The organism is Streptomyces yunnanensis (genome assembly GCF_029011865.1).
GTDB classification, from domain to species: Bacteria; Actinomycetota; Actinomycetes; order Streptomycetales; family Streptomycetaceae; genus Streptomyces; species Streptomyces yunnanensis.
The window spans coordinates 1,992,005-2,216,179 of the sequence record NZ_CP095749.1 but is presented as its reverse complement, the minus strand read 5'-3'; the positions used below and the strand labels follow the sequence as shown (position 1 = coordinate 2,216,179).

Annotated in this window: 200 protein-coding genes, 2 tRNA genes and 5 pseudogenes (1 of these 207 running past the window's edge); 106 read left to right on the top strand and 101 right to left on the bottom strand. The window is 72.1% G+C overall.

The features are described from left to right. The first annotated feature begins 126 nt into the window (after nucleotides 1-126). Nucleotides 127-576, top strand: a complete 450-nt coding sequence (locus MOV08_RS09805) for a hypothetical protein (protein WP_275307074.1) — start codon at nucleotides 127-129, stop codon at nucleotides 574-576. A gap of 283 nt (nucleotides 577-859) precedes the next feature. Further along, a complete protein-coding gene (locus tag MOV08_RS09800; RefSeq protein ID WP_420834288.1) occupies nucleotides 860-1,453 on the top strand; it encodes a DinB family protein in 594 nt (197 codons plus the stop codon). 297 nt (nucleotides 1,454-1,750) lie between these two features. Here the strand turns inward: MOV08_RS09800 and MOV08_RS09795 are convergent, their stop codons facing one another. Continuing rightward, complete coding sequence (locus MOV08_RS09795; protein ID WP_078875626.1) at nucleotides 1,751-2,563, bottom strand: MgtC/SapB family protein; 813 nt, start codon at nucleotides 2,561-2,563, stop codon at nucleotides 1,751-1,753. A gap of 342 nt (nucleotides 2,564-2,905) precedes the next feature. On the opposite strand from MOV08_RS09795, the gene MOV08_RS09790 reads away from it, so the two are divergent. Beyond that, nucleotides 2,906-3,778 carry a phosphotransferase family protein gene (locus tag MOV08_RS09790; RefSeq protein ID WP_275307073.1) on the top strand — a complete coding sequence of 291 codons (873 nt, stop codon included), beginning with the start codon at nucleotides 2,906-2,908 and terminating at the stop codon, nucleotides 3,776-3,778. 78 nt (nucleotides 3,779-3,856) lie between these two features. Here MOV08_RS09790 and MOV08_RS09785 read toward each other — a convergent pair whose 3' ends face one another. After that, nucleotides 3,857-5,071 carry an IS30 family transposase gene (locus tag MOV08_RS09785; protein ID WP_275307072.1) on the bottom strand — a complete coding sequence of 405 codons (1,215 nt, stop codon included), beginning with the start codon at nucleotides 5,069-5,071 and terminating at the stop codon, nucleotides 3,857-3,859. 403 nt (nucleotides 5,072-5,474) lie between these two features. On the opposite strand from MOV08_RS09785, the gene MOV08_RS09780 reads away from it, so the two are divergent. Continuing rightward, nucleotides 5,475-5,876, top strand: a complete 402-nt coding sequence (locus MOV08_RS09780; RefSeq protein WP_039631105.1) for a peptidase inhibitor family I36 protein — start codon at nucleotides 5,475-5,477, stop codon at nucleotides 5,874-5,876. Between the two features lie 238 nt (nucleotides 5,877-6,114). Here MOV08_RS09780 and MOV08_RS09775 read toward each other — a convergent pair whose 3' ends face one another. Beyond that, complete coding sequence (locus MOV08_RS09775) at nucleotides 6,115-7,236, bottom strand: lipid II:glycine glycyltransferase FemX (RefSeq protein ID WP_275307071.1); 1,122 nt, start codon at nucleotides 7,234-7,236, stop codon at nucleotides 6,115-6,117. A 312-nt stretch (nucleotides 7,237-7,548) separates the two neighbouring features. Between MOV08_RS09775 and MOV08_RS09770 the strand changes: the two genes are divergently transcribed. The 3 genes from MOV08_RS09770 (at nucleotide 7,549) to MOV08_RS09760 (ending at nucleotide 10,146) form a co-directional block, all read left to right on the top strand. Then, the gene (locus MOV08_RS09770; RefSeq protein ID WP_338057151.1) at nucleotides 7,549-8,517 is read left to right on the top strand and encodes a hypothetical protein; all 969 of its coding nucleotides are present in this window, start codon (nucleotides 7,549-7,551) and stop codon (nucleotides 8,515-8,517) included. Nucleotides 8,518-8,980: 463 nt separating this feature from the next. After that, nucleotides 8,981-9,748, top strand: a complete 768-nt coding sequence (locus tag MOV08_RS09765; protein ID WP_275307070.1) for an SDR family NAD(P)-dependent oxidoreductase — start codon at nucleotides 8,981-8,983, stop codon at nucleotides 9,746-9,748. 26 nt (nucleotides 9,749-9,774) lie between these two features. Then, on the top strand, nucleotides 9,775-10,146 hold the full coding sequence (locus MOV08_RS09760; protein WP_275311741.1) for a MerR family transcriptional regulator: 372 nt from the start codon (nucleotides 9,775-9,777) through the stop codon (nucleotides 10,144-10,146). Nucleotides 10,147-10,302: 156 nt separating this feature from the next. Here MOV08_RS09760 and MOV08_RS09755 read toward each other — a convergent pair whose 3' ends face one another. Together MOV08_RS09755 and MOV08_RS09750 are read right to left on the bottom strand one after the other, a co-directional pair. Then, on the bottom strand, nucleotides 10,303-10,488 hold the full coding sequence (locus tag MOV08_RS09755; protein WP_275307069.1) for a hypothetical protein: 186 nt from the start codon (nucleotides 10,486-10,488) through the stop codon (nucleotides 10,303-10,305). Between the two features lie 218 nt (nucleotides 10,489-10,706). Continuing rightward, nucleotides 10,707-11,186, bottom strand: a complete 480-nt coding sequence (locus tag MOV08_RS09750) for a DnaB-like helicase N-terminal domain-containing protein (protein ID WP_275307068.1) — start codon at nucleotides 11,184-11,186, stop codon at nucleotides 10,707-10,709. Nucleotides 11,187-11,561: 375 nt separating this feature from the next. On the opposite strand from MOV08_RS09750, the gene MOV08_RS09745 reads away from it, so the two are divergent. Then, complete coding sequence (locus MOV08_RS09745) at nucleotides 11,562-11,864, top strand: hypothetical protein (RefSeq protein WP_275307066.1); 303 nt, start codon at nucleotides 11,562-11,564, stop codon at nucleotides 11,862-11,864. An 18-nt stretch (nucleotides 11,865-11,882) separates the two neighbouring features. Here the strand turns inward: MOV08_RS09745 and MOV08_RS09740 are convergent, their stop codons facing one another. After that, nucleotides 11,883-12,578, bottom strand: coding sequence for a L,D-transpeptidase family protein (locus MOV08_RS09740; RefSeq protein ID WP_275307064.1), 696 nt, complete (start codon nucleotides 12,576-12,578; stop codon nucleotides 11,883-11,885). A gap of 293 nt (nucleotides 12,579-12,871) precedes the next feature. Between MOV08_RS09740 and MOV08_RS09735 the strand changes: the two genes are divergently transcribed. Further along, complete coding sequence (locus MOV08_RS09735; protein ID WP_275307062.1) at nucleotides 12,872-13,300, top strand: nuclear transport factor 2 family protein; 429 nt, start codon at nucleotides 12,872-12,874, stop codon at nucleotides 13,298-13,300. A 178-nt stretch (nucleotides 13,301-13,478) separates the two neighbouring features. Here MOV08_RS09735 and MOV08_RS09730 read toward each other — a convergent pair whose 3' ends face one another. Genes MOV08_RS09730 through MOV08_RS09715 form a run of 4 tightly spaced genes read right to left on the bottom strand, consistent with a single transcriptional unit; the run spans nucleotide 13,479 to nucleotide 19,091 of the window. After that, nucleotides 13,479-16,391 (bottom strand): CHAT domain-containing protein, encoded by a 2,913-nt coding sequence (locus tag MOV08_RS09730; protein ID WP_275307061.1) that lies wholly within the window; start codon nucleotides 16,389-16,391, stop codon nucleotides 13,479-13,481. Continuing rightward, on the bottom strand, nucleotides 16,388-17,005 hold the full coding sequence (locus MOV08_RS09725; RefSeq protein ID WP_039631090.1) for a hypothetical protein: 618 nt from the start codon (nucleotides 17,003-17,005) through the stop codon (nucleotides 16,388-16,390). Before MOV08_RS09725 ends, MOV08_RS09730 begins: the two co-directional genes overlap by 4 nt. Before the next feature lie 29 nt (nucleotides 17,006-17,034). Next, nucleotides 17,035-17,769, bottom strand: coding sequence for a hypothetical protein (locus tag MOV08_RS09720; RefSeq protein WP_275307059.1), 735 nt, complete (start codon nucleotides 17,767-17,769; stop codon nucleotides 17,035-17,037). Then, nucleotides 17,766-19,091 (bottom strand): DUF2786 domain-containing protein, encoded by a 1,326-nt coding sequence (locus MOV08_RS09715; protein ID WP_275307057.1) that lies wholly within the window; start codon nucleotides 19,089-19,091, stop codon nucleotides 17,766-17,768. Before MOV08_RS09715 ends, MOV08_RS09720 begins: the two co-directional genes overlap by 4 nt. 693 nt (nucleotides 19,092-19,784) lie before the next feature. On the opposite strand from MOV08_RS09715, the gene MOV08_RS09710 reads away from it, so the two are divergent. Both MOV08_RS09710 and MOV08_RS09705 read left to right on the top strand, forming a co-directional pair. Beyond that, nucleotides 19,785-20,105 (top strand): hypothetical protein, encoded by a 321-nt coding sequence (locus MOV08_RS09710; protein WP_275307056.1) that lies wholly within the window; start codon nucleotides 19,785-19,787, stop codon nucleotides 20,103-20,105. A 207-nt stretch (nucleotides 20,106-20,312) separates the two neighbouring features. Further along, nucleotides 20,313-20,975, top strand: a complete 663-nt coding sequence (locus MOV08_RS09705) for an HAD-IA family hydrolase (protein ID WP_039631082.1) — start codon at nucleotides 20,313-20,315, stop codon at nucleotides 20,973-20,975. A gap of 317 nt (nucleotides 20,976-21,292) precedes the next feature. Here the strand turns inward: MOV08_RS09705 and MOV08_RS09700 are convergent, their stop codons facing one another. Beyond that, the gene (locus MOV08_RS09700) at nucleotides 21,293-22,288 is read right to left on the bottom strand and encodes a LysR family transcriptional regulator (protein ID WP_275307055.1); all 996 of its coding nucleotides are present in this window, start codon (nucleotides 22,286-22,288) and stop codon (nucleotides 21,293-21,295) included. Nucleotides 22,289-22,850: 562 nt separating this feature from the next. Between MOV08_RS09700 and MOV08_RS09695 the strand changes: the two genes are divergently transcribed. The 4 genes from MOV08_RS09695 to MOV08_RS09680 are packed head-to-tail and all read left to right on the top strand — an operon-like array spanning nucleotide 22,851 to nucleotide 25,574. After that, nucleotides 22,851-23,000 (top strand): keywimysin-related RiPP, encoded by a 150-nt coding sequence (locus MOV08_RS09695; protein WP_107080297.1) that lies wholly within the window; start codon nucleotides 22,851-22,853, stop codon nucleotides 22,998-23,000. Nucleotides 23,001-23,039: 39 nt separating this feature from the next. Next, nucleotides 23,040-24,860 carry an asparagine synthase-related protein gene (locus tag MOV08_RS09690; RefSeq protein ID WP_275307054.1) on the top strand — a complete coding sequence of 607 codons (1,821 nt, stop codon included), beginning with the start codon at nucleotides 23,040-23,042 and terminating at the stop codon, nucleotides 24,858-24,860. Nucleotides 24,861-24,891: 31 nt separating this feature from the next. After that, a complete protein-coding gene (locus MOV08_RS09685; RefSeq protein WP_275307052.1) occupies nucleotides 24,892-25,152 on the top strand; it encodes a lasso peptide biosynthesis PqqD family chaperone in 261 nt (86 codons plus the stop codon). Further along, nucleotides 25,149-25,574, top strand: a complete 426-nt coding sequence (locus tag MOV08_RS09680; RefSeq protein WP_275307051.1) for a lasso peptide biosynthesis B2 protein — start codon at nucleotides 25,149-25,151, stop codon at nucleotides 25,572-25,574. The genes MOV08_RS09685 and MOV08_RS09680 overlap by 4 nt, the downstream gene beginning before the upstream one ends. A 254-nt stretch (nucleotides 25,575-25,828) precedes the next feature. On the opposite strand, the gene MOV08_RS09670 is transcribed toward MOV08_RS09680, so the two are convergent. After that, a tRNA-Met gene (locus MOV08_RS09670) sits at nucleotides 25,829-25,902 on the bottom strand. A 165-nt stretch (nucleotides 25,903-26,067) separates the two neighbouring features. Between MOV08_RS09670 and MOV08_RS09665 the strand changes: the two genes are divergently transcribed. Beyond that, nucleotides 26,068-27,795, top strand: coding sequence for a serine/threonine-protein kinase (locus MOV08_RS09665; protein ID WP_275307050.1), 1,728 nt, complete (start codon nucleotides 26,068-26,070; stop codon nucleotides 27,793-27,795). A gap of 61 nt (nucleotides 27,796-27,856) precedes the next feature. Here the strand turns inward: MOV08_RS09665 and MOV08_RS09660 are convergent, their stop codons facing one another. Both MOV08_RS09660 and MOV08_RS09655 read right to left on the bottom strand, forming a co-directional pair. Next, nucleotides 27,857-28,486 carry a carbonic anhydrase gene (locus MOV08_RS09660; RefSeq protein ID WP_039631072.1) on the bottom strand — a complete coding sequence of 210 codons (630 nt, stop codon included), beginning with the start codon at nucleotides 28,484-28,486 and terminating at the stop codon, nucleotides 27,857-27,859. Between the two features lie 569 nt (nucleotides 28,487-29,055). Continuing rightward, nucleotides 29,056-29,970 (bottom strand): LysR family transcriptional regulator, encoded by a 915-nt coding sequence (locus tag MOV08_RS09655; protein ID WP_275307049.1) that lies wholly within the window; start codon nucleotides 29,968-29,970, stop codon nucleotides 29,056-29,058. 121 nt (nucleotides 29,971-30,091) lie between these two features. Between MOV08_RS09655 and MOV08_RS09650 the strand changes: the two genes are divergently transcribed. From MOV08_RS09650 to MOV08_RS09635, 4 genes are all read left to right on the top strand, one after another. Continuing rightward, nucleotides 30,092-31,336: a CaiB/BaiF CoA transferase family protein gene (locus MOV08_RS09650; RefSeq protein ID WP_039631068.1), complete on the top strand. Its 1,245-nt coding sequence runs from the start codon at nucleotides 30,092-30,094 to the stop codon at nucleotides 31,334-31,336. Beyond that, complete coding sequence (locus MOV08_RS09645) at nucleotides 31,333-32,160, top strand: enoyl-CoA hydratase/isomerase family protein (protein ID WP_275307047.1); 828 nt, start codon at nucleotides 31,333-31,335, stop codon at nucleotides 32,158-32,160. The genes MOV08_RS09650 and MOV08_RS09645 overlap by 4 nt, the downstream gene beginning before the upstream one ends. A 109-nt stretch (nucleotides 32,161-32,269) precedes the next feature. Beyond that, on the top strand, nucleotides 32,270-33,436 hold the full coding sequence (locus MOV08_RS09640; RefSeq protein WP_275307046.1) for an acyl-CoA dehydrogenase family protein: 1,167 nt from the start codon (nucleotides 32,270-32,272) through the stop codon (nucleotides 33,434-33,436). Beyond that, nucleotides 33,433-34,440 carry an acyl-CoA dehydrogenase family protein gene (locus MOV08_RS09635; RefSeq protein ID WP_275307044.1) on the top strand — a complete coding sequence of 336 codons (1,008 nt, stop codon included), beginning with the start codon at nucleotides 33,433-33,435 and terminating at the stop codon, nucleotides 34,438-34,440. The genes MOV08_RS09640 and MOV08_RS09635 overlap by 4 nt, the downstream gene beginning before the upstream one ends. A 12-nt stretch (nucleotides 34,441-34,452) precedes the next feature. Here the strand turns inward: MOV08_RS09635 and MOV08_RS09630 are convergent, their stop codons facing one another. After that, a complete protein-coding gene (locus MOV08_RS09630) occupies nucleotides 34,453-34,965 on the bottom strand; it encodes a PadR family transcriptional regulator (RefSeq protein WP_275307043.1) in 513 nt (170 codons plus the stop codon). A 55-nt stretch (nucleotides 34,966-35,020) separates the two neighbouring features. Here MOV08_RS09630 and MOV08_RS09625 point away from each other — a divergent pair, with 55 nt between their 5' ends. The 4 genes from MOV08_RS09625 to MOV08_RS09610 all read left to right on the top strand — a co-directional run bounded on the left by MOV08_RS09625 (nucleotide 35,021) and on the right by MOV08_RS09610 (nucleotide 40,795). Then, complete coding sequence (locus tag MOV08_RS09625) at nucleotides 35,021-35,701, top strand: cysteine hydrolase family protein (protein WP_275307042.1); 681 nt, start codon at nucleotides 35,021-35,023, stop codon at nucleotides 35,699-35,701. 228 nt (nucleotides 35,702-35,929) lie between these two features. Then, nucleotides 35,930-36,670 carry a hypothetical protein gene (locus MOV08_RS09620; RefSeq protein WP_275307040.1) on the top strand — a complete coding sequence of 247 codons (741 nt, stop codon included), beginning with the start codon at nucleotides 35,930-35,932 and terminating at the stop codon, nucleotides 36,668-36,670. 618 nt (nucleotides 36,671-37,288) lie between these two features. Continuing rightward, nucleotides 37,289-39,811, top strand: a complete 2,523-nt coding sequence (locus MOV08_RS09615) for an SdrD B-like domain-containing protein (protein WP_275307039.1) — start codon at nucleotides 37,289-37,291, stop codon at nucleotides 39,809-39,811. A gap of 282 nt (nucleotides 39,812-40,093) precedes the next feature. Continuing rightward, nucleotides 40,094-40,795 (top strand): hypothetical protein, encoded by a 702-nt coding sequence (locus MOV08_RS09610; protein ID WP_275311740.1) that lies wholly within the window; start codon nucleotides 40,094-40,096, stop codon nucleotides 40,793-40,795. Nucleotides 40,796-40,802: 7 nt separating this feature from the next. On the opposite strand, the gene MOV08_RS09605 is transcribed toward MOV08_RS09610, so the two are convergent. Continuing rightward, nucleotides 40,803-42,143: a right-handed parallel beta-helix repeat-containing protein gene (locus MOV08_RS09605; protein WP_275307038.1), complete on the bottom strand. Its 1,341-nt coding sequence runs from the start codon at nucleotides 42,141-42,143 to the stop codon at nucleotides 40,803-40,805. Between the two features lie 87 nt (nucleotides 42,144-42,230). On the opposite strand from MOV08_RS09605, the gene MOV08_RS09600 reads away from it, so the two are divergent. The 6 genes from MOV08_RS09600 to MOV08_RS09575 all read left to right on the top strand — a co-directional run bounded on the left by MOV08_RS09600 (nucleotide 42,231) and on the right by MOV08_RS09575 (nucleotide 51,680). Beyond that, nucleotides 42,231-43,388 carry a Dyp-type peroxidase gene (locus MOV08_RS09600; protein ID WP_275307037.1) on the top strand — a complete coding sequence of 386 codons (1,158 nt, stop codon included), beginning with the start codon at nucleotides 42,231-42,233 and terminating at the stop codon, nucleotides 43,386-43,388. A gap of 1,043 nt (nucleotides 43,389-44,431) precedes the next feature. After that, nucleotides 44,432-45,064, top strand: coding sequence for a M15 family metallopeptidase (locus tag MOV08_RS09595; protein WP_275307036.1), 633 nt, complete (start codon nucleotides 44,432-44,434; stop codon nucleotides 45,062-45,064). A gap of 285 nt (nucleotides 45,065-45,349) precedes the next feature. Beyond that, nucleotides 45,350-45,814 (top strand): hypothetical protein, encoded by a 465-nt coding sequence (locus MOV08_RS09590; RefSeq protein ID WP_052286632.1) that lies wholly within the window; start codon nucleotides 45,350-45,352, stop codon nucleotides 45,812-45,814. A gap of 5 nt (nucleotides 45,815-45,819) precedes the next feature. Then, nucleotides 45,820-48,663, top strand: a complete 2,844-nt coding sequence (locus MOV08_RS09585) for a hypothetical protein (protein ID WP_275307035.1) — start codon at nucleotides 45,820-45,822, stop codon at nucleotides 48,661-48,663. A 42-nt stretch (nucleotides 48,664-48,705) separates the two neighbouring features. Beyond that, nucleotides 48,706-50,076: a DEAD/DEAH box helicase gene (locus MOV08_RS09580; RefSeq protein WP_275307033.1), complete on the top strand. Its 1,371-nt coding sequence runs from the start codon at nucleotides 48,706-48,708 to the stop codon at nucleotides 50,074-50,076. Further along, entirely contained in the window at nucleotides 50,058-51,680 is a 1,623-nt protein-coding gene (locus tag MOV08_RS09575; protein ID WP_275307032.1) for a helicase-related protein, read from the top strand. The genes MOV08_RS09580 and MOV08_RS09575 overlap by 19 nt, the downstream gene beginning before the upstream one ends. Before the next feature lie 66 nt (nucleotides 51,681-51,746). Here the strand turns inward: MOV08_RS09575 and MOV08_RS09570 are convergent, their stop codons facing one another. Together MOV08_RS09570 and MOV08_RS09565 are read right to left on the bottom strand one after the other, a co-directional pair. After that, nucleotides 51,747-52,439 (bottom strand): transglycosylase SLT domain-containing protein, encoded by a 693-nt coding sequence (locus tag MOV08_RS09570; RefSeq protein WP_275307030.1) that lies wholly within the window; start codon nucleotides 52,437-52,439, stop codon nucleotides 51,747-51,749. A 48-nt stretch (nucleotides 52,440-52,487) separates the two neighbouring features. Next, nucleotides 52,488-53,336, bottom strand: coding sequence for a peptidoglycan-binding protein (locus tag MOV08_RS09565; protein ID WP_275307028.1), 849 nt, complete (start codon nucleotides 53,334-53,336; stop codon nucleotides 52,488-52,490). Nucleotides 53,337-53,636: 300 nt separating this feature from the next. Between MOV08_RS09565 and MOV08_RS09560 the strand changes: the two genes are divergently transcribed. Continuing rightward, nucleotides 53,637-54,296 (top strand): maleylpyruvate isomerase N-terminal domain-containing protein, encoded by a 660-nt coding sequence (locus tag MOV08_RS09560; RefSeq protein ID WP_275307026.1) that lies wholly within the window; start codon nucleotides 53,637-53,639, stop codon nucleotides 54,294-54,296. 26 nt (nucleotides 54,297-54,322) lie between these two features. Here MOV08_RS09560 and MOV08_RS09555 read toward each other — a convergent pair whose 3' ends face one another. After that, nucleotides 54,323-54,742: a winged helix-turn-helix transcriptional regulator gene (locus MOV08_RS09555; protein WP_275307024.1), complete on the bottom strand. Its 420-nt coding sequence runs from the start codon at nucleotides 54,740-54,742 to the stop codon at nucleotides 54,323-54,325. 87 nt (nucleotides 54,743-54,829) lie between these two features. Between MOV08_RS09555 and MOV08_RS09550 the strand changes: the two genes are divergently transcribed. The 5 genes and pseudogenes from MOV08_RS09550 to MOV08_RS09530 form a co-directional block, all read left to right on the top strand. Beyond that, nucleotides 54,830-55,651 (top strand): NAD(P)H-binding protein, encoded by an 822-nt coding sequence (locus MOV08_RS09550; RefSeq protein WP_275311739.1) that lies wholly within the window; start codon nucleotides 54,830-54,832, stop codon nucleotides 55,649-55,651. A gap of 179 nt (nucleotides 55,652-55,830) precedes the next feature. Beyond that, complete coding sequence (locus MOV08_RS09545) at nucleotides 55,831-56,142, top strand: hypothetical protein (protein WP_039631045.1); 312 nt, start codon at nucleotides 55,831-55,833, stop codon at nucleotides 56,140-56,142. Between the two features lie 733 nt (nucleotides 56,143-56,875). Beyond that, nucleotides 56,876-57,079: a cold-shock protein gene (locus MOV08_RS09540; RefSeq protein ID WP_039631043.1), complete on the top strand. Its 204-nt coding sequence runs from the start codon at nucleotides 56,876-56,878 to the stop codon at nucleotides 57,077-57,079. 87 nt (nucleotides 57,080-57,166) lie between these two features. After that, nucleotides 57,167-58,897, top strand: coding sequence for a DEAD/DEAH box helicase (locus MOV08_RS09535; RefSeq protein WP_039631041.1), 1,731 nt, complete (start codon nucleotides 57,167-57,169; stop codon nucleotides 58,895-58,897). Nucleotides 58,898-59,262: 365 nt separating this feature from the next. Further along, nucleotides 59,263-59,685, top strand: a pseudogene (locus MOV08_RS09530) (hypothetical protein); the annotation flags it as partial. A gap of 131 nt (nucleotides 59,686-59,816) precedes the next feature. Here MOV08_RS09530 and MOV08_RS09525 read toward each other — a convergent pair. The 3 genes from MOV08_RS09525 to MOV08_RS09510 form a co-directional block, all read right to left on the bottom strand. Continuing rightward, nucleotides 59,817-60,461 (bottom strand): LysE family translocator, encoded by a 645-nt coding sequence (locus MOV08_RS09525; RefSeq protein WP_275307020.1) that lies wholly within the window; start codon nucleotides 60,459-60,461, stop codon nucleotides 59,817-59,819. 482 nt (nucleotides 60,462-60,943) lie between these two features. Then, nucleotides 60,944-62,182, bottom strand: coding sequence for a serine hydrolase domain-containing protein (locus MOV08_RS09515; protein WP_275307018.1), 1,239 nt, complete (start codon nucleotides 62,180-62,182; stop codon nucleotides 60,944-60,946). Nucleotides 62,183-62,540: 358 nt separating this feature from the next. After that, nucleotides 62,541-62,870, bottom strand: a complete 330-nt coding sequence (locus MOV08_RS09510) for a PadR family transcriptional regulator (RefSeq protein WP_275307017.1) — start codon at nucleotides 62,868-62,870, stop codon at nucleotides 62,541-62,543. Nucleotides 62,871-63,072: 202 nt separating this feature from the next. On the opposite strand from MOV08_RS09510, the gene MOV08_RS09505 reads away from it, so the two are divergent. Next, nucleotides 63,073-63,651: a carboxymuconolactone decarboxylase family protein gene (locus tag MOV08_RS09505; RefSeq protein ID WP_275307015.1), complete on the top strand. Its 579-nt coding sequence runs from the start codon at nucleotides 63,073-63,075 to the stop codon at nucleotides 63,649-63,651. After that, a pseudogene (locus MOV08_RS09500) lies at nucleotides 63,648-64,174 on the top strand (sigma factor-like helix-turn-helix DNA-binding protein); the annotation flags it as partial. The gene MOV08_RS09505 and the pseudogene MOV08_RS09500, both read left to right, overlap by 4 nt. A gap of 69 nt (nucleotides 64,175-64,243) precedes the next feature. Here the strand turns inward: MOV08_RS09500 and MOV08_RS09495 are convergent. Continuing rightward, nucleotides 64,244-64,591, bottom strand: coding sequence for an ArsR/SmtB family transcription factor (locus MOV08_RS09495; RefSeq protein ID WP_039640371.1), 348 nt, complete (start codon nucleotides 64,589-64,591; stop codon nucleotides 64,244-64,246). Nucleotides 64,592-64,973: 382 nt separating this feature from the next. On the opposite strand from MOV08_RS09495, the gene MOV08_RS09490 reads away from it, so the two are divergent. After that, entirely contained in the window at nucleotides 64,974-66,233 is a 1,260-nt protein-coding gene (locus MOV08_RS09490) for an MFS transporter (RefSeq protein WP_420834287.1), read from the top strand. Between the two features lie 1,048 nt (nucleotides 66,234-67,281). On the opposite strand, the gene MOV08_RS09485 is transcribed toward MOV08_RS09490, so the two are convergent. Both MOV08_RS09485 and MOV08_RS09480 read right to left on the bottom strand, forming a co-directional pair. Then, a complete protein-coding gene (locus MOV08_RS09485; protein WP_039631027.1) occupies nucleotides 67,282-67,962 on the bottom strand; it encodes an HdeD family acid-resistance protein in 681 nt (226 codons plus the stop codon). Between the two features lie 51 nt (nucleotides 67,963-68,013). Further along, entirely contained in the window at nucleotides 68,014-69,492 is a 1,479-nt protein-coding gene (locus MOV08_RS09480; RefSeq protein ID WP_275307011.1) for a glycosyltransferase family 39 protein, read from the bottom strand. Nucleotides 69,493-70,517: 1,025 nt separating this feature from the next. On the opposite strand from MOV08_RS09480, the gene MOV08_RS09475 reads away from it, so the two are divergent. Together MOV08_RS09475 and MOV08_RS44160 are read left to right on the top strand one after the other, a co-directional pair. Then, nucleotides 70,518-71,204 carry a Crp/Fnr family transcriptional regulator gene (locus MOV08_RS09475; protein ID WP_275307009.1) on the top strand — a complete coding sequence of 229 codons (687 nt, stop codon included), beginning with the start codon at nucleotides 70,518-70,520 and terminating at the stop codon, nucleotides 71,202-71,204. 1,086 nt (nucleotides 71,205-72,290) lie between these two features. Beyond that, nucleotides 72,291-72,476, top strand: a pseudogene (locus MOV08_RS44160) (hypothetical protein); the annotation flags it as partial. 372 nt (nucleotides 72,477-72,848) lie between these two features. Here MOV08_RS44160 and MOV08_RS09465 read toward each other — a convergent pair. After that, nucleotides 72,849-73,451, bottom strand: coding sequence for a hypothetical protein (locus tag MOV08_RS09465; protein WP_039631021.1), 603 nt, complete (start codon nucleotides 73,449-73,451; stop codon nucleotides 72,849-72,851). A gap of 253 nt (nucleotides 73,452-73,704) precedes the next feature. On the opposite strand from MOV08_RS09465, the gene MOV08_RS09460 reads away from it, so the two are divergent. From MOV08_RS09460 to MOV08_RS09440, 5 genes are all read left to right on the top strand, one after another. Continuing rightward, entirely contained in the window at nucleotides 73,705-75,150 is a 1,446-nt protein-coding gene (locus MOV08_RS09460; protein WP_275307006.1) for an AfsR/SARP family transcriptional regulator, read from the top strand. A 202-nt stretch (nucleotides 75,151-75,352) separates the two neighbouring features. After that, nucleotides 75,353-77,686 carry a sensor histidine kinase gene (locus tag MOV08_RS09455; RefSeq protein WP_275307005.1) on the top strand — a complete coding sequence of 778 codons (2,334 nt, stop codon included), beginning with the start codon at nucleotides 75,353-75,355 and terminating at the stop codon, nucleotides 77,684-77,686. Then, nucleotides 77,683-78,084 (top strand): roadblock/LC7 domain-containing protein, encoded by a 402-nt coding sequence (locus MOV08_RS09450; protein ID WP_039631019.1) that lies wholly within the window; start codon nucleotides 77,683-77,685, stop codon nucleotides 78,082-78,084. Before MOV08_RS09455 ends, MOV08_RS09450 begins: the two co-directional genes overlap by 4 nt. Further along, the gene (locus MOV08_RS09445; protein WP_039631017.1) at nucleotides 78,081-78,446 is read left to right on the top strand and encodes a DUF742 domain-containing protein; all 366 of its coding nucleotides are present in this window, start codon (nucleotides 78,081-78,083) and stop codon (nucleotides 78,444-78,446) included. The genes MOV08_RS09450 and MOV08_RS09445 overlap by 4 nt, the downstream gene beginning before the upstream one ends. After that, nucleotides 78,433-79,023 (top strand): GTP-binding protein, encoded by a 591-nt coding sequence (locus MOV08_RS09440; RefSeq protein WP_039631015.1) that lies wholly within the window; start codon nucleotides 78,433-78,435, stop codon nucleotides 79,021-79,023. Before MOV08_RS09445 ends, MOV08_RS09440 begins: the two co-directional genes overlap by 14 nt. A gap of 45 nt (nucleotides 79,024-79,068) precedes the next feature. Here MOV08_RS09440 and ssuE read toward each other — a convergent pair whose 3' ends face one another. The 13 genes from ssuE to MOV08_RS09375 form a co-directional block, all read right to left on the bottom strand. Then, the gene (gene ssuE, locus MOV08_RS09435; RefSeq protein ID WP_275307004.1) at nucleotides 79,069-79,629 is read right to left on the bottom strand and encodes an NADPH-dependent FMN reductase; all 561 of its coding nucleotides are present in this window, start codon (nucleotides 79,627-79,629) and stop codon (nucleotides 79,069-79,071) included. A gap of 58 nt (nucleotides 79,630-79,687) precedes the next feature. Next, complete coding sequence (locus MOV08_RS09430) at nucleotides 79,688-81,307, bottom strand: FAD-binding oxidoreductase (RefSeq protein WP_275307003.1); 1,620 nt, start codon at nucleotides 81,305-81,307, stop codon at nucleotides 79,688-79,690. A gap of 55 nt (nucleotides 81,308-81,362) precedes the next feature. Beyond that, entirely contained in the window at nucleotides 81,363-82,250 is an 888-nt protein-coding gene (locus tag MOV08_RS09425; protein WP_275307002.1) for an LLM class flavin-dependent oxidoreductase, read from the bottom strand. Continuing rightward, nucleotides 82,247-83,668, bottom strand: a complete 1,422-nt coding sequence (locus tag MOV08_RS09420) for an aminotransferase class V-fold PLP-dependent enzyme (protein WP_275307001.1) — start codon at nucleotides 83,666-83,668, stop codon at nucleotides 82,247-82,249. The genes MOV08_RS09425 and MOV08_RS09420 overlap by 4 nt, the downstream gene beginning before the upstream one ends. Nucleotides 83,669-83,706: 38 nt before the next feature. Continuing rightward, entirely contained in the window at nucleotides 83,707-84,513 is an 807-nt protein-coding gene (locus MOV08_RS09415; RefSeq protein ID WP_275307000.1) for an SDR family oxidoreductase, read from the bottom strand. 116 nt (nucleotides 84,514-84,629) lie between these two features. Beyond that, nucleotides 84,630-85,487: a sulfurtransferase gene (locus MOV08_RS09410; RefSeq protein ID WP_275306999.1), complete on the bottom strand. Its 858-nt coding sequence runs from the start codon at nucleotides 85,485-85,487 to the stop codon at nucleotides 84,630-84,632. An 87-nt stretch (nucleotides 85,488-85,574) separates the two neighbouring features. Continuing rightward, the gene (locus tag MOV08_RS09405; protein WP_039631009.1) at nucleotides 85,575-86,774 is read right to left on the bottom strand and encodes an MFS transporter; all 1,200 of its coding nucleotides are present in this window, start codon (nucleotides 86,772-86,774) and stop codon (nucleotides 85,575-85,577) included. 45 nt (nucleotides 86,775-86,819) lie between these two features. Next, the gene (locus tag MOV08_RS09400) at nucleotides 86,820-87,341 is read right to left on the bottom strand and encodes a cupin domain-containing protein (protein WP_275306998.1); all 522 of its coding nucleotides are present in this window, start codon (nucleotides 87,339-87,341) and stop codon (nucleotides 86,820-86,822) included. Between the two features lie 76 nt (nucleotides 87,342-87,417). Continuing rightward, nucleotides 87,418-88,692 (bottom strand): styrene monooxygenase/indole monooxygenase family protein, encoded by a 1,275-nt coding sequence (locus MOV08_RS09395; protein ID WP_275306997.1) that lies wholly within the window; start codon nucleotides 88,690-88,692, stop codon nucleotides 87,418-87,420. After that, complete coding sequence (locus tag MOV08_RS09390; protein ID WP_039631007.1) at nucleotides 88,689-89,831, bottom strand: LLM class flavin-dependent oxidoreductase; 1,143 nt, start codon at nucleotides 89,829-89,831, stop codon at nucleotides 88,689-88,691. Before MOV08_RS09390 ends, MOV08_RS09395 begins: the two co-directional genes overlap by 4 nt. Then, nucleotides 89,828-91,066: a styrene monooxygenase/indole monooxygenase family protein gene (locus MOV08_RS09385; protein ID WP_275306996.1), complete on the bottom strand. Its 1,239-nt coding sequence runs from the start codon at nucleotides 91,064-91,066 to the stop codon at nucleotides 89,828-89,830. Before MOV08_RS09385 ends, MOV08_RS09390 begins: the two co-directional genes overlap by 4 nt. Nucleotides 91,067-91,114: 48 nt before the next feature. Continuing rightward, complete coding sequence (locus tag MOV08_RS09380; RefSeq protein ID WP_052286620.1) at nucleotides 91,115-91,921, bottom strand: TauD/TfdA dioxygenase family protein; 807 nt, start codon at nucleotides 91,919-91,921, stop codon at nucleotides 91,115-91,117. A 1-nt stretch (nucleotide 91,922) separates the two neighbouring features. Further along, on the bottom strand, nucleotides 91,923-92,888 hold the full coding sequence (locus tag MOV08_RS09375) for an isocyanide synthase family protein (RefSeq protein ID WP_275306995.1): 966 nt from the start codon (nucleotides 92,886-92,888) through the stop codon (nucleotides 91,923-91,925). Between the two features lie 573 nt (nucleotides 92,889-93,461). On the opposite strand from MOV08_RS09375, the gene MOV08_RS09370 reads away from it, so the two are divergent. After that, on the top strand, nucleotides 93,462-94,451 hold the full coding sequence (locus MOV08_RS09370; protein WP_275306994.1) for a LysR family transcriptional regulator: 990 nt from the start codon (nucleotides 93,462-93,464) through the stop codon (nucleotides 94,449-94,451). 48 nt (nucleotides 94,452-94,499) lie between these two features. Here MOV08_RS09370 and MOV08_RS09365 read toward each other — a convergent pair whose 3' ends face one another. After that, a complete protein-coding gene (locus MOV08_RS09365; protein ID WP_039631003.1) occupies nucleotides 94,500-94,940 on the bottom strand; it encodes a hypothetical protein in 441 nt (146 codons plus the stop codon). Between the two features lie 179 nt (nucleotides 94,941-95,119). Between MOV08_RS09365 and MOV08_RS09360 the strand changes: the two genes are divergently transcribed. From MOV08_RS09360 to MOV08_RS09345, 4 genes are all read left to right on the top strand, one after another. Further along, nucleotides 95,120-96,364: a sensor histidine kinase gene (locus MOV08_RS09360; RefSeq protein ID WP_275306993.1), complete on the top strand. Its 1,245-nt coding sequence runs from the start codon at nucleotides 95,120-95,122 to the stop codon at nucleotides 96,362-96,364. After that, the gene (locus tag MOV08_RS09355; protein WP_039640358.1) at nucleotides 96,361-96,999 is read left to right on the top strand and encodes a response regulator; all 639 of its coding nucleotides are present in this window, start codon (nucleotides 96,361-96,363) and stop codon (nucleotides 96,997-96,999) included. Before MOV08_RS09360 ends, MOV08_RS09355 begins: the two co-directional genes overlap by 4 nt. A gap of 61 nt (nucleotides 97,000-97,060) precedes the next feature. Then, nucleotides 97,061-97,888 carry an SDR family oxidoreductase gene (locus MOV08_RS09350; protein ID WP_275306992.1) on the top strand — a complete coding sequence of 276 codons (828 nt, stop codon included), beginning with the start codon at nucleotides 97,061-97,063 and terminating at the stop codon, nucleotides 97,886-97,888. 194 nt (nucleotides 97,889-98,082) lie between these two features. Continuing rightward, nucleotides 98,083-98,790 carry a restriction endonuclease gene (locus MOV08_RS09345; protein ID WP_275306991.1) on the top strand — a complete coding sequence of 236 codons (708 nt, stop codon included), beginning with the start codon at nucleotides 98,083-98,085 and terminating at the stop codon, nucleotides 98,788-98,790. Nucleotides 98,791-98,827: 37 nt separating this feature from the next. Here the strand turns inward: MOV08_RS09345 and MOV08_RS09340 are convergent, their stop codons facing one another. The 4 genes from MOV08_RS09340 to MOV08_RS09325 all read right to left on the bottom strand — a co-directional run bounded on the left by MOV08_RS09340 (nucleotide 98,828) and on the right by MOV08_RS09325 (nucleotide 102,760). After that, nucleotides 98,828-99,652 carry a class I SAM-dependent methyltransferase gene (locus MOV08_RS09340; RefSeq protein WP_275306990.1) on the bottom strand — a complete coding sequence of 275 codons (825 nt, stop codon included), beginning with the start codon at nucleotides 99,650-99,652 and terminating at the stop codon, nucleotides 98,828-98,830. Nucleotides 99,653-99,751: 99 nt separating this feature from the next. Beyond that, nucleotides 99,752-100,417, bottom strand: coding sequence for an SDR family NAD(P)-dependent oxidoreductase (locus tag MOV08_RS09335; protein WP_275306989.1), 666 nt, complete (start codon nucleotides 100,415-100,417; stop codon nucleotides 99,752-99,754). A 118-nt stretch (nucleotides 100,418-100,535) separates the two neighbouring features. Continuing rightward, nucleotides 100,536-101,201, bottom strand: coding sequence for a class I SAM-dependent methyltransferase (locus MOV08_RS09330; protein ID WP_275306988.1), 666 nt, complete (start codon nucleotides 101,199-101,201; stop codon nucleotides 100,536-100,538). Nucleotides 101,202-101,380: 179 nt separating this feature from the next. Beyond that, nucleotides 101,381-102,760 carry an MFS transporter gene (locus MOV08_RS09325; protein ID WP_275306987.1) on the bottom strand — a complete coding sequence of 460 codons (1,380 nt, stop codon included), beginning with the start codon at nucleotides 102,758-102,760 and terminating at the stop codon, nucleotides 101,381-101,383. A 248-nt stretch (nucleotides 102,761-103,008) separates the two neighbouring features. Between MOV08_RS09325 and MOV08_RS09320 the strand changes: the two genes are divergently transcribed. Continuing rightward, nucleotides 103,009-104,427 (top strand): amino acid permease, encoded by a 1,419-nt coding sequence (locus MOV08_RS09320; protein WP_039630988.1) that lies wholly within the window; start codon nucleotides 103,009-103,011, stop codon nucleotides 104,425-104,427. A 112-nt stretch (nucleotides 104,428-104,539) separates the two neighbouring features. Here the strand turns inward: MOV08_RS09320 and argG are convergent, their stop codons facing one another. The 3 genes and pseudogenes from argG to MOV08_RS09305 form a co-directional block, all read right to left on the bottom strand. Then, a complete protein-coding gene (gene argG, locus MOV08_RS09315) occupies nucleotides 104,540-105,994 on the bottom strand; it encodes an argininosuccinate synthase (RefSeq protein ID WP_275306986.1) in 1,455 nt (484 codons plus the stop codon). Between the two features lie 374 nt (nucleotides 105,995-106,368). Then, entirely contained in the window at nucleotides 106,369-106,605 is a 237-nt protein-coding gene (locus MOV08_RS09310; protein ID WP_039630984.1) for a hypothetical protein, read from the bottom strand. 84 nt (nucleotides 106,606-106,689) lie between these two features. Next, a pseudogene (locus MOV08_RS09305) lies at nucleotides 106,690-107,981 on the bottom strand (PP2C family protein-serine/threonine phosphatase). 785 nt (nucleotides 107,982-108,766) lie between these two features. Between MOV08_RS09305 and MOV08_RS09300 the strand changes: the two are divergent. The 4 genes from MOV08_RS09300 (at nucleotide 108,767) to MOV08_RS09285 (ending at nucleotide 111,984) form a co-directional block, all read left to right on the top strand. Further along, nucleotides 108,767-109,264: a hypothetical protein gene (locus MOV08_RS09300; protein ID WP_039630979.1), complete on the top strand. Its 498-nt coding sequence runs from the start codon at nucleotides 108,767-108,769 to the stop codon at nucleotides 109,262-109,264. 289 nt (nucleotides 109,265-109,553) lie between these two features. Next, the gene (locus MOV08_RS09295) at nucleotides 109,554-109,832 is read left to right on the top strand and encodes a hypothetical protein (RefSeq protein ID WP_039630977.1); all 279 of its coding nucleotides are present in this window, start codon (nucleotides 109,554-109,556) and stop codon (nucleotides 109,830-109,832) included. Nucleotides 109,833-110,581: 749 nt separating this feature from the next. Next, nucleotides 110,582-111,379: a hypothetical protein gene (locus MOV08_RS09290; RefSeq protein WP_275306985.1), complete on the top strand. Its 798-nt coding sequence runs from the start codon at nucleotides 110,582-110,584 to the stop codon at nucleotides 111,377-111,379. A gap of 329 nt (nucleotides 111,380-111,708) precedes the next feature. Further along, entirely contained in the window at nucleotides 111,709-111,984 is a 276-nt protein-coding gene (locus tag MOV08_RS09285; RefSeq protein WP_039630974.1) for a hypothetical protein, read from the top strand. Nucleotides 111,985-112,338: 354 nt separating this feature from the next. On the opposite strand, the gene MOV08_RS09280 is transcribed toward MOV08_RS09285, so the two are convergent. The 3 genes from MOV08_RS09280 to MOV08_RS09270 form a co-directional block, all read right to left on the bottom strand. After that, nucleotides 112,339-112,677, bottom strand: a complete 339-nt coding sequence (locus MOV08_RS09280; RefSeq protein ID WP_039640356.1) for a hypothetical protein — start codon at nucleotides 112,675-112,677, stop codon at nucleotides 112,339-112,341. 128 nt (nucleotides 112,678-112,805) lie between these two features. After that, a complete protein-coding gene (locus tag MOV08_RS09275; protein ID WP_039630972.1) occupies nucleotides 112,806-113,081 on the bottom strand; it encodes a hypothetical protein in 276 nt (91 codons plus the stop codon). A gap of 325 nt (nucleotides 113,082-113,406) precedes the next feature. After that, entirely contained in the window at nucleotides 113,407-113,649 is a 243-nt protein-coding gene (locus MOV08_RS09270) for a hypothetical protein (RefSeq protein WP_039630971.1), read from the bottom strand. Nucleotides 113,650-114,748: 1,099 nt separating this feature from the next. Between MOV08_RS09270 and MOV08_RS09265 the strand changes: the two genes are divergently transcribed. Beyond that, nucleotides 114,749-114,979 carry a hypothetical protein gene (locus MOV08_RS09265; RefSeq protein WP_420834286.1) on the top strand — a complete coding sequence of 77 codons (231 nt, stop codon included), beginning with the start codon at nucleotides 114,749-114,751 and terminating at the stop codon, nucleotides 114,977-114,979. Nucleotides 114,980-115,108: 129 nt separating this feature from the next. Then, a complete protein-coding gene (locus MOV08_RS09260) occupies nucleotides 115,109-115,456 on the top strand; it encodes a hypothetical protein (protein WP_039630969.1) in 348 nt (115 codons plus the stop codon). Nucleotides 115,457-115,757: 301 nt separating this feature from the next. On the opposite strand, the gene MOV08_RS09255 is transcribed toward MOV08_RS09260, so the two are convergent. After that, a complete protein-coding gene (locus MOV08_RS09255; RefSeq protein WP_039630967.1) occupies nucleotides 115,758-116,048 on the bottom strand; it encodes a hypothetical protein in 291 nt (96 codons plus the stop codon). Between the two features lie 376 nt (nucleotides 116,049-116,424). Continuing rightward, nucleotides 116,425-116,601: a hypothetical protein gene (locus tag MOV08_RS09250; protein ID WP_275306984.1), complete on the bottom strand. Its 177-nt coding sequence runs from the start codon at nucleotides 116,599-116,601 to the stop codon at nucleotides 116,425-116,427. 367 nt (nucleotides 116,602-116,968) lie between these two features. Between MOV08_RS09250 and MOV08_RS09245 the strand changes: the two are divergent. Further along, nucleotides 116,969-117,196, top strand: a pseudogene (locus tag MOV08_RS09245) (chaplin); the annotation flags it as partial. Between the two features lie 36 nt (nucleotides 117,197-117,232). Next, nucleotides 117,233-117,484 (top strand): LPXTG cell wall anchor domain-containing protein, encoded by a 252-nt coding sequence (locus tag MOV08_RS09240; protein ID WP_338057384.1) that lies wholly within the window; start codon nucleotides 117,233-117,235, stop codon nucleotides 117,482-117,484. Nucleotides 117,485-117,497: 13 nt separating this feature from the next. Here the strand turns inward: MOV08_RS09240 and MOV08_RS09235 are convergent, their stop codons facing one another. Next, nucleotides 117,498-117,734, bottom strand: coding sequence for a hypothetical protein (locus tag MOV08_RS09235; RefSeq protein WP_275306983.1), 237 nt, complete (start codon nucleotides 117,732-117,734; stop codon nucleotides 117,498-117,500). A 322-nt stretch (nucleotides 117,735-118,056) separates the two neighbouring features. Here MOV08_RS09235 and MOV08_RS09230 point away from each other — a divergent pair, with 322 nt between their 5' ends. Then, nucleotides 118,057-118,521, top strand: coding sequence for a MerR family transcriptional regulator (locus tag MOV08_RS09230; RefSeq protein ID WP_275306982.1), 465 nt, complete (start codon nucleotides 118,057-118,059; stop codon nucleotides 118,519-118,521). An 8-nt stretch (nucleotides 118,522-118,529) separates the two neighbouring features. Continuing rightward, on the top strand, nucleotides 118,530-119,573 hold the full coding sequence (locus MOV08_RS09225) for an aldo/keto reductase (protein WP_275306981.1): 1,044 nt from the start codon (nucleotides 118,530-118,532) through the stop codon (nucleotides 119,571-119,573). Between the two features lie 22 nt (nucleotides 119,574-119,595). Here the strand turns inward: MOV08_RS09225 and MOV08_RS09220 are convergent, their stop codons facing one another. Next, nucleotides 119,596-120,225 (bottom strand): class I SAM-dependent methyltransferase, encoded by a 630-nt coding sequence (locus MOV08_RS09220; protein ID WP_275306980.1) that lies wholly within the window; start codon nucleotides 120,223-120,225, stop codon nucleotides 119,596-119,598. A gap of 77 nt (nucleotides 120,226-120,302) precedes the next feature. Beyond that, complete coding sequence (locus MOV08_RS09215) at nucleotides 120,303-121,292, bottom strand: GlxA family transcriptional regulator (RefSeq protein WP_275306979.1); 990 nt, start codon at nucleotides 121,290-121,292, stop codon at nucleotides 120,303-120,305. Between the two features lie 191 nt (nucleotides 121,293-121,483). Between MOV08_RS09215 and MOV08_RS09210 the strand changes: the two genes are divergently transcribed. Then, entirely contained in the window at nucleotides 121,484-122,074 is a 591-nt protein-coding gene (locus MOV08_RS09210; RefSeq protein ID WP_275306978.1) for an isochorismatase family protein, read from the top strand. Nucleotides 122,075-122,211: 137 nt separating this feature from the next. Here the strand turns inward: MOV08_RS09210 and MOV08_RS09205 are convergent, their stop codons facing one another. Next, complete coding sequence (locus tag MOV08_RS09205) at nucleotides 122,212-123,462, bottom strand: PP2C family protein-serine/threonine phosphatase (RefSeq protein ID WP_039630949.1); 1,251 nt, start codon at nucleotides 123,460-123,462, stop codon at nucleotides 122,212-122,214. Nucleotides 123,463-123,661: 199 nt separating this feature from the next. Between MOV08_RS09205 and argJ the strand changes: the two genes are divergently transcribed. Together argJ and MOV08_RS09195 are read left to right on the top strand one after the other, a co-directional pair. Then, nucleotides 123,662-124,816, top strand: a complete 1,155-nt coding sequence (argJ, locus tag MOV08_RS09200; RefSeq protein WP_275306977.1) for a bifunctional glutamate N-acetyltransferase/amino-acid acetyltransferase ArgJ — start codon at nucleotides 123,662-123,664, stop codon at nucleotides 124,814-124,816. 295 nt (nucleotides 124,817-125,111) lie between these two features. Beyond that, nucleotides 125,112-125,906, top strand: coding sequence for an SDR family NAD(P)-dependent oxidoreductase (locus MOV08_RS09195; RefSeq protein WP_275306976.1), 795 nt, complete (start codon nucleotides 125,112-125,114; stop codon nucleotides 125,904-125,906). Between the two features lie 70 nt (nucleotides 125,907-125,976). Here MOV08_RS09195 and MOV08_RS09190 read toward each other — a convergent pair whose 3' ends face one another. From MOV08_RS09190 to MOV08_RS09180, 3 genes are all read right to left on the bottom strand, one after another. Continuing rightward, nucleotides 125,977-126,696, bottom strand: coding sequence for a DUF305 domain-containing protein (locus MOV08_RS09190; RefSeq protein WP_275306975.1), 720 nt, complete (start codon nucleotides 126,694-126,696; stop codon nucleotides 125,977-125,979). A gap of 88 nt (nucleotides 126,697-126,784) precedes the next feature. Further along, nucleotides 126,785-127,252 (bottom strand): DUF6153 family protein, encoded by a 468-nt coding sequence (locus MOV08_RS09185; protein WP_275306974.1) that lies wholly within the window; start codon nucleotides 127,250-127,252, stop codon nucleotides 126,785-126,787. A gap of 207 nt (nucleotides 127,253-127,459) precedes the next feature. Beyond that, nucleotides 127,460-129,739, bottom strand: a complete 2,280-nt coding sequence (locus MOV08_RS09180; protein WP_275306973.1) for a heavy metal translocating P-type ATPase — start codon at nucleotides 129,737-129,739, stop codon at nucleotides 127,460-127,462. A gap of 381 nt (nucleotides 129,740-130,120) precedes the next feature. On the opposite strand from MOV08_RS09180, the gene MOV08_RS09175 reads away from it, so the two are divergent. Together MOV08_RS09175 and nicT are read left to right on the top strand one after the other, a co-directional pair. Continuing rightward, nucleotides 130,121-130,726, top strand: a complete 606-nt coding sequence (locus MOV08_RS09175) for a hypothetical protein (RefSeq protein ID WP_338057149.1) — start codon at nucleotides 130,121-130,123, stop codon at nucleotides 130,724-130,726. Between the two features lie 197 nt (nucleotides 130,727-130,923). Continuing rightward, a complete protein-coding gene (gene nicT, locus MOV08_RS09170) occupies nucleotides 130,924-132,000 on the top strand; it encodes a Nickel transporter NicT (protein WP_420834285.1) in 1,077 nt (358 codons plus the stop codon). A 43-nt stretch (nucleotides 132,001-132,043) separates the two neighbouring features. On the opposite strand, the gene MOV08_RS09165 is transcribed toward nicT, so the two are convergent. The 3 genes from MOV08_RS09165 to MOV08_RS09155 all read right to left on the bottom strand — a co-directional run bounded on the left by MOV08_RS09165 (nucleotide 132,044) and on the right by MOV08_RS09155 (nucleotide 136,728). After that, nucleotides 132,044-133,615, bottom strand: coding sequence for a GMC family oxidoreductase (locus tag MOV08_RS09165; RefSeq protein WP_275306971.1), 1,572 nt, complete (start codon nucleotides 133,613-133,615; stop codon nucleotides 132,044-132,046). Between the two features lie 66 nt (nucleotides 133,616-133,681). Beyond that, nucleotides 133,682-135,262, bottom strand: a complete 1,581-nt coding sequence (locus tag MOV08_RS09160; protein ID WP_275306970.1) for an APC family permease — start codon at nucleotides 135,260-135,262, stop codon at nucleotides 133,682-133,684. Beyond that, on the bottom strand, nucleotides 135,259-136,728 hold the full coding sequence (locus MOV08_RS09155) for an aldehyde dehydrogenase family protein (protein ID WP_039630935.1): 1,470 nt from the start codon (nucleotides 136,726-136,728) through the stop codon (nucleotides 135,259-135,261). The genes MOV08_RS09160 and MOV08_RS09155 overlap by 4 nt, the downstream gene beginning before the upstream one ends. A 214-nt stretch (nucleotides 136,729-136,942) precedes the next feature. Between MOV08_RS09155 and MOV08_RS09150 the strand changes: the two genes are divergently transcribed. Next, nucleotides 136,943-137,377 carry a DUF6314 family protein gene (locus tag MOV08_RS09150; RefSeq protein ID WP_073448509.1) on the top strand — a complete coding sequence of 145 codons (435 nt, stop codon included), beginning with the start codon at nucleotides 136,943-136,945 and terminating at the stop codon, nucleotides 137,375-137,377. 24 nt (nucleotides 137,378-137,401) lie between these two features. On the opposite strand, the gene MOV08_RS09145 is transcribed toward MOV08_RS09150, so the two are convergent. Beyond that, nucleotides 137,402-138,313 carry a class I SAM-dependent methyltransferase gene (locus tag MOV08_RS09145; protein ID WP_039630931.1) on the bottom strand — a complete coding sequence of 304 codons (912 nt, stop codon included), beginning with the start codon at nucleotides 138,311-138,313 and terminating at the stop codon, nucleotides 137,402-137,404. Nucleotides 138,314-138,322: 9 nt separating this feature from the next. Then, nucleotides 138,323-139,066, bottom strand: a complete 744-nt coding sequence (locus MOV08_RS09140; RefSeq protein ID WP_275306969.1) for an ATP-binding cassette domain-containing protein — start codon at nucleotides 139,064-139,066, stop codon at nucleotides 138,323-138,325. Nucleotides 139,067-139,368: 302 nt separating this feature from the next. Here MOV08_RS09140 and MOV08_RS09135 point away from each other — a divergent pair, with 302 nt between their 5' ends. Beyond that, nucleotides 139,369-140,187 carry an SAM-dependent methyltransferase gene (locus tag MOV08_RS09135; protein WP_039630927.1) on the top strand — a complete coding sequence of 273 codons (819 nt, stop codon included), beginning with the start codon at nucleotides 139,369-139,371 and terminating at the stop codon, nucleotides 140,185-140,187. 48 nt (nucleotides 140,188-140,235) lie between these two features. Here the strand turns inward: MOV08_RS09135 and MOV08_RS09130 are convergent, their stop codons facing one another. Continuing rightward, nucleotides 140,236-141,144, bottom strand: a complete 909-nt coding sequence (locus MOV08_RS09130; RefSeq protein WP_275306968.1) for a helix-turn-helix domain-containing protein — start codon at nucleotides 141,142-141,144, stop codon at nucleotides 140,236-140,238. Between the two features lie 122 nt (nucleotides 141,145-141,266). Next, nucleotides 141,267-141,509, bottom strand: a complete 243-nt coding sequence (locus MOV08_RS09125; protein WP_039630922.1) for a DUF397 domain-containing protein — start codon at nucleotides 141,507-141,509, stop codon at nucleotides 141,267-141,269. A gap of 214 nt (nucleotides 141,510-141,723) precedes the next feature. Here MOV08_RS09125 and MOV08_RS09120 point away from each other — a divergent pair, with 214 nt between their 5' ends. Together MOV08_RS09120 and MOV08_RS09115 are read left to right on the top strand one after the other, a co-directional pair. Beyond that, complete coding sequence (locus MOV08_RS09120) at nucleotides 141,724-142,251, top strand: ATP-binding protein (RefSeq protein WP_039630920.1); 528 nt, start codon at nucleotides 141,724-141,726, stop codon at nucleotides 142,249-142,251. A 36-nt stretch (nucleotides 142,252-142,287) separates the two neighbouring features. Then, entirely contained in the window at nucleotides 142,288-143,184 is an 897-nt protein-coding gene (locus tag MOV08_RS09115; protein ID WP_275306967.1) for a LysR family transcriptional regulator, read from the top strand. A gap of 207 nt (nucleotides 143,185-143,391) precedes the next feature. Here the strand turns inward: MOV08_RS09115 and MOV08_RS09110 are convergent, their stop codons facing one another. The 5 genes from MOV08_RS09110 to MOV08_RS09090 all read right to left on the bottom strand — a co-directional run bounded on the left by MOV08_RS09110 (nucleotide 143,392) and on the right by MOV08_RS09090 (nucleotide 150,347). Further along, nucleotides 143,392-143,757 carry a hypothetical protein gene (locus MOV08_RS09110; protein ID WP_039630918.1) on the bottom strand — a complete coding sequence of 122 codons (366 nt, stop codon included), beginning with the start codon at nucleotides 143,755-143,757 and terminating at the stop codon, nucleotides 143,392-143,394. Between the two features lie 77 nt (nucleotides 143,758-143,834). Beyond that, a complete protein-coding gene (locus MOV08_RS09105; protein WP_275306966.1) occupies nucleotides 143,835-144,968 on the bottom strand; it encodes a DNA-binding protein in 1,134 nt (377 codons plus the stop codon). Nucleotides 144,969-145,141: 173 nt separating this feature from the next. Next, nucleotides 145,142-146,221, bottom strand: a complete 1,080-nt coding sequence (gene meaB / locus MOV08_RS09100; RefSeq protein ID WP_275306965.1) for a methylmalonyl Co-A mutase-associated GTPase MeaB — start codon at nucleotides 146,219-146,221, stop codon at nucleotides 145,142-145,144. 11 nt (nucleotides 146,222-146,232) lie between these two features. Further along, complete coding sequence (gene scpA, locus MOV08_RS09095; RefSeq protein ID WP_275306964.1) at nucleotides 146,233-148,464, bottom strand: methylmalonyl-CoA mutase; 2,232 nt, start codon at nucleotides 148,462-148,464, stop codon at nucleotides 146,233-146,235. Next, nucleotides 148,461-150,347, bottom strand: coding sequence for a methylmalonyl-CoA mutase subunit beta (locus tag MOV08_RS09090; protein WP_275306963.1), 1,887 nt, complete (start codon nucleotides 150,345-150,347; stop codon nucleotides 148,461-148,463). The genes scpA and MOV08_RS09090 overlap by 4 nt, the downstream gene beginning before the upstream one ends. Nucleotides 150,348-150,540: 193 nt before the next feature. Between MOV08_RS09090 and MOV08_RS09085 the strand changes: the two genes are divergently transcribed. Then, nucleotides 150,541-151,827 carry a DUF4185 domain-containing protein gene (locus tag MOV08_RS09085; protein ID WP_275306962.1) on the top strand — a complete coding sequence of 429 codons (1,287 nt, stop codon included), beginning with the start codon at nucleotides 150,541-150,543 and terminating at the stop codon, nucleotides 151,825-151,827. 18 nt (nucleotides 151,828-151,845) lie between these two features. Here the strand turns inward: MOV08_RS09085 and MOV08_RS09080 are convergent, their stop codons facing one another. The 4 genes from MOV08_RS09080 to MOV08_RS09065 all read right to left on the bottom strand — a co-directional run bounded on the left by MOV08_RS09080 (nucleotide 151,846) and on the right by MOV08_RS09065 (nucleotide 155,198). Next, nucleotides 151,846-152,247 carry a DnaJ family domain-containing protein gene (locus MOV08_RS09080; RefSeq protein ID WP_275306961.1) on the bottom strand — a complete coding sequence of 134 codons (402 nt, stop codon included), beginning with the start codon at nucleotides 152,245-152,247 and terminating at the stop codon, nucleotides 151,846-151,848. A 100-nt stretch (nucleotides 152,248-152,347) separates the two neighbouring features. Further along, a complete protein-coding gene (locus MOV08_RS09075; protein WP_275306960.1) occupies nucleotides 152,348-152,974 on the bottom strand; it encodes a hypothetical protein in 627 nt (208 codons plus the stop codon). Further along, nucleotides 152,971-154,497 (bottom strand): sensor histidine kinase, encoded by a 1,527-nt coding sequence (locus MOV08_RS09070; RefSeq protein WP_039630904.1) that lies wholly within the window; start codon nucleotides 154,495-154,497, stop codon nucleotides 152,971-152,973. The genes MOV08_RS09075 and MOV08_RS09070 overlap by 4 nt, the downstream gene beginning before the upstream one ends. Next, nucleotides 154,494-155,198, bottom strand: a complete 705-nt coding sequence (locus tag MOV08_RS09065) for a response regulator transcription factor (RefSeq protein WP_039630901.1) — start codon at nucleotides 155,196-155,198, stop codon at nucleotides 154,494-154,496. Before MOV08_RS09065 ends, MOV08_RS09070 begins: the two co-directional genes overlap by 4 nt. Nucleotides 155,199-155,352: 154 nt before the next feature. Between MOV08_RS09065 and MOV08_RS09060 the strand changes: the two genes are divergently transcribed. After that, entirely contained in the window at nucleotides 155,353-156,135 is a 783-nt protein-coding gene (locus MOV08_RS09060; protein WP_039630899.1) for a polysaccharide deacetylase family protein, read from the top strand. A 105-nt stretch (nucleotides 156,136-156,240) separates the two neighbouring features. On the opposite strand, the gene ssgD is transcribed toward MOV08_RS09060, so the two are convergent. Then, nucleotides 156,241-156,651 (bottom strand): spore wall synthesis regulator SsgD, encoded by a 411-nt coding sequence (gene ssgD / locus MOV08_RS09055; RefSeq protein ID WP_039630897.1) that lies wholly within the window; start codon nucleotides 156,649-156,651, stop codon nucleotides 156,241-156,243. Between the two features lie 107 nt (nucleotides 156,652-156,758). Continuing rightward, nucleotides 156,759-158,354 carry a PH domain-containing protein gene (locus MOV08_RS09050; protein WP_275306959.1) on the bottom strand — a complete coding sequence of 532 codons (1,596 nt, stop codon included), beginning with the start codon at nucleotides 158,352-158,354 and terminating at the stop codon, nucleotides 156,759-156,761. A 239-nt stretch (nucleotides 158,355-158,593) separates the two neighbouring features. On the opposite strand from MOV08_RS09050, the gene MOV08_RS09045 reads away from it, so the two are divergent. Continuing rightward, nucleotides 158,594-159,814 (top strand): IS110 family RNA-guided transposase, encoded by a 1,221-nt coding sequence (locus tag MOV08_RS09045; RefSeq protein WP_052286520.1) that lies wholly within the window; start codon nucleotides 158,594-158,596, stop codon nucleotides 159,812-159,814. A 17-nt stretch (nucleotides 159,815-159,831) separates the two neighbouring features. Here MOV08_RS09045 and MOV08_RS09040 read toward each other — a convergent pair whose 3' ends face one another. Then, complete coding sequence (locus tag MOV08_RS09040) at nucleotides 159,832-160,350, bottom strand: PH domain-containing protein (protein WP_275306958.1); 519 nt, start codon at nucleotides 160,348-160,350, stop codon at nucleotides 159,832-159,834. Between the two features lie 137 nt (nucleotides 160,351-160,487). On the opposite strand from MOV08_RS09040, the gene MOV08_RS09035 reads away from it, so the two are divergent. Next, nucleotides 160,488-161,216, top strand: coding sequence for a TetR/AcrR family transcriptional regulator (locus tag MOV08_RS09035; RefSeq protein ID WP_275306957.1), 729 nt, complete (start codon nucleotides 160,488-160,490; stop codon nucleotides 161,214-161,216). A 220-nt stretch (nucleotides 161,217-161,436) separates the two neighbouring features. Further along, a complete protein-coding gene (locus MOV08_RS09030) occupies nucleotides 161,437-161,763 on the top strand; it encodes a hypothetical protein (protein WP_039630887.1) in 327 nt (108 codons plus the stop codon). A 41-nt stretch (nucleotides 161,764-161,804) separates the two neighbouring features. Here MOV08_RS09030 and MOV08_RS09025 read toward each other — a convergent pair whose 3' ends face one another. Both MOV08_RS09025 and MOV08_RS09020 read right to left on the bottom strand, forming a co-directional pair. Then, nucleotides 161,805-162,311, bottom strand: a complete 507-nt coding sequence (locus tag MOV08_RS09025) for a MarR family winged helix-turn-helix transcriptional regulator (RefSeq protein WP_039630885.1) — start codon at nucleotides 162,309-162,311, stop codon at nucleotides 161,805-161,807. 91 nt (nucleotides 162,312-162,402) lie between these two features. After that, nucleotides 162,403-164,379: an FUSC family protein gene (locus tag MOV08_RS09020; RefSeq protein ID WP_275311738.1), complete on the bottom strand. Its 1,977-nt coding sequence runs from the start codon at nucleotides 164,377-164,379 to the stop codon at nucleotides 162,403-162,405. A gap of 123 nt (nucleotides 164,380-164,502) precedes the next feature. On the opposite strand from MOV08_RS09020, the gene MOV08_RS09015 reads away from it, so the two are divergent. After that, nucleotides 164,503-165,261 (top strand): TetR/AcrR family transcriptional regulator, encoded by a 759-nt coding sequence (locus MOV08_RS09015; RefSeq protein WP_275306956.1) that lies wholly within the window; start codon nucleotides 164,503-164,505, stop codon nucleotides 165,259-165,261. A gap of 51 nt (nucleotides 165,262-165,312) precedes the next feature. Here MOV08_RS09015 and MOV08_RS09010 read toward each other — a convergent pair whose 3' ends face one another. Together MOV08_RS09010 and MOV08_RS09005 are read right to left on the bottom strand one after the other, a co-directional pair. Continuing rightward, nucleotides 165,313-165,621 carry a hypothetical protein gene (locus tag MOV08_RS09010; protein WP_039630883.1) on the bottom strand — a complete coding sequence of 103 codons (309 nt, stop codon included), beginning with the start codon at nucleotides 165,619-165,621 and terminating at the stop codon, nucleotides 165,313-165,315. Nucleotides 165,622-165,798: 177 nt separating this feature from the next. Further along, nucleotides 165,799-166,419 carry a TetR/AcrR family transcriptional regulator gene (locus tag MOV08_RS09005; protein WP_275306955.1) on the bottom strand — a complete coding sequence of 207 codons (621 nt, stop codon included), beginning with the start codon at nucleotides 166,417-166,419 and terminating at the stop codon, nucleotides 165,799-165,801. A 414-nt stretch (nucleotides 166,420-166,833) separates the two neighbouring features. Here MOV08_RS09005 and MOV08_RS09000 point away from each other — a divergent pair, with 414 nt between their 5' ends. Further along, on the top strand, nucleotides 166,834-167,613 hold the full coding sequence (locus MOV08_RS09000; protein WP_275306954.1) for an SDR family oxidoreductase: 780 nt from the start codon (nucleotides 166,834-166,836) through the stop codon (nucleotides 167,611-167,613). Between the two features lie 182 nt (nucleotides 167,614-167,795). Here the strand turns inward: MOV08_RS09000 and MOV08_RS08995 are convergent, their stop codons facing one another. The 3 genes from MOV08_RS08995 to MOV08_RS08985 form a co-directional block, all read right to left on the bottom strand. Continuing rightward, entirely contained in the window at nucleotides 167,796-168,599 is an 804-nt protein-coding gene (locus MOV08_RS08995) for a DeoR/GlpR family DNA-binding transcription regulator (protein WP_039630878.1), read from the bottom strand. Between the two features lie 260 nt (nucleotides 168,600-168,859). Next, a complete protein-coding gene (locus MOV08_RS08990) occupies nucleotides 168,860-169,741 on the bottom strand; it encodes a class II fructose-bisphosphate aldolase (RefSeq protein WP_275306953.1) in 882 nt (293 codons plus the stop codon). A gap of 137 nt (nucleotides 169,742-169,878) precedes the next feature. Beyond that, nucleotides 169,879-170,784: an SIS domain-containing protein gene (locus MOV08_RS08985; RefSeq protein WP_275306952.1), complete on the bottom strand. Its 906-nt coding sequence runs from the start codon at nucleotides 170,782-170,784 to the stop codon at nucleotides 169,879-169,881. Nucleotides 170,785-171,145: 361 nt separating this feature from the next. On the opposite strand from MOV08_RS08985, the gene MOV08_RS08980 reads away from it, so the two are divergent. After that, nucleotides 171,146-172,606, top strand: a complete 1,461-nt coding sequence (locus MOV08_RS08980) for a sugar porter family MFS transporter (protein WP_275306951.1) — start codon at nucleotides 171,146-171,148, stop codon at nucleotides 172,604-172,606. Nucleotides 172,607-172,687: 81 nt separating this feature from the next. On the opposite strand, the gene MOV08_RS08975 is transcribed toward MOV08_RS08980, so the two are convergent. Beyond that, nucleotides 172,688-172,987, bottom strand: coding sequence for a YciI family protein (locus MOV08_RS08975; protein ID WP_039630870.1), 300 nt, complete (start codon nucleotides 172,985-172,987; stop codon nucleotides 172,688-172,690). A 91-nt stretch (nucleotides 172,988-173,078) separates the two neighbouring features. Here MOV08_RS08975 and MOV08_RS08970 point away from each other — a divergent pair, with 91 nt between their 5' ends. Further along, complete coding sequence (locus MOV08_RS08970) at nucleotides 173,079-173,801, top strand: endonuclease V (protein WP_275306950.1); 723 nt, start codon at nucleotides 173,079-173,081, stop codon at nucleotides 173,799-173,801. A gap of 12 nt (nucleotides 173,802-173,813) precedes the next feature. Here MOV08_RS08970 and MOV08_RS08965 read toward each other — a convergent pair whose 3' ends face one another. Then, entirely contained in the window at nucleotides 173,814-175,001 is a 1,188-nt protein-coding gene (locus MOV08_RS08965; protein WP_275306949.1) for a saccharopine dehydrogenase family protein, read from the bottom strand. Nucleotides 175,002-175,236: 235 nt separating this feature from the next. Between MOV08_RS08965 and MOV08_RS08960 the strand changes: the two genes are divergently transcribed. Then, nucleotides 175,237-176,772 carry a sialate:H+ symport family MFS transporter gene (locus MOV08_RS08960; RefSeq protein WP_275311737.1) on the top strand — a complete coding sequence of 512 codons (1,536 nt, stop codon included), beginning with the start codon at nucleotides 175,237-175,239 and terminating at the stop codon, nucleotides 176,770-176,772. A gap of 67 nt (nucleotides 176,773-176,839) precedes the next feature. Here MOV08_RS08960 and MOV08_RS08955 read toward each other — a convergent pair whose 3' ends face one another. Continuing rightward, nucleotides 176,840-177,574 (bottom strand): MgtC/SapB family protein, encoded by a 735-nt coding sequence (locus MOV08_RS08955; RefSeq protein ID WP_039630865.1) that lies wholly within the window; start codon nucleotides 177,572-177,574, stop codon nucleotides 176,840-176,842. A gap of 434 nt (nucleotides 177,575-178,008) precedes the next feature. Between MOV08_RS08955 and MOV08_RS08950 the strand changes: the two genes are divergently transcribed. From MOV08_RS08950 to MOV08_RS08935, 4 genes are all read left to right on the top strand, one after another. Continuing rightward, the gene (locus MOV08_RS08950) at nucleotides 178,009-179,175 is read left to right on the top strand and encodes a CaiB/BaiF CoA transferase family protein (protein WP_039630862.1); all 1,167 of its coding nucleotides are present in this window, start codon (nucleotides 178,009-178,011) and stop codon (nucleotides 179,173-179,175) included. A 405-nt stretch (nucleotides 179,176-179,580) separates the two neighbouring features. Continuing rightward, nucleotides 179,581-180,723, top strand: coding sequence for an acyl-CoA dehydrogenase family protein (locus tag MOV08_RS08945; protein WP_275306948.1), 1,143 nt, complete (start codon nucleotides 179,581-179,583; stop codon nucleotides 180,721-180,723). Nucleotides 180,724-180,810: 87 nt separating this feature from the next. Next, nucleotides 180,811-182,025, top strand: coding sequence for an acetyl-CoA C-acetyltransferase (locus MOV08_RS08940; protein ID WP_275306947.1), 1,215 nt, complete (start codon nucleotides 180,811-180,813; stop codon nucleotides 182,023-182,025). A 33-nt stretch (nucleotides 182,026-182,058) separates the two neighbouring features. After that, complete coding sequence (locus MOV08_RS08935; protein WP_039630857.1) at nucleotides 182,059-184,254, top strand: 3-hydroxyacyl-CoA dehydrogenase NAD-binding domain-containing protein; 2,196 nt, start codon at nucleotides 182,059-182,061, stop codon at nucleotides 184,252-184,254. 36 nt (nucleotides 184,255-184,290) lie between these two features. Here the strand turns inward: MOV08_RS08935 and MOV08_RS08930 are convergent, their stop codons facing one another. Beyond that, complete coding sequence (locus tag MOV08_RS08930; protein ID WP_039630855.1) at nucleotides 184,291-185,073, bottom strand: MerR family transcriptional regulator; 783 nt, start codon at nucleotides 185,071-185,073, stop codon at nucleotides 184,291-184,293. 134 nt (nucleotides 185,074-185,207) lie between these two features. On the opposite strand from MOV08_RS08930, the gene MOV08_RS08925 reads away from it, so the two are divergent. The 3 genes from MOV08_RS08925 to MOV08_RS08915 all read left to right on the top strand — a co-directional run bounded on the left by MOV08_RS08925 (nucleotide 185,208) and on the right by MOV08_RS08915 (nucleotide 189,232). After that, nucleotides 185,208-187,052, top strand: coding sequence for an AMP-dependent synthetase/ligase (locus tag MOV08_RS08925; RefSeq protein ID WP_275306946.1), 1,845 nt, complete (start codon nucleotides 185,208-185,210; stop codon nucleotides 187,050-187,052). A 75-nt stretch (nucleotides 187,053-187,127) separates the two neighbouring features. Then, nucleotides 187,128-188,621, top strand: coding sequence for an amino acid permease (locus MOV08_RS08920; protein ID WP_420834144.1), 1,494 nt, complete (start codon nucleotides 187,128-187,130; stop codon nucleotides 188,619-188,621). A 116-nt stretch (nucleotides 188,622-188,737) separates the two neighbouring features. After that, on the top strand, nucleotides 188,738-189,232 hold the full coding sequence (locus tag MOV08_RS08915; RefSeq protein ID WP_275306945.1) for a macro domain-containing protein: 495 nt from the start codon (nucleotides 188,738-188,740) through the stop codon (nucleotides 189,230-189,232). Nucleotides 189,233-189,308: 76 nt separating this feature from the next. Here the strand turns inward: MOV08_RS08915 and sph are convergent, their stop codons facing one another. Then, nucleotides 189,309-190,325 (bottom strand): sphingomyelin phosphodiesterase, encoded by a 1,017-nt coding sequence (gene sph / locus MOV08_RS08910; RefSeq protein ID WP_275306944.1) that lies wholly within the window; start codon nucleotides 190,323-190,325, stop codon nucleotides 189,309-189,311. A 452-nt stretch (nucleotides 190,326-190,777) separates the two neighbouring features. Here sph and MOV08_RS08905 point away from each other — a divergent pair, with 452 nt between their 5' ends. Further along, nucleotides 190,778-191,416: a TetR/AcrR family transcriptional regulator gene (locus tag MOV08_RS08905; RefSeq protein ID WP_275306943.1), complete on the top strand. Its 639-nt coding sequence runs from the start codon at nucleotides 190,778-190,780 to the stop codon at nucleotides 191,414-191,416. Between the two features lie 87 nt (nucleotides 191,417-191,503). Here the strand turns inward: MOV08_RS08905 and MOV08_RS08900 are convergent, their stop codons facing one another. The 4 genes from MOV08_RS08900 to MOV08_RS08885 are packed head-to-tail and all read right to left on the bottom strand — an operon-like array spanning nucleotide 191,504 to nucleotide 195,823. After that, nucleotides 191,504-192,976 (bottom strand): aldehyde dehydrogenase family protein, encoded by a 1,473-nt coding sequence (locus MOV08_RS08900; RefSeq protein ID WP_039630844.1) that lies wholly within the window; start codon nucleotides 192,974-192,976, stop codon nucleotides 191,504-191,506. Next, nucleotides 192,973-193,854, bottom strand: coding sequence for an oxygenase MpaB family protein (locus MOV08_RS08895; protein WP_275306942.1), 882 nt, complete (start codon nucleotides 193,852-193,854; stop codon nucleotides 192,973-192,975). The genes MOV08_RS08900 and MOV08_RS08895 overlap by 4 nt, the downstream gene beginning before the upstream one ends. A 39-nt stretch (nucleotides 193,855-193,893) precedes the next feature. Continuing rightward, nucleotides 193,894-195,186, bottom strand: coding sequence for a DUF6114 domain-containing protein (locus tag MOV08_RS08890; RefSeq protein WP_275306941.1), 1,293 nt, complete (start codon nucleotides 195,184-195,186; stop codon nucleotides 193,894-193,896). A gap of 16 nt (nucleotides 195,187-195,202) precedes the next feature. Continuing rightward, entirely contained in the window at nucleotides 195,203-195,823 is a 621-nt protein-coding gene (locus MOV08_RS08885; RefSeq protein ID WP_275306940.1) for a DUF6230 family protein, read from the bottom strand. A gap of 102 nt (nucleotides 195,824-195,925) precedes the next feature. Here MOV08_RS08885 and MOV08_RS08880 point away from each other — a divergent pair, with 102 nt between their 5' ends. Then, nucleotides 195,926-196,852 (top strand): oxygenase MpaB family protein, encoded by a 927-nt coding sequence (locus tag MOV08_RS08880; RefSeq protein ID WP_275306939.1) that lies wholly within the window; start codon nucleotides 195,926-195,928, stop codon nucleotides 196,850-196,852. 41 nt (nucleotides 196,853-196,893) lie between these two features. After that, on the top strand, nucleotides 196,894-197,739 hold the full coding sequence (locus tag MOV08_RS08875) for an oxygenase MpaB family protein (protein ID WP_275306938.1): 846 nt from the start codon (nucleotides 196,894-196,896) through the stop codon (nucleotides 197,737-197,739). Nucleotides 197,740-197,790: 51 nt separating this feature from the next. Here the strand turns inward: MOV08_RS08875 and MOV08_RS08870 are convergent, their stop codons facing one another. Continuing rightward, nucleotides 197,791-199,293 carry a M1 family metallopeptidase gene (locus MOV08_RS08870; protein ID WP_205368915.1) on the bottom strand — a complete coding sequence of 501 codons (1,503 nt, stop codon included), beginning with the start codon at nucleotides 199,291-199,293 and terminating at the stop codon, nucleotides 197,791-197,793. 165 nt (nucleotides 199,294-199,458) lie between these two features. On the opposite strand from MOV08_RS08870, the gene MOV08_RS08865 reads away from it, so the two are divergent. Further along, complete coding sequence (locus tag MOV08_RS08865) at nucleotides 199,459-201,432, top strand: Xaa-Pro dipeptidyl-peptidase (protein WP_275306937.1); 1,974 nt, start codon at nucleotides 199,459-199,461, stop codon at nucleotides 201,430-201,432. Nucleotides 201,433-201,511: 79 nt separating this feature from the next. Further along, nucleotides 201,512-202,843 (top strand): M14 family metallopeptidase, encoded by a 1,332-nt coding sequence (locus MOV08_RS08860; RefSeq protein WP_275306936.1) that lies wholly within the window; start codon nucleotides 201,512-201,514, stop codon nucleotides 202,841-202,843. A gap of 80 nt (nucleotides 202,844-202,923) precedes the next feature. On the opposite strand, the gene MOV08_RS08855 is transcribed toward MOV08_RS08860, so the two are convergent. Next, nucleotides 202,924-204,030, bottom strand: coding sequence for an FAD-dependent oxidoreductase (locus MOV08_RS08855; protein ID WP_275306935.1), 1,107 nt, complete (start codon nucleotides 204,028-204,030; stop codon nucleotides 202,924-202,926). Between the two features lie 259 nt (nucleotides 204,031-204,289). On the opposite strand from MOV08_RS08855, the gene MOV08_RS08850 reads away from it, so the two are divergent. Further along, the gene (locus tag MOV08_RS08850) at nucleotides 204,290-206,260 is read left to right on the top strand and encodes an FUSC family protein (protein ID WP_275306934.1); all 1,971 of its coding nucleotides are present in this window, start codon (nucleotides 204,290-204,292) and stop codon (nucleotides 206,258-206,260) included. Nucleotides 206,261-206,282: 22 nt separating this feature from the next. Here MOV08_RS08850 and MOV08_RS08845 read toward each other — a convergent pair whose 3' ends face one another. The 3 genes from MOV08_RS08845 to MOV08_RS08835 all read right to left on the bottom strand — a co-directional run bounded on the left by MOV08_RS08845 (nucleotide 206,283) and on the right by MOV08_RS08835 (nucleotide 211,317). Then, on the bottom strand, nucleotides 206,283-207,473 hold the full coding sequence (locus tag MOV08_RS08845) for a Cmx/CmrA family chloramphenicol efflux MFS transporter (protein WP_275306933.1): 1,191 nt from the start codon (nucleotides 207,471-207,473) through the stop codon (nucleotides 206,283-206,285). Between the two features lie 405 nt (nucleotides 207,474-207,878). Then, nucleotides 207,879-210,305, bottom strand: coding sequence for a Tex family protein (locus MOV08_RS08840; RefSeq protein WP_275306932.1), 2,427 nt, complete (start codon nucleotides 210,303-210,305; stop codon nucleotides 207,879-207,881). Nucleotides 210,306-210,447: 142 nt separating this feature from the next. Further along, the gene (locus tag MOV08_RS08835; protein WP_039630827.1) at nucleotides 210,448-211,317 is read right to left on the bottom strand and encodes an SCO6745 family protein; all 870 of its coding nucleotides are present in this window, start codon (nucleotides 211,315-211,317) and stop codon (nucleotides 210,448-210,450) included. A gap of 131 nt (nucleotides 211,318-211,448) precedes the next feature. Here MOV08_RS08835 and MOV08_RS08830 point away from each other — a divergent pair, with 131 nt between their 5' ends. Both MOV08_RS08830 and MOV08_RS08825 read left to right on the top strand, forming a co-directional pair. Then, on the top strand, nucleotides 211,449-212,408 hold the full coding sequence (locus tag MOV08_RS08830) for a GlxA family transcriptional regulator (protein WP_039630824.1): 960 nt from the start codon (nucleotides 211,449-211,451) through the stop codon (nucleotides 212,406-212,408). Nucleotides 212,409-212,462: 54 nt separating this feature from the next. Continuing rightward, entirely contained in the window at nucleotides 212,463-213,134 is a 672-nt protein-coding gene (locus MOV08_RS08825) for a DJ-1/PfpI family protein (RefSeq protein ID WP_275306931.1), read from the top strand. Nucleotides 213,135-213,185: 51 nt separating this feature from the next. On the opposite strand, the gene MOV08_RS08820 is transcribed toward MOV08_RS08825, so the two are convergent. Next, nucleotides 213,186-213,956, bottom strand: a complete 771-nt coding sequence (locus MOV08_RS08820; RefSeq protein ID WP_039630821.1) for an enoyl-CoA hydratase/isomerase family protein — start codon at nucleotides 213,954-213,956, stop codon at nucleotides 213,186-213,188. 54 nt (nucleotides 213,957-214,010) lie between these two features. Here MOV08_RS08820 and MOV08_RS08815 point away from each other — a divergent pair, with 54 nt between their 5' ends. The 4 genes from MOV08_RS08815 (at nucleotide 214,011) to MOV08_RS08800 (ending at nucleotide 217,239) form a co-directional block, all read left to right on the top strand. Beyond that, entirely contained in the window at nucleotides 214,011-215,663 is a 1,653-nt protein-coding gene (locus MOV08_RS08815; RefSeq protein WP_275306930.1) for an ABC-F family ATP-binding cassette domain-containing protein, read from the top strand. A gap of 80 nt (nucleotides 215,664-215,743) precedes the next feature. Beyond that, a tRNA-Met gene (locus MOV08_RS08810) sits at nucleotides 215,744-215,817 on the top strand. A gap of 137 nt (nucleotides 215,818-215,954) precedes the next feature. Beyond that, a complete protein-coding gene (locus MOV08_RS08805; RefSeq protein ID WP_039630817.1) occupies nucleotides 215,955-216,545 on the top strand; it encodes an HdeD family acid-resistance protein in 591 nt (196 codons plus the stop codon). 202 nt (nucleotides 216,546-216,747) lie between these two features. Next, nucleotides 216,748-217,239 carry an ATP-binding protein gene (locus tag MOV08_RS08800; protein WP_039630815.1) on the top strand — a complete coding sequence of 164 codons (492 nt, stop codon included), beginning with the start codon at nucleotides 216,748-216,750 and terminating at the stop codon, nucleotides 217,237-217,239. Here the strand turns inward: MOV08_RS08800 and idi are convergent. Next, nucleotides 217,214-217,825 carry an isopentenyl-diphosphate Delta-isomerase gene (gene idi / locus MOV08_RS08795; protein ID WP_039630813.1) on the bottom strand — a complete coding sequence of 204 codons (612 nt, stop codon included), beginning with the start codon at nucleotides 217,823-217,825 and terminating at the stop codon, nucleotides 217,214-217,216. The genes MOV08_RS08800 and idi overlap by 26 nt on opposite strands. 478 nt (nucleotides 217,826-218,303) lie before the next feature. Here idi and MOV08_RS08790 point away from each other — a divergent pair, with 478 nt between their 5' ends. The 6 genes from MOV08_RS08790 to MOV08_RS08765 form a co-directional block, all read left to right on the top strand. Further along, complete coding sequence (locus MOV08_RS08790; protein ID WP_275311736.1) at nucleotides 218,304-220,124, top strand: DUF5941 domain-containing protein; 1,821 nt, start codon at nucleotides 218,304-218,306, stop codon at nucleotides 220,122-220,124. After that, nucleotides 220,121-220,864, top strand: coding sequence for a phosphocholine cytidylyltransferase family protein (locus tag MOV08_RS08785; protein WP_039630809.1), 744 nt, complete (start codon nucleotides 220,121-220,123; stop codon nucleotides 220,862-220,864). Before MOV08_RS08790 ends, MOV08_RS08785 begins: the two co-directional genes overlap by 4 nt. After that, entirely contained in the window at nucleotides 220,852-221,913 is a 1,062-nt protein-coding gene (locus MOV08_RS08780; RefSeq protein WP_039630807.1) for an iron-containing alcohol dehydrogenase family protein, read from the top strand. Before MOV08_RS08785 ends, MOV08_RS08780 begins: the two co-directional genes overlap by 13 nt. Then, a complete protein-coding gene (locus MOV08_RS08775; protein WP_073448613.1) occupies nucleotides 221,891-222,670 on the top strand; it encodes a CDP-alcohol phosphatidyltransferase family protein in 780 nt (259 codons plus the stop codon). The genes MOV08_RS08780 and MOV08_RS08775 overlap by 23 nt, the downstream gene beginning before the upstream one ends. A 14-nt stretch (nucleotides 222,671-222,684) precedes the next feature. After that, entirely contained in the window at nucleotides 222,685-223,575 is an 891-nt protein-coding gene (locus MOV08_RS08770; protein WP_275311735.1) for a glycosyltransferase family 2 protein, read from the top strand. 76 nt (nucleotides 223,576-223,651) lie between these two features. Further along, nucleotides 223,652-224,175 carry the 5' portion of an ABC transporter permease gene (locus MOV08_RS08765; RefSeq protein WP_275306929.1) on the top strand. 406 nt of this gene lie beyond the right edge of the window, so 524 of the gene's 930 nt are visible here — the first part of the coding sequence; its start codon is at nucleotides 223,652-223,654; the stop codon falls past the right edge of the window.

Genomic DNA, 224,175 nt, shown 5'->3' with positions numbered 1-224,175 from the left:
TGGCGAGCTCGCTGCGGTACGTCGCTGCACCGCGTTAGCCGTCCGTTAGCGCAACGCCAACCCGACCGTTGAAGCTGATGGTCGTCCGAGAGCGAGACGAGAGATCACAGCAACGGGAGGACAGCGATGACGCATCGTGGAGACGGGCGCGCCGCAAGCGGGATGTTCGGGCGCCGGGGGGCGAGGTTCGCCGCGGTGGGTGCCGTGGGGGTGGCTGCGGCCGTGCTGGCGGTGACGCCGGCGTTCGCCAAGGGAAGTGCCACTCTCAGCGTGTCGCCGGGTACCGTGAAGCTCGGCCAGGGCGTCTATGTCAAGGGACAGGGCGACAGTGACGCGCTGCAGTACGCGAAGTTCTGCGCGCAGGAGCGAGTCGGGACGCATGGTGCCTGGCACACCGTCAAGTGCGGCCGGATCGTGACCGTGGGCGCCAGCGAGGCGAAGGTCGATGTGCGGGTCAAGGCCGGCCATCGGGGCGTGCTCCAGTTCCGCGGGGTGCTCTACGGCGTCGACGGCCCGCGCGGCGGCCACCCGAGCGTGGACATCATCACGCAGACCAAGACCGTCCACGTACGCTGACCCGGCGTCCGGGCCGGCCGGACCACCGCCAGGTCGAAATTGAGAACACGAACATGTGAAGGCCCGGTGGGAAACCACCGGGCCTTCACATGCGAGTAGCGGGGACAGGATGTGTGAGGCTCCCTCGGCGAGTCCAAGGTCAAGGCGGCTGTGGTGCCCCTGGCTCCGCTGGTACGGGGGCATCGCCCGAGTCGCCCGTAGACTGAGCCGCAGGGAGCCGCACATGCACGGTAAGAAGGCGCATGTTGGAGGTACGGGTGTGACGTCGGATCACCACGCGGAGCTGACGGCTCCCGCTCGGGACAGACCTGCACCCGACCCACGCGCAAGGACTGACTGGGCCCACGAACTCGGCGACCAACTGGACTGGCACTGGCGGGAACGGCTGCGTCCCCGCCTGGTGGGGCTGACCGACGAGGAGTACTTCTGGGAGCCGGTTCCCGACTGCTGGACCGTGCGCCCGCGCCGCAGCGAAAGCGAGAGGGGCGGCGGACGGTTCACCGTCGACTACGCCTTCCCCGCCCCTGTCCCCGCACCGGTCACGACCATTGCCTGGCGGCTGGCGCACCTCACCGTCCACGTCCTGGCCAAGCGCACTGAGATGTATTTCGGCGGGCCGTCGATCGACTACGACGACCACGTCTACGCCGGCACTGCCGCGGCCGCACTGGAACACCTCGACCGGGCCTACGACAACTGGTCGTCCGGCATGCGCGCGGCGACGACGGCCGAGCTCGGCCGCCTGCTCGGACCGAGCTCGGGCCCGTTCACCGACCGGCCGCTGGCGACGGTCGTCCTTCACGTCAATCGCGAGGTGATGCACCACGGAGCCGAGATCGCGTTGCTGCGCGACCTGTACGTGCACGGGCGTGAGTAGTTACGGCCGCTGATGTGAACAGTTGCGGCCGCTGAGATTGATCACGGCCCGACCGGAGTCGAGATCGCCTTGACGCGGAGCGTGTAGCGCTGGCCGCGTCGTACGGTGACGCCGTGGTTGAGCGCGGCCCGCAGACGCCCGGCAATCCGCCGATCCGGCCCGGCGGCGCGGTTACGGCCGGCTGCGGCGCCGATCTGACCCTCGCTTCGACGCTTCGCCTGCCTCCTCGCCATCCGGACCTCGGGGAGGTCGAACGCTGAAGGCCACCTGGCCCGCCGGCTTGTTCCTGCTATCTGGCTAGCGCCGGCGCGTTCCCCCACGGCCCCACCGGGTGAAGGGGTTCCGGAGCCGGTGGTGGGGTGGCTCGTCGGCGGGGTAGTTGATGTCGTCCTCGTCCGGGTGGCCGATGACCGTCCAGCTGACTGCGGAGACCGCGGGTTCCAACGACAGTCGGCTGACGGCCGCTTCGAGGAGGGAGTCGTCACGGTGTTCGGTGGTGAGTTCCGCGGCGACGGTGACCTTCCCTTCTTCCGCGTCGCGGCTGTACACCGAGCGCAGCCGGAAGCCGGGCCGGGCGACGGATTGGACGATCAGGGACCTGATGTGTGCCTCCTCGGGCTCGGTGCACACCGCCTCGAAGTAGTAGTCGGTGGAGACCTCGGCGCCGCCGTGCGGCTCCCGGTCCAGGCGCCGGCCCAGCGGTCGCAGCAGCAGGTTGGCGCCCACCACGGCAACCGTGCCCAGTCCCGCCAGGACGTACAGCCCCGTACCGGCCAGGGCGCCCACCGCTGCCGAACACCACAGGGTGGCCGCGGTGTTGAGCCCGCGCACGCTGAGCCCGTCCCGGATGATGACACCGGCTCCAAGGAAGCCGATGCCGGAGACGATTTGGGCCGCGACCCGCGAGCCGTCGTACCCGATGGTGCTGGTGGCCTGCGCGAAGCCGTAGTTGGACAGCAGCACGAAGAGCGCGGACCCGGCGGCCACCAGCGCGTTCGTCCGCAGCCCGGCCATCCGGGCCCGCCACTGCCGCTCCAGGCCGATGGCAGCGCCGAAGCCGAGCCCGGCAGCGATGTTGCCCACCATCTGCCACTCGTTGACGATGGCCATGATCCAATCCCCTCGTCGGTGATTCCTTTCCCGCGTCGGCTCCTGTATCGGCGATTCACGGCCAGGTACTGAATCGGCGGACGCGCCTGGGGCTCGTTTCCGCCGCCCGTCCCCGGTCTCGCTCGCCGCCGGCTCCTGCCATCGCCGCCGCCAGGAAGGCCGCTACTTCTTCCCGCCCTGAACCAGGACGCGGACCCGGAACCCCTCACAGCGCGGGTCGCGGGCACCAGGAGGCACGGCCAGCGCGTTCTCATGAACGCACCGGGGAAACCGCCCCGCTGCGCGCGCGGAATCCAGCCCCGAACACCCGGCCGCTCCGCGCAGAGAACAGCAAGGAGCCCCGTGCCCGACCAACTCACCGGCGCCGCCGCACCGGTCATCCGGCTACGACCGGACTTCCGCCCCACGGCATTCCTCTCCCGAACCGACAAGTCCCTGCTCATCGCGGGGGACTGCGAGGACGGACCGGCCGTCGCGAAACTGCTGACAACCCCGGAACCACTGTGGGCCGAGAAGTTCGGCACGGAGATCGACGCCTACCGGACCTTCGCCGAGACACCCCCGCCAGTGCCCGTTCCCGCCCTCGTCGCCGCCGACAACCGGCACCACGTACTGGTCATCGAACACGTCCGCGGCCATTGCCCGGTCCCGGGCCGCGACCGGTTCCCACCACAAGCACTGGACCCCGCACACGTCACCGCCATGCTGACGGCCATGACCGACCTCGGTCGATGGAGTCCCCCCGCAGGGGCGTTCACACGCACCCTCGACTACCTCGCACGTCTGGACCGAGACCACCGCCAGGGCCTGACCACCCCGCAGGAACACCAGGCCATGACCGACCTGTTCCACCAGGCCGGCACCGTCCTCGTACCAGGCCACGGAGACCCCCTGCCGACCAACTTCGTCATCCGACCCGACGGACAGGTCACAGTGATCGACTGGGAGCACGCGGGACACTACCTCCCAGGTCACGACCTGGCGGTTCTATGGATCGCCCTGGCCGCCACCCCGGAAGCCCGTCCACAGATCGAGGCGCTGGTGGCCGCCGGCTCCCCGTCCGTCCGCGCCGCCTTCACTCTGAACCGGGCCATGCTGCTCGTACGAGAACTCCGCAACCACCGTGCGGTGCCCCCCTCCACATGGCGGGACGAACGGGTGGCGGCAATCGACCGTGACTGGCAGGACGTACGCGAACTGCTGCGGGCCGGGTGACACCGGACTGACCTCGCATCACCAAGGGCCGGTGGACCGGGCGGTTTCTAGCGGTCGTTGCAACACGTGGTCGGTTGTCTAGGCCGCGAGCAGTTTATGCAGGCGCTCGGCTGGGGTTTCCCAGCCGAGCGTTTTGCGTGGGCGGCCGTTGAGTTCGGTGGCGACGGCGGCCAGGTGCTGCGGGGTGTGGACGGACAGGTCGGTGCCCTTGGGGAAGTACTGCCGCAGCAGGCCGTTGGTGTTTTCGTTAGAGCCGCGTTGCCAGGGGCTGGCCGGGTCGCAGAAGTAGACCGGGATGCCGGTGGCGATGGTGAACGAGCCGTGTGCGGCCATCTCACTTCCCTGGTCCCAGGTCAGGGACCGTCGAAGGTGGGAGGGCAGGGTCTGGGCCGTGGTGACCAGCGCGTCGCGGACGCGCTCGGCGCCGTGGTCGCCGGGCAGGTGCAGGAGCATGACGTAGCGGGTGGCGCGTTCGACCAGAGTGCCGATGGCCGACTTGCCGTCCTTGCCGATGATGAGGTCGCCTTCCCAGTGGCCGGGGCCGGCACGGTCGGATGCTTCCGCGGGCCGTTCGCTGATCATGACCATCGGTGTGGTGAACCGTGGCTGGCGGGAGGCGACCTGACGGTGGGGTTTGCGGCGGGCGCGGCCTGAGCGCAGGGCTCGGGCGAGCTCGCGGCGGAGCTCTCCACGTCCCTGGACATAGAGGGCCTGGTAGACCGTCTCGTGGACCACGTGCATCTCCGGCCGGTTGGCGAACTGTGCCCGCAGAGCCTGGCAGATCTGCTCCGGGCTCCACCGTAGGGTCAGGCGGTCCTGGATGAAGTCCCGCAGCTCGGGGTTCTGGCCGATCTTGCCCGGCTTGGGTCGCGGCCTGCGGGCGTCGGCACGGGCCTGGGCGGCGTGCGGGCGGTACTGGCCGCTGTCGGGGTGCCGGTTGCGGCGGATCTCCCGGCTGATGGTGGACGGGCTGCGGCCGAGCTCGGCGGCAATCGCCCGGACTGTCGCCTTCTCCCGGAGCCGGTCGGCTATGTGGATCCGATCGGCCTCACGCAGATATCGGGAAGGCCCGGAAGGCGGCACCACCGCGTTGATCGGTGGTGCCGCCTTCTGTCTGCGGTCGGCGCTACGACCGTTGCGCCACTTCCTGCCGGTCCGGGCATCGATCCCGACGAGTCGGCAGGCTTCCTTGTTGCTGTAGCCCTGCTGCACGAGCCGGGAGTATTCCGCGCGCTCCCGGCCCAGCTTCACAGGGCCCTGAGCCGTCCGGTCCCTTCGGATCTTGAAGTCCATTGCATCCCCTGAGCTGGGGTGTTGCAACGACTACTAGAACTCAAGCCGCAGCACCGGCCCTTTCGCATGGCCGACCCGACAGGCCCGTACCCGTGGGACTCGCGACCGGCGGCGCAGCGGTTCGTGAGAGACCAGGACGCCGCCACGGCTCCCGGCCGTATCCCGAGTAGCCGCTCGGTTCCCGGGTCACCGGCACCCTCGGCGATGCGGCACGAAGACCAGCCTGCCACCGAAGGCTCCCGGGCCGAGGCGCGAGGCTCCTGTCGGGGTGCGCGGTCGACCGTTGTTGCTGGTACTGGCCGGCAGTGGCTTGATCCCGTGACGGCCCGTTGACCGTGAGTTGATCTTCGGTAGGTTGACCCGCGGCAGGTTTGCCCCTTCGTTTCCCATTCAAGGAGTTCTCGTGTCGTATGGCGCTATACGCCTCGGTCTGGCCGCTCTGACGGCCATCGGCCTCTCGGCATCCGCCAACCCCACCGCCTCGGCCGCCGACGCCGCCGCGGCGTCAAACGCCTGCCACAAGGGCGAGTTCTGCCTCTTCAGCGGAGCGCACCAGACCGGGCAGATCCTCTACCGGCTCAACGTCAAGGTCACCAAAACCGGCTTCACGTTTCCCGAGGTCGACAAGCTCGACCCGGTGATCAAGCCACTGTCGGCACGCAACCCGATCCCCGACACCTTCGGCTGCATCGTGCGCCTCAACGACAAGGCACACTTCGCCGGTTCCGAGCAGGAGATCGACGGCTTCGGCGACAAAGAACTGAGCGGCGCGCCCGTCGGATCGATGACGCCCGACTGCGGCTGACCCAACCCGCTCCGCCTAGCGGGCCTTTAGCGCGCCGGCTGGCCGTCTCCAGATCGAAGCCGGTCAGCCGGTCAGCCGGCCAGTCGGCCAGTCGGCCAAGATCTCGCGTTCGGTCCAGTCGGTGGCGTCCCGGTCCGAGCCCCGTACGGCACGACGGGCAGTGCAACCGGCCCGCCCGTGGTTGGTGTTCCACGCTCGCCGCATCGGTATGGACGATCGGCACGAGGCAGCCGCAGGATCAGCGGCGGGACATGTAGAGGTCGAGGGCTTTGTGCAGGACCTTGTTGAGCGGGAAGTCCCACTCGCCGAGGTATTCGACGGCCTCGCCGCCGGAGCCGACCTTGAACCGCAGGAGTCCCAGCAGGTGGTTGCTCTCCTCCAGGGTGTCGGTGATGCCGCGGAAGTCGTAGACGCCCGCGCCGAGCGCGTGGGCGTCGGACATCATCCGCCACTGGATCGCGTTGTTCGGCTGGACCTCGCGCTTGCGGCCGGTAGAGGCGCCGTAGGAGTACCAGACGTGCTCGCCGACGGTCAGCATCGTGGCCGCCGCGAGCACCTCGCCCTCGTGCCGGGCGAGGTAGAGGCGCATGCGGTCGGCGTCCTCTGCCCTCAGCGCGGTCCACATGCGCTGGAAGTAGGACAGCGGGCGGGGAACGAAGCGGTCCCGCTCGGCGGTCTCCACATAGATCTCGTAGAAGGCGGACAGGTCCTCGTAGCCGCCTCGGACGACCTTGACGCCGGCCTTCTCCGCCTTCTTGATGTTGCGGCGCCACTGCTGGTTGAGGCCCCGCTGAACCTCCTCCAGGGACCGCCCGGCGAACGGCACTTGGAAAACGTAACGCGGCTGACCTGCGGCGAAGCCGTCCTCGCCGGCAGGCTCGGTCTGCTGCCAGCCCAGCCGCCGCAGCCGGTCGGCGAGGTCGAAGGCCCCCGGCTCGTGCGTGGTGGCCTCCACGTCGCGCAGCCGACGGGCCCGCGGATCGGCGATGGCGGCCTTGACGGCCTCGGCACTCCAGCGCCGGGCGACCACGGGTGGCCCCATCTTCACCGAGAACGCGCCGCGCCCCTTCACGTACGCGAGCATCGGATCGAGCCACCGCTCCAGATCCGGCGCGGCCCAGTCGATGACCGGTCCCTCCGGCACGTAGGCGAGGTACCGCTTCAGCTTCGGCAACGGCCGCATCAGCACCAGCCCCACGCCGACGAGGCGGTCGCTCTCGTCGAACCAGCCGAGGCTCTCCGCTCGCCAGTCCGGCTTCACATCTCCCCACGAGGGGACCTGCATGTGACTCACCGCGGCCCGGGCCCGGACGAAGGTCAGATGGTCCTCGCGGCTGATCGCCTTCAGGCGAAAGCTCATGCGTACTCCTCTGCTCGACGCACAAGCCTAGTGAGGCGTACGGCACTTTCAGGTCTTTCGGTACACACGCTGTCGTCGTGTACGAAGCAGACACGGACTGCCCAGCAAGATCGCACATCACGCCCATCGCGGGTGTCGCGAACCCGATGCTTCACAAACATGCAGAGCGTCGTCCAACACAGCGGTCGTCCAACACAGCGGCGGCTCTGCCGCTCCGGCCGCGTCCCGGCGGCACGGGGCGTCCGGTCGGGAACCGTGGCCGGGCCGGGTCGCGTCCCCTTCCGGGACCGTGGAAGGGACGAAGGGACGCCCGTGAGCATCGACGGACCTCGCCCGTCCGGGCGGTCGCCGTACGGCGGGCGGCGGCCCGCGAGCGACCCGCCGCGGCCGTACACGCCGCTGTGGCGACGGCTGCGTGAGGACGAATGGCCGCCGCTGGATGAGGTGTTGCGGGGGCGGCGGGAGCAGATGTCCCCGTGGGTGTTGCTGGTGCTGCTCCTCCCGTTCCTGTGGTGGCTGACCGTGCCGTTGCTGGTCGGCTACCAACTGGCCCGTACGGCCCGCCGTATGGCGCGCCGGGTCTTCCCCGTACGCCCGGAAGGGCACGTCGAGGATCCCGAGGTGCTCCTGGTGCAGCGGGTGCGGGCCTGGGCGGCCCTCGTCATGTCGGGGGCGCTGTTGGCGGTGTTCGGCGGCTGGAAGGACGTGGCGGACGCACAGCAGCAGTTCCTGCAACGGCTGTTGTTCGCACCCTGGTTGGCGCTGTTGAGCGCGGCGGTGGTGGTGGCACTGCTCTTCTGGGCGGCCAGGCCCGGGACGCGGCGGGCCATGCGGACGCAGCTGTGGCCGGCCGGCCGATCGGCCCTGTGGTACTTCGGTGCCTGGACGCTGGTGCCACTGTGGTTCACGGCGGCGGGCAAGGGGATGGGTCTGCTGTCCGGCAACTCCAACGGGCCGCCCGGGCTACTGCTCTGGGTGCTGGTGATGTTCGTGTGCTGGGCGCCGTTCTGGTGGGTGATCTTCTTCCTCTGCTTCGCCTCCGGTCCGGCGCTGCGCCACGCCTTCAATCTGTCCGCCCTGCATGCGGCGCTGCCCGCGTTGGTCACCACCGTCCTGGTCTGGGTGTTCGCCTTCCTCGGCCTGTTGGCGGGCGGCCTGCCGCCGGGCCCGGTGCCGCTCGCGGTCTGCGCGTTCCTCGGTGGCCCGGTGTCGGTGACGGCGGTGGCCTGGTGGGAGATCAACCGGCTGCGGCGGCGGTACGGGGTGCGGTGGCGGGGGTAGGGGCTGTCCGATGGGTCAGGGTCGGACAGACCCTAGGGGCCCTTCTCGCTGTCCGCGGTGGATCGATACCTGCGGCAGGCGGGCCCCGAGCGGTGCTCCGCAGCACGTGGCCGATAGCGAGCGTCAGGCCGGGGAGAACTCGGCGACGTACGCATCGAAGGACTCGATGCCGGCTGCTGCGCGGGGTTCGTTCATGCGCTCGGGCTCTTCGCAGGGTCACGGGATCGGTGCCCCGTCCTTCCCTCACACCGGCGCCCTGAGCTTCCTGCTCGACGAACTTCAGCGTCAGGGCGAAGCCGAGCCGCGTCGGGCCGCTCTTGTCGGCCGGCAGTGCCCGGTCGCGGCCCGGACGTCCGTCTTCGACGTCAACCACTACGGAGTCACCGAGGCAACCGGCGAACCGATGACCGCTGGTCGCAGGAGGACAGCTACTTGACCTTGCCGCTGGCGGCAGGGTTGAACGATGGCCGGCATGAACAGCACCGCACCACAGAGCAGCAGGGTCGTCGCCATCACCGGGGCCGGCACCGGGATCGGCCGGGCCACCGCCCGCGCCTTCGCCGCGGAGGGCGCCCATGTGATCGCGATCGGACGGCGCATCGAACCGCTCAAGGAGACCGCTGCCGGGCACCACCGGATCACGCCCCTGGCCGCCGACATCACCGCCGAGAGCGGGCCCGAGCGCATCGTCCAAGCCGTACTGGAGACACATGGCCGACTGGACGTGCTGCTCAACAACGCCGGCATCGTGCGCAGCGGCGCCCTCGGCACGCTGACGCCGGAGAGCATCGCGCCTCAGCTCGCCACTAATCTCGTCGCCCCCATCCTGCTGGCCCAAGCCGCGCTACCGTTCCTGGAGACGGCGCACGGGGTGATCGTCAACGTCAGTACGTCGGTGGGGCAGCGGGCCTGGCCCGGCAGCTCGGTCTACGCCGCGACCAAGACCGCCTTGGAACTGCTGACCCGCAGCTGGGCGGTCGAGCTGGCACCCCGCGGGATCCGGGTCGTGGCCGTCGCCCCGGGCGCGGTCGACACCCCCATCGGCGACCATCAGGGCCTGACGCCGGAGCGCATGGCCGCAGTGCGGGAATGGCAGCTGGCACACACTCCGCTGGGCCGGATCGGCCGCCCCGAGGAGGTGGCCTGGGCGATCACCCGGCTTGCTGCACCGGCGGCATCGTTCATCACCGGAGTCGTACTCCCGGTCGACGGTGGAGCGGTCGTGGCGTGATAGGAGTGGCCCAGGAGGTGGGGCGGGTGCAGATCGGCGAGCTGGCCAAGGTGACTGGGACGACCGCGCGTGCGCTACGGCACTACGAGCAGGCGGGATTGATCTCCTCCGAGCGGGCGTCGAATGGCTACCGCGTCTACGAGGAGGGGGCGGCGGTGCGGGTGCGCAACATCCGCTATCTGCTGGCCGCCGGACTCACCCTGGACGATGTGCGCGTGTTCCTGCCGTGCCTGGACGGCGATGTGGCTGCCGCAGCGCCGTCGGACAAGGGTCTGCGGGTTGCCTGGGAACGGCTGGCAGTCCTCAACGAGCGGATCGCCGCCCAGACCGAGACCCGCGACCGACTGGAAGCGGCACTTCGGCAGAAGACCGGCGGCCTGATCCGCCCGGCAGCCTGACCGGTCGTCACAGCGCAGAGGCCAAGGAACTCCGGAGCACGACGAGACAGTCCCGATCGGACGCACCTGCCGCACCTGACACGTCTGACACGTCTGACACGTCTGACACGTCTGACACGTCTGGCGCATCTCATGCTCGGCTATCGGGTGTGCCCGCTACGGATCGGCGAGGCGGAACGCTCGGGCGCCGGGGCAGGCACCGGGCCGGCCGCTGCCACCACGGCTTGCCCGGACCGGGCAGTCGACGGGAACCAGGGGCTCCAGGTCCTCGCGCAGGGTGGGCACGAGGATGAACCGCGGGGTGTGGCACTTCGCCGTCAGGCGGCCGGTGGTCCCAGACACGCCCGGCGGCCGGCCCGTCCCCCCGCGGCTTCGAGCAGGCCGCGAGGGCCTCGGGCGTTCGAGACGGTGGCCACCCTCGAAGCGGGGCTCCGGCGCGGACCAGGGCAGCGGTGCGGAAGCCGGCGCCGCGGCCACGAGGGGCTGGTCCGTCCGGGCCACGGGCGGGGGGGGGGAGCGTTCGCCCCCGGCCCACGGGGCAGGGAGCGAACGGACGTCGCCTACGTCGCCGGCATGTACGAGGTCGAGGTGGTGCTCGTCGTCGAGAGCGCCGCGCTGGTGAACTCGGCGATCACCTTGTCCCACAGCAGTTCCTTGGACGGCGGTGAAGTGCGGCAGGCTGTGGGAGTGCGCATGGGGACCACGTCCGCCGGCCGATGGAACGCGGGCAACGCCGCCAACGAGACTGTGCCCGTCCCGGCTTGGGCGAGCGCCGTGAGGTATGTGCTTCCGCCGACTTCGGCGAGCCGTCCCCGGCAGTGCAGGTGCACGCCCACAGTGATCGAGTCGACCGGCTGCCCGGAGGCGTACACCGCCAGCACCGAGACGTAGACAACGGCGAGCGGGCCGGACAGGTCCTCCGGCAGCAGGGTGGCAGCCGTCTCCGGGATCGAATCGGGGGCGACGAGCATCCGGCCGACCCGGGCGCGCTGCGTGGCTTCCCTGTCCGGCGGAGTGGGCATGGCGGTGAGTGTGGTCATGGTCCTGCTCCTCCGGAGCTTGATGCGGTCGGCGAAGGCCACCCCCGCCATGAACAACGAGCAAAGGGGCGCAACGGAAACCATCGGAACCTGCCCGCAGGCACGGCAACCTGTCCGCGGCGCGTGACCGAGCGCATCGGCCGGCGGGCGTTCCCGGACTCGTAGGTGTCCTCGGACCAGCAGCCAGTCTCGTCCGAGGAGACCTGCGTTCGGCGCCGCCGCGCGTCCGAAGCCGCCCGCGCCCTGGCACTGCACCGCCCCCTGCCACTGCACCGCCCCTGCCACTGCGTCGCGTCCTGGCACTGCGCCGGACCCGGGCGGAGCGTGCGCCCGATGCCGCCCGTTTTCAGGCTGAGTGGCTGCTCGTTCGCTGACGTGGAATTCCCCCGTGGCCATGACCACACGGCTGCCCGGGCCCGGTTCGACCACCCCGCAACCCATCTGGACCCGCGGTTCCAGTGCACCCGCGCCGTCGACCGTGGGGTTCAGGACGCCAGCCAGCACGGGACGATCGTCATCCCAGAGGCCGATGCGGCCATCGGGGAACACTTCACCGTGACCATCGGTAACTTCGGAAACCTCGCCGCCCTGGCCCTGGGCAATCCCGGAAACCACGGCGCGGAGGAAAAGGAACGTGAGCCGTGCTGCGCCGCACGCTCGCCGCCGCCGTCGCGATGACCCTTCGGGGCCCTCGTTCTAGTAACGAGTGATCGCGGTGGGACCAGAGGTGGTTCCGATCGCGATGTGCGGCCGCTGTCGGGGCTCGGCCCAGGCCAGGATCCGGCGCACGGCGTCCGCGGGCGCGGAGACGCAACCGGCCGTCGCCGCCCGCCCGTTGACGTGCAGAAAGATGCCCGCGCCCCGGCCACGTACCGGCTTCTTGTAGTTGAAGCCGATGACGAGCGCGTGCGCGTACTGGGTGTAGTAGTCGGCGAGGTGCTCGGACTCGGTGGCGCGGCAGTCGGCGGGCAGCGGCTCGGCCCAGCGGTTGTAGGCGCGCGAGCGATCGTCCTCGCACCACCAGGAGTTCCGGTTCACCCGGCGGTACGGCGTCGAGGTCCCGCTGGGCGCGGCCTTGATCCCGAAGCCGTAGGGAAGGTCGTACAGGCCGGTGGGGGTGGTGTTGGTGCCCTGTCTGCGCTTGCCGCCTTCGACGAGGCCCTTCGCCCCGAAGCGGGCGGGCGCGCTGCCGGCCACGACCCACTTGCCGCCCCGCCGGTCCCACCAGGTCAGCGTCCCCGTCGTGGCGCCGGTGCGGGGCGCGACGGCGGTGATCAGCTGACTGCCCCCGCCGGTGTCGGACAGCCGGTCCGGCAGGGGCGGACCGCTGCCGTCCGGGGGCAGGGCAAGCAGGACGGTACAGAGCGCGACACCGGCACGTACGACGGCCACGGAAACCCCCGAACGGAGAGGGACGGTTGCTCAGAAGCTACCGGGCGGGGGCGGAAGAGGCAGCCCGGGCGGGCCGCTGGTAGACCGTCTGCCGGGTCCCGAACTCCAGCGGCATCTACGGCACGGCCCCGTGTCCGAGGACAGTGACGTGTCGCCGGTCAGCGGTGGGTGACCAAGCGCGGCTCCGGACGGCGCGGTTGATGCCGCGGAACGTGATCATTCCCGGAAACCGCCTTTCCGGAAGCGTCACTGTGATGGTGTGGTCTCCTGTGCCCGACTCCATGGAGGCCGCCGTGTCCCGAACGCCGCAGGAGATCTTCGAGAGTTATGTCTACGCCGGCACCATGACCCGCAACGCCGACGCCCTCGCCGAGAACTTCACCGCGGACGGTGTCTTCGAGGCGCCGCTCATGCCGGCCGGCGCCACCTTCCCCAGGAGGCTGGTAGGTCGCGAGGAGATCCGCAGTGCCATGGCGGCGTACTACGAGCGGCAGGCGAAGGGCAACCGTCCGCCGAACCCTGAGAAGTCCGCATACGTGCTGCACACCACCTCCGACCCCGACGTCTTCATCGTCGAAATCGACGTCGTCTTCGACGGGGAGGGGGAGGAGGGGGACGGGGACGGGGGTGACGTGATCGTCTCTCTGGTACAGATCTTCCGCGTCCGCGACGGGAAGATCGCTCGCCTGCGTGACTACTTCACGCCCGAGCTGATGAGCTGAGGGCGACCGGGAGCGGCTCGGCCATCGCTGGACTGCCCGCCTTCGCCTCCGTCGAGGCCGAACGCTTTCGATCGCGCTCAATGGGTCCGACTGCGCGGTGCGGCAGGCCACTCGCGCGGCGCCGGGCCTGCGGAGCGGACTGCGGGACAGCATGGGCCGGCCCGCGCCACGCGTCGGGTTACGGGCCGCTGTGGATGAGCGAGGACCACAGGTCGGGCCGGCCCTGGTAGCGGTCGCGCATGGCGAGCGTCGTACGGTGCAGCGCCGCGGGGGCGTCGTCGGCAGTGCCGGACAGTTCGGCGTAGAAGGTGCGGGCCGCCACCGCGCCGAAGGCGTCGGCCAGCGGCCACAGGCTCGCGATGACGTGCCGGAAGCCGGCGAGCTGGAAGGCGGAGGCGAGGTTCAGCGACTCGTCCACGTGCTCCAGGCTGCGGTGGCCGGTGGAGCACGCCGACAAGTAGGCGAGCTGCGCATCGGCCACGGCGAGCCGGCTGATCTCCGGGATGGTGAGCATGCCGTCACTCAGGCACAGTCCGCTGTGCGAGGGCGCGGCGTGGTCGGCGAGCGCGTGGCACGCGAAGTGCGCCCAGGTGGCGGTGGACAGCGCGGCGGCGACCTGGCTCGTGGTGGCGTCCTCGTTGAGCAGCGGCGGCTGGTCGGGATGGCGGCGGTGCAGGTCGAGGGCTTCGGTGAGGGCGCCGGGCAGCCCGGGCAGGCCGGGCGTGCTCGGCAGGGCGACGGTCAGTTGCCGCCGGGCCACCGCAGCGGGGTGGCCGTGGGCGTGCGCGAGGATCCGCAGCGTAGGGGTGTACGAGGACACGAACGAGTCCAGGGCGCCGGGCCGGCCGGGGTGACCGGCGGCGTGCAGCGGGAACATCCCGAGCAGCCCGATGGGCAGCCACCAGACCCGGCGCGGCCCGGGACCTGGGGGCAGCGCCTCCGCGACCGGCCCGACGACCGTGTCCCACAGCCAGCCGAGCCGGTCCGCCAGCCCGGCATGCGCGGAGCCGACCACGGCCTCGGACTGGGCCTCCACGTGATCGGCGGTGAGGTCCGGCAGCGGCACCTGCTTGAGGTCGCCCTCGTGGCCGATCAGGATCGCGTCGGCCCTGTTCCGTGCGGAGTTGACGACGACGACCGTGCCGCCGACCGCGGCCCGCCGCAGCTCCTCGACGCGGGGCGTCATGAGGAAACGGGTGAACCGGGGGTGCTCGCGGATCCGGGCGACCAGCTGCCCGTACCGGTCCCACAGCACGGCCTCGGCCGCGGACCCCGCGGCGAGCTCCTTGCGTACCTGGCGGAACGGCCGGGCCAGCTCCGGCAGTTCGCGTTCCAGGTCGGCGAGGTCGTCATGGGCGTCGAGTACGGTCGCCAGCGAAATGCCGCGGCCCAGCTCGGCCTGCTGGACCGCCTGGAGCGGTTCTCCGCGGGCGCAGTGCGCGGCGAACGCCTGGCTGACCAGGCCCCGGGGCTCGCCGAACCGCCGCTCCTGGTCGCTCCAGTCGGTGCCGCGCAGCGGCACGGCGGGCGTCAGCGCGATGGCGGCGTCCAGCACGCGGGCGGCCAGGTCGTACTCGCCCAGGACGTTGGCGAGTACGCCCAGGTTCCGCCCGGCCACCGCCCGCCTGCTCGGCGTGGCCCCGCGCGCCGCCTTGAGCCGCGCCTCCCACGCCTCCAACGTCCGTCGGTCGGGCGCCAAGTGCCGTGCTCCGGGGACGAGATGCGCCCTGACCAGCTCGGCGAGGACGTCGGCCACGTGCGGTTGGCCGTCGGGCACGGTGTCCATCGCCCGCCGCAGGTCGTCGAGCGCGCGACCCAGCGGCCGGTCGCGCGTGTCGCCCGACTCGCCCGGCAGGTCCGCCAGATGGAGCTGCAACCAGGTGCTGCCACGGATGGCCAGCCGGATCGGCAGGGCCGGGCTGTCGCGGGGCGTCGCCGCCACCGCGCGGTCGGCGAGGAGCAGGGCCCGTTCCAGGTCGGGGAGGCGACGGTGGCGTTCGTAGCGGTTCAGGTAGGCCACCGTGAGGTTGGCCATCCGGCCGGCGTATCGGGGATGGTCGGGCGGGGATGCCTCGACGACGGCGTCCTGGAGTGCGATCGCACGGTCGAGGTCGGCCTCGTCGCCGCCCGCCAGGTGGCGGCGCTGGTAGAAGACGCCGGCGCTGGCCATCGTGGACAGGTGCTCGTCCGGGTCCTCGGTGGGGGCCGCCATCGCCCGTTCGAGGAAGCCGATGGCCCGTTCCAGGTCGGCGGCGGCCGCGGAGGACTCGTGGCGGGCCCCGTAGGCGACGCCGAGGTTGGCGAGGACGATCACCTGCTCGGGGGCGTCGGCGGCGACCTGGTCGAGGGCCTGTTCGTGGCAGTCGATCGCGTGGTCCAGGTCCGCGGGCAGCCCGTGGCAGGCGAAGCGCCGGCGGTAGGCGCTGCCGAGTTCGGTGAGGCGGGCGGGGCGGTCGGCGGCGGAGGCGGTGGCCGCGGCCAACTCCAGGTACGCGAGGGCGTCGTCGATGTCGCGGGGGTCGCCGTGGTCCGCGTAACGGGTGAGGTGGCCGTGGCCGAGGTCGGCCAGCCGCTCGTACGGCAGCGTCCACCGCGAACGGGCGTCGTCGGAGCGCAGGTGGGACCACGACCAGGTGCGCGGGCGCGGCGCGCTGATCTGCCGCGGAATGCCCGCGCAGCCGTCGCAGCGGGCCGCCCCCGATGTGACGGGGCCGCCGCAGTCCGGGCAGTGCGCCAGAGCCAACTCCCGTAATTGCGCGGCAGCTTGCCGGTTGCCCCGGTAGGCCGCGTACGCGACATGGACGGCCCCCTGCTCGGGCTGGCCGAGCTCGCGCAGCGCCACACCGAGGGCGAACCGGCCGCCGGCGTGCTCGGAGTCGAGGTACACGCACAGCGCCAGCGGATACAGGGCGCCCGCGGTGTCGCCGCTGTTCCACCTGCCGGCGCCCAGCAGGAACTGGCAGCCCACCGCGGTCGGGGCCAACTCCGCGGCGGCGGCGAGCAGTCGTACGGCGTCCTCGTACCGACCGCGCAGGAAGAGGTCCCTGCCCTGCTCGAACAGCTCCTCCGCGCGGGCCAGTTCGGAGCTCACCGGCCGCCCCGCGCCCGCTCCGCCCTGGTCTGGAGGCGGCTCAGGCAGACCCAGCACGCCAGCCAGCCCTGCTGGTCCGGGCGGGGCGGGCTCAGCGGCGGAGTCTCCAGGACCCCGGACGCCAGGTACGCCTCCGCTGTCCCGGCCCCGATCCGGCCGGCCAGCTCGCCTTGGTAGATCTTCTTCGCGCACAGGTCGCACGTGTCGCCGACCGTCGGCTGCTGGACGTTGGCCGGCCAGCGACCGACGACGTGCTCCCACGCGGCGGCGGCGAAGGGCGCGAACCCCGCGGGATCGACCGCGCCCGAGCCCTCGGGGACGCTGCCGCGTCGCGCGTGCTCGCGGGCGGCGGCGCGGTCGAAGACGAACCACTCGCTGCACTCCTCGCAGACCAGCCAGGGTGTGGCGCTGCTCGCGGACTGGTTGATCAGCCGGCCGAAGACGCCGGCCTGGGCGTGCTCGTCCCAGTCGAGGTCGCGCACCATGCCGACCGCCGTCCGGAAGAAGCTGCGCCAGTACGCCTCCGACACCACCACGTGCTTGGTCGGCAGGTGATAGCCGCTGGACCGCCGGGTCGTCGTGCCACAGGTGTCGCACACCGCTTGCTCACGCATCCGTGCCCCCGTCTTCGTTGGCGTCGTGGTCAGGTGTTCACCGGGCTCCATGTGCCGGCGTCGGCGTCCCAGTGCAGTTCCGCGCCGCGGACGCCGTCCGCGCCGAGGTCGAGGTCGATGGCGGCGAGGCGCGCGGCGTCGTCGAAGTCGTCCGGGAGGACCAGCGTCGTACGCTCGCCGGGCGTGAGGACGTCCAGGTCCCGGCGGCCGCTGCGGCGGTGCCACAGCAGCCGCAGCCGGCCCGTGGCGGTGACCGTCGACTCGCCGAGCCGCTCGCCGAGTTTGCCGGCGAAGCTCTCCACGAACGGCCCGAGGAATTTCACCGCGACGAAGCCGCAGGCGAGTTCGACGACGGGGACGCCGGTGAGCCTGGCGGGGGCGTCGTCCGGGTGCCCGCCCGTGGCGTAGGAGGCGTCGGACCGCGCGGCGGCGGGGCTTGCGAAGAAGCCGGTCTCGTCCCCGCCCTCCAGCAGCACGGCCCGCCACCGCTCCCCGAGCGCGTCGAGCTCGGTGAGGTGGTGGCCGAGCGCGCCGAACGCCGCCTCCTCGGCCTGCCGGTCGCCGACCTCGGCGGCCAGGCCCGCGGCGCGGCGGCACAGATACCGGCCCTCGCCCGCCCGGCCGACCCGGGTCAGCGCCGCTCCCAGGTCGCACAGCGCCCGTGCCTCGGCCCTGCGGTCGCCGGCCGCGCGGGCTCGGGCGAGGGCGCCGGAGGCGAGATCGGCGGTGGCATCGGCGCCTGCGGGCGGGACATGTGCGGTCATGCGATCTCTTCTCGCTTCTCTCGCGGGCGGGGCCGTGCCTGGTACGTACCGGCGCTGACGTGGAGGGCGGCGGGCGGGAACACCGGTTCCAGTGAGTAGGCGCCGGCGAGCTCCGTGAGGGTGTCCAGGGTGGGGAGGCCGGTCCACTCCCACTCGCGGGCGGCGCACGTGCGGCAGGCGGTCCCGTGCCGCGTACAGGCCGCCGAGAGGGCGACGTGCTCCCTCGTCATCCGGGGCTCGCGGCTCTCGGCGTACCGGACCTGGGAGCACAGGCGGGCCTCGTGCGGAGGTCGGCCCTTGAGCGCGCAGACCTCCTCGACGGTCAGCACCGTCAGCCCGCTGAATCCGCCGCGCCCCGCCGGGCGCCCGTCGCGGTAGGCACCGGGCCCGACCGACAGGGACGGCGGGGGGAAGCCACAGGTCAGGCCGTGGGCGGCCAGGCGGGTGAGCAGGCCGTCCACGGTGGGCAGTGGGTGCCAGTCCCACGCTCTGCCGGCCGGGCACTCCCGGCAGCCGCGGCCGTGCCGGCGGCAGACCGCGCGGGTGTCCTCGTACTCGACGAGGTCGGCCCACTCGCCCTCGACCCAGATCTCCGCCTGGAGCCTGGCTTCCCAGGGCGCGCACGGCGTGAGCCTGCCGACTTCCTCGACGGTCAGCACCCGCAGCGCGGTGGGGCGCGGGCGCGTCGACGTGGGGCGGGTGCTGACGCCGTGTTCGGTACGCCAGGCGCGCAGTTGGGCGGCGGCGTCGCGGTATGCCTCCGTCTCCAGGAGGTGTTCCAGGGTCTCCAGCGGGGTGGAGGCGAGCGCGCCGGTCGCGGTGTCGTACCCGGTGACGACGGCCGTCCCGCCGATGCTCCCCAATCCGCCGAGGCTGCCGCCGCGGCGGGTGATGTTGCTGGCCATGAAGTTCACGGCCCGCTGCTGGGTGAGCGCGCCGGCCTTGCGCCACACCGCGATCCCCGGGTTCAGCCCCTGTGCGTTCAGCCGATGGACGTTCCAGCTCACGGGCGCGCCGCCGTCCCGGCCCATGATGCCGGCGATCTGTCGGGTGGCCTGCTCGGCGTCCGGGTCCAACACCAGGACCTCCACCGTCTTGTCCGGCTCCAACCGGACCACGATGATCCCGTCCCGCGCGATCCCGTCCCGCCGCTCGGGCGCTCCCAGTCCGTACCGCTTCATGAGCGCGGCCGCCAGCGCCGCCGCCAACTCGCGCTCCGCGCGCGGTGTACGGGGATGCTCGGCGAGTGCCCGCAGCGACTGGAGCCGGCGGGAGACCGACGGGGCGTCCTTCGGCTCGCTCGGTCCACCCGGCGTGACCACGCCACATCACCCCCCCAGAGGGACACCGCTGCCTCGTCGCTCGCATTGAACCAGACCTCGCCCCCGCACCTCAGCCGAACGAGCGAACTCCGTGCCCATCGCCGCCGCGTGCGGCTGAAATTCCCACGGAGTCGGTTCTGACCTGGGCTTTTGCCTGGGCTTTTACCTGGGCTCTTACTCGGCTGTCTCCCGCGCTGGCTCGCGGTGAACTCACTTGCGGTGGCCGGGAAGCCGGCCTGCTCGCAGAAGCCCGCGAGCTTGGCGTGCGTTGCTCCCAGGGCAGGAGCATGCGGGTCCAGTCACCACGGCCCTCGGCGCCGATCACGACGACATCACCGCAGCGCAGTTCCTCCGCAAGACAAGCGAACACCATTGCCTCTGCCTTGAAACGGCGGCGGACCAGCATCCCCGGGTGCACGAGCGATCGCTCTCCACCCAGTCCGTCATGCGGACCGAGTGGCGTGGACGGTACGCCCCCGCGGTGCCGGGCCCGCAGGTTACGGGCTCGGCACCGCCAGGTGCGGGCCGTAACGTTGTGGGGCCGGCGGTACGCCGCACGGCGCGGTACGAGGTCGTCCGGGATGGACTTGGCCAAGTGCTGTGTGCTCCAGCTACGGAGCGACAAGAATCAAGAATGCCGTGAAGGAGCTGTTGATCGTCCGGTCAATCCCGCTGCGATGAGAGCGAAGCATCATGAGGAACAAGCCCGATTCCGCTGAGTTTGCGTCCGGCGGTACGCGTCACACCGTAACCCGTGCCCAGGTCGAAGCCGCGGCCTCACGTCTTCCCCCAGCGCACAGCGCGACGTTCAGCAAGAACCGCGCGTGGTACGCCCTCGTCGGCACCGGCCTCCACTACGTCACGGACCTGGTGGCCGAGGCCACCGGTACCGAACCCTCCGACGTGGAAACCGCTCGACTCGCTCTGGATGCGCTGGACTTCCCCATTGTCTGCTGGGCCTGGGGCGACCTTCTCACCACCGGTCATCCCGGACACCGCGTCCGCTCAACATGAGGGGAGTGGGGCGCGGCGCCGCACCCGGGGACGAGTAGATGTAGCCAGCCGCCTCCTGGTCGCCGTCGCTCGCCGACGCGTCGTGGGGAGAGCGGTATGAGCCAAGGCGGCCCTCTTTGAAGAGCGACCCGCCCCGGGCCGTTGCCGTGGGGCCGGAGGGGGGTACCTTCGCGATGTCGTGGCTTGACCGGGGAGGTTGGTGGAAGCGTGGCACGGGGCACTGACGGCCGCACGCCCTATCGGGGGCTGATCTTGGACTTCGTAGGGGTGCTGACCGAGGGGGTACAGGCCGCGCTGCACTCCTGGTGCGCATCTGAGGGCCTCGCGCCCGACGCATGGCGAATCACCCTTGCTGAACTCCCCGAGGGGCGGGAACTGTACGCGGCACTTGAGTCGGGACGGCTGTCGCAAGCCGAGTGGAATCGCCGCACGGCTCCGCTGCTGGGGGTGGACGATCACCACAACCTGATGGGCCGAGCGTGGTCGGGTGTGCGCCCAGCGGCGAACATGATCGCTCTGGCGCGGGCTGCTCGGCGAGCCGGTTACACGGTGGCTCTGTTGTCGAACTCCTTCGGCCTGGACCCGTACGACCCATACGAGGCGTTGGGCGTGTGGAAGCTGTTCGACGTGACGGTGGTCTCTGAGCGGGAGGGCATCGCGAAACCCGATCCGGAAATCTACCAACGCACCCTGGAACGTATGGATTTGCCCGGGGAGGCGTGTGTGTTTGTCGATGACAACCCGGGGAATCTGCCTCCGGCAGCCGCGCTCGGTATCACCACGGTCCACGCGGACGGCCAAGCCGACACGGTCAAGCGGCTGTCGAGTCTGCTGGGGATTCTCCCGGCCGCCGGCAGAGTTCACAGGTAGTGCCGCACCGGAGCCGGAAGAGTCCGGAAGAGTCCGGAAGAGTTCTGAGGCAGCGGGGGAGGTGGAGATCGTCCTGGCCACTGCCCATATCACTCTGGAGGTGTGCGGGGAGCATGGCCTGGTGCTGGGCCAGGCGAGGGTGTGTTCGGTGCGCGCGGCGTTTCGGGCGATCACGCAACGGGTCTTCGGTATTCGAGGGATGCGTGGTTGGCGACGTGGCGACGTGGCGACGTTCGTACTTCGCCGCCGTGCTCGGCGGGTCTGGCAGGCGTGCGGGTGAGGGCGGGGCGGGAGCGCGCCGCGATGGGGTGATCGAGTCATCTTGGGCGGGGGCGGGGCCTCTGAGCATTCTCGATGTCGCTCTCGCCGCTCTCGGCGCGCTGTGGTGTCGTGGCCCAGGACGGGCGCCAGACCGCGTCGGGGAGCCTGGGCAGGGTGCCAAGGTGGGTGATGATTCCGCGGAGTTCCGGATGCGGATTCGTTCTGGGGAGGATGAGCGAGAGCGGGTATGCGAGGGTCGGATTCACGATAGGGATGCGGCGTAGGTCGTGGTTCGTCGGCCAGATGTACCGGTCGCGTGCCCCGACCAGGGTGGCCACGTCCGCGGATTCTGCGAGGGTGTCCAGGAGCACTTCGTCCCCGAAGTGCGGGCCTGCCGCGTCGATGCGCAGGTCGAAGTCCGTGGCGAGCTGATCGTAGAACTCCGCCCATTCGCTTCGGGGTGCGATACCCGGCACCCATATCCGGTGTTTGCGCAGCTGTGGCGGCGTCAGTCTTCGTGCGGAGGCGAGCGGATGTCTCGGTCCGACGAGAAGTTCCAGCGGGGAGTCGAAGGCATGGATCATGTGCAGGTCGGGTGGTAGTGCGGCCGGGGCAATGACGGTTCGAAACGAGGCGTCGATATCGCCTGCCTCGACGGCGGCGACCACCACACGTGGGTCGTTGGCTCTGAGGGTCACCACGTCGAGATTGGCTTCGGGACGCGACCGCCAATAATCGTGCAGGACGACGGCTTGCGCGCTTCGCAGGCCGAGAACGTCGATCCGGAGGGCCCGGGAGCCCGGCCTGACCGCGTTGATGGCGCGCTCGACTCCCGCGACGATGCTCCTGGCATGGGAGAGAAACGCCTGACCGTCGAGTGTCAGCTCAACCCCTCGGGCAGTACGTGTGAACAGGCGCACTTCCAGCTCGCGCTCCAGGGTGGCGATCCGCTTGGAGACTGCCTGCTGTGTCACGCCCAGCTCATCGGCCGCATGCTGGAACTGGCCGAGCTCGGCTGCCCGGACGAACGATCGCAATGCCTCGGTGTCCACTGGTTCACCTTAGGCGTGCCCAACTCGTCGTTGTGGCTGGCCGAGGATCGGTTGTCTGAACGAGCTCCGCCTGGGCGTTGTTCCAGTTGGTGAGTCCGCGACGGCTGATGAGGACGCCGCAAGGTCTCCGGAATGGGGCATCCCGGCCCCCTCCCTTCTCCCGCGGTTCGGGTCGCTGATCGTGTCGATGGACGGTGATCGCCTTGCCGCAGGCGGTGGGTGCGTCTTCGGTGGGGTGTGACTGGCGCCGGTTTCGTGGGTGAGGGGTGGGGGTGGGGCGGGTCCTCGGGCTGTTGATAGTGCAACCCATGTGAAGTCAGTGGTTGTTGGGGCAAAAGTGGGAGGGGGTATTCCGGGATATTCATAGCAGGACGGTCGATTGTGGATCTTGAATCGCGGTGAGCCGCGTGGTTCTCTGTCGATCACACCCAGGGCGGCGACGGGGCGCAAGCCCCGTCGATCGGCGGAGAGTTGGGAGTCATCCCGGCGTCCGCGGAACCGTCCGCACCGGAACGCGTTCCGCCCTGGGCCGTCGCACCAGTCAACGGGGAGGTGAACTGTGATGCAGGGCAACGAACTCCAGGAGACCGACAAGCTCCAGACCTACGAGGCCCCCAAGATGATCGAGTGTGGCTCCTTCCAGGAGGACACCGGCTACTTCGGGCTGACCGGCTACGAGAACCTTTTCCACTTCTACGACAAGCTCCACTAGGGCCGACGCTGATGCGGCACACCCCGTAAGGACACTGAGATGGCCGATGTCGGTTGGCAGTACTTCGTCGCGCTGCCGGATGACGAGGGCGCGGCAGCCGCCATCGGTCGGTTCCCGACGGACGGTGTGCGTGTCCTGTTGAGGCACCCGTCCGGCCGGCCCTGTGTGGCCGGCCGGCTGGCCGAGGACCGGGTCCTGGTGGCCGAACGGGGCGACACCCGGCTCGCCGTGATCGGCCACTGCTCGGCGACCCGGGACGAACTCGCCGCCGCGGCCGACCGGATCGACGATCTGACCGACCTGGACCGACTGGGCCTGGCCTGGGCCGGCAGCTACCACCTCGTCGCCTCCGTGCGCGGCCGCCTGCGCGTACAGGGCACCGCCTCCGGGCTGCGCCGGATCTTCCATGGCGAGCTCGGCACACTCACCCTCGCCGCCGACCGCGCGGACGTCCTGGCGACCGTACTGGACGCCCCGCTCGATCCGGCCCTGCTCGCCCTGCGCACCCTGGACGTGCTGCCGCACCCGCTGGGCGACCTGCCGCCGTGGCGCAACGTCTCCGCAGTCCCTCCGGGCTGGTACCTGGCACTGCCGCAGGACGGCCGGCGGCCACTGGTCGAACGCTGGTGGCAGGCCCCCGAACCGGTGCGTTCGCTGACCGCGGGCGGCCAGTTGTTGCGCCAGGCACTGGAGGACGCGGTGCGGGTGCGCGCCTGCGGCACCCGGCCGATCAGCGCGGACCTCTCCGGCGGCATGGACTCCACCAGCATCGCCCTGTTGGCCGTCCGGCACCGGCCCTCGCTCACCGTGCTCACCATGGAGAACGACGACCGGGCCGACGAGGACGCCCGGTGGGCCAGGCAGGCCGCCGCCGGCCTCCCGGACCTCAACCACATCGTCTACTCCAGCCGCGAACTGCCGCGGTTCTTCGGCGGCCTCACGGCGGTTGAGGGCGTTCCCGACGAGCCGTCAACCGCCGTACTGAGCGCGCCCCGACTGCGCGCCGTGCGACAGCGGGCCCTCGCGCACGGCTCGTGGCTGCACCTCGACGGACTGGGTGGGGACCAACTGCTGTGCGGTCACCCGGCCTATCACCACGACCTGTTGCGCCACCGGCCGCTGTTGGCGGCCCAGCGCCTGAGGGTGCTGACCCAACTGCGCCGGAGCGACTGGGGCACCGAGGCCCGAGGTCTGTTGGAGGGCCACTCCTACCGGCGCTGGTTCACGGACCGGGCCCACGGCCGCGCTCTTCGCACCCCGAGCCCGCTGTCCGCCTGGGGCCACTTCCCGGGCCTGCCCGCATGGCTCACCCCGGACGCCAGGGACCTGGTGACCCGCACCCTGCGCGACACGGCCGCAGCCGTCGAGCCACTGGCGTCGACGCGAGGGCGGCACAACGACCTCCTGGCCATCCAGGACGCCGGACGGATGGTCCGCCAGTGCCACCAACTGACCGAGACCGGGGACTTCAGCCATACCTCCCCCTTCCTCGACGACCGCGTCATCCAGGCATGCCTGGCCGTTCGACCCGAACAACGCGTCACTCCCTGGGAGTTCAAACCCCTCATCAAGGCGGCGATGGCAGACGTCATGCCGCCGGAGGTGCTGACCCGTCGGACCAAAGGTGACGGCACCACCATCGTCGCCGAGGGCTTCGAAGCGCACCGCCGGGAACTCGCGGAACTCTGGGACGATTCCCGCCTGGCCGCCCTGGGCCTGGTCGACCCCGGACCGCTGCGCGAGCTGTTCGACCTGCCCTACACCAACAGCCTCCACCAAGGTGCGATGCAGTCCGCGCTCAGCTGCGAACTATGGGCCCGGGCCACGGCCTTCCGACCGGCAGCCGCCACCCGCCCCTGAGCCCGCCACAGGACCCGAGCAGGAGACAACCATGACATGGAGACTGCACCCCGACGTCTCGACCGTGGACACCGACTACGGAACCGTTCTGCTGAACGGCAGCGACGGCCGCTACTGGCAGCTCAACGCGACCGCCTCCCTCGCCTTCCGCGCCCTGGTCGAGGGCAGCACGGTGCAGGAGACCACCGAGCGGCTGATGGCCTCCTTCGACGTCGACGAGTCGCGTGCCCGCGCGGACGTGGAGCAGCTGATGGCCAGTCTCCAGCAGGCGAAGGTGGTGCAGCAGGCGTGAGCTCGGTCGTACCGCACCGCACGGAGGTCCGGCTCTCGCCGGGCCGCCGCCTCCTGGTGCTGCTCGCCGTTGCCGTCGCCCGGCGCCTGGTCGCCAAGCCGCCGGCCCGGACCCGCGCCATACTGACCCGTCTGCGCAGGGGCGCCCGCGCGGCCACGTACGCGGAGGCCCGCGCCGCCCGGGACGCCGTGGTGGCCGTCAGCCTTCGCTGCGCCGGGGACGAGGGGTGCCTGCCTCGTTCGCTGGCGACCGTCCTGCTCTGCCGGGCACGCGGCACCTGGCCCACCTGGACGGTGGGAGTACGCGCCCGTCTACCGTTCGGCGCCCATGCGTGGGTCGAGGCCGAGGGACGCATGGTCGAGGAGAAGGCGGACCCTTCCTACTTCCGCCCCCTGTTCTCGGTGCCGGCGGACGGGGCCTGACCCGGGTCTCTCAACCGTCGGGGGACGGTGAGGGGCACAGCCATCGACCTGGTGGGGATGACGCCGAGTGCACGCCACCTGACGCCCGCGGACCTGGGCGCGCACGGCCTCCTGCCCGACCAGGTCACGGTCTCCGTGCCGGCCACCTCCGACCAGCCCCGACGACCACCAGCGGCGGATCCGCCTGCTGACCGACGACCTGTGGGAACGAACAGTGAAGGCCCGGTGGGAACCACCGGGCCTTCACATATGAGTAGCGGGGACAGGATTTGAACCTGCGACCTCTGGGTTATGAGCCCAGCGAGCTACCGAGCTGCTCCACCCCGCGTCGGCAACAGGAACTCTACGGCACTTTCCCGGATCGGCCGAATCGACCTCCGCCCGGCCCGCGGTTTCCGCCCGCCAGGGGGTGCCGCTGTGCGATCCCCTCCCCGTGTCGCCTCCGGTTTTGCTGCCTCTACTCTGGGGCGCCAGGGACGAACGACGAAAAGCGATGAGCGGCGAAGGAACGGAGCGTGCGGTGACGGCCGGGGGAGCGAGCGGCGAAGAGCTGATAGGCAAGGTCCTCGGGGGCCGTTACCGGGTGACCGCGACGATCGGGCGGGGCGGCATGGGCGTGGTCGCCCGGGCCGTGGACCAACTGCTGAACCGCGAGGTCGCCGTCAAGGTACTGCGGGCCTTCACCGACGCCTCCGCACCCGAACTGGCCGATCTGCGGACCCGGATGCAGCGGGAGGCGCAGGCCGCCGCCCGTATTCGGCACAGCGGCGTGGTCACCGTGCACGACGTGACCGAGGAGCAGGGCCTGCCGGTCATCGTCATGGAACTCGTCGACGGACCTTCGCTCGACGACGTGCTGACGGAGCGCGGCACGCTGGAGCCGCACGAGGCGGCGGCGATCGGCGCCAAGCTGATGGACGCGCTCGACGCCGCGCACCGGGTGGGCGTACTGCACAGGGACGTCAAGCCGGCGAACGTGCTGCTGGAGCACGGCGGGCGGGTCGTGCTCACCGATTTCGGCATCGCCTCCATGGATGCCTCCGGCGACGAGGCCATGGCCAAGCTGACCCACAGCGGTCAGCTGGTCGGCTCCCTGGACTACCTGCCGCCGGAGCGCGCGCAGGGCACGGTGCCCAGCCCCGCGTCGGACATCTGGTCGCTCGGCATGACGCTGTACGCGGCGGTGGAAGGCACGTCACCGTTCCGCCGGACGTCCGTGTGGTCCACCTTGTCGGCGATCGTCACCGAGCCGCTGCCGGAGCCCCGGCGCGCGGGGCCGCTGACGCCGGTGCTGCAGGCACTGATGGCGAAGGATCCGAAGAACCGGCCCACGGCCGAGCAGGCGCGTGACATGCTGCAGTGGGCGGCCGCGGGCAGGACGATGAACCTCGCGCCGCCGGCCCCCATGGCGCCCGCCCCTTCGCCGGTACAGGCCGTCGGCCCGACGCCTCCCCAGGCAGCCACCCCGGTGCCGCCGCCCGGATTCGGTGCCGTGCCGCCGTTCCACCCGTCGTTCCCGCAGCCTCCGCACACCGGTTACCCCCCGTCCGGCCCGCCGCCCGTCACACAGCCCTGCATGCCGACCGCGGGCCACGCTCACGGTGCCGGCCCCGCCGCCGGCCGCGGCCGGCGCTCACGTCGTGCCCTCATCGCGGCCGCGGCCGCCTTCGTCGTGCTCGCGGGAGGCGGTGTCACGTACGCCTTGACCGCGCAGCCCGGTGCGGCGGACGGCAACGGGCCGCAGGCAGCGCCCCGAGCCGGCTCCCCGGTGGGTAACGGCCGGCCGAGCGGCGGCGGAGCAGCCGACGGCATCAACTCCCCGGGCTCCTCGCCGTCCACGGCATCCGGAAAACCGTCCGGTGCGACCTCTCCCTCCTCCGCCCCGCCGTCGGCCAAGCCCAGTGCCACGCCGAGCACGTCCGCCTCCCCTTCGGCCAAGCCCGGTTCGGGGCCGACGACTTGCAGCGGCTGGAGCCACCACGACCCGAAGCCGGGAATGTACGGCTACCTGTCCGGCGATCACCACATCCTGACGGGGCCCTACCAGGTCTGCTCCTCCGTGGCCGCGACCACCTCAGGCACGAAGCTGTGGTTCCACTGCTCGGTCGAGAACGCCTACGGCCACAAGTGGCTCTACGTCCGCATCGGCGGGACGAAGAACGCGGGCTGGATGTCCGCCGACAACGTCATCCGGCAGAGCGGCTGGCCGGTCCGTTGCTAGCGGCGCGATCGAAGCCGTCCACGTCCCGGTGGAGGAAGCGCACAGCGCTGCGGCATGCCGTTCACAGGGGTTGGAAGCGGCAGCTGCCCGGATGTTCAACGGAGACCTGTCCCGTCTCGACGGCGTAGAACCAGCCGTGCAGGCGTAGCTTCCCCGCCGCGATCCTCGTGGCGGCGAACGGGTACGAGCGTATGTTGCCCAGCTGTATCAGCGTGTGGAGCTGGGCAACGGTGTCGGGGTCCGGCCGGTCGGGATGTGCCACGCGTGCCGTACGTGCGGTCGGCGGTTCGCCTGCGGCACGTGTCCCGTGGCCGGACAGGCCGAGCCACTTCTCCAGCAGCGGCAGGAACGTCAGTTGACGCGGGTGCATCAGGCCCTGCACGGCGGCGCAGTGTGAGTGGCTGCAGACGATGATGTCGGGTACGTGCAGGGCGGTGACCGCGTACTCCAGTGTCGCGGCGACGGCACAGGCGGCCTGGGGCCGGTAGCGAGGGACGATGTTGCCTGCTGTCCGTAATTCGAACAGTTCGCCGGGTCGGGCTCCGGTGAACATGGTCGGGACCACGCGGGAGTCCGAGCACGTGATGAACAGCGCCATCGGCCGCTGGCCATGGGCCAACTTGCCCAAGTTGCCGCCCTGTTGGGTGACGCGTCGGGGAAAGCTACGGGCGTGGTCCAGGAACGCTTGCACATCGACCTCGCTTCTGGTGGACGGTCCCGCGGAAGGCGGGCTCGGCGGGCCGCCCATGGCGGCAGGCGCGGCCATGGGTGCGCGGGCAGGCCCTGCGCAGGGGGTGGCTCGACCTGGGGTCGGTATGGACGCGCGTCGGTCTGCCGCCGACGGATCACGCCACGACGTGGGTCTGCGGCCGTCCCGGTCTGGGCACAGGACGGACCGCGGCACGCCCCCTCGGGAGCGAGGGGGCGATATCGGTCTGCCGGGTGTGCGGGCGGGACTGCCGTCCAAGGCTGCTGCGCTTCGGGAAATTGCGCACCTCGCACCCGCCCTTCCAGCAACAGCCGCACCGCGGGGGAGGGGAGGAGATCGTTGAGGTCGATCCCCTGACCGGGCGTCAGCCCGCCCGCTCCCCAGCGGTTCGCAAGGAACACTTTCAGCCAGTCTGACGCCGGGTGATCAGGGTGTGAACCAAGGAAACGGCAATGGCACCCCGAGAGTTCGTTCAGGACCTTCCAGGCAATCCCCAAGAACGCAATCCCGGCGTGAAGCGGACCTGCCCCGCGCAACGTGGTCACCGCGGTCTACGGCGCGCACTCGACCGTCGGCAGATCCGGCTCGATCAGCTTCAGGACCTGTTGCACGGCGGCATCGGGGCCGTCCGCGCGGTGCACGGCGGCGACCGTGCTCTCCAGGTAGGGCGAATCGCCGTGCAGGGGACGGTAGACCACGCCCGGGATGCCCAGCGTGCGCACCTGCTCGGGGGCGAGCGCCAGGCACAGGCCGGCGGCGACGTAGCTGAGCAGCCCCGGCAGGTCGTCCGCCTGGCCGCGTGCTCGGGGCGTGAAGCCGGCCTGCGCGCAGGCGAGCGCAACCTGCTCGGCCAGTCCGGGCAGGGCGCCGGGCTTGGGCACCGCGAACTGCTCCTCGGCGAGTTCCCGCAGGTCGAGGCGTGACGTGGCGACCAGCGGATGGTGTTCGGGAAGGACCGCCACCAGCCGTTCCACGCCGATCCGCCGGACGGTCAGTCGTTCCGTGCCGGTGACGGGGAGCCGGACCAGTGCGAGGTCGAGCGTCCCGGCCTGGAGCATGTCGACCAGTTCCGCGGAGGGGTGTTGCCCCAGGTGCAGCCGCAGCTCGGGCAACTGCGCGTGGGTGCGGCGCAGCAGGCGCGGCAGGAAGTCGTAGCCGAGGCTGCTGATGAACCCGAGCCGGAGCTCGCCCTCGTGTCCGCTGGCGATCCGTCGGGCCCGGTCCACGGCGGCGGCCTGCGCTTCGAGCAGCCGCCGGGCGTCCTCGGCGAACGCGCGGCCGGCCGGGGTGAGTCGGGCTCCCCGCGGCAGGCGGTCGAACAGGGTGACGCCGAGGCCGCGCTCCAGTCGCTGGATCGCCTGGCTGAGTGGCGGCTGGCGCATGGCGAGCCGCTCGGCAGCGCGGCCGAAGTGCTGTTCCTCGGCCAACACGACGACCTGTTGGAGGATGCGCTGAGTCAATTCCATATTCCACAGCATATGTAAGCCGCAGGGAAGAAGTATTGGACGATATGGGTCGCCGAGGATTTGACTGGCTGTCAACGGACCGGTGCACGAAGCCGGCCCCGGCGGAGATCGGAGACGTGCCATGTCGACAGGACGGGAAACGGACGGTGGCGTCGGTCCACTGCACGGCGTGCGGGTGGTCGAGCTGGCCAGCGTGATCATGGGTCCGTACGCGGCCCAACAGCTCGGCGACCTGGGGGCGGACGTGATCAAGGTCGAACCGCCGACCGGTGACCTGACCCGCCACTACCCGCCGACCCGCAGCCCCGGGATGGGGGTGATCACCCTCAACCTCAACCGCAACAAGCGCAGCGTCGCCCTCGACCTCAAGGCCCCGGGCGGCCGCGACGCGCTGCTCGCCCTCCTCGCGAGCGCGGACGTCTTCCTCACCAACGTCCGCCCGCAGGCCCTGCGGCGCCTCGACCTGGCCTACGAGGACGTGGCGGCCGTCAACTCCGGCCTGGTCTACCTCAACGCCCAGGGCTTCCGCAGCGATTCCCCCCTCGGCGGGCACGCGGCCTACGACGACGTCGTGCAGGCGGCCTCCGGCCTGGTGTGGCTGAACGAACAGGTCAGCGGCGTCCCGCACTATGTGCCCACCGTGCTGGCCGACAAGATCTGCGGCCTGGTGATCGTGCAGTCGGTGCTCGCCGCGCTCCACCATCGTGACCGCACCGGCCAAGGCCAGCACGTCGAGGTCCCGATGGCCGACACCATGCTGGCCTTCAACCTCGTCGAGCACCTGGCAGCGGCGACCCTCAACCCGCCCGAGGGGCCGATCGGCTACCCGCGGGCGCTCAGCCCCCGCCGCGCGGCCTCCCGCACGGCGGACGGCTGGATGTGCATCCTGCCCTACAGCGACCGCAACTGGCGCGACTTCTTCGCCTTCGTGGGCCGCCCGGAACTGGCCGACGACCCGCGCTTCGCGTCGTACGCCGCTCGTGTGCACAACGCCGACGAACTCTACGTACTGGTCGGTGAGTTCACGACCCGGCACACCAACGCGCAATGGCAGGAGTTCTGCGACGCGACCAGCATCCCCGCCGCCCCGGTGCTGAGCCTGACGGAGGCCGCCACCAGCGCCTACGCCACCGAAGGCGGTCTGCTCCGGGAGGCCGAGCACCCCACCGAGGGCGGCTACCGCCTCATCGGCCAGCCCGTGCGCTTCTGGGCCACGCCCGCCGGCCTGCACCGGCACTGCCCGCGGGTCGGCGAGCACACCGAGGAGGTCTTCGCCGAGATCGGCCACCGGCCGCCTGCCCGAGCCACCAACAGCCACCAACAGCCACCAACACCCGTACCCGCGGACCGAATCGAGGCCCCGTGAACGAGCAAGCACCCCTGGACGAGCAGGCAGCGCCGCACGCGGGGGAACCGCTGCGCGTCGAGCACCGGCCGAACGGCGTCACCGTGCTCACCTTCGACAACCCCGACAAGCGCAATCCGATGACCGGACGGCTGACCGCACAGTGGCGGCGCGCCATGCGCTCCCTGCGCCAGGACCCCGACCTGCGCGCCGTCGTGATCACCGGCACCGGCCCCGCGTTCTGCTCGGGCGCCGACCTGGGGGAACTCGCCGACCGACACGGCCAGCCCCTGTCCGGCACCCGGGCCCAGCTGTCGGACTTCTACCGGACCTGGCTGACCGTCCGTGACCTGTCCGTCCCCACGGTGGCGGCCGTCAACGGCCACGCGGTGGGCGCCGGACTGGCGCTGGCCCTGGCCTGCGACCTGCGGTACGCCGCGGCGGAGGCGAAGCTCGGCGCGCCGTTCGTCCGACTCGGCCTGCATCCGGGCATGGCCACCACCGCCCTGCTCGCCGAGGCCGTCGGCCCGTCGAGGGCGCGGGAACTGCTGCTGACCGGGCGGCTGATCAGCGGAGCACGAGCCGCCACCATCGGCATGGTGCACGAGGCGCTGCCGGCCGACCAGGTGCTTCGGGCCGCGCTCGACGTGGCCGACGAGATCGCCGCCGCGGCCCCGCTGGCGGTCCGGCTGACCAAGAGCGGCCTGGCCCAGGGGCAGCCCACCGTCGAGCGGGCGCTGACCTGGGAGGGACTCGCCCAGCCGGTGACGACCACCACCGACGACTTCCGCGAGGGCATCCAGGCCCGCCGGGAGCGCCGCCGCCCGCACTTCACGGGCGCCTGACCACCACCGCCGACCGCACCCCCATCACTGCGCACACCCACCACTGCGCATACCCGTCACTCCGTACCCGTCACTCCGTACACCCACCATTCCGACCGAGGAGCACCCGATGTCCCTCTCCGACCTCGATCTCGGGGCCGTCCAACTTCCACCCGAAGCAACCCGGTTACGACAGGAGGTGCGCGACTTCCTCGCCACGGAACGGGCCGCCGGCACCGTCCTCGGTCGGCCCGACTCCTGGCTGACCGGCTGGGACCCCGCCTTCACCCGCCGCCTGGCCCGGCACGGCTGGATCGGCATGACCCTGCCGCGGGCGTACGGCGGAGGCGGGCGCAGCAACCTCGAACGCTATGTCGTCATCGAGGAGTTGCTGGCCGCCGGCGCCCCGGTCTCGGCCCACTGGGTCGCCGACCGGCAGGCCGGGCCCACCATCCTGCGCCACGGCACCGAGGCGCAGCGGAGCCACTTCCTGCCCCGGATCGCCGCCGGTGCCTGCTTCTTCTCGATCGGGATGAGCGAGCAGGACAGCGGGTCGGACCTGGCCTCGGTACGGACCCGGGCGGAGCGGACCGCCAGCGGCTGGCGGTTGACCGGCACCAAGATGTGGACGGGCGGCGCGCACGTCAACGACCACGCGATCGTGCTCGCCCGGACCGACGAGTCCGAGGACCGCCACGCCGGGCTGAGCCAGTTCATCGTCGACCTGCGCGATCCGCAGGTCCGGGTCGAGCCGATCCGTCTCCTCAGCGGCGAGCACACCTTCAACTACTGCCACCTGGAAGGCGTCGAGCTCACCGACGAGGCACTGCTCGGGCGCCCCGGTGACGGCTGGCGGCAGGTCACCGGCGAACTGGCCCTGGAACGCAGCGGACCCGAGCGCTTCCTGTCCACGCTGCCGCTCCTCTCCGCCCTGGTGAAGGAGTTGCAGCGGACCGGCGGGTGCAGTCCCGAGCAGCAGGCCCGGGTGGGCCGGCTCACCGCGCGCCTGGCGTCCGTCCGGCAGCTGTCGTTGGGGGTGGCGGCGGCGCTGGCGGCCGGCCGCCCCGCCGACGTGCAGGCGGCCCTGGTCAAGGACCTCGGGACCCGCTTCGAGGGCGAACTCGTCAACGAGGTCCGCGAGATCCTGCCGATCGCCGCCCGCTTCGACGCCACCCGCGGCAGTTACCCCGAACTGCTGGCCACCGCGATCCTGCACGCGCCGGGATACACGCTGCGCGGCGGCACCAACGAAATCCTGCGCGGCATCATCACCCGAGGTCTGGAGCTGTCCCGATGAGCATCGAATCGCGCGCCGAGTCCGTCGCCGAACCCCTCTCCGAACGCGCCGCCGACGCCCTGCCGCCGCTCGACACGGCCCCGACCGCCCTGGTGGCCCTGGCGCGGGAAGCCGGCTACCGCAGCACCCCGGCACCGCTCGCCGAGACGCTGCTCGTCGCACGCCCGCTGCTGGCCGCGGCCGGGCTCGCCGTCCCGGACGGCCAACTCACCGTGGCTGCCGGCCCGCTCGACGTGCGGTTCACCCACGTGGACACCGACAGCAGGGTCGGGCCGTCAGGGGCGGCAGGCACCGATGACGCCCTACGGGTCAGCGGCACGCTGCACCGGGTGCCGTGGGCCCGGGCCGTCGAAGCCGCGGTCGTGCTGACCGAGGGCCCGGGCGGCGGGCCCGTGCTCTTCCTCCTCGAAGCCACCGAGTGGCGGCGGGTGGCGGGCACCAACCTGGCGGGCGAGCCCAGGGACGACCTGGTGCTGCTCGACGTGGCCGTGCCCGCCGAGCGGGTCCGCCGCGTTCCGGCCGCGCTGGTCCGGGAGGCCGCATGGCGTTCCGGCCTGGCGCGGGCCGCCCTGATCGCCGGTGCGGCACGCCGCTGTGTCGAGCTGACGGTCGATCACACCTCCTCCCGTGTGCAGTTCGGCCGACCGCTGAGCCACTTCCAGGCCGTCAAGCAGGAGGAGGCCAAGCTCGTCGAGGAGGCGGCCCTGGTCGCCGCGGCCGTCGAGGCGGCCGCGTCCGCCCTGTCCGAGCCGGACTCCGCGGAGTTCACCGCGTGGCTCGCCGCCGCACAGGCCGCCGCCTCGGTGGCCGAGATCACCCGCATCGCCCACCAACTGCACGGCGCGATCGGTTTCACCGAACTCAGCCCGCTCCGCCTGGCCACCACCCGCATGTGGTCCTGGCGCGACGAGGACGGCGGTGAACGGGCCTGGCAGCAGAGGATCGGCCGGCACGTACTCGACGGCGAAAGCGCCGGGTTGTGGCAGCAGGTGACCGGCGGCTGACCCGCGGCCGCGTCAGGCCAACGCCTCCCGAAGCCAGGACCTTTCCGCGCGGCTGGTGGCGCGGGCGATGGTGAGCATGCCGCGGCGGTAGGGGTCGTCGGTGTCGTCGATACGCAGGGGGCGGTCGCCGTCGTGGAAGAAGCTCGCGGGCCGTTCCAGGAATTCCAGTCGGCGGCGCAGCACCGCGTGCTGCTCGGTGGTGTCGGGCAGTTGGGAGAGGAAGGCCAGGACCGTGAAGTACCGGGTGCTGTCGGTGATGTCGAGGCCGTTGGCGTCCCGCAGTCGGCGCAACAGCTCGCGGCGGCCGGTGTCGGTCAGGCTCAGGGTGTGGCGCCGGGCGGCCGAGGTGCCCGGTTCGGTCCGTCGGTCGAGCAGCCCGGCACGGACCAGTCGATTGATCGCCGGGTAGAGGCTGCCGTCGCTGACCGGCCGGGCATGGCCGGACAAGTGCGCTATCCGGTGGCGCAGTTGGTAGCCGTGCAGCGGCCCCTCGGCCAGGAATCCCAGGATGGCGAGTTCGAGCATGCTGCTACTCTCGCACATCGAAACGAGGTACCTCGAATCGATATAGGGGGCAGGGATGACGTACACCGAGGAATGGGTGACCGCACGGGCGCGCCACGCCTACGAGCACGGCCAGGCATCGTTCGCCGTACGACCCGAACGGACGGCGCTGCTGGTCATCGACATGCAGGACGAATTCGTCCGGCCAGGCTGGAGCCCCTTCTGGGTGCCCGCGGCGACCCGGATGGCGCCCCGGCTGCGGCAACTGGTCGAAGACTGCCGGGACGCCTCGGTCCCGGTGATCTGGACGATCTTCGACGACACCCATCTCGGACTGGACCGGCCACACGCCCTGCGCTTCCTCCCGCACGCCGACACCGACTGGCGCCGACCGGGCCCCGCCGAGGTCTGGGGCGGGATGGGTCGCCGCCCCGATGACGTCGTGATCCGCAAGCCGTCCTACGGGGCGTTCTACGACACCCCGCTCGACACCGTGCTGCGCAACCTCGGCCGCGACACGGTCATCGTCACGGGAACGCTCACCAACTACTGCTGCGGCACCACGGCCCGGCAGGCATACGAACGCGGCTACCAGGTCGTCTTCGGAGCCGATGTCACGGCCACCGACGACGAGTCCCGGCAGGAACCCGAACTCGCCGTTCTGCGCAAGGGCTTCGCGCTCGTCCTGTCCGCCGCGGAGATCACCGACCGACTGACCGCGGCCGCCCCGGCGCCGGACGACCGGGAGCCGGTCTGACCGAAGGGGCACGCGCCGAGGACGTCACGGCGCTGACCACCGGACACGCGAAGCGACACGCACTCCCGGTCCGTCGGCGGGCCGGCTTCGGCCCTGACCCCTCGGACGGACCCTGGCCGTGCCGACAACCCGTGCGGCCCGTGCGCCACCCGCACGCCACGGCGTGGTTGCGGGGGCGAGCGGCGGGTGGTGATCTCGGAGCTGTACGGCTCACCTGGGAGGACCGCGATGGACCGATCGTCCAGCCCGCCCCGCTACGTGGCGGCCGTACTGGCCGCGGGCGTCCTGGTGGCCACGGCAGCATGCTCGGGTGGTGGGCCGTCCGGGTCGGCGACGAAGTCGGCATCGCCGTCCGCGCAGCTCACCGGGGGCCAGGCCGAAGCGTCCCTGATCAGCCCGTCCGCTCTGGGCGCCCAGTGGAACCCCGCCGCCGGCGGCGGCACCGGACGGCAGGACGCCCTGCTGCGGAGCAAGGCCAACAAGGCCGACTGCCAGACGCTCTTGGAGCGGCTGAGGTCGGGCAACCTCATCGGAGCCACGCCCACGGCCAAGGCCACCGAGGCATTCACCGAACCGTCCAGGAACGCCAGGATGACGTACCAGGTGGCGGCGTTCTCCCAGGCCGATGCCGTCAAGGGCATGGCCTGGCTGAAGACTCTGCCGAACGTCTGCGACGGGTTCACCGCCGTGGACCCGTCGGGGAACAAGGCGATCGCACAGGTCGTCCAGACGTCGCTGCCGAAGGCCGGTGATGACCGGTTCGGCGTGCGGATGTCCATGGTCACCACCGTGCAGGGCCTCAAGACCACCCTGGCGCTCGAAGCGGCCGCCGCACGGATCGGTCCCAACGCCGTCTCCGTGACCAACGGCGGGCTCGGCGGTGCCGGCCACGCGGATACCCGGCAGGCCATCCAGAGCGGCGCGCAACGCCTCCAGAAGGTGCTCGCGGGGCAGACGCCGCAAGGCTGATCCTCCGCCCGGCGGATCAGTCAACGCGTGCTCGGCGACGGCATCGGCATCCTCGCGTCCTGAGCGCGCCGGCGAGCAGCCGTCGGGTGGGGAGGGCGTCCGGTCACCAACGGAACCGGACCCGGTCGGCATGTCAATGTCGCAATGTCAATGTCGCACATTCTTGCGGGCGCTATTGTCCGCCGCTCGGGACTATCGCGGCTCCCGATGAATGTATGGATTCTGCTGGTGCCGGCGCGACTTCGGCGGATAGCATATCGCGCGCTGCTCGCGATGGCGGTCGGTGGGATCGGCGGTGGGGGGTGAGGGTGCCGTGATTGAGCTGCGAAAATGCACCACCCGGGGCGGTCCTGCCCGAGGCGCTGAACGCGCGTTCACCTTTCCTGGCCTGCGACGCTTACGGCGTGCCCGCAATACCTGCAAACGATCACCGTAAAGCGGTCCACGCAACAGCAGTGGGCCCTTTTTCTTTTCCGTGATGTTCGCGACCAGAGTCCCCGTTCGGGGCCCGTGAAGTGGGCGTGCGACGAGACGCGGGGGGCTGCGTTTTCATGACAAGGCACATGACAAGACGCATGACAAGAGGCATGACGAGAGAAGTGTGGGGAGTGTGATGCCATGAACCGAGTCGGCAGAGACTCGCGCCGGTCGGCCGGCGGGCTCGTGGAGCCGCTGGCGCGCGTGGGGTTATCTGTTCTGTTGTTGGCGGGCGGCGCCGTGGGAGCGACGGCCGGACCCGCCGTCGCTTCAACCGCCGACGGCACGCTGACAGTTGAGGTGCTGCGCGACTTCTTCGGCACCGGCGTGATCAACACGACGATGGACGTGCCGCAGCGGGGCATGAAGGTGGAGCTCTCCGACCCCGCCGGGCACCATGTCACCGGCGTCACGGATGCCACCGGAAAGGTCGTGGTGTCGCGGTCGAAGGTGCTGAACGGCGGGCGTTACCGCGTCGACGTCAGCGTCCCGGCACCGTACAGCGACTATCTGCGGGCGGCGCCCGCGTCGACGGTGGGGAACCACTTCGACAGCTTCACGTCGTTCGTGGACGTGTCGGGCGGAAAGAACGCCTCGGTGGTGACGGGGGTGTGGAATCCGGCCGACTACACACTGCCGGACTCGCGGTATTTCGTTCCGGTCCAGAACGGCGCCAGCGGAACCGACACCCGGGCACTGGTGGCGTTCGGGACGAAGACCCGAGGCACCTGCCCCACCGGTGTGTCGTGCCCGACCACGCTGGCCACGCAGGCCCAGGTGGGCACGACGTTCGGGTTGGCGTACGACAAGTACCGGAGCCGGCTGTTCCAGAGCGCGTTCGCCCGCCGGTACGCCCCGTACGGGCCGAAGGGCGGGGGCGCGATCTATACGGTGCCGGTTGACGGCGGGGGCGCGCCCAAGCTGTTCGCGCAGGTGTCGGGCGCTGCCATGACGCCGCACGACACCGCCGACATGATCAAGGATCCCGGGTTCACCGACGCACCGGGCAAGGAGAGCATCGGTGGCCTGGCCCTGTCGGAGGACGGCGGCACGCTGTACGCGGTGAACCTGCGCACCCGCAGCCTGGTGAGCTTCGACGCAACAGGATCCACCGCCTCGGCGCCCGAGGCGACGGTGCGGATCCCGGACCCGGGGTGCGCGAGTCCCGGCGACTGGCGGCCGTTCGGCCTCGCCGCCCACGACAACACGCTGTACGTCGGCGGCGTGTGCACCGCGGAGAGCACGCAACGGCGCGCGGATCTGAAAGCCGTCGTCTACACCTACGACGGCAAGCGGTTCACCACGGTGCTGACCCACCCGCTCACCGACAAGCGCGGCACCGTCTTCACCGGTGCCGGCGACGTCGCCCAGGCCACCCACTGGAACCCGTGGAACACCACCCTGGCCACGTGGGACGAACGGAAGGTGGGCGGCGCCTTCATCGATCCGCAGCCGGAGTTCGCCTCCCTCGCCTTCGCCCGCGACGGTTCGATGATCCTGGGTTTCCGCGACCGGTTCATGGACGTCCTCAGCGCGAAGGGGCTGGACCCCCGCCCGCTGAACAACACCCCGGAACTCGGCATGTCCGGTGGTGACATCACCATGGCCTGCGCCGGTCCCAGCGGCGGATACGCCTGGGAAGGCACCGGAAACTGCCCCAACCACGCCAACCGCGCCACCGACGGCGGCCAGGGCGACGGTGTCGTCGAATACTTCCCGGGCGACTTCTTCGCCGGCGGGCACCAGGAGACCGCGCTGGGGTCGGTGGCCTACATTCCGCAGCAACAGTGGGTCGTCAGCACGGAGTTCGACCCGACCGTCAACATCGAAACCGCCGGGACCGGTTACTACGACATCACCACCGGTCAGGGCCCGGGCAACGCTCCGACCGCCAACGCGTACCAGTTCATCGGTCAGGAACAGAACGGGTTCGGCAAGGCCGGCGGGCTCGGTGACATCGCGTACGCGGCGGCGAACGCGCCGATCCAGATCGGCAACCTCGTGTGGTTCGACGGCGACCACAACGGGATCCAGGACCCGGCGGAGGTGCTGCTGCCGGGGGCGACCATCAACCTGCTGGACGCGGGCGGCAAGCAGGTCGCCACGACCAGGACCGATGCCGCCGGCGAGTACTACTTCGGCGGTGTCGGCGCCGCGTACCAGCTCACGCCGGGTGCGAAGTACACGGTGCAGTTCGACGTGTGTACCGCGGACACCGGCAAGGTGCCCGGCCGGCCCGCGGCGAGCGAGTTGCGGTTCACGCTCCCGCGAGCCGGTGCCAACCGTGCACACGACTCCAATGTGACGCCGCCGACCACCGGTCGGTTGTGCAACGGCTACGCGCCGGTCACGGCGCCGGACAAGCCGGGCGGCGTCGACCACACGATCGACGCCGGGGTGTACATCCCGAAGGCAACCCCCACACCGACTCCGACCCCAACACCGACTCCGACCCCAACACCGACTCCGACCTCGCCGCCGGCCTCCACGCCGCCGTCACCCGTGTCGCCCGCCAGCCCGGCCCCGGCCGGCGGCGGCACGGGTTCGCTGGCGCACACCGGTACGTCCGGGCTGCCGAAGATGATGGGCCTCGCCGGTCTGCTGGTGAGTGCGGGCCTGGTCATCGCGTTCCTGAGCCGGCAGCGTCGCGCCCAGAAACACTGAAACGAACCGAACAACAGTGATCTGCCCGCCCGCGATCCGCAGGGCGCGGGCGGACAGATCACGTCTCGGCCGGTCCACGAGAGCCGGCCCTGGCGTCGTCCGCCACCGGACTGCCGGGTGTCGCCGCAACCGCACGCCGGCCGACCAGTGGGGTGAGGGAGAGGGGAAAGCAGAAGAGTGTCAGCGTCGAGCCGCGTGCGGAGCGCGAGAATCCGGCAAGCTCCACCGCGCCGTGCGGCCGACCGGCGCCGATGGCTGCGGCCACGCTGGGCGGCAGCCGTCATCGGCACGGCGGCCGTCGCGGCGGCCGCGTTCCTGGTCGCCGGCGGCGGCTCCGGCCCCAGCGGTCCGCGCGCACTGACCTCGGACGAGGCGAACCGGCTGGCGATCACCCGGTTCCGCAACTACGAGGCGCGCGGCCGCGCGGTGACGATCACCGTGCCAGGCACCGCCGGCGGGCTGATCGTCACCGGGTCCGTCGACTACCGGGACAAAGCCGGTTACGGCGTGGTGCACGGCACCGGGCGCGACACCTCCAGCGACGGGTTGATCGAGTGGACGGCTACCTCGGTGTTCGTCCACCCGATGGCGAACGCCCCCGCGCACCCGCCCGCGTCGCCGCCCCGCTCGGGCTGGTACGGCCGTCCGCTGCAGTCGTCCGGCAGCTCGCTGGACAGTTCGTTGGCCATCGCGCTCCGGCTCGGCAGCGACCGGCCGGACAACGCCGAACTGCTGCCGCAGAACGGCGCCGCCTGGTGGGGACGGGACGAGGTGGACGGGCATCGGGTGGACGTCATGACCGGGCCGTCCTCCCGCGACCGCTCCGGTACCGCCGGCAGCGTGCGCTACTGGGTCGGCTCGGACGGCACCATGCACCGGGTCCGTGTCGACGTGGGGTCCGCGTCGCAGCCGGTGGTCATCGATTTCGACACCCAGAAGTACGTTCCGGTCAAGGCGGTGCCCAAAGTCGCCCCGACGCGGTAGCCGCTGTTCAGGAGGTCCCCACCCGCGCGTGTGCGGCGAGCAGGGACGCCGACGGCAGCGGGATGCCTGCCGTGTCCGGTAGGACCGGAACGGCCGGGACAGCGGTGGCGCCCGCAGTGGAGGCGTGGGGGAACTGCGGCTGTGGACCGGGCGCCGCGACCTCGGTGAACGGGATGCCACCGGGTGCCGTCGGCATCGCCCACCTGCCGCCCGGCGAGGGCGACTTGGCCAGAAGCGGGCAGGACGCGGCTGTCGCGAGCCCGGCCGGCACGGTGGTCCGCAGGGCGTTGCCGCGCAGACAGTTGTCCCGTCCCCGGGTGGCGGTGGGGAACGTCCAGCCGACGTCGACGCCGTTGCCGGTGAAGGCGTTGTCCACGATCTGGTTGCCGACCGGAGGCATGTCGGCGGTCGCGGTGATCACCAGCCCGGCGTTGCTGTTGTCGGCGATGCGGTTGCGGATGAACTGGTTGTCGCTGCCGCCGTCGATGCCGACGCCGGTGCCCCACCCGCCGTCGGCCTGCTCCGGGGTGGCCTTCTGCTGGTTGGCGGCGATCAGATTGCCCGCGATGACGGCGCCCCGCTGCGGGAGCAGCTTCTCCTGGTGGTCGGAGTCGGTGGTCAGGCCGACCCGGTTACCGACGAGACGGTTGCCGACCACGTACATGTCGCCACTGGCGTTGGTGCCTTCGTAGCCGACCGCGTTGAGTTCGGCGACGTTGTCGCGCACCACGATGTGACACGGCTTGCACTGCCCGACATAGATCCCCGAGTCGGCCCCGCCCGACGCGTACGAATGCTCGATGACACCGTTCTGCGCGGAGAACGCGTAGATGCCGTACAGGCCGTTGCGGGTCGCGGTCACATGCGAGACCAGGAACGACTTCAGGAAGGTGACGGGCTCATCGCCGGTGTCGTAGCCGCCGGAACGCCCCGGCAGCCCGCCGGCCGCCTTCGCCGAACCGGTGACCAGCACCCCGTTCTGCGTGTTGTTCTGCACGGTCAGGTTCTGCACGGCCACCCCGGGCGCCGCGACGACGACACCGTTCGGCTGCTGCAACCGCCCGTCGATGACGACCTTGTCCCGGGACGCGCCGCGAAGGGTGATGCGAGCCGTGCCGATCTTCACCGACTCGTGGTACACGCCCGGAGCGACCAGCACCAGGTCACCGGGCCGGGCCAACGACACCGCAGTCGAGATCGTCGGGGCATCGGCCGGGACGCGGATCGTCACCTGCGCACCGCTCGGACGCCGACCGCCGCCCGACCCACCCTCGACGCCGCCGCAGCCGACCACGAGCGTCAGCGTGCCCAGCACCGCGGCCACCATGCGAAGACCTGATCGAGGCATGATCCCAGTCTGGCACGACGCCCAATTCCACGCCAGAATAAGGAGGTTGACCGGCACGCACGATGCGGGTGTGGCACTCTGCACACCATGCACCGTGCCGATCAGCACCCGTCGCGCCGCACGTTCCTCGATGTCACCGGCGCCATGGTGGCCGCCGGTCTGACCGCCGGGTGCACCTCGGACTCCGCCCAGCCGGGCCGGCACGCCCCTTCCGCGGCGGCCACACCCATGCCGGTTCCGGCGACGGGCCGGCACCAGGCAGGCATCACGCTCCCGCAACCGGCCCAGCCCAACCTGCTCGCCGTGGTCGCCGACCTCGCCACCTCCGCGGCCGCCGGCCCGCTACTGGCCGAACTCGGCCAGGCCATCCGCACACTCGCCGCGGGGACCGACCCGCGACTGCTGGGCCTGCCGCCGGGCGACCTCACCGTCACCGTCGGCGTGGGCCCCCGGCTGGTGCGCACGGCCGGCGCCACACTGCCCGGCGCGGCCGACCTCCCGCAATTCTCCCGCGAACGGATCGCCCCACCGGCACGCGGCGGGGACCTGCTGATACAGATCTGCGCCAGCGACCCGCTGCTCCTGCCGGTCGTCGCCGCCGCGCTCCTGGACCGGGCCGGTGACCGCATTCACGAACGCTGGCGGCAGTCCGCACGCCGCGGTACGAACGCGCCGGTCGGCAACGGCCTCACCGCGCCACGGAACCCGCTCGGTTTCATCGACGGCATCGTGGGCCCGCACACGACCGCCGAACAACAACGCGACCTGTGGCTGGCCGGGCCCCCCGCGGTCGCCGGCGGCACCCTTGCCGTACTGCGGCGCATGGAACTCGACCTGCCGCGGTTCGCCGCGCTGTCCGTAGCCGAGCAGGAAGCGGTCTTCGGGCGGCGCCGCGCCACCGGCGTCCCCCTCTCCGGCGGGACCATCGCCACCAACCCCGAACTCGGCGCCAAGACACCGGACGGACGCTACCTCGTCCCCGCGGACGCCCACGTGCGCAGGGCGAACCCCACCGTGGTCGGCACCGGCCTCATGCTCCGCCGCTCCTACAGCACCGACGAGCCCGCCCCCGGCCTGCTCTTCATCAGCTTCCAGAACGACCTGCGGACCTTCACCGCCACCCTCACCCACATGGAAACCTCCGACGCGCTGCTGCCCTTCACCACCACAACCGCCAGCGCGACATTCCTGATCCTCCCCGGCTTCGACCGACAACACCCGCTAGGCTCAAGGCTGTTCGGCTGATCCGCGGTGCCCCGCCGCACCGCCCGGTGCGGGACGTCGTCGCGTGGCGCACCATCCCGCCGGACCTCGGCCAGGGACTGGACCACCACCCCCGCCTCCAGCCGCCCCACATGTACCTCGCCAACCGGAATTCCTTCGCCACCAAAGACGTGACCATCACCTTCAGCGAAGGCAGTGACGACGTGGCCGGCGTCGAGCCTGCGCGCTCCATCTGCCGCCTCATCAACTTCCCTCAAGAACGTGCACGTTTCGCACTACAGACTGGTGTCTCCGGCCAGGGCGAACTTCACCGACGAAGAAGAAGACCCACCTGGCGACCGACAACTGCCTGGGCGAGGTCGGCGTGGCGTGCCACAGTGAGGCGCTATGACGGCGGACACGACGAGCGCGGAGGCGGGCGAGGCCGAAGCGCTGGCGGCGGATGCTCTGCGCTGGCTGCTCCGGAACGCACGGGAGACCGAAGGCAAGCTTGGCGGCACTTCGGCGACGACCGGTACGGCGAGGCCGCCGTGCGCGCTGCTCGGAGCGTGTCCGCCGCCGTCGACGGCTGGGAAAGCGACTCCCTGTACTTCGGCCTGACCGGCTTGGCTCTCGCTCTACGGGATCATGGCCGACAACTGCTGGCATGCCGTGACCCGGTCCGGCCTGCCACGCCGCCTGCTCCCCGGATTCTGGGACAACAACGGACGGTGCTGCGGCACAGCCGGAGTCCTGGCGCTGGCCTGCGACGGCATCGCCGAGCAGGGCGACCGCCCCGACTTCACACGACTCCTCGTCACGGACCTCCTCGCCCGCGCCACCCGCGACGCTGATGGAGCGCGGTGGTCCAACATCGAACACCGAACCACCCCGAGTGCCCTTGCGCCAGACAGCAGTTGGGCGTCGGGTAACGCCGGCATCATTCGTGAGCTCCTGCGCTATGTACGAATCCGGCGGGGAGCCGCCGCGACGTATGCAGTCACCTGGCCGGACCAGCCACCACCGCACCGCGCGACCGGTAGCTCGTGCCTGAGCCATCGAGCAAGGCCCTAGGCTCGCTCGGCATGATCTTGCTGAGCGATCCGAGAGTGATCGAGATTCCGGTGGCGGACTGCGGCGAACCCCTTGCGGAGATCGCCACAGTGCCGGCCATCACGCTGGACCCGCGAGAGCGGGACGAGCTCGGGGCATACGGACGAGTCAGGGCCGGCGTGCTCCAACACCTGGGCTCGGCCTCCGACAGACTCCCCACGGGAATCAGGCTCCTGGTGATCGAGGGGCATCGCAGTCCGGCCGAGCAGGCCCGTCGGTTCGCACGGTACGAGGATCGCCTTCGCTGTTCGGGCATCAGCGACCCGGCGGAGCTTCGGCGTCAGGCCAGCGCTTTCGTCTCCCCGGTCGAGGTGGCCCCGCACTGCGCCGGCGCGGCGGTGGACCTGACGCTCGTCGACGCGGATGGCGCGGAACTGGACATGGGCGGCGCGGTGAACGGGCACCGCACGGGCGACGAAAGGTGGTGTCCCTTCGACGCTCCGGGTCTGTCGCCGACCGCGCGCGACAACCGCGACCTGCTGGCTCGGTGTCTGCGCGAGGAGGGCTTCGTCAACTACCCGAGCGAGTGGTGGCATTGGTCGTACGGGGACCGCTACTGGGCGCTCGTGACCGGTGCCCCCGCCGCCGTCTACGGACCGATCTGACTCCGGCCAGGCCACGTCCCCCGTGCAACGTTCAAGTCCCCTCGCATCGGACGCATGTACGTGGCCACATCCGGTTCTTGTCCATCTCACCGAGCGGGATCACCGGCGCGTTCGCCGACTGAGCTGCGTCCGCGTCTCGGCCCAGGAGGCTTCCGCTCGCCGGGGCTCGTCCGTGATGCGCGCGGGCGGTGCAGTCGCGGTCGTCTCACAGTCGCGGTCGTCTCACCGACATCGCCATGGCCGGTCGCCAGAGCCGATGGATAATGTCCCTTCACGGAAGCGATCATGGGATTGCAGGGCGAGGGGGACATGATGCTGGAGGAACTGATTCTGGCCGGGGGGACCACCGTGGTCGGGGCCATGGCCACGGACTCCTGGGCGGTTGCGCGTGGCGGGATCGCCAGGCTGTTCCGCCGTCGCGGGCAGGACCAGCAGTCGGCCATCGAGGCCCAACTGGACAACCACGTGGCCCTGATCGAGCGGGCCGGCGACACCGAGCGGGTGCGCCAGAGCCTGCTTCCCGTGTGGCTGCTGGAGCTGGAGTCGCTGCTGGACGAGTACCCGGACGCCGCCGGTGACCTTCAGGAGCTGATCGGCGAGATCCGGGACCGTCTGCCCGAGGACCAGCGGGCATGGGTCCAGAACAACGTCGCCAAAGACGGTGGTCAGGTCTTCGCCGTCCAGGGCGGCAACGTCATCGTGCACCAGACGGCACCCGGACGGAGGGACGGCAGCGGAGAGGCGCATTGAGCCGCATGGGTTCCGGGCCCGGGCAAGTCGTCCGCGTCGAGAACGGCTTCGGGTACGGCGTCATCGGTGCCGATCTGCACGTCTTTCCCGACCGGGGGCCGGTCTACCTGCTCTCCGAGTACGGTCCGTCTGCCGGCCCCGCGGGCCGGGACGCCGCGTGGCTGACCGCCCAGCCCAGCCGCCTGCTCAACGCCCGTTTCCAGGTCGTGGACTTCACCGGCCGCGACCGGGAGCGGGCCGGACTGGCCGCATGGCGGGACGGCGACGGTCCGCGCCTCGCGGCCACCTGGCTGCACGGCCCCGGCGGGCAGGGCAAGACCCGGCTGGCGGCCCGGTTCGCCGCCGACAGTGCCGCGGCGGGCTGGAAGGTCGTCACGGCCACCCATGGCTCCGGGACGGTCCGACCGAGCCCGGGAAGCCAGGACCTGCGCCTCGACGGTGCCGCCGGGCTGCTACTGGTCGTCGACTACGCCGACCGCTGGCCGCTCTCCCACCTGACCTGGCTGCTGAGCAACCAGCTGCTCCACCGTCCGCTGCCGACCCGGGTGTTGCTCCTGGGCCGGTCGGTCGCCCCCTGGCCCGCCGTGCGGGCCGCCCTTGAGGAGGCGGAGGCCGCGACGGGAGACCTGGCGCTGCCCCCGCTCGACGACCGGGGCGGCGAACTCGGCGTTCGGCGGGCCATGTTCCTCGTCGCCCGGGACTGCTTCGCGGCCCGGTACGGACTCGCCGACCCGTCCGTCATCGAACCGCCCGGCTCTCTGCACCGGCCGGACTTCGGGCTCGTCCTGGCGCTGCACATGGCCGCGCTGGTGGCGGTCGACGCCCACACCCGGGGCAGCCGGCCCCCGCAGGACATGGAGGGTCTGTCCGCGTACCTGCTCGACCGCGAACGCCGGCACTGGACCCAGCTCTACGAGAACCGCCTGGAGGGCCTGGACTACACGACCCCGCCCGGTGCCATGGGCCATGTGGTCTTCACCGCAGCCCTCACCGGAGCCACCACGTACGCGAACGGCACCGCACTGCTGAGCAGTCTCGGCCTGGAGCACCCCGGACGGCTGCTGGCCGACCACACCACGTGCTATCCGGCAGAGGAGTCCGGCGCCGTCCTGGAGCCGCTCTATCCCGACCGGCTCGCCGAGGACTTCCTCGCCCTGAGCCTCCCCGGGCACGAGGCCACCGGCTATCCCGCCGCGTCCTGGGCGGCGGACACCACCCGCACGCTCGTCGCCCGCGACGGGCAGGGCGCGCCGCCCGGGCACACCGCCCGCGTGCTGACCTTCCTGGCCTCGGCGGCGGCGCCGCACCGCTGGCCGCACGCGGTCCGGCACCTCGAAGCAGTGCTGCGCGCCGACCCGGCCCTGGCCCTCGCCGCGGGCGCCGCCGCGCTGAGCGCGCTCGCCGCCTGCGACCTCGACACCGCCGTGTTGGAGGCGATCGACGCGCACCTTCCCGGGCACGGCCAGGTGGACCTCGACGCCGGGATCGCGGCCTTCACCCAACGCCTCACCCGCCATCGGCTCGCCGCCACGGACGACCCCGCCCAACACGCCCGGCTGCACCAGAACCTCGGGTTCCGGATGATCCGGGCGGGACACCGGGAGGAGGCCATGGCGGCCACCGAACGGGCGGTCGACATCTTCCGGCAGTCGGCGGTCGCCGAACCTGCCGCGTACGAACCCGAACTCGCCGCAGCACTGGTCCAGTTGAGCGGATGCGCCGCCCAACTGGACCTCACCGACGCGAGCTGCCGGACGGCCGAGGAAGCGGTCGCCCTCTTCAGGCGACTGGCCGCCGCCGACCCCGAGGCCCATGAACCGGGCCTCGCGCTCTCCCTCGTCCAACTCGGTGAAATCATGACGGAGACGCGAAAGCAGCAGGAGGCCCTGGCTGCCGCCCAGCAGGCCGCGGGGATCTTCCACCGGCTGGCGGTGGACGATCCCGCGGTCTACGAACCGGGCCTGGCAGTGGCCCTGTCCAACGCGGCCGTCGCTTCCTTTCGACTGCGTCGCTGGACGGACGCCCGCACCGCCGCGGAGCGGGCCGTCGGGACCATCCGACGGCTGGTGGCCGCCGAGCCCGCGGCGCACCTGTCCGACCTCACCCGCTCCATGGCCGTGGACGAGTCCGACCTGGCGGTGTCCCTGGGCAATCTGGGGGTCTATCTGTGGGGCGCCCGCTGTCGCGAGGAGGCGCTGTCCGCTTTGAGGGAGGCGGCCGGGATCCACCGGAAGCTGGCCGCCGTCAACCCCACCGCCCATGAGCCGGAGTTGGCCGGAGTCCTCTCCACCCTCGGCTCCTACCTCTCGCGCAGCGGGCACCAGGAGGAAGCCCTGGCCGTCACCGGAGAGGCCAGGGACATCTATCAGCGGCTCGCGGCGGAACGTCCTGCCCGGTTCGAGGAACTGCTGCGCAAGGCACGCACGTCATACGAGGCCGTACGGAACCAGCAGACCCGCGAGGCCGACGGGGGACCCCGGTCCTGGACCATGGAGGAGCACTACGTGACCCTCCTCAACCAGGACGAGGTCTGGCAGGACGCCCAGGACCGCCGCCACCGCCTCGACGACATGGAGCCGCGGTACTGCGGCAATGTGCTGCGCTTCCTCCTCCGGCAGGCCGACGACATCTTCGCGACGCTGGTGGACGGGCTGGCCGCCTCCCCCGAAGCACTGGGCCGCTGGGAGGGCGAGGACGCCGGGGCGTGGCTCGCTCGGCAGCCGCTCGCGGTGGCACTGCGCCGTCGCTCCGAGGGCAAGCCCGCCCGGTCCGGGCTCTGCTACTGCGGATACGCGATCCAGCCCGGATGGAATCATGACCATTGCCACCCGGGCATCATCGTCGACTGACACACGCGGCCGGCCGGGCCGGCAAGGCAAGGGGGGAAACTCGTGGTGGAGACGGCCGAGTTCGGCCAGACGGTCGTGGAAGTCGTGCAGGAACGCTGGGGCGTCGCACTGCAGGGCACCGGGCTCACCGACCGCTTCACCGAACCGGGGTGGAGCTACGAGGAGGAGGTGCCCCGCACCTGCCCGGAGTGCGACGGGCGCATGTACGCACTCCGCAGGCCGTACGAGTCGGGCGGGCGGGTCTACCGCTACGTGGCCGTCGTCTGCCCGGTCTGCCCCGCGGCGTACACGCTCGCCGACCTCGGCGTGAAGACCTACGACAAGCTGTGGCCGCGGCCCACGGTGAAGAAGACCGCGGCCCCGCGGCTCAAGGTGACCGGACCGGCCCTCGTCGCCGGCGTCGAGGAGGCGCTCCTCGGCCCCTGCCCCGTGGAACCCGGTGTCACCCTCACCCCCTTCAGGGTCATCGCCGCTTCCACAGGACCGGCCTGGCCCGCGGACCTCCCGGTGCCGAGGGAGAGCGAGCAGCGCCGCCTGTGGTGGTGCAAGGTGACCGACCCGGCCTGGCGACCGCCCGAGCAGGCGGTCTCGGCGGCCGACGACGTCCGCGTCATCCTCCCCGAGGGCCCCGCCTTCGACGACCTGCGCGCGCACCTGGCAGCCCACGGCATACCGTTCCGCAGCGCCCGGCACTGGAGGGAGGGCGAACAGGTCGGCACCGTATCCGACCTCGGCGCCGCCACGGGGCTGGTGGCCCACCCGGTCCGCACGTTTTCCGCAAAGGGATCCCCGATGCCGCCCGCGCCCGTCGCGGGCCCCGGGGCCCATGCGGCCCGGGACGCGTTCGCGGCCCAGTGGGACGCCCTGGAGGACCTGCCGGCCGCCGACGACGTCCCGTACATACCGGTGACCGACCTCGTTCCCGAGGACTGGGCCGGCCTGCTGCCGTACCCCACCTTCAACCCCGCCCAGACCGACGCCGTTCCGGCGGTGATGGACAGCGACGACCACCTGATCGTCGTCGCCCCGACCGGAGCGGGCAAGACACCGATCGGCATGGTCGCCGCACTGTGGGCGCACGCCCGCGGCCGCAAGGCGGCCTGGCTCGTGCCTCAGCGGTCGCTGACCGACGAACTCGACCGCGACCTGGAGAACTGGCGACGTCACGGGCTGGAGGTGGTCCGGCTCACGGGCGAGTACGCCGTCGACACCCAGCTCATCCGCGAGGCCGACATCTGGGTCGCCACCACCGAGAAGTTCGAGGCGATCTGCCGGAACGGATCGCTCGGCGGCGCCCTCGCCGAGGTCGGCTGCCTGGTCGTCGACGAGATCCTTCCCCAAGCTCTTAATGAGCAGGGGAGACCCCATCGCTCGGCGATCCGGGGCGCGGCGCCGTGCTGGAAGCCGTCCTGACGCGGGTGCGCGAGGACAGCGCCCAGACCCACATCGTCGGACTCTCGGCGACGGTGGCCAACGCCGACCAGGTCGCCGCGTGGCTGGGGGCCCGGCTGATCCGCACCTCGTGGCGGCCCACCCGGCTGACCTGGCAGATCCCCATGCTCCCCGCGCTGCGCGACGGCGAACGATCCACGCAGGCCGTCACCGCCCGCACGGACGCGGCCGTGCAGTTGGCCCGGTCCTTCACCGACGAGGACGGCAGCGTGCTGGTCTTCTGCAGCAGCAAGCGCGGGGTGCGTGCGACGGCACTCGCCCTCGCCGCGGACCGGGGCGTGCCGACGCGGGGCGTCGACGCGGACGACACGGAACGCGTCGAGCGGCTGTGCACCAGCGCCGGCGTGGGGCTGCACTACCGCGACTGGCCGTTCAAACGCGAGACCGAACGCGCCTTCCGGGCCCGCGAGATCGACGTCCTGGTCGCGACCTCCACCGTGGCCGCCGGAGTGAACCTCCCTGCCCGCGCCGTCGTCGTGCGCGACGTCCGGCTGGGCCGGAACCGGATCGAAGTGTCCATGGTGCAGCAGATGTTCGGCCGCGCCGGGCGGGTCGGCGCGGGAGAACGGGAGGGCTGGGCCTTCCTGCTGGCGGACGAGACGGAACGCCCGGAGTGGCAGGCCCGGCTGACCGCCGGCTACACCGTGTGCTCCCGCATCGGTGACCGGCTGCCCAACCATCTCCTCGCCGAAGTGGTGCAGGGCCGCGTGGGCTCGATGAAGGAGGCCGAGGACTGGTGGACCGACACGTTCGCCTTCCACCAGGGGCACGACAGCGTCGAACCGCTCCATGACGCGGCGCTTCAGCTGGCGGAGGCGGGGTTCCTGCGCATCGCTCCCGGCCCCCAGGGCGCGGAATTCCTGGAGGCCACCGAACCGGGCATGCTGACCAGCCGCTTCATGGTCGACGCCGAGCTCGCGCACGAGCTGTCCGAAGCCGTGCGCGGGGTGCGGGTGCCTAAGGACCCCGACCATGCCGAGGCACTCCTGACCGAGCTGCTGAGCATCCAGCTCCCCGAACTGGCGGAAGCGGCCTTCAGCGACCGGGCGCGCGCCACGCTGCGGCGGGTGCTGCACCATCAGGGCCGCGCGGAGCGGCTGGAGCACGACCGGGGGCTGCCGGACAAGGACGAGGGCCTGTTGCCGGGCGAACTGGCCCACGCGGTACTGCTGTTGGTCGCCAGGAGGTCGGCTGCTGTGGATGTGCGGGCGGATGGCCACGCCGCAGCTCGCCACCCGGCTCGTCCCGCGCATGTGGCGTGCGGCGCGGGACCGGGGCGTCGGCGCCCCGGACTGGACGGGCACCACCCCACCGCGCGACAGCGCGCTCTCACCGGAGCGCTACCAGGCACTGCTGAAGCTGCGGGCCACCGGCGCCGCGTTCACCTCGCACCCCGGCTCCGTGCGCGTCGAGGCACCGCACGGTGCGGTGATCTGCCTGTGGGACGGCGCGACGACCGTCCGGTACACGGCGGACGGCCGGTCGGCCCGCCTGGAGTACCCGCCCGCGGCCCCCGACGACCCCTCGACGGGCCGACGGGGAGCAGCGGTCTTCACCCACGGTGACCGCTTCGCCGCCGGCTGGCTCGCGGCCTACAACGGGGTCGGGGTCGTGGCGGAATCCTGAAGGGCTCAATAGGGATGGGGCGGCAGGTTCGGATTCGCCTGCTGCACGCGTGAGATGTCGCCGTATCTGCGCCAGATGTAGTTGATCGCCGCCGAGATGTTCGCCACGGGATCGTAGATGTGCTCGGAGGTCCCTTCCTGGTGGTTCTCCGCGAAGGTCTCGGCGGTCACCTGCGCATACCCGCGAGAACAGTTGAACCGCGCGCCATCCACCTGGACCGGACCCTTCGCATTGACGTCGGCCGTGTTCACCGCGTTCGCATTGAAGGACGACTCCCGGAACATCAGGGTCAGAAGATTCGCGCGGTTCTTCACCCCGGTCACCCAGGTCGGCGGTGCACCGGTCATTTCGCAGGCCGTCACCGCGAATCCCTGTGCCGTGGCCTCGCTCTTGGGGACGTTGGTGTTCTTCACGAAGCGGACCACGTCCGTGGCGATCGCCCCCGGATGCCGGCAGGCCACCTCGAATCCCGCCTGGTGACCGAGCTTCGTCAGGGAGGCGCACCCGGGGAATCCGTCGGCCTGCTTGTCCGTGAAACCGAGTTTGCGCTGCCAGGCGGCGTACGCGGCCCTGGTCTGGTCGTCGAAGACTCCGGTGGCCCCCTGCGGAATGCTGAACCCCGCCGCGATCAGGGCATCTTGAGTGGACCGCACATCATCGTTGTGCTTGCTGAACCGGACATTGGAGAGCGCAACCATCGTGCCTCCTCGACGGATCTCACCGGCCTGTCGGCCGGCAGCGGAACGTCAGGCGAGGTGGGGCACCCGCAGTCGGTCCCAACTGGGCTTTCCCGGAGTGCCGTCCGCATCCCGGCCCGAGAGTCCGAGTTTCTGCTGCCATGCGGCATAGGACTTCACATCGTCGACCTCCCAGACGTCGATGACATCGCCGGGCCGGTACCGGTCGCAGTCCTCGGCGACCAGACGGCGGTGCATCGCGGCGATGACCGGTGATTTCTGACCGGTGTGGAAGAAGGCCGCGCCGGGGAACGGCTCGGCGGGCGCCATCCGCGCCGCGAACACCGGCCAGGACCCGGGATCCACATGGTCGTTCTCGGGTACGTGGGCGTGCGCGTACCAGCCACCCTGGGACTTCCACACGCGCGCGGAGCGGTGGGAGGTGAAATCGGTGGGCTGACCCATGGGCCAGGTGTCCGGGACGTCCCAGGAACGCACCCAGTCGTTGAGTTCCTGCCAGCCGTGGCACGGGGTGTCGGCCAGCGCGGCGAACACCTTGCCCTTGACCCGGCAGAACGGGAAGAACAGCGCCTCGATCTGAATGACGACCTCGCCGGCGCGGTTGGTCCGCGTGCCGCCGGGAAGGTCGCGCAGCGCCTTGCTCCGGGACGTCGCGGGGAAGAACTGGGCGAAGGTGCCGGCGAACGGATCCCACAGAATGTGGGGCGCCTTCCCCTTCCCGTCGTGGGTGAAGAGTTTCTGGAGATCTGCGAAAGGCACCAGGTCTGCCGGTGCCGCCGCGGTGGCCGTGCGGTCCGCCGTGATGTGCGCGATGGCCTTCGGCGGAAATGCCGGATCGCACGGGGCGTGGTCGTCGAGATCCGCCTTGATGGCCTGCGGCATCCAAATATCGGCCATGGTCCGACTCCTGCTGTCGTGCCCCAGGAGAGGAGAGAGGACATTGCGAAGGCCCGACCGACCGATACCTCCACAGCCCCGTTCCTCGTGCCGCGAAGAGCAGCACGCGGAAATGTCGCTGGGGCGTGGGATGTGTGGGTGTGCACTTCAAGTCTCTGCCCGAAGGCGCGCTCGGGCCACTGCTGGGACGGACGAGGCGGTCGCCTCCTCGGCCACAGCCCTACTTGCCAGTTGAACCAATGTCTTCGGAGGCGGCACCGGGCAGGCCGGGCCCGGAACGGCCACCAGTAGCCTGCCGGGATGACGCATTCCGCACACCCGCAGACGCAGATCCTGGTACGCGGCGAGCATGTTCGCGCCGCCGTCGCGCACTGCGTCGCCACCCTCTCCGGTGCCCCCGCCCCCCAATGGCACGCGGCCGCCGGCCAACTGGAGTGGACGTGTTGGGAGACCCTGGAACATCTCGCGGACGACCTGCTCACCTATGCGCTGCGCTTCGGTCTCGCGCACCCGAGCGGCGTGCCACGCGTACCTCTGCGCATCTCCACCGGTCGCCCCCAGGGGCCCGCCAACGTCATCTTCTGCGACGAGACGGCGGGGCCGGAGGGCCTGCTGACCGTCGTCGAGGCATGCGGGGGGCTGCTCGCGACCGTCGTGGACAGCACCGATCCCACCGTGCTGGCCCCCCACGTCTTCGGCGCCTCCGACCCGGAGGGGTTCGCGGCCATGGGCGTCGTCGAAACCCTCGTCCACACCCATGACATCGCTCGGGGGCTTCAGCGCGACGGGTCCCCGCCGGAGGACCTGAGCAGCCGCGTCCTCACCCGGCTCTTCCCCGACGTGCCCCTCGTGGACGGCGCCTCGGCCACGCTCCTGTGGGCCACCGGACGCCTCGAAACCCCCGCTCGTCCCCGTCGGAAGGACTGGCGCTGGTACGGAGCACCGCGCAGGCACCAGTGACCGGCGTGCGGTGACTGCGGATCTCGTCAGTGGATGTCGTGGTCGGGGTGCGTCCGGTCGTAGGCGTGCCGTGCTTCGGCGATGGCGGCACGGTGCGCCAGCGACCAGTCGGCGAGTGCCTTGACCAGGTGGGTCAGGCCGGCTCCGGTCTCGGTGAGGCGGTAGTCGACCTGGGCTGGGACGGTCGGGTACACGGTGCGCAGCACGAGGCCGTCGCGTTCGAGTCTGCGGACGGTGAGGGTGAGCATGCGCTGGGAGATGCCGTCGATGGCGCGTTGGAGTGCGCGGAACCGACGCGGCCCGCCCGCGAGCTCGACGATCACCAGCACCGACCACTTGTCGCCGATGCGGTCCAGGACGTCGCGGATCCCGCAGTCGGGGTGGTCCTCGCGTCCGCAGGGGTCGAGGTCGGCGGGGGTGGTTACCCCGGTGTGCGTGGGTGACATCAAACTGCCTTCTTGTGGCCGGTGGGCGTCCGATCGAGGATCAAGCGTAGTTACCGATGAGAACCACGACGGAAGACTGCGATGGACATGATGTTGGTGACGGGAGCGAACGGGAGCCTCGGCTCGGCCACCCTGGCGGCGCTGCGCGCCCGCGGCGTCGCCGCGACGGGCGGCAGTCGCACGCCGGACGAGGGGATGCGGCGCCTGGACTTCGACGACCGCACGAGCCTCGATCTCGCCGGGGTGTCGACCCTGGTGCTGATCTCCGCCGGATACGCCGAGGACGACCAGGTCGTCGGGCGGCACGCGGCGGTGCTGGACGCCGCCGTCCGCGACGGCGTCGGCCACGTCGTCTACACGAGCCTGACCACGGCCGGCGACCACCTCGGTTTCGCGCCGGCGCACCGGGTCACCGAACGCCTCGTCCAGGCGAGCGGACTGCCGTGGACGATCCTCCGCAACGGCCTGTATGCCGAACTCTTCGGCACCCTGCTGACGTGGGCCGACGACGGTGTGGAGTCCGCCTTCGGGGACGGTGCGCTGGCGGCGGTCGCGCGGGAGGATCTCGCCGAGGCCGCGGCGATCGTCGCGGCCGATCCCGCCGGACACCGCGGGCGCGTCCACGACCTCGTCGGCACGCCGATCACGGCGGGTCAGGTGGCCGACCGGCTGGGGGTTGTGCACCGCACCATCGGCCTGGGCGAGTACCGGCGCAGACTCCTCGACGAGACGCCGGGGCTCCTGCCGTTCCAACCGCCCATGCTCGCCTCGATCGCCACCGGCATCCGACACGGCTTCCTGGACGGCACCAGCCCCGACCTCGCCGACCTTCTCGGCCGCCCGGCCCGCGACCCACTGACCACGGCCGTTGCGGCCGCCTCCAGCACCCGGCCGGCAGCAGGCCGCTGAGAGCGGACGAGTCCCGCCCGCGGCCGGGGATCAGGGCGTCGCCGTGGCCGTCCGCCACCACGCCTCATCGGTGCTGTGTCCGCCCTCCGTCACTGCGATGGCCCGCACCGACCGGCAGAACCGTCCGACCGCGGTGAGGATGAGCGGGACAAACAGGGGGGAAGCGAAAGGATCTGATCATGTTCCGTTCGATTGCCACGGTACTGGCCGCTACTGCCGTCACCGGTTTCCTGAGCGCCGGTATAGCCAGCGCCGCCCCCGACCACTCGCAGGCCCTCGCGGCCGTCACCCAGCAGGCGCAGGGCGGTGACCACGGCGGCGGCCACGGCGGCCACGGCGGTTGCCACAGCCGCGACGGCGGCGTCGGTGTCGGCGGCGTCGGCAGCCCGGACGTCGGCGTCGGCGTCGGTGGCGTCGATGCCTGCGCCGATGTCGGTGTCGGCGGCCTCGGCCGCAACGGCAACGAAGGCGTCGGCGTCGGCGGTATGTGACGCTCTCGCTGCTGCTCCCTCCCGGCACCCGTCTCGTACGGGGGCCGGGATGCGGCGTTCGACGGCAGGCGCACGGCGACTCCCCGTGGCCGCCCGCCTCATCAGGCACCTCCTCATACGGGCGGAGGTCCGAGACGCTGAACGGAAGCCGCCACGGGGCGCGCAACCGTGAGACCCACGCCCGTCGCCGAGGCGCGTGGCCACCGATCCCCGACAGGCCCTGACGCAAGTCCAGCAGGGGCAGGGGGCAGGGCAGCAGGGGTAACGCCGCCTTCATGGATCACTCCTCGGGTGACTCCGCACGGTGCGAAGTTGCTCACTCCGCGTCGCAACCCAAGCTGAGGAGTTCGACAAATGGACTCCCCGAGCCCTGAGGCTCAACCGTGCTCCATGAAGCATCCGCATGCCGTTTCACCAGCAGTTTTGTCGCACCCGCGCGCGAATTTCGATGTGCGGGCGGGGTCGGCGGCTTGGGGAGGGTGGTGTGGTGTTGGGCTGCGTGGGGGGCGGAGGGCGGGCGACCGTCGCGATCACCGAAGGGCCCCGAGGGGCCCCGTTCCGGTGTGCGCCTTGGTGGCCCGGATGCGAGCCGCCGAGCTGTGCTAAGGTCGTCGAGTTGCAGTTGTGGTACCCATGAACCTATGTGCGCCTGACGGGAATGCTTCTCCTTCAGGCGCATTAATTGTTTTCCGGCATCTCCGGATGGGGCCTCTGCCTACAGAAGGAGAAGTTCATGGCACAGGGAATCGTGAAGTGGTTCAACGCCGAAAAGGGTTTCGGCTTCATCGCGCAGGACGGCGGCGGCCCCGACGTCTTCGCGCACTACTCGAACATCCAGTCCCAGGGCTTCCGTGAGCTCCAGGAAGGCCAGCGGGTCTCCTTCGACGTCACGCAGGGCCAGAAGGGCCCGCAGGCGGAGAACATCATCCCCGCCTGATTGCCGGACGCGTATCCGCTCACCGGGGTCCGCACCGTCATGGTGCGGACCCCGGTTTGTGCTGTTTCCAGGAAGGCAGAACACTGCATGTCCCGCAGGCCCCAGAAGTCGAACCGGCGTGCCTCGTCATCCCCACAGTCCGCTTCGTCACCGCGTGATTTCCGGCTGCCGGAAAGCACCACACCCGCTTTGCCCGCCGTCGAGGACTTCGCCGGTCTGGACATGCCTGCGGGGCTGCTGAAGACCCTCGCCGCGCAAGGCGTGACCACCCCGTTCCCCATCCAGGCCGCCACCCTGCCCAACTCGCTCGCCGGCCGCGACCTGCTGGGACGGGGACGCACCGGCTCCGGCAAGACCCTCGCGTTCGGGCTGGCGCTGCTGGGCCGCACGGCCGGACTGCGTGCGGAGCCCAAGGCACCCCTCGCCCTCGTGCTGGTGCCCACCCGCGAACTCGCCCAGCAGGTGACGGACGCGCTGACCCCCTACGCGACGGCGGTGAACCTCCGGCTGGCCACCGTGGTCGGCGGGCTGTCCATCACCAAGCAGGCCGGGGTGCTCCGGCGCGGCGCCGAAGTGCTCGTGGCGACGCCCGGCAGGCTCAACGACCTCGTGGAACGCGGGGACTGCGTGCTCGGCGACGTACGCATCACGGTGCTGGACGAAGCCGACCAGATGACCGACATGGGCTTCCTGCCGCAGATCACCAAGCTGATCCAGCAGGTACGGCCCGACGGACAGCGCATGCTCTTCTCGGCCACCCTGGACCGCAACATCGACCGCCTGGTGCAGCGGTTCCTGACCGACCCCGTGGTGCACTCCGTGGACCCGTCCGCGGGGGCGGTGACCACCATGGAGCACCACGTGCTCCACGTCCAGGACGAGACCGACAAGAAGGCCGTCACCACGCGCATCGCGGCCCGCGACGGCCGGGTCATCCTCTTCCTCGACACCAAGCGGTCCGCCGACCGGCTCGCCAAGCGGCTCCTGGCCGTCGGTGTCCGCGCGGCGGCACTGCACGGGGGCCGCTCCCAGCCGCAGCGGAACCGCACCCTGGAGCAGTTCAAGAACGGCCAGGTCACCGCGCTGGTGGCGACGAACGTCGCGGCCCGTGGCATACACGTCGACGACCTCGACCTCGTCGTGAACGTCGACCCCCCGACCGATCACAAGGACTACCTGCACCGGGGCGGTCGCACGGCCCGCGCAGGCGGTTCCGGCAGCGTGGTCACGCTGGTGCTGCCCGAGCAGAAGCGGGACATGACCCGGCTCATGTCGGACGCAGGGATCCGGCCCCGGACAGCCCGCATCAAGTCGGGCGACGCGGAACTGGCCACCATCACCGGGGCCCGCGAGCCTTCCGGCGTGGCCGTCACCATCGAGGTGCCCCAGCCGGCGACGGCGTCCGACCCGGACCGGAAGGCCGGTGCCAAGCCCGGTCGGCGATCCGGCCGCCGGCGCCGCAGCGGCGGCGGCGGCGAGGCCAAGGCGGCGACAGGTACTGCCACCAGGACGGAGAGCCGGGGATCGGATCGCCGGGCAGCGGCCGGGGCGACGGCGTCCGGTGGCTCCTCGGCGACCGGTGGGCGCGGTGCTGCCCGCCGGTCGGGATCCGGGCGGGCCACGGGCGGTGCCGTCGGCGCGGGCGGCCGGAGCTCCGACCGCCGGTCCGCGCCCGGTGCGACGACCGGCGCGGCCTCCGGCAAGGCTGCTCGCGGAACCGGCCGACGGGCGGGTTCCGGTGGGGCCACGGGCGGTGCTGCCGGGACCGGTGGCCGCGGCTCCGACCGTCGAGGCGGTCGTCGTACCTCTGCCACCTGAGTCGCATCAGGCAGCAGCGTTGGCCCCGGTGGCGACTTCCCGTCGGCGTTCGTCCTGAGCGTGATCGTGCCGACAGGCGGGGTGGCGGCGGATGGTGCGGAGAGCGGTTGTCGCAGACGCTCGCGATCCTCACCTCCGTCGGGGGAGAGGGGTGAGGTCGCCCGGCGGTGAGGTCGGGGCCCGTGGTCGGGGTCCTTGTGCCTGCCGCTGCGTCGGCCCACCGCCGGCCCGGGTGGGGCGTGAGGGCCGGTGTTCTTCGGCTGCTCACGCCGGTGTTAGTCGCCAAGAGCTCTGCCCAAGCCGGTGCCAAGGCGGGCGTTGCGGGCAGGCGGTCGGGCGGTTCGCACGCCGGTACGGCGAAGACGTCGTCCCCGGTGCGTACCGAGCGCCTGGTGGACGGCAGCAAGGCCGAGATCTACGACCTCGGTTCCCAGCGCTATCGTGCCAAGATCATCAGTCGTGGTTCGGTGGTCGCCACGCTGGAGACGAAGGGGCAGGAGGCCGACGCCGGGCTCGACGCCAATGACATGTTCGTCGTGCTCACGATGGGTGGCGAGATTCATTCCTGGATGGGCGGTGGACACCGGGGACCGGGCACCTTCAAGCTCGCGGGTGGATGGACGGCCGAGGTGACGAAGGTCGGCGAGTTGCGGTACCGCGCGCAGATCATCGGCCACGACGGCTCGGTGGACGCCACGTTGGAGACGAAGCAGCACGACGTCGGGCTCGACGCCAACGGTGTGTACATCGTGCTCAGCGCCGGCGGCGTGATCAGCGCCCATGGGTAAACGCCCGCCCGGCTGTGTGGTGGGGCCGACTCCGGTGGCTCCACCGCCGAGACCGCCACGGCAGTGAGACGTGGGCTGGATCGCCTCATATACCCCTGGAGAAGGGTGAGTTGAGACGGCCTGGACAGGTCCTAGTCGGCGCGGCCCGTCGCCGCCACCGTCACGCCCAGGCCGATCATCGCCAGGCCGCCCGCCCCGCCGACCTTCGACAGGCGGCGGTCCGAGCGGGCGAACCAGGAACGGGCCGCCGAGGCGCCCAGTCCCCACAGGGTGTCCGTGATCAGGCCGATGGCGACCGGGATCAGTCCCAACTCCATCATCTGGAGCGGGACTTGACCGGCCGAGTGGTTCACGAACTGCGGGAGCACCGCCGCGAAGAAGACGATGCCCTTGGGGTTGGTGGCGCCCACGAGAGCACCGTCCAGGATCGTGCGCAGATCGCCGCGCCGCTCGCCCCTCGGTGCCTCCATGTCCGCCGCGCGCATCTCCTTGCGGTGTCGGAACGCCTGCACACCCAGGTAGACGAGGTACGCCGCACCGGCCAGTTTCACGCCGGTGAACACTGCCGCCGAGGTCTCCACCAGTGCGCCGAGGCCCCATGCCACGGCGATCACCAGGACGTAGGAGCCGATCAGGTTGCCGAGGACCGTCGCGAGCGCCGTGCGCCGGCCGTGCGCGAGGGCCCGGCCGATCACGAACAGCACGCTCGGCCCCGGAATCACGATCACCAGCAGCGACATCGCCGCGAATGCCAGCAGGCTCTCTGTGGACACCATGTCTGCGTCACCCCTCCGTATTGCCGTCCGGTGGGCATCCAAACAGACGATGAGCCGCTCGTTCCAGGCCCTGTCCACCCCCTGGTCCGCCGGAGCGGCCCTGGTCAGCCCGCGAGGCGCTCCGCGGCCCGCTGGCCCCGCCGGTGGTGGAGGAACAGCCCACGGCCGCCGGGCAGATCGAGGCGGCCGTCGCGCTCACCGTGCTGTACGAACCGGTGCTGCTCAGCCTGCGCAGACCGGCGCACCTCCAGGAGGCGGCCCGGCGGTTCAGGAGCCGCCAGGTTCTGTCCGACGGATCATGCGGATGCCCGTAGCCGTAGCCGTAGGCGGATCGTCGCGGCGGCGGTGACGGTGCCGTCGACCCGAAGCGTGCAGACGGATCCCGTCACGGGATGTCGGTCCGCGGACGGAATGTCGACGGTCGGAGCCTGGTCGAGGTCTGTTGCCGGACCTGCCTCGACCAGGCAGGCGGGTCAGTCGGGTCAGTCGTCGATCGCCTGGTAGAGCGTGGTCCAGAAGTCGTGGATGACCCGCGCCGAATCCGGGGTGGACATCCCGGTCTGGGTGAGCAGGATGCCGACGAGTTGGTTGTGCGGGTCGGCGTAGGTCGTGGTGCCGCTTCCGCCGTCCCAGCCGAACTGGCCGATGGGCGCGAAGTCACCACGGTAGGTGCGCACCGCCATGCCGAAGCCCCAACCGCCGTGCTGCCCCAGGCCGTATGACAGATGGACGAGGTTGCGGGCCACGGCTTCTCGGGCGGCCAGCTGCTCGGACGGGAGGCGGTTGGTGGTCATCAGTTCCACGGAGGGCCGGGACAGGATCCGTTGGGTCCCGTGCATCCCGTGGTTGAGCAGCATCCGGAAGTAGGCGTGGTAGTCGTCGACGGTCGAGTCGAGTCCACCGCCGCCCGACGGGAACGCCGGAGGCCGGCTGTGGTGTCCGCCTTCGGCCTCGTCCTCCACGAGGAACTCTCCGGTCTGCGGATCGGGGGCGTACAGGGGCGGCAGTCGGTCGATCTTGTGCGCGGGCACGTGGAAACCGGTGTCCTTCATCCCCAGCGGACTGAAGATGCGTTCGCGCAGGAACGTCTCGAACGGCTGGCCGGTGACCCTGGCGACGAGCACCCCGAGCACGTCGTCGCTGACGTTGTACAGCCACCGCTCTCCGGGCTGGTGCATCAGCGGCAGCGTGCCCAGGCGCCGCATCCACTCATCCGGCTCCGGTGCCGGCAACAGCCATCCGTCCTCCTGGCCGTAAACCCCCTGCTCGAAGAATGCGCCCATCATCGGAGAGGTCCGCGCCGTCATGTCCAGTCCGAGCCCGCAGGTGGAGCCGAGCAGGTCCCGCACGGTGATCGGACGCCGCGCCGGCACGGTGTCGTCCAGCGGGCCGTCGGGCCGCTTGAGCACCCGCCGGTCGGCGAGCTCGGGCAGCCACCGGTCTATCGGGTCGTCGAGTCGCAGCCGGCACTCGTCCAGCAGGACCATCGTCGCCGCGACCGCGACCGGCTTGGTCGTCGAGGCCATACGGAAGATCGTGTCCCGGCGCATCGGTGCGCCACCGTCGTGGCGCATCGTCCCGAGCGTTTCGACGTGTGTTTCCTCGCCCCGACTGACGAGGGCGACCAGCCCGGGAATCTTCCCGGAATCGACAGGGCCCGCAAGCACTTCGCGCATTCTGCGCAGCCCTGCCTCGGAGAAGCCGTTGGTGCCTTTTCCCATGATGAATCTCCAGTGTTCGATACACGCGGTGTTCGCTCTGCAAGACCCGTCCCGGCGTGGCGCTCAGGGCAGCCGTGAGCGACGCACGAGGGTCAGGGGTGAGCGCGGCGTGGCCCCGTTCGCAGCCCCGAGGGCGCAATCGCCCGAAGTGTTCATGGCATGCGCCATCGCCAGCCGCGCTGATACCGGCTGCCGCGGTCGTGGTGCCGCGGTCGTGGTGCCGCGGTCTTGGTGTCGCCGTCTTGATGCCGACGCTGACGCGCGCTGTCAGGCCGTCCGGTCTTCTTCGTACCGCCGCCACCGCCGCTTGGGGCCGATCACCTTTGCGAGAAAGCCGCCCTTTTGACGTCGGACATGGTCATCTGCCTTCTTTGCGAAGCTGTTCGAGCCGTTCCGTGAGAAAGCTCCAGGTCCCCCAGAACTCTTCGAGATATTCCCGCCCTTGAGCGTTGAGGGAGTACACCTTGCGCGGCGGCCCCTTCTCGGACGGGACCTTCTCCACGTCGACCAATCCGCGCCGCTCGATCCTGACCAGCAGGGCGTAGACGGTGCCCTCGGCGATGTCGGCGAAGCCCTGATCCCGCAGCCACGCCGTGATCTCGTAGCCGTACGCGGACCGGCCGGACAGGGTCGCCAGGACGATGCCCTCCAGCGTCCCCTTGAGCATCTCCGTCAACTGCTTGCTCATGGAGCACCCCCTTCGGCTACTCGGTAGTGCCGAGTACCGGTACACAGTAACACTGACTACCGGTGTCTGGTGCCACTGAAGACGGCGACACCCGCCGCGCCTTGACCTCGGCCGTCGACCGCGTCATCTGTTGTCACATTCGTGGAGTTGGCGGTGTCTTCATGGCGAACGGTCGGACGAGCAAGGAGACAAGGAGAACGCCATGGCGCTACGAATTCCCAAGGCTGAGCTTCCGCTTGAGGTCAGGGAGAACATGGTCAAGCAGCTCGGTGCGGTGCCTGAGAACGTCGAGGTGACGTGGCACAGCCCCAAGGTGGCGCAGGACAACCTGGAGTTCGGTGGCAAGGTGGGCGCGTGGGACGCGGCCGACGCGAGCCTGAAGTCGTTCGCGCACATGGCCGTCGCGGCGCTGGTCGGCTGCGGTTGGTGCCTGGACGTCGGCTACTTCCAGGCGCAGAACGCGAAGTTGGACCTGACCAAGGCGAGCCAGGTCCCGCGGTGGCGCGGGTCTGAGGTGTTCACGCCGCTGGAGCGGGACGTGTTGGAGTACGCCGAGGCCATGACGAGCACCCCGCCGACCGTGACCGACGCGATGTACGCGAGCCTGCTCGACCGGCTCGGTCCGCCGGCGATGGTCGAACTCACCACGTTCATCGCCTATGTCAACCTGGCGACCAGGGTCAACGTGGCGAACGGGGTCGAGTCGCAGGGGTTCTCCGATGCCTGCGAGATTCCGCTCGCCGCGCGTCCCGGGGGCTCCGGAGCAGCGTCGACGGCATGAGTGGGGACCCTCCCCCAGAGGGGCCCCCAGTCACCCATCGCAGCCTGCTGTTCACGGTCGCCTACGAGATGCTCGGGTCGGCGGCCGATGCGGAGGACGTGGTCCGGACGTTGTCGCGCCGCCGCGAGGACTATGTGGGGGAGTGGCTGCCCGAACCGCTGCTGACCAGCCCCGATGTCGCCGAGGACGTCGAGCTCGCGGAGAGTGTCTCCATCGCGATGCTGACCGTGTTGGAAACGCTCGGGCCGGCGGAGCGGGCGGTGTTCGTGCTCCGCGAGGTCTTCGCGATGTCCTACGGTGAGATCGCCGAGGCGGTGGCCTGGAACTGTTCCTGGCCGCCTTGCGCACCGGGCAGTTGCAGGAGCTGATGGAGGTCATGGCTCCGGACGTGGTCCTGATCGCCGACGGAGGCGGATTGGCGGCCGCCGCGCCGGCTCCGGTCCACGGGGTCGAACTGGTGGCGACCCTGCTCGCGGGCATGGACCGGGCCGTGTTCGAGGCGGGGTCGGTGTTCCCGGGTGGGTGGTGGGTGCCACTCGCCCGGAGCGGCACAGGGGGCGCTGGCTTGCGACGGGCGGTGTCAAGTCGGTTGCTATTCCTGCCAGTTGGCGACCAGGGTCAGTAGTCCGGGGAACCGGGCCTCCAGGTCCTCGATCCGGACGTGGCTGCGCCGTTCCAGTCCGTACTGCCGCTGACGGATCAGCCCGGCCTCCCGCAGTGCCCGGAAGTGATGGGTGAGCGAGGACTTGGGGCGGTCCAGGCCGAACCAGCCGCAGGTGTGGTCGAAGTCCTCGGACTCCAGGAGCAGGGTGCGCACGATCCGCATCCGCAGTGGATCGCTCAGCGCGCCCATGACGACCTCCAGCCGCAGGGCGTCCCGTTCCGGCTCCGTCAGTGGCTCGGGCGCGTCGGCCGGTACGGGCCGCTGGAGCGCGGCGATATCGGGGCGTGCTGCACCCGAGCTGGGCGACGCGTCCGTGGACCGCGGTCCGGTCCGCCGGCGAGGTGCCGTGGACGACGCCCTGGCGCTCGTGCTGCCTGTGCCTCTCGCAGCACCTGCGCCTGTTCCTGTGCGTGTGCCTGTGCTCATGCCTGTGCGCGTTTCTGTGTCGGTATCCGTGTCTGTGTCCATGCCTGTTTCCATGTCTGTGCCCATGGCTGCGTCCCTCCCGTGCGGCGGCCTCACCCGTACCCGTCGTCTGCAGTACGACTTGCATCGTACTGCAGAACCCTGTACGAATCTTCTCGTACCGCTTGTGCGAATCATCTCGTACTGGCTGGATGAGGAGGGGACACCCATGCCTGAAACCCGTACGGCGCCCATGCCCGGAACTCGTGCGCCGCGCCCGGCGGCTTCCCGTGCGGAGCCGTCGGTGCCGACCGCGTCGTCGACGTCATCGGTGCCGCCTACCAGGGAGATCTGGTTCGCCGCGTGGCCGGTGGTCGCCGTCTTCGTCCTGTCGAACGCGGCGATGCCGCTGTACGCGGTCTGGCAACGCCAACTCGGCTTCACTTCAGGCACGTTGACGTTGATCTTCGCGGCCTATGTGGTCGGGTTGTTGGGCGCATTGCCGGTGGCGGGAGTGGCCTCGGACCGCATCGGGCGCAAGCCGGTCCTGGTGCCGGCGCTGCTCCTGGGCCTTGTCGCCTGCCTCGTCTACGCCACCGCACCCTCGGTGGCGGCCCTGGTCGTTGCCCGCCTGCTGACCGGCGTGGCCACGGGCGTCGCGGTGTCGGCCGGCATGGCGGCGGTGACGGACGTCGCGGCCGGGCGGAGGATCGGGCCGCTGTTGGCGTCCACCGGAATGGTCCTGGGCGCCGGGATCGGCCCCGTGCTGGCCGGGGTGCTGTCGGAGACCGCGCCCGCACCCACCGTGACCGTCTTCGCCGTGGAAGCCGTCCTGCTGGTGACGGCGCTGGTGGCGGTGGTCAGGATGCCGTTGCCCCGGCGAGACCGCGGGGCCGGCGCCGGCGCGTCCGGTTCCTGGGTCCGGCTGCCGGCCGTGCCGCGGGCCAACCGGCGTCATCTCGCCCTCGGACTGGCCGCGTTCGCACCGGGCATCAGTGCCACGTCCTTCGTGCTGTCGCTCGGGCCCTCGCTGCTGGCCGGTCTGCTCGGCACCGCGAACCGGGCGCTGGCGGGCGGGATGGCGCTGGTGATGTTCCTGTCCGCCACCGGCGTGCAGTTCGCGCTGCGGCGGATGGCCGTCCGCACCGTCCTGCTGGCTTCCGGCGCGGCCACCGTCGCCGGCACCCTGGCGCTGGTCACCGCCATCCACACCGCCACGCTCGTCCCTCTGGTCGCCGCGGTGGTGCTGGCCGGTGCGGGCCAGGGCGCCGGCCAGTTGGGCGGGCTCACGCTGCTCAGCCGCGAGGTCCCGGCCGCCCGCCGTGCGGAGGCCAACGCGGCCCTGAACGCCGGGGGTTACCTCCTCGCCGGCACCCTCCCGGTCGCCGACGGCTACCTCAGTGACGCCATCGGCCTGCCGGCGGCGGCCACCGCCTTCGGCCTCGCGGTCGCCCTCCTGGCCGTGGCCGGCGCGGTACTGGTCGCGGCGCGGGGCGGAGAGGCGCGCGGGTAGGGGAAGTTGCCACCACCGGCCGTGGCATGCCGCTGGTGACCACGGCAGGTCATCGCTGACCACGGCATGACGCCGCTGATTGCGTCGAGCTCGCCTCGGGTGACGTCCGGGGCTCCGGCGCGGTTCGCGGCGGCATCGCGGATCCGATATGATCATGACGCAACTTCGCCCCGCGGGCAGCGGGTGGGAGTCATGCGTCCGTGGTCCAAGGAAAGACGTCCACCAACCGGTGGGAGATGCAGGTGCAAGGCCGGCCGGGCGCTCCATGAAAGGCCCCTTCCTCGTAAGAGGAGGGGGCCTTTTCCTTTCGGGCTCGGGATCGGGCGCGGGCGTGGTCTGCTCAGCTCGGCTTGTCCCCGTGCCCGATGGAGCGTCTCGTACGGAGAACGGGGCAGCTCGCCTCGCGGCAGGCCGCTCGGCCCTCTAGCGTCGGGATCACGCCCGGTCCGGTCAGGACGGTCGGGGTGAGGCTGGGGCGCACTGTCCTTCGCACGTCGGTGCGTCCAGCCGCCCGCCCCGGCGGCGACTGCACCGCGCGCGGCGTACGCGGCGGCGGTCTCCGGCTCGGGCCGTGCCTCGAAGCGCACCGGTCGGCCGGTGGCCTGCGTCAACGCGTCGGCGATTCCCGCGTAGTTCACCGCGACCGGCCCGGTGACGTCGAGGCACTCGCCCGTGTGCCCGCCCTCGGCGAGCAGGGCCGCGCCCACCGCGGCGCAGTCCTCCCTGGCGAGGTATCCGACGTATCCGACGTATCCGAGGTATCCGATGTCCCCCTCACCGCTGGTACCGCTGATAGCGCTGATACCGCCCAGGACTCCGGTTTTCACCGCTTCGCGCAAGGGGGCCAGTTCGAGCAGCACGTCCGGGTGGATGTTGTTGCGCAGGACGGTGAACGGCTCCCTCGGTTGCGCACCGCCCCGATTGCGACCCGTCTCGACTTTTCGTGGTCCGGTGGGTGGTCGCGACCACGGCTGTGCGCCACCGGGCGGCGGGAGTCGCCGCCCCGGTGGCTGGTGGAGGGCGCTACGCGATCGGTCCGTAGCGCGGGTCAGTGTTGTGGGTGGGGGTGGAAGTGGAACGGGGACCGGTGCTTGGTGGTGGTGCCCTTGGTGAGCCGGCCGGCTGCGACGCGCAGTTGGATGGCATGGGCCACCTCGACCACGCCCAGCACGATGGCCGCGATTCCCGCCACCATGGTGAGCACGGCGATCGAGGGGAACGGCGAGACGATCAGGACGATGCCGGCGAGGACGGTGATGATTCCCAGGAACATCTGCCATCCGCGGGCGGGCATGTTGGGAGTGGACCCCGCGGCCGCCGTCATCATGATGCCGCGCAACAACCAGCCGAAGCCGATCCAGAGGGCCAGCAGCAGTATCGACTGCAGGGTGCCCCGGAAGCAGACGAGCCCCAGCAGAACACTGAGCGCACCCGTGATGAAGTGCAGCGCCCGCAGATGGCCGGGAACGTGCGCGCCGAAGGCCGCCGCCAGCTGGAAAACACCGCTGACCAGCAGGAAGATACCGAAGACCACGCCGACGACGTGCAGTGTCTTGCCCGGCCAGGCCAGCACGGCCACACCCAGGGCGATCGATGCCAGGCCGATGGTGATCAGGGCTTGCCAGCTGCGGTTCGCGAGGGTGCCCAGCGCCTCGCCCATCGGGGAGGCGCCCTCGGCCTGCGGCTCACGCGGCGGGCTGTTGCCTGAGGATTCGGAGGGGGAAGTCATGCCGCCTGCCTCTCTCTGGAACAGCAGGATCAGGTCTGGACACCTCCATCGTCACCCTTTCGGCCCAGTCGCGCTCGGGGAGTGGGGACGGCCCGTCGCCCGTCGCTCGTAGACGCTCACCCTGCGGCCCCGCTGGACGCTGTCCGAGCGGCGCACGAAGTAGGTGTCCAGGACCCGCCGCTTGGTGCGGTCGGCTGCGGAAGCGGCACGGCTCGGACCGGGATCGGTGACGAGCACGATGTGTCGGGCGCTCAGCATGGCCCGCTCTATGTCCCGCGGCCCGGCCTCTATGCCCTTCAGCGTGCCGGACTCCACCGGCCCCTGGGCCAGCGCCAGATCCCGCAGACCCGCGAACGCCCGGGGCGAGACGAGGGCGGTGTCGCGGCGCGCGGCGGGGAGGAACAGCACACCGTCGGCGGTGCTGCGGACGTGGTCGACGGTGGCCGCCGCGGTGAGCACGTCGTCGACGCGGCTCTCCATGGTGCGCAGCCGGAGCTCGATCGGCAGCAGCGCCACGAGGGCGACGGCCACGGTGGTCGGCAGCAGTATGCGGGCGTGGGTCCGCAGGCGCGTGGCGAGCGTGACCACGAGGACGCCTGTGCAGAGTGCGAGACCTGCGTACGCGAAGAGCACATAGCGGGTGACGTAGAGCGGCTTGACCACGGACATCAACGCCAGGCCGAGTTGCGGCACCGCGCAGAGCGGCAGCGCGACGGCTGCGAGGGTCACCCGCCCGTGCGGCTCTCCCGCTCGGGTGCGCTCGGGGCGGCGCGCCCGTGGCAGGAGCGCGCAGAGGGCCGCGATCGCCACGGTGATCAGCACACCGAGCACGGTCGACCAGCCGAGCGGCTTGATCCAGGAGACCAGCGAGACCTGGCTGCGACTGGTCAAGATCACCGGCAGGGCTCCGACGACGGCCCCGGAGGCGGCGAGCCCCCACCCGACCCGGCGGGCGCGGTCGGCCCGGACGCACACCAGGGTGACGGCATGCGCGGCGAGCGCGAACAGCGAGAACCAGTTGAGCCACGCGGCCACCAGCACGGCCCCCGCGTACCAGGCCCACCGCCGACCGGTCGGCCGCTCAAGGGCCCCCACCAGCAGCCAGGTCGCGAGCATCACGAAGGCGAGGACGAAGGCATAGGACCGCCCCTCCTGGGCGTGCTCCTGAACCGCCGGGACGACCGCCAGCGCACAGCCGGCCGCCATCCCGGCCCAGCGTCCGGCGAGCCGGGCGCCGACCAGTGCGGTCAGGCCGCACGCGGTGGCGGTGGCGAGCACCGAGGGCAGCCGCAGGGTGACCAGGCTGTCGCCGAAGAGGACGAACACCGCGTGCATCACCGCGTAGTAGAGGCCGTGGACGACGTCGGCCTGGCCGACCATGTGCGCTATCTCCGCCAGCGACCGATGTGCCGCCTGCCATGTCGCCGCCTCGTCACGCCACATGCTGTGCTCGCGCGTGAGGCCCCACAGCCCGAGGGCGAGGGCGAGGACGGCCGGACCTGTGCAGACGGATATGCGACCGTGTCGCACTGTGCCTCCAATGACGGTGACGGTGGGGGTGGGGGCCGGCCGGCCGGGCCGAGGGGACGCATGACTCGGCGGTGCCGGGCGGTTCGGCTCGGCCGCGTCGGACGTCACGCGTCGCACTCGGGCGCGGAGGGCTACGGCGCCGAAGTCGCCCGGGGCACGGGCCTGTTGGGCGCGTGCGGTGCCGTTCGGGCGTGGAGTGCGGCCCGGCGGGCCGGACTTCGCGGACGCGGCCCGAGGTCTGTCCGATGGGTCAGGGTCGGACAGGCCCTAGTGGCGGTCGGGCGATGCCCCCAGTGGCGCCGTGTCGTTGACGGCGAACCCCGTGGTCGTCTTCCTCGTCATGGGCGATGCTCCCCCTGTGCGGGCATGAACTCGATGCCATGCCTCCTGATCGCGTTCCCTACGGTACGAATCGCGAGCCTTCACGTTCAAGTTACATCGTGAACGTATGTCCTAAAGGTGCTGGTCTGCGGTGCCCTGGTGGGCCGCCCTCGGTTTGCCGTCCTCGATCCGCCGCCTGCCGTGCGTCGTCCGGTGGGGGCGGGCGTCGGTTCCGCGTTCTGTTATCGATTGCGGAAAGGGGAGGGGGAAACGGGGATTGGTGAGGGGAATTTCTTGTTGCCGGAATCGGAATCCTGGTCGATTGGTGGCCGGGGGTGATGCGGGTCGGCCGGTCTGGGTGAATGAATTTGGCCCGCTTTGTGGGAGAAGTGGAAACCGGCCGGTAGCTGCCGTCACAAAATTTTCACATGATCGGAGAGTGGGATCGTTGCGGGTGTCGCTTATCGGTGGGATGATCCCCGCTGGGCGCTGGGCGGTATCCTGATTTCGGTTAATTGAGGATCGGCAGCGTGGGGGGTAGTGCGTGTATGTCGCGGCTGGTAGGGGAGCGCCGAATTTTATCGCGGTTGATGCGTGTGTGCCGATGGTGAGTTCCGCGGGGTGTGGTTGTTCTCGGTGTCGGGGCCCGGAATTCCGGCTCCGTTCGAGCGTGGCTGTTGCCGTTCGAGGGGAATTAGCCTCCCGTGGACGCTGAAGTAGTGGCCACGTTGGCCCGCACCACGCTGTTTCAATCGCTCGGCGAGGACGCGCTGTTGAGCGTTGCTCGTTCGTGCGTGTCGCGTAATTTCTCCCGTGGTCAATTCCTTTTCTATCAGGGAGATCCCGGTGACCGGCTTTTCATCATCGTCTCCGGTCTGGTGAAGGTCGTCTTCACGTCGGTGCAGGGCGATGAACTGGTACTCGCGACGCTCGGGCCGCGCGAGGTGGTGGGGGAGATGGCGGTGCTGGACCAGGTGCCGCGCTCGGCGTCGGTCATCGCGACGAAGCCGACCAGGGCCCTGCTGCTGAACCGTCCGGTGCTGCTCGGGCTGATGCACACGCATCCGCCGGTGATGGACGCGCTGCTGAAACTGCTCGGCGGGCTGGTGCGCAGACTCACCGAGCAGACCGGGGAGCTCGCCTTCCTCGATCTGCGCGGCCGGCTCGCGAGTGTGCTGTTGCGGCTCGCCCACGAGCGCGGACTCGCCGGCGCGCCGGCGGTGCTCGACCTGGGGCTGACCCAGTCCGATCTGGGCGCCATGATCGGCGCGTCCCGGCCGGCCGTGAACCGGGGGTTGCAGTCGCTCGCGAGCAGCGGGCTCATCGAGTTGCGCGGTCCGTGTATCGCACTGATCGATCCGGCGGGATTGCGGCGGCAGTCCGGCAATTAGCAGGGGCGTCATGCGGGGGGAGTTCCCTCGAGGAGTTCCCCGCTTTCTCCTGCGCGTGACACGGCTGTCGGAGCCGGCGCGGGTGAAGTGGTGGTCGAGCGCCCGTCAGGGGCGCGCGGGAGTGGGGAGGTGCCGGCGCAGTGTCCTCGTACGTGCGCGATCGGTATGAAGTGGTTCCGGGTCCGTCGGATGCCCAGGGATTCCTGCTGGCCAGGGACCGCCAGCTCGATCGGCTGGTGAACCTTGAGTTCCAACGGCTCGACGATGCACATATGCGTCGGCGGCTGTCCGAGCGTATCCGCGAGGTGCTGGCGATGCCGCCGCATCCCGGGCTCGTCCTGTTGCGCGACGCGTTCCACGACGATGCGCGGTATTGCCTGATCAGCGACTGGGTCGACGGTGAGCGGTGGGGGACCCGTCCGCTTCCGGTGGCGGTAGCGCTCGACCAACTCGCGCAGATCGCCGACGTATTGGAATTCCTGCGGGCGCGGCGACCGAGCATGGCGCACGGGGCGCTCAGCCCGGAACGGCTCGTCGTCCGGCCGGACGGGCGGGTGTGCGTGCACGGCCTGGCCACTTCGCTCGTGCGGGCCCGGCGAGGGCCGGCGCCGGCGGCGGTCGTGCCCTTTCTCGCGCCGGAGGTGCTGGCCGGCGAGGAGCCGACCCCGGCGAGCGACCTCTACAGTCTCGCCGCGCTCGCCATGCACCTGTTGACGGGCCTGTCGCCGGCGTCGGCGGCCGAGCACGGGCTCAGCGCCTCGCCGCGGGAGGCCGCGCTCATCACGCACGTACTGCGCACCGGTCTCGCGCACGACCCGGTGCTGCGCCCGCCCTCCCCGGTGGATTTCGTCCGGCGGTTACGCGCCCGGCTGACCGCCAGGCTGCCCACGGGCACGGTGACGTTCCTGCTGACCGACGTGTGCGACTCGACCCGCCTGTGGGACACCAACCCGCAGACCATGGTCACCGCGGTCGAGCGGTACGAGCAGCTGTGCACGGAGGTCGTCGACCGCTTCGGCGGGTTCCATCCGAGGGATCAGGGCGAGGGCGACAGCCACTTCGCTGCGCACGGCGCTTGGCGACGGCGTGTCCGACGTGGTCACCTTCCTGCCCGAACTGCGGGCCCGCATCGGCGAGGTGGCACCGCTGCCGCAGGTCTCGCCCGAGGCCGCCAGGTTCCGGCTGTTCGAGTCGCTGACGTCGTTCGTGCGCAAGCACTCCGCGCGCCGGCCCCTGCTGATCGTGCTGGAGGACGTGCAGTCCGCGGACCAACCGTCCGTCCTGCTGCTGGAGTTCCTGTCCGCGTACCTGCACCACGCCCGGGTGCTGCTGGTGGTGACCTACCACGATCCCGAGCCGTCGTTCGCGGCCGAGGGCCGGCGCGGCATCGGCGGGCTGCTGCGCCTGCAGTCCAGCGTGCGGATCGGGTTGAGCAATCTGACGAAGAGCCAGGTCAGCCGCTACGTCGAGGCCGACGCCGGCGTCGAGCCGCCACCGGAGGTCGTGCACGCCGTCCGGTCTCCGCGGACGGCACGGTGTCGTGGAGTCTCTAGGGTCTGCCCGCACGGTCCCGGCCGCCGGGCGGCGTCCGGTGCGTGCTCTCGCCGCACCGGACACCGCCCGCCCCGGCAGCGCCGCCCGCCGTCACGCCCCCGGGATGGTGGCGCGGAACTTCTTCGTCAGGTCGGCGCCGCGGATGACGCCGCCCTGGTGGTACTTCAGCCCCCAGGCGTCGATCACCGAGCCGTCGGCGAACATGCAGGCGGAGGTCGCCTTCGAGGGGTCGGTCTCGTTCCTGGGACCCCAACCGCCGCCGTCCGTGGGCCGGTTGCCGAACATGGCGGTGCCGTTGATGCCCTGGCAGTAGGCGATGGAGGGATTGCCGGGGCTGCTCGGGCCGCTGGGCTTGCGGACGTAGGCGAGCGCGGCCAGCGTCGGCTTGTCGGCGGCCAGGGTGTCCGCGCCGATCATGATCTTGCTGCCGTCGCCGGCGGTGAAGAGGCACATCTCGCGCTCACCACCCAGCGGGGTGATCTTGTTGCCGGTGCCGGTGTAGTAGGGCACGCGGGTCTCCGCCGTGCCGCCCTGCTGTGCGCACCAGGCCGCGGCGGCCGACAGGTGGTGCCGTGCGGGCGCGGTGGCGGGGCCGCCGCGCGGCGTGCCGGCCGCGTTGGCCGCGTTGGCCGCCACGGCCGTACCGGACAACAGGACGAGAACGGACGCCGCAAGGGCGTAGGAGCGCTTCACGCTTCCTCCTCGGGACGGGGTCGGTGGGGGAGACGTCGCCGGCCGGGCGGTGTGCACGGGCCCATCCTCAGCACCCCCCGTCGCATCGTCAACGCACGTCACCCGGCCACCGGGCGGACTCGACGACATTGACGCGTTCCCACGGGTGCACCCCGGACGACGTGCCCCGACCAGGGACCAGATCCGGCCAGTAACGCGGGTGTAACTCCCGTATCCGCCGGAGGAGTTCACCACGGGTTAGAGTGTCCGGCTCATGAATCCCCCACTGCTGCGCATTCGCCTGCTCGGCGGGTTCCGGCTGGCGCGCGAGGGCGGCGTGCCGCTCGCGGCGCGCTGGTCCAGGACCGGCGCCCGGACCCTGGTCAAGCTGCTCGCCCTCGCCCCGGATCATGCGCTGCACCGCGAGCAGATCATGGCGGTGTGCTGGCCGCACGCCGAACTACGCGCCGCACTGGGCAGTTTGCGGGTGGCGCTGCACACCGCCCGGCACGCGCTGGAACCCGAACTGCCGCCGCGCGGCACCTCGGCGTATCTGGCCGCCGACGGCGATCTGCTGCGACTGGTACCGGACACGGTACGCGTGGACGTCGACGAGGCCGAGACCCTCGCCCGACGGGCCCTCGACGGGGGTGGGCGCCCCGAACTCGTCCGTGCGCTGGAGGAGTTGGACGGGGAGCTGCTGCCCGAGGACCGCCACGCCCCCTGGGCCGAACCGGCCCGGGAGCGCCTGGCGCGCCGCCGCGCCGATCTGCGGCGCGCACTGGCCGACCACCGCGGACCGCACGGCGGCGCGGCGCGGCCGGAGGCGGACGCGGCACGGGTACGGCTGGACTGGGCGCTGCACCTGGACCGTTCGGGGCGGTACGCGGAGGCCCTCACCGTGGCGCGCGAGGCCCTGCACGGGTACGAACGCCAAGGGTTGCGCGACGCCTGCACCCTGGCCGCCGCCCGGCTGGCGGAGGTGCTCGGCCGCGGTCGCGGCGACGCGGCGCTGGCGGTGCTGGACGCCCATCCGCCCGGCCCCGACACCCCCGGCGACATCAGGGCCGCGCACCACATGGCGCGTTCGGCGGTGCTCTCCTACTGCGGACGGTACGCGGAGGGTCTGGCGGCCGCGCGGGCGGCGGAGCGCTGTGCCAGGGCCGCGCGGGGGGCCGACCATCCGGTGCTGTTGGCCCGTGCGCTGGCCCAGCAGACCGTCTGCCTGGGCCTGTCCGGCCTCGCCGGCGAGGCGGCCGGCCCGGCAACGGCGGCGCTGGCACCGGCCGAGGCGTCCGGTGACCGGGCGCTGCTGGCCACCGTGCTGTCCGTGCTGCGGGAGACCGAGCGCCGTGCGGGACGGCACGGTGCGGCGTTGGTGTACGGGCGCCGCGCGCTGGCCCTGGCCGAACAGGCCGGCCGCCCCACGGCGACCGCCTTCGAACGGGCCAACCTGGCGGAACTGCATCTGCTGCGCGGTGAACGGGCGGACGCCCAACGCCTGGCGCTGGCCTCGGTCGAACTGGCGGAGCCGTTCGGCGGCACGGCGCTGGCGTTCGCCCTCACGGCGCTGGCCCGCGTCCGGGGCGGCGCGGCGCCGCAGGAGGCCCGGCGGCTGCTGGAGCGGGCCGGACGCTGTGCGGCGGACGGCGGGCACCTCCAGGCCATCGAGGAGGTGCGGCTGGCCCGGGCCGAGCTGGCCGAGGTGGCGCGGCTCTGACGGCACTTCCGCCACCGAGCACATGCGCTGATGGTTAGCAGTCGTTGCCTGCCGGGGCAACCTCTACCCTTCGGTTGGTGGCTGGATATGATCGGCACCCCCCACGGCCTGCCGATGTCGGACTGGTGTCTTCCCCCTACCCGGGCGGAACCGCCGAACCGCTGTTGGTCTTCTGATCGCCCCTCTCCGCCCACGAGGACTGATGACATCCATAGACCCCGAAGGCCCACGGCCCGACGGACAGCGCAAGACCGCGAGAAAACGGCGACGGGGTGCGGTGCGGCTGCGCACCCTGCTGATCTGGCTGGCCGTGGTGCCCACCGTTGCCATGGGCGCCCAGGGCTTCTTCACCGCGGACCGGTTGCTCCGGCAGTCCGCGAACCTGCGCGCCGACGTGGCGGACGGCGAGCGGATCGGCACCCCCCTGTACGAGCTGATGACCGCGCTCCAGGCCGAGCGCAGCACGGCGGCCGCGCGCTGGGCCGGGCGGCCGGTCTCGCACACGGACCTCAGTAGCGGGCGCGCGGACACGGACCGTGCGGTGGCCGCGTTCCAGCAGGCCGCCGGCGCCCGGGACACGCGGGAGGACGACCGGATCGACCAGCATGTCCGGGATGCGCAGAAGCAGTTGGCGCAGCTCGACACCTACCGCGAGCGCACGGACGTCCGCAGCGGCGGCGCGGACCGCACCACCGCCTACTACAGCGGCGTGATCGAGCAGCTGATCGGCGTCTTCGGCGAGTTCAGCAACCTGGACGACGCGGCGCTCAGCCAGCAGAGCCGGCCGGTGCTCGCCCTGATCGAGGCGGCCGAGGTGCTCGCCCGCGAGGACACCCTCCTGGCCGCCGCCGGCCCGACCGGGAAGCTGAGCGCGGCGAAGTTCGGCGAGTTCACCGACGCCGTGGGCGCCCAACGCTTCCTGTACGTCTCGTCGATCGTTCCGTATCTGTCCGAAAAGGGACAACAGTCCGTCGCGCAGATCCAGTCCTCGGACGCCTGGAAGACCAAGGCCCGCATCGAGGACGCGGCCCTCTCCGACCACCAGGACGTACCGGGCGGCGTCGTGCTGCCCCGGGCGACGCACGACTGGCCGGACATGTACGCACAGCTCGTCCCGCAGCTGACCACACTCAACGCCGACCAGCTGCGCACGGTGATCGGCAACGCCGAGGCCACCGCCGAGGACCTGGACGGCGACCTCGCGTGGATGGTCGGGATCAGCGCCGCCGCGCTGCTGCTCGTGGTGGCCGTGGCGGTGTTCACCACGCGCACCGTGCTGCGCCGCCTGGCCCTGCTGCACGAACGCACCGTCACCGTCGCCGAGGAGACCCTGCCGGAGATCGTGGACCGGTTGCAGCGCGGTCAGGGCATCGACGCCGACGCGCTGCCGACGGAGAGCCACGAGCGGGACGAGGTCGGCCGGATCAGCGACGCGTTCGCCCGCTCCGTCGCGGTGTCCGTCGACGGGCACCGGCAGCTCGCCGACGAACGCCGCGGCTTCGGCATGTTCGCGGCCGGCATCGCCTCCCGCACCGGAAACCTGGTCAGCCGCCAACTGGGCCTGACCGAGGAGCTCCAGGACACCTTCGGCCACGACGAGGCGCTGCTCGCCGAGCTGATGAAGTCCGACCAGCTGACCGTGGGCATGCGCCGGCAGATCGAGAACCTGCTCATCCTGGCGGGCGGCGAGATCCCCGACCCGCACGTCGAGCCCATGCGCGTCGCGGACCTGCTGCGCGAGGCCGCCGCGGAGGTCGAGGAGTTCCGGCGGATCGAGCGGATCGCCCTCGACGAGGTCAGCGTCGAGCCGCGGGTGATCAGCGAGATCAGCCACCTCCTCGCCGAGCTGCTGGACAACGCGACCCGGTTCTCGCCGCCCGCATCGAAGGTCGCCATCCGGGCCGAACTCGTCACGGACGGGCTGTCGGTGGAGATCGAGGACCGCGGTCCGCGGGTGGCCGCCGAGCGCTACGAGGAGATGAACGGCCGGCTGCACGCCGCCCCGCCCTACTCCGTCCTGGCCGAGAACGCCCACCGGCTCGGCCTCTTCGTGGTCGGGCACCTCGCCGACCAGCTCCAGGCCCGGGTCACCCTGCGCCGCTCGACGTTCGGAGGGACCTCCGCCATCGTGATCATTCCCGCCGAGCACCTGGTCCGCGGCGAGCCGGCGAGCACGCCCGGTGCGGCGGCGCCCCGCACCCCCGCGCCGGACCGCCGGGAAGCGCGCAAGCCCGAACTCACCCTGCACCCGCGCCCCGCCACCCCCGCCCCCACCGCCACGGTGGCCGGGCTGCCGCGCCGGCAGCCGAGCCAGGCGCCGGCCGCGGTACGCACCCCGCCCGGCGACGACGCCGCCCCGCCGCCCCTGCCGGAGCGCAGACCGCAGACGCACATCGCCCAGCAGCTCCGCGAACGCCGCACCTCGGAACCGGTCAGCCCGGACACCGCGACGCCCGAAGAGGTCGCCGACGCCTGGGCGGACTACGAGCAGGGCACCGAGACAGTGGAAATCGAGCTCCGACGGGACAAGTCATGACGACGAACGACGTGATCTACAGCATCCTCGACAACAATCTGAGCCGGATCGCCGGCATCGAGGGCGCCGTGCTGCTCTCCAACGACGGCATCATGCTCAGCTCGTACCAACTGGAACGGGACCAGGCGGAACGGATAGCCGCGGCGTCCTCCGGCATCGCGGCCACCATGAAGGCGATCTCCCGGGAGGTCGACGGCGGCCGGGTCATCCGCCAGCTGGTGGAGATGAACGAGCGCTACCTGTGCATCGTCGGGTGCGGCGAGGGCAGCACGCTCATCGTCGTGACCTCGCGCAAGGCCCGCCTCGGGGAGCTCGGCGGCGAAGTGGTCCGGGCCTCGCAGGCGCTCGGCGAGTGGCTCGGCACCCCCGAGCGGGTTCCGGCACCCAAGTCGTCATGACCGCCGAACAACAGCCCGGCAGGGGGCGGCGGGCGCGGCTGTACGCCCTCACCGACGGGCGGACGACCGCACCCGGCGCCGCCCTGACCATGGACACCCTGATCACCGCCAGGGTCGCGGCGGATGCCGACGGCAGTCTGCCCACCGAGTGGCAGGCCATCCTCGGCATGTGCCAACCGCCGAACGGGCGCGCCGTCGCCGAGATCGCCGCGCGGATGCACATGCGGCTGACCCCGATGGTGCTCCTGCTCAGCGAGTTGGCGGAGCGCGGCCTGATCCAGCACCGGCCGCCCCTGCAAGCGAACGAAACCTCCAATGTCCACCTGCTCATGAAAATCAGGGACAACCTTGCCCGGATATGACACAAGCGCCCAGGAAGAGTCCCCCGTCAAGATCCTGATCGCGGGTGGGTTCGGGGTCGGCAAGACGACCTTGGTCGAGGCGGTCTCCGAGATCGAGCCGCTCCGCACCGAGGAGCGGCTGACCGCCGCCGGGATCGGCGTCGACGACCTCGACGGCATCGAGTTCAAGACCGCCACCACCGTCGCCATGGACTTCGGCCGGATCACCCTCGCCGACGCCGGCGTGGTCCTCTATCTGTTCGGCACCCCGGGCCAGGAGCGCTTCTGGTTCATGTGGGACGACCTGTTGGCGGGGGCGCTCGGCGCGATCGTCCTGGTGGACACCCGACGGCTGGACCGCAGCTTCCCGGCCATCGACTTCTTCGAGAACCGCGGGCTTCCGTTCGTCATCGGCGCCAACTGCTTCGACGGCGAACAGCCGTACACCGCCGAGCAGATCAGGGCGGCCCTGCACCTGGGCGACCCGGACACCCCCGTCCTGATGCTCGACGCCCGCTCCCGCGCGGACGTCCGCGGCGCCCTGCTGTCGCTGTTGGACCTGCTCATCGCCGGGGCGGCACCCGCCGCCTCGGCCTGACCCGGCCGGCTCGCCCCCGCGACGGCGCCGCGGGGGCGAGCCGCCTCAACTCCCGGTCATGACGGAGACCGTGACGCCGTCGGTGAGGGCCACCAGGAACTCGTCGAGGGCCCGGTCCAGGCGGGGAGCGGTGTCCGGGTGGATCCGCAGGGCACCGTCGGGGCCCGGCTCGATCGTCCGGTCCAGGACGAAGGCGCCGCGGACGACCTGCCGGGCGCCCAGCGCGCAGAGCACCGGGCGCAGCGCGTAGTCGATCGCCAGGGCGTGTGCGGAGCTGCCGCCGGTCATGAGCGGCAGCACCGCCTTCCCGGCCAGGACGGTGCGGGGCAGCAGGTCGAGGAACGCCTTGAGCAGGCCGCTGTAGGCGGCGTTGTACACGGGGGTGGCCACGACGATCCCGGACGCGGCCTCGACCGCGTCCAGGGACCGCCGCAGCGCCGGGTGCTCGGTCCGGCCGGCCAGCAGCTCCGCCGCCGGCAGGTCCCGGACCCTGAGGTGGGTCGTCGGCAGGCCGACCAGCGACAGGCGCCGCACGAGGTGGCCGGCCAGCAGCGCCGTGCGCGAATCCGAGGACGGGCTCCCGGACACGGCGAGCAGGGACGTCATCTGAGGGCTCCTTGGCGGGAGTTGGGCGTGCGGAACGGCTCGGTGCCCGGCCGGCGCGTCAGGCGTCGGGCAGGGTGACGGACTGGGCGTGCCGGAAGACGTTCCGCGGGTCCCACCGCTTCTTGACCTGCTGCAGGCGGGGGTAGTTCTCCTTGTAGTACAGGTCGTGCCAGGGCACCGAGGACGTGTTGAAACGCGGATCGCCGAGGTCGATGTCGGGATAGTTGACGTAGCACCCGTCGGTCACGTCGCCCGGGACCGGGACGCCGCCGGTGTCCGCGTACACCTCGCGGTAGCAGTCCCGGGCCCAGCCGATGTACCGGTCGTCGTCGGCGGGATCGTTCCAGAACGCCTGCCAGAGCATCTTGAAGGCGGCGCCCCGGTGCGGGGCCGCCGTGGCGGCCGGGTCGACGGCGTTGATCCGACCGCCGTACGAGGTCAGCAGCACATTGAGGTTCGGATTGCTCAGGTCGTCGCGGGTGAGGTGCCGGTAGAGCGCCTCCAGGTGACCGTCGGGGAAGGCCGCCCGCATGTAGGACGACTTGTACTCGGCCCGCAGGGTGGGGTCGTTGAGCACGCTGTTGGTGGTGCCGAGCATCCGCACGGCGTGCAGCCACGGCAGCCGGCGGGCCTGCGCGAACCGCGGGAGGGCGGGGAGTTCGCCCATCGCCGCGGTCATCGCGCCCGGCGCGACGCCGACGCCGTCGCCCAACTGCTTGAGGTAGTCGGACAGGATCTGCTCGGCGTCCGGTACCGAGGCGTCGACGAGGGCCACCATGCCGATCTGCCCGGCCGACCGGTGGTTGAGCACCAGCTGGCTGATCAGGGCGCGCTGCGGGCTGTCGGGCGAGGAGTTGGCCACGTGCCACTCCGCGTAGTTCTGCGCCAGCCGGTGGAAGTCCGCCCGGCCGAGCTCGGCCCACGGCCAACTCACCGCGTTCACCAGCAGTTCGGCGGGCGGCCGCGGGAGCAGCCCGCGCGGGTCCCGGCCGCTCGCCCCCGGGGAGCGGAACCAGTAGCGGGTGACGACGCCGAAGTTGCCGCCCCCACCGCCGGTGTGGGCCCACCACAGATCCCGGTGCGGATCGTCCTCCTCCCGGGTGGCGACGACCGCGCGGGCGCGCCCCGCGGCGTCCACCACCACGACCTCCACCGCGTAGAGGTGATCGACGACCAGTCCGTGGGTCCGGCACAGCGGCCCCCAGGCACCCCCGCTGACATGGCCGCCCATGGCGACCGAATAGCAGAAGCCGGTGGGCGCGACGACGCCCCAACGCGGGTAAGTGGTCTGGTACGCCTGGAGGTTGGTGGCGCCCGACTCGATCGCGATGGCGTTCAGACGCGGGTCGTAGGAGATGTTCCGCATGCCGGACATGTCGAGGATGATCTGCACGTCCGGGTGGTAGACGAAATCCTCGTAGCAGTGCCCGCTGGACCGTACGCTCAGCCGCTTCCCCCGGCGCACGGCCTCCTGCACGACGCCGACCACCTGCTCGGTGGAGGTGGCCAACCGGATCGCCTCCGGAGCGGCGGTGTACCGCTGGTTGAGCCCGCTCACGAGATCCGCGTACTGCCGGTCCGCCCCCGTCACCGCGATCGCCGCCGCGGGCCGGTGCCGGCCCTCGGGCTGGGTGCCGGGCGCCTGCCCGCCGGTTGTTCCGGTCACTTCTGCTGTCATTGCGCTCACCTTCGTAGACGCGAGTTGCTGGGCGTCCGCCCCCGTTGTGTTCACTTCAGTCGCCGCGCAGCGGCGGAATCACCTCGCGGGCGACGCGCGCGAATTCCTCGGCGTGCCGCTCGCCGGGCCAGTCGAGGACGAATTCCGTCACACCGGCCGTGCCGAAGCGCTCGAAGATCTCCTCGTAGCCGTGGCGCCCGGCTCTCGGGTCCCACGGGCCGAAGATCGTGTACGCCCGCCGGATCTCCGACGGGTCCCGTCCGGCCGCCGACGCCAGCCGGTCGATCCGCGCGTTCTGCTCCGTCGTGATGCGGAGCACCTCCTCGGCCGTCGCGCCGGGCGGGCCGTGGGTGTTCCAGGCGTCCGCGAGCTCGGCGGCGACCCGCACCAGGGTCGGCGACTGGCCGCCGACGATGAGCGGCAGGCGCGGGGACTGCAACGACCCCGGCACCGTCACCACATCCCGGGCCCACAGGTGGGTACCGGGGTGGCTGAACGCCCCGCCGCGCAGCACGCCGTCCACGATGGCCAGATAGTCGGCGAACCGCCGCACCCGCTCGCCGGGCGGCCACGGAACCCCACCGACGCTGTGGTGGTCCCAGGCGAAGAGGCCGGCGCCGACGCCCAGTTCGAACCGACCGCCCGACAGGTGGTCCAGCGCGATCGCCTGCTTGGCCAGCTGCGCCGGCGGACGCAGGATCTGGTTCGCGACGAGCGTGCCGATCCTGATCCGCCGGGTGCCCAGCGCGGCCATGGCCAGGACGGTCCAGCTGTCGAACCAGGTGTGGCGCGGGTCCCGGAGGTCGGCGCTGTGATCCGGCAGGAAGACCTGGTCGAACCCCAGCTCCTCCAGCCATCCCAGGCGTTCGGCCAGCACCGGGAAGGGCTGGTCGGGATAGAGCATGACGCCGAATTTCCTGCGCGGTTCCCTGGCGGAGTTCATGGTGTGACGCCTTCCTGTTCCCGTCGGACGCCCTCCGGGATATCCCGGTGCGCCAGGAAATCCGGCAGCGGGCGGGGGTCGGGCACCGGACACCACCCGTCCGGCGTGTTCCGGTAGGTCCAGCGCGGGCCGTCCGCCACCAGCTCGGCCAGGGCCGACAGCAGGCGGTCGACGTGATCCGCGGTGGTCCCCAGGCCGATGCTGGCCCGCAGCGCCCGACCCGGCTCGTGCGGGTGGGCGCGGCACAGCAGCGCGCGGACGGCCTGATGGGCACAGAAGGCCCCGTCCCGCACACCGATGCCGTGCTCCGCGGAGAGCGCCGTCGCGACCAGGCGCTGGTCGACCGGGTCACCGCCGCAGCGCGCGACGCCGAACGACACGACGCCGACCGCCGGCGACCCCGCGTCCCACATCCCGAGCCGGCACACGCCCGGAATCCGCGCCAGCCCGTCCCGCAACCTGGCCGCCAGGGCCCGCTCGTGCGCGGTGATCGCGTCCCAGCCGGCCGCCGACAGCGCCTCGCAGGCGACGGCCATCGCATGGGCGCCGACCACGTTCGGGGAGCCGGCCTCGTGCCGGTGGGGCAGCCCCGACCAGACCACCGTCTCGCGCCCGCCGTCCGCGGTGACCCGCGCGCTCGCGCCGCCGCCGGCCAGGTAGGGATCCGCCTCGGCCAGCCAGTCGGCCGCGCCCACCAACGCGCCCGCGCCGAACGGCGCGTACATCTTGTGCCCGGACAGCGCCACCCAGTCGACTCCCCACCCGGCGAGGTCCACCGGCCCGTGCGCGGCCAACTGGGCGGCGTCCAGCACCGTACGGGCGCCGTGCGCCGCCGCCACCTCGGCCAGCGCGGCCACCGGCCACAGCTCCCCGGTGACGTTGGACGCCCCGGTGAGCACCACCAGCCTCGGTCCCGGCGGCGCGTCCGCCAGCGCCCCGGCCAGCAGCTCGACCGCCTGCCCGGGACCGGCGGGCACCCCCAGCCGGCACACCCGGGAACCGCGCCAGGCCAGCAGCGCCGCATGGTGATCGGCGGCGAACCGGAACACCGTGGTGTGCGGCGGCACCGCCCGCCCCAGGAGGTTCAGCGCGTCGGTGGTGTTGCGGGTGAACACCACCGTGGCGTCCGGCGCGGCGCCCACGAAGCGCCGCACCGCGTCCCTGGCCCGCTCGTAGGTCCGGGTGCTCACCTGGGACGCGAACCCGGCACCGCGGTGCACGCTGGCGTACCACGGAAGCAGTCGTTCCACCCCCTGGCGCACCTCGACCATGCAGGGGGTGCTCGCCGCGTGGTCGAGATTGACGTACGGCACCCGTCGCCCGGTCACCAGCGGCACCGTCAGACCGGAGCCGACGACCCGCGGAACGCGGCCGGGGCGGTGGTGGAGCCCGATGGACGCGGGGTGTTCGGTCAGCATGTCCCGCCCTCTCCTCCGTCAGTGGCCGGGCGCCCGGGTCACTGGGCGGTCCATCCGCCGTCCATGACCAGTACGGAGCCGGTGAAGAAGCCCGCCTCGTCGCCGGCCAGATAGGCCACGGCGGAGGCCGCCTCCTGCGGGCTGGCGATCCGGCCGAGCGGGTGCAGCCCGACGAACATCTGCTCCATCTCCGCGTTCCCGCCCACGCCCTCCCGGTACATGGGGGTGTCCACGGTGGCCAGCGCGAGGGCGTTGACGCGGATGTTCTGCGCGGCGTACTCCAGCGCGGCGGCCTTGGTGAGGCCGACCACCCCGTGCTTGCCGGCGACGTAGGAACTGATGCCGAGACCGAAGCCCACCATGCCCAGCTGGGAGGCGTTGTTGACGATCGTCCCGCCGCCGCGCCGCTCCATGGCCCGGATCTCGTGCCGCATGCACAGGAAGACGCTGGTCAGCACCGTGCCGACGTCGGCGGCCCAGACCTCCGGCCGCTGCTCGGCGACCCGGCCCATGGTGCCCATCGCCCCGGCGTTGTTGAAGGCGATGTCCAGCCCGCCGTAGTGGTCCTCCGCGGCCCGCACCGCGGCGGCCACCTCCTCGTCGATCGACACGTCGGTCCGTACGACCGTCGCGGTGCCGCCGGCGTCGGATATCTCCCCGGCGACCCGGTCGAGTTCCTTCTGCCGCCGGGCCGCCAGTACCACGCTCGCGCCCTGGGCGGCGAGGGTCTTGGCCGTGGCCTCGCCGATCCCGGAGCTGGCCCCGGTCACCAGGGCGACCTTGCCCCGCAGCCGGCCGTCGGCCTCCGTCGTCCCGGTGGACGGCGTCCTGTTGTTTCCGTTCATCGACGTGGTGGGCCGTGCGCACGGGCCGGCCCTTCTCCTTCCCGCTAGGTGTGCGATGCCTGTTGGTGGATGTGGATGTGGATGTGGATGTGGGTGCGTGTGGGGCGGGCGCGGGGTCAGCCTTCGGGGCCGCGCGCGACCGGCACCCCGATCAGCGAGCCGTACTCGGCCCAGGAGCCGTCGTAGTTCCTGACGTCCGGCCAGCCCAGCAACTCCCGCAGCACGAACCACGAGTGCGCCGAGCGGGCCCCGACCCAGCAGTAGGTGATGCTGCCGAGGGCCGGGTCCAGACCGGAGTAGAGCTGCGCGAGCTCCTCCTGGGAACGGAAGGTGTCGTCGTCCGCGACGACCGCCTCCCACGGGAGGTTGACCGCGCCGGGCACGTGCCCGGACCGCTGCGCCACCTCGTGGGGATCGTGGCCGGGGGCGAACGCCGCACCGGCGAATCCCGGGGCGAACGTGCGACCGGCGTACTCCTCCGGCGCCCGGACGTCGATGATGTTCCTGGCCCCGATGCCGGCGAGCACGTCGTCGCGCAGCGCACGGACCGACGCGTCCTGTTCCCGGGCCCGGTACTCCGAGCCCGGGCGGTCCGGTACCCGCGTCGTCAGGGGGCGGCCGTCCGACTCCCACTTGCGCCGTCCGCCGTCCAGCAGCTTCACGGACCGGTGCCCGTAGAGGGTGAAGTACCAGTAGGCGAGCGTGGCGAGCAGATTGGAGTTCGACGAGAGGACGACGACGGTGTCCTCGTCGCGGATGCCCTTCCGGCGCATCAACCGCTCGAACTCCGCCCGGTCCACGACGCCCAGCCGCACCTCGTCCTGGAACTCGCTCCAGTTGATCCAGACGGTGCCCGGCGGGTGTCCCTTGCGGTACTCGGTGTCCTCGTTGCCGGTCTCGACGAAGCACACCTCGTCGGAGCCGAGGTGTGCTTCGGCCCATTCCCCCGTGGCCAGGGCGGCCTCACGAGCCATTGCTTCCTCCCGTTGTGACGGTGTGCGGTGGATCCGGCAGGGCCCGGGCGGACCGGTGGGAGCGCGCCCGGGCCCCGCCGGCGGGGCTCAGGCCGACGACGCTCCGGCCCCGGCCGCCTCCTCCCGCGCGCCGGGCCGGGCGGCCGTACGGTCCCTCAACCACGCGTAGCAGCTGAGGAGGATGCCCAGGACGGTGACGGCGGCGCTGGTCAGGTAGACGGACTTCAACCCCAGTCCGCTGTCGATGACCCGGCCGCCGAGCCAGCCGGCGAGCGCGGCGGCGAGCTGGTACGCGGAGGCGTTCACCGCGATGGCCAGGGTCGGGGCGGCGCTGGCGGTGTTCAGCACCCGCGTCTGCATCCCCGGGATGACCGAGAACCCCATCGCACCGATCAGGAACACCATCACCCCCGTCAGCACGATGTTGCCGCTGACCGCCCACATGGCCACCAGACCGAGCGCCAGCAGCCCCAACAGGCCGACCTGCGAGGGCATCAACGCACGGTCGGACAGCCAGCCGCCGACGAAGTTGCCGACCGCGGCCCCCACGCCGTAGAGGAGCAGCAGGACGGGGACGGTGCCCGCCGCGAAGCCGGTGAGGTCGGTGAGCAGCGGTGCGAAGTAGGTGAACACGATCAGCAGCCCCATGTTGGCGACCGCCGTGATGACGATGGCGAGTTGCAGACTGGGGTTGCCGAACACCCGCAACTCGGTGACGGCGGACGTGCCGGGCGTGGAACTCCCGACGTCCGGCACGAACCGCAGCACGAGCAGCAGGCCCAGCAGGCAGACCGCCGAGATCGCGTAGAAGGTGGCCCGCCAGCCGAAGTTGTTGCCGATGAAGGTGCCGAGCGGCGCCCCCAGCATCATCGACAGGTTCATCCCGAAGACGAGCTTGGAGACGGTGGACGCCTGCTTGCCCTCGGGCGCCGTCGAGGCCGCGATGACGATCGCGTTGGCGAAGAACGTGGCGGTCACCAGCGCGGTCACGATCCGTGCCACGAACAGCACGGGGTAGACCGGGGCCAGGCCCGATGCGAGGTTCCCGACGACCACGATCACCAGCAGGGCCACGATCAGCGGCTTGCGGGCGAACCGTGCGGTCAGCGCGGTCATCACCGGGCCGCCGACGATCATTCCGATGGCATACGCCGTGACCAGCAGTCCGGCGGCGGGGATGGACACTACGAGGTCGTGCGCGATGTCCGGCAGGATGCCGGCGATGACGAACTCACCGGTCGTGATGCCGAACACGCACAGCATCAGGGTCATGAGCTTCAACGACATGGCGTCTCTTCTGTCGGGTCTGTCAGGTCTGTCGGGGGGCGGTGCCTATGGGGTCAGCGGCGGGCCCGCGTAGCCGTACCCGTACTGGGAGCCAAGGGCGATGATGTGGTCGAGGTCGGGGCCGCCCACGTCCTCCGTGGGCAGCGTGAGCGCCTTCGCGTGCGGTATCTCGGCGTCCAGGAACAGGTCGAACTGCGGCCTGCGGTCAGGCTGCGGCGTCGAGTGGATGGTCAGGAAACGGGCGTTGGGCGACGTCGTCACGAATCCGTGCGGAATCGTCCGCGGGACGATCATCGTCGAGCCCGCCTCGGCGATCTGCTCCTCGCCGTCGCAGACCATGCGCAGGGTGCCGTCCAGGACGACGAAGATCTCGTCCTCGAAGTCGTGGACGTGCACCGGCGTGGTGTAGCCGCGGTTGCCCGTGTGCTGGACGACGGTGAAGGAGTTCCGGGTCGCCGCGCCGGGAACCCGGATCTGCGCCAGCCCGCCGAGCAGCCAGACCGCGGTCTGCTCGGACTCCGGGATGAGCCGCCCCTTCTCGTCGTACGTCATGTCCGGGAGTGACATCGCTCTCCTTGTCGCGATCGGGATCGGGATCGGGATCGGAATCGGGACCGGTACCGGGACCGAGGCCCGGGCGGGGTCAGCCCTGCCGTGGACCGGTGGGGTGCGGTCCGACGGGGCTCGGCTCCGCCGGCGTCCCGCTCCGGCAGGCGGCCACGAAGGACGCCACGCCCTCCTCGCTGGAGAGCGTGCGCCACATGGCGACCGGGTCGTGGAACCCGCTGACGAACGCGTCGGCCACCCGCCGGTCCGCCGCGGCCTGCGCGAACAACGCCGTCACGTGCGGCGCGGGCGCGTCGAGGAAGGCGTTGCTCCACTCGACGACGTGCCGCGCGTGCTCCCAGAGCGCGGCGGAGGCGGACCGGCAGAACTCCTCGTCGTAGGGCCCCCGAGCCGTCGAGATGAGCTCCGCCAGCGCGAAGGCGGTGTGCGATCCGAGGTTGGCGCCCTGCGCGGTGAGCGGATCGTTGGTGATCCAGGCGTCGCCGATCGCCAGCGCGCAGCGCCCGTCGGCCAGTCGTGCCCAGCCGCGGCGGACCACCGGCGTGATCCCGCCCTGGGCGACCTCCCCCGGCGAGATGAGCGCGAAGTCCCCGGTGTCGATGCGCTCGCGGAGCGACGGGGCGTACGTCGCGACGAGGTCCAGCACGGCGCGGTGGAAGGCCCCCGGGTCGACGTCGGCGTCCAGGTGGCTCACCGACTCCAGTGGACTGCCGGGCACCGCTTCGAAGGCGAGCACGTCCGCCCGCCCGGCCGGGGAGAAGAAGGGCAGCCGCAGGATCTCCCCGATCCCCGGCAGGAAGTGGATGTCGAGCGAGTGCGGCACCGCCTCGTCGATGCCGAAGTACAGCCCGCTGCACAGGATGCGCTGCGGGGTGGTGTGCGGTGAGCGCTCCGGCATCGGCGGGAACAGCTCGCGCAACGAGCGGCTGCCGTTCGCCACCACCGTCAGATCGTGCCGCCGGGCGATGTCCTCGACCGCGGGCTCGCCCACGTCGAGCGTGCCGCCGCGCGCGACGAACTCGCCCAGCAGGTGCGGCAGATAGAGCCGGAAGTCCACCACGCTGGACGGCGGAGCGAGCCGGGCCGGGAACGCGAGTGCGGGCCCGTCGGTGTGCATGGTGAGCGACCAGTGATGCACCTGCGCGTCCGGGAAGTCCCAGGCGGACACCCCCAGCCGGCGCTCGCGCTCCTGGGTGGGCGCGAACCGCGCCGGGAAGTTGCGCGGTCGGCCGGACTTGAGCTGGTCGATGTCCTGCGTCGAGTAGACCGTCGCCGCAATGCCCAACTGCTGTAAGCGCAAAGCGAGTTGTGCGCCGGATATGCCGGATCCGATGATGCCGACGCTCGTCATGCGACCCCTCCCTCGGGGGTGGAAGCCGACCGCAGCCGCTCGGCGAGCCAACCGACGGACTCGATGGTGAACCCGGCGGCCTCGGGGGAGGCCATCGCCGAGGCCGGAATGAGCATGGGGTGCCGCATGCCGGCGTCGAGCAGTTCCCCGATCCGCTTCAGCACGGTCTCCCGGCTCCCCACGACGACCTGTTCGGCCACCAGCTCGTCGGGGACCGCCGCCATCGCGCGGTCCACCTCGGCACGGGTCAGCCGATGCGGCAGGAGCTCCACCAGCCCCCGGTAGTCCTCCCCGAAGGGGTGCGCGAACCCGTGCGCCCGCCAGGACTCCGCGCCCGCGTGCAGGGCGAGGAAGCGGAGCGGCTTCGCGCGCAACAGGGCGTGGGCCGCGGCATCGGTCTCGGCCACCACGATGGGCACTCCGCCGGCGGCGACGATGCCGTCGGGGTCGCGGCCGGCCGCCACGGCCGCCGCCCGCACCACGCCCAGCCGCCGGGCGTACTCCTCGGGCGTCATCAGCTCCGACGGGAGCCACCCGTCGGCATAGCGGCCGGCCAGGCGCAGCATCCGGTCGCGGTTGCCGCCCAGCCAGATGCGCGGGGTGCGGCCCTCGGGCGCGGGCAGGCCCATGAGCGCCTGGTCCAGGGTGAAGAACTCCCCCCGGAAGTCGTGCGGCCCCTCGCCGTCGAAGAACATCCGGAGGATCTGCAGCGCCTCCTCGACCCGGCTCACCTTGCGGTCGTGCGGTACGCCGTAGGGCCGGAGGTTCTCCTCGGCGCCCGCGCCGATGCCGAGGACCGGTGCCCGCTCGGTGAGCTGGGCGAGGGTGAGGGCGGTCTGGGCCAGCACGGCGGGGTGCCGGCGGTTGGGGTCGGTGACCCCGATCGCGAGCCGGACGGGCCCCGCCTGTGGCGCGAAGTTGCCCAGCACGGTGGCGAAGTCCAGACACCGGTCGGGGGTCGGCAGCGCCGCCGCCAGGTAGCTGAAATCGGTGTCCCACGCCTGCCGGGGAAAGACGTTGATCAGGTGGTCGAACACCAGGAAGGTGTCCAGCCCGGCGGTGCGCGCGGTCTCCAGGAGGCCGCGACCGCCGGCGATGTCCCCCACGGCGTCCCAGACCAGGCCGACGTCGACGCTCATACCCCGCTCCTCACTGCCTGCGCCTGCGCAATGAACTCCTCAGTCTGGCCAGCTGAGTTGACGGTCCGCCACATCTCTTCCGGCCGGTCGAGACTGGCCACGAAGGCGTCCGCCACCCGCTGGTCTCCCGCCGCCGCGGCCAGCAGCCTCGCCACCTGTGGCGGTGGCTCGCCGATGAAGAGGTTGGTCCACTCCACGACGGGCCGGGCGGTGGTCCACATCCGACCCGAGGCCGTGCGGCAGAACTCCTCGTCGTACGGGCCCCGGTGGGCCGCGAGCTCGTCCGCGAGCTGGAAGGCCAGCGCGGAGCCGAGGTTGGCGCCCTGCGCCGTCAACGGGTCGTTGGCGATCCAGGCGTCGCCGACCGCCAGCGCGAAGGTGCCCCCGCCCACGTCCGACCAGCCGTGCCGGACGACCGGCACGACGGCGCCGTGCAGCATGTCGACGGGGCGGGTGAGGGCGAACTCCCGCGCGTCGATCCGCTCCCGGAGCAGCGGCGCATGACGGGTGATCAGATCCAGCACGTCCCGGCCGAACCGTCCGGGATCTTCTCGGTAGTCGGTCTCGGTGACCGGGCTGAGCGGGCCGCCCGGCACCGCCTCGACCAGGACGACGGTCACCTGCCCCGCGAACGAGTGGTAGGCCGGGGCGTGGATCTCGCCGGCGCCCGGGACCATGTGCATGGTCATCCCCGGCGGGTCGGCGGGCAGGACCCCGTGGAAGAGCCCGCCCGCCAGGTGACGCGGTGCGGTGCGGTACGGCGAGCGGGCCGGGTCGCGCCCGAAGGTGTCGGTGAGCGCCCCCCGGCCGGCGGCGACGACCAGGAGGTCGTGCCGCCCGGCCAGCCCGGCCAGCTCCGGCCCGTCCGCGACGGAGCGGACCGTCACGTCACCGCCCCGATCGGCATATGCCTCCAACAGCGCGGCGAGGTACATCCGGAAATCGACGGAACTCGCCGGCTGCGGAAGCCGGCCCCGGAATCCGAATCCGCCGGGGCCTTCGACGTTCATGTGCATCCACGCGTTGTCGTAGGCGCTGGACGACCATCGGGTGATACCGAGGGCCTCTTCCCGCCTCCTGGTGGAATCGAAACGGGTGACGAAGTTCAGCGGCGGCCCGCTGCGCATGCCGTCCGGCTCCTTGGCCGTGTACAGCGCGGTGTCGAGACCGAGCTGCTGCAGCCGAAGTGCCAGGTGCAGTCCGGAGATTCCGGCACCCACAATGCCAATGCTCATTCTTTCGCTCCACCTGTGCGGGGACGGGAAAAGGTCCTGCGGAGGGCTTCAGATGACCTCGACCCTCTGGAGATGCCGGTTCGTCGGGCCGGAGAACGCGTTGCGGCCGTGCACGAGCGCGTAGTTGTCCGCGATCACGATGTCTCCCGTCCGCCAGTCGTGGGCGTAGCAGTACTCGGGCCGGTGCAGCCGTTCCGCCATGCCGGCGAGGAACTCCTCGGCCGCCGGCGCACCGAATCCGTCGACCTGGACGTGCACCGGGTTCTTGTAGACCGCGGGGTCCAGGGGCTCGGCGAAGCGCAGCACCGGTACACCGGTCGCCGGGTGCTGGGAGACGAGTCGCTCGGTGATCAGTCCGCCGTAATGCGCCAGCTTCTCGGTGGAATAGGTCAGGCTGATGCCCGCCCACTGCTCGCGGAGCTCGGCGTCCGCGTCCCGATAGACCGCGGTGGTGTCGGAGAAGACGGTCTCCCCGCCGGCGCCCGGAGTGGCGTTCAGGCACTGGAAGAAGAAGTACCGCGGATTTGCCTCCACGAACGCGCCGTCCCAGTGGAAAGGCACATCGCCGCTGGCGAACAGGTAGTTCCTCGGGTTGTCCTCGACCACCAGGTCGATGACCTCGCCGGGCTCCCACTTCAGCACCTCGCCCCAGCGGCGACAGTACGTGCCGAATTCCTCCTTCGCCATGAGATCGAAGCCGCGCAGCACCAACACCCGCGATTCCTCGGTCCACCTGGCGAGCACCTCGGCCGGGACATCCGTGATCCGCGCCCCGCCGGCGGCCTCCACAATGCGGCCGAAGGGCCGCAGCGGCGTGTGCGTGAGCGCTCCGTGCGGTGTCGTCGAAGTGGCCATGTCAGGAAACCCTTTCCAGTGCGGCCGTGGAGAGATGGGGCGCTATGAAGTGGCTCGGGCGGCCGTCCCGCCACACGACCGTGGCGTGCAGCCGCTCGGCGTCCCAGCGCTTGACGAGGGAACAGCTCACCCCGTCGTCCAGCACCACGCCGTGCCACGGCGTCAGCCAGCCGTCCCTGGTCGGCATGAGCTGCAGACCGAACTTCTCCGAGTGCGGGGGCTGCGGGTGTATGGACAGCCGTATCGCCCGGGGGAATGTCGCGGCGACCAGCCGGCTCCACGCGTTGCTGCGCAGGATGGTCTGGTACGCCGTGTCCTTCGAGTCGTTGCGCAGTTTCGTCCGGGACGCGTCGGCGCCGCGGCGGGCCACCGCGTCCTCGAACATGAAGCGGTGTATCCCGTTGAACAGCGACCGCGTGCCGCGGTCGCTGCGGACCTTCTCCTTCAGCTCCGCGAGGGTGGCGGAGTAGTTCTCCTCCAGCACCTTCCGCATCACCGGATAGTGCATGCCGCCGAACGCGTCATTGAGGCCGAACAGGTCGATGGCGGACCACCGCGCGGTGCTGATCATTTCCGTGAGCGAATCCCGGTACTCGGTCACCGTGGTGTCGGCGACGCCGACCACGTCGCCGAAGACATGGCCGTCCGAGCAGATCGTGACCCGGGCGCCCGGACGGTAGAAGTGGCCCACGTAGTCGCACAGCGACTGCAGGAATCCCAGCGCCAGACGCTCGCCGAGGTCCGGCAGTACGCCGAGCACCTTGCTCTGGTTCGGCGATTTCGCCGGAAAGGCCGGCACGACGAAGTGGATGGGCTCATCGCGCTCGATGAAGTGCTCCATCCGCTCCCGGTGTGCCTCGCAACACGCCGGACACGGATCGTCGCCCGCGGTGTCGCCGTCCTGCTCGACCAGTGATTCGTCGACGCGCCGATATCGGTACAGGAGTTCCAGGACACGCTGGGACACCTGCGTCGTGGTCGACGCCTCCATCATTTTTCCGTTCAACGTTCCTCCGAGATGAATGAATTGCTCGTTCCGGGCCCGACCACAGGCCGGGTTCCGGGTTCAATCAATTCGTCCGACACTCTCTGGAGGGCTGTATGCCAGCATCCCCCGTAACCGTCACCGGCGACCGGAGCGGAACGGTACGCACCACAAGAAGGAATTGGACCGGAAACTGCCGCCGCTTCCCCCGCGATGCGTAATCCGCCGCCGCGGCCGGCGCGCTGGACGCGGCGATTCCGCCATACCGGCAAGTGCGTTCACCCGCAACGGAATCTCCCGCATTCAGCTCGACGGTCGCTCCCGGATGAACACGACCGAGAGCACTTCCGCATGCCTGCGGGTGGATTTGGGCAGGAGTAAGGAAGCCGTGGTCACTTTTCGGCACCTTTTCCCCAGCGGCGTCATTTCCCCCCGCAGCACGCTGAAGTAACGCCAGCTTCCCCCCGGATCAAGGCCCTACGCAAGGATCCATCGATTAACATGCCTGATGGATGACGGGGTGCCATCCATTGATCAAATGGGAGGAAGGCGTCCATGGCGGGTGTCTACGATCCGTCGGTTCAGCAACTGCGGTCGCTGCTGACGCTGGCCGAGGAGCTGCACTTCGGCCGGGCCGCGGCGCGGCTCTACCTCACCCAGCCCGCCCTCAGCCTCCAGATCAGCACCCTGGAACGCCGGCTGGGAGTCCGGCTGTTCACCCGCACCAGCCGGCGGGTGGAGGTCACCCCGGTCGGTCGCGCGCTGCTGCCGCTGGTGCGGAACATCGTCGGCGCGACGGACGAACTGCGCGACGCGGCCCTGTCCTCACTGGCCGAGGGCGGCGGCCTCCGGCTCCGGGTGGGACTCACCGACTGCGCGACCGCGCTCGGTGCCACCCGCCGCGTCATCGCCGGCCTCACCACCCGACACCCCGCCCTGGAGATCGACTTCCGCGTGGTGGACCTGGTCGAGCAGGTGACGGGCCTGGCGACCGGCCGGATCGACGCGGCCTTCGTCTATCTGCCGGTGGCCGAGGACTTCCACATCCAGCCGCTCACGACGGAGGCGCGCGTGGCGTGCTTATCGAGCACCGACCCGCTGTCCCAGCGCGCCTCGGTCTGCCTGGCGGACCTCGCCGATCGCCCCATGGTGAGCCTGACGCCGCAGGTGCCCCGGGCCGTACGCGACTTCTGGTCCGTCGACCCGCGACCGGACGGCGTCCCGGTGCGCTACACCGCACACGAGGTCTCCCGCGTCGAATCCCTGCTGTCCGCGGTGTCGTTCGACGGCGCCCGGGCCTTCCTGCCGGCCGTCGCGGCCGAACTCTATCCGCGGCCCGACGTCCGCTACCTCCCCGTGACGGACCTGCCGCCGTGTACGTTCGCGATCGCCTGGCCCGAGGCCGACGGCGACGCCCCGCACCTCGCCCTCCTGGCGGACGTCTGCCGCGCTCTGCGCGACGAGGGCCTTCCCACCGACCCGCCGGCCCCCAGCCCCCGGACGGACCCGGACGCTTCCGTCGCCAGCCTGGCCGAACGCCAGTGAGGTGACCGCCGGCGGACGCGGCCGAGCACCGTGTCCCATCCCCCCGGGTCAGGCGGACCGACGCCGCGCCAGCCACCCGCACAGGGCCGCCAACGGCAGTTCGGCAGCGACGGCCATCGCGGCAGCGACGGCCAGTTCCGGGCCGGGGGCGGCGGTGGCGACGTCGACGCAGACATCGGCGAGGAGGAGGACGGCCGCGGCGGCCGCGGGGGCGCGGTGCCGGAGGTCGGCGCGCCACAGGCGGGTACCGGCCGCGAGCAGGGCGACGGCCTCCAACACATCGAGGGTGACCCAGGCGATCGCCTCGACCGGCGGCAGGGTGCCCGCGAGGTAGCCGAGCCAGGGCAGGAGGGCGAGCCCGGAGCCCACGAGTATGCGGCCCTGCCAGCGGCGCGCCCGGCCGGGGCGCGCGGGCCCACCGCGGCCGACGCGGGTCCCCGTGCAGCAACGGCCCGTGTACGCAAGGGGGGTGAGGGTGCTCAGGGCCATGGCGGCGGAGGATCCTTCCGGTGTCGCGAACCCGTCCGTCGGGCTCGTGATCAACACTCCGCTCCCCGCCGCCCGCAGTCAGTAGCACCGCTGTCCGACCTGGGGTGGCACCAGCTTCACCACGGTTCCGGATACAGGCGTGATAGCCCCCGCTGACCTGGGCGTTTACCGTCGTACCCATGACCCGATCCGAGGGGCGGCCAGGCCGCCGGACCCGTCTCAGCGCGCAGGCCGCCTTCCTGTACACCGGCGTCCTGCTGCACGGTGCCGCCTTCCTGCTGTGGGTGTGGTTCAGCCTCACCGTCGTCTACGCACCCGGTGTGGCCGTGGCCCCGTTGCTGTTCGCCACCGCCGGCGCGACATCGGTGACCTGGCTCCAGCGCCGCCGCTTCGCCGCGTACGCGGACACCGACATCCCCCACACCCCACCCGTGAAGGCCCCCGACGCCTTCCGGCGTGCCCGGGGCCGGCTGCGCACCGCCGCGTACTGGCGCCACCTCGGTTACCACCAGCTGGCCGGTCCGGTGCTGGGCGTCGTGGAGGCCGTGGCACTCGCCCTGTGGGTGGGCAGCATCGGCGGCATCACGTTCTATGCCTGGTACTGGCTGTTTCCACAAGAGTGGGCCTTCATCCAATGGGCCAACGTCGACGGCTGGAAGATGGCCGTGGCCGGGCTGGTCGTCCTGCCGTTCCTGCCGCGCCTGACCGGTGCCCTGCTACGCCTGGAGTCGGTGATCGCCCGGCGGCTGCTCGGGCCCAGCCGGGCCGAGGAGTTGGCACAGCGCGTCGAGGACCTGGCCGAACGCCGGGCCGAGACGCTGGCCGCCGCGGACGCCGAGCGCCGCCGCATCGAACGCGATCTGCACGACGGCGCGCAGCAGCGCCTGGTGTCCCTGGCGGTCAACCTGGGCCTGGCCCGGGCCACCCTCACCGATCTGCCGCCCGAGGCCCGAGCGGTCATCGACGAGGCGCACCGCGAGGCGAAGGAGGCCCTGGAGGAACTCAACCACCTGGTACGCGGCCTGCACCCGCACGTCCTGGACGACCGCGGACTGGACGCGGCGCTCTCCGGCATCGCCGCCCGGGCGCCGCTGCCCGTCCAACTCGCCGTCGACGTGCCCGAGCGGGCCGCGCCCGCCGTGGAGGCGGTGGCCTACTTCGTCGTCTCCGAGGCGCTGGCGAACGTCACCAAGCACGCACGGGCCAGTCGGGCCGAGGTGACGGTCGCACGGGCCGGTGACACGCTGCGGGTCCGGGTCGTCGATGATGGCAGGGGAGGGGCGGACCCCTCCGGGGGAACCGGCCTGACCGGGCTCACGCACCGCGTGGCCTCGGTGGACGGCACCCTCGCCATCGACAGCCCCCGCGGGGGCCCGACCACCATCACCGTGGAGCTGCCGTGCACGCTGCCAAGCGCGCTGTGATCGCCGAGGACTCCGTCCTGCTCAGGATCGGCGTGGTCAAAGTTCTGGAGACCGCCGGGTTCGAGGTGGTGGCCGAGGCCGGTGACGCGGAAGGGCTGTTGCGGGCCGTCGAGGAGCACCGCCCGGACATCGCCGTCGTCGACGTCCGGATGCCGCCCGGCTTCACCGACGAGGGGGTGCGGGCCGCGCTGGTCATCCGGCAGCAGTGGCCGGACACCGCCGTCCTGATGCTGTCCCAGTACGTCGAGGAGCGCTACGCCGCCGAACTGCTCGCGACGAACACCAGCGGCGTCGGCTACCTCCTCAAGCAACGGGTCGCCGACGTCGAGGAGTTCATCGAGGCGCTGCGCCGGGTCGCGGCCGGCGGCACGGCCCTGGACCCGCAGGTGGTGGCACAGCTGCTGGTGCGGCGCCCCAGCGACCCGGTGGGGCGCCTGACCGAGCGCGAGCGCGAGGTGCTGGCGCTGATGGCCGAGGGCCGCTCCAACGCGGGCATCGCCGCCCAACTGGTGGTCAGCGAAAGCGCGGTGGCCAAACACATCAACAACATCCTGGCGAAGCTGGACCTGCCCAGGGCGGAGGGCGACCACCGCCGCGTCCTGGCGGTGCTGCGCTTCCTGGGCGTGAGCGGCTAGAAGCCGCCACGGACCGCGACGGACTGTCACGGGACACCCCCAGGCTCTAGCCTCACGCTCCATGAACATCCTGATCGTAGGCGGCAGTGGCTTCCTGGGCCGCGAGCTGATCCAGCGGGCGACGGCGGCCGGCCACACCGTGACGGCGACCTTCGCGACCCGCGCCGGCGACGTCCCCGGGGCCCGCTGGCTGCCCCTGGACCTCCGCCGCGGCGAGCAGCTTCCCCGGGTGCTCGGCGCGGCCCGACCGGACGTCGTCGTCAACGCGGCGTATCGCAAGACCGACTGGGCCATCACGGCCGACGGCGCGATCCGGCTGGCCGTGGCCGCCACGCAGCACGGGGCCCGGCTGGTGCAGGTGTCGAGCGACGCCGTGTTCTCCGGTGCCGACGTCCACTACGACGAATCCGCCGCACCGGACCCGCTCACGCCGTACGGTGCCGCGAAGGCCGCCGCCGAAACGGCGATCCGGCTGCTCGCCCCGGCCGCCGTCGTCGCCCGCACCTCGCTGATCATCGGCGACGGCGGTTCCGCGCACGAGGCCCTGGTCCACGACCTGGCCGCCGGGCGGCGCGAGGGCGCGCTGTTCACCGACGAGTTCCGGTGCCCCGTTCACGTCGCCGACCTCGCCGGGGCCCTCCTGGAACTGACCGCCTCCGCCCACACCGGGGTGTGCCACCTTGCCGGAGCGGACGCGGTCAGCCGCCATGAACTGGGTGTGCTGATCGCCGAGCGCGACGCCTTGGACGCCTCCCGACTGCCCGCCGGCCGCCGCGCCGACACCGGCTCCCCGGGCGCGCTGGACGTCCGCCTGGACAGCGCCCGCACCCAACGCACCCTACGCACCACCCTGCGCGGCGCCCGCACCTTCCTCCGCCGCGAACGCTGACGGCCTGACGGCCCCCGGGCTCGGCCGCCGGCCACCGGCACGTTCGCGCCAACCCTTTGCAACTGCGGGGCAGCGCCATCGGGTTCGGGCTACACAGGAGGGCCGGGAGGGGTCCTGCCGGTGAGCGGGGCGACGGCGGTCGACCCGGAGGTCGGGACGGCTGCCGACGGCAACCGACAGGGGGAGGAACCCGCATGACCACGCGAGCCCGACGACCACGCGCCACCACAGGGCGTCCCGGCCGACGTCCCGCCCGCCGCCCGACCCGGCGCCCCGGCCGCCGCCCCCGCGGCCGAGCCGCCCGACGCCGCGCGCGCGAGCAGGCCGCCACCCGCCTCGTCGTCGCCGGCCTGCTGCTCGTCGCCCTCGTCGCGGTCGCGCGCGAGTACCCCGTCACCACCCTCGTCCTCGGCGTTCTCGCCGTCGCCGGCGCAACGTCGGTCTTCCTCGCCCGCACCGGCCGCCTCCACCTCCCCGGCCCGATCGGGCCCCGCCGGGACGTCACCCACACCCTCGCCGCGTACCACCACATGACCGGCACCCAGTTCGAGCACGCCGTCGCCGACCTCGCCCGCCGCGACCCCGCCGTGCGCTCCGCGACCGTTTCCGGCGGCGCCAACGACCGGGGGCTGGACGTCCTCGTCGTCCTGCACGACGGCCGACGGGTCGCCGTGCAGTGCAAGCGGTACGCCGAAGGCAACCGGGTCGGCGCCCCCGCGATCTACACCGCGAACGGCACGTACCGCGACTACCACCGCTGCGACCACGCCGTGATCGTCACCACCTCCCGCTTCACCCGCGACGCCGAGGTCGCCAACGCCTCGCTCGCCGCACCGCTCCGGCTGATCGACGGCCGCGGCCTGGCCCGTTGGGCCGGCGGTGGCCGCCCGCCCTGGGCCTAGGTCGTGTCGCCCGTCGTGTCGGCACGACACGGCACCGCTAGCGCGCCGTCCGCCCCAGGAAGAGGCTCGTGATCACCCTCACCTGCGCGTGTCCGCCGTGGGCGTCCACGATGCGGGCCACCTCGTCGAGGACCCGCTCGCGGGGCCGGGCCGGGAGGGCCCGGTAGCCGCCGTAGGAGGCGAGCAGGCCGAGCAGGGCGGACGTGGACCGTTCGTGGACGGAGGTGTAGAGGCGGTGCTCCGGGGCGACGAAGCCGGCCGCCGTCATCTCGCGCCACTGCCGGGACTCCGGGCCGCGGCGCGCGGGGCGGGGGCGGGGATCGAGGAGGGTGTCCGCGGGTATCTCGATGCCGTGCCGGGCGTGGGCGGCGGTCAGGCGCTCCGCCAGCTCACCGGACGAGAGGAACCAGTGGTTCCAGAAGAGCCCGATCGCTCCACCGGGCGACAGTGCGGCCCGCGCTCTGTCCCAGCGTGCGGCGGGATCGACCCAGTGCCATGCCTGTGCGCAGTACAGCAGCCCGTAGCGCCGCCCGGGGCGCCAGCTCTCGAAGTCGGCGACCTCGACGGTGACCTCGGGCAGTTCCGCGCAGCGGCGGCGCAGCACCCGGGCCATGCGGACGTCCGGCTCGACGCAGGTCACCGGTACGCCGGACCGCGCGAAGGCCAGCGTCGCCTTGCCCGTTCCGGCACCGACCTCCAGCGCCGGGTCGCGCGCGGCCAGAGCGGAGAAGTCCAGGACGTCCTGGACGAGTTGCGGGGGATAGCCGGGTCTGGCCGTGTCGTACTGCTCGGCGTCGTCGCCGAAGATGTGCCGGCGCAACCGCGCCGACGCCGGGTCATGGCCGGGAGTCCCGTACGGCATGGACACCACGGTAGGCGACCGGCCCGCCGACGGGGAGGGCGCCCGTCGTGGATCGGCCGGCCGCACCGGCCGCACCGACCGTTCGCACCGGGCCTCTCGCTACTCGACCGTTCCGCCGTCGATCAGCACGTCGTGCTCCCACGCCCCGGCCGACTGCCGGGCGAGCCGCAGGTAGTGCTCGGCGATCCGGTCGGGGTCGAGGGCGGATCCCGGGGAGACCGGTCCGCCGACGGTGACGGTGGCGAGGTGCACCCCGCGCGGCCCGAACTCGTCGGCGAGCACCGAACGGGCCGCGCGCAGCGCGGCCTTGCCGAGGGACAGGCTCGTCGCCCCGGCGCGCGGGGCCGGCATACCGGACGTGAGCAGAACGGTGCCGCCTCCGGCCGCCGCCATGCGCGGAGCCAGGTGCGTCACCGCGCTCACCGCGCCGACCACGTTGACCCGTAGCGTCGCCGTCAGCTCCGCTGCGGACAGTTCGCCGGGGCGGTCGTAGCGGACCCAGGCGGCGTTGTAGACGAGCACGTCCGGGACGCCGAGCCGTTCGACGGCGGCGTCCAGGCCGGAGCGCAGCGATGCCTCGTCGGCCGCGTCGGCGAGCAGGCCGAGAGCCGTGCCGCCGGCCTGCTCGACCGCCGCGACGGCGCCGTCGACGGTGGACCGGGAGCGGGCCAGCACCGCCACCGACGCGCCGTCCTCGGCGAACCGCCGGGCCACGGCCTGGCCGATGCCGGGCCCCGCCCCGATCACGAACGTCGTTCCCGTCATGGTGCGTCAACTTCCTTCACTGGCGCCGGGGCGATCGACTGCCGCCGACCAAGTCGGTCGCAGGGGTAACTCCGAGGCGCCCGCCGGGTATTCCGCGCCGCGGCCGGGCCCGGTCCGCTCAGCGGGGCAGGGTCTGGGTGACGCGCCACAGACGGCGCGGGAGTTCGCCTTCCTCGAAGGCGTGGACGTCCGCCAGGCACCAGCCCTCGGCGAGGTCGTCGACCAGGCGCCGGGAGAAGAAGTGGATGGCGAAGCCGCCGTGTTCGTAGATGTCGTCGCCGTGTCCGGTACCGGCCTCGTAGTGGGCGTCGCCGGTGTGCCGGACCGTGTAGACGAACACGCCCCCCGGGCGCAGGACGCGCCGGACCTCGTCGACCAGGGCCCGGATGTCGGGTGTGGACAGCGCCATGCACAGCAGCATGTGCGCGAAGACCGCCTCCGTGGAGTCGTCCGCCAGCGGCAGCGGCTCACGGACGTCGTGCACGGAGGTGGTGATCCGGTCGCCGAGGCCCTCGACCCGGGCGGCGTGGCGCAGCTGGTCGAGGGCGGTGGCGCTGAAGTCGGTCGCGTGGACGGTGAAGCCCTCGCGGGCGAAGTGCAGGGCGTCGCGGCCGTGGCCGGCGCCCAGTTCCAGCACCTTCGCGGCACCGGCGGCACGGAACGCCTCGGCGGCATGCCGGGCCGGCGCGGAAGGCCGGCTCCCGTACATGCCGGGGTGCGCGGAGTAGGTCTCCTGCCAGTGACGCCACTGGTCGGCCGCCAGCCCCCGCTCGCCGTGCGCCATCGTTCCTCGCCTCGTGCGCGCCCTCGCCCGGTGCGCGCCCTCGCTTCGTGCGTAGTGCACCTTCCACACTAGTACGGGGGTGCGAAAGCCCGGACGCGCCCGGAGGCCGTGCCCCTGGTCGGTCGTCCGGCCGGCGTCCCGGCCGGTGCCCTGGGAGGTCCGCCGCCGGCCGGCGGCCCTCAGTCCCGGAGCGCCCGGCGATGACCGTCGTCCCGCGAGGTGGCGAGGGCGAGCGCCCCCACGGCGCAGGTGACGACGACGTAGTACGCCGGGACGTCGGGGTTGCCCGTGCGGCGGACGAGCTCGGTGATCAGCAGGCCCGCACAGCCGGAGAAGACCGCGTTCGCCAGCGCGTAGGCCACGCCGAGGCCGGTGTGACGGGCCTGCGTGGGGAACATCTCGGCCAGCATCGCCGGCCCCGGACCGGCCAACAGGCCCACCAGGGCACCGGCGAGCGCCACCGCGCCGCACGTCAGCCACACCGGGGCACCGGGATCCTGCACGACGTGGAGCAGGGGCAGCGCCGACAGCGCCGCGAGGACCGCCCCGGTGGCCATCACGGGCCGCCGGCCCAGCCGGTCGCTCAACGCGCCCGCCGGCACGATCGCGGCGGCGAAGCCGAGGTTGGCGACGACCGTGGCCAGCAGAGCCTGCTGCGCGCTCCTGCCCACCGTCTGCTGAAGGTAGGTCGGCAGCACCACGAGGAAGGTGTACCCGGCCGCCGACCACGCCATGAGCCGCCCGCATCCCACCACCACCGCGAACACGGTCCTCGCCGACACCGACTCCCCGGCCGCCGCCCCGGGCACCGCCTGCCCGGCCGTCGACTTCCCGGCCGCCCCCGGAGCCACCCGCACCCGAACCCGATCCGCCCGCGCGGCTCGCACGAACGCCGGCGACTCCGCCAGTCGCAGCCGCAGCCACAGCGCACCCAACCCCATCGGCAGCGCCGCCAGGAACGGCAGCCGCCATCCCCACCCCGCGACCTGACTCTCCGTCAGCGCAGACGTCACCAGCGTCGCGGCGGCGGCACCCCCGAGCAGCCCGAACGCGACGGTGAGCGACTGCCACGCCCCGTACACCCCCCGTTTCCCGGGCGGTGCGCTCTCCGTCATCAGGGCGACCGCGCCGCCGAACTCCCCACCGGCCGACAGGCCCTGCGCGATCCGCAACGCCGTCAGCAGCCAGGGCGCGACGGCACCGACCGTGGCGTACGTGGGCAGCAGGCCGATCGCCGTCGTCGCGGCGGTCATCGTCAGTACCGCGGCGACCAGCGCCGGCCGGCGCCCGTAGCGGTCCCCGACCCGGCCGAGGAGGAGCGCGCCCACCGGCCGGAAGAAGAACGCCAGCGCGAACGACGCATACGTCCTGACCAGCGCCTCCGCGGCCCCGCCGCCCTGCGGGGTGAAGAAGTCGGCCGCGATGGTGGTGGCGAAGTACGCGTAGACGCCGAACTCGTACCACTCGATGAAGTTGCCGACCGCACCCGCGACCACGCTCCGGCGCGCGAGCACCGCCCCGGACGTCCCGCTGGACGGCCCGTCAGTGGAAATCCTCATGACGGAAGCCTTCCCCGCCCGCCGGGCCCGTCCCGGCCGTGCCCGGCATCGCGAACTCCCGCACCGCCGCGTGGAGTTCGCCATGCCGGACCGGAATGTTCCAGGCGTACCGGACTCTCCGGGCGTATCCACCCCCTCACTCCGCGTGAGCGCGGCGTCCGAATAGCGGGCGTTCACACCCCGCGCGTCACCCGCCCCGCAGACTCGTCAGGCTCATCGAACGTCTCAAGCAATGAACAGGCACGACCATGACTCGGAATCTCACCCGGTCAACCCAGGGTTCCCCGCAGGCCGTGCAGGACGCCGCGCCCGCGTTGTCGCACGGACTCAAGCAGCGTCATCTGTCGATGATCGCGCTCGGCGGGGTGATCGGCGCGGGGCTCTTCGTGGGCTCCGGGGTCGGCATCGCCGCGGCGGGCCCGGCCATCGTGCTCCTCTTCGTGGGCACCGGCGCCCTGGTCATGTTGATCATGCGGATGCTCGGCGAGATGTCCGCGGCCCGGCCCTCCACCGGCTCGTTCTCCGTACACGCCGAGGAGGAACTCGGCTCCTGGGCGGGGACCACCTCGGGCTGGATGTACTGGCTGATGCTCTGCGCGGGCGTGGCCGCCGAGGCCACCGCGGCGGGCGCCATCATGCACACCTGGGTGTCGTTCATCCCCGCCTACGGCTGGGTGGCGATCTTCATGGCGTTCTTCTGCGCCAGCAATCTGACCGCGGTCAAGAACTTCGGCGAGTTCGAGTTCTGGTTCGCCGCCATCAAGGTCACCGTGATCGTCGCGTTCCTGGTGCTGGGCGTGCTCGGCATCCTCGGAGTGTTCGGCGACGCCCCGGGCACGCGCCACCTCACCGGCCACGGCGGCTTCTTCCCGACCGGCGCCGCCGGCCTCGCCGCAGGGCTGCTGACCACCATTTCCGGCTTCGCCGGCCTGGAGACCGTCACCATCGCGGCGGCCGAGTCCGACCGGCCGAGCCACAACGTCGCCCGCGCCGTCCGCACCGCCGTCTGGCGCATCGCGGTGTTCTACATCGGCTCCATGGCCGTGGTCGTCACCCTGGTGCCGTGGAACGACCCGAAGGTCGCCACGGACGGCCCGTACGTCACCGTGCTCGACCGGCTCGGCATCCCGGCCGCCGGCACGATCATGCAGATCGTGGTGCTGGTGGCCCTGCTCTCCGCGATGAACGCCAACATCTACGGCTCCTCGCGGATGGCGTACTCGCTGGTCAGCCGGGGCCAGGGCCCGCGCTTCCTGGGCAAGGTCACCCGGGGCATCCCGGCCGCCGCCGTGGTGGCGTCCTGTGTGTTCGGCTTCGCGGCGGTGATCGCCGGGATCATCTGGCCGACCACCGTGTTCGCCTGGCTGCTCAACATCGCCGGCTGCTCGGTGCTGGTTGTCTGGTCGATCGTCTGCCTGACCCAGCTGAGGATGCGCCGCCGCCTGGAACGCGAGGCGCCCGATCAGCTCCTGGTGCGGATGTGGGGCTTCCCCTACCTCACCTGGCTGGCGTTCGCCGCCATCCTCGGCGTCTTCGCCGTCATGGCCACTAGCGGGGACGGCCGGCAGCAGCTCGCCGGCACGGCCGTCGTGGTGGCGGCGCTGATCGGCGCGGACCGCGTCAGGCGGCGCCGCGCCCGCCGGACCGCCGACGCCGCCCAGCAGTAGCCGGGGGCGCCGCCACCGGCCCCGGCCAACGGAGAAGGCCGGCTCGACGCGCACCGCGCCGAGCCGGCCTTCTCCGTCCGCACAGCCCCCCGCGGGGGCTCGCCCGGCGGCGTCAGTCCGTACCGAACTCCATCGCGGCCCGGTCCAGCATGGCGTCGTCCTCGGAGACCTCGCCCCGCGAGGCGATGGCCTCGGCGCCGCCCTCCGGCAGCTCCGGCATGGTCCCGATGAGCCCGGTCGCGGCGGCCTGGGAGGCGCCGATGGTGGGGCTGCCGGTGCCGATCAGGCCGAGGCCGGCGTACTGCTCCAGCTTGGCGCGCGAGTCGGCGATGTCCAGGTTGCGCATGGTCAGCTGGCCGATCCGGTCCACCGGGCCGAACGCGGAGTCCTCGGTGCGCTCCATGGACAGCTTGTCCGGGTGGTAGCTGAAGGCCGGGCCGGTGGTGTCGAGGACCGAGTAGTCCTCACCGCGCCGCAGCCGCAGCGTCACCTCGCCGGTGACGGCCGCGCCGACCCAGCGCTGCAGCGACTCGCGCACCATCAGCGCCTGCGGGTCCAGCCAGCGCCCCTCGTACATCAGCCGGCCCAGGCGCCGCCCCTCGTTGTGGTACTGGGCGAGGGTGTCCTCGTTGTGGATCGCGTTGACCAGCCGCTCGTACGCGGCGTGCAGCAGGGCCATGCCGGGCGCCTCGTAGATGCCGCGGCTCTTGGCCTCGATGATCCGGTTCTCGATCTGGTCCGACATGCCCATGCCGTGGCGCCCGCCGATGGCGTTGGCCTCCATGACCAGGTCGACGGGGGAGGCGAACTCCTTGCCGTTGACCGTCACCGGCCGGCCCTGGTCGAAGCCGATCGTCACGTCCTCGGTGAGGATCTCGACGTCCGGGTCCCAGAACCGCACACCCATGATCGGCTCGACGGTCTCCACGCCGGTGTCCAGGTGCTCCAGCGTCTTGGCCTCATGGGTGGCGCCCCAGATGTTGGCGTCCGTGGAGTACGCCTTCTCCGTGCTGTCCCGGTAGGGCAGGTCGTGGGCGAGCAGCCACTCCGACATTTCCTTACGGCCGCCGAGCTCGCTGACGAAGGCCGCGTCCAGCCACGGCTTGTAGATCCGCAGGTTCGGGTTGGCCAGCAGGCCGTACCGGTAGAACCGCTCGATGTCATTGCCCTTGAACGTCGAGCCGTCGCCCCAGATCTGCACGTTGTCGTCGAGCATCGCCCGCACCAGGAGCGTGCCGGTGACGGCGCGGCCGAGCGGCGTGGTGTTGAAGTACGCCCGCCCGCCCGAGCGGATGTGGAACGCCCCGCAGGTGAGCGCGGCCAGGCCCTCCTCGACCAGCGCCGCACGGCAGTCGACCAGGCGCGCGATCTCGGCACCGTAGGTCTTCGCCCGGCCGGGCACCGAGGCGATGTCGGGCTCGTCGTACTGGCCGATATCGGCGGTGTAGGTGCACGGGACGGCGCCCTTGTCGCGCATCCACGCGACCGCGACCGAGGTGTCGAGGCCGCCCGAGAAGGCGATGCCGACGCGCTCGCCGGCCGGAAGGGAGGTGAGGACCTTAGACATGGAAAGATTATGCATCGGAATGCATGGTCATGCAACCTGGAGGTATGGCCCGCCGTCCGGCGGCCCCCCAGGGGGCGTCGACGGTCGGCGTGTCAGGCGTTCTCCGGGCCATCGCTGCGGTCTCACCGCACGTGGACCCAATGGACCGTCCACGTCCACCGGCAGCAACAGGAGGAACCGCCTCCCCCCGCTCGCAACGCGCCGTTCGCTTCCGTCCTGATCGACGGAATTCCGCCAAGTGACCAGACGGCGCGCCGGCCTGTCGCGGGGCCCGTATGACTCGCGAAGAGCGGCGAACGGCCCCGCCGCCCGGGCTTGTCGCCCTGGCGCCGAGGCCGTTGCGGGTAATTTGCGCGGCTTGTGGCGGGGGTTCCTTAGCGGCAGTTGCCCGCGCTGGTGACCTGCGCGCCGGGGCTGCCCTCGCCGCCGAGCAAGTTGGCCAGCAGGCCGTTGGCGATTCCGACCTCGCCGAGGATGTCGAGGTTCAGTTCGTGGTTCTTGCAGCCGCCGCCGTGCTCTCCGCTGCTCTGGGCGTGAGCGGTACCGGTGCCGAGGAGCCCGACGCTGCCGATCACGGCAGCCACTGCAGCGGCCTTGCGAAGCTTGTGCATTTTTCCTCCTTGAATCGAGCGGAACAGGCATCAAAGATCCAGTTTGCGCTGATTCGGAGGCTAATCCGATATACATACTATTGCTCACCCCGGCGCAGCCATCCGGGGGTTGGGGGCTTCGACACGCCGTGTCGAGCAGCACGAACGGCCCAGCCGTGAGGTATAGCGATCAACTTTCGGGCGCACCCCCGACGGCCCGTCACGCGCCGTTCGGGTCGGGGTGTGGGGGTGGGGTGGGAGGCGGCGGATGGCGACGGCTGCGGCGTCGTCGGTGAGGCGGCCGTTGGTGTGGGTGAGGAGGTCTTGGCGTAGTTGTTGGAGGAGGTGGTGGGGGTGTGGTGGGTCCAGGCGGGGGCGCGTTCGGTGAGGGGGTAGAAGGTGCCGTGGGGGTTGCGGGCTTCGGTGACGCCGTCGGTGTAGAGCAGGAGGAGGTCGCCGGGGTGGAAGGGGAAGGTTTCGATGGGGTAGTTGGGGGGTCCGGCGAGGGTGCCGAGGCCGATGGGGAGGGCGGTGTGGTGGGGGGTGAGGGGGTGGGCGTGGCCGTTGCGGAGGAGGAGTGGGGGTGGGTGGCCGCAGCTGATGGTGCTCAGTTCGTGGCGGTGGTCGGGGATGTCGAGGAGGGAGACGGTGGCGAAGGTCTCCTCGGCCCCAGCCCCAGCCCCGACGCCGGCACCAGTCCCGGTTCCGGTCCCGGTGTCGGCCTCGGTATCAACCCCGGTCCCGGTGTTGGTGTTGGGGTTGGTGTTGTTGGTGGTGGTGTGCCATTGGCTGGTGTCCCAGCGGATGGCGCCGTCGAGGTGGCGGGCGAGGCGGGGGAGGGTGGCTTGGCGGTGGGCGGCGGCGCGGAAGGCGCCGAGGATGAGGGCGGCGTGGCTGTAGGCGGGGAGTCCTTTGCCGCGGACGTCGCCGATGATCAGGCGGGTGCTGGCGGTGGTGCGGGCGGCGGCGAAGAGGTCGCCGCCCATTTCTGCTTCTTCTTCGGCGGGGAGGTAGAGGGAGGCGATTTCGAGGTCGCCGCTGTGTGGGGGGAGGGGGCGTAGGAGGACTTTTTGGGCGACGGCGGCCACGGAGCGGCTGCGGGAGAGGCGGCGTTCGTTGCGTTCCCGTACGACGGTGAAGACGAAGACCAGTGCGGAGACCACGATCAGGGCACCGATCTGCGCGTAGAGGTTCTCCGTGAACAACACGCCCTGCAGGGCGGCGACGATGAGGTCGGCGGCCAGCGCCAGCCCACCGATCAGGGCGGTCGGCACCGGCCCGGCGACGGCCGCGCCGAGGGCCGGGGCGGCGACCAGGAGCGGCCGCAGATGGACGTCCGGCGGTGAGAGGGCATCCGCGGAGCACACCGCGACGATCAACCCGATCGGAATCAGCATCAGGGCGTGGCTCGGATCCGGTCGTCGGCGCAGATGCGCCAGCCGTCGAAAAACCATGCGTCATGGTCGCATTCGGACAAGAGCACACGAAGCACCCCGCCGCGCTCCATGACCGCCGCCCACACGAACGCTCACCGCCCACCGCCCCTCCCCACCACAACTTCCGCCCCACGAAATCCAGTTCGACAAACCCATCGGGCGGCATCGACCTCCCGGGACGCCCGCGCCAACGACCCGCGCCTGCCGACGGGACGGTCAACTGCGGTCAACGACAGGACCGAAGCCCACCGCTTCCGAACGTCCGCCCCTCCGCCGAGCACCGCGTACCGGCGACCATCCGAAGGGCTTCGGACACACCCCCTTCCACTAAGGAAAGGGCACCGGCACTCCAAATGATTCATACCGGTGGGCAAATGGGTGACCGTGCATTGATTCCCGTGACCAGGCCCGGGCAAGTGCCGTTCCCCGCTGGGAGAGAACAGCTGTTGGGCCTATGGGCCGCTGGCCGGGATCGTCTCTCGTCCCTGGCAATTGGGGCGGCCCGCGGCCACCACGTCGACGCGACGTCCGAAGCGAATCGGAGGAGAGACGATGGACCGCGCCATCGAATCCCGGCCGCCCCGGATGCCTTTACGACGGGTGTTGCCGCGGTCCCGCGGAAGGCTTCCACCGTGGTTCTGCACGGGGTGCGCAAGATGCGAAGCCCGGGGTCACCTCTGTTTGCGCACTCAAGACAGCGATAAGTAATCAGATTTCCATACAGGTCATGAAGGGCCGAGGGTTCCATGCGCAAGCTTCACCAGATCGCGCTCGTCGCCGCCGCGGCTGGCGGTCTGTCCACCATCGGCGCCAGCGCTAGCCACGCCGACGCTCCTGTCGGGTACAGCGGCCCGCCCACCGCCACTCAACCGGACGCCCCGCAGGCAGACGCCTGGACGGCCTCGGGCGCCACGTCGCACACTTCCGGATCGCACGGAGGCCCGCAGCAGGCCGCGCCGCAGCAGGCCGCTGCTCCGCAACCCCTCGTTCCGCAGGGCGGCCCGGACGTGTCCCCGCAGCTCAACCCGCAGCTCAACCCGCAACTCTCGCCTCAGGTGGCGCAGCTCCTGCCGCAATCCGGTCCGCACGACCAGAACAACGCCTTCCGCCCGTACCAGGAGTGCAGCCCGCAGTCGTTGCTCGACGCCAACGTCCCGATCGGCCTGCTGGCCACTCCTGAGACGCGGGGCTTCGACTGCACCCAGAACAATGCCCAGGCCAACGCCCACGCAACGGCCAGGTAGCAAGGCGACGACCGCCGCAGGCCCTTCGAGGGGATTCCCTCGAAGGGCCTTCTTGCGTGACCTGGGCAAAGGGACCTTGGGGCGCGGCCCGAATCCGGTCCATTGCGGTGTCTTGGGCCACTCGGACTCATGTGCGCCTGAACTGCTCAGGTTCCGGGGCAACTTCCTAAAACTTCGATCCCATAATCCGGCGCGTCGCTCAAGGATGATGGATATTTCGTATTAGCCTCCTCAAGTGTACGAAGTCGGTACACCGCAGATCACATCGGCTCAAACTTCCGGAGAAGAAATGCGCAAGCTTTACAAGGCGGCCGTCTTGGCTGCTGCCATCGGTAGCGTTGGCTTCCTCGGCGCCGGCACCGCCAACGCCGACGGCGGCATGGGCGGCGGCAAGTTCGACATCAAGCAGGGCAGCCAGTGCCGTTCTCATGACCTGAATGTGGATGTCCTCGGCGAGGTCGGCATCCTCAACGGCCTGCTGGGCAACGCGCTCAACGGTGAGGGCTCGCCGGGCGCGCAGTCCACTCACATGGGTTCGAGCATGGGCTGCAACAACAGCGCGTTCTGACCCGCTAGTAGCAGTCGAGCAGGTCACCCATAGGGTTCTCGACGCCGAGCCGTAAGGCCGGCGTCGAGAACCCTTTTTGCGATCCTTGAGACCGTCTCCGCGCGTATCGGTTCGCCATGGGTTCCTCTTGCTGCGACCGGGGCGAGTGCGAAGTCACCGCTCCGGCCCAATTCCCCCCGAACTCCGGTCGCATTATCGCGAAAGAATCCTTTCATCGTGGCTTCCGCTTGACCGCGCCCGCGTATCCTCGGTGGTGTCCGCGATCATCGACAATGCCCCTTCCTGGGTGCGAAGTTGGCGATGTCGGTATAGGGGTTCGGGCGTCGCGGACCCGCGTCCACGCCGCTGACACTCCAAATGATTCATGCCGCTGGGCAAACGGGTGACCGTGCACCGATTCCCGTGACCAGGCCCGGGGATGCGCCGTTCCTCGGTGGGAGAGAACAGCGAATGGGTCAATGGGCCGCCGGACGGGATGGCTTCTGCTTCCCGGCACTTGGGCGGTCTGCGGCGACGATGTCGACACGGTGCCCGACGTGAATCGGAGGCGAAGCGATGCGCTGCACCGCCGAATCCGAGGTCCGTCGGAGAGTCCTACGGCTGGTGTCGCCGCGGTCCTTCGAGTGGCTCCCGCCGTGGCTTTGCACGGGGTGCGCAGGGCGCGAAGCCCGCGATTACCTCTGTTTGCGCACTCAAGACAGCGATAAGTAATCAGATTTCCATACAGGTAATGAAGGGCCGAGGGTTTTATGCGCAAGCTTCATCAGATCGCACTCGTCGTCGCAGCGGCTGGCGGTCTGTCCACCATCGGCGCCGGCGTGAGTCATGCCGATGCTCCTGCCGGGTACAACGGTGCCGCCCCGCCCATTGCTCCTCAGGCCCCGGCTCCGCAGCAGTACGCGCCGGCCCCCGCTCCGCAGCAGCCGGTGCCGCAGTACGCGCAGCAGCCGGCTCCCGCGCCGGCCCCCGCTCCGCAGTACGTCCAACAGCCAGCTCCGCAGCAGGCGGTGCCCCAGTACGTGCAGCAGCCGGCACCCCAGGCTCCGGCTCCGCAGTACGTGCAGCAGCCGGCTCCGGCTCCGGCCCCCGCTCCGCAGCAGTACGCACCGGCCCCGGCCCCGGCTCCGGCCCCTGCTCCGCAGCAGTACGCACCGGCTCCGGCCCCCGCTCCGCAGCCGCAGGCGGCCCCGCAGTACGAGGCGCCGCACGTCACTGCCGCGGCCACCTCGGGCGGTGCCGCAATGGCCTCCACGTCTCCCGGCGGCCCCCAGTCCGCCCCGCAGGCGTCGGCCCCGGCCCCGGCTCAGGCCCCGCAGGTCGCCCCCCAGGCGGCCCCGCAGGTCACGCCCCAGGTGGCGCCGCAGGTCTCCGTCCCGCAGGTCTTCTCCCCGCAGCCCGCTCCCCGGGTGTCGCCTCAGGTGAACCCGCAGGTCAATCCGCTGGTCAATCCCTTGATCTCCCCGGACGTTCCGCAGGTGTCCCCGCTCGGCATGGGGCGGCTGGCGGCGCCTCCGCTGGGTCAGCTCGACCTGCCCCGCATGGCCTGACCGGGACGCTCCGGCGTACCGGCGCCGAACCGCGGCGACAGCGGGGCCGAGCCACCGACTGTCGCCGCCGAGCGCACTCCGGTCACAACAGCCGGACAGAACAGGTCTGTTGAGTCCGGAGTCGCAGTTCATGGACGCTGTCCGGTGCGCCGTTCCCCTTCCCGATCAACCCTCGTGCACCCGAACTCCAAGGGTTCCTCTGCGCTCGCCGTGCAGGGGGCTGCCCGTTCCGGCCTGCCGATGCCGCGCCACGGGGCACCACACCGGCCTCCGTGGCAGCAAGAAGCAGTCCAACCACCCGTCACAACCGCTCAATCACCGGAGAAGACATGCGCACGTTCCACAAGGTCGCCGTCGTGGCTGCCGCACTCGGCAGCGTCGGAGCCTTCGGCGCAGGCACCGCATACGCCCACGGCGAGCCGGGGCACGACCTCGACGTCAGTCAGGGCACCGAGTGCCGGTCGCACGACATGAACATCGACGTCCTCGGGGCAGTGGGACTTCTCAACGGCCCGCTGGGCAACGCCCTCAACGGCGAGGGCGCGCCCGGTTCGCAGCCCTCTCACCTGGGCTCGGACTTCCGCTGCGACAACAGCGCCTTCTGAGCGACTGCCCATCACGCAGGAGCTTTCACCGTCCCGGTGCCGAGCCACGAACTCGGCGCCGGGACGCTTTGTTTGCAGGGCGGCGCGTACGCTCGCCGGGCACACGAACGGCGGATGGCCGGACCGACATCAACTCGGCCCGGCCATCCACCGTTTGACGGGGTGCTGTGGGTCGTCACCCCGTGATCAGACAGAAGGGGAAAGCAGCCTGTGGTGCTGCCGGTTCGGCGCGCGTGCCGTCACGTTGCCCGGCGGCGCGTCGACCGGCTCCGGTCGACGGGATGCTCGCGGGTCGCCTGCGTGTCTTGCAGGAGACCCGGCTTCGCCATGCCCGTCGACGATGCGCACCACAGCTCACCCGCGGTTTTCTTCATCCGTTGCGGGCTGCGAGTCGCCGGGCACCGGAGCCGAGTTGCTGCAGGTGACGGCGGGCCCGACCATCATGCTCCCCGGATTGAGCACTCCGTGTGTGGGGAGCCGGAGGGGCGACGACGGCTGGCAGTTCTGCTGCTGGGTGAGGCTGTACTTGCCGTCGTCACTGGTCGTTTTCTGAAGACAGCTGACGTTCCCTTGGACGTCCCGGGTGCAGAGTCCTCTGGTGTCCGCTGCCTGAGCCTGAGGGGCGATGACACAGGCGACGGTGAGGCCGCCCATCAGTGCCGCGACGGCTGCGATCTTCTTCCGACTGAACATGTACTGCATTCCTTTGTGGTCGATGCTCGGGCGCGGTGACCGCGAACGGACCCGCGCCCGAGCTCTGAGAATGCCGAAAGGGGTTCCGGTGCCCGGACCCGCAGGTCGGACACCGGAACCCCGCCCGGTTACTTGCCGAGCGCGCTGTTGTTGCAGCCGATGCTCGAACCGATCGGGGTGGCCTGCGCGCCCGGGGAACCCTCGCCGTTGAGGACGTTGGCCAACACGCCGTTGAGAATGCCGACCTCGCCGAGGACGTCGACGTTCAGGTCGTGCGTCCGGCACTGAGAGCCCTGGTGGACGCCGACGCCGCCGCCCCCGCTGGCGTACGAGGTGCCGGCGCCGAGGAATCCGATGCTTCCCAGGGCGATGGTTACGACAGCAACTTTCTGAAGCTTGCGCATTTCTTCTCCGTGGGTTGGTGCGGAAACGATCGGTTACCGATCGATTTCGTGCAGTTGCGGATAGTTAATACGAAAGATTCTCGGTTGCTGGGAGACGCGCCGGATGTTAGAAGCTTCCTGGGTTGGTTGAACGCCCGTAACGATCCCAAGTTCCTGGTGGGTTGGGGATTCAACGGGCCGAGGGGGGCTCGAAAGGTCCTTGGTGAACCACTCGTTCGGCCGCATCGGTGCGGCGCGTGCCGGCCGGCAACAAGAAAACGGGCCCTTCGGGGGAACATTCCCGAAGGGCCCGCGTCCGGTGTCGGGTGCGACGATCCCGGTGGTCCTACTTGGTGAAGGAGTGGTTGAACTGGCCGCAGGTGGTGCCCCAGGTCTCGGGAACGGCGAGTACGCCGAGCGGGAGGTTGGCATCGGCTACGGTCTGCGGGCTGCACTCCTGGTACGGACGGAAGAGCTCGTTGTGCGACCTCCCGCCCTCGTGGGCGTAGGCAGTGCCGACCCCGGCACCGACGGCGGACAGACCGCCGGCCGCTGCGGCCACGATCATGACCTGCTGAAGCTTGCGCATGGAACCCTCGACCTTCGTACCTGTACTTAAGCCCTGCTTGCTGGCTGTGACTGCGCGCACACTAGCAGTAGCCAATCTGAGCGTTCCAGTCCGTTGTGCGCATTGTGTCGGGTGGGTGACGGGCGCCTCGCCGGCCCGCGGCGAGGCGCTCCGTGTCGCGGTGCTGCGGGAGTTGGGGTCCGGCCTGCGTCAAGGCGCTGTCCATATAGCTGTCTGACGTGCCGTCATTTCGGATTGTGCGCATCCGTCGTCGGGCTTTTGGTGCCGGCGCTTTCGTCGATTCTCGAGAATCGCGGACACGGCGCCGATGGCAAACGGGTGACAGTTGGGCGGCTCCCGTGCCCCTGTTGGGGGCCCGTCTCGTTTCCCTGCCGGAGGGCGCAGGAGAAGGGTTCGGTAGACGCCATCTGGCGTGCCCCGGATCCCGTCGCGCGCTTTTTCTGCTGCTCGTGTCGGCGTCAACTAGCCGTGTGCGTTTAACGGTTGGGGATTCCTCGGCGTGGGTCTGCGGTGATCGCTGCGCGTACTTCGTTCGCGGTACGGGGCGCCGGGGTGCGCCGTGGCCGGCTCGTCGTGGGCGTAAGTGGTGGGGCCTCCTGTTGCGGGTCCGACACGAAGTGTGTAGAGGAGCGAAATCCATGATTGGCCACTCTGGGTCTGCATATCCTCACACTAGGTAATCGCGGCATGTCATCTCCATCCCACGCAATCAAGGATCAAAGGTTCCATGCGCAAACTTCAGAGAGTTGCCATCGTCGTCGCAGCCGTCGGCTGCTTCTCCACCGTCAGCGCCGGAGTCAGCCTGGCTGACGGGTACGGCGGCGGGCCGCAGGTCGCGGCCTGGGCCGTATCCCAGTCCGCGGCAGGCGCCGTCGCCACCGGCGGTTCCCCGCACGGCGAGCAGGCGGCTCCGCAGGCCGCTCCTCAGGCTCCCGCACCGCAGGCTGCTCAGCCGGCTCCGGTCCAGCAGGCTCCAGCTCCGCAGGCCGCCCCGCAGGCTCCGGCCCAGCCGGCTCCCGCGCCGGCCCCCGCTCCCCAGGCCGCCCCGCCGGCCCCCGTCCAGCAGGCTCCTGCTCCGCAGGCCGCTCCTCAGGCTCCGGTGCAGCAGGGTCCGGCCCAGCAGTCCGGCCATGACAAGGGCCAGGAGGTGTCGATCAAGCAGAACACCATGTGCCGGTCGCACGACCTGAACGTCGACGTCCTCGGCCAGGTCGGCCTGTTGAACGGTGTGTTGGGCAACGCGCTCAACGGCGAAGGCAAGGCCGGCGAGCAGGGGACCCGCCAGGGTTCGAACATGGGTTGCAACAACGGCGCTGCCCTCCGCAAGTAAGCAAGACGGGGTTCTGGTGTCCGGCCTTCGGGTCCGGGCACCAGAACCCTTTTTCGGCATTCTCAGGGCTCGGGCGCGGGCTCGTTCGGTGCATCGCGCCCGGGCGTCAACCACAAAGGAACGCAGTACATGTTCAGTCGCAAGAAGATCGCAGCAATCGTGGCACTGATGGGCGGCCTCACCGCGGCCTCCGCCATCGCTTCCCAAGCGCATGCAGAGGGCGGGGATCAGTGCAGCCGCGGCGAGGCGGGTAACAAGGTCTGCGTTCACAAGTACGAGGCCGCCTACCGAACGAAGGACGGCAAGCACATCGTCATCGATCAGGAGCAGCGGTGCGCGTCGACCGCCAGGGACCGTGTGGTGTGGCCCGAGAACGGTCTGCTGGGCGACCAGGAGACGAACGTCGGTCCGCAGATGAACTGCTCCAACCACTTCTCGGCCCCCAAGGGTTTCAAAGGTCCGCACGTCAACCTCTGAGCCTTATGTGACGGACGGTCGGGGCGGGTGATCCCGCGTCGGCTGCCGTGCCAAGGGACCGGTCGCACGTCGGCGACCGGTCCCTTGGTTGTGTGCGGAGGTGGTCGGCGCCGCGAACTCGGCCGGGCGTGGGGCTCTTCTGCTCTGCGGTGCCGCCCGGAGTCGTGGGCCGCGGCGTGCCGTCGGGGGCGAAGGCGTCGGGGGTCAACGTGCCCCGGCGGGAGGGGATTCGGGCCCCGGCATGCAGGGGTTCCGGCGCCCGGTCTGCGACCTGGATGCCGGAACCCCTGGCTATTTTCGGTTACTTGCTGAACGCCCCGTTGTTGCAGCCCATGGCCGAGCCCATGTGGGTGTTCTGCGCGCCCGGCGAGCCTTCGCCGTTGAGGAGGTTGCCGCCCAGACCGTTCGCGATCCCGACCTCACCGAGGATGTCGACGTTGGTGTCGTGTGATCTGCACTCGGCGCTCTGCTTGATGTCGAAGCGGGCGCTGCCGCCGCCCCTCTCGCCATCGGCGTTGGCGGTACCGGCACCGAGGATGGTGACGCTACTGAGGACAGCAGCCACGAGAGCAGCCTTGTGAAGCTTGCGCATTTCTTCTCCGGTGAATTGAGCGGGTGAGGTCGTTTATGCAACGACTTCGTACTGCCAGGGAGGCTAATACGAAATGCCTCTGAAGTCGTTCAACGACGCGCCGGATTGTATGATGTCGAATTTGCGACTTGGTGGACGGGGGGCGGTTTTCGGGCGTCGGTGGCACGGGGTGGGAGTTGGCGTCAGGTCGAATTCCCCTGTTTGGTCGAAGGTATTCGAGGGGGTGGAGTGCGGGGCTTCTGTCGTATGGGCGGCGCGTTGATATCGGGGTGCGGCTTGTTCGGGCTTTTCGGCGTCGCGCGATCAGGTGACCGCTTGGCGTGGGCGGGGGAGTCGGCGGTGCGCGAGTGCCAGGGTGGCCTGTGCCAACCGCACGTCAGCAGTACGGAACGAAGTAGGAGCAGTCATGCGCCGTGCCCTTGTCACCCTTCTGGGAGCCGTGGCTCTCACCGGGGTCCTCTCGGTACCCGCCCACGCCGGCGGCCTCGGTGCGGGCGGCCGCGGGATCATCGGTGACCCGCTGAAGGTCGCCAGCGATATCGGGCCTCTCCATCTCGGCCGGTTGCCTTTGCTCGGCCACTGAGCAACCCCTTGCCGATCAGGGCGCTCCGAGGTCACCTGCGAGTTCCGTACGAACGGGTGGCATGCCGCACTCGGGGCGCCCTTCCGTATGCCTTTTTGTAGATTAGAAATACGAATATGAAGGTGTTGCCGGGGTGTTATTTTCCTGGAATTTGCCGCGACTCGGCGTCATGAGAAAAGCATCGGCATACAAACATAATTAGCACCTCTCTCCCGAAGTGAGTATGCACATCAAGCTGAAAGAGTGATCGAAATGGCGCATTCGGAGCTTTCTGCGTCCGGCGTCGTTGTGTGTTGTGCGGTCCGCGGATGTGGCCGCGCTGTCAAGGAGGAGTCACGTGATCAAAAAGGTCATTGCCGCATCGGTCGCCACTGGCGGCCTGCTGCTCGCAGGGGCCGGCGCGTCGGTCGCCGACGCCGGAGCCGGGGGATCCGCCACCGGGTCCCCCGGTGTCCTGTCCGGCAACCAGGTCCAGGTGCCCGTTCACATCCCGGTCAACGCATGCGGCAACACCGTGGACGTGGTCGGGGCGCTCAACCCCGCCTTCGGCAACGACTGCGTCAACGGTGAGAAGGGTCATGCGCGGCCGCACCACCGCAGAATGAAGGAGAAGGAGCACCGCAACAAGCCGCAGATGCGTCACGAACGCCCGGCGGCACCGCACGCGCATGTGCCGGCCGCTCCGGCGCCGGCCCCCGCTCCCGAGCACCGGGTCCACCGCCACATTCCTGTTCGCCCCCAGCTGGCGAAGACCGGTGAGGCAGAGACCGGCCTGGCGATCGCGAGCAGCGTCGTGCTGCTGATGGGTGGCACCCTGCTCTACCGCCGGGGCCGCCGCGCCGCTCGTATCTGAACGAGAACAGCGGTTATTTCTCAAGCCGCGGCGGTGGAGGATCGGTGCGGAGCGCAGTGTTCGGCGAGGTGACGTCGAGTTCTTCGGTCACCTGGATCGTCGGGATGCGCTCGGCGCGGATGTGGACATCGTCGCGGCGTGGGTCGCAGGTGGTCTGACGCGGCAGTTCGCCGTCGGCGACGGTGAACTGCCGACGTGTGGGCGCTCGGCTCGTGCCGTCCCGCGAGAGGGGTTTCTTGCCCGTGGGCACGGGGGCGTGGGGCAGTTGCCGCGGGGAGTCAGCCGGTACACGTCGGTCGACGGGTGCCGGCTCCGTCGTGTGACGGGCGCGGTGGTGCCGCGCGCTGCGGCGGACAGGGGGGCTGCGGGCGGGGAATTCGGGTGCCCGGCCGGTGTGCAGCCCCGGCTCGTGACCCTCGACAGGCCAGGAGCGGCCACACACGAGCCGGGGTCCGGCTCCGACGCTCTACGCGCGGCCATGGCGGGTAGGTCGGCGACACACAGGGTGGGGTGGACGGTCCGCGCGGCGGGCGCTTGCTTCGAGTGCACTCGAGCGTTCTAGCGTGACGGGCATGACGGCGATCGACACCACTCCCGTGAAGTCCCCGGACGTGGACCGCAGTGCGTCCGCGGGGCCGGTCCGGCCGCGTTCCGGTGGCCGGGGCCGCTACGCGATCAGCGAGGTCGCGGCGCTCACCGGGCTCAGCGCCCACACCCTGCGCTGGTACGAGCAGATCGGGCTGATGCCGGAGGTGGAGCGGTCGCACGCCGGGCAGCGCCGGTTCGGCGAGCACGACCTGGAATGGCTGGCCTGTCTGGGCAAGCTACGGCTCACCGGGATGCCGATCGCCGTCATGGTCCGCTTCGCGGAGCTGGTCCGTCGGGGCGAGGAGACCTTCGACGAACGCCGGGAGATTCTGGAGCGGACCCGGCACGAGGTCCTCGCGCGCATCGCGGAGTTGCAGGGCACCCTCGACGTGCTCGAAACAAAGATCGACTTTTATGCGGGCGCCCGTCGGGCGCCGGAAGGGGCCTGAGCGCCATCATGAGCAACGCCGTACAGCAGATCAGCAAGGTCGAGTTGGGCGCCGGTGGCCCGCTCGTGGGTGTCCAGGGCTTCGGTGCGATGGGCATCAGCGCCGCCTACGGCGAGACGGACGACGCGGCGGCCCGCGAGACCCTGGAGGCCACCGTCGAGGCGGGTGTCACCCTCATCGACACCGCCGACATGTACGGGGTCGGCGCGAACGAGGAGTTCCTCGCGCCGTTCGTCGCCGCGCACCGCGACGAGATCACGCTGGCCACCAAGTTCGGCATCGAATACCGCGCCGACGACCCGGGCTACCGGGCCATTCGCAACGACCCGGCGTACATCAAGCAGGCCGTCGAGGCGAGCCTGCGTCGCCTGGACGTCGATGTCATCGACCTGTACTACATGCACCGCCGTCGCCCCGACGTCCCGCTCGCCGAGTCCGTCGGTGCCATGGCCGAACTGGTGCGGGAGGGCAAGGTCAAGCACCTGGGACTGAGTGAGGTCACCGGGGCCGAGCTGCGCGAGGCGCACGCCGTGCACCCGATCACCGCCGTGCAGACGGAGTGGTCGGTCTTCAGCCGGGACGTCGAGCACAGCGTGGTGGGCGCCGCCGCCGAGCTCGGTGTCGCGTTCGTGCCGTACTCGCCGCTCGGTCGGGGCTTTCTGACCGGCTCCTTCGCCGATGCGGGCAAGGAACTCTCCGGCAGCGACTTCCGGCAGTTGCTGCCGCGCTACTCCGGCGACAACGCCAAGGCGAACGTCGCCCTCCTGGAGCCCCTGCACAAGATCGCGGCCGAGCGTGGCGCCACCACGGCGCAGATCGCGCTGGCCTGGGTGCAGCAGCGGGCCCAGGTGCACGGCCTGACCGTCGTCCCGATCCCCGGGACCCGCAAGCGCAGCCGTCTCCTGGAGAACGCCGGGGCCACCCGCATCGTCCTGTCCGCCGACGAACTGGCGCTGCTGGAGCCGCTCGCCGGCCGGGTCGCGGGCGAACGCTACGCCGACATGTCGCTCACCTCCGCGGCCCGGGAGGCCAGGGGCCCGTCGTCCGAGTGAGCCCGGGGTGCGGCCGTGCTCGTCAGGAGTCCTTGCGGAAGACGAGCAGGTAGCGCCAGAACAGCAGTCTGCGGATGTGGCATCCGGGCAGCAGTGCGGCGGCCTGCCGGCGGATCTCCGGCAGGAGCATGGTCGGCTGCCTCACCGGGGGTGCGGGCCGGGCCCGGTGCGCCGCCGCGGCAGGGCGGAGCCGGTCCCCGGTGGCGACGGCGAGTCGGGCGACGGCGTTGGTGGGGGCCGCCGCCAGGCCCCACGTCCAGTCGCGCCAGCCCCGCTCGGCGTAGCACCCCAGGACCGCCAACACCCCGCCGGGGGCGAGGGCGTCGCGCAGCGCGGTCACCGTGTCGAAGGGCATGTGGTGCAGGCTCGCCAGGCACGAGACGAAGTCGTAGTGCCCGTGGGGGAGTTCGATGTCGGTGGCGGATGCCCGGCGGAAGCGGGGGACGTGGGCGCCGCCCGACCGCTCCGTGTGGGCGCGGGCCTGTGCGATGACCTCCGGGGCGGGGTCGATCGCGTCGACCTCGATGCCCCGGGCGGCCAGGCGCTGCGCGAACCGGCCGGTGCCACAGCCGACGTCCAGGGCCGTGGTGCAGCTCCGCGGCACCTGGCGCAGCAGTAGGCGGTGGTAGTGGTCGTTGTGGTCGAAGGGCATGGCGTGAGCCTGCCACAGGCCGGTCGTCGGGCGGCCGGGTTCGTTGTCCTGGCCCGCCAGGGATTACGGGACAACCGTTAGGTCGAGTGCCGGAAGCGGTTGCGGTATTCCGTCGGTGTCGTGTCGAGCTTGCGGCGGAACGCCCGGATGAGGGTGTCCGTCGTGTGGAAGCCGCAGGCGGTCGCGACGCGTTCGAGGGTGTCGTCGGTGGATTCGAGCCGGTTCCGTGCGGCTTCGACGCGGGCCGATTCGAGGTAGGCCGCCGGGGTCGTGCCGAGTTCGGTCTTGAAGATGCGGGTGAGCTGCCGTTCGCTGACGTGGGCGTGCTCGGCGAGGTCGGCGACGGTGAGGCGGTCGGCGAGGTGGCGGGTGACGTGGTGGCGCAGCTCGTCCATCCGCCGGGTGGTCGAGGCGGGCTCGATCGGGACGCTGAACTGGCTCTGACCGCTCGGTCGTTTCAGGTACATCACCAGCTGCCTGGCGATGCGCAGCGCGACGGCCTCGCCGAAGTCCTCGGCGACCAGGGCGAGCGAGAGGTCCAGGCAGGCGGTGATGCCCGCGCCGGTCCACACGTCGTGGTCGCGGATGAAGATCGGGTCGGCGTCGACCTCGACCGAGGGGTGTTCGGCGGCGAGTTGGTGCGCGGTCGACCAGTGGGTGGTGGCGCGCCTGCCGTCCAGCAGGCCGGCGGCGGCGAGCAGATGCGCTCCCACGCAGACGGAGGCGATGCGCCGGGCCCGGCCGGCGAGGGTCTGCACCCACCGGACCACCGTGGGGTCGGTGAGGGCGCGCACCCGGCGCTGGTCGTCGACTTCGACCGAGCCGGGGACCATCAGGGTGTCGATGGCCCTCGTGGCGGCTTCCCGGAAGGTGAGGTCGGGGAGGACGCGCACCCCGGCGGAGGTGGTGACCGGGTCCATGGTCTCGGCGGCCAGTACGACGCGGTAGCCCGTCGCGTCGTCCGTCTCCCGCCGCAGCAGGGCGAAGACCTCCGGGGGGCCGGTGACGTCCAGCAGGTCGACGCCGTCGAAGAGGAGGACGACGATGAACCGTTCGACGCTGCTCAAGGGGGCTCCGTCCGGTCGGCGGCGGTGGCGTGGCGATGCCTCGGGCGGGACCGGTGGGGCCGGCGCCGGGCGTGTCTGTATCTGCAAGTTACATGACATTGCCGCCATGTCGGCCGGATCGTAGCGTGGGGTGTGCCAGCGCGCGATGGCTCCAACTCTCCGATTCCCAGCCCGAGAAGGTGTGCACGACGATGCCGACGAAGACCCTGCGGGACGTCAACGGCCTGGATCAGAAGCCGGCGTCACTGGCAGACGCGACGCTGATCCTGGTCGACTACCAGAACACCTACACCCGCGGCGTGATGGAGCTGTCGGGATGGCAGGCCGCCCTCGACAACGCCGCCGCGCTGCTGGCCCGGGCCAGGACGGCGGGGGCCAAGGTCGTCCACGTCATGCACGACGGCGGCGCGGGCAGTCCGTACGACATCCGGGACGACATCGGCCGCATCCACCCCCTGGTGGCGCCCGTCGAGGGCGAGCCGGTCGTGGTGAAGACCGCGCCCAACGCGTTCGTCGGCACCGACCTGGGCGACCGCGTGGATGCCGCCGGGAACAAGGACGTCGTCGTCATCGGGTTCATGACCCACATGTGCGTGACCTTCACGGCGGAGGGCGCGTTCCTGCGCGGCAACCGGCCCACCGTCGTCGCCGACGCCTGCGCGACCCGGCCGCTGGCGACGGCGGTCGCCGAGGTCTCCGCCGAGCAGCTCCAGCACAGCGCGCTCGCGACGATCGGTGACCTCTACGGCGTCGTGGTCCCGTCCGGTTCGTCGCTGAGCTGAGCGGGGGCCGGGTCGCAGGCCCGCGCCACGGGGAGCGTCCCGCAGCCATCCGCGTGGGAGGGGACGGCGGGCGCGGGACGCTTTCCGCGGCGGTGTTGCGCGCGCCGGGTGGCAGGTTCGACGCCGGACGGGCCCGGTCACAGGCGGACGACGACGAGTGCGACGTCGTCGCGGGCGCCGCCGGCCACGCCGAGCCGGGCGAGCAGGGCGTCGGCCAGGCGCTGGGGGCTGAGGTGGCCCATGGTGGTCAGCGCCTCGGTGAGCCGGTCGAGGCCGGAGTCGATGTCCTCGTCCCGGCGTTCGATGAGGCCGTCGGTGTAGAGCACGAGGGTGTCGCCGGTGCCGTAGGCGGTGCCGGCCTGCGGGCGGGGCACGTGCTCGGGGCGCGCGCCGAGCGGTGGGTCGGTGGCCTGGTCCAGCAGCCGGCAGCTCCCCTGGGCGCTCAGCAGCACGGGCGGCGGGTGGCCTGCGCTGGAGTAGACGATCAGCTTCCCGCGGGTGTCGATCAAGGCGGTCACCGCGGTGGTCGCCAGGGCACCCTCCACGGAACGGGCGTACAGCCCCAGCACCTCCAGCGCCTGCGCCGGGCCGGAGACCGCCCGGCTCGCCGCGGACAGCGCGCTGCGCAGCATGCCCATGACGGTGGCGGCCTCCAGACCGTGGCCGACCACGTCGCCGACCGCGACCGAGAAGCGGCCGTCGGCCAGGTCGACGGTGTCGTACCAGTCGCCGCACACGTTCAGCGAGCCGACCGCCGGCAGATAGCGCACCGCGACGTCCTCGTGCCGGGCCAGGTCGGGGGAGTGCAGCATCGCCTCCTGCAGCGTGACGGCGACCTGTCGCTCCCGGGCGTGCGCGGCCCGCAGTTCGTCGTTCAGGCGCTGGAGTTCGCGGGCCCGTACGTACAGTTCGGCCTCCATGCTCTGTGCCCGCTCGGAGTGCGAGCGCCCGGCCCATCGGCCGCTGCTGGGGATGCCGCGCGTGCGGAGGAAGTCGGTGACGTCCTCGACGCGGTGGATGAGGTAGGCCACCTGCCCGTCCGGCCCGTGGACCGGTGTGTTGACCGGGGACCACCAGCGTTCCTCGAACGTCCCGGGTCGCGCGGTGACCGGGATGTCGTACCGCTGCACTCCCATGGTGTCCGGTTTGCCGGTCTCCAGGACCCGCTCCAGGGAGGCGCGCAGATTGCGCACGCCGTCGGCCATCCGGTCCATCGGGTTGTCCGGGAAGGCGACGAACAGGTGCTGCCCCACCAACTCCTCGCGGCACCGGCCGGTGGCCCGGCAGTACGCGTCGTTGACGTCGACGACCACCAGGTCCGTGCCCAGCACCAGGTACGGGCTCGGCGTCGCGGCGAACAGCGCCCGGTAGTCGAGTTCCGGCCTCACGTCCCTGCTCCTCGGCGGGGAGTCCCCACAGCGTCCACGCTACGCACCACGGGTCGGCCCTGCGCGCCCGGCGGCACCGGGAGAACCGGGAGAACCGGGAGAACCGGGAGAACGCTGCCCGGGTGCTGGACAGACCGAGGAGCGGCCTGCAAAGGTATGTTGTGTGACGCATAATCATTCTTCCAGTGAAGGTGGCCCCGTGTGGCCGACGGGGTTCCGCGGCTATACCGGGCACGGCGGGCTGCGCGAGCAGGGTGACGACATATCGATCGTGGTGTCGGACCGGCCGGCGGTGAGCGCCGCGATGTTCACCAAGAGCCTCTTCGCCGGGCCCGCGGTGGTCCTCAGTCGCGCCCACGCCGCCGAGCGGCGGCTGCGCGCCGTGGTCACCCTGGCGCAGAACGCCAATGTGGCCACCGGTCGACAGGGCGCGGAGAACGCCGCCGAGGTGGTCGGCCGGGTCGCCGGGCTCGTCGGGATCCCGGCGGACGAGGTGCTCATCGGGTCCACCGGCGTCATCGGGCGCCCGCTGCCGATGGATGCCATCCGGGGGCACTTCGACCACGCCGCGCCGCACGGCACCGACGCGTTCACCGCGGCGCCGCTGGACGTGGCGCGGGCCATGATGACCACCGACACCCGCACCAAGACCGCGGTCCGCACGGTCGGTGACGCCCGGATCGTCGGCATCGCCAAGGGTGTTGGCATGCTGGAGCCGGACATGGCCACGATGCTGGCCTACGTCGTCACCGATGCCGCGATCGCGGCGGCGGACCTGGACCGCGCGCTGCGAACGGCCGTGGACCGGACGTTCAACTGCCTGAGCGTGGACACCGACACCTCCACCTCCGACACCGTGTCGGTGCTCGCCAACGGCGCGGCCGGCCCGGTCGATCCGACGGAGTTCGCCGCGGCCCTCGCCGACCTGTGCCTGGACCTCACCCGGCAGCTCGCGAGTGACGGGGAGGGGGCCACCAAGCTCCTGCGGGTCACCGTCGCCGGAGCGCGCGACGCCGCGCAGGCCAGGCGCGTCGCCAAGAGCATCGTCAACTCCCCCCTGGTCAAATCGGCCGTGCACGGCGCGGATCCCAACTGGGGGCGGGTCCTGATGGCCATCGGCAAGAACACCGAGGACCGCGACATCGTGCCGGGCCGTGTCACGGTCGCGTTCGGTGACACCGAGGTCTACCCGGCCGAGCCGACCCCGGACGTGCTCGGGAGGCTCACCGACGCCATGCGGCGCAGCGAGGTGGACATCGCCGTCACCCTCGGCATCGGGGACGGCGAGGCCACCGTGTTCGGCTGCGACCTGTCCGCCGGCTACGTCCGGATCAACGCGGACTACACGACATGACCCGGCCGCACCGTGGCCGCCATCGGCCCGTGCCGGGGACGGGGTGCGTCAACTCGACGTCCTGACCGCCTCGTTGCGGTTGCCGGGGAGGCCCTGGGCGACTGTGGGTTCCGGCGGCCGGGGGGCTCGGGCGTCGAGCGGGTGCCGGACGGGGTCGTCCCCGCCCGGCCTGCCGGCACCTCCGGTCGCTCCGGGGCGGCGGCCGACGCCATGGTTGTGTACCGATCGGTCCAAAGTCGTGGTAGCGTGCGATCCATATTTCGTATTGGTCAGTCCAAAACGCGGATGGCGCGTGATGAGCAGCAGGGAGCGGGGCGTCGGCATGGCTATGGACGGGACGGCGGACGGGGTGCTGGCGGGCAAGGTCGCCCTGGTGACCGGTGGTTCGCGGGGGATCGGGGCGGCGATCGCCCGGGCGTTGGCCGCCGAGGGGGCCGCGGTGGCGATCAGTTTCACGGCGTCCGGGGAGCGGGCCGACGCGGTGGTGGCGGAGCTGGCGAAGACCGGTGTCCGGGCGGCGGCCTACCGCGCCGACCAGGGGGACCGGCAGCAGGTCACCGACCTGGTGGCCGCCGTGGTGGCCGACTTCGGGCGGCTGGACGTCCTGGTGAACAACGCGGGGGTGTCGGTCAACGGCGCGGTGGACGACGTCGAGGGCGATCTCGCGGCGTTCGACCGGCAGTTGGCGGTCAACGTCGGGGGCGTCGCCTCTGCCGTCCGCGCCGCCGCCGGCGTCCTGGGGGAGGGCGGACGGATCATCACCGTCGGCTCGACCCTGGCGAGCCGTGCCGGGTTCCCGGGCGTGGCCGACTACGCGGCCACCAAGGCCGCGATCGTCGGCTACAGCAAGGGCGCGGCCCGGGACCTGGCGCCGCGGGGCATCACGGTCAACGTCGTCCAGCCCGGCAGCGTGGCCACCGACATGAACCCGCCGGAGGGGGACTTCGCGGACGCCCAGCGCGCGGCCAATCCCATGGGCCGGTTCGGGCGGCCGGAGGAGATCGCGGCGGGCGTGGTCTTCCTCGCGAGCCCCGGGGCGTCGTTCGTCACCGGCGCCGTCCTGGACATCGACGGCGGATATCTGGCCTGAGCGGCGGGCGGTGCGCGGCGGTCGCCGCGGCCCGTGGGGGACGGGGCCGCGGCGACCGCGACGGCGGGGATCAGAGCCGGTCGAGGAGCTTCTTTAGCTGGGCGACCTCGGCGCACTGGCCGCGGACGACGTCATCGGCGAGCTTCTTGGCCGTGGCGTTGCGCCCGTTCTTCTGCTCGTCCTCGGCCATGTCGATCGCGCCCTTGTGGTGCTCGATCATCATCGACGCGAACTTCCGGTCGAAGTCCCGGCCCGTGGCGGCCTTGAGCTCCTTCATGTCCTTCTCGGACATCATTCCGGACATGCCGGAGCCGTGCCCCATGGAGCCGTGGTCCATCGAGCCCGAGCCGTGGTCCATGCCGGGCATGCTGCCGGCGGACTCGGGCTTGCCCCACGCCTTGAGCCAGGACCGCATCCGCTGGATCTCGGGGTCCTGGGCCTGCTCGATCGCCGCCACCAGCTTCTTGACCTCCGGGTCGGCGGCGCGGCCGTCGGCGAGCCGGGCCATCTCCAGGGCCTGCTGGTGGTGCGGGATCATCATCTGCGCGAACATCACGTCCGTGTCGCCGACCGGGCCCGGTGCGGGGTTCGCGCCGGTGGTGCCGGCCGTGGCCGACGGCGTACCGCCGTGGTCCGCCGCGTTCTTGTGATTCCCCTCGGAGGTGCCGCCGCAGGCGGCGAGGAGCAGGGCCGCCGCGGCGGCGAGGCCGGTGAGGGCGAGGCGGCGGGCGCCCGGACGGGCGGTCCGGCGGGCGGGCGGAAGCGGGGTGTTGCGCTGCTGCGCGGTCATGTCGATACCTCGTGCTGTCTGTTCGGTGGATGTCTCGGGCGAACGCGGGGTGTGCGGGCAGCGTGCAGCGCCCGCGGTGGCGTTCGGCCTAGATCCGCAGTACCGACAGGTGGGCGAGGTCCGGAGGGCGCGGTGGGGGGTTGGGGCGCAGCGCGGCCAGGGTGCGGGCGCGCAGCGGGACCGGCCGGTCGCTCCGACGGCGCAGCGCCACGTACAACAGGCCGGCCAGCGCCCAGCTCCCGAGGACGGCCAGGCACAGGGACGTCATGTCCATTCCCTTGCCGGGCGGGTGGGAGCGCGAGGCGTCGCCGTGGTGCGCGGTGGCGTGCTCGGGGGACGCGGCCGGCCCGGCCATCGTGGCCATGCCGTGGTCCGGGGTCGGGTGGGCGCGGGTGGCGGCCGCGTGGGCGGCGGTCCCTATGCGTGCCCGTGAGGCGTCGGCATGGCCGGTGGGATGGCCCAGCGTGTGCATCGCGAAGACGCCCAGCGCGAGCACGGCGACCAGCAGCAGGTGCCCCCAGGCACCGGCCGCCCGCATCCGCCGGCTCGTTCGCATCCGCTCGACCTCCCGCACCCGAGGGTAGGGCAGGGAGCGGCCGGTGCGCCGCGCACCCCCTGCCGGCTCCTCGCGGGCCACCGCGCGCCGACACCCCCCTACCGTCGGGCGGTACGGGGGTGTCGGCGGTGCGTGCGGTGTGCCGGCCGGCCCGGCCGGGCGGGGGCCCTCAGGCCCGTACGAGGCGGCGCAGGGATCGTACGGGCATCACTTGTCCGCTGCCTGGAATCCGCGCAGCCGCAGGCTGTTGCCGACGACGAAGACCGAGGAGAAGGCCATCGCCGCACCCGCGATCATCGGGTTGAGCAGTCCGCCGGCGGCCAGCGGCAGGGCCGCGACGTTGTAGGCGAAGGCCCAGAAGAGATTGGACTTGATGGTGCCCAGGGTGCGGCGGGAGAGCCGGATGGCGTCCGCCGCGGCGCGGAGGTCGCCGCGGACCAGGGTGAGGTCGCCGGCCTCGATGGCGGCGTCGGTGCCGGTGCCCATCGCCAGCCCGAGATCCGCCTGGGCCAGTGCCGCCGCGTCGTTGACGCCGTCGCCGACCATCGCCACCGACCTGCCCTCCTTCTGGAGGCGCCGGACCACCGCGACCTTGTCCTGCGGCAGCACCTCGGCGATCACCTGGTCGGGGTCGATGCCGACCTCGGCCGCCACCGTCCGGGCCACCGCGGCGTTGTCACCGGTCAGCAGCACCGGCGTCAGCCCGAGGGCGCGCAGCCGGCGGATCGCCTCCGGGCTGGTCTCCTTGACGGCGTCGGCCACCTCCAGGACCGCGCGCGCCGCGCCGTCCCAGGCCACCGCGATCGCGGTCCGCCCGGCCTCCTCGGCCGCCGCCTTGGCCCGCGCCAGCTCGTCGGGGAGGGTGATCGCCCACTCGGCGAGCAGCTGCTCCCGGCCGACCAGCACGGCGTGTCCCTCGACGACGCCCTGCACGCCCAGTCCCGCGATGTTGGCGAAGTCCTCCGGTGTCGGCAGGGTGCCCACCTCGGCGCCGGCGCCGGCCGCGACGGCCTGCGCGATCGGGTGCTCCGAGGCGTGCTCCAACGCGCCCGCCAGCCGCAGCGCTTCGGCCTTGTCGGTGCCCGGCGCGGTGTGCGTGGCCAGCAGGGTCATCCGGCCGGTGGTGACGGTGCCGGTCTTGTCCAGGACGATGGTGTCGACCTTGCGGGTGGTCTCCAGGACCTCCGGCCCCTTGATGAGGATGCCGAGCTGGGCGCCGCGGCCGGTGCCGACCATCAGCGCGGTCGGTGTGGCGAGGCCCAGGGCGCACGGGCAGGCGATGATCAGTACCGCGACCGCGGCGGTGAAGGCGGCGGTGAGTCCGGCGCCGCTGCCGAGCCAGAAGCCCAGGGTGGCCAGGGCGAGCGCGATGACGATCGGGACGAAGACGGCGGAGATCCTGTCGGCGAGCCGCTGGGCCGCCGCCTTGCCGTTCTGGGCGTCCTCCACCAGCCTGGCCATCCGCGCCAGTTGGGTGTCCGCGCCGACCCGGGTGGCCTCGACGACCAGCCGGCCGCCGACGTTGAGGGTGGCGCCGGTGACGGTGTCGCCGGCCGAGACCTCCACCGGCACCGATTCCCCGGTGAGCATGGCGGCGTCCACGGCGGACGCGCCGTCCACCACGGTGCCGTCCGTCGCGATCTTCTCGCCCGGCCGGACCAGGAAGCGGTCGCCGACGTGCAACTGCCCGACCGGGATGGTCTGTTCGTGCCCGTCGCGCAGCACGGTGACGTCCTTCGCGCCCAGCTCCATCAGCGCCTTGAGGGCCGCACCGGCCTTCCGCTTGGCGCGCGCCTCGAAGTACCGCCCGGCGAGGATGAAGGCGGTCACGGCGGCGGCCGTCTCCAGGTAGATGTTGCCCGCGCCGTCGGAGCGGGCGACGGTCAGCTCGAACGGGTGGGTCATGCCGGGTGTACCGGCGGTGCCGAAGAACAGCGCCCACAGCGACCAGAGGAACGCGGCCAGGGTGCCGGCCGAGATCAGGGTGTCCATGGTGGCCGCGCCGTGCCGGGCGTTGGTCCACGCGGCGCGGTGGAACGGCCAGGCGGCGTAGGTGACGACCGGCGCGGTCAGGGTCAGCGACAGCCACTGCCAGTTGGTGAACTGGAGCGCCGGCACCATGGCCAGGGCGATCACCGGAACGGCCAGCGTCACCGCGGTGATCAGCCGCTGCCGCAGCGGGCGGAGCGGGTCCTCCGTCGCGCCGCCGCCGTCGCCCGCGCCGTCCGCGGCGGCGGTCTCCCCGGCGGTCGCGGCCGGCGCCGGCTCCTGCGCGGTGTAGCCGGTGGCCTCCACCGTGGCGATCAGGTCCTGGACCGAGACGTCGTCCTGGAAGGCGACCTTCGCCTTCTCGGTGGCGTAGTTGACGGTGGCCTCGACGCCGTCCATGCGGTTGAGCTTCTTCTCGATCCGGGCGGCGCAGGAGGCGCAGGTCATGCCGCCGATGGCGAGCTCGACCTCGGTGGCGCCGGGGCTGGTGGTGGTCATGTCTGTCTGCTCCTCGCAGCTCACGGAACGGGGGGTACGGGGCGCCGGCGGGCGGCCGGGGACGGTCGTCCGCCGCGCCGGCGTGGGGGACGACGGCTGTGGCCCCCACCTCTCCGTCATACCCTAGGGGGGTATCGATGGCGTGGCTCCATGTATACCCCTCACCCGTATCGCTCGCAAGCGTTTCCGGTGCCTTGACCTGCTACCCCCTGGGGGTATGGTGTGGAGCGAGTTGATCGGCCGCGCCACCGGCGGTACTCGCCACCGGCGGCCCGTGAGGAGGGATTGCGTCATGCACACCGGACTGAAGGTCGGGATCTTCGCCACCGCGCTCGCCGCGACATTCGGCTCCGCCTACGGCGCGGGGAAGGCGGTGGGCCCGTGGTACCCGACGCCCCCGCCGCCCGGCACGCCGACCACGCCGCGCACGACGGCCGTGCGCCCGCCGCGGCGGCACCCGGCGGACTCCAGATCGCCGAGGGCGGCTACTCCCTCGACCTCAAGACCCCGGCCGTCACCGCCGGCACCCCCGCCGAGCTCCGCTTCGCGGTCGTCTACGACCGCACCGGTCGCCCGGTCACCGCCTACCGGCCCGAACACGGCAAGGAATTCCACTTCATCGTGGCCTCCCGGGACCTCACGGTCTTCCGCCACCTGCACCCGCGGCGGGCCGCCGACGGCACCTGGTCCACCCCGGTCGACCTGCCCGCGGCCGGCGGCTACCGGGTCTTCGCCGACTTCGCCCCCGGCGGTGCGAAGGGCGGGCTGACGCTCGGTGCCGACCTGGCGGCGGCCGGCACCTACCGACCGGCGCGGGCGCCCCGGCCGGCCGCCACCGCCGAGGTCGACGGCTACCGCGTCACCCTCGACGGCGCGCTCCGCCCCGGCGAGCCCGGCGCCCTGAGGCTGCGCGTCACCAAGTTGAGGTCCCCGCCCGTCGGCCGGCCCCGCGCCGGCCCAGGGGTCTGCGCCTGCCCGCGGTCCTGACCCGTGTGCACGAGATCAGTCGCGAGCTTTACTGCACATTGGTTGCAAGTAAAACCGGCCCGCAGGAATGTAAGGGGGGCACCCCGGTAGAGGCCGGGGTGGAACGGAAGAAAGCAGTGTCACCCATGCCTACGCCCCCCTCCCCGACCCTGGTCGGTCAGGCCCCGCCGTCGCGCCGGCAGCGGATCGCGCGGTCGATGACCCGCGCCGAGTGGGGGCGGATGGCCGGTATGGCCGGGTTCATTCTCGCGCTGCACGTGATCGGCTGGTTCACCCTGGTGGCGATCGTGGCACCGGAGCACTACAGCCTCGGCACCAAGAGCTTCGGCATCGGCATCGGGGTCACCGCCTACACCCTCGGCATGCGGCACGCCTTCGACGCCGACCACATCGCCGCCATCGACAACACCACCCGCAAGCTGATGCACGAGGGTCAGCGACCGCTCTCGGTCGGCTTCTGGTTCTCGCTGGGGCACTCCAGCATCGTCTTCGGGCTGGCGTTCCTGCTGTCCCTCGGCGTCAAGGCGCTCGCCGGGCCGGTCAAGGACGACAACTCCCAGCTGCACACGGTGACCGGCATGATCGGCACCACCGTCTCCGGCGTCTTCCTCTACGTCATCGCCGCGATCAACATCGTGATCCTGGTCGGGATCTGGGGCGTCTTCCGGCGGATGCGGGCCGGCCACTTCGACGAGGCCGCGCTGGAGGAGCAGCTCAACAACCGCGGCCTGATGAACCGGCTGCTCGGCCGCGTCATGAAGTCGATCACCAAGCCCTGGCAGATGTACCCGCTCGGCCTGCTCTTCGGCCTCGGCTTCGACACCGCCACCGAGATCGCGCTGCTGGTGCTGGCCGGCTCCGGCGCCGCCTCCGGGCTGCCGTGGTACGCCATCCTCTGCCTGCCGGTGCTGTTCGCGGCCGGCATGAGCCTGCTGGACACCATCGACGGCTCGTTCATGAACTTCGCCTACGGCTGGGCGTTCTCCAAGCCGGTCCGCAAGGTCTACTACAACCTCACCATCACCGGTCTGTCGGTCGCCGTCGCCCTGATCATCGGGACGGTGGAGCTGCTCGGCCTGCTCGCCGACAAGCTCGGCCTGCACGGCGGGTTCTGGGACTGGATCGGCGGACTGGACCTCAACGTCCTCGGCTTCGCCATCGTCGGGCTGTTCTTCCTCACCTGGATCGCGGCCCTCGCCATCTGGAAGTTCGGCCGCATCGAGGAGAAGTGGACGGCCCACGTGCGCCCGGCGGCGGAACGGGCCGCCGACTGAGCGCGGCGCGCCGACCGGGGCGAGGGCCGCGAAGCCCCGAAGGTCACGCGCCCCGGATCAGGTCCGCGCACTTCTCGCCGATCATCATCGTGGTGATGCACGGGTTGACCGCGGTGAGGAACGGCATCGCCGAGCCGTCCGCCACCCGCAGACCGGTCGTGCCCTTCACCCGCAGCTGCGGGTCGAGCGGCGCGGCCAGGTCGTCGGCGGCGCCCATCGCGATCGTGCACGCCGGGTGGTAGACGGTGTTGTGGGTGGCGCGGACGTAGTCCAGCAGTTCGTCGTCGGTGGTGACGTCCGGGCCGGGGGCGAGCTCCGCACCGGCCCACTGGGCCATCGGGGCCTGGGCGACGATGTCGCGGGCGAGCCGGAGCCCGTAGGTCAGCACCCGGACGTCGTGCTCGTGGGTGAAGTAGCGTGGGTCCACCAGGGGCTTGTCGCGGAAGTCGCGGGTGCGCAGCCGGACCGTGCCCTGCGAGCGGGCGCGGGTGACGTTCGGGGTGAGGCAGAAGGCGTTCTCGGACGTCGGATAGCCGCGGCGGTAGGTGTTCATGTCGAACGGCACCTGGCCGTAGTGGAACATCAGGTCCGGCCGGTCCAGGCCCGGCTTGGTGTCGTAGAAGATGCCGATCTCCCACCACTGCGTCGAGGTGTCCACCATCGGCTGCCGGGCGTCCCACATGATGACGCCCTCGGGGTGGTCCTGGAGGTTGGCACCGACGCCCGGCGCGTCCACCAGCGGCGTGACGCCGGTGGCGCGCAGGTGGTCGGCCGGGCCGATGCCGGAGAGCATCAGCAGCTTGGGGGAGTCGATGGCCCCGCACGAGACGATCACCTCGCGGCGGGCGGCGACCGTGCGGGTGTGGATCAGGTCGGGGGAGAGGTAGTCCACTCCGGTGCACCGCCGGTCGCCGTCGAAGCGCAGCCGCTTGGCCTGCACCCCGGTGCGCACGTCGAGGTTCCGGCGGCGGCCCATGACGGGGTGCAGATAGGAGACCGAGGCGGAGGAACGGGTCCCGTCCGGGCGGCAGTTGATCTGGAACCAGTTCGCCCCGCGGACCACGGTCGTGCCGGTGTTGAACGGGGTGGTCGGGATGCCCGCCGCGGCGCACGCCTGGAGCAGCGCCGCCCCGCACGGGTCCTTGGGCGGGACGGTGCGCAGCACCACCGGCCCGGACCGGCCGTGGTTCTCGCCGGGCGCGTCATTGGTCTCCAGGCGTTGGAAGAGCGGGAAGCAGTCGGCCGCGCCCCAGCCCGTACAGCCCAGTGCGGCCCACTCGTCGAGGTCCTCGGCCGGCGCCCAGAAGGCGATGCAGGAGTTGTGCGAGGAGCAGCCGCCGAGCACCTTGGCGCGGGCGTGCCGCATGAAGCTGTTGCCGTTCTCCTGCGGCTCGACCGGATAGTCCCAGTCGTAGCCGGACTGCAGCAGGCCCATCCAGCGGTCCAGCCGCAGGATGTTCTCGTCGTCGACGTCGGAGGGGCCGGCCTCCAGCACGCAGACGGTGACGGACGGGTCCTCGCTGAGCCGGGCGGCCACCACCGCGCCGGCCGTGCCGCCGCCGACCACGACGTAGTCGAACGAGTCGGTCTGCTCCACGTGCGGTGTGTCGGACATGGCGCTGTCTCCAGGTCGGGAGGGGCGGACGGGGCGGACAGGACGGACGGGGCGGACGGGACGGGATCAGGGTGCGGGTGCGGTGTCGCCGGAGTCCGCGCCCTCGGCGGCGTGCGAGGCCAGCACGCCGGTGCGGTGCCGTTGGACGAACCAGTAGTAGGCGAAGCCGCCGAGCGCCACGACGCCGATGAACAGGAAGGCGCCCCAGCGCAGGTACCAGTGCTGCGGGCCGGTGGCGTTGTAGACCGCGGCGCGCGGCCAGGCGAGGTTGACGGACATCGCCAGGCCCCAGAGCACCGCCAGGACGTTCACCGGCAGACCGAACCGGCCCAGCGAGAAGGCGCCCGCGCGCGCGGTCCACCTGCCGCGCAGCCGCTGCACCAGCATCGGCAGCGTCACCATCAGATACGCCAGGTAGATCATGATGATCGCGATGCTGGTGATCACCGAGAAGATCTGCGGCTGATTGACGTTGATCAGCAGGATCGCGACGCCGATCACCCCGATTACCACCGCCGGCACCACCGGCGTCTGGAACCGCGGGCTGACCCGTGCCAGCCGCGCCGACGCCGGGAGGTTGTTGTCCCGGGCCATCGCGTACGCCAGCCGGATGGCGGCGGTGTGCACCGCCAGTTCGCAGACGGTGATCGCGACGACCACGCACCACAGGACGATCTGCCCGACCGTCGATCCGAGGGTGGCCAGCACGACGTACTGGAGGCCGTCCACCGACAGCCGCTCGTCGTGCAGGTCGGGGACGGCCAGCAGCGCGAACAGCAGGATCAGACCACCGATGACGAACGAGGCGATCAGCGCGCGCAGGATCGCCCGGGGGGCGTTGCGGGTCGGGTCCTTGGACTCCTCACCCAGCGAGGAGGCGGTGTCGAAGCCGTACATGACGTACGCGGAGGCGAGCGAGGCGGTCAGGAACGCGCCGAAGTACCCCAGGGTCTCGCCGTGGCCCTTGCCGAAGGTGTCGGTGAGCGCGGTCGCCGGGCCGCGGGTGACGTGCGCGGCCAACAGCAGGATCAGCACGATCGCGGCGATCAGCTCGATGGCCACGCCGGCCGAGTTGATCCGCGCCATCAGCTTCACTCCGAAGGCGTTGACCAGGGTGGTGAAGGCGATCAGGACGGTACCCAGGAGGACCGCGTTGGCCGCCGCGTCGGTCTTTCCGGTGCCGTTGCCGACGAACTGGAACCACGACGAGATCTGCGGCAGCGTCACCTGGTAGGCCAGCGCCACCGCCGCCAGCGAGACCATCGACGCGGTGAGCATCATCCAGCCGCCGAGCCACCCCGCGTGCGGACCGCCCAGCTGCTTCGCCCAGTTGTAGATCGACCCGGCCACCGGATAGCGGCAGGCCAGCTCGCAGAAGCACAGCGCCACCATCAGCTGGCCGACGAAGACCATCGGCCAGGACCACCAGTACGCCGGGCCGCCGTGGCTCACGCCGAAGTAGAACAGCTGGAAGGTGCCGGTGAGGATGGAGATGTAGCTGATGCCGGCGGCGAAGGTGTGGAAGTTGCCGAGGGTGCGCTTGAGTTCGGGCTTGTAGCCGAGCTCGGCCAGCGCCCCGTCCTCGTGCCCGCCGTCGTCGGCGGACCCCTCGGCGGCGCCGGGGGGAACGGAACCGGAACCGGTCACTCGAACCACCTCTGCGGGCGCGGTGCGGTGTTCCGCCAGATGTGCTTGGCCTCCTGGTACTCCGCCAGCCCGGCCGGCCCCAGCTCCCGGCCGATCCCGGACTGCTTCATCCCGCCCCACTCGGCCTGCGGCACGTACGGATGGAAGTCGTTGATCCACACGGTGCCGGCCCGCAGCCGGGACGCCACCCGGTGCGCGCGCTCGCTGTCCTGCGTCCACACCGCCCCGGCCAGCCCGTACACCGTGTCGTTGGCCAGCGACACCGCCTCCTCCTCGTCGCGGAACCGCTCCACTGTCAGCACCGGCCCGAACGACTCGTCGCGCACCACCGACATGTCCGGGGTGCACTCGTCCAGCACCGTCGGCAGGTAGTAGAAGCCGTCCGCCAGCTCCGGGTCGTCCGGTGGCGCGCCCCCGCAGCGCAGCACCGCGCCCTCGTCCAGCCCGGCCGCCACATACGCCGCGACCTTCGCCCGGTGCGCCGCGGAGATCAGCGGACCGGTGCGGGCCCGCTCGTCGAACGGGCCGCCGAGCGGGATCCGCCGGGCGCGGGTCACCAGTTCGTCCACGAACCGGTCGTGCAGGTCCTCCTGGACCAGCAGCCGGGCGCCCGCCGAACAGACCTGCCCGGAGTGCAGGAAGACCGCCGTCATGGCGTAGTCGACGGCGGCGTCGAAGTCGGCGTCGGCGAAGACGATGTTGGGGTTCTTGCCGCCCAGTTCGAGGGCGATCTTCTTCACGGTGGGCGCCGCCGCCGCCATGATGCGGCGCCCGGTGACCAGACCGCCGGTGAACGACACCATGTCCACCCGCGGATCCTCGGTCAGCGGCGCCCCGACGAGGGGACCGGTGCCCAGCACCATGTTGGCCGCCCCGTCCGGCACCCCGGCCTCCGCCAGCAGCCGCATCAGGTGGATCGCGGTGTGCGGGGTCAGCTCGCTCGGCTTCAGCACGAAGGTGTTCCCGGTGGCCAGGGCCGGCGCGACCTTCCAGGCGGTCTGCAGCAGCGGGTAGTTCCACGGCGTGATCAGCGCGCAGACCCCGACCGGCTCGTGCCGCACCGTGCTGTCGGCCTCGGCGATCCCGGTGTCCACCACCCGGTCGGTGCCGCCGGCCGCCCCCAGATTGCCGAAGTAGCGGAAGCAGCCCGCGATGTCGTCCATGTCGTAGCCGCTCTCCACCAGCCGCTTGCCGGTGTCCAGCGACTCGGCCCGGGCCAGCGCCTCCCGGTCCCGCTCCAGCAGCTCGGCGACCCGCAGCACCACCCGACCGCGCTCGGCGGCCGGGGTGCGCGGCCACGACCCGTCGTCGAACGCCAGCCGCGCCGCGGTGATCGCCGCCGCCACGTCCTTCGGTCCGCCCTCGTCGACCGTCGCGACGAGTGTGCCGTCCGCCGGGCAGCGGATCTCCCGCACCTGCCCGTCGGCCGCTGCGGTCCACTGACCGCCGATGAACAGCTCAGGCATGGGTGGGCCTTTCGGTCGCGTCTCCGGGTGGGTGCCGGCGGCGGGCACACACGGGACGGGCACCCGGCCGCGATGTTCTCTTTCGGTGGTGATCTCCGCACCGAGCGTAATTCCGCTGTCGGGGGACCGCACGGTACGGGGCGCCGGGCCGGGCCGGCGGGGCGCGCGGTGGGGCCGATCGGGTGACCGCCCGGCGCTGCCCGACAATGGGGGCATGTACCTGGTCACCGACGCCGCCGCCTATCTCACCGGCCGTTGGCTCGTCGAGCGCGCCGTGCACGACCTGCGGGCCGGCACCGACGGCAGCTTCCGCGGCACCGCGGACTTCCGGCCGGACGGCCCCGACGGGGTGCTCCGGCACGTCGAGGAGGGCGAGCTGACCTGGGACGGCGTGGTGCACCCGGCGACCCGCACGCTGCGGCTGCGGCCCCGGTCAGACGGCACCGCCGCGGTCTCCTTCGCCGACGGCCGCCCGTTCCACGACCTGGATCTGCGGACCGGCCGCTGGACCGCCGTCCACCCCTGTGCCGCGGACCGCTACGAGGGCACCTTCACCGCCGTCGCCGAGGACCGCTGGCACCTGGAGTGGCGGGTCACCGGCCCGGCCAAGGACCAACTGCTGCGCTCGGTCTACCGGCGCGCCGACTGAGCGGAGAGCGCGCGCCGCACCCGGCTACGGCCGCTCCGGCTTCACCGCCCGCACCGCGTACAGCAGCGGAACGATCGGCTCGGAGTCGGGCAGCCGCCACCAGCCGTTGGTGTCCGGCACCATCGACGGGAAGCGCGGCCACGGCAGCACCTCGCTCTCCCGGACGCCCCGCAGGGTCAGCCCGGCCCCGATCAGCGCGTCGAGCACCTCCCCGACGCCGTGCCGCCACTCGTAACTCGTGGTGGCGCCCTGGAGCGGCGGGCCGTCGGTGTACGTGGTGGGGGTGTCGCTGCGCAGCGGGCCCCGGCCGGCCAGGTAGTCGTGGCGGAGCAGCAGCGGCGGGGTGTCCGGGTCGGTGGGCGGCGTCGGGCCCAGCGCGTTCAGCAGCGGGTGGAACTCCACCAGGTAGAACGTTCCGCCCGGCCGCAGCAGGGCGGCGACCGTCCCCGCCCACGCGGCGAGGTCCGGCAGGTAGCACACCGCGCCCTTGCCGGTGTAGACCACATCGAACCGGCGGTCGCCGAGCGCCTCGACCGCCCGGTACACGTCCGACCGCACGAACTCCATCTCCCGGCCGGTCTCCGCGGCCAGCCGCCGGGCCTGCGCCACCGCCTCGGCGGAGAAGTCCAGCCCCACCGCCCGTGCGCCCCGGTCCGCGAACGCGGCCGTCTCGGTGCCCAGATGGCACTGCAGGTGCAGCACATCGCGCCCTGCCAGCTCGCCGAGGTCGGACCATTCGAACGGCGCGAACCAGTCCTCGGCGCTCCGCGACCCGTCCAGCCCGTAGAACGCGCTGGCCACATGGACCGGGGTGCGGGCGTCCCAGTTGGCCTCGTTGGCGCGCACCATCTCCTCGGTGCCGGGCGGCTCCGACCGGTCGCCGGCGGGCGGACCGAGCGGCGCCCGGCCCGTGGACTCGCTCTGCTCTGTGGTCATGCCCCTCTTCTACCGGCCCGCCCCGCGCGGACACCAGGACGTCGCCCCGCTCCGACCAGAACCGGCCACCCGGCCCGCGGCGACCACCCGGCCGCCGGCGAGCACCAACCGCCGGGCCGCACGCCCCGCCAGAGCCTCGTCGTCCGTGGCGACGACGCAGGTGAGCCGGTACTCGCCCCACACCCGCACCAGCAGCTCGGTGAACTCCGCCCGGGCGGACGGCGGCAGGCCCGCGGTCGGCCGGTCCGCGAGCAGCACGGTGGGCCGCTTCACCAGCGCCCGGGCGAGAGCCGCCCGCCGCCGCGCGTACCGGTCCAGCTGCCCCGGCAGCAGGTCGCCCCGGGCGGACAGCCCGACCTCGGCCAGCGCGTCCCCGGCCAACTCCCAGCGATCGGCCGGCCGCAGCCGCAGCGGGGCCAGCGCGGCGGCCACGCCCTGCCGCACGGTCAGCCCCGCGAGCGGCCCGGGATCGTCGCCGTCGCCCGAGCCGATCAGACCGATCGACTCGGCGCGGATCCGGCCGAGCCGGGAGGCGGTGACGGTGGCCAGATCCGTACCGTCGAGCAGTACGCTGCCCCGGGTCGGCCGCTCCAGTCCGCCGAGGATCCGCAGCAGCGTCGAGGCGCCCGCGCCGCGCGGCCCCTGGACGGCGAGCGCGGTGCCGTCCGCCACGGAGAACGCGACGCCGTCCAGGGCCCGCACCAGCTCACCGCCGCGGCGGTAGTCCTTCGTCACGCCGGTCAGGTGGTACACGGTGCCCTCTCCTCCGGCCGACGGATCGCGGCCCCGGCCTCGACCGTAGGCACGCCGTGTGACCGGGCCATGAGCGGACCGTGAGAGGCCGATGAGAACGCCGGCCGGTCGCAGCGTTTCCCCGGGGCGGGTAACGGTACGACCACCACGCGCCCGCCGCGTCCGTCGGCGGGATGGCGCGAATCGCTCGGCCCGCGCCCATCGGCGCATCCGCCCGACTGCCCGTCCCCGCCCGCCAGTTGGAGCTGACGCCTGGTGGTCGTACCGTTACCCGCACCGCAATCCGACGGGAAGAGTGGGGAATGAGCCAAGAAAACCGGCAGCTGTCCAGCGCCGTCGACGTGAGCATCCCGAGTGTCGCGCGGATGTACGACCACTACCTCGGTGGCAAGGACAACTACGCGGTGGACCGCGAGGCGTGCGAGGAGCTGAGCAAGGTCGTCCCGAGCACCCAGGTGCTGGCGATCAACAACCGGCGGTTCCTGCGCCGGGCGGTCCGCTGGCTGGCCCGCGAGCAGGGCGTCCGGCAGTTCATCGACCACGGCTCCGGGCTGCCGACCCAGGACAACGTCCACCAGGTCGCCCAGCAGGTCGATCCCGGATCGCGGGTGGTCTACGTCGACAACGATCCCATCGTGCTGGCGCACGGCCGGGCGCTGCTGGAGGAGAACGAGAACACCGCCGTCATCCAGGCGGACATGCGGGACACCGACGGGATCTTCGGCAGCCCGGAGGTGCGGCGGCTGATCGATCTCGACGAGCCGGTCGCCGCGCTGTTCGTCTCCGTGCTGCACTGCATCCCGGACGCCGACGACCCGGCCGCCGTGGTCCGCCGGGCCGCCGAACGGCTGGTCCCCGGCAGCTTCCTGGTGGTGTGTCAGCTCGTGAGCGAGGACGTCGCGACGCGGGACTTCGTCACCGAGTTCATGCGGGTCAGTACCCAGGGGAACTGGGGGCGGGTGCGGCAGCAGCATGAACTGCGGTCGTTCCTGACGGGGTTGGAGATCCAGGAGCCGGGGCTGGTGGAGGTCTCGACCTGGCGACCGGATCCGTCGGACGTCGGCCCCAGGCAGCTGACGCAGGAGTGGATCGAGTACGGGGGCGTGGCGCGCAAGCCGTAGCGGCGCGACGGCGCCGGAGCGGGGCGGGATCCGGGCCCGGCCCGCCCGTCAGCCCGCCCGCTCCACCATTCGCTCCAGCATCGCGAGGGAGTTCCGCGGTGACTCGGCCTGGGCGCTGAGCCGGTCCATCACGGCCAGGTAGTGGTCGACGTCGTCGCGCTTGTCCAGGTACAGCGCGCTGGTCAGCTGCTCCAGATAGACGATGTCGGGGAGGTCGGGTTCCAGGAAGCGGAGGATGGTGATCGGGCCGCCCGCCGCGGCGAGGCCGCCGAGGGCGAACGGTGCGACCTGGAGGGTGATGTTCGGCAGCCGCGCCATCTCCAGGAGGTGCCGGACCTGACCGACCATCACCTCGGGTCCGCCCAACGGGCGGCGCAGGCACGCCTCGTCGATGATGGCCCACAGCCGGGGCGCGTCGGTGAGCGTCAACAGCCGCTGTCTCTCCATCCGTAGGTCGACCCGCTGTTCGGTCTCCTCCGGAGTGGATCCCGGGTTGCCCAGCCGGGCCACCGCGCGGGCGTACTCCGGGGTCTGCAACAGGCCGGGTACGAACTGGACTTCGTAGGTGCGGATGACCGAGGCGGCCGACTCCAGGCCGAGATGGGTCTCGAACCAGCTGGGCAGGACATCGCTGAACTGGTGCCACCACCCGGGCTTGCCGGTCCGGCGGGCGAGGGCGAGAAAGGTGGCGCGGGCGGTGCTGTCGGTGACGTCGTACAGCGTCAACAGGTCGGCGACATCGCGTTCCTTGCAGCTCACCCGGCCCAGTTCCAGGCGGCTGATCTTGGCGTGGGAGGCGCGGATGGCGTCCCCGGCGGCCTCGCGGGTGATGCCCGCGGCCTCCCGCAACCGGCGCAACTGGGTGCCCAGCACGATGCGGAGAACGGTCGGGCCGCCGCGTGGATGGTCCAGATAGCGGCGCAGGGACGGGTCGCTGCTCGGCTGCGCGGCGCTCATGGTGACTCCCCTGAGTGGTCGGGCGAACGCCCAGTGTCCCATTGCCCCTTGAGGGCGTACACCTACGCCGACTATCCGGCCGACATATGCCTCAGTTATGGCGCGTGAGGGTGGTCCTCTGCTCAGTCGTGGGGGAACAGATCATCGAACTCGCCGTCCTTGGCGCCCTGTACGAAGGCGGCCATCTCGGCGCGGGTGTAGATCAGCGCGGGTCCCGCGGTGTGTCGCGAGTTGCGCACCGCGACTCCGCCGTCCGGAAGAAGCGCCAGTTCAACGCAGTTGCCGTTGGGGTTGCTGCGGCGGCTCTTGCGCCACACCGCGCCTTCGATGCCGGTGGCCGGCATCCCGTTGGTCATCGACTCCATCACAGCTGCTCCCTTGGTGGGGGTGTGCTCGGGACCGATCCGGGACCGTGATCACGGTTGGCGTGATCCTGTCCCTGGGTTGCCGTCCGTGTCGATGTAATTGCAGATGCACTTGCAGCGATGGACGGCTGACGAGGATATTAGCCCTCTGGGGCGGCCCCGCCCAGACCGTCCCGGACGCGCCCAACCCGTATGCCCCTCCGCGGAGATCGTGATGACCACACACCCGGCACAGTCCGAGCGCGACAGCCTCCGGGAAGGAGGGGAGCCAGCGGCCACCACCGGCCGTGAATCGTGGTGGATGCCCGGCCCGGACGGCTTCGCGGCCTGTGCCCTCGGCGGTGCGCAGTGCACCGTGGCGGAGGCGCGACGGTTCACCCGGAGCACCCTCGACGCCTGGCGGATGTGCCCGCACCTCGCCGACAACGCGGTCCTGATCGTCTCGGAGCTGGTCACCAACGCCCTTCGGCACGGTTCCGTCGATCCCCTCGGCATGGGCCTCGACTTCCTCATGGAGGAGCGCTTCTGCCAGGCGTGGCTGGCGCTGACCCGACAGGAGCACGGCGTGCTGTGCGCGGTCTCCGACGGCGGGACCACGGCGCCCGTGCTGCGACCGCCGGACGAGCTGGCCGAGTGCGGGCGCGGACTCCACCTCGTCGACCGGCTCAGCGACTCCTGGGGCTGGACACCGCCGGACGCGTCCGGCAAAACGGTGTGGGCTACGGTGATGGCGCGCGGCTGAGCTGCCGCGGGACCGACCGCCGGGGACCGGGAGCCGATGGATCTGCTGTCGCTGCGCTACTTCCGCGCGGTCGCGCGACGGGAACACATCAGCCGGGCCGCCGAGGAGCTGCGGGTGGCCCAGCCCTCGGTGAGCCGCACCATCGCCCGGTTGGAGGCCGAGCTGGGGGTGCCGCTCTTCGACCGGCAGGGCCGCACCGTCCGGCTCAACCGCTACGGGGCCGCGTTCCTCGTCCGGGTGGAGCGGGCCCTGGACGAACTCGACGATGCCCGACGGGAGTTGCACGACGCGGCCGGGACCGACCAGGAGAGCGTGGCGATCGCCGCGGAGACCCTGATGCCGCTCGCCCACCTGCTCGGCGACTTCCGGGCCGCCTACCCCGGCGTCGCGGTGCGGCTCCTGCAGTCCACCCCCGAGATGATGCTCGATCAGCTCCGGACCCGCGAGGTGGACTTCTGCGTGGCCTCGCAGCCGCTGGACGGGCCGGGGCTGGAGGCGGTGCGGCTGCGGCGCGAGGAGGTGCAGCTCGTGGTGCCGGCCGGGCACCGGCTGGCCGACCGGGAGCGGGTCTCGGTCGGCGACCTGTTCGGCGAACCGTTCATCACCACCGGGCCCGGTCACTGGCAACGCGTCCTGCTGGACCGGCTGTTCGCGCCGACCGGTCGGCGCCCGCTGATCGCCTGCGAGGGCGAGGAGCCCGCCGCCACCCTCTTCCTGATCCAGGCCGGACTCGGCATCGGCCTGGGCCCCGCGCTCGCCCGCGAGGCCACCGCGCACGAGCCGATCGCCTGGGTGCGCCTCGACGCCCCCGGCTGCTTCCGCACGCTCAGCCTCGTCCGACGCGCGGACGGCTATCCGTCGGTGGCCGCGGCCCGCTTCCGGGACGTGGCGGTGGCGTACTACACGGCGTTGAAGGGCGCCGCCGAGGACTAGGGCGCTTCTGACGGATCTCCGCGGCGTCGCGGCGCCTGGCACGCCCGCTCGCTGCGTTGCCGGGATGTCCCCATAGCTCCGCTATGAAGACATCCCGGCGCCTTGCGATCGCACGCACCAGGCGCCGCTCCTTCTTCCACGGAGATCCGTCAGAAGCGCCCTAGGGCGTTTCTGACCGAGGCGGACCGGCCGCGTCGGCCCCGGTGCTCAGGACCCGCCGCGCAGCAGATAGCCGTCGCGGATCGCGGCGGGGTCGGCGAACGGGCCGCTGCGGTACGGATGCACGGCGATGGCCAGTTCGTTCGCGGCCGGACCCTGCTCCGGATGGGCCGCGAAATCCCCCGCGTGACAGTCCAGTTGGCGCTGGACGCCCTGCTGGCAGATCTTGGCCAGCTGGTCCGCCTCTACCGCGGACAGCGCCACCCCGGGCCGCAGCTGGACGTGCACCACCGGTCCGGCCTCCAGCTCGCCGCCCGCCTCCAGGGTGAGGCAGAACCCCTCGATCAGGTCCGCCAGCGGGTTGCCCTCGAAGAGCCCGCGCTCGACGTCCTGCGGATAGCTGTTGGCCCCCATGCTGTCTCCCGGCCCCGGTCGGTGGGTGGTACCGACATCTTCGGGGTCCGGCACCCGGGCGTCATGAGTCGGACTACTCAGGTCCGCGAGTGAGTACCCGCACCCAGCGCCGCCCCGGCGAGGGACCGCTCGACGCGCTCCACGGCGGTGTACGCGCCGAACCCGGCCAGGCGCAGCAGCGCGGTGTCGTCGGCCGCCCCGTCGGGAGCCGTGAGACGCCAGAACTCCACGTCCGCCGCGGTGAGTTGGGACGGTTCCAGGGCCACCAGGAGCGCCACCGCGACGGCCGGGCGGTCGGCGCCGCGCAACCCTTCCAGCGCGGCGTAGAGCCAGGACCGGGCCGCAGGCTGACGGTTTGTCAGGCCAGTGTCGGACGGGTGGCCGCCATGAGCGGCGACGACCGTCCGCACCCGCGTCCGGACGGCGTCGGAGAGCCACGGGTCGCGGTCCGCCACCGCCGCGGACCGGAGCGCCGCGATCCCCGCGCCCAGCGGGGCTCCGCCGGCCCAGGCCGGCTCCGGGCCGATCGGGTCCGCCAGCAGCGGCAGGCTCTCCCCGGGGCGCGGCGCGTGGGCTGGTGTCGGACGCGCCGCGCCCCCGCCGCCCAGCAGGCGGTGCGGCCACCGCTCGGCGGCGCGGTCCGCCCGCGCGGACAGCAGCGCGGAGCCCAGCCGGGTCAGGAAGTGCGCGGTCAGGGCGGTGCCGAGGAGTTCGGGGGCGTGGTCGGGCGGGCCGGGTGGCCCGGCCGGTGGGGCGTCCGGCGCGCCGGTGGCCGCGCCCCAGGCCAACAGCCGGGCGTGGTCGGGGTCCTTGGGGGCGCCGCCGTCGCGGACCGTCCGGGCCAGCGTGCGGTGGCCGGCGGCGTGCAGCGCCCGGGCATGGGTGCGCAACACCGGCGGGCACCGCCGGGCCCGCGCCACGCCGGCCGCCACCAACTCCTTGTCGGTACGGGCGGCGCTGCCGGTCAGCAGCGACTCGCGGACCGCCACCCAGGTCGCGCACAGCAGGTCCGGCACGCCGAACAGCAGCCGGAACTCCGCGGGTATCCCGGCCGGGCCGAAGTGGCCCGCCAACTGGGCGTGCACGGCCGCGAGGCGCGGCGACGCCGTGGTGGCGGGGTCCACGGGGGTGGTGTGGAGGAAGGGGCTCGGCACGGCGGTCTCCAGTTCGGGCACGGCGGCCCGGCAACGGCCGCCTCCGGAGTTGATCATCCGCCGCCGGGGCGTGCCCGGGCGTCGTACAGGGGGAGACACTTTCCCCTACCGCACCCGGAGCGCGACCGGTTCGCACGTCCTCCCGACGGTGTAGGGGAACCCGTAAGGGGCCCTGGCCCCGGGGGCGCAGGGGGCGGCCGGGCAGCCGTCGCGGCCCGGCCGTCACCCGCTCAGGTCGCGCTCGCGCGCTCTCCTGACGCGCCGTCCGTCACGTCGCCGGTCGCGCCGCCGAGCGCGCCGCCGGTCAGGCCCTCGGCCGATCCGTCGCCCAGGCCGAAGGCCGACAGCAGCCGCTCCGCCGCCAGGGTCGCGGTGATCTCGCCCGCGCGGACCGCCCCCTCGACCTCCGGACCCAGCCGACGGACCTCCGGATGCTCCTGGAGGCGGTCGATCAGCCGGTCCCGGACCATCGACCACGTCCAGTCGACCTGCTGGGTGCGGCGCCGCTCGGCGAGCGCGCCGGTGGACTCCAGCAGGGTGCGGTGCTGCTCGATCCGCTCCCACACCGTCTTGAGCCCCGTGCCCTCGCGGGCGCTGCAGGTGAGCACCGGCGGGGTCCAGGCCGCGTCGGCGGGCTGCAACAGCCGCAGGGCGCCGGCGAGTTCACGGGCGGCCGAGCGGGCGTCCCGCTCGTGCGGGCCGTCCGCCTTGTTGACCGACACCAGGTCCGCCAGCTCCAGGACGCCCTTCTTGATGCCCTGGAGCTGGTCCCCGGTGCGGGCCAGCGTCAGCAGCAGGAACGTGTCGACCATGCCCGCGACGGTGGTCTCCGACTGGCCGACGCCGACCGTCTCCACCAGCACCACGTCGTATCCCGCGGCCTCCATCACCACGATCGACTCCCGGGTCGCCCGCGCCACCCCGCCCAGCGTGCCGGACGTGGGGGAGGGGCGGACGAACGCCGCCGGGTCGGTCGCCAGCCGCTCCATCCGGGTCTTGTCGCCGAGGATGGAGCCGCCGGTCCGGCTGGAGGACGGGTCGACGGCCAGCACCGCCACCCGGTGTCCCATCCCGGTCAACAGCGAGCCGAGCGCGTCGATGAAGGTCGACTTGCCGACGCCCGGCACGCCGCTGATGCCCACCCGCCGGGCCGCGCCGGAGTACGGCAGCAGCCGCACCAGCAGCTGCTGGGCCGCCGCCCGGTGATCGGCGCGGGTGGACTCGACCAGGGTGACCGCGCGGGCGATCCAGGCCCGGGAGCCGGCCCGCACCCCCTCGGCGTACCGGTCGACATCGATCCTCGCAGGCATGCCCCTCCGCTCTACAGCTCGTGGCCGAGGACCGACGCCAGGTCCCGCACCAGGTCGTGGGCCGCGTCCGGGATGACCGTGCCGGGCAGGAACACCGCGGCGGCGCCCATGTCCCGCAGCGGCTGGACGTCCTGCGGCGGGATCACCCCGCCGACCACGATGGTGATGTCCTCCCGGTCCTCCGCCGCCAGTGCCTCCCGCAGCGCCGGCACCAGCGTGAGGTGACCGGCCGCCAGCGAGGACACCCCGACGATGTGCACGTCGGCCTCCACCGCCTGCCGGGCCACCTCGGCCGGGGTCTGGAACAGCGGGCCGACGTCGACGTCGAAGCCCAGGTCGGCGAAGGCCGTAGCGATCACCTTCTGGCCGCGGTCATGGCCGTCCTGCCCCATCTTGGCCACCAGGATGCGCGGCCGGCGGCCCTCGGCACGCTCGAACGCGGCCACCAGCTCCCGGGTGCGCTCGACCCCCGACGAGGGTCCCGCTTCGTCTCGGTACACACCGGAGATGGTACGGATCTGGCCCGAGTGGCGGCCGTAGACCTCCTCCAGGGCGTCCGAGATCTCCCCGACGGTCGCCATCGCGCGGGCCGCGTCCACCGCCAGCGCCAGCAGATTGCCCTCAAGCCCCGGCCCTGGCGCGGCCTTCGCCGCCTCGGTCAGCGCCCGCAGCGCCCGCCGGCAGGCGTCCTCGTCGCGCTCCGCCCGCAGCCGCTTGAGCTTGTCGATCTGCTGGGCCCGCACCGCGGAGTTGTCGACCTTGAGGACCTCGATCTCCTCGTCCGTCTCCACCCGGTACTTGTTGACGCCGATCAGCGCCTGCCGCCCGGAGTCGATCCGCGCCTGCGTACGTGCCGCGGCCTCCTCGACGCGCAGCTTGGGGATGCCCGCGTCGATCGCCTTGGCCATGCCGCCGGCCGCCTCGACCTCCTCGATGTGCGCCCAGGCCCGGCGCGCCAGATCGTGGGTGAGCCGCTCGACGTACGCGCTGCCGCCCCACGGGTCGATCACCCGGCAGGTGCCCGACTCCTGCTGGAGGAACAGCTGGGTGTTCCGGGCGATCCGCGCCGAGAAGTCGGTGGGCAGCGCCAGCGCCTCGTCGAGCGCGTTGGTGTGCAGCGACTGGGTGTGGCCCTGGGTCGCGGCCATCGCCTCCACACACGTCCGGGTGACGTTGTTGAACACGTCCTGCGCGGTCAGCGACCAGCCCGAGGTCTGCGAATGGGTGCGCAGCGAGAGGGACTTGGGGTTCTTCGGGTCGAACTGCTTCACCAGTCGCGCCCACAGCAGCCGGGCCGCGCGCAGCTTGGCGATCTCCATGAAGAAGTTCATGCCGATCGCCCAGAAGAAGGAGAGCCGCGGCGCGAAGGAGTCCACGTCCATACCGGCCGCCATGCCCGCCCGCAGGTACTCCACCCCGTCGGCGAGGGTGTACGCCAACTCCAGGTCGGCCGTCGCCCCCGCCTCCTGGATGTGGTAGCCGGAGATCGAGATGGAGTTGTAGCGCGGCATCTTCTGCGAGGTGTACGCGAAGATGTCGGAGATGATCCGCATCGAGGGCTGCGGCGGATAGATGTAGGTGTTGCGGACCATGAACTCCTTGAGGATGTCGTTCTGGATGGTCCCGGCCAGCTTCTCGGGCGGTACGCCCTGCTCCTCGGCGGCCACGATGTAGAGGGCGAGAACGGGCAGCACCGCGCCGTTCATCGTCATCGACACCGTCATCCTGTCCAGCGGGATGCCCTCGAAGAGCTGCCGCATGTCGTAGATCGAGTCGATCGCCACGCCCGCCATGCCGACGTCACCGGTCACCCGCGGGTGGTCGCTGTCGTAGCCGCGGTGCGTGGGCAGGTCGAAGGCGACCGACAGGCCCTTCTGGCCGGCGGCGAGGTTGCGCCGGTAGAAGGCGTTGGACTCCTCGGCGGTGGAGAAGCCCGCGTACTGCCGGATCGTCCAGGGCTGGTTGACGTACATCGTCGGGTACGGGCCGCGCAGATACGGCGCGATGCCCGGGTAGGTGCCCAGGAAGTCCAGGCCGTCGAGGTCGTCCGCGGTGTAGAGCGGCTTGACGTCGATGCCCTCCGGCGTCTCCCAGGTCAGGTCCGTGACGCTCTTGCCGGTCGCCTGCTGGACGGCCTGCGTCCAGCGGTCCCGGTCACCGGACGCCGCCGCCCTGGACGTCTCGCCCAGCTCCACCGTGCTGAAGTCCGGGATGGCGCCCGCCTGTCGTGCCGTCTCCTTCATCCCGCCACCTCCGTGACATCCAGGGCCGAGGACAGCACCCCGGCCGCGTCGCAGCCCGCGAACACGAACGTGTCCACTCCGGCCGCCACGAAATCCTCCCGGTGCTCGCGCGGTTTGCCCGCCAGATACACCCGCACCGCGCCCGCCGACTTCAGCGCCGCGGCCACCTCCGCCGCCTGCTCGGCGTACACCGCGTCACTGGAGCACACCGCGGCGATCCGCGCGCCGCTCGCCGCGAACGCCGCGGCCACCGACTCCGCCGTCACCTGCTCCGCGGTGGTCTCGATGCCGCCCGCCTGGAAGAGGTTGGCGGTGAACGCCACCCGCGCGGTGTGCGCCGCTACCGGGCCCAGCGCGGCCAGGAATGCCGTGGGGCGCGCTCCGTGTGCCGCCAGATGCGCATCGGAACGGGCCCGCAGCGCCTCGAACGCGTCGTCCCGGCGCACCCGCGGCAGCCCCCCGCCGGCCGGTGCCGGGGCCGCCTCGCGCTCCAGCGGCGACTCGGCCAGCTGCGGGAACTCGCTGACACCGGTGATCGGTTCCCGGCGGTGCGCCAGGTCCGCGCTGCGCCGCCGCCAGGTCTCCGCCAGCCGGTCGCCGAGCATCCCGGACCGCAGCGCGGCGACCTGGCCGCCGGCGCCTTCGATCTCCTGGAAGAACGCCCAGCCCGCGCGGGCCAGTTCGGCGGTGAGCTGCTCGACGTACCAGGAGCCGCCCGCCGGGTCGATCACCTTCGCCAGATGCGACTCCTCCAGCAGCACCGACTGGGTGTTCCGGGCGATCCGCCGGGCGAACGCGTCCGGCAGGCCCAGCGCCGCGTCGAACGGCAGCACCGTCACCGCGTCCGCGCCGCCCAGGCCGGCGGACAGCCCGGCGACCGTGGTGCGCAGCATGTTCACCCACGGGTCCCGACGGGACATCATGACCGTCGAGGTGACCGCGTGTTGGCGCTGCGCGGCGGCGGCCGGCGACACCCCGCAGACCTCGGCGACCCGGGCCCACAGCAGCCGGGCGGCACGCAGCTTGGCGATGGTCAGGAACTGGTCGGCGGTGGCGGCGTACCGGAACTCCAGCTGCCGGCAGGCCGCGTCGATGCCCAGGCCCCGCCCGTCCGCGGTCAGTTCCCGCAGATAGCCCACTCCGGTGGCCAGCGAGGCGCCCAACTCCTCGGCCGCCGAGCCGCCCGCCTCGTGGTACGGCAGGGCGTCGACGGTCACCGCGCGGATCCGCGGTGCGCTCTCCTCGGCCCAGCCGGCCAGGTGGGCGGCGGCCGCCAGTCCGTCGGCCAGCCCGCGGTCGTCGCCGGTCCGGGCGAGCACGCCCAGCGGGTCCGCGCCCAGCGCGCCCGCCGTCTCGGCCAGCGCCACCCCGGACTCCTGGTAGAGCCGCCGCAACTCCGCTGCCGCCGCCGGGAATTCCGCACCCGCGTCCAGGACCACCGGCGCCAGGTCCAGATACACGCCCTGGAGCGCCTGGGCCAGACCGGACACCGGGACGCCGCCGTCACCGACGGTCAGCCATACGGAGGTGACCCCGTTCTCCAGGTCGGCGAGCACCGCCTCGTTGACCCGCCGGGGATCGGTGCCCGCGTGCCGCTGGCGCACGTCCCACCCCGAGCCGGCCGTGCCCTCCGGCCGGCCCGCCCTTATGAACGGCGGGAAACCGGGCAGGCCCGCGGCCGGTGGCGCGTCCTGTGCGGCATAGAGCGGTCGGACGCGGATCCCGTCCTGGAGATCCGTGGCGAGCGCGTCCTCGGCGGCGGCACCGGTGGCCTCGGAGGCGCCCGACTTGCGGAGCACCCCTTCGACGAGGCGCTGCCACTGCTCGCGCTCGGCCGCCGGGAAGGCGGCGGCCAGGGGGAGTTCGGGGGACTCGGCGGTCATGGCAGCAGGCTAGGCGAGCGACCGTCGGCCGGAGCAGGGGGCAAGGCTGTGACCTTGCCCTCGTTGAGCCGGCCGCCGAACGCCATGAACAGGGCGAACCCGCCCCGGACGGGCGATGGCCGCTCCGCCTGCCGCTCCCGAGACGGCGCCGTCCGCCGCGCTACGGTGGCCCGGCACCCCACCGAGGAGCGGCATGCGCCACCCGCCGATCACCCGCACCACGCTCGCCGCCGGCCTGCTGGCCCTCCTGCTCCTGACCGCCGTGGCCGCCCTCCTGGCGCCGGCGCCGCCCCACGGCACCGACGACCACGCCGCCTGCACGGGCCGCACCCCCGCCTCCTGGACCACCGACCCGGCGACCACCACGGCGTTCGCCCGCTACGGCGACGACGACTCCCGCGGCGACGACTGGACCGGCGGCGACGGCACCCACTCGGTGCGCCTTCCGGACGGCCGGACGCTCTGGCTGTTCTCCGACACCTTCCTCGACCGGGTCCACCCACCGCCCAACCCCCAGGGCGCGCCCTACCGTTGGCGCACCACCGACGCCGGCGGCACGCCGTTCCTACGGCACAATTCCCTCGTTCTGATGAACTCCTCGGGCACGCCGGAGCGCACCCTGACCGGCGGCACCCCCGCCGCCCCCGGGCCGTTCTTCCCCGACCCGCCCGGCGGCGGCTGGCGCTGGCCGGTCCACGCGACCGTCGAACCGCGCGCCCCCGGCTCACCGGACCGGGTCGTCCGGGTGCTGCTGTGGAACCGCGTCCCCGGCACCGGCGCGTGGATCTTCGGCGTGCCCCGCGGCACCGAGGTCGCCACCCTCTCCCTGCCCGACCTCCGGCTGGAGTCCCTCACCCCGGTCGCCGACCGCAGCGCGGTCGCCGACCCGGGCCGAGCCGTCCTCTACGGCACCGCGCTGGTCCGTGACGGTGCCTGGAACTACGTCTTCGGCGGTGACGACCCGCCCTCGTCCCCGGCCGACAGCGGCTATCTGGCCCGGGTCCCGGTCGGTCGGCTCGCGGACCGGGCGGCCTGGCGGTTCTGGGACGGCGCCCACTGGCAGCCGGACGCCGGGCGGGCCGCGCCGGTCCTGCGCGGCGGCGGCCGGCGCGGCGTCGGCAGCGCCTTCACCGTCGTCCGCGCGGCCGGGGGCACCTGGGTGCTGCTCACCATGGACACCGCGGGCGGCGCCGGACTGCGGACGATCACCGGCTATTGGGCCTGCTCGCCCCAGGGCCCCTGGCACGGCCCGACCGGCCGGATCACCCCGCCGCGCCCGGCCGGCCCCGACCCCGACCACCTCGCGGTCTACAACCCGCAGGCACACCCGGAGTTCACCACCGACGCCGGGCTGCTGCTCAGCTACGACGTCAACTGGCTCGGCCCGCCCGGCGCCCCCGCCGACCCGGTGGTCAACGGCGACGTGGAGCTGTACCGACCGCGGTTCCTACGGGTCCGGCTGGCGCCGACCGGGCCCTGACGCGCCGCGCGCCGGAGCTCAACTCCCGTGCCGCGCCCGCCAGATGCGGGCCTGCTCCTCGATGTCGAACGGGACGAGGTTCAGCGGCGGGCCCTCGGGCGGTGCGGCCAGCGCCGCCCGGATCCGGTCGTTGATCTCCGTCAGGATGCGGCGCAGCGCGGCCTCGCTCGGCGCCTCCGCGGCGGCCTTGAGCGCCTCCTCGGCCTCCTTGCGCAGGGCGAGGGTGGGCGGGAGGAAGGAGAGCTGTTCCCGGCTCATCTTCTCCTTGATCCACCAGGTCTCGTCGTACGGCCGGTCGAGATGGGGGAGGGGCTTGCCGAAGCCCGGCAGGCGCTCGAAGCCGCCGCGCTCGTCCGACTCACGGATCTGCTTGTCGACCCAGCTCTCGAAGCTGACGCCGGGGGGTTTGCGCTCGGTCATCGTGGGATTCTCCCGAGGTGCGGTCCGGACGGTCCTCGCTCCTTCACCGTAACGCACGCTCCCCGTCCGGCCCGGGCCCGGACGGACGGGGAGCGGCCGGTCAGTCGCCCGCGCCGGCGCTGTCGTTCGCGCCGGTCGGGGTCGGCTGGACCAGGGGGAAGGCGTTGTTGCCGCCGCAGACCATGGGTCCGACCCGGACGCCGTCGCCGACCAGGGTGACCGTGACCTGCCCCGGCGGCTTGTCGCCGGGGACCCGGGCGTTGGCCGCGGTGCACACCAGCTGGTTCAGCGAGGCCGGGTCCACCAGCTTGGCGTTGACCGGCAGGGTGATCGCGACCCGCCCTGGCCCGGACGTCGCGGTGAGCGGACCGGGGAACTTCGGCACCACGCTGGACAGCCCGCGCATCCGCTCGGCGTGGTTCGGCCCCTGCACCAGCAGGTTGATCGCTTCCTGCGGGTCCAACGGCTCCTTCGCCGGGCGGGTCGCCGGATGGAGCCCGTCCGGGCCGTAGAAGAACAACTGCACATCGGCCGGGGGCTTGCCCGGGGCCCGCACCCCGGTCGCCGGCTCACCGGCGTCGATCACATCGGTGGGCTCGATGCCGCAGCCGGCCAGCGTCGCGGTGAGCACCCCGGCCAGGGTGCCCAGCGCGGCCCGGCGGCCGGGGCGGCGGACGGCGGTACGGCGGGCGGCCGGACCGTGCGCGGTCGGACGTCGGTTGATCATGCGGCGTCGTGCCCCTTCCCGGCGGCGGGCTGCCCGGCGGGCTCGTCGTCGGCCCCGCCGGCCGGCGCCTCCTCCTGCCGCAGCGGCAGTTCCACGGTGAACACCGCGCCGCCCTCGGGGGAGTTGGCGGCGCGCAGGGTGCCGCCGTGCAGCCGGACGTTCTCCTGCGCGATGGCCAGCCCCAGCCCGCTGCCCTCGGAGCGGGCGCGGGCCGAGTCCGCCTTGTAGAAGCGGTCGAAGACGTGCGGCAGCACCTCGGGGTCTATCCCCGGACCGCTGTCGCGGATCTCGATCAGCACCGTGGCGTCGCCGGGCTCCGGCGCACGCAGCACCACCCGCACCGGCTCGCCGCCGTGGTGCAGGGCGTTGCCCACGAGGTTGGCCACCACCACGTCCAGCCGGCGCGGGTCGAGCCGGACCCGGACGTCGTCCGGCAGGTCCGCGGTCACCCGCTGCTGCCAGGCGCGGGCCTGGAGGGTCTTGCGGATCGTCTCGGCGACGTCGACCTCGTCCAGGTGGAGCGCGGCGGCGCCCGCGTCGAACCGCGAGACCTCCATCAGGTCTTCCACCATCCGCGCCAGCTTCCCGGTCTCCTGGCTGATCAGCCGGACCGCGGAGGCGGTGTCCGGGTCGAGCGAGTCGGCGTCCTCGTCCAGCACGTCGGTGACCGCGGACATCGCGGCCAGCGGCGTCCGCAGCTCGTGCGAGACGTCGGCCGCGAACCGTCGGGAGTTGGCCTCCATCCGGCGCAGCTCCGCCATGCTCTCCTCCAGTTTCGCCGCCATCTCGTTGAACGTCCGCGAAAGATCGGCGAGTTCGTCGGCACCCTTGAACTCCAGCCGGGTGTCCAGCTTGCCCTCGGCGATCCGCCCGGCGGCCTGCCGCAGCCCCCGGACCGGCCGCAGCACCCCGCGCGCCGCGAACAGCGGCAGGATCACCGCCAGCGCGAAGGCCGGCAGCGCCCCGCCACGCGCGGCGCTCACCAGCGCCTCGACGTTGGCCTCCTCGGCGCGCAGCGGCAGCTGTGCGTAGACCGTCAGCGCGGACGGCCGGCCGTCGCTCTGCCGCACCGGCATCCCGATCAGCAGCCAGGGCGCGCCGTCCCGCTCGATCCGCTGGAAGGCCGGCACCCGGCGCTTCTCCACCGACGCCTTGAAGTCGGCCGGCACCGTCATGTCGCGCCGCAGCCCGCCCTCGTCGTCGTCCGGGACGCCGTTGTAGTGCACCGAGACGTCCCAGTCCCGGGACTTGCCGGAGCGTTCCAGCTTCACCCGGAAGAAGTCCAGGTCGGACCGGGACGGCGGCACCGCCAGCTCCGGGGCCAGCGAATTGACCTGGGCCCGCAGGTCGTTGACGGCGGTGTCCTGGGACCGCTGGAGGATGGCGTTCCGGGCCTCGCGATAGGTCAGCCCGGCGGTGGTCAGCGCACTGACCGCGGCCACCAGCAAGAACGCCACCACGAGCCGGGCGCGCAGTCCGCGCACCGCGGAGACGCCCGGCACCAGGCGGCGGAGGCGGCTCACAGCGGTCCGAAGCGGTAACCGAAGCCGCGCACGGTCTGGACGTACCGGGGGCTGCGCGGGGTGTCCTCTATCTTCGTCCGCAGCCGCATCACACAGGCGTCCACCAGCCGCGCGTCGCCGTGGTAGCTGTGCTCCCAGACGTGCTCCAGCAGCTGCTGCCGGCTGAAGACCTGGCCCGGGGTGGCGGACAGGAACAGCAGCAGCTTCATCTCGGACGGCGCCAGCGCCAGGTCCTGACCGGCCTTGCTGACGACCAGACCGGCCCGGTCGATGGCCAGTTCGCCGTAGGTCTCCACGGGCGCGGGCCCCGGCTCGGTGGCCGGGGCGCCGTCGGTGGGCAGCGCGGTGCGCCGCAGCACCGCCCGGATCCGCGCCTCCAGGACCTCGCCACGGGCCGGTTTGACGATGTAGTCGTCGGCCCCGGCCTCCAGCCCGAGGACCACGTCGAGATCGTCGCCGCGGGCGGTGAGCATGATGATCGGCAACTGTCGCTCGGCGCGGATCAGCCGGCAGATCTCGAAGCCGTCCTTGCCGGGCAGCATCAGATCCAGCAGCACGATGTCGGGGCGGAAGGACGGCAGGGTCGCCAGTCCCTCCTCGCCGCTGGCCGCGGCCGCGACGTCATGGCCGCGCCGCCGCAGCGCCAGGGACACTCCGTCCCGGACGGCGGCGTCGTCCTCGATCAGCAGTACACGTGGCATGGGTCCAGTATCAATAAGTTTCATGATGGATCCGTAACAGGAGCATCCTGTCCCGAGTCCTGTGCATCTGTGGGGGTGCAGGCGGCGTCCGTGTAAAGGGGCACACCAAGTCGCCGGCACGTATACAGCAGAGCACACGAGGGGCGGGATTGACATGGCAGGGCGCTTCGGCACGGGACGACGCTTCGGGATCGAGGGCGGGATCATCGGCGTGGCCACCGCGGCGGTGGCGTCATTGGCGGTCGTGGGAGCGTTCGCCCTCCTCCAACCCAGCGCCGAGGCGGACACCGTCAGCCCGGACCGCAAGCCGGCCCAGCCGCCGCGCAGCGCCCCGGTCGACCCGTCCATCGTGCACGCCTCCGACCGCCCGGGCCGCAGCCTGAACATCACCATCGACGACGGACCGGACCCCGTCTGGACCCCGAAGGTCCTGGAGGTCCTGAAGGAGAACGGCGTCAAGGCGACCTTCTGCATGATCGGTCCGCAGGCCGCGGCGCACCCCGCCCTGGTCAAGAAAGTGGTGGCCGACGGCCACAAGCTGTGCGACCACACCGTGAACCACAACACCGCCATGGACCACCGCTCCGAGGACTACCAGTCCCGGCAGATCCTCGACGCCCAGAAGATGATCGAGGACGCGGCGGGCGGCGCCAAGGTCGAGTACTACCGTGCCCCCGGCGGCGCCTTCACCCCCTACAGCCGCAAGCTCGCCGCCGAGCGCGGCATGCGCCCGCTGGGCTGGAACGTCGACAGCAAGGACTTTGAGGGCGGCTCCGTCGCGCAGATCGAATCGACCGTCCGCGGCGAACTCCGCAACGGCCCCACCGTCCTCTTCCACGACGGCGGCGGCAACCGCGCCCGCACGGTGGAGTCGCTGCGGCAACTGCTGCCGTGGATGAAGCAGCAGGGCTACGGCTTCGGCTTCCCGCAGCGGTAGGGCGGTCCGTGCTCTGACGCACGCCCCATACAGCCGAACGGGCCGGTCACCACCGGCCCGTTCGTCGTCTTCCGTCCCGCGTCGCCCGCGCGGTGCCGCTCCGCCTCACGCGGCGCCGAACAGCTCCGCCAGCTCGTGCTCCACGCCCAGGTGCTCGTGCTCGCGCCCGGCCGGCACCGCCTCGTACGAGCGGGCCAGGAACTGCCGGACCTCCGCGGTCCGCAACTGGACCATGGCGATGCCCTCGTCGGCGTGGAACTCCATCACCGTGCGCTCCGGACCCGAGGGCCGCACCCGTACGTCGCCCCGCCCGACGGCTTCGTGCAGCCCCTCGGCGAGCAGGTCTCGGGCGAACGCCCAGTCCACCGCAGCCCCGTCGAGCGAGATCTCCGGCGGGAAGGTCATCCGCACCGCCAGCGGATCGGTCCGCTGGTAGCGGAGTACCGCGGGCACCGCATGACCGACCGACGTCGCGAGGAGACGGACCTGGACGGCTTGGTCGATGGCGGCGTGCATCGCGGCGGCTCCCTCACGACGTGGTCGGCCCGCGGGGCGCGGGCGCGGTCATCCTGTAGGACGGTCGGCCCGGCCCCGCCGTGCATGCGCCGGGGGTGTGATATGCGTCATGTCGCCGCCGTCGGGCCGCCGTTCCGCGCCGGGTGGGTGAGGAATTCGTCCAGGATGCCCGGAGTGGCCGTCGCCGCGAACGCGGGCGCGAGGCCCTCGGCGAGGTCCGGGATGCGATAGCCCTCCTCGCCCGCCGCCACCGCCGCGGTGAGCGTCACCAGCCCGGCCCGCCGGGTGAACGGCGACGTGCTGAACGTCCAGGCGGCGACGGCCTCGCGCCGCAGGGCCAGGGTGTCCCGGCTGAACGTGCCCGAGCGGGCGACCAGATGCTCGCCGACGATCCCGTGCCCCAGATTCCGATACGCGTCCCGGGCCAGCCACAGCACCACCGGCGTGGTGACCACCGCATAGATCCACGCGGCGTGCAGCAGCACGGGGGTGAACGCCGCCCCCAGCCCGGCCAGCAGCGCGGTGCCCGGCAGCACCGCGAACAGCAGCCCGCGCACCCGTCGCCGGCGCAACGCGACCCGCGGATGCCGGGCCAGGTGCCGCCCCTGAAGATCCTGACGATCCGTCACTGACGCGTCAGGGAAGGGGGATTGCAGCGTCCCGCCGGCCACACGGACCGCCTCCCGCCGGGGCGCCGGCGGGAGCAGCCCGCTGCGCTTGCGGTTCTCCTCCTTGTTGCCCAGGCCGCTCGCCACCGCGCGCACCAACGCCCCGCCGCCGGCCCGCAGCAGCAGCGGCTCGCGCAGGACCACCCCGCGCAGCCGGGCGCGCTCGATGGTCACCGAGCGGGTGGTCAGCAGCCCCCGGTGCACCCGCAGGGTGCCGGCGTCGGCCCACTCCAGGCGGTAGTTCCACCAGTTCTCGACGTAGAGGACGACCGCGCCGACCGAGCCGAGCGCGATCACCGCGAGCAGCGCCGCGGGGACGGTCAGCCAGAGCATCCCGTTGCCGAACTCCTCGAACGCCCGCCGGACGAAGCCGATCTTCCAGGGCTCGATACCGATCTCGTGCAGCGCCCGATAGACCGAACCGCCCGCGACGAACACCCCACCGACGACCCAGAAGGTGAGCGGCGCATACCGCAGCCAGCGCCAGCTGATCCGCGCCAGCACCGGGTCCTCGGCGACCGCCCCGGTGGCCGCGCGGGCCAGCAGCTCCGCACGCAGCCGCTCGCCCTCGGCCACCGGGAGGGCCTCCAGCGACAGTTCGCCGCCGCCCTCCCCGGAGCCCGCGGTGCCGGCCCGCAGGACCGTGACGCCCAGCAGCCGGTGCAGCGGCGACGCCGTCAGGTCGACGGTGCGGATCCGGTGCAGCGGCACGCTCCGCGACCGCCGGGTGACCAGCCCGCTCCGCACCTCCAGGTTCTCGCCGGTGACCCGGAAGTCGGTGCGCGCCCAGCGGATCCACCCGGCCGTGGTGACCACGGCGAACACGGCGGCGACCGCGGCGAGGGTGAGCCATGCGCCGCCGGTGATCCGGCCGCCGGTGGCCAGCGCGGTCAGCGCCAACGAGCCGAGCGGCGCGCCCAGCCAACCGCAGTGCACCAGCAGGGTGCGGGGGCTCAGCCGCCGCCACTCGGGCGCGGCGTGCGGCGCGGGGGTCGGCGCGCCGCTGCCTGCGGTGTCGTTCCAGGGGGTGCTCATTAGAGGACCATCCCTTCTGCAGCCCTCATGGGTAGGGTTGTGACCTCTCGGTCCCGGCGGGGTACGGCCAGTGGTGCGAGCCGTTGGACGGCCAGCATGAGTTCCGCCGGCCCTGCCGGGCCCGAGGCCGTCTGATCGGCTTCAGGGACACGCCCCGCAGAGGGCCGATTAATGAGCTCCCGGCAGACGTCCTCACCACCGAGCAGGTGCTCCGCGCACGACACTGGAGTACTTCTTTCGTGTTCATCGGATGGGACTGGGCGACCGAGACCCACGACGTGACCGTCATGGACCACCTCGGCGCCCGCGTGGACCGGTGGGAACTGGCACACACCGAGGAAGGCATCACCAAGACGCTGGCCCGCCTGGCCCGATACGGGGCTCCGGCGGATCTTCCGGTGGCCATCGAGACCACCCGCGGCCTGGTCGTCGACCGGCTGCTGGCCGCCGGTCACCCGGTGGTGCCGGTGCACCCGAACGCCTTCCACGCGATGCGGCCGCGCTGGGGTGCCGCCAAGGCCAAGACGGACGCGGGCGACAGCATGAAACTCGCCGACTACCTGCGCACCGACGGGCACTTCCTGCCCCGCCTGGAGCCCACCGACCAGGCCACGCTGGACCTGCAGGCGCTCACCCGCCAGCGCGCCGACCACATCGAGGCCAAGGTCGCCGCCGTCAACCAGCTCGCCGCGTCGCTGGACGCCCACTGGCCCGGCGGAAAGGCCGTCTTCTACGAACTCGACAGCGACATCGCCCTGGCCTTCCTGGAGCGTTACCCCACCCCGGCCGCCGCCTCCAAGCTCACCGCCGGACGGCTTCAAGCCTGGTGCAAACGCCATGGCTACTCCGGCAACAAGCCCGGCAGCTTCCTCATCGAGCGTCTGCGTTCGGCACCCTCGGCTGCGTCCCGGCTCAGCCCGGCCGCCGTCGAACAGCTCATCCGCATCCAGGTCCAGCTCGTCCAGGGCACCCGTGCCACCCTCCGCGCGCTGGACAAGGCCATCACCGAGGCCGTCAAGGCCCACCCCTACGCACCGCTGTTCGCGACCATGCCGCGGATCGGCAAAATCAACCTCGCCCAGATCATCGGCGAACTCGGCCCGATCCTCGAACGCTCCCAGACCTGCGAGCAGTTCATCGCCGAAGCCGGAGTCGTCCCGGTCACGAAAGCCTCCGGCAAGTCCCGCACCGTCGCCTTCCGCTACGCGACCAACCGCCGCGCACGCCTGGCCGTCACGACGTTCGCCGACAACAGCAGACACGGCAGCGACTGGGCTGCGAAGATCTACACCGACGCCAGGACCCGCAAGAAGCGACACCCCCACGCCATCCGCATCCTGGCCCGCGCCTGGCTCCGCGTGATCTGGGCCTGCTGGCGCGACGGAGCCTGCTACGACCCCGCCACTCACCAAGCCAACGGGAAGATCAACACGAGTGCCGACACACCCGTCGCGGCATAGAGGTTGACTCAGGAAACTCATGCGGCATCCCCCGGCACGTCCTGGGCGACCTCGCCGATCCGCCGGGACAGCTCATCGGCGTCCGCGTCCGACAGGCCGGCGATCTTGATGTCGCCGGCGGTCGAGGCGGTGGTCACGGTCACCGTCGCCAGTCCGTACCGCCGCTGGATCGGCCCGCGCACGGTGTCCACCGTCTGCACCCGGGACAGCGGCGCGATCCGCCGCTTCTGCCAGAACCAGCCGCCCGCCGCGTAGACCGCGCGCTCGCCCAGCTCCCAGGCGTGCACCGCGTACCGCATCCGGGGCATGGCCACGAGGTAGCCGATCGCGGGCAGGACCAGGACGACCAGCAGCAGCGGCCCCAGCCACGGCAGTGCCCCCGGGAAGAACAGGAGCGACAGCGCCGCCAGGACCAGCGCGGTCAGCAGCATCGGGCCGCTGAGCGTGAGCAGTGCCTGGAGCCGCCACCAGGCGCGGGCGCGGGGATCGACGCGGTGGCGCGGCGGGCGGAGGAGCGGTGCGGCGTGCTCGGGCATGAGGAGTCACCGTTTTCCAAGTCAAACGTATTGTGTGGCGGTACGTTATAACGGTACGGGCGACTTGTAAAAGTCGGCCGGTGGCAAAGAGCAGGCAGTGCGGAAGAAACAGGCAGTGCGGAAGAAAGGGGTCGCCCGTGCCCAAGAAGGTGGATCACGAAGCCAGACGCCAGGAGATCTCCGCGGCGCTCTGGCGGCTCGCGAACACCCGGGGCGTGGACGGGGTCAGCCTGCGCGATGTCGCCGCCGAGGCCGGCATCTCGCTCGGCCGGATCCAGCACTACTTCCGCAACAAGGACGAGTTGCTGCTCTTCGCTCTCAGGTACATCAACCGCAAGGCCACCGAACGCATCGGGGAGCGCATCCGTGCCCTGGAGGAGGCCCCCACGCCGCGTACGGTGCTCCGGGCCTGCTGCGCCGGGATGCTGCCCCTGGACGCGGAGAGCCGCGCCGCCCTGCTGGTCGCCGCCGCCTACTACTCCCGTGCGGTCCACGACCCCGCCCTGGGGGCGGAGGCCCGGGACGGTATCCCCAAGCTCCGCGACTTCTTCGTCGACCAGCTGAGGCTGGCCGCCGAGCACGGCGACATCCCGCCCGAGCGCGCCACCGAGGACGAGGCCATGCTGCTGATCGCCCTCGCCGACGGCCTGGCCTCCTACGTCCTGCTGGGCGTCCACGGCCCGGAGCAGGCGCTGGCCGTGCTGGACCGGCAGCTGGACAACCTGTTCGGGGCGCGGGGCGGCACCGGGGGCGGCGCGGGGAGCGGAAGCGCCGTCGACGCTGACGGCGGTACCGGCGTGGATGGTGGTGTCGGCGTCGGTCGTGGTGTCGGTGCCGGTCGTGGTGTCGGCGGCGACGCCGAGTGAGGGCGGTGGAGCGGCAGGGCTCCGCTGCCGATCGGGTCTGACGCGCGGCCCAGTTGGTCGGTATGGGCCCCTCGGCCGCCTTTCCGCGCTTTCCCGCCATCGTGCTCGGCCCGCTCGCGGGGTCTGCCATCCTGTCGTCCGACCGTCGCGCAGGACCTGCCCCGCCACCCCCCCGGCGGGCGCTTCCGCGCGTCACCAGCATGACCAAGGGGAGGCGGCAATGCCGTACATCGGGGAGACCTGGCGGGTGGAACGGGGAGCCGACGTGGTCGGCGAGATCACCGTCACGGAGGCGGACTTCCCCTGGTTGAACGGCCGCTTCACCCCCGGCCCGGCCTTCGCCGAACTGCGGCCGCACTTCGTCCGCGAGCTGGCGCTCATCGACACCGTCGACGACGACCTGGCCGCCTGGGAGGACGCCTACGCCCGCGCCAGCGACGGCGTCCGGCTGATCGCGCCGGACGGCCCGGTGGCGGAGTTCCTGTTGCACATCGAGGACGACGCGGCGTGGTTCCGCTGGAGCGACGAGCCGTTCCCGGTGGAATGACGCGCTGTTCCCCGGCGGGAGGGGCAGCGGGGTGAGCCGATTCAGTCCAACAGGCTCGCCAGCCGCCCCTCCAGCACCACCAGCAACTCGCCCAGCGCCACGGACAGTTCCTCCTGCCGCTGTTCGCCGATGCCCTCCAACAGTGCCGCCTCGTAGCGCAGTTGCTCGGGCAGCACCCGGTCGATGGTCGCCCGCCCCTCCTCCGTGAGCGAGAGGTGGGCGACCCGGCGGTCCCGGTCGTCCGGCCGGCGGCTGATCAGCCCGCGCTCCTCCAGCTGTCGGACGCGCTTGGTGACCGCCGCCCCTGAGGCGAAGGTCTCCCGCGCCACCCGGCCGGGGGTCAGCTCGCGGTCCATCCGGCGCAGGGTGCCCAGGATGTCGAACTCGGGCCGGGTCAGCCCCGCTCGTCGCAGCGGCGCGTCGGCGGCCTGCTGGAGCAGCGCGGAACAGCGGTTGAGCCGCCCGATCACCGCCATCGGGCCGGTGTCCAGCCCGGGGTGCACCTGCTGCCACTGGCGCAGCACCCCCGCGACGATGTCCTCGGTCACCCGCACTCTCCTCTCGGCCCCGTCCGGCCGGCCGGCATCCCGGTCGCCCACGACCTCATTGTGCCTGCCCAGGGCCGTTCCGAGGGGCACGTCAGGCGGCCAGTGCGGGCGCCGCCAGCCGCCGTACCAGGACCGCCAGCGTGCGGTGCCCCTGTTGCTCGGCGCGGGCGATCCGCTCCTCGGGGAGCGCCCGCTGCCACCACTCACCCGCCGCCACCTCGACGGCTTCCCGCAGCTCGACCAGGGCCCCAGCGAGCGCCTCACGCGCCCAACCGGCCTCGCGCGCCCAACCAGTCCCGTCGGCCCCGTCCGGCCGGTCTGCTCCGTCCGTCCCGAGCGTGCCCTCGCGCGCTGCGCCCGGCCCGTCCGCGTCGGCGCGCTGCCCGCCCGTCGTGTGCGCTCCGGTGTGCTCCCCGGCCGACCCGGACGGCGCCGCCGGCCCGTCCGCCAGCAGCCGGGTCGCCGCGGCCTCGGCCTCCGCGACCCGTTCCAGGGCCCGATCGATCTGATCGGACGCCCGCCGGTTGGTGACCAGTACGCAGCAGACCAGCCCGACCGCCGCACCCACCACGGTGTCCAGCCAGCGGTCGGCGATCAGCGTGCCGGCCGCCAGCGGCCGGCCGAACTCGGTCAGCAGCAGCGCCATCGGGGTCACCCACACCGAACCGAGCCAGTAGTTCCGGCTGATCATGGCCTCCGCGCCGAGCTGGAACGCCAGCGCCAGCACGATCATCGCGAGGTGCCCGGTGCGGAACACCGGCAGCAGCGCGGTGAACAGCGCCAGCCCCAGGAGGTTCCCGAGGGTGCGCTGGAAGGCCCGCTGCCAGGAGAGCGTGGTGTTGGCCTGGTAGATCGACGCCGCGGTCACCACGGCCCAGTAGGGATGCCCGACCCCCACCGCCATCGAGACCCAGCCCGCCAGGACGCAGCCGACCGCGACCCGCGCCCCGATGGGCAACAGCGGCGAACCGGGCCGGAGCCGTCCCACCACCGCCCGTACACCCCGCGGCCGTCCCGGTGCCGGACGCCGCAGCCCGCTCGGGTCCACGGCCGACCGACCGGCACGGCGCCCGCCGGCCGTACGGGGCCGGGGCTCCCCGCCGCCGGCTCGCAGGGCCAGGCCCGGCTCCCGCGCCACTCCGAACTCCCATGCCACCCCGGCCAGTTCCTCGGCCTCCGCAGTGGTCGGCGCCACCTCGGGCAGGGGGCGCCCGGTCCGCAGCTCCCGCGCCCAACCGCCGAGCTGATCGGCCTCCGCCGTCGCATCCCGCGGGACACCGCCGAGTGCCGACTCCGCCCGCACCAGCAGTCGCTCCAGCCCCGCCCGTGCCGCCGCGGCCTCCGGCGTACGGGCCGGGACCAGGAACAGCGCGTGCCAGGCGGCGTTCACCGCCGCCGCGGTGGCGTGCCGGGCATGCGCCACCCCGGCCGGCTCCGTCACCCGGGCCGGTTCCGCACCCCCGGCCGGTGGCGCGGCGCCGGCTACCGCCCGTGCCCGCAGCAGTCCGGCGGCGGCCTCCAGGGCCCGCGCGGTCGCGATCCGCTCCGGCCCCCGCGGCCGCACCAGGGCCGGCGCCATGCACACCAACCAGGCGAACGCTCCGGTGGCCAGGGCCAGTCCGGTGTGCGGCAGCACCTCCGCCGGCCGCTGCGGCACGAAGAACGCCGAGGCCGCGATGAACGTCAGGATCAGATTTCCCGGCGGCCCGATCCGCGCCGCATCGCACACCATCTTGTGCACCGCGGCGAGCAGTGAGGCCAGCACCACCAGCACCGCGGCCGAGGTCACCAGCGACGCCGCGGTCAGCGCGACGGCCAGGCTGGCCACCATCCCAAGCACCACCCACGGCAGCGTCCTGGCCCGCGCCGCATACGGCAGGCCGTGCGCGTACAGGGCGCACATCGCGCCGGCGGAGGTGTAGAGGACCAGGTCGAGTCGCCCCAGCCCGAGCAGCACCAGATCGGGGACGCCCAGGGCCACCACGGCGCTCAGCGCCGGCTTGTGCCAGATGTCGACGGGCCGCCGCAGCCGCACCGTGCTCCGGACCGGCAGCGGCCGGAACCGCACCGCGGTCGCCCCGCCCGGCGCCCCGGCGGTCGTCCGCTGTGCCTTCGACCGCCCCGTGGACCTGACGTGCTTGGCGTGCTTCCCCATGCAAAAACTTTAGCAGGTGTTTTACTCATAAAGTTTATGGGTCGGATCACCCCGCCGGCACGCGACAATGTCCACGTGCCAACCGCCAAGAACGCCAAAGACACCAAGGGCCCCGCGACCACCAAGGGTGCGAAGAGCGCACCGGGCGCACGCAGCGCGGGGCGCGCGACGAGCCCCAAGAGTGCGGGGAAGGTGGAGCCGACCACCGCCCCCGCTTCGCCGGACCGCCGGCGTGAACTCCTGGACACCGCGGCGGAGGTGTTCGCCGCGCAGGGCTACAACGCGACCACGGTCCGGCAGATCGCGGACGCGGCCGGGATGCTGGCGGGCAGCCTCTACTACCACTTCGATTCCAAGGAATCGATGGTCGACGAGATCCTCGCGGCGTTCCTGGACGAGCTGTGGGCGGGTTACGACGCGGTGCTGGAGGCGGGCCTGGGGCCGCGGGAGACCATCGAGGCGCTGGTCACCGAGTCCTTCCGGGAGATCGACCGGCACCGTGCCGCGGTCGCGATCTACCAGAAGGAGGCCCGGTACCTCGCCACCCAGCCGCGCTTCGGCTATCTCACCGAATCCCGGCGGAAGTTCGAGCGGGCCTGGCTCGGCACGCTGGAGCGCGGCGTGGCCGAGGGCGTCTTCCGCGCCGACCTCGACCTCCGGCTGGCCTACCGCTTCCTCCGCGACACGGTCTGGGTCGCCGCGAGCTGGTACCGACCGGAGGGCCGGCACAGCCCCGAGGAGATCGCCCGCCAATACCTGGCCATGGTGCTGGACGGCATCGCACTCCCGTCCTGACGCCGGACGGGACGCCTGCCGCACGCCCCGTGGATCCGCGAGCGACGCCCGTCAGCAGGCCACGTTCTTGACGTACAGGGCCCGCGGCCCGGCGGTCGTGCCGTACCGCACGTCCTTCGTCGCGCCCTTGGGGAGCCGGCCCTGCGGATCCGCCTGGTGCGGGATGACGATGGTGTAGCAGGCCGGCCGCTGGGCGCACAGGTTCGTCAGCCGGACGTACCGCTGCCCGCCCTGGCTGAAGAACTCGCGCACCTTCACGCACCGCGGCACCTGGTCGGCCGCCGCCTGCGTCGCCGTGGCCAGCGTCAACGAGGCGCCCGCCACCGCGCCCGCCACCGCTATCGACATGATCTTCCGCATCTGTTTTCCCCCGTTCACGGCGCGGTGGCGGTCCGTCGACCGGTCCTCGTCCGGCGACCGGTCGATCGCCCCGCCCCAGCGCGCCCGCGGTCTTCTTCGCGACCCTCGCCGCGCGGCTGTCGTTGCTTGCGGGCCTTGCTCGGCCCCGCCCCATTCTCCACACCCGCCCCCTGGATTTCAGCCCCGAGCCGCTGCCTGGAGCTCGTCCACCCGTAGATAGGCCAGGGCCCGTCGTGTGAGTTCTGCCATATCGCCGGGTTCGTCCTGCCATGCCCAGTGCTCCATGGCGACCGAGAGCGCATCGATCAACGCGCAGGCCAGCAGCCGGACTTCCATGCTGTGCTCGGTGGCCCCGGTGCGCGCCGCGAGCACCGGGACCAGCTGGTCCTGCATGTCGCGCCCCGCGGCCAGCCATCGTGTCCGGATCGCCGGCACGCTGCTCATGACGCGGATCAGCCGCCGGGCCTTGTCCGGGTCGGCCAGCCGCCGCGCCGACGCCGGGGCGTCGAACGCGGCCCGTACCGCGCTGGTCAGCGGCTCGTCCACGGGCCGGCCGGTGAGCTGCTCGACGAGCACCCCCACGCTGGAGGTCAGCACCGGCGTGAGCGCGTCCTCCTTGGCCGCGCAGTAGCGGTAGAAGGTGCGCAGTGAAATGCCCGCCGCCGACGCGATGTCCTCGACGGTCGTCGCCTCGTACCCGCGCTCGGAGAAGAGGGCGGCCGCGGTCTCGGCGATCTCCATCCGGGTCTCCTGCCGCCGCCGCTCCGTCAACGAGGGTCTGCCCCGCACTGTCGTCATCCGTCCCTCCGTCCCGCCCGCTCCCCATGGCCGCTTGCTCCGACCCGCTGCCCGGCTCCACATATTGTCACGAACAAGCCCCTTGGCGCGTCATGCCAAAAAAGATATGTTGGCCCCGCTTCCGCTCCCGCTCCACCTGCCGCACCCCGCCCGTCCGTCCGCACCCTCCGCCCGCACGACGTCCCGCCCGCCCGCACGAGCCCGACGCCCACACCCCCGAGGGAGCGGGCTCGAAGACGCGAGTCCACCGCCGCGAGTCCGAACGCCAGGGCCCGACGGCGAGAGCCCGACGGCCAACGTCCGAGGGTGGGGAGTTCGAAGGCGACGGTCCGAAGGTGGGAGCCCGAAGGTGAACGTCCGCACACGACGGACCGCTTTTGACGGTCCGTGCATGAGGGACCGAAGGAGCCGCCCATGCCTCGCCGCACCTACCTCCTCACCGGCGCCGCCTCCGGCATAGGTCGGGCCACCGCGGCCCGGCTCCGCGACGACGGCCACACCGTGCTCGGCGCCGATCTCCAGGGCGCCGAGATCACGGCCGATCTCGCCACCCCCGCCGGTCGCGCCGAACTGACCGAGCGTGCCCACGAGTTGACCGACGGACGGCTGGACGCCGTGATCGCCTGTGCCGGACTCGCCCACTTCCGCCCCCTCACCCTCCAGGTCAACTATTTCGGCGCGGTCGCCACCCTTGAAGGACTGCGCCCCCTGCTCGCCGCGGGCAGTGATCCCCGCGCCGTCCTCGTCTCCTCCGTCGCCGCCGTCCACCCGCCGGACCCGGCCATCGTCGATGCCGCACTGGCCGGTGACGAGGACGCGGCCGTCGCCGCCGCCCAGGCCGCCATCGACCGGGGCGAGGGCCACACCGTCTACGGCTCCTCCAAGCACGCCATCGCCCGCTGGCTGCGCCGCACCGCCATCACCGACGACTGGGCGGGCGCCGGCATCCCGCTCAACGCCGTCGCTCCCGGCACGGTCGTCACGCCGATGACCGCACCGCTGCTCGGTGACGCGGCGATGCGCGAGGTCGTGGACGCCAGCGTGCCGATGCCGCTGCACGGCCATGCCCGCCCCGAGCAGATCGCCCCCCTCCTCGCCTGGCTCGCCTCCCCGGACAACACCCACGTCACCGGCCAGATCCTCTTCGCCGACGGCGGCGCCGACGCCACCCTCCGCGGCGACACGGCCTGGTGAGGCGGTCTGGTGCGGCGGTCTGGTGGAGCGGTCTGATGAAGCTGCGTGGTGGCGCAGGCCCGACGGCGCGACCTGGTGGCCGGGCCTGGTGTCCCGGCCTGATGGCGCGATCTGGTGATGGTGACCCGGTCCGGTGACGCGCCGGCGGCCGGCGGCGCCCGACGGCTGCCGGCACGCCGCGGTCAGTCGTTCCCGGACGGGCGGGCCGCCACCACCTTCAGCCCGCGCTCCGTGAACTCCCTGCGGGTCTCCTCCGCCACCGCAGCGTCGGTGATGAGGGTGTCGAAGACATCCGCGTCACCGACCCTGGCGAAGCACCGCTCACCGATCTTCGACGAGTCCGCGACCACCACGGCCCGCCGGGCGCGCTCGGCCATGAGCCGGTTGATCCGGGCCTCCGCTTCGTCGTGCACCGTGGCCCCCATCACCGGATCCACGCCGTTGGCCCCGATGAACGCGATGTCGATGGAGATCTGCTGGAGCACCAACTCGCTGAACGGACCCACCAGTTCATAGGAACGGGAGTGCGCCACACCGCCCGTGAGCACGATCTTGATCTGCGGCCGGACGGCCAGCTCATTGGCGATGTTCAGCGAGTTGGTGACGATGGTGAGGTCCGGTTGCGGACCCGCCTCGGCGAAGTCCGTCCGGGTGGCGAGCACCCGCGCGATCGCCGTGGTCGTCGTCCCGCCGCTGAGCCCGACCACGTCCCCGCGCTCCACCAGCCGCGCGGCCGCCTTCGCCACCGCCTCCTTCTCCGTCGAACGGTGTCCCTGCTTGTACCGGATGGGAAGGTCGTAGGCCACCGAGCTCAGCACCGCCCCGCCCCGGGTGCGGACCAGCAACTGCTGCTCGGCGAGGGCATCCATGTCGCGCCGCATCGTGGCGGCCGAGACCTCCAGCTCGGCCGCCGCCTCCTCGACATCCACCCGGCCCCGATCCCCGAGCAGCTCGAGCAGTGCGTTCATTCGTTCATGGCGCTTCATGGCGCGAGCCTAATTCGTTTTCCCGCAGGCAGTGCTCCCCGGCCCGGGCCCACTCGCCCACCTCCACCCGTGCTCGCTCACCTCCCTCCGCTCAGGTCCACCCGCGCACTTCCGCCCCTCCGCTCACCTCCACTTCCTGGTCTCCGCGCGCTCCCCTCATACGTCGTGCGGGCCCGGAGCCGGGGCCGGCCCGCTGGCCAACCGGGGCGTCCGGCCAAGGCGGCGAGCGGTGGGGCGCCCGGCCGGCGGATGGCCGGGGCTCAGCCCCGCACTGTCGCCTCCGCGGTCCGTAGGTCGGGGACGGTCACCGGGGTGTTCAGGACCTCCAGCAGTCGGGCGGCTTCCTGGGCCACCGCTTCCCGGGCCGGCTTGAGGTACTTCCGGGAGTCGACCAGCGCCGGGTCTGCATCCAGCGTCCGCCGTATCGAGCCGGTGAAGACGGAGACCAGATGGGTAGAGATGTTGATCTTCGTCATACCCGCGGCGATGGCCCGACGGAGCTCGTCGTCCGGCACCCCGGAGGAGCCGTGCAGGACCAGCGGCACAGGCAGCGTCGTGCGCAGCGCCGCGATCAGCTCCTTGTCCAACTCGGCGGTGCGCTCGCGCATCGCGTGGGAGGAGCCGACGGCGACGGCGAGGGCGTCCACTCTCGTGGCCCGGACGAAGGCCAGGGCTTCCGTGGGATCCGTACGCGCTCCCGGCGCATGGACACCGTCCTTCCCGCCGACCTCGCCGAGTTCCGCCTCGACGTAGGCGCCGCGCTCATGGCACCAGGCGGTGAGCTCGGCCGTGGTGGCGACGTTCTGCTCGTAGGGGAGGGCGGAGGCGTCCACCATGACCGAGCCCACCCCGGCGCCGATGCCCTGGTGGACCAGCTCCGCGTCGGTGATGTGGTCGAGGTGGACCGCGATCTGGGCCGTGGACCCCTCGGCGAGGGCGAGCGTGGCCCTGGTGAGGGGGAGCAGGCTGCCGTGATAGCGGATGCAGTTCTCGCTGATCTGCAGGATCAGTGGGATGCCGGTGCGCTCGGCGGCGGCGACCAGCGCCTCGGCGGTTTCCAGATGGATGACGTTGAAGGCCGCGGCGCCGACCCGCGCTTCGCGCGCGGCATCGACGATCGACGCGGTGGGGACGAGGGGCATGTGTCCTGACTCCCTTGTGGAAGGGGTGAGTTGACGGCGATCGGTGAATAGCGATTGGCGAACGGTGATCGGTGATCGGTGAATGGCGAACGGCGGGATGAGGAGGGGGCGCGGGTCCGCGGGGCCGGGGTCCGTGGCTAGGACGTGGCGGGTTCCTGGAGCATCACCGAGCGGGTCAGGCTGCGGGGGTTGTCCGGGTCCAGGCCCCGGGCGCGGGCCCGCTCCAGGGCGACGCGCTGCACCAGCACCAGGTCGGCCAGCGGATCCCGGGCATGGGAGACGAAGCGCGCTCCGGTCCGGGTCACCTCCGCCTCCAGTCCCTCCGGTGCCCGGCCGAAGAGCCAGGTCACCCGGCCGGGAGCGGCTATCGAGATCGGGCCGTGGCGGTACTCCATCGCGGGGTAGGACTCCGTCCAACTCTGCGACGCCTCCCGCATCTTGAGCGCCGCCTCATTGGCCAGGCCGTACGTCCAGCCGCTGCCGAGGAACGCGAACTGTTCGGCGTCCACCCACTCCTGCTCGATCGGCGTCGCCAGTGCCTCCTCGGCGTCGCCGACCGCCCGGGCGACGTCCTCTCCCAGGTGCGCGCGCAGCAGCGTCAGTGCCGTGGTCGCGAAGCGGGTCTGCACCACCGACCGCTCGTCGGCGAACGGCAGCACGACCGTCTCGTCGGACAGCTCGACCGCCGGGGTCTCGGGATCGCCGAGCACCGTCACCGTGGGGATCCGCCCCTTGACCGCCTCCAGCACCCGCAGCACCTCGGTCGTCGTTCCCGAGCGGGTGATCGCCAGTACCGCGTCATAGCCGCGGCCGTCGCCGAGGAACGCCTCCGAGGCCGGGAAGGGGTCCGTCACGCCCAGCCCCGCGCCCTCGCGCAGGGCCGCGTAGGACTGCGCCATGAACCACGACGTGCCGCAGCCGACGACGGCCACGCGCTGACCGGCCTTGGGCAGCGGCCCGTCGGCGGCGCCGATCCGCGCGGCCTCCCGCCAGGTCTCCGGCTGGCTGCGCAGCTCCTGCTCCATGTACGACGTCCCGCTCATGGACACCCTCCCGTGGTGCGTGATCGATGGTTGCTGATCGATTGCAGTCCGACTGCAACTTTCTGCTTCGCTAGAGGCGACTTTACGCATCTTCGTGCACTCGTTCCATCCCTCGTGCGAGTGATCGCGGTAGACGGGGTGCGTGGCGCTACCGCGCCAGGTGGGGGAGCGGCATGGCGTGAAGTGGACGTGGAGTGAAGCGAAAAACGGGTAGGTGGCTGTTGACATCTGTGTGAAAGGTGCCTGATATTCGCAAGATCAGTCATGCGGGCACGGGTCCGGTCATGGCTGAGGGCGCGGCGCCCAGGTGCCCGCCATGCCGTTACGCAGCAATGACGCTCCGTCGCACAAAGGACTCCCCATGTCCACTGCCCCGCTCTCCGCACCGCGCCCGTCGCCGCCGATGCCACGCCGCACCGGCCGGCTGTTCGCCCTCACCGGCGCCGTCGTCGGCGTCATCTACGGCTACGACACCGGCAGCATCTCCGGCGCCCTGGTCTTCCTCAGCAAGGACTTCGACCTCACCGAGACCGAGAAGGGGCTGGTCAACAGCATCCTGGTGTTCGGATCGATCCTGGGCGCGCTGATCGGCGGCAAACTCGCCGACGCGCTGGGCCGCAGGGCCGCGATGCTGATCGTCGCCTGCTCGTACGCGGTCTTCGTCGCGCTGTCCGCGGTCGCCCCCAACGTCGAAGTGCTCGACGCGGTCCGCTTCCTGCTGGGTGTCGCCATCGGCATCTCGATCGTGGCGGCACCGCTCTATGTCGCAGAATCGACCCCGGCCCGTATCCGCGGTGCCTCCGTCGCCGCCTACCAGGTGGCCACCGTCGTGGGCATCGTCCTCACGTACTTCGTCAACTGGGGCCTGTCCGGCGGCGGTCACTGGCGCTGGATGCTCGGCCTCTCGGCGATCCCCGCGGCCCTTGTCGTGATCCCGCTGCTGCGACTGCCGGACACCCCCCGCTGGTACGTCCTCAAGGGACGTACCGAACGGGCCGTCGAGGTCATGGCGGCGACCGACCCGGACGCCGACCCGCACGCCGAGGTCGCCGCGGTGCGCGCCGCACTGACCGAGGAGAGCGGCGGCTCGGTGCGCTCACTGTTGCGCAAGCCGTATGCCCGCGCCGCGGTCTTCGTGGTCGGCCTCGGATTCTTCTGCCAGATCACCGGCATCAACGCCGTGACGTACTACAGCCCGCAGATCTTCGAGGAGATGGGGTTCACCGGCAACGGCCAGAATTTCCTGCTGCCGTCCTTCGTCGAACTCGCCTCGCTGGTCGCCGCCGTGCTGGCCATCCTCATCATCGATCGCCTCGGCCGCCGGGTGGTGCTGCTCACCGGGATCGGCACGATGGCGGTGATGCTCGCGGTGCTGACCGTCGTCTTCAGTGCGGGAAAACTGCACGGCGCCACCACCTGGGTGGGCTTCGCCGCGATCCTCCTGTTCACCGCCGCCTTCAACTTCGGCTTCGGATCGCTGATCTGGGTCTATGCGAGCGAGGCGTTCCCGGCCCAGCTGCGCTCCACGGGGGCATCGGTGATGCTCACCGCCGACCTGGTCGCCAATCTCGTGATCGCCCAGTTCTTCCCGTCGCTGATGGCCAAGGCCGGTGCCGCCGCGACCTTCGCGGGCCTGGGCGTGCTCGCGCTCTGCGCCCTGGCGTTCGCCGCCGTCACCGCTCCCGAGACCAAGGGCCGTCAACTGGAGGAGATCCAGGACTACTGGAGCAACGGCGGTCGCTGGCCCACCGCACCCGAGCCCGGCCCGGTCGGCGCCGGACCGCTCGGCGGTTCGGCCGCGTCCCCGGCCTCACCCTCCTGATGCACCCACACGAAGCCCGGCCCACCGGATACGTCCGGCGGGCCGGGCCACGGTGCGAGGAGTTCAAGAGGTGCGAGGGGTTCAGGAGGGGAGTTGCTCCCGGTATTCCGCCAGGGCCGGTGCGGTCTTCGTCGCCACGAACTCGGTGATCCGGTACTCGCAGACCCCCTCGCGGACGAACGGGTCCTCGGCCGTGAGCTTCTCGGCGGTCGCCCGGTCGATCCCGGCGGCGATGATCACGCCTCCGTCGCGCGGGTCCTTCCGGCCGGAGGCGATGAAGTGCCCGGCGGTGTACCCCTGCTCCAGCCACGCCACGTGGTCCGAGAGGGCGGCGTCGACCCGGTCGAGCGGCGCGGTGTAGGTCAGCTCCAAGATGAACATGGCTGCAATATAGAGGAGGGGGGTGGCGGTCGGCCGGGGCCGGTACGCGGCCGTCGCACCCGGTCGGCGGTTCGGTAGCGTTGCGGGCACCATGGACACTTCCGGAATCATCTCCCGCGCTGACGAACTGCGGCACTGGCCCGCGGACGAGGCCGGGGCCCGCGCGGTCCAGGACCGGCTGCGCGCCCACGTACGACTCGACGAGGCCGGCCCGGAACCGGGCTTCGAGGGCACCGTGGTCGGCGTGGACGTCGCCTACGACGACGAGCGGGACGTGGTCGCCGCGGCCGCCGTCGCCCTGGACGCCCGCACCCTCGCGGTCGTCGACGAGGCCACCGCCGTCGGCCCGGTCCCCTTCCCCTACATCCCCGGGCTGCTCGCCTTCCGGGAGATTCCCACAGTCCTGGACGCGCTGGACCGGCTGGCCCGTATTCCCGACCTGGTGGTCTGCGACGGCTACGGGCTCGCCCATCCGCGGCGCTTCGGCCTCGCCAGTCACCTCGGGGTGCTGACCGGACTGCCCACCATCGGGGTCGCCAAGACCCCCTTCACCTTCTCCTACCAGGCGCCGGGGCCGGAGCGCGGCGCCACCTCGCCGCTGTGGGACGACCAGGTGGCGGGCGGTGAGCCCGAAGAGGTGGGACGTGCCCTGCGCACCCAACGGGGCGTCAAACCCGTCTTCGTGTCGGTGGGCCACCGGGTCGACCTCGACCGGGCCTGTGCGCACACGCTCCAACTGGCGGCCAGATACCGCCTTCCGGAGACGACCCGGGCCGCCGACTCGCTGTGCCGCAAGGCCCTGGCGAACGTCTGACCGCCGCCTCGGCTACCGGCTGACCACCCGGAACGTGATCCCGGCGTCCCGAAGGCGCCGGATCAGCGCGTCCCCCATGGCCACGGCCGTCGTCACCTGGCCCGCGGTCTCGGGGAGGTCGTCGAAGGCCAGGCTGAGCGCCGCCTCGGCGAGCATCTTGGCGGTCTCGTCGTAGCCGGGGTCGCCGCCCGCGACCTCGGTGACCAGGTGCACCTCGCCGCCCGAGGCCACGAACCGCACCTTGAACCAACTCCGCGCCCGCCGCTCCTGGCTCGGCCCGTCGCCCGGTTGGAGCCGGCCCGACAACCAACGTCGGACGGGCGGTACCTGGGCGAGCACGGACAGCGCCCCCGCGCCCACCACGCCGGCCACCACCGTCGGCAGCCGGCGCACCCCCGCGTAGTGGCGGTACCGGAAGTCGGGACCGTAGTGGTCGAGGGCGGCGGCGGAGCGGGCGACGATCTGCGGGTCCAGGGTGGGCAGGGGGACGCCCCAGGTACGGGTCTCGCGGCTGTGGACGGGCGGGCCGAACGGCGCGCGCACGGAACGGCCGGTGGGCCGCGGTTCGGCTCGATGGCGGGCCCGGGCGGCGCGGGCCATGGCGGCCGGGCGGGAGGCCGCGGTCAGCGCCGAGGCCAGGGTCCCGCCGGAGAACTGGCCGTTGGTCCGCACGAAGCCGTCGATGCGCACGGGCACGTCCTTGGGGAGCAGCCCCACCGTGTAGTGCACGCCGAGGTCGTACGGGACGGAGTCGAAGCCGCAGGCGTGGACGAGACGGGCCCCGGAGGCGCGGGCGGTGGCGTCGTGCCGCAGGTACATCCGGTCGACGAACTCCGCCTCGCCGGTGAGGTCCAGGTAGTCGGTGCCGGCCGCCGCGCAGGCCGCGACCAGCGGCTCACCGTGCATCAGATAGGGCCCGACGGTGGTGGCCAGCACCCGGGTGCCGGCGGCGAGGGCGCGCAGCGAATCCGGGTCGGCGCTGTCGGCCCGGAGCAGCGGGAGGTCCGCGCAGGCCGGGTTGACGGCCGTCAGCCGGTCGCGCAGCCGCTCCAGTTTGGCGGTGCTGCGTCCGGCGAGTGCCCAGCGGCAGCCCTCGGGGGCGTGCCGGGCCAGGTACTCCGCGGTGAGCGCGCCGGCGAATCCGGTCGCTCCGTACAGGACGAGGTCGTGGTCCCGCCCTGGGGTGTCCTGCCGTGGCATCTGCGTCCTCTCTGGTCCGGGGTCCGGACCTTAGGGAGTTGTCGAACGTACGTCAACGAACGGGTGGGGCGGCGTGGTTGCCGGCCCCCGGGCGCGGCCTGGTGCGTCCCGTCTTGACGCGGAGGGGGAGCGGGTCCAGATTCGTGCGGGAGAGGGGACGTCCGATGTCCGGTTTGACCGGGTAGGTGTGACGGGTGGGCCGGGTCGCTGCTGGAGGAAGGCGGTTCCCGCGATGATGCACCCCGCGCAGATCCCCGACCGGCCGCCGCGCCGCCCCTGGTACCACGAGGTCGCCCCGCACCAGTGGAAAGCGGTGTCCGCCGCCTGGCTCGGCTACCTCCTGGACGGCTTCGACTTCGTGCTGATCACGCTCGTGCTGACCGAGATCGCCGACGACTTCCGCCTGGACACCGCGACCGCCGCCTCCCTCGTCTCCGCCGCCTTCATCACCCGCTGGCTGGGCGGCGCGCTCCTGGGGTCGCTCGGCGACCGTCACGGCCGGCGAACGGCCATGATCGCCAGCATCGTCCTCTACTCGCTCGCCACCTTCGCCTGCGGGTTCGCCTGGGACTACACCAGCCTGTTCGTCGCCCGCCTGGTGATCGGGGTGGGCATGGCGGGGGAGTACAGCACCAGCGTGACCTACGTCCTGGAGAGCTGGCCGACCCGACTGCGCAACCGGGCCTCCGGATTCCTGATCTCCGGCTATGCGGGAGGTACGGTCCTCGCGGCCCAGCTCTATGCCTGGGTGGTGCCCACGTGGGGCTGGCGCTGGATGTTCTGGATCGGGGTGCTGCCCGTCCTCGTCGCCCTGTGGATGCGCCGCTCGCTGCCGGAGGCGGGGGACTGGCACACCGAGATCGGCGCCGCCGGGGCAGGACCCGGGGCGCGGCGCCCGGAACGCCCAAGTCTGTTCCGGCCGTTGTTCACCGGCGGTCTGCGGCGCCAGGCCAACGTCGTGCTGGCGGCGGTCGCCTCGGCCGCGCTGTTCTGCGCCTTCACCCCGCTCGGCGCGGGGTTCGTGCCCTGGTCGGCCACGGTCGCAGTGCTGTGCCTGGTGGCCTTCGCCGCACAACTGGGCGGACGTCGCGGCTGGTTGCTGTACGTCTCCCTGATGGTGACGGTGTTCTGCGCCTTCCTCTACAGCTGGCCGGTGCAGGCGCTGCTGCCCACCTACCTCAAGTCCGATCTGGGATACACGCCCGCGCAGGTCGGCGACGTGATGTTCTTCGCGGGGTTCGGCACCATGGCCGGCTGCTGGCTGGCCGGGTTCACCGGCGACCTGCTCGGGACCCGGCGCGCCTACGCGTACACCCTGCTGGCCTCGCTGGCGTTCGTCTTCCCGGTGTTCGCGGTGCGCGGGAGTCTGGTGGGGCTGGGGGTGCTGATCTTCATGCTGCTGGCGTTGGGGCAGGGCATCTCCGGGATCCTGCCCAAGTACATCGCGGGGCACTTTCCGACCGGGGCCCGCGCCGCGTCGCTGGGCTTCGTCTACAACGTGGGGGCGCTGGGCGGCGCGGTGGCGCCGGTCCTCGGGGCGCAGCTCGCCCGGGGGATGTCCCTGGGGCGGGCGCTGGCGGTCCTCACCTTCGGGCTGACGCTCCTGGTCGTCGTCCTGGTGGGCGGCGATGTCCCGCGGCGGCTGGCGCGGCTGGTGGACCGTCAGGTGTCCGGCGACCTGCTCACGTCGGGTCCCGAGCGCGGCGTGGGCGCGGGCGGGGCCGGCGGGCCGGATGCCGCCCGTGGAGAGGCGTCGCCCGGTGCGGTGTGACGAGGGGCGGGGGAACGCGGCGTCCGAGGGCGGTGGCAGCTGCCGCCGCACGCGGACGCGGCCGGGTTCACTCCGTACTGTCGGTGCGCCGCCCCAGCGCCACGCCACGGACGCCCTCCAGTTCCGTCAGCGCCTCCACCAGGGGATGCGCGGAACCGTTGCCCTCCAGACGGAGCAGCACCTCGGCCGCCGGGTGGCCGTCCTCCTGGCCGGTCTCCACCTGGACGTCGGTGACCCGGAACCCGCTCCCGGTGCACAGCTCCAATATTCGTCCCAGCAGTCCGTGTTGTGCCTGGTAGGCGAGGCGGAGTTCGACCCGGTCGAAGGCGGGTCCCGAGGCGATCCGCTCCGAGACCTTCGCGAAGCCGCGCACGATCAGGAAGTGCACCGCCGTGGCGCCGATCGCGAGCAGCGGCAGCCCACCGCCGCAGGCCATCCCGATGGCGCAGGTCAGCCAGATGGTCGCGGCCGTCGTCAGCCCCCGGACCGCGTCCCGTCGCACGAAGATCAGCCCACCGCCGATGAAGCCGATGCCGGAGACGACCTGCGCGGCGACCCGGGAGGGGTCCAGCGCCACGCCGTCCGTGCCCAGCAGCGAGCCGAAGCCGTGGATCGACACTTCCATGAACAGGGCGCTGCCGACCCCGACGAGGGTGTGGGTGCGCAGCCCGGCGCTCTTCTGCCGGGCCTCCCGCTCCAACCCGATCAGCGAGGACAGCAGCAGGGCGATGGCCAGCTCGGCGAACTGCCGCAGCCCTTGGCCGGCGCGGACGTCGAATAATGCGGCGGCGAGGTGTGACATGACGGCATTGTCCCTCCGCCGGACCGGTGTCCGGCGCTCCGCGGGCCGTTGTCAGTGGTCGCGGTTAGCGTTGAGGGCGATGGGCGGCGCGGGCGGTGCGCGGCCCGCCGGAGGCACCGCGGGCGGTGCCGGACGGGGGAGCGGACGTGGAGGACGGCATGGCGAAGGCGGCAGGGCCGATGACGGCACCGGCGCGCGCGGTCGCGCCCCGCCGCTGCATAGCGCCCGAGCGGCTCATCGACCGGCTCGGCAGGAATTAGGCGCAGCAGCAGGCGCGCGAAGGTCCGTGACGGCGAGGGCAGTTGAGCATCGCCGGCGCGGGCCTTTTGTCTTGACGGCCACTTGGCACAGGGGGGCTTGTGGAAAGTGGAACACGTTCTTAACATCACGAGTGTTACATCAGAAGTGTCACAGTGCGGAAGGCATGGGGCGCGATGACGCAGTCAGGGAACGGCCCGCTGAGCGGGGTGCGGGTGGTGGAGCTCGCGGGCATCGGCCCCGGCCCGTTCGCGGCCATGCTGCTCGCCGACCTCGGTGCCGACGTCGTCCGGGTCGACCGCCCCGGAGGCGCCGGGCTGGGCATCGATCCGGCATCCGACATCACCAACCGCAACAAGCGCTCGGTGCTGGTGGACCTGAAGCAGCCCACCGGGGTGGCGCAGGTCCTCGACCTGGCCGAGCGTGCCGACGTCCTGATCGAGGGATACCGCCCCGGCGTGGCCGAACGGCTGGGCGTCGGGCCCGAGCCCTGCCTGGCGCGCAACCCCCGCCTGGTCTACGGCCGGATGACCGGCTGGGGGCAGGAAGGCCCGCTCTCCGGCACCGCCGGGCACGACATCGGCTACATCGCCATCACCGGCGCCCTCGGCATGATCGGCCCGCCCGACGGCCCGCCCGCCATCCCCGCCAATCTGCTCGGCGACTACGCCGGCGGCTCCCTGTACCTCGTTATCGGGGTCCTCGCGGCCCTCCAGCACGCCCGCACCGAGGGCGGAGCGGGCCAGGTGGTGGACGCCGCGATCGTCGACGGCACGGCCCATCTGACGGCGATGATCCACGGCATGCTGGCGGCCGGCGGCTGGCAGGACCGGCGGGGCGCCAACCTCCTCGACGGCGGCACACCGTTCTACGGCGCCTACGAGACCGCCGACGGCGGGTACATGGCCGTCGGCGCGCTGGAGCAGCGGTTCTACGCCGAGTTCATCCGGCTGCTCGGCATCGCGGACGAGGTCCCCGGCCGGGACGACCTCGCCGCCTGGGAGCAGCTCCGCACCGCCATCGCGGCCCGGTTCCGGACCCGTACCCGGGACGAGTGGACCGCCGTCTTCCAGGACTCCGACGCCTGCGTGGCACCCGTGCTCTCCCTGCGCGAGGCCCCGGCGCACCCGCACCTCGCCGCCCGCGGCACCTTCACCGAGCACGCCGGCCTGACCCAACCCGCCCCCGCGCCGCGCTTCTCGGCCACCCCGGGGACGGTCCGCAGACCTCCCGCCCGGCCCGGAGCGGACACCGAAGAGGTCGCCCGTGACTGGCGCGTGCCCGGCCTCGCCGCACCGGCCGACGGCCCGCGCCGCACCGAGCGGAAGGAGGCGGCCCGCTGATGGAGCTCTCCGCCACCCTTCGGTGCCCGACCGATCCGCGTCGCGCCGCCGAAGGGGCCGCCGCCCTCGGACGGGCCGGACGCGCCCCCGCGCTCGGCCGCCGCAGACCGTCGCCGGCGGCATGGGCGCGAGGGGGAAGTACTTCCACCACGACCTCGCCGCCGCCTACGGCTGCATGGGCGCCCTCTCGGACGAAGGCCGAGCGGACGATCGCCGTGTGCCGGGAGGCCGGCGTGACGACGTTCGACGTCCGGCCCATAGGCCCCGATCCCGCCGCGCTCGGCGAGCCCGTCACGAGCCGGGCCTGAGGGGACCGGGCACGAGGAAGCGCCCACCGGGGGACCCCGGACCCCCGCCCGAGCAGCCCCGCCGACCACCCAGGACCATCCCCGAAGGGACAGCAGAGTGAAGCGCCAGATCTTCACCGAGGACCACGACGCCTTCCGTGAGACGGTGCGCACCTTCCTCGCCAAGGAGGTGACGCCGCACTACGAGAAGTGGGAGAAGGACGGCATCGTCAGCCGGGACGCCTGGCGGGCGGCCGGCCGGCAGGGACTGCTGGGCCTGGCCGTGCCCGAGGAATACGGCGGCGGGGGCGCCACCGACTTCCGCTACAGCGCCGTCCTGGCCGAGGAGTTCACCCGCGCCGGCACCCCGGGCTTCGCCATCGGGCTGCACAACGACATCATCGGTCCCTATCTGACCTCGCTCGCCACCGAGGAGCAGAAGCGCCGCTGGCTGCCCGGCTTCTGCACCGGCGAGACCATCACCGCCATCGCGATGACCGAGCCCGGCGCCGGCTCCGACCTCCAGGGCATCCGCACCGCCGCCGAGGACCGCGGCGACCACTGGGTCCTCAACGGCTCCAAGACCTTCATCTCCAACGGCATCCTCGCCGACCTCGTGATCGTCGTCGCCAGGACCACCCGCGAGGGCGGTGCGCACGGCCTGAGCCTGCTGGTCGTCGAGCGCGGGATGGCCGGCTTCGAGCGGGGCCGCAACCTCGACAAGATCGGCCAGAAGTCGCAGGACACCGCCGAACTGTTCTTCAACGACGTACGGGTGCCCAAGGAGAACCTCCTCGGTGAGCTCAACGGTGCCTTCGTGCACCTGATGACCAATCTCGCCCAGGAGCGGATGGCGATAGCGATCGCCGGGATCGCCGCCGCCGAGCACCTGCTGGAGATCACCACCGGCTATGTCAAGGAGCGTGAGGCGTTCGGCCGGCCGCTCGCCAAGCTCCAGCACATCCGGTTCGAGATAGCCGAGATGGCCACCGAGTGCGCGGTCACCCGAGCCTTCCTCGACCGCTGCATCGCCGACCACTCCGACGGCACCCTCGACGCCGTGCACGCCTCCATGGCCAAGTGGTGGGCCACCGAGCTGCAGAAGCGGGTGGCCGACCGCTGCCTCCAACTCCACGGCGGATACGGCTACATGACCGAATACCCCGTCGCCCGGGCCTTCACCGACGGCCGCATCCAGACCATCTACGGAGGGACGACCGAGATCATGAAGGAGATCATCGGCCGCTCCCTGCTCGGCTAACCCTCCCCGACTGTGCCGTCCCGGGGCATGACATCAGCGGCTGACCCCGCGGGCCCCCGACCCCGGGCCGCGAAGAAAGGCTTTTCAGTGAGCACCGAAGCGTATGTGTACGACGCGGTCCGCACCCCCCGCGGCCGCGGCAAGGCCAATGGCGCGCTGCACGGCACCAAGCCGATCGACCTGGTCGTCGGCCTGATCCACGAGGTGCGGCGGCGCTTCCCCGACCTGGACCCGGCCGCGATCGACGACATCGTGCTGGGCGTCGTCGGACCGGTCGGCGACCAGGGCTCCGACATCGCCCGGATCGCCGCGATCGCCGCCGGCCTGCCCGACACCGTCGCCGGCGTACAGGAGAACCGCTTCTGTGCCTCCGGGCTCGAAGCCGTCAACATGGCGGCGGCCAAGGTCCGTTCGGGTTGGGAGGACCTCGTCCTGGCCGGCGGCGTCGAGTCGATGTCGCGGGTCCCGATGGCCTCCGACGGCGGTGCCTGGTTCGCCGACCCGATGACCAACTTCGACACCGGCTTCGTCCCGCAGGGCATCAGCGCCGACCTCATCGCCACCATCGAGGGCTACACCCGCCGCGATGTCGACGAGTACGCCGCGCTCTCCCAGGAGCGGGCCGCCGCGGCCTGGAAGGACGCCCGCTTCGAGCGCTCCGTCGTTCCCGTCCTGGACCGCAACGGCCTGGTCGTCCTCGACCACGACGAGCATCTGCGCCCCGGCACCACCGCCGACTCGCTGGCCGGCCTGAAGCCGTCCTTCGCCGCCATCGGCGAGGCCGGCGGCTTCGACGCGGTCGCCCTCCAGAAGTACCACTGGGTCGAGAAGATCGACCACGTCCACCACGCCGGCAACTCCTCCGGCATCGTGGACGGCGCCGCACTGGTCGCCATCGGCTCCAAGGAGGTCGGCGAGCGCTACGGCCTGACCCCGCGGGCCCGCATCGTCTCCGCCGCGGTCTCCGGCTCCGAGCCGACGATCATGCTCACCGGCCCCGCGCCCGCCAGCCGCAAGGCCCTGGCCAAGGCCGGTCTGACCGTCGACGACATCGACCTGGTCGAGATCAACGAGGCGTTCGCCGCGGTCGTCCTGCGCTTCGTCAAGGACATGGGCCTCAGCCTGGACAAGGTCAACGTCAACGGCGGCGCCATCGCCCTGGGCCACCCCCTCGGCGCCACCGGCGCGATGATCCTCGGCACCCTCGTCGACGAGCTGGAGCGGCAGGACAAGCGCTACGGCCTCGCCACCCTCTGCGTCGGCGGCGGCATGGGCGTCGCCACCGTCGTCGAGCGTCTCTGACCCCCTCGTCCCGCCCACCACGGAGTACCAACCATGAGTGAATCCACCACCATTCGCTGGGAGCAGGACGAGACCGGCGTCGTCACCCTGGTCCTGGACGACCCCGACCAGTCCGCCAACACCATGAACAACGCCTTCAAGACCTCCCTCACCGCGGTCGCCGACCGCCTGGAGGCCGAGAAGGACGGGATCCGCGGCATCATCTTCACCTCCGCCAAGAAGACCTTCTTCGCCGGCGGCGACCTGCGCGACCTGATCGCCGTCACCCCCGCCCAGGCGCAGCAGGCGTTCGAGGCGGGCAACGGCATCAAGCGCGACCTGCGGCGGATCGAGACGCTCGGCAAGCCCGTCGTCGCCGCCATCAACGGCGCCGCGCTGGGCGGTGGTTACGAGATCGCCCTGGCCTGCCACCACCGTGTCGCCCTGGACACCCCCGGTACCAAGATCGGCCTGCCCGAGGTCACCCTCGGCCTGCTGCCCGCCGGCGGCGGCGTCACCCGCACGGTCCGGCTGCTGGGCATCACCGACGCGCTGCTGAAGGTGCTCCTCCAGGGCACCCAGTACAACGCCACCCGCGCCAAGGACAACGGGCTGATCCACGAGGTCGCCGCGACCCCCGAGGAACTACTCGTCAAGGCGCGGGAGTTCATCGACGCCCACCCCGAGTCCCAGCAGCCGTGGGACGTCAAGGGCTACAAGATCCCCGGTGGCACCCCGGCCCACCCGAAGTTCGCCGCCAACCTCCCGGCGTTCCCCGCCAACCTCAAGAAGCAGCTCAACGGCGCGCCCTACCCGGCGCCGCGCAACATCCTCGCCGCGGCCGTCGAGGGCTCCCAGGTCGACTTCGAGACCGCGCAGACCATCGAGGCGCGCTACTTCGTCGAGCTGGTCACCGGCCAGGTCTCCAAGAACATGATCCAGGCGTTCTTCTTCGACCTCCAGGCCGTCAACTCCGGTGCCAACCGCCCCAAGGGCATCGAGCCGCGCACGGTCCGGAAGGTCGGCGTCCTCGGCGCCGGCATGATGGGCGCGGGCATCGCCTACGCCTGTGCCAGGGCGGGCATCGAGGTCGTCCTCAAGGACGTCACCCTGGAGGCGGCCGAGCGGGGCAAGGAGTACTCCGAGGGGCTGCTCGCCAAGGCGCTGGCCAAGGGGCGGACCACCGAGGCGCAGCGCGACGAGCTGCTGGCCCGGATCACCCCCACCGCCGAGCCCGCCGACCTCGCCGGCTGCGACGCGGTCATCGAGGCGGTCTTCGAGGACGTCGCCCTCAAGCACAAGGTGTTCAAGGAGATCCAGCACATCGTCGGGCCCGACGCGCTGCTGTGCTCCAACACCTCCACCCTGCCCATCACGCTGCTGGCCGAAGGCGTCGAGCGGGACGCCGACTTCATCGGCCTGCACTTCTTCTCGCCGGTCGACAAGATGCCGCTGGTGGAGATCATCAAGGGCGAGCGGACCGGTGACGAGGCGCTGGCCCGCGCCTTCGACCTGGTGCGCCAGATCAAGAAGACGCCGATCGTCGTCAACGACTCGCGCGGCTTCTTCACCTCCCGCGTCATCGGCCACTTCATCAACGAGGGCGTGGCGATGATCGGCGAGGGCCTCGACCCGGCCTCGGTCGAACAGGCCGCGGCCCAGGCCGGCTACCCGGCCAAGGTGCTGTCCCTGATGGACGAGCTCACCCTCACCCTCCCGCGCAAGATCCGCAACGAGACCAGGCGCGCCGTGGAGGAGGCCGGCGGCACCTGGCAGCCGCACCCGGCCGACGCCGTCATCGACCGCATGGTGGACGAGTTCGGGCGCCCCGGTCGCAGCGGCGGCGCGGGCTTCTACGCGTACGGCGACGACGGCAAGCGGGTCGGCCTGTGGCCGGGGCTGCGCGAGCACTTCCAGCGGGAGGGCGCCGTCATCCCGTTCCGGGACATGCAGGAGCGGATGCTGTTCTCCGAGGCGCTGGACACCGTCCGCTGCCTGGAGGAGGGCGTGTTGACGTCCGTAGCCGACGCCAACATCGGCTCCATCTTCGGCATCGGCTTCCCGGGCTGGACCGGCGGTGTGCTCCAGTACATCAACGGCTACCAGGGTGGGCCGGGCCGGGAGGAACTCGTCGGTCTGCCCGGGTTCGTGGCCCGTGCCCGGGAGCTCCAGGCGGCCTACGGCGACCGGTTCGCGCCCTCCGCGCTGCTGGTCGAAAAGGCCGAGCGGGGCGAGAAGTTCAGCGACTGAGCGTGCGCGGGGGCGGGCCGTCGCGGCCCGCCCCCGTCACCCCGCGTCCGCGCCGCCGCGCTCGCCCCGGCCGCCGTGTTCCGCCCGGCCCTCGGGCGTGCCCTTGCCGAGCCACTCCCGCAGCTCTTCCTTCATCGACCGTTGGAAGGCGGTGACCAGTGCCTGCACCACCATCGGCTGCATATGGGCCGACAGCGACTTCATCCGCGCCACCTCCTCCGCGTCCGGCCCGCCGTCCCGGTACGGCTCCCACACCTCGTCCTTGAACAGCCGGCCGAGCTCCCGGGCCGCCGAGCGGGTGTGCTCGATGACGACGGTGCGCGCCGCCAGGATCGTCTCCAGCGCGATCGGCACGTCGAGCAGCCGCGTCCCCAGGTGCAGCAGCCCCGGATCGACCCGGAAGACCTCCGGATCCTCGGTGCGCACCAGGACGTTCATCGCGGCCAGTCGGTCGAGGTCCTCCTCGGTGAGCTGCCGGCCGACCCGTCGCTCCAGCTGGTCCCGGGTGGCGTCCTCCGCCTGGTCCGGGATCCAGCTCGCCACCAGGGCGCGGTGGATGGCCAGGTCCTGGGCGCTGAGATCGGGCGGCAGCTGCGCCAGGTAGCGTTCGATGGCGGACAGGGTCAGGCCCTGGTGCTGGAGTTCCTCGATCAGCGCGAGCCGCGAGAGGTGGTCCGGGCCGTAGCGGCCGACCCGCCGCGGGCCGATCTCGGGCGGCGGCAGCAGGCCGCGGGTGCTGTAGAAGCGGATCGTGCGGACCGTGACGCCGGCGCGGGCGGCGAGCTCGTCGACGGTCAGGCCGGGGGCGGACTCCATCATGTTCAACAGTATTGCTGTCTCACCAGTCCTGTGAAACCTTCTTCACCGCTCAGCGCGCAGCCGGGCCCCCTTCGGGCAGGGCCTGGGTCCTCCATACGGTCCGCAGATCAGGCCCACACCCTCGGGAGGCCGCCATGACCACGCTCCTGCGTATGCCCGGTGAGCCGGGCGAACTCACGCTGCCCGCCCTGTTGTTGCGCAACGCCGAGGACCACGGCGCACGGCCGGCCCTGTCCTGGCGCGGCCCGGACGGCGGTTGGCGGACGCTGAGTTGGGCGGCGGCCCGCCGCCGGATCGGTGAACTGGCCGCCGGGTTCCGGGCGCTCGGCGTCCGCCGCGGGGAGATCGTCCTGCTCATGATGGGCAACCGCCCCGAGCACTGGCTCGGCGACCTCGCCCTGGTACATCTGGGCGCGGTGCCCGTCACGGTCTACGGCACCGCCGCACCGGGCCAGATCGCGCATATCGCCCGGCACAGCCGGGCCCGCCTGGCCGTGGTGGAGGGCCCCCGGGAGCGGGCGCGCTGGGAGCCGCTGCTCGACGATGCGGCGGCGCGGCTGGAGCGGCTGGTGGTCGTCGAACCTGCGGACGGGCCGCCGGTCGCCGGTCGCGGGGCGGCGGGCCGGTACGAGAGCTTCGCCGCGGTGGCGGCCCGTGGCGCCGAGGCGTACGCCCCCGGGGAGTTCGAGGCCGCCTGGCGGCACGGCGACGCCGGCGACACCCTCACCGTGGTCTATACCTCCGGCACGACCGGTGACCCCAAGGGGGTGGTGGTCAGTCACCGCCATGTGCTGCTGAACGCGCTGGCGCTGGACGGCGTCGTCGAGCTGCCGGACCACGCCGCGCACCTGTGCTACCTGCCCTTCGCGCACATCGCCGAGCGGATGCTGGGCCTCTACCTGCCGGTCTTCCGGGCCTCGCACGTCTACTTGTGCGCGGATCCGGCGGCCGTCGCGCCGACCGCCCGTGAGCTGCGGCCGGCGCAGTTCTTCGGGGTGCCGCGGGTGTGGGAGAAGCTGGCGGCGGCCGTCCGGGCCGCGCTGGCGGAGCTTCCCGCCGAGCATCGGCAGGCCGTGGCGGCGGCGGCCGAGACCGCCCGCGCCCATGTCGCCCACCGGGAGCGCGGGGAGCAGCCGCCCGCCGCGCTGGCGGCGGCGTACGCCACCGCGAAGGCGCAGGTGCTGGACCCGCTGCTGGCGGCGGCCGGCTTCGACCGGCTGGTGTGGACGGCGAGCGCCTCCGCGCCGATGCCGCCGGAGGTGGTGCGGTTCTGGGCCGGATTCGGCATCGTGATCATGGACGCGTGGGGGCTGACCGAGACGGTGGGGGTGGCCACGACCAACGGCCCCGGCGGCTTCCGGCTGGGCTCGGTGGGCCGGCCGCTGGCCGGGCTGGAGGTGCGTACGGCCGCGGACGGCGAGATCGAGGTGCGCGGCCGGACGGTGTGCGCCGGGTACCTCCGGGCCGACGGGACGGTGGAGCCGGCCACCGGCGCGGACGGCTGGTTCCGCACCGGCGACATCGGCCGGATCGACGCGGACGGCTTCCTCTGGCTGACCGACCGCAAGAAGGAAATGATCGTGACGTCGACCGGCAAGAACGTCTCGCCGGCGCTGGTCGAGAACGCCCTCAAAGAGCATCCGCTCGTCGGGCAGGCCCTGGTGCACGGCGACGGCCGGTCGTACCTGGTGGCGCTGCTGGTGCTGGATCCGGAGCTGGCTCCGGCCTGGGCGGCCCGGCACGGCATCGCGGGGAGCCTCGCGGAACTGGCCCGGCATCCGGCCGTCCGTGCGGAGGTCGAGCGGGGCGTGGCGGCGGCCAACAATCGGCTGAATCGCACGGAACAGGTCAAGCGATTTTCCTTGCTGGGCGAGGAATGGGGTCCGGAATCTGGCGAACTAACGCCGTCGCTGAAACTCCGGCGCGGTGTTATTCGCCACAAATACGGACGAATCCTGGAGCGAATGTACGCCATGTGATCTCGCACACAGACGGGGCGGCGCAACTCGTGGAAGGTGTGCGACTGGCCGTTCGCGCAATCCGCGGTACCGGCCATGGCCAAGCGCTCCGAAAGTGAGAAACCAGTAGTGAGCACAGAAACCGTCGTGGATGAAGCCCAGCGGCCATCGGACGGGGGGAGCGGGATCCGGCAGGATGCGGGGGACGCCGGATACAGCAAGGGCCTCAAGGGCCGGCACATCAACATGATCGCCATCGGCGGCGCGATCGGCACCGGCCTCTTCCTGGGCGCGGGTGGCCGACTGCACTCCGCCGGTCCCGCTCTGGCCGTCGCCTACGCGGTCTGCGGTCTGTTCGCCTTCTTCGTCGTCCGAGCGCTCGGCGAACTCGTCGTACACCGCCCGTCGTCCGGCTCGTTCGTCTCCTACGCGCGGGAGTTCCTGGGGGAGAAGGGCGCCTACGTCGCCGGCTGGATGTACGTCGTGAACTGGTCCACGACCGGTATCGCCGACATCACCGCGATCGCCCTGTACACCCACTACTGGAGCATGTTCACCAGCATCCCGCAGTGGGTGATGGCGATGATCGCGCTGGCGGTGGTGCTCTCGATCAACCTGATCTCGGTGAAGATTTTCGGTGAGATGGAGTTCTGGTTCGCGATCATCAAGGTCGCGGCGCTGGTCGTCTTCATGTTCATCGGGATCTTCCTGCTGGCCACTCACCACCCCGTCGACGGGCACACTCCGGGCCTGAACCTGATCACCGACCACGGCGGTATCTTCCCGACCGGTCTGCTCCCCGTGGTGATCGTGCTCCAGGGCGTCGTGTTCGCCTACTCCGCCGTCGAACTGGTCGGCGTCACCGCCGGTGAGACCAGCGAGCCGCACAAGGTCGTGCCCAAGGCCGTGAACTCGATCATGTGGCGGGTCGGCATCTTCTACGTCGGCTCGGTGATCCTGCTGGCCATGCTGCTGCCGTGGAACATGTTCAGCGCCAACGAGAGCCCCTTCGTCACCGTGCTGTCCCACGTCGGCATCCCGCACGCCGGCGACGTGATGAACCTCGTCGTGCTCACCGCGGCGATGTCCAGCCTGAACTCCGGGCTGTACTCCACCGGCCGTATCCTGCGCTCGATGTCCATGGCGGGCTCCGCGCCGAAGTTCGCCGGGCGGATGAACCGCAACCAGGTGCCGTACGGCGGCATCATGCTCACCTCCGCGGTGTGTGTGCTCGGTGTCGGGCTCAACTACTGGCTGCCGGGCAAGGCGTTCGAGATCGTGATCAACATTGCGGCGCTGGGCATCATCAGCACCTGGTGCACGATCATGGTCTGTCACATGGTGTTCGTCCGCCGCGCCAAGGAGGGCCTGGTCGAGCGCCCGCGCTTCCGCCTGCCGGGCACGCCGGTCACCGACATCGCCACCATCGTCTTCCTGCTCGGCGTCATCGTGCTGATGTGGTTCGACGACGGCGTCGGCCGGCAGACCGTGCTGCTGATCCCGGTGCTCGCCGCGGCGCTGGTCGGCGGCTGGTTCGCGGTCCGCGGACGGGTCCGCCGGATCGCCGAGGAGCGCGAACTCGCCGAGTAGTCCAGGCGAGGACGCACGCCCGCACAGCGGAGGGCGGCCGCGGAGGACCGGAGGGTCGCCGTGGCCGCCCTCGTGTGTCCGGGCCCGTTGTCAGTGGTCGCCCTTACCGTGGGGTCATGGCTGAGAAAACGGGGATCGACGCCGCCATCACCTACCTCAAGGGTGATGCCACCGCGCCTCAGGGCAAGGGCGTCAAAATGATCGTGCACGTCTGCAACGACCTCGGGGGCTGGGGCAAGGGCTTCGTGCTCGCCCTCTCCCGCCGCTGGCCGGAGCCGGAGCGGGCCTACCGCCGCTGGCACCGCGAGCGGGCACGCAACGACTTCGGGCTGGGCGCCGTCCAGTTCGTGTCGGTCGATGAGCATCTGTGGGTGGCCAATGTCGTCGGGCAACGGGGTACGAGGATCGGCAGCAAGGGCGTGCCGGTGCGGTACGAGGCGATAGCGGCCGGGCTCGGCCGGGTCGCGGACAAGGCGCTGGAGCTGGGTGCCTCGGTCCATATGCCGCGGATCGGCTGCGGGTTGGCGGGCGGGAAGTGGTCCCGGGTGGAGCCGCTGATAACCCAGCGGCTGATCGGCCGCGGGGTTGCCGTGACGGTCTACGACCACTGACGGTCCCGGGAGGGCGGGCCGTCCGGCGGGCCGGCGGATCGGCTGCCGAGGCCGATCCGCCGCCCTGCCGGGTCGGTCAGCCGCTGACGACCGGATAGTGGTCGGAGAGGTTGGTGTAGGTGTAGTCCTTGCCCCAGCTGGAGACGGTCCAGGGCGCCGACTGCTCCTTGATCACGGTGTTCCGCCAACCGGTCGGCCGGGCATGGCCGTTGCGGAACAGCACATAGTCCAGGTCCTCGCGGGGGTCGTTCGGGTAGCGGTACGCGGCGATCGAGTTCTCCTGGGTGTCGAAGGAGTACGGGTGGCCCGTGCGGCTGTCCGCGGGAGCCAGGTCGGCGTTGGCCAGCAGCGCGTCGTACTCCGAGCCGTGGGAGTCGATGTTCATGTCGCCGGCGACCATGATCTCCTCGTCCGCCGGGATGTTCTTGGCATCGAGGAAGGCGTCCATCTCCTTGAGCTGCTTGGCGCGGTCGGCCGCCGCCTCCCCCGCCTTGCAGCCCGAGTCGGTGGACTGGGTGTGGGTGCCGACCACATGCACCTTGGTGCCGTTGACGTCCAACACCGCATAGACGAAGCCCTTGTTGGAGAAGGAGTCCGAACCGCAGGCGTCCTTGTAGATGTACTGCTCCTTGCGCAGCACGGGCCACTTGCTCAGCAGCGTCACCCCGCCGTCCTCGGGCGTGACGGCGGAGTAGGCGCCACCGGTGGCGTCCCACCCGCTCCGGCTGCGGCCGACCACCGGCGTCTGGTGCGGGTACTCCGCGGCGGCCTGCGACTTCAGTGCGTCGGAGGAGGAGTTGTCGAAGGCTTCCTGGAGCACGACGACGTCGTTGCCGTGGAAGAAGTCCGCGGAGGCGATGGCCTGTGCGCGGTGGTCCTGGCCCCAGTTGGGATAGAGGTTCTTGCTCATCAGGAAGGTGTTGTAGGTCAGCACCTTGAGCCGGGGCGCGCTCGCGGCCGACGGGGATCCGGTGGGGCCGGCCGCGGCCGACGGGGTCACGGCCGACGCGGTGGGGGACGCGACGGCCAGTGTGGCGGCGAGGGCCACGGCGATCGCGGCGACCCGGGACGTGCGCAGCGCGGAGTGCGGCACTGAAACTCCCGACAGAGGGGGGACTTGGGGTGGGGGACTCGAAGCGAGCCACGTGCAGTGGGGTACGTGGAGTGGAGTACGTGCAGGGGGGTGATGAACCGGCGACGCACATCAAACCAGCTGGAGTTACTTCTAGGTAACCTCTCGGTGGGCGGAAGATTGACAGACCGAGGCACTTGCTGAAGATCGCGCGCCGGATGTCGTTGGTCCCGCGGTGGACGGTCGACGCCACGGCCGTCCTGAGGTGCCGTTCCCGTGTCGCGATGGACAGCACTCGGCCGGGGGGAGGTCGTGGGCGCACCGGGTCATGGGATGCCGCCCGGACAGGCCGTCGTTACAAAGTGATTCGGTTAGTGTCTTTGTCGCTGACGGCTGCGTCGGACGGACACGGTCACGGACACGGTGACGGTTCCGGTGACGGTGGTGGGCCTCGGGTGCGAGAAGGGGGACCGATGGGGGACGAACGGAAGCTGCCGGCCCGGGCGTTGGAGCGGGCCCCGGGGGACGGCGGCGCGCTGACGGAGAGGGTCCTGGACGCGGCGCGGGAGCAGTTCATGACCTTCGGGCTGCGGCGGTCCACGGTCGATGACGTCGCCAAACGGGCCGGGGTCTCCCGGGTCACGGTGTACCGGCGGGTGGGCAACAAGGACGAGCTGGTGCAGCGGGTGCTGCTGCGGGAGTACCGCCAGTTCGTCGCCGAGGTGGACGCGGCGGTGGCCGGACTGCCCACGATGGAGGAGCGGATGGTGGAGGGGTTCGCCGCCGTCCTGCGGCTGATCCGGGGGCATCCGCTGATCGGCGGCCTGATGCGGTTGGAGCCGGAGACGATGCTGCCGTATCTGACGGTGGAGAGCGGGCCCTCCTTCCTCGCGATGCGGGGGTATCTGGCGGGGCACTTGCGGCGGGCGCGACGGGTGACGGGGGAGGAAGGGGACGAGCAGGAGAGCGGGGATCCGGTGGCGGTGGCCGAGCTGATGGTGCGGATCACCGTGTCCTTCCTGCTCAATCCGGTGAGTTGCTTCGAACTGGACGACGACGAGAAGGCGCGGGAGTTCGCGCGGCGCTATCTCATGCCCCTGCTGAATCGGTGAGGGACGGGAGACAGGTAGGGGGCGGACGGTGCGTAGGAGGTGCTGGGGCCCGGGCTGACCGATGGGCCCGGTCCCCGACTCAGGACACTAGCGGCGGCTGTGCAGCCAGCGGCCCGCCTCGATCGCGCGTGTCGCTCGGCGCCCCGGGGTCGTGAACGACGTCAGGTCCACCGGGGGACGGAAGCGGCGGACGGTGAGCGCTTGAGGGGCGGTGAAGGCGCGGAGGCCCTCGGCGCCGTGGATGCGGCCGTGGCCGGAGGCGCCGGAACCGCCGAAGGGGAGGGCCGGGACGGCGGCGAAGCCGAGGACGGAATTGACCGACACCGCACCGGAGTCGAGGCGCTGCGCGAGGGCCAGGCCGGTGCGGCGGTCGCCGATGAAGACCGCCGCGCCTAGCGCGTAGTCGGAGGCGTTGGCGCGGGCCACCGCCTCGTCGAGGTCGCGGACGGCGTTGACCGCGACGACCGGTCCGAAGGTCTCCTCGCGCATGGCGGGGGAGTCCTCGGGGACGTCGGCCAGGACGACCGGGTCGGCGTAGGGCGGGCGGAGCGACTCCGGGCCGCCCAGCAGGGCGCGGGCGCCGGCGGCCAGGGCGTCCTTGAGGTGGCGCTCGACGGTGGTGAGTTGGGCGGGGAGGGTGATCGGGCCGTAGGCGGCGTCGGGGCCGGAGCCGGGTCGCAGGGCGCGGGCACGGTGCACGATCCGTTCGCAGAGCGCGGCGTGGATCGGGGCGACGGCGTAGACCCGTTCCACGCCGGCGCACGTCTGGCCGGCGTTGGCCATGGCACCCCAGACGATGGCGTCGGCCGCGGCGTCCAGGTCCGCGCTGCTGTCGACGAGGACGGCGTCCTTGCCGCCGCATTCGACGAGCAGCGGGGTCAGCCGCTCGGCGCAGACCGCGGCGACCTTGCGGGCGGTGGCCGGGGAACCGGTGAAGGCGACCTTGTCGACGCCGGCGCGGGCCAGGGCCTCGCCGGTGGCGCCGCGGCCGGTGACGGTCTGGAGGAGGTGGGGTCGGTCGGGGACCGCCTCGGCGAGCGTTTCGGCGAGCAACACGCCGACGCCCGGGGTGAGTTCGGAGGGTTTGAAGACCACCGCGTTGCCCGCGGCGAGGGCGTAGCCGAGGGAGCCCATGGGGGTGTAGAGGGGGTAGTTCCAGGGGCCGATGACGCCTATCACCCCCAGGGGGCGGTGGGCGAGCAGCGCGCGCTGGTGGACGGCGAGCGGGCCGGAGGGGACGCGGCGGCGGCCCAGGACGCGGCGGGCGTTGCGGGCGGCCCAGTCCAGGTGGACGAGGGCGAGCAGCACCTCGGCGCGGGCGTCGTGCGGCGGCTTGCCGGTCTCGGCGGAGATCGACTCGGCCAGTTCGGGCAGCCGGCGGGCCAACGACCGCTTCCAGGCGAGCAGGCGGGCGCGGCGGCCCGCCCACCCGCAGGCCGCCCAGGCGCGGGCCGCCTCCCGGGCCCGGCCGACGGCGGCCCGGACCTCCTCGGGGCCGTGCACGGGATGCTCGCCGACCGGTTCGCCGGTGAGCGGGGAACGGGAGATCAGTACGGTCATCGGGTGTCCTCACGGGGCAGCGGGCGGAGCGGACGGTGCTGGGCCCAGGCGGGCCCGAGGTCGTCGAGGGTGTAGCCGAAGGGGTAGGAGCGGGGCCGGGACAGTCCGGGCCGGGAGTCGGGCCGGGCGGGCAGCAGCCGGACCACGGTGGCCCGGGCGCGGAGCGCGCGGTGGGCCAGGGTCCGTAACCAGGGCGGCTGCACGGGGAATCCGAGGGCGCGCAGCAGGGGTTCGTCCAGCAGGGCGAGGGAGAAGCGGGCGACGGCGGGGCGGAGGGCGGCCGGGTACCAGGAGGCCATGACCCGGAAGGTGGCGTTGGCGACCCGGTGGTTGGCCGGGTCGTAGGCGAACATCGCAGCCTCGTAGTCGTCGAGGAGCTTCTCGTAGCCGGCCATGGTGCGGGGCGCGTCGGGGATGCCCATCAGCTCGGCGAGCTTGTGGCCGACCAGGGCGAGCGCGGCCTTCTCGTTGGCGCACAGGGGGCGCCAGCCGTAGCGGTCGATCCAGCGCCCGGGGCCGACGACGGTGGTGGCGAGGACGTAGCGGAAGTCGTCGTCGGGGATGCGGTACTTGCCGTGGATGCGGTTGAGGTGCCGGGCGGCGGCGCGCCCCCGGGCGGAGTCGAAGCCGTTGGCGGCCATCTCGTAGCCCAGGAGCACCGTGTCGTCGTGGCGCTTCTGTCCGTTGCGCTCGAACTCCTGGGTGCGGTCGAGGAGTTGGGAGATGCGCGGGACGCCGTAGTCGCGCAGGAAGGCGACCGAGACGCCCTGGGCGTAGTCCCACGGGAATTCGTACTGGGTGAGCCAGCGGAAGATCTGCTCGAAGTCCCGCGCGGGGTCCATTCGGCGGATCTCCCGCAGCCGGGTGTAGCGGCCCATGTGAGTGCCTCCTGAGGGGGACAGGTGCGCGGCGGTCTCCTAGTGACTGCCCAGGAGCCGGTAGCGGACCTCGGCCGCGTCGACGAGCACCTGGCCCGCGGTGACCGGTCGCAGGGTGAGCGAGGGCAGTCGGACGGCGAGGGGGAGGTTGGCGGGGACGACGTCCGCGCCGAGGCAGAGCCGCGGGGTGCTGACGTTCAGCCACGGGATCTCCAGGGCGCCCTGGAGGTAGGTGGCGTAGACGTCGACGTCGCGGATGTCGAGCTGGACGTGGAGGCGGTGGTCGGTGCCGTCGGGGCCGGTGACCCGCAGGCGGTAGTCGTCGGCGACGATCCGGGCGGCGTGCACCCAGAGGACCTTGATCCGGCCGCCGCCCGCGGTGGGCAGGTACGTCGCCCCGTGCACGAGGGCGTCGGTGGCGGCCAGGCGGGTGGCGCCGACGGTGGGGTAGTAGGGGCTGACGGGGTAGGTGGCGCGGCCCGGGCCGGGCTGTTCGCCGACGACGACGGGCGGGGCCAGGGCGGTCGTGTCGTCGGGGGCGCCGATCTCGCCGGGGCGGGCGGTCCGGGTCGGGGGCGCCGGTCGGTCGCCGCCGGACGGGGGCGGGCCGGTGGGCGGGGGGTTGTCGGCGCCGCCGGTGTCGAGGCCGGTCAGGCAGGGCAGCGGGATCCGGCCCAGCGTGTCGCGCGGGTCGCGGTCGGCCGCGCGGGCCGGCGCGGGGGTGAGCAGTCCGGCGGCGAGGGCGAGCGGGAGCGTCAGGGCGAGGGCGCAGGCACCGGGCCGCGGTGGCCGGGCGCCGCGGCCCTCAGGCGCTTTTGGGCGCGCGGTCACCGCCTCGGTGCCCGCAGCGGACGCCGTTCCGTCCGCCCCTTCCGTACCGCGGCCGGTCCCCGCCGACTCCGGTGCCGCCGGGTCCGGCAGCCACCCGAAGGCCATCGACGAGCCCAGCAGCCCCAGCCCGCAGCCGACCCCGAAGCCGCCCAGGTTGGTCGTGGCGAGCGAGACCAGGGAGGCGATGGCCGTCACCACGGAGACGAACATCCGCTGGGCGGGCGCGAAGACGAAGAACAGGCCACCGGCGATCAGCACCAGGCCGACGCCGACCGCGGACATCGCGCCGATGCCGACCTTCAGCATCAGCGGCAGCGGCGCGAGCGGCAGGGCGATCAGCTCCAGACCGCCGGCCACCGCCCACAGCCCGGCCCAGAACGGCCGGCGGCGGCGCCAGGACCGCAGCGGCCGGCGCACTCCGGGCAGGGGAAGGACCCGGTCGAGCCAACTGCCGGTCTCCTTGGCGAGTTCGGCGAGAAAGCCGAGGACGAAGGTGAGCACGGAGCCTCCAAGCGCCCTAGTAGCACTCTTTGCCGGAGTGGCTGAGCTCGATCTCGACCTTGTCGAGGGTGAGCGACCCGCCGTTGGAGGCCCAGGCGGTGCTCTTGACGTCGCGCGCCAGTGCGCTGGTCGCCTGGACGCCGAAGAGTCCGCGCGGCCCGTCGACCCCCGGCGCCCCGGTGAGCGTGGCGGCGTCCCGGCCCGCCTGGACGCCGGTCACCCGGCCCCCGCTGCTGGTGAGCGCGTCGGCGTCGACCACGATGTTCTCGCCCCGCACGGGCCGGTCGCCGCCGGAGCGGACGAGCAGCGACACCTCGCCGACCAACGGCAGTCGCTGCTTCATCGACAGGCAGACGCCCTTGGCCGTACCGGTCCTGATGCCGGCCAGCAGCACCGCGTGGCCGGTGCCGTCCGAGCCGCCGAGCGACGACGGGAAGCTGGCGATCCCCTGGCCGGTGATCTCGTCGGCGGAGACCTTGAAGTTCTTGCCGGACACCGCAAAGGAGGCCGCCATCGCACCCTGCGCCAGGGCGAGCACCAGCGCCCCGACGCAGGCCGTGCTCGGCACCAGCATCACGGCGGTGCGCTTCCAGTGCGTCCGTCCCTCGGGGCTCAACTCACATGTGCTCGCGGCCATTTCGGGGACCTCCCGATGGAGTGAGTCAATGTTACAAGGACTATTGACTTGTTTCACGAGCCGCGTCAACACTGCTGACACGGATTCAGCGAGGAGGCGGGAATGGACACCGCGGCAGCATCCGACACCCCCTTCGGCCATGCGGCGGGGCGCCTCCCCGCCCAGGTCCGGTCGCCCCGCCGGGGCGGCGTCGCCTGGCGCCATTTCGGCGACATCCGAGCCTTTTTGACGTCCCCTCAGCTCCTGCTGCTGCAGGTCGCGCACCCCGTCGTCGGCGCCGGCGTGGCCGCTCACTCGAACTTCCGCGCCGAGCCCTGGCAACGACTCCTGCGCACCGTCGGCTCGCTGGGCACGGTCGTCTACGGCGGGCAGGCCGCGGCCACCGCCGAGGCCCGGCGGCTGATCGAGGTCCACCGGGAGATGAAGGGCACCGACGCGCAGGGCCGCCGCTACCACGCGCTGCACCCCGAGGCGTACCACTGGGTGCACGCCACCCTCGTCCGCGGCCCGGTGGACGCGCTCCGGCTCTTCGGGCCGGGCCTGACGGCGGAGGAGACCGAGGAGTACTACCGCGAGATGCGGGACGTCGGCCGGGTCTGGGGCCTGAAGGACCATCACCTGCCGCCCGACTGGGCGTCGTTCTGTGCCTACTACGACCGTGTGGTGGCCGAGCGGCTGGAGCTCAACGACGCGGTGCGGGACGTCCTGGCGGAACTGGCCCGGCCGCAGAAGCCGCCGGTGTGGTGGGCCCCGGCGGTGCTCTGGCGGCCGTTCGCCGCGCTCGCCGCCCACTACGCCCTGCTGGTTACCATCGGCGTGTTGCCGCCCGTCCTCCGCGAGCGGTTCGGGCTCGCCTGGACCGACCGCCGGCAGCGCCGGCTGCGCCGGTTCGCCCGGGTGGTGCGCTGCCTGATGGCGCCGGTGCCGCCGCCGCTGCGGATCGCCCCGGCGCTGTTCCTGGCCTACTGGAACACCCACCGGCCCGGCACCGACCCGCGGACCCGCCGGCCGCTGGGCGCCGCCGTATGATGAGCAACCGTATGAACACGGCACGAACGGCATCAGAACGCATGGACCCGGAACCCCCGCCGCCCGGCGGCGTCCTCTGGTCGCTGGTCGGGGACGTCCGCTCGCTGCTGACCCTGCCCGCGGCGCTGACGATGCAGGTCGCCCACCCCGCGGTGGGCGCGGGCGTGGACGACCACTCGGTCTTCCGCACCGACCCGTGGGGGCGCGGCGAACGCTCGCTGGCCTCGCTCCAACTGTGGGTGTACGGCGGGGCGGAGGCGGTCGAGGAGGGCCGGCGGCTGCGCCGGCTGCACCGGTCCATCCAGGGCACCGACGCGTACGGCCGGAAGTACCACGCGCTCACCCCCGCGTACTACGCCTGGGTGCACGCCACCGGCTACCCCGTCTTCCGGCACGCCCAGCGCTACCTCGGCCGCCCCTTCACCCCGGCGCAGGAACGGCAGCTCTACGCGGAATGGCTCCAGGTCGGCCGGATCCTGGGCATCCACGACCGGGACATGCCGCAGACCATCGAGGAGTTCTGGCCGTACTACCGCGAGGTCCTCGACACCGAGATCGCGGAGACCGTGGTGGTGCGGGAGTTGATCGCCACCGACCGGCCGCTGCCGGCGCCCGACCGCGGCCCCTGGTGGCTGCGGCTGCTGCTCCGGCTGGCCTGGCCGGCGATCATGCCGGGGTTCGCCCGCTTCCGCCGGTTCGTCACCATCGGCCTGATGCCGCCGGACGCCCGGCGCGCCATCGGCCTCCCGTGGACCGCCGCCCAGGAGCGCAGGCTGCGCCGCCTGGGGCTGGCAGTGCGGCTGATGACGCCGGTGCTGCCGGAACGGCTGCGGTTCATGCCGATCGCCCGCCGGGCCCGCCGGAAGCGCCGGACGGCCCGCAGCTGAGCCGCGGACGGGCGGAGCCGGGCATGCCCCGACCCCGCCCGCCGCGCCCGGTCAGTGACCGTCGTGCACGTCGTGGGTGGCCGCGATCTGCTTCCAGGACTTGGGCTGGGCGACCAGACCCTGCGCGGCGAACGCCCGCGCGCCCGCGCCGGCCGCCGGCTTGGTCGGCTGGTACAGCCAGGTGTCGAAGAAGCCGGCCAGCGGCTGCCCGGACTTCCGCTCGGCGAACTTCACGAAGTCCCCGACCGCGGCGTTGCCGTACCGGTGCTCCGTCGGCCAGGACTTGAGGATGTCGAAGAACACCTTGTCGCCGAGCTTGTTGCGCAGCGCCTGGAGGGCCAGCGCGCCCCGGTCGTAGACCGCGGAGTCGAACTGCTTGTCCGCGCCCGGGTCGCCCGGCTTCACCGTCCAGAACGCGTCGTCGGCCGGGTGCTGGGCGTAGACGTAGTCCGCCAGCTGCTGCGCGGTGCCCTCGCCCTCCTTCTCCGACCACAGCCACTGGCTGTACGAGGCGAAGCCCTCGTTGAGCCAGATGTCCTTCCAGTCCTTGAGCGACACGCTGTCGCCGTACCACTGGTGGGCCAGCTCGTGCACCACCACCGAGACGTTGGTGCCCTTGTCGAACGCCTGCTTGCCGTAGAACGGCCGGGTCTGGGTCTCCAGCGCGTAGTGCGCCGGGACGTTGGGGACGTAGCCGCCGACCGAGTTGAACGGGTACGGGCCGAAGACGCCCTCCAGCCACTCGGTGACCTCGGTGGTGCGCTCGATGCTCGCCCGCGCCGATCCCAGGTTGGCGCCCAGGTCCGGACTGACCGCGTTGATCACCGGTAGGCCGTCGGCGGTGGTGTCGGTGGTGATGTCGAACTTCCCGATCGCCAGCGTCGTCAGGTACGTCGCCTGCGGCTTGTCCGAGCGCCAGTTGTACCGCGTCCAGCCGAGCTTGGAGCTCTGCGAGGCCAGCACGCCGTTGCTCAGCGCCTGGGTGCCGTCCGGCACCGCGACGGAGATGTCGAACGTCGCCTTGTCGGTGGGGTGGTCGTTGCTGGGGAACCACCACACGGCGGAGTCCGGTTCCTGGGCCACCACCCCGCCGTCCGGCGTCCGGGCCCAGGCGGTGAAGCCGTCGATCTTCAGCTCGGAGGGCTTGCCCGCGTAGCGCACCACCACGCTGATGTCCTTGCCCTTCGCCAGCGGCGCGGCCGGAGTGACCTCCAGCTCGTGCTTCCCGGAGGTGGCGAAGGTGGCCTTCTTGCCGTTGACCCGGATCTCGCTGACCTTCAGGCCGAAGTCCAGGTTGAAGCGCGAGAGATCCTGTGTGGTCCGGGCGAGCAGGGTCGCCGTGCCCTCCAACAGGTCCGTCTTCGGCTGGTACTTGAGCCGCAGGTCGTAGTGGGAGACGTGGTACCCGCCGTTGCCGCTGTCGGGGTAGTAGCTGTCGCCCACGCCGGGGGCACCGGGTGTGCCGTGTACATCGGCCGGGGAAGCAGCCGACGCCGGGATCGCCAGCATCAGGCTGAGCGCCGCCGCACCCGGGACCAGGAGTCTGTGACGCACGAGTCCTCCAACTCGTAGGGGAGGTGGATCTCTTACGGAGCTTATGTGCGCATCGGCGACCGCGTCATGTCCATGGCCACATCTGACACATGACCGACATCTCATCGACATGCACCCCTGACGGCCCCCTTCTGCACGGGAGTTGACCCGCGCTACGGTCCGCCCGTGACAATACGATTGGGACCTCCCCACACCCCATGGAAAGCCCTGGTCGGCGCCGCCGTCCTCGCCCTCCTCGCGCTGCTCGCCGCCCCCGGCGCGGTGACCGCCGCCCCCGCCCCGCGGGAGAGCAAACCCGTCTACTCCTACGCCAACGCCATCCGCGAGACGGTCTGGGTGAACACCGGCCTCGACGGCGACGGCGACGGCCGCCCCGACCGAGTCGCCGCCGACATCATCCGGCCCGCCGAACCCGCCCGGCAGGGCCGTCGGGTCCCCGTGATCATGGATGCCAGCCCCTACTACTCCTGCTGCGGGCGCGGCAACGAGAGCCAGAAGAAGACCTACGACGCCCAGGGCCGCCCGGTCCAGTTCCCGCTCTTCTACGACAACTACTTCGTGCCCCGCGGCTATGCGACCGTCCTCGTCGACCTGGCCGGGACCAACCGCTCCGACGGCTGCATCGACGTCGGCGGCCGCTCGGACGTCCAGTCCGCCAGGGCCGTCGTCGACTGGCTGAACGGCCGGGCCCGCGGCTACACCGCCCGCAGCGGCGGCAAACCCGTGACCGCCGACTGGTCCAACGGCAACACCGGCATGATCGGGAAGAGTTGGGACGCCACCATCGCCAACGGCGTCGCGGCCACCGGCGTCCCGGGCCTGAAGACCATCGTCCCGATCGCCGGCATCTCCTCCTGGTACGACTACTACTTCGCCCAGGGCGCCGCGCTCTACGACGGCGGCCCCGACGGGCTCGCCGCCGCCGTCGAGAGCCCCGCCGCGCACAAGAACTGCGCCGCCGTCCAGCGCAAGCTCGTCGAGGGCGCCCCGCGCAACGGCGACTGGACCGACCTGTGGACCGAGCGGGACTACGTCCGGCACGCCGACAGGGTCCGCGCCAGCGTCTTCCTCGTCCACGGCATGCAGGACCTCAACGTCCGCACCAAGCACTTCGGCCAGTGGTGGGACGCGCTCGCCCGGCACGGCGTCCAGCGCAAGATCTGGCTCTCCCAGACCGGCCACGTCGACCCCTTCGACTACCGCCGCGCCGACTGGGTCCGCACCCTCCACCAGTGGTTCGACCACTACCTGATGGGCTACGACAACGGCATCGAGCGCGCCCCGATGGCCGACGTCGAGCGCGCCCCCGACACCTGGGCCACCGACGCCCGGTGGCCCGCGGCCGGCACCGCCGCGGTCCCCCTGTACCCCCGCACCGGCACCACCGCGGGCGTCGGCGTCCTGAACAACCGGCCCGCCCCGTCCGGCCAGACCGCGGTCCTCACCGACGACCCGGCGCTGGGCGAGGCCGACTGGGCCGCCGCCGTCGACCGCGCGACACCGGCCAAGGCCGGTTTCACCACCGGCCCGCTGTCCGCGCCGCTGCGGCTCTCCGGCGCCGGCACGGTCACCGTCACCGCCACCCCCAGCACCACCAGTGCCCACCTCTCCGCGGTCCTCGTCGACCTCGGCCCGGACACCATCCGGAACTACGGCGCCGACGGCGAGGGCATCGTCACCCGCACCAACAGCACCTGCTGGGGCGCCGGCACCACCGGCGACACCGGCTGCTTCAAGGAGACCGCCGCCGACGTCAGCAAGGTCGGCTTCACGGTCTTCAGCCGCGGTTGGGCCGACCTCGGCCACGCCACCGACCCGCAGCACGGTCACCCGCTGACCCCCGGCAAGCCCTACACCCTCACCCTCCAACTGGCCGCGAGCGACCACGTCGTGCCCGCCGGACACCGGCTCGCGCTCATCGTGGGCGGCACCGACGCCAACCTGATCGACCCGCCCGCCTCCCGCCCCACGCTCACCCTCGACCTGGCCCGCACCACCGCCCGGCTGCCGGTGACCGGGGGCGCCCCCGCCCTGGCCCGGGCGACCGCGGGCACCCCGGCGGTCGACCGCCCGACCGGGACCGGCCTCAAGGGCATCGCCCCGCCGGCGGACCCCAGCCGGCTACCGAACGGAGACTGACCGGCAGCGTCCGGCCAGGGGCCGCCCCGCGGGCACGGGGCGGCCCACCCCCCTGTCGCCGACCCCCGGAGGCACCCTCGTGACACCCCTCAGATCCCTCCGCTCCCGCGGTCTCGCCCTCGGCGCGCTGGCCGCCGCCCTCACCGCCGCGTTCGCCCCCTCCGCGACCACCGGCGCCACCTCGACTCCCCTGCCCCGCACGGGATTCGAGACCAGCCACGGCGCCCGCTGGACCACCGGGTCCGAGGAGGCGGCGTTCCTCACGGCCGTCGCCCGGGCCCCGGAAGCCTCGACCCGGGTCCGCCTCGACCGGATCGGCACCACCGCACAGGGCCGGCCGCTGCGGTTGGTCCGCATCGGCGCCCCCACCCCCGAACGCCCGGCCGACGTCCGGCGCGGCAACTCCGTGCTGCTGATCTGCTCCCAGCACGGCGACGAGCCCTCCGGCCGCGAGGCGTGCCTGACCACCGTCCGCGACCTCGCCTTCGCCCAGGACCCGGCCACCCGGCACTTCCTGGCGCGCACCAGCGTGCTGGTCGTCCCCACCGCCAACCCCGACGGCCGGGCCGCCGACACCCGCGGCAACGCCGACGGCACCGACATCAACCGCGACCACCTCGCGCTCGCCACCCCCGAAGCCCGCGCGATGGCCGCGGTGCTCCGCGACTACCGCCCCGACACCGTCTACGACCTGCACGAATACACGCCCAAGGCGCCGTACTACGTCAAGGACCTGCTCTCCCTGTGGCCGCGCAACCTCAACACGGCGGACCCCGTCCGCCGCGCCTCGGCCACTCTGTCCACGGACTTCGTCGGCCCCGCCGCCCAGGCGGCCGGCTTCAGCACCGGCGTCTACGGCATCTGGACCGACCCGGTGACCGGCGCCCCCGTCAAGCAGGTCGCCGGCGACGGCCAGGAGCGGATCCTGCGCAACACCGTCGGGATCAAGGGCTCCCTCGGGCAGCTCGTGGAAACCCGCGCGGACCCCCTCACGGACGCCGAGAAGGCCGACCCGGCGCTGAACAACCGCCGCCGGGTGACCTCCCAACTGGCCGCGCTGAAGGGCCTGTTCGCCTTCGTCGAGCAGCACCGAGGGCGCATCGAGGCGGTCACCGCCGCGGCCCGGGCGGCCGGCCTGGCCGACCACGGCCCGGTCTACCTCGGCGGCGCCGACAACGAACCCCCGGCCGCGGACCGGGTCCTGACCCGCCCGCCGCGCGCCTACCGCCTGGACGCGGCGCAGTTCGCCCGGGCCCGGGCCGTCCTGGCGGCACACGGCGTGCGCTGGTGGCGGGACGGCGACGGCGGCGCCACCGTCCCGCTGCGCCAGTCACTGCGCGGGCTGGTCCCACTGCTGTTGGACGCACGCGCCGACCGCCCGCTCGTGGCCGGCACCCCGATCGGCCGCTGAACAGGCACGTCCGAACAGGCACGTCCGAACAGGCGCGACCAGTCAGGCACCGCCAGTCCGGCGCGAGGGGTCGGGCACGATCACGCCGGCGCGACCGCGTCCCGCACCAGGCGCAGCACCTCGTCCGCGCACCCCCAGGACACGGTCACCCCGGCACCCCCGTGGCCGTAGTTGTGCACGCACACCGTCCCGTCCGGCAGCCGTTCCGCCGCGAGCCGCACCGCCGGGCGGGCCGGCCGCAGCCCCACCCGGTGCGCCAGCACACGGGCCCGCGCCACCTGGGGGAAGTACCGGGCGCAGCGCGCCACGATCGCCTCCGCCACCGCCGGATCGGGCTCCCGCGACCACGCCCCCTCCCGCGCCGTACCGCCCAGGACCAGCCCGAAGGGCTGCGGCAGGAGATACGTCGAGTTCGCTGCGTCCTCCGCGCCCGCGTCGGCGACGGTGAACCACTCCTCGATGCCCGGATTCTCGACGATCACCAACTGCCCCTGGACGGGCTGCACCCCGTCATCCGGGACCAGTTCACGGGCGCCCAGCCCCGAGCAGTTCACCACCGCCCGGACGCCGTCGGCCGCCTCCGCCAGGGACGCCACCGGACGCGCCACCACGGTCCCGCCGGCCGCCGCCAGCCGTCGCTCCAGATACCGCAGGTGCACCGGCATCTCCACCAGCGGCGTACGCGCCCACCACCCCGCACCACAGCCCGGCGGCAGCTCCTCGGCGCGGGCCGGCCGCAGCCCCGGCACCGCCGCGTACCAGGCCCCCAGCCCCTCCTCGGGAGCGGGACCGCGCTCGCCGCCGGCCGTCCCCGCCGCCCCCGCCGTGACGCCCGCCACCAGCCGCGCCCCGGTCTCCGCCGGCCGCCCGGCGAGCCCGGTGAACACCTCCAGCGAGCGCAGCGACCAGCGGACCGCCTCCTCGTGCGGCCGGATCAGGTACGGCCAGCACAGACCGCCGGCCACCGCGGAGGTCGTGTCGTCGGCCGCTTCCCGGGCCACCACCCGCACCCGGTACCCGGCCTCGGCGAGCACGATCGCCGACGTCAGCCCGATCACGCCGGCGCCGACAACGCAGATGTCCGGGGCCGCCGAGGTGGGGGTCGGCGCGCTCGTGTCCGTCGTGTCCGGGGCGGCTGTCCCCGGGGCGATCGCCCCACCCGTCCCCGCCGACCGCTCGTTCGTCATCTCCGCAGCCTCCCCATCGCCCCGCATCCGGTGGTCCGGTCGCCGTGATCTTGTCCTGCTGTGACGCGGACGTAACCCTCCGGCCGTGAGGCGGACAATCCGGGACCTTACGCTGGTGGGGCCCCCGGTGGACCGGCCCGTGCCGTCGGCCCGACCGGGGCCCGGCACCGTCGGCCGATGACGCCCCTCGGATCCGCCCGCGACCACCCGTGGTCGCGCACCCCGTATTCCGTGCCTTCGCCCTCGTCCGAGGAGACCCATGCCCCGCCCCCGGCGCGCCGTGCCCGCCTGGCTCGCCCACCCCTTCCGCTGGCAGCGGCTGCCCGTGCCCTGGGCGGCGGTGGCTCGCGGCACGCTGTGCGCGGGCCCGCTGCTCGCCGCGGGGATCGCCACCGGGCACCCGGCCCCCGGCGTGCTGACCGCCCTCGGCTCGATGCTGGCGGGCGTCAACGACCGCCCGGGCACCCGGCGCACCGGCATCGTCCACATCGGCCTGCCCGCCCTGGCCGCCGCACTCGGCATGCTGCTGGGGGCGTCCCTGCGGGCCGCCGACGCGGGCTGGTGGGTGGTGCCCGCGCTGAGCGCCGTCGGCTTCGTCTCCGGCGCGGGCAGCGTGGCCGGACCGGTGCGCTCCACCGCCGGCATGCAGATGCTGGCCGCCACCGTCCTCGGCGCGGGCATGCCGCTGCCCGGCGCACCCTGGACGAAGGCCCTCTACGTCCTCGCCGGCTGCCTGTGGCTGCTCCTGCTGCGGCTCGTGCTGCGCTCGCCGCGCCCGGCCGGCGGACCGCTCAGCGGCGAACGGGCAGCCGTCGCCACCGTCTTCGACACGCTCGCCGACGCCCTGGCGGCGGTCGGCGGGCCGGGCGCGGAGCCCGCCAGGCGCCGGCTCACCGCCGCCCTGGACCGCGCCGACGAGGCGCTGCGGCTGCGCCGGCTCACCAGCCGACTGCTGCGCCGGCCGGCCCGCCCCGAGGAACTGCTGCTGGCCGAGCGGTTCGCCGCGGCCACCGCGCTCTGCGAGGCCAGCGTCGCGCTGCTGTGGGAGGCCCGGCCGCTGCCGGCGCGGGTCGCCGCCGGCCCGCGCCGGTTCGCCGAGGCGCTGCGCACCGGCCGGTCACCGGGCCGGCTCTCCGCCCCGGAGCGCAGCTCCGCCGCCCGCGGGGCCTTCGACCACGCCCTGCTGGACGCCGCGGTCGCCTTCGCCCGGGAACGGCCGCTGCCCCCGGCGACGACCCGCGAGGACCTGCCGTCCGCCCGGACCGGGGGAGTCCGCGGAGCACTGGGCCCGGCCGGCCGGGACTACGGCCTGCGGGTCGCCGTCTGCATCGGCGCCAGCGCGGCGGTGGCGCTGCTGCTCCGCGCCGACCACTGGTACTGGCTCCCGGCGACCGTCACCTTCCTCGTCAAGCCGGACCTGGGCCCACTGTTCTCCCGCACGGTCAACCGGTTCGCCGGCACCGCGGCCGGGGTCCTGGTCTTCGCGGCGGCCGGGGCCTGGCTGTCCGGCAGCTGGTGGCCCGCCGTGATCGCCGGCGCGGGCGGTGCGCTGCTGCCGTTCGCCACCCGGCACTTCGCGCTCCAGACCGGGGCGATCACGCTGATGGTGCTGTCCTTCGTGTACGTGGGCGGCGCCCGGCAGGCCGCCGCCGAGCGGATCGTCGACACCTCCCTGGCCTGCGCGATCGTGCTCGTCGTCGGGCACCTGCCGCACCTGGCCGACCCGCGCCGCAGGGTCGGCCCCCGGGTCACCGAGGCGCTGCGGAGCACCGAACGCTTCCTGCGCTACGTCCTGGAACCCCGGCCCGCGGCGCCCGTCGCCGAGGGGGCCGCCCCCGGAGCCGTCGCCACCCGCCGGCTGGCGCTGCGCCGGCACGCCTACCGGACGCTGGCCCAGGCGCGGGCCGCCGCAGAGACCGCCGCCGCGGAATTCCACCCCGCCCGCGACCCCGGCCCCGACTGGCCGACCGTGGTCACCGCGGCGGAGCGCATCGTGGACGCCGCCACCGCCTGCGCCGTCCGCCTCGACCGCGGCGCCCACCGCCCGGGCCCGGAGGAGGCCGAGCGGCTCTGCCGGGCCCTCTCGGCCATGGCCGACGCCCTGGAGGACCCCGGCCGCCGCCCGCCCGGCACCCCGCCGCCCGTACTGCGGCCGGTCCCGGATTGCGCGACCCTCACCGACGTCGCCGCGGAACTGGAGCGGCTGCGCGGCTACGCCGGCGCCCGCTGACCCGGCGGCCGGGTCGGGCCGCTCACCGGGCCGGCGCCGGCGCCTCCCCGGCACCGCCGGCCGCCCGCCGGCGGACCCGCACCCCCTCCGCCGCACCGCCGACCGCCAGCGCCACGGCCACCAGCAGGGCGCTGACCCACAGCGGCGCGCGGTAGCCGAAGCCGGCGGCGAGCGCGCCGCCGCCCCACCACGGGCCGGCCGCGGCGCCGACATTGAGCGCGGCGGTCGCGAACCCGCCGCCCAGCGTGGGCGCTTCGACCGCCGCGTAGAGCACCTGGGCGATCAGGGTGGAGCCGACCGCGAACGACAGGGTCCCCTGGACGAGGACCAGCACGACGGTGGCCGCCGCGTTCCCGGCCGTCAGCGCGAACACCACCCAGCCCACGAGCAGCGCCGCGCCCCCGATGGCGAGCAGCGGACGGGGCCGCCGGTCCGCCAGCCGCCCGCCGGCCGTGACCCCGACGAACGAACCCAGCCCGAACAGCGCCAGCACCACCGGCACCCCGGCGGCACCGAAACCGGTGACACCGGTGACCAGCGGCGCGAGGTAGGTGAAGGTGCAGAACGTGGCACCGTTGACCAGCGCCCCCAGCAGCAGCGCCACCAGCAGCCGCGGACGGCGCAGGGCCCGCAGCTCACCGCCGGCACCCCTCGCCCCGGCGCCGGCCGGACCGCCCGGGACCGACGCCATGATGGCGATCACCGCCGGCACCGACACCGCGGCCACCGCCCAGAACGCCGAGCGCCAGCCCCACTCCTGCCCCAGCACGGCACCGGCCGGGACGCCCACGATGCAGGCCAGCGTCGTGCCGCCCAACAGGACGGAGGTGGCCCGGCCCGTGGCGCCCGGCGCGGCCATCGCGGCCGCGGTCGCCAACGCCACCGCCAGGAATCCCGCGTTGGCCAGCGCCGCCACCACGCGGGTGGCCAGCAGCACGCCGAAGTCGGTGGTCACCGCGCCCACGACGTGCACCAGGAGAAAGGTGATCAGGAAGACCAACAGGGCGCGCCGCCGCGGCCAGCGCCGGCTGAGCAGCGCCATCAGCGGCGCCCCGACGACCATCCCGGCCGCGAACGCCGAAGTGAGCGCGCCGGCGGCCGGGATGGACACCTGGAGGTCGGCGGCGATGTCCGGGATCAGCCCGGACAGCATGAACTCGGACGTGCCCTGCGCGAAAACCGCCAGCGCGAGCATGTAGAGAGTGAACGGCATAGAAAAATCTCCGCAACCACGCCAAGGACCGGCACGGGCCGAAGGGCGGCGTCGGCAAGGCCGACGGCGATCGGTACGGCCGGTTGAGGAAGCGGCAGCCCCGGCTACCGCAAGGAACAAGACCTGCCTGAAGAAGGCGGTCCGGTGGCGGAGAAGGTCGAACAGCCACCGGACGACGCCCGGTGGCTAGCGTCTTGAGGACTCGGGGCTGGTCATGATCCGCAGGCTAGTCGGGCGGCCCGGCGCCCGTCCACGGATTTATCGCTCTCGGTCTGTCGTTCCCGGTTCCTCGCCCGCGGTATGGCGATCGCGGTTCCTCGCTCCCGGGACCGGGCGGGGTACGCAGCGCGCGATCGGGGCGGGCAGCAGTGCCGCCCGCCCCGATCCACCGTCAGGTCATCGCGGTCAGCGACCGCCCTTGCCGCCCAACAGCCCGGCCCGCCGCAGCGCGTCCGCCATCGCGTCGTTGACCGGAGCGGCCTCCCGGCCGCCGCCGCGGCGCTCGCCGCCACGCTGGCCGCCGCCCTGCCGCTGCCGCGGCGCACCGCCCCGGCCGCCCTCGCGCGGCCCCCGGCCGCCGCCGGCACCGCCGCGCCGCTCGCCGCCGCCGGCCGGCGCGCCCTTGCCGGGCTCGTCGTCCAGCCGCAGGGTCAGCGAGATCCGCTTCCGCGGGATGTCCACGTCGAGCACCTTGACCCGGACGATGTCGCCCGGCTTCACCACGTCCCGCGGGTCCTTGACGAAGTTCTTCGACATCGCCGAGACGTGCACCAGGCCGTCCTGGTGGACGCCCACGTCCACGAACGCCCCGAAGGCGGCGACGTTGGTCACCACGCCCTCCAGGATCATCCCCGGCGCCAGGTCGCCGATCTTCTCCACGCCCTCCTTGAAGGTCGCGGTCCGGAACTCCGGCCGCGGGTCGCGGCCCGGCTTCTCCAGCTCCTGGAGGATGTCGGTGACCGTCGGCAGACCGAAGGAGTCGTCGACGAAGTCCGCCGGGCGCAGGGCGCGCAACGCGGCCGTGTTGCCGATGAGTTCGCCGACCTCGCTCTGCGCCGTCTGCACGATCCGGCGCACCACCGGATACGCCTCGGGGTGCACGCTGGAGGCGTCCAGCGGGTCGTCGCCGCCCCGGATCCGCAGGAAGCCCGCGCACTGCTCGTACGCCTTGGGGCCCAGCCGCGACACGTCCTTGAGCGCCTTGCGGGAGCGGAACGGGCCGTTGTCGTCCCGGTGGTTCACGATGTTCTCGGCCAGGCCGGTGCTGATGCCGGAGACCCGGGCGAGCAGCGGCGCGGAGGCGGTGTTGACGTCCACGCCGACGCCGTTCACGCAGTCCTCGACCACCGCGTCCAGCGAGCGCGACAGCTTGGTCTCGGACAGGTCGTGCTGGTACTGGCCGACCCCGATCGACTTGGGGTCGATCTTGACCAGCTCGGCCAGCGGGTCCTGGAGGCGCCGCGCGATGGACACCGCGCCGCGCAGCGACACGTCCAGGTCCGGCAGTTCCTGGGAGGCGAAGGCGGAGGCCGAGTACACCGAGGCGCCCGCCTCGGACACCATCACCTTCGTCAGCTTCAACTCCGGCTGCGCGGCGATCAGTTCGGTCGCCAGCTTGTCGGTCTCCCGGGAAGCGGTGCCGTTGCCGATCGCGATCAGCTCGACGCGGTGCTCCCGCGCCAGTCGGGCCAGGGTGGCCAGCGCCGCGTCCCACTTCTGCTGCGGCACGTGCGGGTAGATCGTCTCGGTCGCCGCCACCTTGCCGGTCGCGTCGACCACCGCCACCTTCACGCCCGTACGGAAACCGGGGTCCAGGCCCATCGTGGCGCGCGTCCCGGCGGGGGCCGCCAGCAGCAGGTCGCGCAGGTTCGCGGCGAAGACCCGGACCGCCTCGTCCTCGGCGGCCTGCCGCAGCCGCAGCCGCAGATCGATCCCGAGGTGCACCTGGACGCGGGTGCGCCAGGCCCAGCGGACCGTGTCCTGCAGCCACTTGTCGGCCGGCCGGCCCCGATCGGCGATCCCGAAGCGGTGCGCGATGGACCGCTCGTAGGCGCTGGGGCCCTCGCCCGCCTCCGCCGGGTCCTCCGGCTCCAGGGTGAGGTCGAGGACGTCCTCCTTCTCACCGCGCAGCATCGCCAGCACCCGGTGGGAGGGCAGCTCGGTGAACGGCTCGGCGAAGTCGAAGTAGTCGGCGAACTTGGCGCCCTCCTCCTCCTTGCCGGTCCGCACCTTCGCCGCGACCCGGCCGCGCGTCCACATCCGCTCGCGCAGCTCACCGATCAGGTCCGCGTCCTCGCTGAACCGCTCGGTGAGGATCGCCCGCGCGCCCTCCAGGGCCGCGGCCGGATCGGCGACGCCCTTGTCCGCGTCCACGAACGCCGCGGCGGACGCGCTCGGTTCCACCGACGGGTCCGTCAGCAGCCCGTCGGCCAGCGGCTCCAGCCCCGCCTCCCGCGCGATCTGCGCCTTGGTGCGCCGCCTCGGCTTGAACGGCAGGTAGATGTCCTCCAGCCGGGCCTTGGACTCGGCGCCGCGGATCTGCGCCTCCAGCGCGGTGTCCAGCTTGCCCTGGGAGCGCACGGATTCCAGGACGGCGGTCCGCCGCTCCTCCAGCTCCCGCAGATAGCGCAGCCGTTCCTCCAGGGACCGCAGCTGCGCGTCGTCGAGCATCTCGGTCGCTTCCTTGCGGTAGCGCGCGATGAACGGGACGGTCGAGCCGCCGTCGAGCAGTTCGACCGCGGCCTTCACCTGCCGCTCCTTGACGCCGAGCTCGTCGGCGATCCGCGCTTCGATGGACCCGAGTGCCCCGATGGGCTCAGTGGCTGCCGTCACGTTGATCCTGCCCGCCTTCCAGCGACTTTCCTGAGCCTGCATTGTGCCGGTTGGCGGCCCGGACTGTCGCACCGCCCGGCCGGGAGCGCCGGGGTGTGAGAAGACGCACCACACCCCGGCGGCCACGAGGAGGCCGGTGCGACTACTCCTTGTCGAACAGGCTGGCGGGGAACGCCCCGGCCTCCATGAGGCGGGCGGCGAAGGCGCCCGCCAGTTCGGTCAGCCGGGCCACGCCCGCCGCCCCCAGGTGCTCGTACGGCGCCCGGTCCAGCCGGTCCGTCGTCCGCTCCAGGTCCTTGCGCAGCGTCGCCCCGGCCTCGGTCAGCTCGTCCGCGCCGCCCAGCAGTCCGCGTTCGCGCAGCCGCTCCTGGGCCGCCGTCAGCTCCTCCTGCGACCAGCCGCGGGTCGCCAGGATGCCGCGGTAGTTCATCCCGCGCCCGCTGGCGGTGTGCGTGACCAGCGCCTCCAGCGGGTCCAGCTCGGCGTCGAGCAGGGCCACCAGGTGGCCGTCGCCGCGGTGTTCGCGCAGCAGCGTGGCGGCGTGCCAGTAGGCGAGGTGCGGCGCGTCGGGCACCGGCAGGTCGGCGTGCGCGGCGTACAGCGGCCGGGCGTGCCGGGTACAGCCCTCGGTGGCGCGCAGCGCCAGCTTCGCCGCCTCGGCCATCTCCGGCGACTCCAGCGCCTCGGCGCCGAGCAGCCGGTGCAACGTGGCGTCCGCCGCGCGCAGCCGTGCTTCCAGGACGGCCTGCGGCGTGGTGCTCCGCCACGCCTGCGGGAGATGCTCGGCGATCAGCTCGTACTTGAAGGAGTAGAAGGTCGCGGCGACGGTTCCCGGGCCCACCACGCCCATGGGAGCGCTCCGGGAGACGAAGTACCCGGCGCGCCCGTTCACGCCCAACCCCGCCATCTCGGCGCCGAGTTCCGGTGCGAAGTAGTGCGCCGAGTGGAAGGGGTTGAGGACGTTGTGGCAGTGCCGGCCGGCCCGATCGGGCAGTGCGCTGGAAGAGGTCATGCGAGCAGGTTACCGACCCGTCGGTATGGCGCCACCCCCGTGGGGCGCTCCAGGGGCGCCGACCGGCCATGGCAGGAAAGGTGGGAAATCAGTCATTGCCGCCATCGGCATCGCTGACCAGGATGGATGCCATGGAACAGCGCGACGTGCTGGTCGTCCTCTTCGACGACGTGCAGAGCCTCGACGTGACCGGCCCGGTCGAGGTCTTCAACGGGGCCTGCGGCGGCGTCCCCGGCGCCTACCGCATCCGCACCGCCGGCCCGGACGGCGCCCCGGTCCGCACCACCAGCGGCCTGACCCTCGTCCCGGACCTCGCGCTCGACGCCGCCGAACCGCCGCACACCCTCGTCGTGCCGGGCGGCGACGGCACCCGGATCCCCGACCCGCGGCTGGTCGACTGGCTGGCCGAGCACGCGCCCCGCGCCCGCCGGGTGGTCTCGGTCTGCAGCGGCGCCTTCCTGCTGGCCGCGGCCGGACTGCTGGACGGTCGCCGCGCCACCACCCACTGGAGCCTGTGCGACGCGCTCGCCGCACGCCATCCCGCGGTCCGCGTCGAATCCGAGCCGATCTACGTGCGCGACGGCAACGTGGCCACCTCCGCGGGCGTCACGGCCGGGATCGACCTCGCGCTGGCCCTGGTCGAGGAGGACCTCGGCCGTGACCTCGCACTGTCCATCGCCCGCTATCTGGTGGTCTTCCTGCGCCGGCCGGGCAACCAGACCCAGTTCAGCGCCCAGCTCGCCGCGCAGACCGCGGAGCGCCGTCCGCTGCGCGACGTCCAGCAGTGGATCACCGAGAACCCGGCGGCGGACCTGTGCGTCGAGGCGCTGGCCGACCGCGCCGGGCTCTCCCCGCGGCACTTCGCCCGCGCCTTCCGCGACGAGACCGGGATGACGCCCGGCCGCTACGTCGACCGGGTCCGCCTGGAGGCCGCCCGGCGGCGCCTGGAGGACACCGCCGACGGCATCGAGCAGATCTCCCGGCAGTGCGGCTACGGCACCACCGAGGCGATGCGCCGCGCCTTCGTCCGGGTCCTCGGCGCCTCCCCGGCCGAATACCGCCGCCGCTTCCGCCCCGCCCCCCGGCCCTGACCCGCCCAGCCGCCCCGACCACCACGCACCAGGAACGACAGGAACGAGGAACTCATGCAGATCGCCGTCCTTCTCTACGACCGCTTCACCGCCCTCGACGCCATCGGCCCCTACGAGACGCTCGGCCTCGTCCCGGGAGCCGAGGTGGTCTTCGTCGCCGAGCGCACCGGCGTGCACCGCAGCGACAAGGGCTCCCTCGGTCTGGTCGTGGACGCCACGCTGGACGAGGTCACCGCGCCGGACATCCTGGTCGTCCCGGGTGGCCCCGGGCAGACCGCGATCATGGAAGACGGGCCGCTGCACGACTGGATCCGGGCGGTGGACGCCGGCACCACCTGGACCACCTCGGTGTGCACCGGCTCGCTCGTCCTCGCCGCCGCCGGTCTCCTCAAGGGCCGCCGGGCCACCACCCACTGGCTCGGGCTGGACCAGCTGTCCACGATGGGGGCCGAGCCGACCGGGGAGCGGGTGGTCTTCGACGGCAAGTACGTCACCGCCGCCGGCGTCTCCTCCGGTATCGACATGGGCCTCGCCCTCGCCGGCCGGATCGCCGGGGACTTCGTCGCGCAGAGCATCCAGCTCGGCATCGAGTACGACCCCCAGCCGCCCTACGACGCGGGTGCCCCGGAGAAGGCCCCGGCCGAGGTCGTCGCGGCCATGCGGGACAACAGCCGCTCCATCCTGACCGGCCGGCGCTGGCGGGACACGGCCCTCCAGGAGAAGTGACGGTCCGTCAGGAAGGTTGCCGCCGGCCGCGAAGTCGTGGCCGGCGGCGGCTCAGCCCTCGGGCCACGTGAACCGCGGCGCCCGGCGCTCCAGGAAGGCGGCGGCACCCTCCGCGGTCTCGCCGCTCTCCCGCGCCTGCGCCGCCCAGTGCGCCCCGCGCGCCTCCGCCTCCTCAGGCGGCACGTCCCACGTCCCGTTGGCCAGCTCCTTCGCCGCGGTCTGGGTCAGCAGCGACCGGCTCGCCAGCACGGCCGTGAACTCCGCGATCCGCTTGTCCAGCTCACCCTCGGCCACCACCTCGTCCACCAGCCCGGTCCGCAGCGCCCGCGCGCAGTCGATCAACTCCCCGGAGAACAACAGGTACTTGGCGGCCGACAGTCCCACCAGCCGGACCAGTCGCCGGGTCGCGGACGCCGGATAGGCCACCCCCAGCTTGGCGGGCGTCACCCCGAACAGCGCCCCCTCCTCCGCGAACCGCAGATCGCAGGCGGCCGCCAGCTGGGCGCCGCCGCCCACGCAGTAGCCGCGTATCGCCGCCACCGTCGGCCGCGGAAAGGCCGCCAGCGCCTCCTCGGCCACCACCGCCAACCCCTGCGAAGCGCCCGACGCGTCCCGCAGCGAACCGATGTCCGCCCCCGCGCAGAACGTCCCGCCGTCCCCGGTCAGCACCAGCGCCCGCACCGCGCGGTCGTCCGCCAGCCGCGCCAGCAGCGGCGGCAGCTCCCGCCACATCTGGACGGTCATCGCATTGCGCTTGCCCGTGTTGCTGATGGTGACGGTCGCCGTACCACCGCTGACATGCGTCTTCAGTCCCGGTTCCATGCCCGGATATTAGAGCGGCCGCCGCGCGCCCGGCCGGATACGATCGGCGGTCTGATGTCCGCAACCCTCGTCGCCAAAGATCTCGCCGCCGGCCACGGCGAGCGCGTCCTGTTCTCCGGTCTCGATCTGGTCGTCGCCCCCGGCGATGTGATCGGCCTGGTCGGTGCCAACGGCGCCGGCAAGTCCACCCTGCTGCGCCTGCTGGCCGGGCTGGCGCCCCCGGAGCAGGGCGGCCTCGTCCTCAGCCCGCCGACCGCCACCGTCGGCCACCTCCCGCAGGAGCCCGACCGGCGCCCCGGCGAGTCGGTGCGCGCCTTCCTCGCCCGCCGCACCGGCGTGACCGAGGCGCAGCGCGCCCTGGACGCCGCCACCGAGGCCCTCGCAAGGGAGCGCCCAGGCGCCGACGACGCCTACGACACGGCATTCACGCGCTGGCTCGACCTCGGCGGCGCCGACCTCGACGAGCGCGCCGAGGAGACCGCCGCGCAGCTGGGCCTGGCGATCAGCCTCGACCAGCCGATGACCACCCTCTCCGGCGGCCAGGCCGCCCGCGCCTCGCTCGCCTCGCTGCTGCTCTCCCGCTACGACGTCTTCCTCCTCGACGAGCCCACCAACGACCTCGACCTGGACGGCCTGGACCGCCTGGAGTCCTTCGTCACCGGCCTGCGCGCCGGCACCGTCCTGGTCAGCCACGACCGCGAGTTCCTGGCCCGCACGGTCACCCGCGTCGTCGAGCTCGACCTCGCCCAGCAGCAGGTCAACACCTACGGCGGTGGCTACACCGCGTACCTGGAGGAGCGCGAACGGGCCCGCCAGCACGCCCGCGAGCGCTACGAGGAGTACGCCGACACCAAGGCGGCACTGGAGGTCCGGGCGCACACCCAGCGCAACTGGATGGAGAAGGGCGTCCGCAACGCCCGCCGCAAGGCCACCGACAACGACAAGATCGGCCGCAAGGGCCGGGTCGAGGCCACCGAGAAGCAGGCCGCCAAGGCCAAGCAGACCCAGCGCATGATCGAGCGGCTGGAGGTCGTCGAGGAGCCCCGCAAGGAGTGGGAGCTGCGGATGGAGATCGCCGCGGCGCCCCGGGCCGGCGCGGTCGTGGCCACCCTCCGGCAGGCCGCGGTCCGGCGCGGCGACTTCGGCTTCGGCCCGGTCGACCTCCAGATCGACTGGGCGGACCGGGTCGCCATCACCGGCCCCAACGGCGCCGGCAAGTCCACCCTGCTCGCGGCCCTCCTGGGCCGGCTGCCGCTGGACTCCGGGGCGGCGTCGCTCGGCCCGGGCGTGGTGGTCGGCGAGATCGACCAGGCCCGCGGCCAGCTGTTCCGGGGCGACGGCGACACCCCGCTGATGGACGCCTTCCGGGCCGCCGTCCCGGACCTGGCGCCCGCCGACGTGCGCACCCTGCTCGCCAAGTTCGGCCTCAAGGCGGCCCATGTGCTGCGCCCGGCGGCCACCCTCTCGCCGGGGGAGCGCACCCGAGCCGCACTGGCCCTCCTCCAGGGCCGCGGGGTCAACCTCCTGGTCCTCGACGAGCCGACCAACCACCTCGACCTCCCCGCCATCGAGCAGCTGGAGTCCGTGCTCGCCTCGTACCCGGGCACCCTGCTGCTGGTCACCCACGACCGTCGGATGCTGACGGCGGTGCACACCACGCGGCGGATCGAGGTGGAGGCCGGGCGGATCACCGATCGGCCGGTGTGACCTGGCGCGATGCGGCCCCGGCCCGCTCCGGCATTCGATTTGTTTCCGGAGCGGGGACCCCGTAAGGTAATCCGAGCCGACGCGGGGTGGAGCAGCTCGGTAGCTCGCTGGGCTCATAACCCAGAGGTCGCAGGTTCAAATCCTGTCCCCGCTACTCAGAAGAACAGCAGGTCCGATGCTCAGGCACCGGACCTGCTGTCGTGTGTGCCCACCGGCGCTCCCCGCTCGCCCTGCCACCTCTCCCCATACGCGGTATACCGGGAAAAACGGTCCCCGATCGAGGAGGCGGTGATGGCCGGCAAGTCCAAGTCTTCCCGGCGCAGTCCGACTGCGGCCCGTTTGGGGCGGAGCTTCGGGCTGCTCGCGGTCCTGGGGGCCGTCCTCGTCCTGGCCGGGATCGTCGGGCTGATCTACGTCGCCGTGGCCACCCTCACCACGATGCTGCTCTTCGGCTGGCTGCTGCTGATCGGCGGCGTGGTGGGGCTGGCGCACGCCATCCAGTCCCGGGGCTCGAACTTCTTCTGGCTCGCGGTGATCGTCGCGGCGCTGAACATCGCGGCCGGGGTGGTGGTGCTCCGCCTGCCCGAGGCCACCGCCGCCGCACTGACCATGTTCGCGGCCCTGCTCTTCCTGACCGGCGGGCTGTTCCGGCTGGCCGGCGCCGTGGTGGTGCGCGGGCCGCAGTTCGGCTGGACGCTGCTCCAGGGGGCGCTCGGCATCCTGCTGGGCGTCCTGGTCCTCGCCAGTTGGCCGCACAGCAGCCTCTACGTCATCGGCTGCTTCTTCTCCCTGGAACTGCTCTTCGACGGGCTGGGCCTGCTCGCCATGGGGATCGGCGGTCGGCGCGTGGTCGGCATGGTGGAGGAGGGCAGAGTGGCTTGATCCATACCCCGGCCGCGGCGGTATCGGCGGAGATCCGGCGTCCGGTCCGGGGCGCCACCAAAGAAAAGCGACGGAAAGGCGACGAGACGCGTCGCGAGGCAGATCAATCCCGTCAGAATCGACCAAAAGCCGTCGATAGGCGCTGACTTGTGTTCAGGAGGCCGGCCCGGACCAGCACATTCTCAACACTCGTCGTGTGAGGATGCCTTCCGGACCTTCTGCAGAACCCCCCGAGGAGCTGACCTCCCCGCTCGCGTACGAAGGTGTCTGGCGGTTCACCGCCCCGGCACTGGAGTCGTCGGTGCCCCAGGCACGCCACGCGGTCCGGGATCTGCTCACCGAACAGCACGTGCCCGTCGCCGACGCCATCCTGGACACGCTGCTGCTGATCGTCTCCGAGCTGGTCACCAACGCCGTCCGGCACGCCGCGCTGCTCTCCCCCCAGATCGCCGTCCAGCTCACCCTCGGCGCCAACTGGCTACGGGTCGCCGTCGAGGACGACCACCCCTACCGCCCCAAGGCGCTGGAGGCGGACGAGGGCGACGTCGGCGGCCGAGGGCTGTGGCTGGTCAAGGCGCTCACCACGGAGGTGGGCGGCAAGTGCGACGTGGCGCACACCGCGGGCGGCGGCAAGGCCATCTGGGCCGAGTTGCCCCTGGCCCCGCTCGCTACCAGCCCGCCGACTTCCCGGTGAGCTCGCGGACCGCCGGACGTGCCGCGTCCAGCACGGTCATGAACCACGCGGAGAACGGCAGCCGGGCATGCCGCTCGGCCAGCTCCTCCGGCGTGACGAACGCGACCTCGGCGATCTCGGTGGGCTCCGGCGCCGGCTCGGTCCGCAGCAGCCCCACGAACAGGTGGTTGTACTCCTGCTCCACCAGCCCGGAGTCCGGGTCGGGATGGTTGTAGCGCACCGTCCCGGCCTCGGCCAGCAGCGCGGGGGCGACCCCGAGCTCCTCCGCGGTCCGCCGGGCCGCCGCCGCGAACGGCATCTCGCCCGGGTACGGGTGACCGCAGCAGGTGTTGGACCACACACCGGGGGAGTGGTACTTCGACAGCGCCCGGCGCTGGAGCAGCAGCCGCCCCTTCTCGTCGAAGAGGAAGACCGAGAACGCCCGGTGCAACTGCCCGGGAGCCTGGTGCGCCGCGAGCTTCTCCGCGGTGCCGATCGTCGTGCCGTCCTCGTCGACCAGCTCCAGCATGATCGGCTCGGCGGCGCCCTCCGGCGCGCCCACCGCGGAGGCTCCGGCGGTCTGTCCGTTGGCAGGTGTGATCGGCATGCGCATCCTTGTCGTCGGTCGTCGGTGTCAAGTCTGCCCCACCAGCGCTCCCATCAGTGGCAGAGCACTGCCGGTCAGCGCGCGGCGCCGCGTGTCCCGGAACCGGACGGACCGCCCGCGCGCCCCGTCCCGCACCGGTCGCCGGCGGCGGGCGGGATCCGCGTCGGCGACCGGCATGGCCCTCGCCACAGCAGCTCACCGGCAACCGTGACCAGCCCCCGCATAACCGGCACCCGGCCCGGCGGCCAGTTGTTCAGGCGCGCCCCGATCCACCATGATGATCGCGGCAGGCGCAGCCGTCGCTCACCCGATCGAGTGGTGAATACGTGGTGAACGGCCGCATCCCGCGATCGGATAGCCTCTGCCGACGTGCCTCCCGGCTCCCGAGGGCCAGGTGTGCCACGCCCGCCGCCCGGGTAGTTCGTGCCGAATGCGGACCGACCGGCGCTGCTCGTCAGCATCCAAGGAGTGAGTTCGTCTGTCGACCGCCATCCTCACCGGTCCGCCGGTCGCCGGGTCGTCGCTCGAAGCCGACCTGCGCACACTGGGCTTCGACGTCCGCACGGCCAGTGACCCCGGCGGCGCCACCGAGCTGCTCGCCGAGGTGCCCGCCCAGCAGCGGGTGGCCCTGGTGGACCCGCGCTTCGTCGGCCACCTGCACGCCCTGCGGCTCGCCCTGACCGACCCCCGCTTCCCGGCCGCGGCGGTGCCCGGCGTGCTCACCGTGCAGGCCGAGGCCCGCGCCGCGCTGGACCATGCGGCCGGCCGCATCCCGGTCGGCGCCGGCACCGCCCACCTGACCGACGTGCTCACCGACACCCTCACCGAGGCGCTCGACCGCGCGGACGTCGGACTGCACCGCGTCGAGCTCGGCAGCCTGGTCGGCACCCTCGCGCTCACCCCCGACCAGCGGTCGGAGGCCCGCGAGGCCGTCGCGGCCGTCGACGACGAGGCGGTCCGGCTGCGCACCGCGGTCAAGTCCCGCGACGGCTTCTTCACCACCTTCTTCATCAGCCCGTACTCGCGCTACCTCGCCCGCTGGTGCGCGCGCCGCGGCCTGACCCCCAACCAGGTCACCACCGCCTCCCTGCTCACCGCGCTGATCGCGGCGGGCTGCGCGGCCACCGGCAGCCGCGGCGGCTTCGTCGCCGCCGGCGTGCTGCTGCTGCTCTCCTTCGTCCTGGACTGCACCGACGGGCAGCTCGCCCGCTACTCGCTGCAGTACTCGACGCTGGGCGCCTGGCTGGACGCCACCTTCGACCGCGCCAAGGAATACGCGTACTACGCGGGGCTCGCCCTCGGGGCCGCCCGGGGCGGCGACGACGTGTGGGCGCTGGCGCTCGGCGCGATGATCCTCCAGACCTGCCGGCACGTCGTCGACTTCGCCTTCAACGAAGGCAGCGAATTCGAGGGCGGCGCCGGGAGCGCCGGCCCCGCCGTGGCGCTGTCCGACCGGCTCGACCAGGTCGGCTGGACCGTCTGGGTGCGCCGGATGATCGTGCTGCCCATCGGCGAACGCTGGGCCATGATCGCCGTGCTGACCGCGCTCACCACCCCGCGCATCGTCTTCTACGCCCTGCTCGTCGGCTGCGCGCTGGCCGCCTGCTACACCACGGCCGGCCGGGTGCTGCGCTCCCGGGCCCGCCGCGCCCGGCGCACCGACCGGGCCGCCCGCGCGCTCGCGGACCTCGCCGACTACGGCCCGCTGGTCGAGCTGCTGACCGGCGGCGGCCGGGGACGGAGCCGGTCCGGTTCCCTCCTGGCGCCCGTTATGGCCTTTCTCTCGTCCGCGATGCTGCTGGTGTGGTTGATCTCCCAGCCCGACCCCGCCTCCTGGCTCACCGTCGGCGTCGCGTGCTGTTCCGCGCTGCTGGCCGCCGCGGCCCTGTCCCGCCCGCTCAAGGGCGCCCTGGACTGGCTCGTCCCGCCCTTCTTCCGGGCCGGCGAATACCTCACGGTCCTGGTGCTGGCCGCCCGTGCGGACGCCCACGGAGCGCTTCCCGCGGCGTTCGGGCTGATCGCGGCGGTCGCCTACCATCACTACGACACGGTCTACCGCATCCGCGGTGGCACCGGGGCCCCACCGCGGTGGCTGGTCCGGGCGACCGGCGGGCACGAAGGACGGATCCTCGTGATCACCTTCCTGGCCGCCCTGCTGCCCGCCACAGGTTTCACGATCGCGCTCACGGCACTCGCTGCGGTCCTGGCGCTGCTGGTGCTCGCCGAGAGCATCCGCTTCTGGGTGGCCGCACACAAGCACGGCGCACCCGCCGTACACGATGAAGGAGAACCCGCATGATCGGCCTCGTGCTGGCTGCCGGCGCCGGACGGCGTCTGCGCCCCTACACCGACACCCTGCCCAAGGCTCTGGTGCCGGTCGACGGGGAGACCACGATCCTCGACCTGACCCTCGGCAACTTCGCCGAGATCGGCCTGACCGAGGTCGCGATCATCGTCGGCTACCGCAAGGAGGCCGTGTACGAGCGCCAGGAGGCCCTGGAGCAGAAGTACGGCCTCAAGATCACGCTGATCGACAACGACAAGGCCGAGGAGTGGAACAACGCCTACTCCCTGTGGTGCGCCCGTGACGTGATCGCGGCCCACGACTCGGTGATCCTCGCCAACGGCGACACCGTGCACCCGGTCTCCGTCGAGCAGACGCTGCTCGCCGCCCGCGGCAACGGCCAGAAGATCATCCTCGCGCTGGACGCCGTCAAGCAGCTCGCCGACGAGGAGATGAAGGTCGTCGCGGACCCCGCCAAGGGCGTCCAGAAGATCACCAAGCTGATGGACCCGGCCGACGCGACCGGCGAGTACATCGGCGTCACCCTCATCGAGGGCGAGGCCGCCGCCGAGCTGGCCGACGCCCTGAAGACCACCTTCGAGCGGGACCCCGACCTCTACTACGAGGACGGCTACCAGGAACTGGTCAACCGCGGCTTCAAGGTCGACGTGGCGCCGATCGGCGACGTCAAGTGGGTCGAGATCGACAACCACGACGACCTCGCGAAGGGCCGTGACATCGCATGCCAGTACTGACCCGCCTCATCCCGTCCCCGGTCGTCGTCGACATCAGCGCCGGCGCCCTGGACGACCTGGCGGGTCTGCTGGCCGACCAGCGCATCTCGGCTTCCGGCAAGCTCGCCATCGCGATCAGCGGCGGCTCGGGGGCCCGGCTGCGCCGGCGGCTGGCCCCCGCCCTGCCCGGCGCCGAGTGGTACGAGGTCGGCGGCGGCACCCTGGACGACGCGATCAAGCTCGCCGACGCCATGAAGAAGGGGCACTACGACGCCGTCGTGGGCCTGGGCGGCGGCAAGATCATCGACTGTGCGAAGTTCGCCGCGGCGCGCATCGGCCTGCCGCTGGTGGCGGTCGCGACCAACCTGTCGCACGACGGGCTGTGCTCGCCGGTCGCCACCCTCGACAACGACGCGGGCCGCGGCTCGTACGGCGTGCCCAACCCGATCGCCGTGGTGATCGACCTCGACGTCATCCGTGAGGCACCGGTCCGCTTCGTCCGCTCCGGCATCGGCGACGCGATCTCCAACATCTCCGCGGTCGCGGACTGGGAGCTGTCGCACCGCGAGACCGGCGAGGCCATCGACGGGCTGGCCGCGGCCATGGCCCGGCAGGCCGGCGAGGCCGTGCTGCGCCACCCCGGGGGCGTCGGCGACGACAACTTCCTGCAGGTACTGGCCGAGGGCCTGGTGCTCACCGGCATCTCGATGTCGGTGGCCGGCGACAGCCGCCCGGCCTCCGGCGCCTGCCACGAGATCAACCACGCCTTCGACATCCTCTTCCCCAAGCGGGCGGCGAGCCACGGCGAGCAGTGCGGCCTCGCCGCCGCCTTCGCCACCCACCTGCGCGGGGACCGCGCGACCTCCGCGCTGATGGTCGAGGTGCTCCAGCGCCACGGCCTGCCGGTCACCCCGGGCGACATGGGCTTCACCGACGAGGAGTTCGTGCAGGCCGTCGAGTTCGCCCCGAAGACCCGTCCAGGCCGCTACACGATCCTGGAGCACCTGGACCTGTCCACCGATCAGATCAGGGACGCATACGCCGACTATGCCGAAACCATCAGTAGCTGAACTCCGCCCGGTCGTTCACCCCGAGGGCGTGAAGGACCGGCGCAGCGGGGAGCACTGGGGCGGCCGCCTCTACATGCGGGAAATCTCGCTGCGCTGCGACCGGTACCTGGTCAACACCCGGGTCACGCCCAACCAGCTGACCTACGTGATGACCGTCTTCGGCGTGCTCGCGGCCCCGGCGCTGCTGGTGCCCGGCATCTGGGGCGCCGTGCTCGGCGTGGTCATGGTCCAGCTCTACCTCCTCTTCGACTGCATCGACGGCGAGGTCGCGCGCTGGAAGAAGCAGTTCTCGCTCGGCGGCGTCTACCTCGACCGGGTCGGCGCCTACCTCTGCGACGCCGCGGTGCTGGTCGGCTTCGGCCTGCGTGCCGCGGACCTGTGGGGCCCCGGGCGGATCGACTGGCTCTGGGCGTTCCTCGGGACGCTGGCCGCCGTCGGCGCGATCCTGATCAAGGCCGAGACCGACCTCGTCGGCGTCGCCCGCCACCAGGGCGGTCTGCCGCCGGTCAAGGAGGCGGCGTCCGAGCCGCGCTCGTCCGGCCTGGCGCTGGCCCGCAAGGCCGCCGCGGCGCTGAAGTTCCACCGGCTGGTCCTCGGGATCGAGGCGTCCCTGCTGATCCTGGTCCTGGCGATCGTGGACGCGGTGCGCGGCGACCTGTTCTTCTCCCGGCTCGGCGTCGCGGTGCTGGCCGGCATCGCGCTCCTGCAGACCCTGCTGCACCTCGTGTCGATCCTCGCCTCCAGCAGGCTCAAGTGACCGGGGCACCCGGAATGCGGCTCGGTGCGGTCGTCCTGACCATGGGCAACCGCCCCGAGGAACTGCGCGCGCTGCTGGAGTCCGTCGCCAAGCAGGACGGCGAGCCGATCGAGGTGGTGGTGGTCGGCAACGGCGCGCCGCTGCCCGAGCTGGCCGTCCCCGGACTGACCGTGCGGACCGTCGAGCTGCCGGAGAACGTCGGCATCCCGGCCGGCCGCAACGTCGGCATCGAGGCGTTCCGCACCGACGGCCGGGACGGCTTCGATGTCGATGCGCTGCTGTTCCTCGACGACGACGGGCTGCTGCCGCACGCGGACACCGCCGAGCTGTGCCGGCAGGCGTTCGCCGCGGACCGTGAGCTCGGCATCATCAGCTTCCGGATCGCCGACCCGGACACCGGGGCGACCCAGCGCCGGCACGTGCCGCGGCTGCGCGCCTCCGACCCGCTGCGCTCCTCGCGGGTGACCACCTTCCTCGGTGGTGCCAACGCGGTCCGCACCACGGTGTTCGCCGAGGTCGGCGGCCTGCCCGACGAATTCTTCTACGCCCATGAGGAGACCGATCTGGCCTGGCGGGCGCTGAACGCCGGCTGGCTGGTCGACTACCGGGCGGACATGGTCCTGCACCACCCCACCACGGCCCCGGCCCGGCACGCGGTCTACCACCGGATGGTGGCCCGCAACCGGGTCTGGCTGGCCCGCCGGAATCTCCCCGCCCCGCTGGTTCCCGCCTACCTCGGCGTCTGGTTCCTGCTCACCCTCGCGCGCCGGCCGTCGCTGCCGGGGCTCCGGGCCTGGCTGGGCGGCTTCAAGGAGGGCTGGTCCACTCCGTGCGGTCCCAGGCGTCCCATGAAGTGGGCTACCGTTTGGCGACTGACCCGGCTGGGCCGCCCTCCCATCATCTGACAAGCTCGTATCTGAGAGCATCAGGCGCAAACCGGGGCGTCCCCGGTAGCGCACCTTGAGGACGAAAGTGTCAACTGTGAGCGAGACCACGCACGACAGTGCGGTCGCCATGAGTGCCCCGCCATCCGCCGACGAAGGACTCACCCCCCTCCAGCGGGCCCAGAAGTACGACCTGGCGCAGAGCGGTGCCCGGCCCAGCCTTGCGGAGTACATCCGGCAGCTGTGGGCCCGCCGGCATTTCATCTCCGCCTTCGCCAGCGCCAAGCTGACCGCGCAGTTCAGCCAGGCGAAGCTGGGCCAGGTCTGGCAGGTGGCGACGCCGCTGCTGAACGCGCTCGTCTACTACCTCATCTTCGGCCTGCTGATCGGCACGCGGAAGGGCGTCCCGGACTACGTCCCGTTCCTGGTGACCGGTGTCTTCATCTTCACCTTCACCCAGAGCTCGGTGATGGCCGGTACGCGGGCGATCTCCGGCAACCTCGGCCTGGTGCGTGCGCTGCACTTCCCGCGGGCCTGCCTGCCGATCTCGTTCTGCCTCATGCAGCTCCAGCAACTGCTGTTCTCCATGGGTGTGCTGGTGGTCATCCTGCTGGCCTTCGG

Excerpts from the sequence above, each read along its gene's own strand:
- MOV08_RS09805 (WP_275307074.1), top strand. The coding sequence starts at position 127 with ATGACGCATCGTGGAGACGGGCGCGCCGCAAGCGGGATGTTCGGGCGC.
- MOV08_RS09795 (WP_078875626.1), bottom strand. The coding sequence starts at position 2,563 with ATGGCCATCGTCAACGAGTGGCAGATGGTGGGCAACATCGCTGCCGGG.
- MOV08_RS09785 (WP_275307072.1), bottom strand. The coding sequence starts at position 5,071 with ATGGACTTCAAGATCCGAAGGGACCGGACGGCTCAGGGCCCTGTGAAG.
- MOV08_RS09775 (WP_275307071.1), bottom strand. The coding sequence starts at position 7,236 with ATGAGCTTTCGCCTGAAGGCGATCAGCCGCGAGGACCATCTGACCTTC.
- MOV08_RS09765 (WP_275307070.1), top strand. The coding sequence starts at position 8,981 with ATGGCCGGCATGAACAGCACCGCACCACAGAGCAGCAGGGTCGTCGCC.
- MOV08_RS09750 (WP_275307068.1), bottom strand. The coding sequence starts at position 11,186 with ATGACCACACTCACCGCCATGCCCACTCCGCCGGACAGGGAAGCCACG.
- MOV08_RS09725 (WP_039631090.1), bottom strand. The coding sequence starts at position 17,005 with ATGCGTGAGCAAGCGGTGTGCGACACCTGTGGCACGACGACCCGGCGG.
- MOV08_RS09720 (WP_275307059.1), bottom strand. The coding sequence starts at position 17,769 with ATGACCGCACATGTCCCGCCCGCAGGCGCCGATGCCACCGCCGATCTC.
- MOV08_RS09710 (WP_275307056.1), top strand. The coding sequence starts at position 19,785 with ATGAGGAACAAGCCCGATTCCGCTGAGTTTGCGTCCGGCGGTACGCGT.
- MOV08_RS09695 (WP_107080297.1), top strand. The coding sequence starts at position 22,851 with ATGCAGGGCAACGAACTCCAGGAGACCGACAAGCTCCAGACCTACGAG.
- MOV08_RS09690 (WP_275307054.1), top strand. The coding sequence starts at position 23,040 with ATGGCCGATGTCGGTTGGCAGTACTTCGTCGCGCTGCCGGATGACGAG.
- MOV08_RS09685 (WP_275307052.1), top strand. The coding sequence starts at position 24,892 with ATGACATGGAGACTGCACCCCGACGTCTCGACCGTGGACACCGACTAC.
- MOV08_RS09665 (WP_275307050.1), top strand. The coding sequence starts at position 26,068 with ATGAGCGGCGAAGGAACGGAGCGTGCGGTGACGGCCGGGGGAGCGAGC.
- MOV08_RS09655 (WP_275307049.1), bottom strand. The coding sequence starts at position 29,970 with ATGGAATTGACTCAGCGCATCCTCCAACAGGTCGTCGTGTTGGCCGAG.
- MOV08_RS09650 (WP_039631068.1), top strand. The coding sequence starts at position 30,092 with ATGTCGACAGGACGGGAAACGGACGGTGGCGTCGGTCCACTGCACGGC.
- MOV08_RS09640 (WP_275307046.1), top strand. The coding sequence starts at position 32,270 with ATGTCCCTCTCCGACCTCGATCTCGGGGCCGTCCAACTTCCACCCGAA.
- MOV08_RS09635 (WP_275307044.1), top strand. The coding sequence starts at position 33,433 with ATGAGCATCGAATCGCGCGCCGAGTCCGTCGCCGAACCCCTCTCCGAA.
- MOV08_RS09630 (WP_275307043.1), bottom strand. The coding sequence starts at position 34,965 with ATGCTCGAACTCGCCATCCTGGGATTCCTGGCCGAGGGGCCGCTGCAC.
- MOV08_RS09625 (WP_275307042.1), top strand. The coding sequence starts at position 35,021 with ATGACGTACACCGAGGAATGGGTGACCGCACGGGCGCGCCACGCCTAC.
- MOV08_RS09620 (WP_275307040.1), top strand. The coding sequence starts at position 35,930 with ATGGACCGATCGTCCAGCCCGCCCCGCTACGTGGCGGCCGTACTGGCC.
- MOV08_RS09615 (WP_275307039.1), top strand. The coding sequence starts at position 37,289 with ATGAACCGAGTCGGCAGAGACTCGCGCCGGTCGGCCGGCGGGCTCGTG.
- MOV08_RS09605 (WP_275307038.1), bottom strand. The coding sequence starts at position 42,143 with ATGCCTCGATCAGGTCTTCGCATGGTGGCCGCGGTGCTGGGCACGCTG.
- MOV08_RS09600 (WP_275307037.1), top strand. The coding sequence starts at position 42,231 with ATGCACCGTGCCGATCAGCACCCGTCGCGCCGCACGTTCCTCGATGTC.
- MOV08_RS09595 (WP_275307036.1), top strand. The coding sequence starts at position 44,432 with ATGATCTTGCTGAGCGATCCGAGAGTGATCGAGATTCCGGTGGCGGAC.
- MOV08_RS09590 (WP_052286632.1), top strand. The coding sequence starts at position 45,350 with ATGGGATTGCAGGGCGAGGGGGACATGATGCTGGAGGAACTGATTCTG.
- MOV08_RS09585 (WP_275307035.1), top strand. The coding sequence starts at position 45,820 with ATGGGTTCCGGGCCCGGGCAAGTCGTCCGCGTCGAGAACGGCTTCGGG.
- MOV08_RS09570 (WP_275307030.1), bottom strand. The coding sequence starts at position 52,439 with ATGGTTGCGCTCTCCAATGTCCGGTTCAGCAAGCACAACGATGATGTG.
- MOV08_RS09565 (WP_275307028.1), bottom strand. The coding sequence starts at position 53,336 with ATGGCCGATATTTGGATGCCGCAGGCCATCAAGGCGGATCTCGACGAC.
- MOV08_RS09560 (WP_275307026.1), top strand. The coding sequence starts at position 53,637 with ATGACGCATTCCGCACACCCGCAGACGCAGATCCTGGTACGCGGCGAG.
- MOV08_RS09555 (WP_275307024.1), bottom strand. The coding sequence starts at position 54,742 with ATGTCACCCACGCACACCGGGGTAACCACCCCCGCCGACCTCGACCCC.
- MOV08_RS09550 (WP_275311739.1), top strand. The coding sequence starts at position 54,830 with ATGATGTTGGTGACGGGAGCGAACGGGAGCCTCGGCTCGGCCACCCTG.
- MOV08_RS09545 (WP_039631045.1), top strand. The coding sequence starts at position 55,831 with ATGTTCCGTTCGATTGCCACGGTACTGGCCGCTACTGCCGTCACCGGT.
- MOV08_RS09540 (WP_039631043.1), top strand. The coding sequence starts at position 56,876 with ATGGCACAGGGAATCGTGAAGTGGTTCAACGCCGAAAAGGGTTTCGGC.
- MOV08_RS09535 (WP_039631041.1), top strand. The coding sequence starts at position 57,167 with ATGTCCCGCAGGCCCCAGAAGTCGAACCGGCGTGCCTCGTCATCCCCA.
- MOV08_RS09525 (WP_275307020.1), bottom strand. The coding sequence starts at position 60,461 with ATGGTGTCCACAGAGAGCCTGCTGGCATTCGCGGCGATGTCGCTGCTG.
- MOV08_RS09515 (WP_275307018.1), bottom strand. The coding sequence starts at position 62,182 with ATGGGAAAAGGCACCAACGGCTTCTCCGAGGCAGGGCTGCGCAGAATG.
- MOV08_RS09510 (WP_275307017.1), bottom strand. The coding sequence starts at position 62,870 with ATGAGCAAGCAGTTGACGGAGATGCTCAAGGGGACGCTGGAGGGCATC.
- MOV08_RS09505 (WP_275307015.1), top strand. The coding sequence starts at position 63,073 with ATGGCGCTACGAATTCCCAAGGCTGAGCTTCCGCTTGAGGTCAGGGAG.
- MOV08_RS09490 (WP_420834287.1), top strand. The coding sequence starts at position 64,974 with ATGCCCGGAACTCGTGCGCCGCGCCCGGCGGCTTCCCGTGCGGAGCCG.
- MOV08_RS09485 (WP_039631027.1), bottom strand. The coding sequence starts at position 67,962 with ATGACTTCCCCCTCCGAATCCTCAGGCAACAGCCCGCCGCGTGAGCCG.
- MOV08_RS09460 (WP_275307006.1), top strand. The coding sequence starts at position 73,705 with ATGAATCCCCCACTGCTGCGCATTCGCCTGCTCGGCGGGTTCCGGCTG.
- MOV08_RS09455 (WP_275307005.1), top strand. The coding sequence starts at position 75,353 with ATGACATCCATAGACCCCGAAGGCCCACGGCCCGACGGACAGCGCAAG.
- MOV08_RS09450 (WP_039631019.1), top strand. The coding sequence starts at position 77,683 with ATGACGACGAACGACGTGATCTACAGCATCCTCGACAACAATCTGAGC.
- MOV08_RS09445 (WP_039631017.1), top strand. The coding sequence starts at position 78,081 with ATGACCGCCGAACAACAGCCCGGCAGGGGGCGGCGGGCGCGGCTGTAC.
- ssuE (WP_275307004.1), bottom strand. The coding sequence starts at position 79,629 with ATGACGTCCCTGCTCGCCGTGTCCGGGAGCCCGTCCTCGGATTCGCGC.
- MOV08_RS09430 (WP_275307003.1), bottom strand. The coding sequence starts at position 81,307 with ATGACAGCAGAAGTGACCGGAACAACCGGCGGGCAGGCGCCCGGCACC.
- MOV08_RS09425 (WP_275307002.1), bottom strand. The coding sequence starts at position 82,250 with ATGAACTCCGCCAGGGAACCGCGCAGGAAATTCGGCGTCATGCTCTAT.
- MOV08_RS09420 (WP_275307001.1), bottom strand. The coding sequence starts at position 83,668 with ATGCTGACCGAACACCCCGCGTCCATCGGGCTCCACCACCGCCCCGGC.
- MOV08_RS09415 (WP_275307000.1), bottom strand. The coding sequence starts at position 84,513 with ATGAACGGAAACAACAGGACGCCGTCCACCGGGACGACGGAGGCCGAC.
- MOV08_RS09410 (WP_275306999.1), bottom strand. The coding sequence starts at position 85,487 with ATGGCTCGTGAGGCCGCCCTGGCCACGGGGGAATGGGCCGAAGCACAC.
- MOV08_RS09405 (WP_039631009.1), bottom strand. The coding sequence starts at position 86,774 with ATGTCGTTGAAGCTCATGACCCTGATGCTGTGCGTGTTCGGCATCACG.
- MOV08_RS09400 (WP_275306998.1), bottom strand. The coding sequence starts at position 87,341 with ATGTCACTCCCGGACATGACGTACGACGAGAAGGGGCGGCTCATCCCG.
- MOV08_RS09395 (WP_275306997.1), bottom strand. The coding sequence starts at position 88,692 with ATGACGAGCGTCGGCATCATCGGATCCGGCATATCCGGCGCACAACTC.
- MOV08_RS09390 (WP_039631007.1), bottom strand. The coding sequence starts at position 89,831 with ATGAGCGTCGACGTCGGCCTGGTCTGGGACGCCGTGGGGGACATCGCC.
- MOV08_RS09385 (WP_275306996.1), bottom strand. The coding sequence starts at position 91,066 with ATGAGCATTGGCATTGTGGGTGCCGGAATCTCCGGACTGCACCTGGCA.
- MOV08_RS09380 (WP_052286620.1), bottom strand. The coding sequence starts at position 91,921 with ATGGCCACTTCGACGACACCGCACGGAGCGCTCACGCACACGCCGCTG.
- MOV08_RS09370 (WP_275306994.1), top strand. The coding sequence starts at position 93,462 with ATGGCGGGTGTCTACGATCCGTCGGTTCAGCAACTGCGGTCGCTGCTG.
- MOV08_RS09365 (WP_039631003.1), bottom strand. The coding sequence starts at position 94,940 with ATGGCCCTGAGCACCCTCACCCCCCTTGCGTACACGGGCCGTTGCTGC.
- MOV08_RS09360 (WP_275306993.1), top strand. The coding sequence starts at position 95,120 with ATGACCCGATCCGAGGGGCGGCCAGGCCGCCGGACCCGTCTCAGCGCG.
- MOV08_RS09350 (WP_275306992.1), top strand. The coding sequence starts at position 97,061 with ATGAACATCCTGATCGTAGGCGGCAGTGGCTTCCTGGGCCGCGAGCTG.
- MOV08_RS09345 (WP_275306991.1), top strand. The coding sequence starts at position 98,083 with ATGACCACGCGAGCCCGACGACCACGCGCCACCACAGGGCGTCCCGGC.
- MOV08_RS09340 (WP_275306990.1), bottom strand. The coding sequence starts at position 99,652 with ATGCCGTACGGGACTCCCGGCCATGACCCGGCGTCGGCGCGGTTGCGC.
- MOV08_RS09335 (WP_275306989.1), bottom strand. The coding sequence starts at position 100,417 with ATGACGGGAACGACGTTCGTGATCGGGGCGGGGCCCGGCATCGGCCAG.
- MOV08_RS09330 (WP_275306988.1), bottom strand. The coding sequence starts at position 101,201 with ATGGCGCACGGCGAGCGGGGGCTGGCGGCCGACCAGTGGCGTCACTGG.
- MOV08_RS09325 (WP_275306987.1), bottom strand. The coding sequence starts at position 102,760 with ATGAGGATTTCCACTGACGGGCCGTCCAGCGGGACGTCCGGGGCGGTG.
- MOV08_RS09320 (WP_039630988.1), top strand. The coding sequence starts at position 103,009 with ATGACTCGGAATCTCACCCGGTCAACCCAGGGTTCCCCGCAGGCCGTG.
- argG (WP_275306986.1), bottom strand. The coding sequence starts at position 105,994 with ATGTCTAAGGTCCTCACCTCCCTTCCGGCCGGCGAGCGCGTCGGCATC.
- MOV08_RS09310 (WP_039630984.1), bottom strand. The coding sequence starts at position 106,605 with ATGCACAAGCTTCGCAAGGCCGCTGCAGTGGCTGCCGTGATCGGCAGC.
- MOV08_RS09300 (WP_039630979.1), top strand. The coding sequence starts at position 108,767 with ATGCGCAAGCTTCACCAGATCGCGCTCGTCGCCGCCGCGGCTGGCGGT.
- MOV08_RS09295 (WP_039630977.1), top strand. The coding sequence starts at position 109,554 with ATGCGCAAGCTTTACAAGGCGGCCGTCTTGGCTGCTGCCATCGGTAGC.
- MOV08_RS09290 (WP_275306985.1), top strand. The coding sequence starts at position 110,582 with ATGCGCAAGCTTCATCAGATCGCACTCGTCGTCGCAGCGGCTGGCGGT.
- MOV08_RS09285 (WP_039630974.1), top strand. The coding sequence starts at position 111,709 with ATGCGCACGTTCCACAAGGTCGCCGTCGTGGCTGCCGCACTCGGCAGC.
- MOV08_RS09280 (WP_039640356.1), bottom strand. The coding sequence starts at position 112,677 with ATGTTCAGTCGGAAGAAGATCGCAGCCGTCGCGGCACTGATGGGCGGC.
- MOV08_RS09275 (WP_039630972.1), bottom strand. The coding sequence starts at position 113,081 with ATGCGCAAGCTTCAGAAAGTTGCTGTCGTAACCATCGCCCTGGGAAGC.
- MOV08_RS09270 (WP_039630971.1), bottom strand. The coding sequence starts at position 113,649 with ATGCGCAAGCTTCAGCAGGTCATGATCGTGGCCGCAGCGGCCGGCGGT.
- MOV08_RS09260 (WP_039630969.1), top strand. The coding sequence starts at position 115,109 with ATGTTCAGTCGCAAGAAGATCGCAGCAATCGTGGCACTGATGGGCGGC.
- MOV08_RS09255 (WP_039630967.1), bottom strand. The coding sequence starts at position 116,048 with ATGCGCAAGCTTCACAAGGCTGCTCTCGTGGCTGCTGTCCTCAGTAGC.
- MOV08_RS09250 (WP_275306984.1), bottom strand. The coding sequence starts at position 116,601 with ATGGAGAGGCCCGATATCGCTGGCGACCTTCAGCGGGTCACCGATGAT.
- MOV08_RS09240 (WP_338057384.1), top strand. The coding sequence starts at position 117,233 with ATGAAGGAGAAGGAGCACCGCAACAAGCCGCAGATGCGTCACGAACGC.
- MOV08_RS09230 (WP_275306982.1), top strand. The coding sequence starts at position 118,057 with ATGACGGCGATCGACACCACTCCCGTGAAGTCCCCGGACGTGGACCGC.
- MOV08_RS09225 (WP_275306981.1), top strand. The coding sequence starts at position 118,530 with ATGAGCAACGCCGTACAGCAGATCAGCAAGGTCGAGTTGGGCGCCGGT.
- MOV08_RS09220 (WP_275306980.1), bottom strand. The coding sequence starts at position 120,225 with ATGCCCTTCGACCACAACGACCACTACCACCGCCTACTGCTGCGCCAG.
- MOV08_RS09210 (WP_275306978.1), top strand. The coding sequence starts at position 121,484 with ATGCCGACGAAGACCCTGCGGGACGTCAACGGCCTGGATCAGAAGCCG.
- MOV08_RS09195 (WP_275306976.1), top strand. The coding sequence starts at position 125,112 with ATGAGCAGCAGGGAGCGGGGCGTCGGCATGGCTATGGACGGGACGGCG.
- MOV08_RS09190 (WP_275306975.1), bottom strand. The coding sequence starts at position 126,696 with ATGACCGCGCAGCAGCGCAACACCCCGCTTCCGCCCGCCCGCCGGACC.
- MOV08_RS09185 (WP_275306974.1), bottom strand. The coding sequence starts at position 127,252 with ATGCGAACGAGCCGGCGGATGCGGGCGGCCGGTGCCTGGGGGCACCTG.
- MOV08_RS09180 (WP_275306973.1), bottom strand. The coding sequence starts at position 129,739 with ATGACCACCACCAGCCCCGGCGCCACCGAGGTCGAGCTCGCCATCGGC.
- nicT (WP_420834285.1), top strand. The coding sequence starts at position 130,924 with ATGACCCGCGCCGAGTGGGGGCGGATGGCCGGTATGGCCGGGTTCATT.
- MOV08_RS09165 (WP_275306971.1), bottom strand. The coding sequence starts at position 133,615 with ATGTCCGACACACCGCACGTGGAGCAGACCGACTCGTTCGACTACGTC.
- MOV08_RS09155 (WP_039630935.1), bottom strand. The coding sequence starts at position 136,728 with ATGCCTGAGCTGTTCATCGGCGGTCAGTGGACCGCAGCGGCCGACGGG.
- MOV08_RS09150 (WP_073448509.1), top strand. The coding sequence starts at position 136,943 with ATGTACCTGGTCACCGACGCCGCCGCCTATCTCACCGGCCGTTGGCTC.
- MOV08_RS09145 (WP_039630931.1), bottom strand. The coding sequence starts at position 138,313 with ATGACCACAGAGCAGAGCGAGTCCACGGGCCGGGCGCCGCTCGGTCCG.
- MOV08_RS09135 (WP_039630927.1), top strand. The coding sequence starts at position 139,369 with ATGAGCCAAGAAAACCGGCAGCTGTCCAGCGCCGTCGACGTGAGCATC.
- MOV08_RS09130 (WP_275306968.1), bottom strand. The coding sequence starts at position 141,144 with ATGAGCGCCGCGCAGCCGAGCAGCGACCCGTCCCTGCGCCGCTATCTG.
- MOV08_RS09125 (WP_039630922.1), bottom strand. The coding sequence starts at position 141,509 with ATGGAGTCGATGACCAACGGGATGCCGGCCACCGGCATCGAAGGCGCG.
- MOV08_RS09120 (WP_039630920.1), top strand. The coding sequence starts at position 141,724 with ATGACCACACACCCGGCACAGTCCGAGCGCGACAGCCTCCGGGAAGGA.
- MOV08_RS09115 (WP_275306967.1), top strand. The coding sequence starts at position 142,288 with ATGGATCTGCTGTCGCTGCGCTACTTCCGCGCGGTCGCGCGACGGGAA.
- MOV08_RS09110 (WP_039630918.1), bottom strand. The coding sequence starts at position 143,757 with ATGGGGGCCAACAGCTATCCGCAGGACGTCGAGCGCGGGCTCTTCGAG.
- MOV08_RS09105 (WP_275306966.1), bottom strand. The coding sequence starts at position 144,968 with ATGATCAACTCCGGAGGCGGCCGTTGCCGGGCCGCCGTGCCCGAACTG.
- meaB (WP_275306965.1), bottom strand. The coding sequence starts at position 146,221 with ATGCCTGCGAGGATCGATGTCGACCGGTACGCCGAGGGGGTGCGGGCC.
- scpA (WP_275306964.1), bottom strand. The coding sequence starts at position 148,464 with ATGAAGGAGACGGCACGACAGGCGGGCGCCATCCCGGACTTCAGCACG.
- MOV08_RS09090 (WP_275306963.1), bottom strand. The coding sequence starts at position 150,347 with ATGACCGCCGAGTCCCCCGAACTCCCCCTGGCCGCCGCCTTCCCGGCG.
- MOV08_RS09085 (WP_275306962.1), top strand. The coding sequence starts at position 150,541 with ATGCGCCACCCGCCGATCACCCGCACCACGCTCGCCGCCGGCCTGCTG.
- MOV08_RS09080 (WP_275306961.1), bottom strand. The coding sequence starts at position 152,247 with ATGACCGAGCGCAAACCCCCCGGCGTCAGCTTCGAGAGCTGGGTCGAC.
- MOV08_RS09075 (WP_275306960.1), bottom strand. The coding sequence starts at position 152,974 with ATGATCAACCGACGTCCGACCGCGCACGGTCCGGCCGCCCGCCGTACC.
- MOV08_RS09065 (WP_039630901.1), bottom strand. The coding sequence starts at position 155,198 with ATGCCACGTGTACTGCTGATCGAGGACGACGCCGCCGTCCGGGACGGA.
- MOV08_RS09060 (WP_039630899.1), top strand. The coding sequence starts at position 155,353 with ATGGCAGGGCGCTTCGGCACGGGACGACGCTTCGGGATCGAGGGCGGG.
- ssgD (WP_039630897.1), bottom strand. The coding sequence starts at position 156,651 with ATGCACGCCGCCATCGACCAAGCCGTCCAGGTCCGTCTCCTCGCGACG.
- MOV08_RS09050 (WP_275306959.1), bottom strand. The coding sequence starts at position 158,354 with ATGAGCACCCCCTGGAACGACACCGCAGGCAGCGGCGCGCCGACCCCC.
- MOV08_RS09040 (WP_275306958.1), bottom strand. The coding sequence starts at position 160,350 with ATGCCCGAGCACGCCGCACCGCTCCTCCGCCCGCCGCGCCACCGCGTC.
- MOV08_RS09030 (WP_039630887.1), top strand. The coding sequence starts at position 161,437 with ATGCCGTACATCGGGGAGACCTGGCGGGTGGAACGGGGAGCCGACGTG.
- MOV08_RS09015 (WP_275306956.1), top strand. The coding sequence starts at position 164,503 with ATGGGTCGGATCACCCCGCCGGCACGCGACAATGTCCACGTGCCAACC.
- MOV08_RS09010 (WP_039630883.1), bottom strand. The coding sequence starts at position 165,621 with ATGCGGAAGATCATGTCGATAGCGGTGGCGGGCGCGGTGGCGGGCGCC.
- MOV08_RS09005 (WP_275306955.1), bottom strand. The coding sequence starts at position 166,419 with ATGACGACAGTGCGGGGCAGACCCTCGTTGACGGAGCGGCGGCGGCAG.
- MOV08_RS09000 (WP_275306954.1), top strand. The coding sequence starts at position 166,834 with ATGCCTCGCCGCACCTACCTCCTCACCGGCGCCGCCTCCGGCATAGGT.
- MOV08_RS08995 (WP_039630878.1), bottom strand. The coding sequence starts at position 168,599 with ATGAAGCGCCATGAACGAATGAACGCACTGCTCGAGCTGCTCGGGGAT.
- MOV08_RS08990 (WP_275306953.1), bottom strand. The coding sequence starts at position 169,741 with ATGCCCCTCGTCCCCACCGCGTCGATCGTCGATGCCGCGCGCGAAGCG.
- MOV08_RS08985 (WP_275306952.1), bottom strand. The coding sequence starts at position 170,784 with ATGAGCGGGACGTCGTACATGGAGCAGGAGCTGCGCAGCCAGCCGGAG.
- MOV08_RS08980 (WP_275306951.1), top strand. The coding sequence starts at position 171,146 with ATGTCCACTGCCCCGCTCTCCGCACCGCGCCCGTCGCCGCCGATGCCA.
- MOV08_RS08975 (WP_039630870.1), bottom strand. The coding sequence starts at position 172,987 with ATGTTCATCTTGGAGCTGACCTACACCGCGCCGCTCGACCGGGTCGAC.
- MOV08_RS08970 (WP_275306950.1), top strand. The coding sequence starts at position 173,079 with ATGGACACTTCCGGAATCATCTCCCGCGCTGACGAACTGCGGCACTGG.
- MOV08_RS08965 (WP_275306949.1), bottom strand. The coding sequence starts at position 175,001 with ATGCCACGGCAGGACACCCCAGGGCGGGACCACGACCTCGTCCTGTAC.
- MOV08_RS08960 (WP_275311737.1), top strand. The coding sequence starts at position 175,237 with ATGCACCCCGCGCAGATCCCCGACCGGCCGCCGCGCCGCCCCTGGTAC.
- MOV08_RS08955 (WP_039630865.1), bottom strand. The coding sequence starts at position 177,574 with ATGTCACACCTCGCCGCCGCATTATTCGACGTCCGCGCCGGCCAAGGG.
- MOV08_RS08950 (WP_039630862.1), top strand. The coding sequence starts at position 178,009 with ATGACGCAGTCAGGGAACGGCCCGCTGAGCGGGGTGCGGGTGGTGGAG.
- MOV08_RS08935 (WP_039630857.1), top strand. The coding sequence starts at position 182,059 with ATGAGTGAATCCACCACCATTCGCTGGGAGCAGGACGAGACCGGCGTC.
- MOV08_RS08930 (WP_039630855.1), bottom strand. The coding sequence starts at position 185,073 with ATGATGGAGTCCGCCCCCGGCCTGACCGTCGACGAGCTCGCCGCCCGC.
- MOV08_RS08925 (WP_275306946.1), top strand. The coding sequence starts at position 185,208 with ATGACCACGCTCCTGCGTATGCCCGGTGAGCCGGGCGAACTCACGCTG.
- MOV08_RS08920 (WP_420834144.1), top strand. The coding sequence starts at position 187,128 with ATGGCCAAGCGCTCCGAAAGTGAGAAACCAGTAGTGAGCACAGAAACC.
- MOV08_RS08915 (WP_275306945.1), top strand. The coding sequence starts at position 188,738 with ATGGCTGAGAAAACGGGGATCGACGCCGCCATCACCTACCTCAAGGGT.
- MOV08_RS08905 (WP_275306943.1), top strand. The coding sequence starts at position 190,778 with ATGGGGGACGAACGGAAGCTGCCGGCCCGGGCGTTGGAGCGGGCCCCG.
- MOV08_RS08900 (WP_039630844.1), bottom strand. The coding sequence starts at position 192,976 with ATGACCGTACTGATCTCCCGTTCCCCGCTCACCGGCGAACCGGTCGGC.
- MOV08_RS08895 (WP_275306942.1), bottom strand. The coding sequence starts at position 193,854 with ATGGGCCGCTACACCCGGCTGCGGGAGATCCGCCGAATGGACCCCGCG.
- MOV08_RS08885 (WP_275306940.1), bottom strand. The coding sequence starts at position 195,823 with ATGGCCGCGAGCACATGTGAGTTGAGCCCCGAGGGACGGACGCACTGG.
- MOV08_RS08880 (WP_275306939.1), top strand. The coding sequence starts at position 195,926 with ATGGACACCGCGGCAGCATCCGACACCCCCTTCGGCCATGCGGCGGGG.
- MOV08_RS08875 (WP_275306938.1), top strand. The coding sequence starts at position 196,894 with ATGGACCCGGAACCCCCGCCGCCCGGCGGCGTCCTCTGGTCGCTGGTC.
- MOV08_RS08855 (WP_275306935.1), bottom strand. The coding sequence starts at position 204,030 with ATGACGAACGAGCGGTCGGCGGGGACGGGTGGGGCGATCGCCCCGGGG.
- MOV08_RS08850 (WP_275306934.1), top strand. The coding sequence starts at position 204,290 with ATGCCCCGCCCCCGGCGCGCCGTGCCCGCCTGGCTCGCCCACCCCTTC.
- MOV08_RS08845 (WP_275306933.1), bottom strand. The coding sequence starts at position 207,473 with ATGCCGTTCACTCTCTACATGCTCGCGCTGGCGGTTTTCGCGCAGGGC.
- MOV08_RS08835 (WP_039630827.1), bottom strand. The coding sequence starts at position 211,317 with ATGACCTCTTCCAGCGCACTGCCCGATCGGGCCGGCCGGCACTGCCAC.
- MOV08_RS08830 (WP_039630824.1), top strand. The coding sequence starts at position 211,449 with ATGGAACAGCGCGACGTGCTGGTCGTCCTCTTCGACGACGTGCAGAGC.
- MOV08_RS08825 (WP_275306931.1), top strand. The coding sequence starts at position 212,463 with ATGCAGATCGCCGTCCTTCTCTACGACCGCTTCACCGCCCTCGACGCC.
- MOV08_RS08820 (WP_039630821.1), bottom strand. The coding sequence starts at position 213,956 with ATGGAACCGGGACTGAAGACGCATGTCAGCGGTGGTACGGCGACCGTC.
- MOV08_RS08815 (WP_275306930.1), top strand. The coding sequence starts at position 214,011 with ATGTCCGCAACCCTCGTCGCCAAAGATCTCGCCGCCGGCCACGGCGAG.
- MOV08_RS08805 (WP_039630817.1), top strand. The coding sequence starts at position 215,955 with ATGGCCGGCAAGTCCAAGTCTTCCCGGCGCAGTCCGACTGCGGCCCGT.
- MOV08_RS08800 (WP_039630815.1), top strand. The coding sequence starts at position 216,748 with ATGCCTTCCGGACCTTCTGCAGAACCCCCCGAGGAGCTGACCTCCCCG.
- idi (WP_039630813.1), bottom strand. The coding sequence starts at position 217,825 with ATGCCGATCACACCTGCCAACGGACAGACCGCCGGAGCCTCCGCGGTG.
- MOV08_RS08785 (WP_039630809.1), top strand. The coding sequence starts at position 220,121 with ATGATCGGCCTCGTGCTGGCTGCCGGCGCCGGACGGCGTCTGCGCCCC.
- MOV08_RS08780 (WP_039630807.1), top strand. The coding sequence starts at position 220,852 with ATGCCAGTACTGACCCGCCTCATCCCGTCCCCGGTCGTCGTCGACATC.
- MOV08_RS08775 (WP_073448613.1), top strand. The coding sequence starts at position 221,891 with ATGCCGAAACCATCAGTAGCTGAACTCCGCCCGGTCGTTCACCCCGAG.
- MOV08_RS08770 (WP_275311735.1), top strand. The coding sequence starts at position 222,685 with ATGCGGCTCGGTGCGGTCGTCCTGACCATGGGCAACCGCCCCGAGGAA.